This is a genomic window from Vibrio sp. MMG023 (assembly GCF_021654215.1).
Lineage (GTDB): Bacteria > Pseudomonadota > Gammaproteobacteria > Enterobacterales > Vibrionaceae > Vibrio > Vibrio jasicida.
Map to the genome: position 1 here is coordinate 1 of NZ_JAKFZP010000004.1, position 230,686 is coordinate 230,686.

The window sequence follows — 230,686 nt, forward strand, 5'->3', positions numbered from 1 at the left end:
GCCTGATAAATCATCTTCGTCTACAGCCAGAGGTACAACATTATCGATGATTGGCGCATCATCCGTAATGGTGACTGGAATGGTTGCCGAAGTCGTATCACCATCAAAATCGGTGGCAATAATCGGGAAATCAATCGTCAGGCTGTCACTGTTGACTGCATGGTCAATCGGGCCTTGCAGCGTAAAGTCGTACGTACCATCTGTTGCTACGTTTAACGTGAAGACCGGATTGCCGTCAGCGGTCGCAACATAAGTAAAGCTGCCGTCGCCATTCGCGGTTTCCACCAAGGTAATCGCCTCACCTTGAGAGGTCAGCCCCGCAACAGGATCAGCGGTTGAATCCAGTTGATAGCTCACCACTCGGTCAGAGCCTTGGGTAGTGGTAAACGCACCTTCAACGAACAGATCGCCGCCTGGGTCTGAACCCACGCCGCTAAGGTCATCTTCATCGACACTCAACGCATCCACCGCTGTGATGGTAGGCACATCATCAACAATCGTGACTGGAATAGTTTCAGTGACAGTGTCGCCATCAAAGTCGGTTGCAATAATTGGGAAGTTGAGTGTCAACTCATCACTATCAACTGCATGATCAATTGGCCCTTCTAGCGTGAAGTTGTATGAGCCATCAGTATTTACTGTCAAAGTAAATACAGGGTTGCCACCCGCTGTCGCTTCATAAGTGAAACTACCATCACCATTTGCGGTTTCTGTTAGCGTTACGGTTACACCCTTCGAGGTTAAACCGTCAACTGGTGTTGATGTGCCATCGAGTTGGTAGCTCACCACTCGGTCTGAACCTTGTGTGGTGGTGAAGTTACCATCAATAGAAATTGGATTGCTTTGGTCTGAACCGATTGACGCTAGGTCATCTTCATCAACCGTAATGGCGTCGACGTCGGTAATCACTGGCTTATCGTCCACGATCGTCACAGGGATCGTGGCATTTGTGGTGTCGCCATCAAAGTCGGTCGCGATGATTGGGAAGGTGAGTGTCAACTCATCGCTATCTACTGCGTGATCTATTGGACCTTCAAGCGTGAAGTTATAAGAGCCATCAGTGTTCACTATAAGCGTAAAGACCGACTCGGTGCCTGCTGTTGCTTGATAGGTAAAGCTGCCATCGCCATTTGCGGTTTCAGTCAACGTGACGGCCACGCCTTGTGATGTAAGGCCGTCAACTGGTATTGAAGAAGCATCGAGCTGATAGCTCACCACTCGGTCAGAGCCTTGTGTGGTAGTGAAGTTGCCATCGATTGAAATCGGGTCAGTCTGATCTGAGCCAATCGTGCCTAAATCATCTTCATCAACGGTAATCGCATCGACATCGGTAATGGTCGGCTTATCATCCACGATGGTAACGGGCAGTACGATTTGGCTTGTGTCACCATCGAAATCGGTAGCAATGACGCTAAAATCAAGAGTTAAACTGTCGCTATTTTCCGCATGGTCGATTGGACCTTGCAGCTCAAAACTGTACGAGCCGTCGGTATTCAAAACTAATGTGAAAACTGCACTGCCATTTGCCGTTGCGCTGTAGGTGTAACTGCCGTCTGCATTTTGCGTTTCGGCAATGGAGACGGTTTGCCCTTGAGATTGCAGGCCATTTAAAGGATCAGCATTTACATCCAACTGATACTGTACGACGCCATCAGAGCCCTGAGTCGTCGTGAACTGACCTTCAGCCAGCGTTGGCTGTGATTGGTCAGAGCCTACCGAACTTAAGTCATCTTCATCGACGGTAAGAGCAACAACGTCGTTAATGGTTGGCACATCATCAGTAATGGTTACCGGTAGAACAAGTGAACTGGTGTCACCGTCAAAGTCCGTTGCGACAATAGTGAAGTCTAGCGTTAAGCTATCGCTACCCACAGCATGATCGATTGGACCTTCAAGGGTAAATAAATAAGAACCGTCAGGGTTCACTTGTAAGGTGAAGATAGCGTCCCCTTCTGCCGTTGCAGAATAGGTAAAGCTGCCATCTGAGTTGGTTGTTTCCGTCAGAGAGATAGATCGACCCTGTGATTCCAACCCATTGAGTGAATCAGTGCCGCTCTCTAATTGATAACTTACAACACGGTCTGAGCCCTGAGTCGTCGTGAAGTTGCCTTGCGCGAGCACAGAGTCGCTTTGATCGGAGCCGATGCTTGATAGATCATCTTCATCGACGGCTAGTGCATCAACGCCATCAATCGTAGGAACGTCATCTTGAACTTGAATGACAATTTGCGCCGCTTCTGGTGTGTTCGAACCTTCGGTAATCGAGGAGCGGTCGCCATCTGCATCTACCGCGTAAACTGGCAGTGAGAAAGTAAGCGAGTCATCGTTAGCACCCGTATGATCGAGTTGTTCATACAAGTTGAATTGGTATTCGCCCAATATAGGCGCATCAATCGCCACATCAAATACGGTGATACGCACGCCATCCAGCTCGATGAAGCCTTCGTAAGTGCGCACGCCGTTACTCTCGGACGCAAGTTCCAGTTGAACAACCTGCCCTTGAGATTGGAGTTCTCCACCAACATTAAACTCTGTAGGTGCCAACTCATAGTGATCAATGATGTCGCTTCCGACCGCTGTCGTGATCGACCCAGTCCCACTTGTTACTACCGCGCCTTCCTGTGAACCTTGGTCAACACCCGCCTCGTCTAAAGACAACCCCGTCACGTTTTCAATCACTGGATTATCGCCATCAAGGATGGTCATCGTAAAGGTGTTGCTTGCCGTATCTTGGTCATAGTCGACGATTGTGGTTGGTAAAGAGAGCTCAATCGTATCTTCACCGTTTGTTTGTTCTAACGGCTTAAATTGCTCAAATTGGTAGGTACCATCAGTATTCAGACTGATGGTTAAGACGGTTTCATTCGAGCCAGCAATGGACAAGGTGATAGTACTGCCGTCTTCAGAGAGTACCGCTTCTGTCGCCTGATTATCACTCAGTAGGCCATCGAATTGACTAAGCCCTTCTTGATTAAACGTGACCGTTGCCAATTGATCACTACCAATATCAACAAAGGTGCCAGTAATTGGTGCAGAAGAAGATTCAACGTTTTCAAAAGTAACGTTCTGCGGCGCAGGATCATCGCCATCAATAACGGTTGTCGTAAAATCGATAGGGGCTTGAATGCTGTTCCCACCAATATCTGCGCCAGTAATATCAAAAGCGATATTGATTTGATCACCGACGATCGATACTTGGCCATCAGCAACAGACGCGACATGGTCAATACCCTGGCTAATCGTGGTAACGACCTCTAACTCTAAATCACGGCCTAAAGATGTCGCTTCGATCTCGATACGAAGCACTTCGTTACCTTCTTGAGTACCGATAATGGCATTTTGCGCTTCGTCATAAACGAACGCCACTGGCTGACCACCAGAGGTAATATCACTGTTAAGCTCACTTAACAAAGACTCTAAAGAAGACGTTTCGGGTACAAATGAAGTAGTATCAAGTGCGAGATCCCCTGCTTCAACCAGCACACTAGACGAAATGGTTTGCGGGTAGCTTGATAGAGAAATTGAGCCTTCTGTTACTTGAGAAGAAAGAGACTGACCGCCGTCAGCAAAAATGGTGATGTCGAGGCCATCAATATCATCGTCGGTTTCGGTATCACCGCTTGGAGCCGATGTCTCGAAGAAGGTTGATGCGAGTACTTCAGGATTGTTGTACTCAATGGTAACAAAGCCCGCATTCGCAGAACCGGAACCACCACCTCCGCCAGGGCCTGCAGCGGTTGCTTCTAAAATGGCGGTAGGGTCGGCACCTTCCAAAATGGCTTGTTGAATTGCAGCCACGTCTTCTGCACCAAACTCAGCGTTTGCCGCTGCCGTTGGGTCAACATTGACTTGTCCGTCAACAGGCGCTTGAACGACCGCTTCCGTCGGTACGGCTTCAGGTGTCGGCGCTGGAATGCACGCCACACAATTTTCGTCCACTAAATAGAGAGAACCTTCCGCTAACACTTCAATTGAAGCGCCGTTTTCAGTGATAATGACATCACCCGGAACCAGTGTATCTCCAACGTTAACCGCTCTGACCTTCCCCTCAAGGTCTAAAGCGTAAACATCCCCTTCGACAGCGTCTACAATGACGGCTTGCGGCACAGCTTGTGTACTCATCTGACCCCCGCTAAATGGTTAACGTCTTTACGTTAGACCTTTATAAATTATTTTAGTTTATCGGAATGTGATTCACATTTTCTCATACGCTGATTTAACTAACTATTGAGTCAATAAACAATCATATTTTGCACTTTCGTTAATCGTCAGATACGAAAACTGCACCTAGTCACAATTATGTGACACCAACAAACCACTAAAATACCAACCAAACATATGAAAATAATAGACTATTAATGAAAGCTTAGAATTTATAAATAAAAAGACGAAGTGACGTGAAATTATGAAGTTAAGACTAATCCGCCCGTACCGATAAGAAGCGGTAGAAATGCAAACAAAATGTCGTAGCTTGAAGATCGTTTCGAAAGTCGGATAAGGAAAGGTGAAGAGAAAAACATCACCATCAAATACTGAACGACATAGTCAGAAGGAATCAGAATCAGCATCAGAACATGTGTTAATACGTGGATAGCCACTCCCCACGAATGAGGTTTGGTACGCATCATCAAGGCAAATGAAAACAGAAAGCTAATGGCAACAGGCATAAATTACACTTAATTAATAATGATTCTCATTTTCAATGTTATGTTATTGTCCTTATTCCTTCAACTCAGTTTTGTCTATTGTTTGTATCGCTATTATCAATCAACATAATAAGTAAAATTATCAATGAATTTTTTCCTAAACGTTTGCGTAATCGCTAACCTTCTCTTAACCTTGATTTGAGGCTTTCATCACGGTTTTTCCATTGCTATAGTTCACCCATCAAAACGAACAAGACCATTCGAGGCATGGAGCTTCCTCGCTAATCTCAAGATGAGAAGAATAGGTACCGAATACATTCGGCAGATTTAAGAGGGTCAAATAATGGAGATGAATATGGTTGAGATTTTAGGTTACGCGGCATCAATCATGGTTGCTATTTCGCTGACTATGAAAGACATCGTTAAACTACGTATCCTAAACTTCATCGGCTGTGCACTGTTCACTGCATACGGTCTAATGATTGATGCGTGGCCTGTTGTGCTAACAAATGGTTTTATTGCATGTGTTAACGTGTACTTCCTTGCTAAAATGCAGCAGGAAAAAAAAAGCCTAGCGCCTGAAGAAGCCTAGTAGAAATGATTTTAGAAAGCCCGTAAGTGTTACGCTTACGGGCTTTTTCGTTTGTTTCTTTCGATTCGCTCGTGCACTTTCGTTATCGTATCCAGTTCAACTCTAGAGTTTCACGACGCGAAAACATTTCTGCATGAACCGACACAACGCCCTTCACTTTTTCTAATGACTCTTCAGAGTCCGCCTCACAAGTTATCAGTAAACGCTCCCCCTCTAACTTGAACTCCGTATTTCCAACAGGAAATGTCACCAAACCTTTTTCATCATTCCAAGTCGCCGGCACTTTACGTGCGAAGTGGCGACACAAAGTCACGAGATATTTCGCCGCATGCTCGCTTTCAATTACAGTGGTTTCTTTGATCAATTTCAGTCCCTCGTCCCTTTCATAAAAAAGGCTCTCGTACGAGAGCCAAACATCTAAGGTTGTTGTTATTGCCCTTAGAGTTAGAATTGATAAGCGGCAGACACCTTGTAGTTACGCCCTGGTTCGTAATCGTCTAACGTAATCCCCCTTGCTGTGCCCGAGCGAGAGGCGTGAGACGTGTAAAGCTCATCAAATACGTTATCAATACCAAAGGTGACCGATAGCCCGTCAACGTTAGAAGGCACCCATTGTGCGTACAAGTTGTGAACATCGTAACTGTCTTTCTTCGGTTGGCCGTCAAACACATTATCTTCCTCAAGCACAAACATTGAGTTCCAACCAAAGATGGTTTCTAACGAATCAGATTGGTAATCCAGCGTTAAAGCGATACTGTCACCCATGTCAATACTACGGCCATTGCCTCCCGCTACTGGGCCGCCCGTATCTTTATTCTTTGTATCCGACTTTGAGTAAGACAGCTTGCTGCCGAAGCTTTCGTAACCATAGAAAGCACTCGCTTCAAAACCTTTGATCTCGACATCACCTTCATTATAAATAAGGTATGTTTGAGTCGCTCCTTGATACGCTTCTGCAATGTAGTCATCAATATCGGTTTGGAACACGGTTAGGTTTGCGCCAAATGTGTGTTCATCTACCGCCTTATTGAAACGAACACCACCTTGGGTGTTGAGTCCCGTTTCTGGTTTCAAACCATCTTGTAGATAAGCCACATCTTGGTAAGCAATAAAGGTTTCCATTAGTTCTGGACCTTTAAAGAGCGAACGAGAACTTGCAAACAGTGTCCAGTCTTGTGTTACTGCCCACTCTGCCGCTAGTGCCCATGTCACTTTGTCGTAATCGTTGTTAGCTGTTTCTGCTTTGCGTTGGTAGTCGTCAAATCGTAGGCCGGCCGTGATCGAAAGCGCATCCGAGATAAAGAATTGATCTTCGACGAACAGAGCTGTAGAAACCGCAGATTCGTCCATGAACTTGTTGCTGCCATAGTAACTTTCAGAAGTCTTATCCATGTAATCAAGGCCGTAAGTCGCGCGATGATCAAAGTTCCCCATAGTGAGCAACGATTGGAATTTTGCACTTAAGCCAAAGTTCTGGTTTTTCGCGGTATTTTTCGATAAACGGTTTGCTGGCCAACGCGGCGCCATGACAGATTCATCACGGACGATTTCGGTTTCAGTGTTATATAACGTGACGTCCCCTTGGTGTTGCTCACCACGAAGCTCATAACTTAATGTGACCGTGTCACGATCATAATCGGTTGGAATCAGAAGCTCACTAGACAAGCCATTATTAGCGTTACCAGACATATCAGGGCGTGGGTTGTAATCACCACTGTCACGATACATATCGTATGAGATTTCTAGTCGGTGGATATCACCAAACTCATAGCCGAGCTTACCTAAGATGTTGTAAACATCTCCTTCCGCACCAAAGGTTTTATTGCCATCACCATCTTTAAAGTCATCACGTGTTACGTAGTGACCATAGACCATCGCGTCCACGTTTTCAGACAGTAATCCATAAAGTGTTAGGGAACCTTGTTGGTTGTCGTTAGACGCATAACCGCCGTAAACGCGAGCACCAAAGTTTTCATCGTAACGCAGCAGATCACGAGCATCTTTAGTCTCAAAGTACACTGAACCGCCAAGACCGCTTTGAGTAACTGAGTTATTACCCACTTGGATATCTGCTGACTTTAGAATGTCTGGGTTGAGTGTAAGGTTCCCAATATGGTGGAACATGTTGGCATGCTGAGAGGCGCCGTCTAAACGGATATCAAGATCGGTTTCACCAAGACCACGAATGGTGATACGTTGATTGACAGAATGTGTACCGCCCACGTCAACGCCGGGAATATCACGAAGCAAATCAGACATGTGGTCAGCTTGTTTAAGCGACATGTCGTCGGCAAACATTGATTCGGTGTTACTGGATACCTTCGTACCCCACACCACTACCTCTTCGAAATGAGAATCTTGTTCTTGGGCTAAAGCGGGATGAGCAAGCGCCACCCCGACTGCTAGGCATAGGCTTGAAAGCTTAATTGGTGAGCTAACTGGGCTTTCCATAAACGTCTTCCTAAATATAAATGATAATAATTCTCACGTATGATAGGGTCGCTATTGATAAATACAAAGACGAATCACTTATGCGAAATCGCATAGGTGTTATGAGGAAACGTCAAATGGCGGAAGAGACCAAAAAAAGAACTAAAATTGCCAAAGTGGCTCTAACCAAAAAGCTTGAGCAGACGGAAAAACAGATCATTGTGACTCAAGGTCAAAGCAACCAAACCCAACTCGCGGAAGGTCAATTCCTCTCCTACCAATACAACGACCAAATCTTTGTTCATGGCGGACGTTGCATTGAATTAGTCGATTCGAATATCGTTTCAACCGCACATTCTGCACTACTGATTACCATTCTTTTGGAGGGGAAACTCTCTTTTGGCTACGATGACCTCCAATTTGATTTTGACGCAAGCAAAGGCCCACAAGGCGTGGTTGTTAACCTAGCTAAGCCTGCAAACTTCCGCCGCTCGCTGATTCAAAACAACCGCATGAATAAAATTAATATTCTTATTAAGCCACCTTGGTTGGAATCGAGAATGGCGGGACATTGCGGTCACAAACGCTTTATTGAAACTCACCAAGCCTTTTACACGCTGGAGCTTAATGAGACGTTAATTGATTTGACACGAGCTCTCACTCAATATGAATCTCCGACAAACATGAAAGATCGTATAGAGGTAGAGAGTTTGATTTACCAAGTGCTCTACCACTCGATTGGGCAAATGCCAGACGACTACTGCGCGGAGTGCGAAGAGAAAAAGCGTTCTGGCGATGCTCGAATCGAGGATGTCGTCAGTTATATAGAGACGCACCTCGAAGAAGATTTAACCTTAGAACGCTTAGCAGAACAGTTCTCGATGAGCGTCTCTAACCTCCAGCGTCGCTTTAAACAGTCTTTTAATATGACCATCAACGGTTACATCCGTCACCGCAGGTTGGAGATTGCTCGTCAGCATTTGGAGCGTGGATTAGTCACCATCACAGAAGCAGCATACGAGGCGGGTTACCACCACCCATCAAACTTTACCAACGCCTTCAAGAAAGTGTTTGGTGTTCCGCCACACGAGGTCGTAAACAGCCATTGATGGTATCCATATATACCCAAGTGACTTCAAGATGCAGGATTCAGAGCGTTGTCATTGATTCGAGAGTAAGGAAAACAACGCAGTGTAATAGCTAGCTCTTTCCAAGTTGTTTGACGCAGCAATCGGGTCAATGACACGCTCCCAAAGGGCGAGCTGCCTTGGCTTGTATACTTTGTTGCCGATTCTTGATTTAGAATGACTAGATCTTTAAATCGCCGCCGCGTCTACAAACCAAGTCATTCTCGCTGAACCTAGCATCTCGAGGTTACTTGGGTATAAACGCCACAAAAGAGGTTTGCTCTCAAAGCCATTTGGGAAGATAAACACTTGGCGTTATACTCGCGAGAAAGGTTATCTGAAATACAGAGGTCATCATGAATATTGGTGCAGTTGCGAAATTAACAGGTTTGTCTTCTAAGTCGATTCGTATGTACGAAGACAAAGGCATCATCTCCTCACCAGCTCGCAGCGATTCAGGCTATCGCGAATATTCTGACAAACACATCCAAGAGCTCAACCTTGTGTCCCGAGCGAAAAACGCAGGATTCTCACTACAAGAATGCAAAGAATTTGTGCAACTGGCGCACAATCCGAATCGCAAGAGCAGCGAAGTGAAAGCGCGTACGATGGATAAGCTTCATGAGGTTGAGCAAAAGATCGCTCACTTGTTGGAGATCAAAAAGCAATTAGAAGGTTGGGTTTCATCTTGCCCAGGCGATGCCGAGAGCCGATGTCCAATCATTGACGAGCTCACCAAGTAAGCTCGCCAACCTTTCTATTTCGTTTTAATTTAATGAATGTAGCTTTAGTGGTAAGTACACATACGCTTGCCATTAAGCTCAATGATATTAAAAGGTGTCTCGTAGATATCTTCTAACGTGGATGCCTGAATCACCTCCTCTACTTTGCCAGTGGCAACCACTTTACCCTTCTTCAACGCAAGGATCTCGTCTGAGTAACAAGCCGCAAAGTTAATATCATGAATCACCACGACCATGGCTTTATTCATATCGTGAGCAAGGCGCTGAACGACTCTCATGATCTGCAATGAATGTTTGATATCAAGGTTATTCAATGGTTCATCGAGGAAAACGTAATCTGTATCTTGGGCAATCACCATCGCAATAAACGCCAACTGTCGTTGACCTCCACTCAATTCATCTAAGAACTTATCTTGAATTTCTTTTAGATCTAGGTAGTCAATTGCTTGGTCGATAATCGCATGGTCATCTTTGGACAAGTTGCCTTTTGAATAAGGGAATCGCCCAAACGAGACCAATTCTTTTACGGTAAAACGCATCGTGATCGTGTTTGCTTGGCGCAACACCGCCAGTTTTTTCGCAAGCTCTTTGGTGTCCCATTCTGCAATCTCTTTGCAGTCAATCATAACACTACCGCCATCTCGCTCGGTTAATCGTGACGCCATCGACAGCAAGGTACTTTTTCCTGCTCCGTTTGGACCAATAATCGATGTCACCTTCCCTTTCTCAAATTGGGTATCCGCACCATCAACCACTTTGTTGGAACCAAATGCTTTGGTTAATTTATCTATAACTATCATGTTTATACGACTTTGTTTTTCAGCAGTAGATACAAGAAGTAGATACCGCCAATAAAGTTAATCACCACGCTCAGCGTCGTTTCAAATGAAAACAGGTTTTCTATAATCCACTGCCCCGACAACAAAGCACAAATTGCCATCAATGAACAACCGACTAATAGGGTACGATGCTGGTAAGAGTGGAACATTTCACGGCTCAAGTTCGTCACCAATAAACCAAAGAACATGATTGGCCCGACTAAAGCCGTCGAAATGGCAATGAGAACCGCAGAGAGAATAAAGACATTGCGCGTCACTTTAGGGACATCAACCCCTAAACTCTTAGCATTGTCTTGGTCTAGCCAAAAAACATCTAAAGTGCGATGCATGCGATACAACAACCAACAAGCGATGAGCAACATAGGCGAACTGAGATACACCAAGTTCACCTTCACATTGTTGAAACTCGCGTACAGTTTAGATTGCACAAACGCAAACGTATTTGGATCCATCAGAAGGGAGAAGAACACCGCAATATTGCTAAACAACTGCCCGAAGATCAGCCCAACCAACAACAAAGTGATGAGATTGCGCCCGCCTTTTGAAAAATAAAACCCAAACAGCAACAGCGAAAAGCCTACCATCACCAATACAGCAATCGAGAAGTTGATGTAAACATTCAGAACGAGCGCGCTTAAACCACCAAACAACAAAACAATCAGCACTTGCGTCAACACATACAACGCATCAAACCCCATGATGCTTGGAGTAAGAATCCGGTTGTGGGTAATGGTTTGGAACACCAACGAAGATTGAGCAATCGCAATACCCGCCAACACCATGGCTAACACTTTAGGCACACGTCGCGACAAAAAGTATTGGTAGTTATCTGCCGTTAAGCCAATGCCAATAAACAAAAACGCAAAAAACAGCGCGACGGCTGCCAATAAGAACAGTTTCTTGGAATCACGCACTTTGCTTACCTCGCAACAGCATCGCGATAAACACCACTCCGCCCAAGATACTGATCACGATTGAAATCGGCATTTCATGAGGGAAAATGATCAATCGGCTAACCAAGTCACACGCCAAAACGAGTATTGCCCCATACATGGCAGTAAGGGGGATATTGCGTTTAAGATTGTCGCCATAGAAGTAACTGACTAAGTTTGGAACGATGAGCCCTAGAAATGGCAGTTGACCTACGATCATCACCACACTGGCAGACATTACTGACACCAAAAGTACGCCTAACGTCACCACTTGTTGATAGTTCAGGCCAAGGTTTACTGCAAAGTCTTTACCAATGCCAACAGCAGAGATACGCGCAGCAAATAGGTAGCTCAAAAGGGCGACGGGAACAGCAATATAAAGCAGTTCAAAATCACCACGTAAAATGTTGGCAAAATTCGCTACACTCCATGCAGACAGGCTTTGCAGCGCATCGTATTTGTAGGCAATGAAGGTAGTAACGGCGTCAACAACGTTACCAAAGATGATGCCGACGAGCGGCACAAACACGACACTTTTGAATTGGATGCGTTGAATGAACTGGACGAACATCAAGGTACCCAGAATAGAGACTGCAAAGACAAGCCAAAGCTGTTCGCCATTACCAAAAAACACCACACTCATTACGTAACCAAGCATGGCACACTCAATCGTGCCCGTTGTTGAAGGCGCGGCGAATCGGTTTTGGCTAATTTGCTGCATCACTAATCCAGCGATGCTCAGCCCTGCTCCAGCAAGAAGAATGGCAAATAGACGCGGAATTCGGCTAGTAAAGAAGAGTTCTATTGCTTTTGCATCGCCCGAAAACAACTGTTGGGGTGTCATATTTGCCACCCCAACAAACAACGATGCGACGCTTAGAACAATAAGAACAAGCAATAACTTTTTCAAAGTTAACCTCAGCTAGCTTTTTTACAGATCGATCGTGTGTTTGATTTCACTCACCATCTTTTCCGTCGCGGTTACGCCAGACATTGCTAAGTACCAAGCATCAACATCTAGGAAGGTAATTTTCTTGTTCTTGTATGCCGAAGTTGCTTTAACCAAATCGTTATCCAACGCTTTAGCGAGGTCATTGTCAGACTTTGCGTGAAGTGAGTTTCTATCAATGACTAGAATATTTTTCGGGTTAGCTTCGCGGATAAACTCGTAAGAGATGACATCACCGTGCGTGCCTGTTTTGAGGTTCTTCACTGTTTCAGTAAAGCCAAAATCTGTGTAAATTGCGCCAAAACGAGACTTCGCACCGAATGCACTGATGTTGTCTCCGATACTCAAAATCGTGAGTGCATCATTATTATTAGTTTGGTTGTATTCGCGAATCGCCTTGAACTGTGCATCCAAGTTTTCGATCTTTTGCTCAACCTTGTCCTCTATGTTGAAGATCTTACCAAGATTACGCCATTGTCCTTTTGTGCCCTGCCAGTAATCTTCTTTCTCTCCTGATGCAAAAACGACTGTTGGTGCAATTTCACTTAACTCATCGTATTTCGATGAACCACGAGGACCAACCAAAATCAAATCTGGTTTTTGCATATAGATGGTTTCGAAATCCGGTTCAAACAAACTACCAGCAGAGGTGTAATTGTCTTTATTGTATTTCGATAAGTATTTAGGAAGATGCGAGGCATTCGAGACTGCAACAGGGTCGATATTAAAGCTATCGAGCATATCGAGAGGGCCAAAGCCAATCACAACCACACGCTTTGGTGATTGTTCGACTTCTGTCGTTCCCATGTAGTGATCGATTTTGACGGTTGCAGCAAAAGCAGGTGAGATTGTGAGCAGCGAAACAAGAGCCGCACTGACGAGTTTTTCCATTATTTTAAACCTTAAATGAGATCCATTATCATGCGCATTCGCAATATATCGTTACTCACATAGGCATTCAACCGATTATTTAATAACTTTACATTCGTTACACTTCTAAATTGGCTTAATAAATCAACAAATTACACTGTACCTATATCGGATTTGAGACGGTAAGCGCAAAATAATAATTTTCATGTTTATCTCGTGATCGAGTGCTTATACTTCAAAACAAGTCTTACCAAAAAGGATTAGAAAATGAAGAAGTTAGCATTAATGGTTTTTGTCGCAGCGCAACTGATGGCTTGTACAGAGGTGGGCAGTGAAGCGTGGTGTAACGACATGAAAGAAAAGCCAAAAGGCGAATGGACCGCTAACGAAGCGTCTGATTTTGCTAAAAATTGTGTTTTTAAATCAGAATAAACACACATTGTTTTGATTGAATAACCGATAAACCAGATAGCCCGCAGCTTTTAATTTTAGAATGGAATCGTTGCGGGCTATTCATAGGCATCAAGAAACGCTTTTAGTGCAAGTTCATCAACAATCTCTAGCCCTTGTTCGCCCTTTCTGATCAAACCCTTGTCCATTAAATCTTTCACCGCTCGGCGATAAACACGCCCGGAAGTGCCAAATCTTTCGGCTTCTTGGTTTACTTTGCCAAATCCACCCAACAATGTATTAGTCTGTTTTTGTACTAACAAATCATAAGCGATGTTGTAAGTAATTGGGTGTAACAAGCGATTGGTATAGATGTCCATTGAATCCTGATAGTCCTCCGCCAAAGCAGAGGCAAAGAAGAACATCATGTCAGGTTGCTGATGCAGCGCCTCAGTCAGTTTTTGGATACAGATGATATCCACCTGCATGTGTTCATCAGCTACCACATTCCATTGGCAAGGCGTTTGTGTGAAGTACTCCATTTCACCATAGATATGATAATCGCAATTGGCTTCGCCCAACTGGAAACGACGTCCGTTAGCAGCAATGATACTCATTGAAACTCGCCCGACTGGCACAACATAGAGATATTGAAGTTGTTCACCTTGGCGAAGGATCTCTTCACCAGAGTCAAAGTATCGACTGCCGATTTGGCATTGATAGATCAAGTCACGAAACTCAGCACTTTTCTGTTCTAGAAAGCTTTTGAAACGTCCAGTCGGATAAGGGCTTATTTTCACGTGAGTTTCTCTTTAATGACAACAATCTCAAATAGATTGTACTCGCTAGAATCGTTTGATGACAGCCAATAAAAAAGCGACACCGAGGTGCCGCTTATAAAATTAACTAAGCTGTGATCTGGTTAACTCTGTGCAATTAAGGCTTCAAGAGCAGCGTAAGACGCTAAACGCTCCCCTTCCATCATCACTTGCGCTTCATCTACGTACTGCCCTACACCTTCTTTCACATCCTGCTGATACAAAACCACATTGTTCAGAATGGAGGCTACATTCAGACCACGCAGCCTACCGACGGTAAACAGAGCTGAGGTTTCCATATCCGCACCGAGAATGCCTTTCTTGTTCCAGTACTCGCAGATCGTTTCTTCGTCGTCGGTATAGAAGCTGTCATGGGAACGAACCACACCTAAATGATAGCGCGCCTCTTTTTCGGCTAAATAGCTGTCCAGCGCTTTCAGTAACGAAAAGCTTGCGTAAGCCGGATAAGAAGAGCGAACGTACGCTTTCGAGCCACCTTCGTCTCTCACTGCGCCTTCAGCCACAATCAACCCACCAAGTTGAATGCCAGATTGCATCGCGCCAGCCGATCCCACTCGAATCACATCTGTCACACCACACTGTTTTAGCTCTTCCACCGCAATGATCATCGATGGAGCGCCGATACCTGTACTACACACTGATACGCGCTGACCTCGGTATGTCCCCGTAAACACTCGATACTCACGGTTTTCAGAGACCAGTTCTGCGTTATCAAATAACGCGGCAATACGGTTTGCTCGATCTGGCTCACCACAGACGATCACTAGAGGCGCTATTTGAGTGCTGTCTACGCCAATATGAGGTTGTTTCATCATTGGCTTAACCTTAAGCTGCGGCTTGAGTTAGGGACTTCTCACCGTTGCGTTTTGCGCTACGTGCCCACTCTCTTGTGCCGTTTGCTGCGATGAACATGAGAATCGCGTATTGAACCGACATTGCGTACACACCTTGTGTCGCATAAATCCCAACACTGATGATGTTGATTACGACCCAAAGAATCCAGTTCTCAACGTACTTACGTGTCATCAAGATTTGCGCCACGATAGAAAGCACGGTCATGGTTGCATCCCAGAATGGGAAAGCATCTGGCTCTAAGACTGGCTCAGACAAACCTGCACCGAACGCATTCAACGTATCAACGGCAATGTTAGCCAACGCAAAGAAGAATGGGTCGATGTAAATCGTTAACATCGCAATCGCAACAATGCTTACTGAACCTGTCGCGATCAGCTTCTGTTTGCTTAACCAACGAACCTCAAGTGTCTCACCTTGTGCATTTGGTCTTGTCCATGCATACCAGCCATAGATGTTGGCGCAGAAGAAGAAAAGTTGAAGCAGAAGCAATCCGTAAAGCTGAATCTGGAAAAAGATAACGGCAAAAAGTGTTACGTTCAGCAGACCGAACAAGTAGTTAATGGTTTTTTCTTGGCTCGCAAACCAAATACAAAGCAGACCGAAAACCGTACCAAACGCTTCGATCCAGCTCATTGCATAGCCATCACCAATAGGAATGTTAACAAGGGTGTTGTTAATGTCTAACAGGGCAAATAGGTCCATGAAGATGTCCTTTATTATTGTGCTTGGGATGCGCTCATCTTATTGTCTCGCAGCAAACAAAAAGGAGGACATTTGTCCTCCCTTCAATGTATCCGATCATAAATCAGATCAATAATTGTTTTAAAATAGCTGAATTCTGCCAATTTAAGCAGGTAGCTATTAGGACTCGTGCCCTAAATAACGTTTTTTGAACGCAGATGATGAAGCAAACAGTAACGTCGCAAGAAGAGTAATGATAAAACCTGCTGAATACTCAAACGCTTCATTGACCAATAGCTGATAAAGACTCAAGAAAAAAATAAACGCAACTGCGGTAACGTTCAAACGGTGAAACCATGGGTGTTTCACTGAAAACTTCGCATATCCCTTTGACAACATAATGCTATTCCGCCGAATATATAATTAACATTTCTATTTATAATGAAAGTTAATATTATTCTTTTATCATAGAAAGAGAAATAATTTATTTCTAATTTCTAGCAAAGTATCACAGGGGTGAATTGATACTATTGACTCTCTAAAACCTTCACACTATTACGCTCAACCAATGTTGGTTCAAGCTGTACAACCTGAGCTTCATCAGATTTATCATCCAGTTTTCGCAATAAGGTTTCGACTGCAGCTTGCCCTAGACGGTATTTCGGTTGGTGGATCGTTGTCAAAGATGGAGACATGAATTTGGCGATATGGATGTCATCGTAGCCAATAATGGATAACTGCTCTGGAATTTTAATGCCTAGCTCGTTAGCCGCGTTAATTGCGCCCATTGCCATCATGTCGTTGGAGACAAAAATCGAGCTTGGGAGCGGACCACGTTCCGCCATCTTCTTGAAGGCTTGATAACCACCTTCACATTCAAAGTCAGATTCAACAATCCAGTTTGCATTGAACTCAAGCTCTGCTTCAATCATCGCTCGCTTATAGCCTTCATAACGCATTTGAGCTTGATGCTTGATTAGTGGACCTGTAATACAACCAATCTCTTGGTGGCCGCAGTCGATAAGGTATTTAGCTGCAAGATAACCACCACGAAGTGAGTTGTCTTGGATCTTATCGCTGGTGAACAGCATTGGGCCCCAGTCCATGACTACAACCGGTATGTCAGGATAACGCTCGAATACATCAATACGCTCCCCTTCTAACGATGAACACATCAAAATCAGGCCATCAACGCGCTTTTGCAACAGCGTATTGATAGATTCACGCATGCGCTCGTTATCACCTTCAGTGTTACACAGGATCAGACTGTAACCTTTGTGGTAGCAACTGCGCTCAACACCTTTTACGACTTCACCGAAAAATGGGTTGGTTGAGGTGGTCACTAGCATACCAATGGTTTTGGTGCGGTTCACTTTGAGACTACGCGCCAAAGCAGACGGCGCGTAGTAATTGAGCTCTTTGGCAGCGTTGTTGACTCGTTCCGAGATCTCTTCGCTGACAAAGCGAGTTTTGTTAATAACATGGCTCACAGTTGAAGTGGAAACCCCTGCCAGTTTTGCGATGTCTTTCATCGTTGCCATGTTATTACTCCTTGATTATTGGTGTTGAGCCAGAAACTCCTCAACCTCTTCACGGGTTGGAATGGAGGTCTGCGCGCCAAAGCGAGTGACTGAGATCGCTGCTGCTGCGTGGGCAAACTTAATCGCTGATTCTAAAGGTAAGTCTTCCAATAAACCAGTGACTAATGCCCCATTAAACGTATCGCCCGCCGCTGTGGTGTCTGTTGCCTCTACGCGGAAGCCAGGAATGATTTCACCACGACCGTTTTGACTCAACCACACCCCCTTCGCACCCAGCGTGATCATGACGATTTCAATGCCTTTCGAATGCAGGATGTTCGCCGCTTCTTGTGCACTGTCATCGTCTGCTACCGTCACACCTGTTAGCACTTCCGCTTCCGTTTCGTTTGGTGTAATCACATCAATGCAAGACAGTAATTCATCTGACAGCTCGCGAGCTGGTGCAGGGTTAAGAATCACGTTGGTCTTGGCATCTTTCGCAATTCGCGCTGCTTTCTCGATGCCGCACATTGGCGTTTCTAGTTGCATCAACAAGTAATCAGCCTGACGAATGCGCTCTAGATCGGGCTCAATCGCCTCTGCTGTCAGCTTTGCGTTGGCTTCTGCAGAGATACAAATGCTGTTCTCGCCACTGTCCGCCACTTGAATCATGGCAATGCCCGTTGGACAGTTTGGCTGCATCTTCACACCAGTGATGTCGATGCCATCCATTTTGAAGTTCTCGCGAATGTTGATGCCGAATGAATCATCACCCACACACGCAATAAAACCGATGTCTGCGTTTAATCGAGCTGCCGCAACAGCTTGGTTGGCACCTTTGCCACCTGGGATAACTTGATAGTTGCGACCATGCAGCGTCTCGCCTGGGCGAGGGAAAGAAGGCACTTGAAGAACATGGTCAGCGTTTACACTACCTAACACCACTAACTTATTCATACGGTTATCCTCGGTTCTGATTGAACCCTTTATATTTGAACAGGAGTAATAGGTTTACGCTCTTTAGAAAAACGTAAGCGTATTACGATTCAACTAGATTTAATTTTCTAACTTACCGCTTTTGTTGTTTGGAATGACCCAACACACTCATTGGGTCATTCCGTTATCTTCAACAAAGAAGAATCACTGAGTCAGGCTCTAAACTTACTTAGTCACGACTTTAAGCGGAACAGGAATGTACTCCTCAACCTTCTCGCCTTTCAATACTTTCGCTGCAGTTTCTACACCCAACGCACCGATAAGATCTGGTTGCTGTGCGATCGTCGCAGCTAGCTTGCCACGGTTTACAGCAGCGATACCATCATCAGTACCGTCGAAGCCAACGATCATTACGTCTTTACCTGAAGCTTGTACTGCGCGAAGCGCACCCAGAGCCATCTCATCGTTCTGAGCAAATACCGCTTGAACATCTGGGTTCGCAGCAAGCAAGTTTTCCATTACGTTCAGACCTTTAGTGCGGTCAAAATCAGCAGGTTGGCTTGCTAGTAGCTCCATGTTGCTGCCCTTCACTGCTGTCATGAAGCCTTCACCACGCTCACGCGCTGCAGACGTACCGGCAATACCTTCTAGTTGGATAACTTTCGCTTTCTCACCTACTTTTTCCATGATGTAGTGACCCGCCATTTCGCCACCAACTACGTTGTCAGAAGCGATGTGGCTCACTACGTCACCACGGCTTGCACCACGGTCTAGTGTCAACACAGGGATCTTAGAACGGTTCGCCATACGAATCGCGTTTGACACAGCGTCTGAATCTGTTGGGTTAATCAGAATCGCTTTTACGCCACGAATCGTTAGGTCTTCGATGTTTGATAGTTCTTTACTCGGGTCATTTTGCGAGTCCAGTACAATCAAGTCGTATCCCAGTTCTTTCGCTTTCGCTTCTGCACCGTCTTTCATCGTTACGAAGAACGGGTTATTCAGTGTAGAAACTACAATCGCCATGGTATCTTGAGCGTGCGCCGCTACCGATACAGTTGAAGAAAGAAGTGCAGCAGAGATAAGAGTTGCGAGTTTTTTCATCGTTCTAGTCCTTTGTGTAGGGTGAGCCAGCACACGTCCTCTGGCTCGATTTGTATTCAGGATTTAGTGGAGCTCTTTATTTTAAATATCAATTACTTGTTTTTGTTGTCTACCAGTACTGCTAGCAAGATAACCACTGCTTTCGCAATCATTTGGTAGTAAGAAGAAACATCGAGTAGGTTAAGCGCGTTGTTTAGGAAGCCGATGATCAGAGCACCAATCAAGGTTCCCATGATGCGACCTTTACCGCCCATCAAGCTGGTGCCGCCAAGAACCACTGCTGCGATAGCATCTAGCTCGTAACCCATACCTGCTGTTGGCTGCGCCGAAGACAGGCGAGACGTCACGATGATGCCTGCAAGCGCTGCCAACATACCGCAGATGGCGTATACACCGATTTTCACACGGTCAACGTTGATACCAGAAAGGCGCGTTGCTGATTCGTTGCCACCAAGTGCGTAGACGTAGCGACCAAAGCGAGTGTGGTTCAGTAGGTACCAAGCCGCAGCAAAGACAATCACCATCAACCAAACAGGAACTGGGATACCAAATGCGTAACCTGTACCGAACCATGCAAATGCGTCTGCTGTGTCGGTAAAGCCCGTTGAGATAGGACGACCGTCTGTGTAAACCATGGTGACACCGCGCAATAACGTCATAGTAACCAGTGTTGCGATAAAGGCTTGAACCTTACCCTTAGCGATGATGATACCGCTGATCGCACCCAGTGCCGCACCAGCAAACAGCGCTGTCGGAACCGCAATAAGCACCGGCACTTCTAACGCAATCATGCTCGCCGCGAAAGCACCACATAGCGCGAGTACAGAACCTACGCTTAGGTCGATACCTGCAGTCAAGATAACCAACGTCATACCTACCGCGATGATCGCATTGACTGAGGTTTGACGAAGAATATTAAGAATGTTGTCTACCGTAAAAAAGTTCGGGTTCAAGAATGACACAACAACAATCAAGAAAATCAGTGCAATCAGTGACTTTTGCTCAATCAGCCATTCTTTGGTGAACAACTTTGTGCTGTTCGCTTCGGTTGGTTTGCTCATGGTCTTAGTACTCATGCTGCTTCCTCATTGATCTTTCTGCCTACGGCACAAGCGAGTAGTGTTTCTTGGTCGGCGTCTTTCGCATCGAATTCGCCAGTAATACGACCTTCGTGCATCACCATGATGCGGTCACTCATGCCCAGCACTTCAGGCATCTCAGAAGAAACCAAGATAATGCTCATGCCTTCGGCTTTAAATTTGTTGATTAGCTGATAGATTTCTTTCTTCGCACCCACGTCGACACCACGAGTTGGCTCATCCAGAATCAGAACTTTAGGTTTGGTCATTAACCCTTTTGCGATTGCCACTTTCTGCTGATTACCACCAGAAAGGTTACCAATGATTTGGTCTCGGGTTGGCGTTTTGATGTTGAATAGTTTGATGAAGTCTTCTACCGCCACGACTTCTTCGCCATGTTGGATTTGGAAGCCTTTGGTGAGTTTATCCAGTGCACACAGAGACATGTTCTCCTTCACGGATAACTCCAGCACCAAGCCATCGCCTTTACGGTCTTCAGAGATGTAAGCAATGCCATTCGCCAAGCCATCTTGTGGGCTTACTGGGTTAATAGTCTTATTGTCTAAGTTGATAACGCCACGCTCACTTGGTAACGCGCCGTAAATCACCTTCATCAACTCTGTACGCCCCGCGCCCATCAAGCCTGACACACCAAGGATTTCACCACGTTGAAGAGTGAAGCTAATGTCGTGAACGCCCGAGCCCGTCAAACCAATCACTTCAAGACAAACGTCACCATGCGTCACATCGATACGTGGATATTGTTCTTCCAACTTACGACCAACCATCATTTCGATGAGTCCATCTTCGTTGGTGTCTTTAACTTGGCATTCGCCGATGAACTTACCGTCACGCAACACAGTAATGTCATCACAAATTTCGAAGATTTCTTTCAGACGGTGTGAGATGTAAACGATGCCGCAACCTTGGTCGCGAAGTTCGTTAATCACTTTAAACAGCGATTCCGTCTCTTTGTCGGTTAACGCATCCGTTGGCTCATCCATGATGATGACTTTGGATTCGAAAGACAGCGCTTTCGCAATCTCCACCATTTGCTGTTCACCAAGGCTCAAATCACCAAGCAGCGTTTTTGAAGAGTGCTTTACGTTAAGGCGTTGAAGCAACTTGTCTGCTTCTTCATACATCTTTCCCCACTGAATACGCCCCATAGAACCGGTAAATTCACGCCCCAGATAGATGTTTTCGGCAATCGTTAGCTCAGGGATCAAGTTCAATTCTTGGTGAATGATACTGATGCCGGCTTCTTGCGAGTCTCTTGGACCTTTAAACGCCGCTGGCTTACTTTGATATTGAATGCTTCCTGCATCCATATGGTAAATACCGGTGAGTACTTTCATCAAAGTTGACTTGCCAGCTCCGTTCTCGCCCATCAACGCCATCACTCGACCCGGGTATACATTAAGGCTGGCTTTATCCAACGCCTTAACGCCCGGGAAGGCTTTCTCGATGTCGCTCAGTTGTAGAATGGCTTGAGTCATAATTTGTCCTCAATTAGTTGTGGCTTAAAACACCACTCCGGCTTGGAAAATCACGTTTGCGTAAGGTGTGCACTCGCCTGTTCTCACAACAGCGCGGCTTTGTTCTGTGCGAGCTTTAAAATCTTCATGCGACACATAGTTGATCGCAATTTGTTTGCCTGTTTGCTCACTTTCTTTGGTTAGCTCAGTGATTAAAGCATCATGGTGAACTGGGCTAACTTTGGCGAATTCTTCAGCAATGATGACCCCTTCAATTTGGGACTCAGACAGAATCACGCGAACGGTATCTAGAAAGCCAGGGACTCCGTGCGTCAACGCTAAATCAATGCGCTGTACATGATCAGGAATTGGCAAGCCCGCGTCACAAATGGTGATTTCGTCGGTATGACCCAGCGTCGCCACCAAGTAAGAAATTTCTGAGTTAATTAGGGTACTTTTTTTCATCTCATCGACCTTTCGGTTACACGTTCATACAACTTTGAGTTTCATTTCTTAGTATTGACAGAAAACTCATCGAAACGTTTCGATGCAATAATAGGACGGCAATGAAAATTGGCTAGTGACAGATCGATAAGGTGTGAGAATGATCCGTAATTGAACCTTATGTGATGAAGAAAAAGATATTGGGGTCACATTTCACCATCGAAACGTTTCGATGAAGCAAAAAACCATAAGAGGGAGACTGTCATAGCTGTATTACTCATTTGTACATTCATCCTGCAAATGTGTTTTGAGCTTTTGAAACGGTACAAATATGTCTAAAGTTTGAGACTTCTTCTGGTCAATCTCGTAAAAAACCGCACACAGCATCACAAATTAAGTAAGGGTGTCTGACTTTCGAAAATCACCCACTTACAATTTGAAAAACACAGAAATACTATCGTCATCCGTTCGGAACCTTTAAGTAGGGAACGTTTGTAGGGACACAAACGGAAATTGAAGAACCATAATGAAACTAAGCAATAGAGTTGTTTTGCTTGTCGCGCCAGTCATTCTTATTAGCGCGTTGGTGTCGAGTTACATCATATATAGCATTCAAAAAGTCACACTGATTAAGCGAGAAGACAGCTACATTCAGCTGCAAATGGAAAAGCTCGCGGGGCAATTTCGTCAGGCCAACATATTCCTCAATAGCTACGCCTACACATTAAGCAAAAGCGAAGTTTTACAAGACTACTTCGTCAATCATGACAATCCGTATCGTGAGCGACAGCTATTCAACCGTCTCGATGAAACCGTTGATGTATTAAGCCATGGCTACAGTGGCGATGCGAATATGGCGATCCTCGATGGCAATCAAGAACTGCTTTATTACACTGAGAACCAATTCTATGAATCCAGTGGTCGCTTTGACCCCAAGATCCTTGAATACGTAGAAACGAGTTACGCGCAGCATGGCGAGGTTAGCCACACTGGCTTTATCTATAACTCCAGCGGCCAGAGCATTCTGCTTCAATACGAACTGTTTGATCAACGAACGGGCGAACACCCACCAAGCTTTGACCCACAAAATGCTTTCTTCGTTGTGGTTTCAGTCTCTCTAGAAGCATTCAATAACATCAAGCACGAGATTGAGTTCGATACCCATAGCGTCATCACCTTCTCTAACAAACCGATTATTCTGGATATCCCACTCGCACAAACCATCGAACTGCTACCCCATTTTTATGCGGTGCTCTCTCCTGCAGAGTACTTAATGTGGAACAAAGTCGATAAAGTATGGCTAGAACTGGCGCTATCATTTGGCATTGCGTCTTTCTGTACAATCACTCTGATTGTACTGATTCTCTACCGATACGTCCTAAGTCCTGTTTCTCGACTCGATAGACAGTTACGCGAAATTGAGTCAAACAAACGCAAAAATATTGAGAAGCTGAATACAGATGACGAAATAGGACGTTTGTCATCCCGCTTCTTCGATATGTATGAAGAGCTAAACAATATCTATCACAAAACAAAACGATTAGCAGAAACCGATCACCTGACTCAGTTAGCAAACCGTCACCGTTTTCACGAATTAGCGACCCGCGAACTGGCGGAACCATCAGAACAATTGTGGGTGATTTATATCGACCTTGATAACTTTAAATACGTAAATGACAAATACGGCCATGAGTTAGGCGATAAACTGCTACAAGTATTTTCCAAACACATCAAGAAAGTCTGTCAAAAGTTCACTCAACAGTACAATAGCCCATGCTTTGGAGCTCGCTTGTCTGGGGACGAATTTGCGATTCTCCTTAGTGCAAACCACAAAGACAGTAACATCCCAGATTTGTTTGCAACCGAACTACTCAAACCCATCCACAATTTGAGTCACTCATCCACAAACTCATTTCCTGTCACCTCAAGTGTTGGTATCGCCCAATACCCAAGAGATGGTGCCGATGTCGCTAAATTGCTTTCTAGTGCAGATGCCGCGATGTACCAAGCAAAGCGCGCAGGTAAAAATCAGTATGCGTACTATTCTGCCGCTCTGAATATTGAAGCACAGCGTCGCAGCCAAATTGAGCGTGCGCTGCGTAAAAACAACGTTGAGGACGAGTTCCATTTAGTCTTCCAACCTTACATGAACAGCAATGCTAACGAAATTGAAGGCTTAGAAGTTTTACTACGTTGGGAGGCGGAAGGCATTGGTTCAATACCGCCAAAAGAGTTTATTCCGATAGCAGAACAAACCGGATTATTTGAGAAAATTGACCGTTGGGTCTTCGCAAATGCGATGGAAGAATACCACCAGCTTAAGAGCATTTTTGGTAAAGACATCATTCTATCCATCAACTTGTCGTCTGCCGAACTCAATTCGCTCTCTATGGCAGAGTTTATTCACGATAAAGCGAAACTAAATGGCGTGCCAGCACATTGCATTGAGTTGGAAATTACCGAAACCTTCGCTGCGGACCAACAAGGTACTGCCCTACTCGATGAACTAGCCCAACTTGGCTATAAGCTGGCTATTGATGACTTTGGCTCAGGCTATACCTCGTTAACGCAATTAGTTCAGTACCCTGTTCAGAAAATCAAATTCGACCGAGAATTTCTGCTCACCTTGATGAATACAGACAACGGCCACGTTATCAAACCAATCATTGAACTGTGCCATGCGCAAAATAAAAAGGTAACGGCAGAAGGGATTGAGCATAACGTGATGCACGAATGGCTATCTTCGTATCGCTGTGACTTCATGCAAGGTTACCTGTTCGGTAAACCAATGGATAAAGAGCAGTTAAATCTATGGTGGAAATCCGCCAATGACCAGCCATTTTCTCAATCAGATATCGCTTAGTCGAAAGAGTCTTCCATAAGGCAACATGACGACGTGCAAAACTCAACAAAAAAGCAGCACATTAAGTGCTGCTTTTTTAGTTTTTAGATAAGAAGTAGAACACTACATTCGCTTAAGCATGTTTAGCGTAATGTTGGCAGAATTATCCGCAGTTGCCTTTTTAAGATCCGAGTAGACAACATCTGCCGAACCATCCGCTTTGTCTGAAATCGTACGGATAACGACGTAAGGTACTTTGAACGCATCTGCTACTTGGCCTAACGCTGCGCCTTCCATTTCCACAGCCATGGCGTTGTATTCTTGGTAGATACCCGTCACTTTCACTTTGCTTGCAATGAACTGGTCACCAGATGCGATAACGCCACGGTAAACACTCTCTTTGCCAAGCGTATCAACGGCTGCATCAAATGCGTATTTTTGCAGTGTTTTATCTGCGTAAAAGTAACGCTCTTCGTAATCAGGCAGTAGACCTTTCGGCATATTGAATGCGGTTAGATCGACATCATGCTGAACCAAACGCGTGGAGACCACGACATCTAACGGGTCCAATTTAGGGTCGCTAGCACCAGCAATGCCCGTGAAGATCAGTTGGTCAACGCCGAAAGACTCAATCAGAAGTGTGGTAGTCATTGCTGCATTGACCTTACCTACGCCAGATTTCGTCACGACAACGGTTTTGCCCTCTAACTCTCCCGTGTAAAAGCGATGGCTACCAATTTTCTTTACTTGTTGGTTTTGGATTTTTGGCAATAGCGCTTCAACTTCGACATCCATCGCACCGACAATACCGATGGTCGAACCTGCAACGGAAGGAAGTGAGTACGCAGCAAGCATTAGAGCAAGAGATTTCTTCAACATGGGAATCCTGAAATGTAATACGCGCCACCAAAATGTGACGCGACGCAAATTATACAATACATTCCCAAGGTGGCAATCGTTTGCATCAATCAACTAATACTGATTGATTAAGAAATTCTCAATTAATGAGAACGACTTAGCCATTTTTACTTTTTAAAGGAGAAACAACTCGATCTTTAACCCGAATCGTCGGCATAAAATAATCGCAAGCTGCACGGTTCGCATCCGTTGGATGACCCCAAGCACCGCAAATATCAGCACTGCTCTTCTGTCTCGTAAACTGGCGACATTGTCCGCATCGATAATTCATAACTCTTCCCTGAGCAATTTAATCCTGTCGATCAATTCTGTAGAAAATTACGCTTCATTCAGCGCAGCTTCTACCGCGGTCTTAGCGTGAATCTCTGTTGTATCGTAAAGCTTAACGTCTGTGTGTTGAGGTTCAACTAACATCGCAATCTCAGTACAACCAAGAATGACCGCTTCAGCGCCCTCTTCAACTAACTTATCGATAATAGCGAGATACTGTTGACGAGAATCCTCACGCACTTCTCCTTTGCACAGCTCGTTATAGATAACCTCATGAACAATCGTTTGGTCATCTGAACTTGGAACGACAACATCAACACCAAATTTATCGATGAGTCGCTGCTTATAAAAGTCTTGCTCCATGGTAAAACGCGTACCAAGCAAACCAACCTTCTTAATGCCATCCGCCACCAGATTCTCAGCGGTCGCATCTGCAATATGAACAAGCGGTACATTGACAGCTTGCTGAATTTGGTCCGCGACTTTATGCATGGTATTAGTACAAATCAGAATGAAGTCCGCACCGCCTGCTTCCACCGATTTTGCTGCTTGCGAGAGAATCGTAGCCGTGTCGTCCCATCGACCTTGATGTTGAAGTGTTTCAATTTCGGCGAAATCGACACTGTACAAACAGACTTTTCCTGAATGTAACCCACCTAGACACGCTTTCACTTCACGGTTAATGATTTGGTAATAGTTCGCGGTAGACTCCCATGACATACCACCAATTAGGCCTATCGTTTTCATTTTCTTCCTTAATCGACGTGTACTTGAAAATCTTCACTGTAAAAAGCATCAAAGACCATTTCAATATCTCTTGGTAAAACTCGGCTTTGTGAAAGTGGTGGAATCTTATGCTGCGCGAAGAAATCGATTTCCGAAACTTCAATGTTCTCTTTAGGTTCACCAGAAACGTATTCACACAAAAAGAACATCTTATAGATGTGGAATGGATAAGGCGGCTGATAGTCATGCATCGCTCTGTCTCGAATCGCAATCAGTTTCGGGTTCGCAACCACAAAACCAGACTCCTCCAACACTTCGCGTACCACCCCACTACTTGGAGTTTCACAAACATCAGCCCAACCACCAGGTAATGTCCACCCTCCGTCTTCGCGCTCTTTTACGAGAAGTATCTTGCCATCTTTTATCACCCCAGCACGTAGGTCGACTTTGGGTGTTGGATAGCCCGCTTCAGGGATAAATAAGTTTTGAATATCGGCAACGGACTTATCGCTGATGTCAGCAAACATCTGATGAGCGATGTCTTCGACCATTTTGAATCGTTCTAGATCGTAAGCATCTTTACTGTATGCTTCCCCTGCTTGAGCAATTGCTTGTAGTTGCTTTGCCCAATCTAACCACTTCGACATACACATCCCTTTTTCAACTTACCTTTGCAGAAACTAGCATAACCAACTGAAAGCAAAGTTTATTTTTGATCAAGTTTTCGCAAAGTATTTATCCACTATATTTTGTTTACAAGATAATTCGAATATTTTCGATATTTACAATTCAATCAAAAATATTATTACTCGTCACAATTATTATTTATGGAACTTCATTTATTAAACATCGTTCTTAGCGCTGTATTTAATCGAAGATATTCACTTAATGCGACGCGATCGACTTCCGTCGAGACTGGTGCATTTATTATTGGATACCAGTTAACAGACTCCGCTTCTAAACTCTGAATATCACCTTGCCAATTGGTCACCACATAATAGTGAATCAATTGCAGTTCTGTAGTTGGGTGATATAAAGAGCATAAATAACCAAATTGAAGTGGCTTGATGTTGAGTTCTTCTTGCAATTCTCTAAACAATGTATGTTGTTGGGTTTCGTTTAACTCCATATGGCCACCGGGTATAGCTATTGCCCCAGGGTCAGATTCCTTATCCTTTGCTCTAGTTTCCAGCAACACTTGTTCGCCCTTAACTAAGATAAATGAGACACACTCATGAACTTCCATCTTCATCGTCCTTTGATAACCGTTTTTTAGCAAACTAACATAAATCATTCCGATGATGTGAACAGCAATACTCAATAAATTGACCACATACAACAACCTAGCTGCACGTATAGTTGAATATGCGGAGTTAAGTATTCGCTTAATCTATCAATTGTCTGTAGTTGGGTATTGATTTGTTACGACTAGGATCACAGTCTAAAAAATTTTTGCACAATGCTAAGTATGAAATAAATACATTGAATTCAAACGGTATTTTTATTTCATTTATAATTAAACGACGTTTTATTAGCACCACTGCTTAGTAAATCACGGTAAACACAGTTTTATTAATTACCTAAATCGGCTAGTATTTGTCTTGAAGATTTTTAAAGTCATCGATTAACCTCTCAATGTTGATTAATATCAGCGAGTTAGTTGGCGGAACTCTACCAAATACCAAAAATGGTTCGGTAATACGTGTCACTACGCATAATAGGAAACGTTGAGAATAGAATTAAATTGATGTGCATGCTGTATTAACGACTGCAAGACGCAATCGCTGAATTTGCTACACCAAGAGTTTTATTTAGTACAAATGAAAAAGCTATTTTTATTATTGATATGGACATCGCTCTCTGTTTCGCCATTTGCCTTTGCTCATCACTCTGGCACAAAAACAGAAACCAAAGCCACTCAACAACTGGTTGAAAAAGCCTATAAGCAGGCCAATCTAAGCGGAGTCATTGATTACAAGTTATTCAATGATGCATTTTTGGCTTACAAGAAAACCCCAGATCGTAAGAAATCGCTTCTTACTATTATCGACTACAGTAAACCATCTACTGAAAAGCGCTTTTATGTGGTCGACTTAGATAAAATGAAGCTGATCTTCAACACCTATGTCTCTCATGGAGTGAACAGCGGTAAGAAAACAGCAACCAAATTTTCGAACGTCGTAAACTCTCGTAAGACGTCTTTGGGTACATTCTTAACTGACACGACTTATTATGGCTCTAACGGTTACTCACTTCGTCTTGACGGATTGACATCAGGCGTGAACGATAAAGCACGTGAGCGCTACATTGTGGTTCATGGCGCAGACTATGCGAACCCTTCTTTTATCCAAAAGAATGGGTACCTTGGCCGCAGTTGGGGATGTCCAGCCCTGCCACAGAAACTCTCACGCAAAATCATCGATACCATTAAAGGCGGCAGCGTCATTTACGCAAGTGCTTAGTCGTTGTTTATCTATCTTCAAGAAAGGGAGCGGATTCGCTCCCTTTTTTATTGGTCATAAAAAACTGTTCATCTTCTCAGCATCTGGTTAGTATACGCAATCATTGACCTCGTGCGGTCCTCTTTACCAGTAGCGCTAGGTCCATTAGGTTTCGTTTTGGTGAGGTTGTAGGGTTCGTTTTGCGTCATCTATTTCGTCTTATGCTGTTATTGTCACTTGCTCTATTCTCAGGGCAAATGGTTGCCGCACACGCACATGATATTTCGACTCAGAATTTCAATACATCACAAAAACTCGCTAAACTCAGTCAGCAAGATTACGCATCGCTAAAAGCTCCTTTTCTTGAAAAGCATAGCGATAGTTCCTGGGGGAAAGACGGTTACTTTCGCTTTTTAAAACGTGATTTTCTTGGGCTATTGCCTTGTCGAAGAAATTCGGGCGATGACGGTGAGTTGCCATTAAACATCAAACCTGACTACCACTTACTCGTCGCGTTTTTGTCTCCGCCGTTGTTGGCTATCGCATTAAAAGCAACGCCTCTCCCAGATGACAATGCTTTAGACGGCAAACTTCCTTTTCACCTATCAGGGTGGAAACAAGCAAACTTGTTGTACGTTTTCAAACACGGCCGCGAATCTATGCTCGCCGTTTGACTTCACTGACTTAAAGAAGGAATGCGTCAGTGTTAGCCAAGGATGATCTCATCTATCCATTGAATTAACTCGAGATCCTTACAATGAAAAGATTCGCAATCACCGCCGCTATGGCTTTAGCACTTGCTTCATTCACAACATCAGCAAGTGAGACATCAAAACCAGAACAAATGACTAATGAAGCGCTTCTAGAATGTGCGAACGCTTCGAATGCTCGTAATGCCGTGCCAGAGCATAGAGCGATGTTTAGACACTATCTCATGGCTGAGCGCGGTTATACCTTTAGCCAACTGTCTTCTGCTGAAACTGAGTTTAAAGCACAAGGCATGGATGAAACAAAGATGGAACAGTTCTACAAAACTGAGTGTAAGGAAGCAGGCGAATACCTTTACAATATCGGTTACTGATTCGCGCTCGTTGCAAGCAATGTAAATACAGAAAAAGGCGCTTTGATAGCGCCTTTTTTGCTTTTCAAATTTCTTACCAGAACAATTATGGCAGTTGTGGAGTTGTTTTTGATTTGCTCCAAGCCTTGCGAACTTTTACCAACACAAAACTCATGATAGCGATGGTCAATGTAATCACAGGAGCAGCCATTAATCCCATCGTCACAATCTTGTTGAGCTTTTCTGGTAGTAATGGCAACAGCAACCCCAAACCACATAGTAACAACGTCCACAAGATGGCACTCAGCCATGCAAAGTAATGGAATTTACTCACGCGATTCACGCGAAGCCCCATCATCAATGGAAGTAAAGAGCGAACTACAGGAATAAAACGTGCACAAAACAGTGCAATCAATCCGTGTTTGCCTAAGAGCACGTCAACTTGTTCCAAACGTTTCGCTGGCACAGCATTCACCCACCCCTGTACTTTCGGCAAGCGATTTAACCACTTTCCTTGCAGGTAGGCCGCCCAACTGCCCATTGCCGCACTCACAACAATCACTAGCATAATGACGACAGGATCTAACACACCTACCGCAGCTAACGTGCCGGACAAAACCACCACGCTATCACATGGAAATGGAGCGGCTGGAATAAAGCCACTTTCTAAGAAAATAAGTGCTGCAACAACAAAGTAAATCAGCCCTGCACTGCCTGGGGCCATTAAAGCCGTGAAATCTTGGTGCCAAAGCGCAAGTAACACCTGAACAATTGAATCAAACATAAATACTCCTAAACATCATAACGAATTTGCGAAAACAGACGATTAGGCACTACCTCGCATGCATGAAGCGGTAAATCAGGTTCGATTCTTGCCGACCTCCAATTCGATACTTTGAACGAGGATAAATAGTTCGTAGGATTGGGGAAACAAAGGCCGAAAGAAAACGATTCGTAGACTCTGTCGATACCGTTAACCAACGCGCGGGCAATACATCGAGCTCATCATTATCTGTGGTCGAATTAGAATGATTAACTCGCAATGCATTGCGGCTGAGTAAACTTGCCGTGACTTTGCGCCTTGGAGAGAAAGGGACTTCCTCAAGATGGGCTTCGCCTTTGGTAAGAGAAGAAGTAAAAGCCATCAGCGCAACAAAAAGCCCTAACACACAGACTAGGTAAGCACGCACAGAATTCACCTAAACCACAACGATACGCTGTTTTAACTCCATGCGTGCCAATTTGCAATCTAAATTCTCAATCGATAATAAAAAGAGAGTTTTGCAAACCTTTGCTAGGGCAATTTGATGTCCATTTAACCTTTATTTAATAGTCGCTTAATCTTTACCATACGGGTAATTTTCAAACATTTTTGTCACTTCTTCCGAAATCAATTCTTCACGTTTTTCAGTGCTCATCGACTCCGTAAGTTTACGGCTTGATACCCCTTTCCATACCACTTGATTCGCTTTGGTATCGACTAACTCCACCACTAACTTGCCATACTTCTTTTCTTTGTAACGCTCAGGACTTGAGGTTACAACGCCAAAACTGTTCCAGCCGTAACCCACACTGAAAGAGGAACCAGAAGAAACGAGCTCCGATTCTTTGATGATGTCGTGGTGCACATAAAGGTCACCACCATTTTTTACTTGTGATAGCCCTTTTGCTTCCAATTGAGAAGCAAGACCTTGCTCAATACGACGAGCATCTAGGCTTGTTGGAGCCTCTGATTGTTCTCCAAAATCAAACGTTTTGTAGGATGAAAAATCCGCTTGTTTATCGACGTCGGTCGTCACGGTTGTACAGGCCGTTATCATAAACACGAAAGACGCCGCCAATAAACCTTTCCACATACTCATTCTCCTCTCTATTTTGCCGTATTTATCGGCCTTCATTTATTGCAACTGGGAAAAAATTGAATCATTTCAACATTTAGTCTTGACCATGATTGCCAAGTGTTCAAATTCGAGAAACACTAGAAAGCGAGAACAGACGAAAATTCTGCCCGATTGAGTTTAAGAAGAGCGCTCCGCCAGGACTGTAAAAGCAACAAATCGAACGCTTTATAGGCAATTTGAGAGTTATTTACGCATTGAGCAACCAATTGATCAAAAAAGACTTTTCTTTTGTCGTTAATGTGGCATATTGGAACTGTCCTATCGATGCGCGGGCATCGTATAATGGCTATTACCTCAGCCTTCCAAGCTGATGATGCGGGTTCGATTCCCGCTGCCCGCTCCAAGCTTTCCCTTAAGCTAGTTTTTTTCTCAGATTTCCAAAACTACCCTTTAAATTCGTACTTCACTGCTATCATGCTGTGGCTGTAATCGATCTCTTGTATTTGCTACCTCAAACTGCAGGCATAAAAAAGCCCCTGCAAAATACAGGGGCGTGTCTTCGTTATAATGTTCCCCATATCTTTGGGGTTAATCCAACTGAAGTGTCGTGAACGTGTCGTTTTTCAGCCCGCCACCAGCGCGTTTCTTCATGGTGACTTCGACCGATCGCTTCCCTTCATTGACGCGATAACGTATTGCTTGAGCGAGGTATTTGTCATTTCGCTTCAAGTCTTTAGCGTCAATCTTTAACGTACGATTTTGACGATTTACCGTGCAGCGGTAATCCCAATCATTTTTACCATTTTTCAAAGCCAGCAAAATACGATGACCTGACGTCCCCGCCGTTTTAATCCCGCGGGGCTGCTTATCTATCGCCAGTGCTAACCCTGCTTTACACAGCTGATCGGCACTAAAAGCAGTTGCTGCGTATGTGTACCCAGAGCCGAGCATAGCGGCGGTCATCGTTACAATTGAGAAAACTCGATTAAATGTCACTGTCCGTTCCTTAAAACTTACAAAACACCGTACGCATTAAAACAACATTACCGAATGCTGTCAAGAATAAATAGTATGGCGTTTAGTTAATCATAAGAAACAGCTATTCCAGGGTGTCAGACGGAGGCGCAAACAAACACCGCCAGCGCTGATGCCAAGATAAATTAGGACGAGTCACTTCTTTGAACATGTCTTTCCATTCCGCAAACGTCACGGTAATAGGATTAAAGCTGTTAACAGGTTTTGAGATGCCATAACGAACTGTTTCAACTTCTGGCTCAAATGTACCAAACATGCGATCCCAGATGATCAGCACGCCAGCGTAATTTTTATCGATATATTGACGATTCACACCATGATGAACACGGTGATGAGATGGCGTATTGAAGACCCATTCTAAAGGACCAAGAGAACGAATCGACTGGGTATGAACAAAGAATTGCAGACCGAGATTAAGCAGAACAACAAACACTACCCACTTAGGATCAAAACCAATAATGACCAGTGGCACCCAAAACAACCACATGCCGGCCAATGGGTACATTAGGCTTTGACGAAATGCAGTACTGAAGTTCATGCGCTCTGAACTGTGATGCACCACATGTGCCGCCCACATCCAACGGATACGATGGCTTGCTTGGTGGAACCAGTAATAGAAAAAGTCTTGCAAGACCATTAGCAGTAGGAAGGTAGAAACCGTCATCTCGATATCAAACAAGCGCCAACCAAACCACCATAAGTACAACTTGGCGATAAGCAGCCCTGTTAAGATATCTGTCGCTTGATGAAGCCCAGCCAATACAAAGTTACACACCACTTCGGGTAAGTAATATCGGGCACTCTCAGGTAATCTTCCACCACGCTGTCCAAACCAATACTCTGCGGCAATGCACAGGAGAAAGATCGGTGCGAGCAGCATCAATAATAAATCAGGGTGTTCAGTAATTCGTGACCATTCCATCGTCTCTTCCTACCACTTCGCGTAGTGATCTTCGGTGAGTCCCATCACCTCATCAAGTTCGTGTTTAATGCCATTGCCATCAATCAAATAGCCAGAAAAGTAGCCGACAAACTGACGAAAGTTACTCTTCAAAAACCAGAAATTCTTTTTCTCTGAGCGCTGATTTTTAGGTTTGAAGATAAAGTCGATGCGCTTGTCTTGTGACGTAATTCGCCATGACGCTTCTTGATGCATACGAGAAAAATCGAATTGTACAGGTGGCATCAAATGCCGTTCACCATCAATCCAAATCACGTTTTCACAATACCCGGTTTCGTTAACTCCAGCAGCAAAGTTCAGCCCTATCCGTTTACCTTCACTGTGATGATTAATGCTCGCCCATCGCCAACTGGTTTCCCTTCGCATATACCCGGCAGAGAAGTCATACCCAGCAACTGCGTTGGTTAGATCTTGTGGTTGCCCTTTCACACTCATTTCACCTTGGACAGCGAGCACGTTGTGTTTTTGGGTGTAGGTCCAACCTGAATACGCGGTTGGCGTGCAGAGCATCAAAGGCAAGCTTTCTAACTCAGGTTTTAACCTCAAGTCAGCTTGAATAAGGTCTGTTGAAAGCTGTATGTGCCAGAGTCCATTTTCAATCCTGAATTGAATGGCATCATTAGCGAGATAGGCTTGACTGTTCCAACTTGAAGGCCGTGTTTGATAGCCCATGTTGAGCAGCTTTAGCCACTGCTGCTCCACCAGTTCATGGGTTTCAGTATCAAACACATAGCAAAAGCCAGATGCCAAATAGCGAATATCGGCAATCGCAACACCAATGATGTATTTCTCTGTCACGATCGAGACGAACTGGAACTGCTTATAGTCGAATCGCTTTCGCCAATTCGATGCAGGCTGGTCCATCTCATTAAGATATTGAAACGAACCCAACTGAAGTGATTCAGGTATCGCGTCTAGGTGACCAAATTGAGGTAATCCATTCGCTTGAATAAAGGGATTCAAAGGCGTTTGCACATCCATGCTCGCTATTAATCAATGACACACTATTCGATATTAACATTAATTTAACAACAAACAGTTTGCGCCACTGCACAACATTGGTTCAGTTCTCGGCTTCAAATGAGCTGAAATGTGAAACCAGTCACTCATATCGAACATAAAATACCGTTTATTAGAGCTTTCAGCTAAATCAAAAGCGACGAAAAGCAAAGCCATTTCGGCACTCTTTCATTTTGAACTGAAATGACGAGAGAGTATCGCGGCATTGAGTGTTTTAAATGATTTCAGTCGTCACTTCCGTTTTCACCGAGTTCGCAATAAAACAATGCTCGTGTGCCATATGATGCATTTTTTCTAGCTGCTCGCGTGTTGGTTGTTTCTCACCTAAAAATACGACTTTTGGTTTAAGCACCACTTTGGAAACCCATTCCTTGCCATTTTCACCAACAGCAAGCTCACCTACCGCTTCATCGATATAAGCATCCACAACATAACGACGCTTTGCCGCTACAGAAAGAAAGACCAGCATGTGGCAACTCGAAAGTGCGGCAATGAAAGCTTCTTCTGGATCAACATTCTCTTCTACCGAAAACGGTAAAGGGACAACATGAGGAGAGGGAGACGCGGGTACTTGTAATCCTCCATCAAACTCCCATATATGGGCACGGCTGTACTGGTTGTCACTGAAGATTTCATCAACATTGCGCTGCCATTTAATTCATACGGTGTGCTGGCTCATAACGGCTCCTTGTAATCAAGAGTCCTCAGTAAAACATACTCATAGATTCAGTCACAACCTAAATGAGGGGTGCATAAAGTATTCATATCACCTGATTGGAATCATTGATTTGCACTCTCGATTTTTCAATCAAACGTTGACCTTGATGAACATTGACCTGCAGCCGGTTAATCAGTTTTTGCAACTGTTCAATCTCAGGGGTTTGTCGATTCTTTACCTGCGTTTCAATTTCTAATGCTTGATTTGCCAATGTATCAAGCCCTAGGTTCAATGCCATGCCTTTCGTTGTATGTAAGGTACTATGAAGTGAATCTAAATCTTCGACCATAAAGAATTCAATTAGCTCATCAACGGCGGCTTCAAAATCGCAAACGATGCTTTTCAACAAATCCATCAGCGCTTCAGGCTCCTCTCTCAAGATCTCAATCGTCTCTGAGTGGGTAAGCTCTTCCTCTGTTAAGCGCAGCTTTTCGATTGGCTCGCGATGCAGTTGAACGACATTCTCGGATTGTTCAGCCTCCCCAATTGTTTGAACAGGTAAACGTGAAGAAAACTGCTTCAACGCATCCGTAAAGCTCTCACGTTGCAACGGCTTGGTTAATACATGGTCAGCACCGGCTTCAATAAAGTTATCATGAGCCTCTCTAAATACATCGGCGGTGTAAGCAAACAATAAAGTCCTCACCCCTAGATTTTCTCGGATGAAACGCGTGGCTTCGATACCATTCATTTCTGGCATATGATTGTCCATCAAGATCAGGTCATACTGGTTTTCTTGTGCTTTCTTCGTGGCTATTAAACCGTTTTCAGCGATTTCTACCGTATGCCCTAACTTCTCACAAAAGCCTTTTGCGACAATCGCATTAACCCGATTGTCTTCCGCCAACAATATACGAAGGTTGCTTTTGCTCTCTCCCTTCGACTCCTCCTTCGCTTGCTCTGGTTGGAGTACCGACTTTTCTTCCCAGGGAATGGGAATATCAACAAGGAATTGGGTGCCTATTCCCTCAACGCTCTTGATTTTGACTTCACCGCCCATAAGTTCGGTGATTTTTTTCACAATCGCTAAACCAAGACCTGTACCACCAAACTTACGAGTGGTAGACGTATCGGCTTGCTCGAAGGAGTTGAAGATGCGATCTTGCTTGTCTGCGGGAATACCTATGCCCGTATCGTTCACAGAGAGCATCAGACGCCTTCTTTCTTGATCCAGCTCTGAACGAATCAATACGTGTCCGTCATGAGTAAACTTCACCGCATTACCCGCCAAATTAAATAAGATTTGGCGAATACGGGCACAGTCACCTTGAAATTCGACCTGATCGGGCACTTCATTTTCAATAAACAGCTGTATGTTCTTTTCTTCAATTAGAGGCTGGATTGCACTGCATACTGGTGTTAAAACTTGCGACAGATTAAAAGGAGCCTCTTCCAAATCCAGCTTATTTTCTTCTACTTTGGAAAAGTCCAAAATATCATTCAGAATGGTCATTAAGTGCTGGCCAGAGTCAAGAATGACCTGAACGTGCTCTTTGGTCTTAGGCTCTTGAGTCTCGCTCGCGATGATCTGAGATATTCCTAAAACACCATTCATCGGCGTTCTCAACTCATGACTCATGGTTGCCAAGAATTGTGATTTAGCTTTTGCTGCACGTTCCGCTTTATCTGTCGCTTCCGTTAAATCATCATTGAGATGTTTGAGCTTATTCACACGGTGTTGAGTTTGCAACACAAACACCGCCACGAGTAAGACGATAGAGAGCAAGACAAGAAACCACGTCAAACGTGCTTCACGCTGAACAAATTCCAACAGTTGATGCTCGGAATACTCAACAAATTCAAAATAGTGACCTTCTAATATTTTGTTGGTCAGCAACTCAATCTTACGTTCACTTTGACGTAGACGATTCAAAAATAACGATATGTTCTGACTTTCTGGGTTGTCCCCTTGCAACGCAGCATTAGTAAGAAAGTCAAAGTAGTGTTCTTCAAGCCAAACGTCCTGAGTATCCGCCCCGAATTGATCCTTATAAATGTTGTGTAGCGCCAGCAGTTCATATTGATTGGCGACCTGAACCCCTATCAACATATCCAGTGTCAGGGTGGCCTCACGCACTTTTCCATCAAACTGAACAAGGATATTTTTGACTCTGTTCTTTGTTGAGGTGAAATTAAACCAAATAGATTGTTCAAAATCTTCACCCAATTGCTCCGCGGCAAGTTCCAACTCGACGAGATTTTGCGTAATCTCGTAGTCCTTCCTTGAGCTGGTCTGGTAACGATTAACGACCGTGTCCCGCTCTTCAATTAAGTGATGACCAATCTCAGACAAAGAAGCATGTAGAACTTGAGTATTTTTGGAGTTCACATGAGTCATGTACGCTAATACCATCATGACGGCAATGATCACAAAAAGTAGTACGTTAAGTATTCTGAACTTACTCATTTTCAAACACCTCCAAAATCGAAGGCCTTGGGGCGGTTAATGCATTGAGAAACGCTTCGATGTCCGCCACCTTTTCATCATTCATGGTCACGCCTAACTGAGTTTGAGACATAATCTGAATAGCATCGGAGAGTTTGTCGACTTTGCCATTGTGGAAATAAGGGCTGGTTTGACCGACGTTTCGCAAGCTCGCAACACGGAAATAGAACTTGTCTTCTCCATCAGTCGTCCTTAAACGACGTCCTGTGTCTAAATCAACATCTGGCGTTTGGAAGTAAGTAAACCGTTGAATCATCGCACCACCGACGTTTTTACCTTGGTGGCATTGCACACATCCTACTTCTTGGAAAGTTTGCCATCCTCGAATTTCCTGCTCATCAAGGGCATGGGAATAACCTAGTAGATAAGAATCAAAAGGCGAGCTAGGAGTTTGTAAAGCTTTCAGGAACTCAACAATCGCTCCTTTGATGTTTCGTATGGTAATCTCTCGCCCATCCGCCCGTTTAAACAATGCGTTGTAGGTTGAATCACTTTTCACGTATTGCTCAATGTCCTTCCAAGTCGAGTCCATTTCTAGCGGGTTTAATACCGGCCCATCGATTTGCGCCATGAGTGAATTAGCGGTACCGTCCCATAAAAAGCGATAATTAAAAGACGCATTAAATACAGTAATAGAATTGCGAATACCTAAACCGTTTACACCAGTTGAAACCGCACTAGGTTCCGCGCCATTCGTTTGTAAATCATGACAAGTTTCACAACTGATTTGACCATTAGAAGAGAGCTTTGGATCACGAAAAAGGTGCCAACCAACACGAGCAAAATCCATATCGATACTCGGCTCTCCCTCAATCGGCTTCACCAATTGTAAATCTTGTTTAGCTAACGTCCCGCCCGCATAAAATGAAGCGCTGATTAATGCTAATAAACATCCACACACCCCTTTAGTGGTAAGCCTTTTATACATATTAAGAGTATCCTTACCCAGCCCCTTAATATGAACTTAGTTGCTTTTCCATTTTTTTCCATTACTAGAGATAGGGATATTGAGCCTGCCCTCATAACCCATTGATTGTTTTTACCCCCAATACCTTTACTTACCTGTTAGGCAGTATCAAGCGTGCGTTGTCGACAAGATAAACAACCTTGATTGGATGGATTTGGTGAAAACCTATACTATCCGCTCCCCTTTCGGCTTGAATTTCGTGATCGGACACACAAAAATAGTGAAAAAAATCGCATCGATTGCAATGTTACTTTTTACCCTATCGTTCAGTGCATTAGGCAGTGATTTCCTTACTCTGGAAGACAGGAAGTTTCTCGAAACTCAACAACGAATAAAAGTCGGCGTTTTAGAAGGCGATTGGCTGCCTTATTGGGGCGATCTTGATTCAAAAGAAGGCATCAACATCGAATATGCAGAAACCATGACGCATGATTTGAATGTGGAAGCCGAGTACGTTCCCTACCGAACCCTTAATGCTTTGTTCGATGCGCTAGAAGCAGGAGATATCGATCTCACTGTTGGCTTTGTCGCAACTAAAAAACGTGCCGAGCGCTTTTTGTATTCTGCCCCGATTTTCCAAACCCTTCGCTTGGTTTGGCTCAGAGACCTCGAACTAGAGAGCAAACCTCTACACGAATTAAAGTGGGTATGTGTAAAAGACTCCAGCGCTTGCGACCAAATCGAAGCTTTGGGATTCGAACACGTTCATACGGTTCGTAATACAATGATGATGACTACATCTTTAAGTACTGGTGCAGCCGACGCTGCAGTGGTTGGTTTATCGACCTTAAACTCTTATGGATTTAAAAACCCTAAAGGCGAACTGATCGGAAAAGTGGTTTACGATAGCGCTTTGGCGCCCGGACAAGTTACGATCTTTACGGCGAAAGAGTCTAAACAGTTGATGTCGATCGTTTCCAAGTATATTTCACACTCCAAAGAGTCTAAACACAGCCGGGTTCATATCGAAGCCAATATCAATATTCTACACAACGAATTAATGCTCGATATTCTAGAACAGCAGCAAGGTCATCAGACGGTTCGTTACACGATCCAAGATAATGTCTATCCCCTTTCTTATCTAGATCCGGAAACAGGTCAAATTAAAGGCTATGTTCATGATTTGCTAAAGTTAATGGAGCAAAAGAGCATGATCAAATTTGAGTATGTTCCAGCTAACGGTCGTGATGTGGATTTGATGTTGGAGGAACGTATCGTCGATTTACTCCCTGCTCGCAATATTGCGCTAACCGACAAGAAGCGCTTTATCACAACAAGATCCTTGGGCTTTCTACAATACGGCTATATTGAATCACTCAATTCACACGCACACGATGCTGTCGCGATTTTGGATCGATCTGGCAATTTTTATCCGCACTTTTTGGATTACTCCACTTATGAGTATTCATCTGTATATCGTGATTTCGATTACTTGATGGAAGCCTTCGAAAATGGTCAAGTTTCGCACGCCTTCGTCAATAAAAACTTAATCGACAATCATTTTTATGAAGGACAAGGGGTCAAGTTCAAAGCTGCAACGCCGCCCATCGATATTCAACTAAAGATAAAACTAGGCATGGAGTTACGAAAAGACTCAGAATTTCTGCGTCGAGTCTTAAATACCGTCTTAAAGATCACCACAGACGCAGAGTTGGAGCAATTGAAAGATCGCCATAACAAGGTGACAGTGAATTACGGTTTTGACAAAGAAATCGTAGCGATTTGGGCGCTGCTTGGCACATGTGTTTTGCTGCTTGCCGCGATCATTTACATCGTCAGAACTGGCGAACTCACGCGAAAGATTCGCCGCAAGGAATATGAGACCCAAATCCGACAGCGTCAAAACCAATGGCTGTCTTCGGTTCTGGACCATATCCCAAATATGATTTTGATTTCTGACGACGACCATAAACAGGTACTGGCGAATAAGCCGTTCCTTAATATGCTTAATCGTTGTAATTCAGACATCAGCATTGCGGAGCCTGAACGCGCTTACTTTTTGAAGCAGTTAAAAGACAAGGAATACCCATTGTCAGATGCGTCAGGCACGCCTGTTTTTCAATTGGGGAAACAGCACTTCAGGGTTCGTCGCCAACACCTAATTCATCCGTATGATGGGGTGCAATATCAAATGACGGTGTTTGACGATATCACTGAGTTAAAACAAAAACAGTGCGCGCTTAAAGAATCAAACATCAAAGCAATGCAAGCGATTGAAGCACGAGATCATTTCCTCGCCGTCGTAAGCCATGAGCTAAGAACGCCGATTGCAGCAATGTTGGGCTTAATGGAGCTCCTAGAACCCGAGTTAAAACGACGAGAAAGCAAAGAATTGCTTAGGAACGCCATGCTATCGGCTGAGCGTTTAAAGTTGCATGTGAACGATATTTTGGACTTTTCAAAAATTGATGCAGACCAGTTGCAGTTAGACATTCAAGTCGGAAACAGTTACCAAGAACTGGGGCCAATGTTGCGCAGCTTTGAAAAAGTCGTAGAACAAAAAGACCTAGCATTCCATGTGAAATGGACGCCAAGCCCGTATGCTTTTGTTGAGCTTGATTGGTTGCGCGTCAATCAAATTATGAACAACTTGCTAAGCAATGCAGTCAAATTCACTGAACAGGGCCACATCACGGTCAGTTTAAATATTGAACAAGACGCGTTGAAGTTGTCGGTTTCCGACAGTGGATGCGGAATGAATGACAGTCAGTTGGCTTCTCTTTTCCAACCTTTTGTTCAAGGAGACAAAAGTGTCAGTCGTCGCTTCGGTGGAACAGGGCTTGGTATGTCTATCGTATACAGCGTAGTCAAGATAATGGCCGGACATATCGAAGTAGAGAGCCAACCCGAAATTGGAACAACGGTATATATCCAACTACCACTGAAAAGCGAGGCACTTGAATTAACCGGACTTGGCCCTGTTTACACTGAAAATGCGTACATTCAGAAATGGCTAGAGTGTTGGCAAGTCACCTTGGATGAATTTGAAATGCGACATCACGAGATCAAAGCCGATTCAAACTACAGCAGCATCTACCCCGACTTGATTCACCAAAGGCTGGACACGAGTTCGATGGTTTACGACGCCCTTGAAGAGCGGCCAGGACAAGACTGGAAGGGACGAGTTTTTGTCGTTGATGATGATGTGATCAACCGATTACTTTTCAAGAGACAGTTTGAACGACTTGGGGTTGCCTGTGATGTAGCGAAAAGCGGTACAGAAGCGTTACGACAGCTTTGTGCCATTCACGATGATACACAACAAACGCCAGTCAGTTTGATCATCACTGATTGCCATATGCCAGAAATGGACGGCTATCAGTTAACTCAAACACTCAAACAAAACAACTCGCTGAAACATATCCCTGTCATCGCTTGTACCGCGGAAAACTCAAGGAATGTCGTGGAACGAGCAAGAGAGTTTGGTATAGAAGAAGTGTTATTCAAACCTTATAGCTTGGATGACCTACGTGACTTGTGTGAACAATATTTGGCATTGGAAATCACAGAAGAAGCAAGAAGCGCTTGGCTAAGTGCTTATAACCAAGAAGAGAGTATCGAAATGGCTCAAGTGGTTTGTGATGCACTATCTAGCGACATCGAGCTGATTGAATCCGGCAAAGAAAGCTTAAAATCAGTAGCGCATCGTATTAAGGGCTCGGCGGCAGCATTAAATCTCAACCCGCTACAAAACTTGGCCAAACAGTGTGAAACGTTAATTGGCACACCGCAGGAGGTACAGGCGAAACATGCCCTTCTGCAAGAGATGAATTCGATTGTAGCCATCACTAAACAATGGCTAACGCTTTGTGAGAGCAATACATGAACGTGTTGATTGTTGAAGACGACATTTTACAAGCAACAAATTTAAAGATTTTGGCAAACCGCTTAGTTGACGGACAAGTGAGCCTAGTCCATAGCGGTTCAAAAGTGTCAGAAGTGTGTGCTGGCGGCAACATTGACCTAATGATTTGCGATATTGACCTGCCCGACTTAAATGGTATCAACTTACTCTCAACATTGTCTGAGGAAATCAAACCAAAGGGTGTGGTGATATTAAGTGCGATGAGCAAAGACATTGTCGAGATCACTTACAACATGTGTTTATCCGCCAATTACGTATTTGTGCGTGCCATGACCAAACCCATCTCTTTTGAACAGTTACACGAGATTGTAACTGCATTTCAAAAACAGATGCAGCAATCGGAAGTAAAGCGACCTCAGATTCAACTCAATAACGAAGAGATTGAGCAGGCTTTTAATAACGGTTGGTTTGAAAACTATTACCAACCTCAATACACCACAGACGACAACACGCTGGTTGGTGTAGAAGCCTTGGTTCGCTGCCATCATCCGGTGCATGGCTTGCTTGCCCCTGTTGCGTTTTTGGATCAAATAAACCAACGCAACGAACTCGATCGTCTATTTTGGCTCGTGCTTCAAGAAGCACTACGTGATATCGCACATTTGGGTAAAGCGATTCATTTATCGGTCAACATGAACCAGAAATCACTCAGGGAGCCTATGAGTGAACGCTTTTTTGCTTTATGTACTGACTATGGCGTTGCCCCTGAACGCATCACCTTGGAACTGACGGAAGATGAAGTTTACGACTCAGGTGTGATCTCGTTGGCCAACCTCGCTAATTTACGTTTACGTGGCGTTGGTTTAGCTATTGATGATTTTGGGACGGGTTATTCATCATTAAGTCAGTTGGCGGTCTTGCCGTACACCGAGCTCAAAATTGATCGACAATTTATCAGCAATTCTTTGTCCAATTTCAAGAGCCAACAATTGACCATTTCAAGCCTGCAACTGGCGAAGTCATTGGGCTTAAAATCGGTTGCAGAAGGGGTCGAAGACGAAGATACCTTGCACTACTTGAATCAATTAGGAGTGGACTTGTATCAGGGATTTGTCGCTTCTAAAGCGATACCACTTGAAGCCTTAAAGAAGCTTGTATAACGCCTTTGTTCATTGCTGCTGACGAACCAGCAGCTTTGTTTAAACCATTAGACGATTACATAAAGAAATGAGCAGTAAATCTTTCTCTGAATACAATATCCTGATCGTTGACGATGCGCCTATTGTCGTCCTTACTCTTCGTAACATGCTGACTAAACTTGGCTTTTCGGATAAACGTATCTTTACAGCACGCTTAGCAAGAGGGGCAATTTCGATTGCGCACAAAGAGCACATCGATCTCATTATTTGTGATTACAACTTCGGTCGGGGTATGAATGGCAAGCAGCTCTTTGAAGAATTAAAACACCTTAAGCTCTTGAGCCATGACACGGTGTTTATTCTGGTAACAGGGGAAAGCTCTGCCACTATCGTACGTGCGATCATTGAGCTCAAGCCCGACGAGTATCTACTTAAGCCCTTTAACTCAATCACGTTAAAAGAGCGTATTTCAGGCGCAGTGAAGCGTAAAAATACCTTACAAGCCATCTATGAAGCAGAGTTGAAGAACGATGCTCATGCTGGCTTGGAAGCGTGCGACGAGTTAGCACCCTTCCACCCAGAATACTTCTTCATCATTGAGAAGTTCCGCGCCGATTTCTTAACGCGCCTAAAGCTGCATCACGAAGCCAAAATCGTCTACGAACAAGTCATCGAGCGTAAAGACGTGAATTGGGCAAAGATTGGCTTGGCAAATACCATGGTTGCGCTGGGTGAAGCAGACGAGGCAAAAAGAATAGTACTCGCCTTGTTAGAGGAGTCTCCGAACAACGTTGAAGTCCGCGAATGTGCAGCAAACTACACAATGCTTAACCGTGAGGTGCCAACTGCGATCAAACATTTGGAGCTTGCAAGCAGTTTGGTTGAGGGAAACTCGGAACGCGAACTTGTCATCGTGAATTTATGCTTAGCTGAGCATGACTATCATTCTGCTCTAATGCATTACCATGTATACATGGAAATCAACAAAGATACTTACAGAAACAATACCTACGCAAAGTTAAACCTGATTCGAATCCTTCTTTATTGCGCACGCAAACTCGAAGGAAGAAAAGACTTATTGGCTCAAGCAAAGAACTTGTTCAAATCCGTCATGTCTGGGCCGAAAAATAAAGCATTAAAAAATGAATTGGATTTGATTGCGGCACATATCGCGATTGAAGAGAACCAATATGTAGCAGCGTTTAAAGTGCTCAGTGATTTATATCACCGCAAACCATTCGCGCATTTTTACGCACAGTTTCATCTCGCGTGGCTATTACATGAAATGAACTTTGAGTCCGAGTTTACTCATGCAATCACATGGTGTTTTGAGAACTTACAAACCGATTCTAGTGATACCATTTTGTCGAGTAAAATTACACTTGGCCGCTCATTGGAAGCGGACAACGTTGAGCGACAGGCGTGGATGCAGGAACAATACAAAAAGATCCGCGCGGCAGAACAAGATTATCAATCTCTCATTGATGCCTTGATTGAGTTACAAGCACACTGCCCTTTACTGCGTACTGTGTGTATCAACATCATCAAGGTGCTGACTCGTGCATGGCCAACCAATAAGAACGCACTGCAAGTCGAAATCCTAATCAAGAAGTGCGATAACATCGTTAAACAACTTGTCTCTAGCGAAGAACTAGAAAGAAGCGGTTACGACAAGTTTCTTTTCCTAGCTCAAGATCGATGTCAGCAGATGTCCGTGGTGAACATACCACCTTCACAGCCAGAACTGACAAATTAGACAGCAAAAAGGGGCGCGATGCCCCTTTCATTTCGGATTACAGATTGAAGAAACGGTTAATCCAAGTCACCTCACCAAACGCAATCAAATCGTAGATAGTGAAGAACACTGCACAGATAACGGCAAGCTTCACCAATCGAATCGCAATTAACATCATAATTTCCAACTTATCTTCTTGTCTGAGTGTCGTTGATTCTTCGCAGTTTACTGGTTTTATTACGAACCACAACGCATGGAAACCCAGATTACGTGAGAAAGTGTGTATCACAGCGAACGTCCCACCTTTGTAAATTTGCTTATACATTTGGGTGCAAAGGATAAATCCATCCCCTCATCCACTCGTATCTATACTTTAAATAGTGTTTTCAATAAGTCCCAGTGGTAACACAAGGAGGGCTGTATGAAACAGATACGATTGTGGCTTCTTCCCCTACTCTTGTTTGCCAGCCAAGCGCTAGCGAACACCGTTTGGGTATTGCCTGTAAAAGGTGCGATTGGTCCTGCCCTGAGCGATTATCTGTCGCGAGAGATTGAAGAAGCTCAACAAAACGGCGTTGACCTCGTCATCCTAAAAATGGACACACCGGGCGGGCTTGATAGTTCAATGAGGGACATCATTCACGCCATCACCACCTCTTCCGTACCCATTGCAACTTGGGTTGGTCCATCAGGCTCTCGGGCAGCCAGCGCTGGTACCTACATTCTGCTCGCCAGTCATATCGCTGCGATGGCAGAAGCCACTAATTTAGGAGCCGCGACTCCCGTTACCTTGGGTGGCGCACCACAACAGCCGTCTTCAGACGAAGGTAAAGATTCAACAGATTCACAACCGGAATCCACAGAAAAATCCTCGGACGAGGTCCCTGCCAAAACCGCAATGGAAAAGAAAGTCATTAATGATGCTAAAGCGTACATCAAAGGCTTAGCGCGATTGCACGATAGAAATGCCGAGTGGGCAGAAAAAGCAGTCAGCATGGCGGCTAGTTTGGACGCCACCGAAGCATTAGAACTCAACGTCATCGACTTCATAGCCAACTCTCCCGAAGACTTGGTTAGCACTATTAATGGCACAGAGGTAAAAGTGAACGGCAAGCCATATAAGCTGACGTTAGATAACCCAACGTGGGTCGAGCGCGTCCCAGACTGGCGTGCCGAGATGTTGGCGGTGATCACAAATCCTAACGTGGCTTACATCCTGATGCTGATTGGTATTTACGGACTGTTATTAGAGTTCTACAACCCTGGTATCGGCTTGCCGGGTGTGCTCGGTGGGATATGTTTGTTACTCGCCATGTATGCCCTACAAATGATGCCAGTGAACTACGTTGGTTTAGGGTTACTGCTGCTCGGCATTGCTCTAATGATTGCTGAAGCCTTTAACCCGAGCTTTGGCATACTCGGCTTAGGTGGTGTCGTTGCGTTTGTTCTCGGCTCAATCTTCCTAATGGACAGCGACATCCCCGGCTTCCAAATCGCTCTGCCACTAATCATTGGTATCGCTGTTTTCTCTGCTGGCTTAATCGTTATTACCGTTGGCTTGCTTCTTAAAATTCGCAGCAAAAAAGCCACCACCGGACTAGAAACCTACCCGGGCAAACTCGCTGTTGTGAGCGATGATTTTGTTGATGGAACGGGGCTTGTCCAACTGGATGGTGCTTTGTGGCAAGCCAAAGCTGATGCACAGCTCAAACAAGGAGACCACGTCACCGTGGTAACCATAAAAGGGTTGACCTTAACCGTGAAACCCAGTGACCGCCCTAAGGAATAGGAGGCGCTTATGATGCTCTACACTATTGCCGTTATCATTGTTTTATTGGTTGCACTGGCAACGCAAATGTTCAAGGTGCTGCGTGAGTACGAGCGCGGCGTGGTGTTCTTCCTCGGTCGCTTCCAAGAAGTAAAAGGACCGGGTTTGATCATCTTAATTCCTTTCATTCAACAAATGGTTCGCGTTGACTTACGTACCATCGTCTTGGATGTCCCGACTCAAGATTTGATCACCCGTGATAACGTATCAGTCAGAGTCAACGCCGTGGTTTACTTTCGAGTTGTCGACCCACAAATGGCGATCAATAACATCGAAAGCTACAGCGATGCCACCAGCCAGTTAGCACAGACAACGTTACGTTCTGTACTTGGTCAGCATGAACTGGATGAGTTGCTTTCTGAGCGCGAACGCCTCAACAAAGATCTGCAATCCATCCTCGACCAGCAAACTGACGATTGGGGTATCAAGATAGCAACGGTTGAGGTGAAACACGTTGATCTGAACGACAGCATGGTGCGCGCCCTCGCCCGCCAAGCCGAAGCAGAACGTAACCGTCGCGCGAAGATCATCCACGCAACTGGTGAGTTGGAAGCCTCCAACAAACTCAGAGAAGCCGCCGAGATGTTAAATAAAGCACCTAACGCGTTGCAGCTTCGATACATGCAGACGCTCACTGAAATCACCACAGACAAGACATCGACCATTATCTTCCCGATGCCGATTAATCTCGTCGAAGCGGTCTCCGATATCGCCAAAGCAGCGAAGAAGAATCAAGGAGAGTCGGAAGAAGGGAAAGAGTAAGCCTAGTAGCCGCTATAGAGGCAAGTAGAAAAAGGAAAAAGGGAGTAGCTGTGTTCTACTCCCTTTACGAATTCAACATTGATTGAACTTAAGCATGGGTGCACTCTTTCTTCATGATCGCTAAACCCGTCTCAAAGCAGTGACGCCACGCGAACTCCACCCTTTCATCAAAGTCAGGATCACATTGAGCGACGGTTTCTAACAGGCTTTCAAACCAGACATCGATATCTTCAGGAGCGACGCCAATATTGTTGTGTCCATGCTTATTGCCATATTTACGCATCATGTCACGAGCGTCTGTTGAAGTATCTGCCATCATCACAAACACAATAGACCCTTTAAGCATCCGGATTTGCTTCTTCATGTCCACGCGATCGAACTTTTGTCTGAAGTTTTCACCTTTCGACCAAAAGTTCTCGTAGAACAAATCAAAGAAGTCCTCATGGGTAACACAGCGTTCATAGCTGTCGTTAAATACCTCGATTACGTTCATACCCTAACCTCCAACCAACTTATCTATTTTCATTATGAATGTAATTTAATAATCCTACCAAGCTTGTTGGTGGTTTCCGCGGTTTCTGAACGTCGGCGTGCGGAGAATGCTAACCTGCCTGCTAGCCGTTCAAATTCGATTTTCAATAAAAAATAGAAAGTGATTTAAACGAAACACGTATTATCAATTCGATAAAAGTCGATATTATGGACTCACTTTCGAGGTACGCATGGTTGTCGATGCTAAGCGCATCCTCATTTGTCTAATAATATTAAGAGGATATAAACGTGTCTCATCAAATCATTACAGACCTAAACAACCGTTACACAGCTAAAAAATACGACGAAGAGAAACGCATCTCTCAAGAAGATATGGCAATCATCAAAGAAGCAATCCGCCTATCTGCGTCTTCTATCAACTCTCAGCCTTGGAAATTCATCGTAATTGAGAGCGACGAAGCGAAACAGCGTTTCCACGACACGTTTGCTAACATGCACCAGTTCAACCAACCGCACGCTAAAGCAGCATCTCACACTATTCTGCTAGCGTACGATCCAAAATTCACTAAAGAGAAGTTCGCGAAACGCGTTGATGCTGAAGTAACTTCTGGTCACCTACCAGCAGACATGTACGACATGTTCATGGGTGCTTACGCATTTGCTGAAGCAAACACAGATGAGAACGGCTACAACGGTGGCTGGACGAAAGCGCAAGTTTACATCGCGCTTGGTAACTTACTGCACACACTAGCGCGTCTAGGTATCGACTCTACTCCGATGGAAGGTGTTGACCCAACATTGATCGGCGAAGAGTTCAAAGCAGAACTAGATGGTCACGTATGTGAAGTTGCACTAGCAATCGGCTACCACAAAGACGGCGAAGACTACAATCACGGTCTACCAAAAGCACGTCTACACATGGATGACGTAATTACTACTCTTTAATGAGTATCGTCTCCTAGGTCCTTGGTTCCTAGCCTAGAACCTAGCTATCTAAATCATTGTTCAAATTGAAAGAGCCGTACTTCTTAGTTTCCAGTCTAAGAGTACGGCTCTTTTTTATTTTGCAGAGGGGGAATCTACAAACGTTTTGATATAAGAGACAACTACGCCACTTGCTTGGACCTAAAGTTGCCAAGCAGTGCGTCATACAACTCGTTGTCACTCAGTACGCCCACTAGCTTGTTCTCTTCTACTAACAAGATAGGTTGATTGCTGCGTTGCTTTAGTTCAATCGCCTCACGCATGCTGATGTCTGGGTTAGCTTGAACGACCGTGCTTTCGCCGATGTCGTCGAGTGTGGTTGAATCGCTTTCCCAATTCACCAACGACTTATCGGAATCCACTAACGTGACGCCTTTCGGTTCTTGCTCGACCCAAATCTGCTTATCTGCACACACCAATACGCGGTCATTCTGCTGCTTAAGCTCAGTGCTGGCTTGCATCAGTGAACGACCTTTCAATACGTTAAGCGGATTAGTGTGAGCCACAAAGTCCGCCACATAGTCGTTTTCTGGCGCAAGGATGATTTGCTCAGGCTTGCCGTGTTGAATCAGTTTACCCGATTCCATAATGGCAATGCTGTTGCCGATTTTCAGCGCTTCGTCTAGGTCGTGGCTCACAAACAAAATCGTCTTGTTGAGCTTCTCTTGCAGTTGAATCAGTTCATTTTGAAGCTGAGCGCGAATCAAAGGATCGAGCGCAGAAAACGGCTCATCCATTAGTAGGATGTCGGTATCCATAGCAAAGGCGCGAGCTAAACCAACACGTTGCTGCATACCGCCAGAAAGCTCATGCGGGAATTTGCTCTCCCACTCGCTCAGCCCAACCATTTCTAATTGCTCGCGTGCTTTTTCACGACGTTCAGCTTTGCCAATGCCCTGCATCTCAAGACCAAACGCCACGTTATCCAATACCGTTGACCACGGCATTAGCGCGAACTTTTGGAACACCATCGATACGCGATGAGTACGCAGGTTACGTAAAGTCTGCTCGTCACAATTGGCAAGCTCTACCATGTCGTCGCCATCTTTGATTTTGAGAGAGCCACGAGAGATCTCATTCAAACCATTAACGGCACGAAGCAAACTGGATTTACCCGAACCGGAAAGCCCCATCAGTACACAGATCTCACCTTGTTTGACGCTCATTGAGACTTTATCAACACCAACCACTTGCCCGGTTTCATCAATGATCTCTTGGCGAGACTTGCCTTGGTCGAGTAACACTAATGCTTGCTCTTGCTGCTGACCAAACACGACGTCGAGGTTTTCAATCGTAATTGCGTCCATGTTATGCCTCCTTTTGGTTTGGCGCTTTGCATAGGCGATCGAGAATAATCGCGACCAAAACAATCGCTAAACCGGCTTCAAAGCCTTGGGAAATGTTCACAGTGTTCAGTGCTCGCACGACTGGTTTACCTAGACCATCGGCACCGACTAGCGCAGCAATCACCACCATAGAAAGCGACAACATAATGCACTGGGTAATACCCGCCATAATGCTTGGCAATGCTGCTGGGAGTTCGACTTTGAATAGCAATTTCATGCGGCTTGCACCAAACGCTTTACCCGCTTCAATCAGCTCTTCTGGCACTTTGGTGATGCCAAGGTAAGTCAGACGAATTGGCGCGGCGATAGCAAAGATAATGGTGGAAATCAGACCTGGTACGATACCTAAACCAAACAGTACCAATGTTGGGATCAGATACACAAACGTTGGTACGGTCTGCATTAAATCGAGTATCGGGCGCAGTAAGGTATACAACCACGGGCGATGCGCCGCCATGATGCCAAGCGGCACGCCAATTAATACGGAAATCGTTGTCGCAGCGAAGACGAGAACAAAGGTTTCCAGCATTTCTTGCCAGTAGCCGAGATTAAGAATGGTCAGCAGCGCCAGCACGATAAACACAACTAAAGGAATGCTGCGGTGTAGGAACCACGCAATCGCTGCGGTCATGATGATAGGTGCTGCCGGTGGCATCCATTTGAAAATATCCACCACGAATAGAATGATGGTTTCGAGAAAAATAGAGATAGCATCAAAGAAACCCGACGCGTTCATGGTTAACCAATCCACGCCTGTTTCCATCCATTCACCCAACGGAAGTTTGTTGTCCGTAATAAAATTCACAATAAAACCTTTGTGTTAAAAGGCGGGCATCTCTACCCACCTTTTCCTAAAGAGAGGAATGATTAAGCGTTTGTTTTTAGGTAAGAAGTAATCGCTTGTTTTGCGTCTTTGCCGTCTAGCGTCTTGACGCCTTCTAGCCACGCTTCAAATTGTTGTGGGTTGGCATTCAACCATTCTTGTGCCGCTTTCGCTGGCTTTTGTTTTTGGTTTAGAATCGCTTCCATCAACTGGTTTTCCATCTCTAGACTGAACTCTAGGTTCTTAAGCAGTTGACCCACGTTTTGACACTCAGATAGGTAGTCTTGGCGCACGTTGGTGTAAACATTTGCACCGCCGTAGTTAGGACCAAAGAAGTCGTCACCGCCAGATAGGTATTCCATCTCAACATTGCTGTTCATTGGGTGCGGAGCCCAACCTAGGTAAACGATCCATTGGTTCCGGCGCACTGCGCGAGATACTTGAGACACCATGCCCGCTTCGCTTGATTCCACTAGGCTGAAGTCTTTCAAGCCGAATGCGTCGCTGTCGATCATATCTTGGATCAAGCGGTTACCATCGTTACCCGGCTCAATGCCGTAGATGCGGTCTTTAAATTTGTCGGCATGCTTTACCAAGTCAGCGAAGCTTTTCACGCCAGCGTCATACACGTACTTTGGCACAGCTAGTGTGTATTTTGCGCCTTCTAGGTTTGCGCGAACGGTTTCCACTGTGCCTGCTTCACGGTACTTGGCGATATCGCCTTCCATGGTTGGCATCCAGTTACCCAAAAATACGTCAATGTCGCCGTTTGCCATTGAAGAGTACGTTACAGGTACAGATAGAAGATCGGTCTTGGTTTTGTAGCCCAAGCCTTTTAACAGTTCAGAGGTAACAGCAGTAGTTGCAGTAATGTCTGTCCAGCCTACATCGGCAAATCGAACAGTTTCACATTGGTTAGCATAAGCACCTGTCGCTACTGCACTCAGCGCGATAGATGAAAAGATTTTTGTCATCGTAGACATGTTTAAATTCCTTGTAATGATTACTGACTTTATGAGATTGAGCTTAAGTCTCTTTTCGGCGGACGCATTCTTTGCGTCTCTTGCCAGTTCGGAGCAATCCAAACCGGTGTGTTATTCGATTCTTCGAGTACGTTCCCCAAGATCATGTCCGCGGCACGCTCTGCGACCATGATGGTTGGTGCGTTTAAGTTGCCATTCGGAATGGTTGGGAAGATGGATGAATCCACCACGCGCAAGCCTTCAATGCCACGCACTTGGCAGGCTTCATTCAGAACTGCCATTGGGTCATTGTCTGCGCCCATTTTGCAGCTACACGATGGGTGGTAAGCACTTTCCACATTTTGCTTCACCCATTCATCAATCGCCTCATCGCTGGTGATGTTCAGACCCGGTTGAATCTCTTCACCGCGGAACGCATCCATTGCAGGTTGGTTGAGGATTTCACGCGTTAAACGAATACAGTCTCGCCAGTCCTGCTTGTCTTGTTCCGTCGAGATGTAGTTGAACTCGATTTTTGGCTTGTCATTTGGGTTGGCAGAAACCACTTCGACACTGCCGCGGCTCTCTGGCTTGTTTGGACCAACATGCACTTGGAAGCCGTGACCATCAAATGCCGCGCGTCCGTCATAACGCATTGCTGCTGGTAGGAAATGATATTGAATGTTTGGCGATTTCAATCCTTCACGAGAACGGATGAACGCACACGATTCAAAGTGGTTGGTTGCCCCCAAACCTTTGCGAGTCAGAATCCACTCCGTGCCAATCAAACCTTTGCTGATCAAACCTAACTTGCTGTTAAGTGTGATCGGCTGTTTACAGTGGTACTGGAAGTACACTTCGAGATGGTCTTGCAGGTTCTTACCCACGCCTTCTAGTGCGTGTTTCACTTCAATGCCCACTTTTTCAAGCACAGTCTTAGGACCAATACCCGAGAGTTGCAGTAGTTGTACGGAGCCGATTGAACCTGCGCTCGACACAACCTCTTTGTTAGCAAAGCACTGTTTGATTTTGCCAGATTGCTCAAACTCAATGCCGACTGCTTTCTTGCCTTCCAGTAAAATACGGTGAGCCGTTACGCCTTTCATTAAGGTGAAATTACTGCGCTTTTTCGCACGGCTTAAGTAAGCGTTAGAGGTAGAAGCACGCACGCCTTTATCTACCGTCATATGCATCGGACCGAAGCCCTCTTGCTGATAGCCGTTGTAGTCTTGCGTTTCTGGGTAGCCTGCATCTTTGCCTGCTTCGATAAACGCTTGGTAAAGTGGATTCAGCTTCATGTCGTTGCCGTTACACGTCCCAACAGGACCACTGTCGCCACGGTATTGGTCTGCGCCGCCTGTCCACGTTTCCGCTTTACGGAAGTACGGCAAACACGCTTGGTAGTTCCAGCCTTTCGCGCCCTCTGCTTCCCATTCGTCAAAGTCACAAGCATGACCACGAACATAAACCATGCCATTGATCGAAGAGCTACCGCCTAACACTTTGCCGCGTGGACAATGCAGTTGGCGTCCGTCTAGCCCATCTTCCGCAACAGTTTCAAACTGCCATGCGTACTTTTCAGTATTCATTGGGTAAGACAGCGCCGTTGGCATCTGAATGAAGATACTCTTGTCTGAGCCACCCGCTTCTAGCAGCAAGACTTGGTGTAGACCGCTTTCACTCAAACGATCCGCCAAAACACACCCTGCCGAGCCAGCACCGACGATGATGTAATCGTAGTGTTGTTGCATTACAAATCCTCCAGACTGATTACGCGTAAGGGCTATCGAAATCGCCCAAATGCACTAACACGCTCTTGGTTTGGGTGTAATGCTTAAGGGTTTCAACGCCGTTTTCACGTCCAATGCCAGACAGTTTGTAACCGCCAACTGGCATTTCAGCTGGAGAATCACCCCAGGTGTTAATCCAACAAATGCCAGCTTGGATTTGATGAATGACGCGGTGTGCACGAGAGAGATTTTGCGTGAACACACCAGCTGCAAGTCCGTAATCGGTGTTGTTAGCGCGTGCAATCACTTCGTCTTCATCACTGAACTTAAGCACTGACATCACAGGACCAAAGATCTCTTGCTGCACATGCGGCATGTCGTCTTCGCAATCAATGAAAACCGTTGGCACAACAAAATTACCGCTCGCCAAACCGTTTTCTGTGACTTTATAGCCACCAGTCAGCAACGTTGCTTTGCTTGCTTTCGCTTGTTCAATTGCGAAAAGGACTTTTGATTCATGCTCTTTAGAAATCAGCGCGCCGATTTGGGTTTGCTCATCAAGCGGATCACCAACCACCAGCAGTTCGGTACGTTTCTTAAGTTGAGCGACAAACTCATCATAGGTACCTTCATGAACGAACACGCGAGTACCGTGTGTACAAACCTCACCTTGGGTATAGAAGTTCGCAACCATTGCAGCAGAAACCGCGTCGTCTAGCTTGGCATCATCAAAAATGATCATTGGAGACTTACCGCCAAGCTCCATTGTGACTTGCTTCAGCGTCGCGGCGCTGTCACCCATCACGACTTTGCCCGTACCCGATTCACCCGTGAAAGAGACTTTAGCGATGTCAGGATGTGCGGTGAGCATTTGCCCTACTCGGTAATCACCTTGAATAACGTTGAACACGCCATCTGGCAATCCCGCTTCGCTGTAGATTTCTGCTAGTTTGAGTGCAGTTAACGGAGTTTCTTCTGATGGCTTAAAGATCATCGCATTACCCGCAGCAAGTGCAGGGGCAGACTTCCACATCGCGATTTGAATTGGGTAGTTCCACGCCCCAATGCCCGCACAAACGCCAAGAGGCTCGCGGCGAGTGTAGAAAAACTGTGATTCATTCAGTGGTTGCTGTTCACCATGCATGCTAGGCGCAAGACCTGCGTAGTACTCGATCACATCTGCGCCCGTTGCAATGTCTACGCAATTCGCTTCTTGAATCGGCTTGCCCGTATCTGCAACTTCTAGTGCTGCCAACTCGTCGTTTCTTTCACGAAGTAACGCCACCGCTTTAAGTAGAATGCGACTGCGTTCTGTCGCCGTCATGGCAGACCAAATCGCAAAACCGCGCTTGGCAGATTCAATTGCCGCTTCCATATCTTGCTGGTTAGCCTGCTTCACATTCGCAAGCGGCTCACCATTGGCGGGATTGTATGTGGTGAAGTGTTCTTCTGAGCATCCTAGGTGCATGGCACCATCGATGTAGTGTGCTTTCATATCCATTTGAAGGTTTGACTCTTTATTTTTGTTTTGAGTAGAACGTGAGCTGTTTGTCGAGATAGTCGTTGATGATGACGCGTGCTTTCTCGGCATCGATGCCTTGCGGGTTGAGCGTTCCGCGTAGCCAAATGCCATCAATCAGTGACGCAATACCATGCGCTACAAGCTCTGCTTGGTCTTGATCCAACAAAGCTTTTAATTCTTTTTTTAGATGAGAAAGGAGACGTCGTTCATTCACTCGTTGCAGACGTTTGAGCTGCGCGTCATGCATGGAGTACGACCAGAATGCCAACCAAGTTTTTGCCACTTGGTTCTCGGCTTGGAAACCCACAAAGTTGCCGTCGATGATGGCATTAATACGTTGATGATGCGCATCAGCAGGTAGTTGGCTTAGGTTCTCTTTGATGGTGGTAGAAAGCTGGCGCAGGATCTCACGCATGGTCTCTTCTAACAGACCGTGCTTTCCACCGAAATAGTGATTAATGATCCCCGTTGATACTCCTGCTTCTTTGCTGATCAACGAGATGCTCGCGGCGTGCAAACCTACTCTGTCGATGACCGACATCGTCGCTTTGACTAGCTGCGGTTTTCTGATTTCAGGCATCCCAACCTTGGGCATTTTGCATCCTTGTTATTTTTAATTGAACGGTTAGTTAAATATAAAATGCCTCAAATTTAGTTCGAACTCAAACTAATTATCTAGAAAAAATGGTAGGCACAAGCGAATCATTTCGACAACAATCATTAATTAAACATCTGTAAAATGAAGTTTAAATCGAGATTGACACCTTAACGCACAAAAAATAAACCATTAAATTTCAGATATTAAGAAAAGAAAACCGGAATTTAACGAGCAAACACTTCATATTGAGCACTTACACCTCAAAAACATAAACAAACAAAAATACATCGACATCAAATAATTACGACTCATTTTAATTTCATGACTATCAATTGGACAAAGAAACACCATCGCTTCGCCAAGTTGTTATAAAATGTAAACCGCTTTCTGATTATCTTGTTACTGTTTGCGTCATTTACATGAACGCTTTTGCTCTTTTCGTATGAACTATGTGTTCAGAATATCCATCAGAGCTACACACTCGATTTCGCCCCAGTGTTTTCGCTCGATACAAAGCCTTGTCTGCTCGGCGATAGCTCTGCTCAACAGAACGATTGATCGTCGTAATTCCACCACTTATCGTGATGCCCAGTACGCTTTTTGATTGAATGATTTCTTTGAGACGGTAAATCGCTTCAAACGCGTTGCGGTTATTAGTCTCTGGCATGATGATCGCAAACTCCTCTCCGCCAACACGAGCGACAATGTCTGTCTCTCGACACTGCGCTTGCATCAACTCCCCAAGTTCTTTAATCACCTCATCACCCACATCATGACCATGTTTGTCATTGATCTGCTTAAAGTGATCAATATCGATAATAGCCAGTGTGGTATTCGACACCGCATAACGGTCAGCAATACTGGCGTGACGTGCTATCTCCTTGTCAAAACGACGACGATTCCAACAGCCCGTTAGTGGGTCTTTTTCTGCAAGATTCTTGAGCTTATTCTCCAACCGAACTCGATGGCTGATATCTCGGAAGCTAAGTACATATCGATCACTCATTCCCATCCCCATTTCATAATGCGTGATGTGAGTATCTAACGTTAAGTGGTCACCAAAACGGTTCGTCACTTTGATTTCGCCTTTCCAGTTTGCCTTTGCTCCTAACTTCGCAATCGCGTCGTTCAAACAACTGAAACCATACTTCTTCAAATCTTCTCCATTCAATTGTTTGGCCGTATGTCCTGTTAACTTGGAAAAGCTTTTGTTCGCAAAGTCGACTCGTAAATTTTGATTGAGGATGACGACACCAATCACTGAGTGCGCGGCAATACTCGCGATCTTTTCGTCAATGCGTTCGCTTTCTAAGTGGTAATTACGCAATACCATCAGTAACCCGATGACAAACAACAACAATGCCTGCCAACTGTAATCATGTGTGAGCGTGTAAATCCCCCAGCCAGTCAGCGTCAATAGATAAACAAACGGAAGTAACTTGCGCTTGGTATCGTTAGTAAATTTTCTCGCATTCATAATGCGTGCTCCGAATGATTCGATGAGCAAAGATTATTGAATTCAAGTTGTTAAGATTTACCAATTTGCGCCACACCTTTATCACTAACAGGTTTCTGACAAACAAGCGTTATTGCTCACTTTTCGCCAATGTCGCTTAATGGCAATTTTTAGAGGTCGTTGCCCTTTATCTTATTCATCAACTTGATTGAATTAGGAAAGAAAAATGAAAGCACGCAATGCCCTTTTAATTTTACTCACGAGCACTATTGGTTTTAACGCTCATGCGATTACCGACGCAAGCAAGATTGGCGCAAACGCAGGAGCGATGAGTTACTGTTACGATCGTGTCGCCTCTGGCAAAGACAAATCGAAATACCGTTTATTGAAGCTGAAAACCTTAGAAGAATATCAAGACCTAGACAGTGGTGACCGAGCAAGAGCATTGGTCATGAAGAAAGCGGCAGAAGATGGCGAATACCTTGGTGACCCACTAGATAAGTCTCGCTGTAACAGCCTCAGAAAAATGTTGTTTGTAAAATACTAATCACACTAGCCCCTTTGAAGCCATCACTCTTTAGTGGTGGCTTTTTTGCACCTGCAATCCACCTATCACAAATTCACCACGACTATTTATAACCATCATAATCGATATTACTTTTTTATCTTTACGTGCGAAGTGGCGCCAAATGGTAAGTCCCCATTCCTGCTTATTTCTACTATATCGCTACAGGGTATGCATTGAGCGACAGGAGTCCCCACTTAAAAAATGAGAGACCAACATGACTTACGCAGAGTTCAAACAAACAGATTTACACACTTGTCTAACCGTTGCCGGCGAACTGGTGCTGTTCATAGGTAAAGTTGCCTTTAAGACCATAAAAATTTTATTCAAAGCCTTTACTTGGTTGGCAATCAAAACTTATCGCTATGTGATGAAGTAAGCTCGATTTGATTCTGTCACTTTATCTTTATCTAAACCGCACCTTTTTGAGGTGCGGTTTTTTGTATGCCATATCCCTGAATTCACGTTCCTATCATCACCTTGTGCCCCTTCTCTCTTTCTAAACTTTAGTACCTAAGACAAGGCCATTGACGGCCAAAAATAAGAAGTGAAATTGTGTCTATTCATCGCTCTTATGCCGCTATGTTTAAGGTCTTACCCCTTACGCATAGGGTACTAGAACATAACCAAACTCAACGCGAGGGGAGCATCGAGGCGCTCTCGCTGGACAATACAAATTAGCCTAAAAGGAGACGTTAGTTTCAATGAAAGATGATACTGGTAGGAAGGTTTAAAGGGCTAGAACGGGTCAAAGGATTAACCCAGAAAGCTTTCGCTAAATGGCGTCCAATCTTTCCCCAAACGCAAAAAAGGCGCTCAGTGAGCGCCTTTTGTAAGGAGGTATTTAGCCTATAGTGTGTTCTTATACACAACACCGTCTTTCATGATGACTTTCTTAGTTTCATCTTGTACCACGCAATCTACACCTTCTAGTGGATTGCCATCGACGATAAGCAAGTCTGCATAAGCACCTTCCACAATTTGACCTAACTTACCTTCTTGATACGGATGTTTGTAAGTCGACAATTCAAATAGACGCCCACAGTTTGAGGTAGCCATGCGAAGTGCTGTAATCGTATCGAATGTGGTTTCAATAGCGCCCAGCTCTTGCATCTGACTTTCATGAACGTTTGCTTTACCAACACAGTCAGTACCAAACGCTAGGTTTTGAATATCGTACTTCTTGATTAGCTCAGCAGACTTAAACATCGCTTTACCGACACGTTCGGTTTTGCGATAAGTTTCCTCATTCGGTAGTGGGATTTTGCGCTCCGCAATTAATGAGGATGTAAAGTATGAAGGGATCACCCAAATACCTTTTTCTTTAATCGTCTGAGCGATGTCGTCATCCATAATCGTTGCGTGTTCGAACGACATCACGCCTGCCTCAGCAGCTCTGCGCATCGCATCTGGCGTATGAATGTGTGCCGCGACATAAGTACCGTAGTCGCTCGCTGCTTCTACCGCTGCTTTCATCTCATCAAGCGTGTATTGCAACGTATCCAGAGGATCAAACGTAGAGGATGCACCACCACCTGCCATCACTTTGATTTGAGAAGCGCCCATAAACAACTGCTCTCGAACCGCTTTCAATACTTCTGCACGACCATCCGCGACTTTAAATGCGCCCAACTTCATTAGTGGTGAGTCTTCATGACCATTCGCTAAACGCTCTTGAGCTTGGTTTTGGCGATAGTCTGCATGACCACTCGTTTGCGAAATGGCTGCCATTGAAGGCAAAATTCGCGGACCTTTTGCGTAACCGTTATCGATGCTGTTTTTCAAACCTAGTGTGTTACCCGCGACATCACGAATGGTCGTGAAACCGCGCATCAACATCTCTTCTGAGATTTTCGCTGATCGAATCGCGACTTCTTCACGTGTCATAGTATCAATCACATTAAATGGTGCTGACAGCGTGATGTGTACGTGTGCATCAATCAGACCTGGCATCACCGTTTTGCCTTCGGCATCGATGATTTGCTCAGCATTCGAGTCATCCACTTTCCCGATTTGTGTGATTAAGTTATTTTCAATCAGAAGGTCCACGTTCTTCAGAAGTTGCTCATCTACACCGTTAAACACGTTTGCATTTTTAATTACGATACTCATGGTTTCTATCTCCGAGTCAGTTGTCTCAATACAGGTGCATCATATCGAGTGGACCGAAAATAAAATTGCCATTTCGCGACAAGCAAAACATTCAAGACTTAAGTTGGGTTTCGTGATAGATTCCGTCGCCATTTAAATATGCACTACCACCCGTATTAACTATCGCGCGGACAATCCACGTTATGTTTTCTCAATCAGTCATCGAACAACTTAAATATTATGTTTACTTCCTACGAGACCCTCGCAACGGCATCGTCTTCTATGTTGGAAAAGGCAGAGGCAATCGAATCTTTAATCATGCAGAATGTGCATTAGAAGGTGATAGCTCTAGCGACAAACTTGACACAATTCGAAGTATTTTAAATGCGGGATTCAAAGTAGAACACTATGTATTGAGGCATGGATTAGACGAAGTAACGGCATTTGAGGTTGAAGCAGCGCTCATCGATTTTATAGGACTAACCAACCTGTCTAATTTACAAGGGGGTCATTACTCCAACGATTTTGGCATTAAAACGACTGATGAGATTATCGCTATGTATAGTGCCGAAGCGCTCGAGACCTCATTACCCATCGTACTTATTAACATCAATAAAAAGTACTATCGCGAAATTACGCAAGAAGAGCTTTACGATGCAACAAGAGAAGCTTGGGTCATTGGCAGCAAACGAGATAGAGCAACTTACGCAGTAACAACCTATCGTGGGTTAACTCGCGAAGTTTACAAGATCAAATCTTGGTATCCAGTCGATATTGATGGAAAAGAACGTTGGGGCTTTATTGGAGAATTAGCCAATGAAACCGTTCGAGAACAGCTTCGTTACAAGGCCATTTCTTCACATTTCCCACAAGGCGCTGCAAACCCGATTAAATACCTAAACTGTAATGCCCCGTTATCTGTTGTCAGAACTACGCCGCCACAAAAAATAGTACAAGCTCCTATTGATGCAACGGAAAAGAACTTGAACCTCATTGTGCATATTCAGAAAGGCAAAGAAAAACATGGTTATGAATGGGGAACACGCCAAGCATGGAAATGCGGAGATAAAGCACATCGGGTAAAACGTGTAATCGGTGTCGTAAAAGGTAAAGTCGCTTGCGTAATCGATGGAGTGACAGCTCAGCTATCCACTCCAATGATCAACCCAAACCACGATATAGGCTGTGAGGGACGTTATGCATTCTTAAATGGTATCTGCGTCAATGAAAATGATCCCCATGCAGAAGAACAATGCGAATTGATGTTCAAAAAGATATCGGGGCTTGGGCAAGGCCACCGTTATCTCAGCGATGAAGAGTTGGAATCACTCACAAGCGAGTGATCGAAGAGCCGCCATACGCGGCTCTGTCTTACTACACTGTCAAACATGAGTTCTAGATTCAGTCACGTCTAAAAAAGGAATGCCATTACCTATTATCATTTCATCTTTTCTAAAATCACGCAGATTACACAAGTTACAACTTGGCTCGCAATCCACTAGACATTCGAGCTTTTCTTTCACCTTCTTCAATAGAACGGGGTTAGAAATCGATTTGATTATATTGTGTCTGAATAGGTAAACACCCATGCTGCCCTTCTCTTTTGGCGGATAGTACTTTACTTCTTCTGCGTTAAAGACCAGCTTACTGAATGCAATTAGTGGTTGAAAATCGACGATGAAAAAGTACGCGTAATCTTTTTTACTGGAATATCTAATCAAGTAATAGCAAAGTGCTTGAATAATCAATTCAAAATAATGAGCAGAGCTCGTATAGTAACCTACACCAATCAAACAGCTACGCTCAGCTTCTTCCTGTGGGAGCGTAATAAATGAAGGTAGCCCATTAATACCTTCAATGTTCACCATGCCGTACCAATGGCCTACCGTTGCCTCTTGGTCATTTTTAATTAAAACGCATTGATACTTCACATCACTCGCTTTCTCTTGAAGGTCCTGATAGAACCTTTTGAGAGGTGAAATGTTATGGTTAAACTCTTTGAACATGTCAGAGTATTCATTGATCGTCAGACTTTTTATTTCGCTTTTAGGAGGCCCAGACACCTTGCGATAAGAAAGGTTAGAAATCGAAAAATCTAGAGCTCGAACTAAGGTGCTGATGACAAGATCATGTTTGTTCGAGTAACGAACCTTAGACAGATCCATTCGTAACAGAACCTCTATTAAATCAATATCCAAACACTTGGCAATATAGAACTGTTTATATATTGGCGGGATACTTTTACCGGTAAACCATCGGCTTAAGGTAATAGAATCAAGGCCTTTAAACTCCTCATAGTAGTTATTTTGTAACAGCGCGATAAGGTCCTTTCGAGAAATATCTCGAGTATCGACCCACCGACTCAACTCATTTTTAAAACAATAAGTCATATAACTCCCCTCCCTGTAAAACTCAAAATGCCCATTGTAAAAAATGGACATTCATACCCAAGAAACCGGTATCTTGAAGTTACTCGGGTATCAGTTAGATATCGCATTTAAATCTTTGAATACTTCTATAGGTATTCTCTATCAAATAACGCTGCCAACCATAATTTGAGATTATTTAAATTTACCTAAATTAGAAATACATGCAGGTGAGTATCAGATTTTTCTGACGTGACATAGAGAACCTCTGAAGGCTTAATCGAATATCGGGTCCTCAATATCGCTTATTGCATAAAAAAGAAGCATTGAAGTGGTATTTATTTACCTTTCATATAGTTAAGTCGATTCAACCCTCGTACTGCCTCTCTCGTTTCCTCTCGCTGATAGGCCGTCTCTGTTAGAAAACACATGCCATGCTCTCTACCACGACATCGGCAAAAATCAGACCGAAGTAATGCCCAATACTTATTCGTGCTGCCCTCAGGTGCTTTTGTAGCAGCTTCCGACCAAAGCTCGCACGCCAACCCCCATTCGTATTCTCTTTCACTCTGACAAGCTTGCTTTGCCAACTCTAAATACATTCTGTTCGCCATATGCCCACTCACGTTTTATTTTTAAAAAGAACATGTTATGAGGAAATAACTATAATGGGATAGCATTGAGAAAGGATTTAAACACAGCAAGGCAACTGTCTAAGCTATCCCCCCTTTAAGCAAACTAATATTCACCAAAAGAAGACAAAAAAAGAGCCGTAAATACGACTCTTATAGAAGTTTTTTGCGACGCAGAATAGCATCGTTGTCGTTGTTAGCTCATATTCACCATGCAAATAAACTTGTTCGTATCAAACGCTTTATCAAGCTCTTTATGCTTATCTGATGAATAAACGCTGCCTTTATTCGTCCAATAATCTCCAGAAGAAAGGTTGGCGTACTTTTCAAGGTATTGATAGGCAGTAGTGCTAGGTAAACGGGAGGATAGACGTTCACAATACTGGGTAGCCTGCTCTCTATTCAGGAAGATATCGTGAGACTTTTGGTTGCCTTTGAATTGGGGTAAAAGGTAAGTAAACGCATCGTCTTTATACAGCACTTTATTGGTATAGCGTTTCACATCTTGCTTCACAGCAGGCTCCATTCCGGCAACGGCGTTTGGAGGTAAAAGACTCTCAGAGAATTTGCCAGAATGCTTGTCTCTAGTCGCTTCATCATCAACCTTACTCGCCTCTTCCATTACTGAACGAGTTGAATGGAGGTCGGTTGCGTTGGCCTTATTTGAAAATGGGAAGAAGTAATCACCGCCATTTTTGAGATTCAATTTAAGCGATTGTGTCTGATTGCTATTTACGGCGCGAACACTGTAAACCCCCACGTAATTACCCGTCACATCTACTCTACCACCCGACCCGACTTCTTGATCGTTGATGTAGAACACCGTACTTTCCGAGTTCGAACGGAATACAAACCGCACTCTATCTAGGTTTAACGCCTGTCTAAGCTCCACTTCTGTATTTGCACTGTAGGCATGTTTGTAACTCGCATCCGCGGTAAAGGATAGATCGCCATTTAGTCTTTGGTTTGCATCTACCACTCTAAAACGCGTAAGTTGAATGCGCGACAAGCCACCTTTACTCAACACAAATGCATTTTTGATAGAAGGAAGATTGCGGTTCACGCACGTTGATAAGCTTTCCGAGACATTACACTGTAATTGGCCTTGATAAGTATCATTAATAACGCGTTTCGAATCGTCCAAATGTCGAGCTTTGATCTTCTCATACAAAGCCAGCAACGCGTCGTTTTTCTTTCGCTCAATCTGACTGGCTTCTCGTTGGTCTTGCGACAGCTGCTGTTTTGTTTCTGCAAGCAACTTGCCGGCGGTCTCAATCTCTTTCTTCATTGAGTTCACTTTGGATGACATGTTACGTAAGGTGAGCATCAAGGATTCATCGTAGACGCCATCGACCAACTTGTCTGTTAAACGGTTTGAATCAGATTTGATCATCTCAACGTTGTTGACCAACTTGATCTTGGTGGACTCAATTTCAGCATTCAATTTATTGTAATGCGCAATATTTTCATCAATATTGAGCGCGCTATATTCTTGCTGATAAGCCGACTTGATGTTGTTTAGCTTATCTTGCTCATTAAAGTTAATTAGCTCTGAGGCAGCAATAACACCACTCCATGCTAGACCCACCCATATGACTAATACTGTTTTAGATTTACCCACTGCCACTCCAAATTGACCCACCACGACACCATTGTTGTTAATGCTTCACCTTGCGTTTTAGGCAAGGTGAACACTCTGCGATTAAAACCTATTCCGTTGGCTTTACTTCGTCTGGTTTTATTTGATCTGGTTTTGCCTGATCATTCTTAGAAGCCCATATTTCTGAGCGTCTGTTTTGTGATCGTCCCTCAGCGGTTGAATTCGACGCAATCGGCTGAGTTTCACCAAATGAACGAACGACGATACGGCTTTTATCCACGCCTTGCGCAATCAAACCGTTAGACGTTGTCAACGCACGCTGCAAGCCCAACGATTGGTTGTAGCCTTCAGAACCCTTGCTGTCGGTGTGACCATCTACCGCAATAGCACTATCGCTATTTTTCAGCGAACCTGCGAGTTGATTCAGAGCCTTACTGCCCATCGGAGTTAAGTTGGATTGGTCAAAGCCAAAATGCAGACGCGCAACTAAGCCCTTGCCTTGTAGATAGTTGTTTTGATTGCCAATCCAAGTCGAACATCTAGATTGTTCCAACCCCAACTTTGATTTACCCGCCAATACTTGTCTTAGCTCGTGACTGTCGGATTTCTGCTCTATCTGCAAAAAGCCCTGTCGATGTTGACCAATCCCGATAACATCATCCACAGTGACACTATGTTGGTACTCGCTGAAGGTATTGTCGCAATAAACACTAAGCCCTTCTCCAGCCTTTACTGCAAAGCTTAACGGCATCATTGATAACGCGATTGCGCCAATCACTAACTTTTTCATATTTTCCTCTAGTACAACTTAGTTATTCCGCTTGTTTTTGAGCCTTTGCGGATGAGTTCTTCTATCTTTTCAATCAATTCATCTAAGTCAGATACATCGATGATGTCTTCACTTGGATTGACAACACAGTCTTGAAAACCACTTTGTTGAGAAGCACGAAAATCGATACCAATAACACCGATGTATAAGCCCGGAATCTCTGCTCTGGCTTTGTCGCACATACCGTTGTCTACTAGCCCTTTCAGAATGCCGTTGTTAGGGCTTTCCTGCCCATCACTCAAAATCAGCAGCATCTTGATTTTCTTGTTGTACGCTTGCTGCTCTTCTTCATCTGTACTGTTTGGGTCTCCATCATGAAGAACCTGAGATCCTCTTAATATGCCTTGAAACGCAGCAGTACCGCCATCTGCCCACATCGACTTAATTGCGTTCAAATCGGAAAGCTTGTTCGATAATCGAATGTTGTAAAACTGCGATGAATTGGAGGAACCATGTGCGTTAAATAGACGTGTTCCACTCACACTATAGAAATTGGGCTTTAATCCCGATTTATCAGTAAACATGGTTGAAACTGACGCCGGAAAATCCACATAGTTGTAAACATCCGCAACGGCATAACGGTCCAAATTGATGACATCACGAATACGCTTCGCATACTTTTGATTATCCGATTTGGGGTTTGAACATCTTGATTGCCTGCTCGCACAGTTGAGTACCTGACTTTGCGAATACGTACGCCAATAATCCCAATTAACATCGTTATAGGTATACGGCGATAGATAAGCGTTATAACCATCTCTGTAACTTAATTGGCTAGTCGCCCGAGCTTGATTGCCCCCGACAATTTCTCTGGTTCGAACGTTAAATGGAACAAAACCTACTCGATTAAGCAGCTTGTCTCCGGTTGTATCTTCTCCCGGCTCGTCACAAACATCTTTCCACTCCCCATCGACATACTCTTTACGAGTAGATGTACAAAGAATCTTGTTTGATATTTGATCGATTGCGGTTTTTAAATCATCAATTTTTTTATGTCGACTTGATCCCCACCTTTCGTCCATCGAGCCTGAAAAATCAGATACGAAGACAATATCGATGTTGTTATCTCCAAGGTAAACGGGGTATTTTCTTGCTAACGAACGGCCCGCTAAATCCTGTTGCTCATTAAAAGAAGGAACAAAACTACTCGCAAACCATGAGTCGTGTGTCGTCCTTGCGTTCACCGTATATTGAATGTATTCGAGCACACCTGCCCCCTCATCTTCCGCCTGATGAAATCGCTCGGCAGAAAGGCTGGCTGATTTAATATCTCGCACATAGTTTTCGACATATTTCGTTGCCAGTTCACGAGCTGCATCGGGCTGGTCTTCAATGGTCACCGCCATCGCAGCAGCCTCTGCTGAGTCTCTTAATCGGCTGGACTCTTGAACATAACGTGTTCCCTCAACAGCCCAAAAAGTGAACCCCATGATAGGAACAAGCAATAAACCCATCCATATCGCGGCGACGCCTTTTTGTTGTTGGAGACTTTGATGCTGGTATCGCTGCATTTTCATTTCATTATCTCCCTGGCATGATTGAAGAAGAGCCAATCTTGACCGTTGTCCCTGTGCCGCCATTGAAAAAAGGTTTGAACCAAGAGCTTTGCTCTTCGCATACACTGACTCGATACAGTGGGTATACGATGCCTTTTTCAACCGGAGCCAAATCTGCATGAGCAAGAATTGAGTCCGTTTCGCAACCTAATTTATTGAATTTGCTACTGGTAAAAGCAGCCACATTCGCCTTATTCGTCAACGACTCGATTTTAATCGCCACATTATCTGGCGTTGTATCTAGCATCCGGCTCGCCACTTGAGTCAGGTCTTCTAAATCTGTATTGGTGACGGATAAGTTTTTCCCTGCCAACACATCAGCATCAAAGTAACGAGTACGTTCTTTGATCACATTGACTAAGGCAAAGCTGGAACGATCGAGCTTTGCGCGCACAAGTAGCTGATAACTGAGATCCGCCGCAAAAAGGTAAACACCCCACAATGCGACAAGAACGAACACAAGCTCAATAGTAAATGCGCCTTTTTGGTGCTTGGTCGAAGGTAAAAATCGGTTACGGAGTGTCATCTTTCCACCCTTCATGCTCTAAGTTCAAAACCATGGTTCGAGCAATGTCTTTATCAGCAGCACCAGTTAGCTTTATCATTGGAGAGTAGTGATACGTAACCGTGATTTCGGCTAGGTCATAATTGAAGTTCAGACCTTGATCAGAATGCCCTCTATTAGCAATAAAATCGTCATAGGTTTTGTAGTACCGACCTTGAATAGAGAATCGGGTACTATCAATTAAGAAATGCCACAGGTTATTATCCGCTTCTATCAACGTTCGAAATTTATCTTCATACTGTTGGTTAATACCTTTTCCCTCATAGATCTTTGTGTTTCTTATTGTTTCTCTGAGAGAGTACTCCGTCATGTTTACGACATAGATTTGATAGCTGGACTCGAAAATAGCAAAAGTGGCAAAGAACAAAACGAGCGCACCCAAAGCAAACTCTATCGCCGTCACCCCCTTCTGCTTGCAAAGACTTCTCATCACTAACTCCTAGCCTGAGTCAATTCAGTCGCGATACTGTGGATCTCTTGAGCTGAAAAATCACCTTTAAGCAATTTCTTCGCTGCGTCCATTTGTTGTGCTTTCATAAGTGCAATAGCAAGGTTCGCTTTGACCACTTTATTTGCTGGATTGTCTTTTAACACGGGAGTTAGCGTCTCAATTGCTTGTTGGTACTCACCGTTTGCCATATGTATCATCGCAATATTGTTCTTGATCACGACATCGTCGTATCCACGTAAGCGGGCGTTATTCAGCTCTTGATAAGCATCTTCATACTTACCCGCTTTGGTGTAGGATACGCCGAGCAAGACATGAATTTGTCCTGCCTGATTACCAGCACTGACTGAAGATAGATAAGCGGCAATGGCATTTTCAGTGTCGTTTTTTGCATCAAACACCTGCCCTTCTAGTTGATACAGACTAGGATTCTCAATACCCTCTTTTCTGAGGTGTTGAACGTAGAAGTTAGCTGATTCAAGATCCCCTTTATGGAAGTAAGCCCACGCGAGGTTTTCTTTTACCGCAGGATCTTGCGAACCTTGCTCCAGCTTGGATTTATAATGCGTGATTAAGCCGTCGTAATTCTTCACTTTTTCCATGCTAGTGACATCATCTAGTTGCTGGCTCTGCTGTGAAGGTGTCGATTGACAGCCTGCTAATACGCTTAACGCGAACAAAACGACAGAAATACGTTTTGCAACCATTAGTTACCCCCAATATTGATCGACATTTGCATGACACTCGGAGCGAGTATCAGAATGACGATCGGAAACATAATGAATAAGATCAAAGGCACACTCATCTTCGCCGAGAGTTTGCCAACCTTTTCCTCGACCGTAAGAATCTGAACTTTTCGCATGTCCTCTGCGAGATCACTTAATACTTGAGCCACGGAGGTTCCGTATTGCAAATTTTGAATAATAGTCAGGGCAAAGCTTCGAACTGCTGGTGTTGGTATCCGGTCACTGAGATCATTAAGCGCCTTTTCTACACCGTGTATTTTGGCTGAATCGGAAGTGCGTTTAATTTGATAGCAAAGGTCTGAATCAAACTCTGCCAACTCCTTCCCTAAGTACACCAAAGCCGCTTCTATCGTCATACCGGTTTGAACACACACCGACATCATGTCTAATAAATACGGTAACTGAGATGACGTCTTACTAATCAAAACTTTACGTCGAAGCTGCAGCAAGGTATCAGGTACAACTATCACGCCAATAAGAGCAAAAATGACCACGATAAGCTGACTGGTCGTTGTCATATCCGACAGTAAAACCCCACCAGCAACCAAAGCAAGTACCAACAACTTGGCCGGAAAATAGAACTTGGCCCACTCTGTGTTGTAATACCCAGCTTCAATCATTTTTTGTTCTAATTCGTGTCGATACTCTTTACCGAAACGGACAAAAAAACGGTTAACGCGAGAGGGGGCACGTACTGCATCTCCCCCGATGTAAAATGCCACTTTCTTGCGTCGCTGCTCACTACGTAGTGAATCAACGATTAAAAAGAGTAACGAAACAAACAGCACAACAAGAGAAACCAATAACGTCATGCGCGCACTCCTTTGACTAACAGCCAAACAATGAATAACCCGAACAACTCACTGCCAAGTACATAAAAGAGCACGATTCGACCAGAAGGGTCATACAGGACATAATCCACATTGCCAGGGTTTACATAGTTAAGAATAACCATAAAAATCAGAGGGATTGCTGCCACAATCTTGGCCGAAATCCTCGCTTCAGAGGTCATCGCCATTTTCTTTTTCTCTAACGTCCTAGCATCCACTAAGACTCGAATAAGTCTTGCTAACACCCCTTTAAGCTGACCACCACGCGCAATGTTTGCTCTAAGCGTTACTGTAAAGAAGAGAAACTCCGGATACGGGTAGTTCTTGCAAGAGCGTTGAAGTACCACTTCAGGAGATTCACCTAACTTCAACCGGTCACCCATTAACTTGAATTCACGACCAATTGAGTTGTCCATAACCTCGCCGACGTAACTAATGGCTTGCATTAGACTGTCACCAGCCGTTACCGCGCTCATCAGAATATTCAGCGCATCCGGGAATGTGTTTTCAAAATCTCGACGTCTTCTTGTGACCAGGTAGCGATAACCAAAAATGGTAAGCAACAAAGATAAACCGAGAATCAACACTGTATTCGTCATCAACAATAACTTAACGACGACGTACCAAGATGCAATCAGACTGCCCGTGATATACAGCGCTATGTACAGAGAAGATCTCGGCCCCAATACAGTTAATGTTGGTGAAATGGACTCTTTGAACTTTTGCCAGCTTTGCTTTCGTACCAATGATTTAACGTTGATAGCATTGAAGTTTTCCGCTTCAGCTTCTTCAATATTGAAAAACTGGTTAACCTTCTTGACCTTCGAATCCCTGATCAAAAGCAGTACAACCGCAAAGAGGATGAGCGAGATCCAGAGCATGCTATATCCCCTTAAATGCAGCCATCAGCTCGTCATATAAGCCGAAGAATTGGGATTTTTTCACAAGCTCAGATCGTTGCATGATGCCACTGGTCACAAAGTCGCCTTTCACCGTTTCCCCGAAATGCGCATCGTCGTAACGGAAACGATAGATCTCTTCCATCACAACGCTATCGCCTTCTAGGCCAACAATTTCAGAGATACTGGTAATTTTACGGGAGCCATCACGTAACCTATTAACTTGAACGACCATTTGAACGGCACTGACGATTGTTCTTCGAATCGCGTCAAGAGGTTGGTTCAAATTCGCCATCATCACCATGGATTCAACACGAGCAATCGCATCTCTCGGAGTGTTAGCGTGCAACGTAGACATCGAACCATCATGGCCAGTATTCATTGCTTGCAACATTTCAAAGGCTTCAGACCCACGACACTCACCCAATATGATTCGGTCTGGGCGCATACGAAGTGCGTTGATCACCAAATCTCGTTGCGTTACCGCTCCGGTTTGTTCCACGCTGGACGTTCGAGTTTCTAATCGGACCAAGTTCGGCTGTTGCAAACGTAGTTCCGCAGCGTCTTCAATCGTGACGATGCGTTCATCTTCTGCAATGTATTGAGACAATGCATTGAGCAGAGTGGTCTTGCCTGAGCCTGTACCACCTGAAATTAGCACATTCATTCGACAGCGAGACGCAATCATGAGCACTCTTGCCATATCTGGTGACATGGTTCCAAAGCCAATCAAGTCCTCAAAACCAATGTTCTGCTCCCTGAATTTACGTATCGAGATTGACGTCCCATCCAACGCGATAGGTGGGATAACAATATTGACACGGCTACCGTCATCGAGTCGGGCATCAACCGTTGGAGACAGCTCATCAACACGGCGACCAACACGTGAAGCAATACGCTTCGCAATGGCTAAGAGTTGTTCTTCATTTACAAATGTGACTTCTGACTTTTGAACTTTCCCGTGTCGCTCAAAGAAAATATGGTTTGGTCCATTCACCATAATATCGGAGATAGACTGGTCTTCGACCAAAGGTTGCAAAGGCCCTAAGCCAAAAAGCTCATCAATTAAGCTTTTCACCAACCCAGACTTCATCATGGAAGTGATCGGTCGCTGGTAGCTGTTCGCAAGAAGATCTACCGCAGCTTGTATCTGGGCCTCAAGATCTCGACGGCTCATTTTCTGAACCGCTTCAGCATCTAACGCTTCAAATATTTGGCCACGAAAAGCGAGATATAAGTCTTTGTTAGAACTCATTTAGCACGCACCTTCTTTAACCACGATCCCATACCTTTTTGATCAACAGGTTGGCCATTGATCAGCTTCACCAGTAGCTCCATAGAACGACTGACGTGGCGATCATGTTTATGGCCTCGCTTGCCATCAATGATGATGTGTGAAAGCGATTTGCAGTAAGCCACTTCTAGATCAACATCCGCCCCTAAGTATTTGGTTAAGTCAGGCTTCTGCAGTACATAAGCGTTTTCTGGTCGATGGTAGTTCACGACCGTAATAACACGAGTGCGAGATGCGAGTGTGAGCTGCAAATTCGACATTTTTTCAAATAACCGCTTTGCGCTTCTTACCGAAGACACCGATGCGTCTAATACCAAAACAACCACGTCGAAGTTTTCTACCAAGAGTTGAGGTTCAACTTTGAAATCCACGCCACCAGAGAAATCTTCGATAATGAAATTGGTATTTCTTGCCAAAAGGTCACAAAGCGTTTGGTTGTAGTTAAGGATATCGGTCTGACTCATATCCCCATCAATCGCTAACAAACGTAGGTTTTTTCGCGCATTAAACAGATAGCTCAATGCACCTTCTTCATCCATTTCATGCAATGGCGCGGTAAACTCATCGATACCGCGGGGTTTAAAGTCTTTTAAGCCCAATAAGACATCAATATTGGTATCAGTGTATTGGTGATCAACAAGGATGGTATCCGTGCCCTGAGTAGACAGTAGTGAACTCAACTCTGTTGTGATAAATGAGGCACCAACACCACCTTTTGCTCCCACAACTGCAACACGTTTTGCTTTGCGTTTTTGGCTGACACCCGAAAACGTCTTTAGGTTCTTGCTAACATGATTTAAGAAGTCAGCAAATTCCTGTTTGTTCACTGGCCAAAAAACATAATAGAAGCCCATATCTTTCAGCGAACGCAGCGTCGAAATAGCATCCTCTTTGCCAATTACGACCACGCCTTTATGCGTAGGCAATTTGCTGGCAAAAGATTTGGCGTCTTCAACAACGTTATTGGATTCATTAAGCTCAAGGATAACAATGTGACTACTCTGCTGTTCCGTTAACTTAGTTAATCCAGCATTGGCTTTGACACATTCAGGGTCATTCCAACCTTCAAATCGAAACACTTCCTGAACTAGGTTCAAACACTCTTGTGATTGATAAAACAAAGTACAACCAGCAACGCCAGTCGCGGTGGACTGAGTAGGCTTAGCCTTGGTGCTTAACGCTTTGGTCAGATCAAACATGTTATTCTCCCACCAATCTAGACTTGTAGGACACTTGTTTTAGACGCATCGACTCTACAAAGCAGTCAGGTTGACCTAGTTGGACGTGAATTTGTGCAGGCGCACATTGCTGAGTCTTCATGCGCGTTAACGTTACTTGAATGCTGAGATCATTCGGTAAATGAGGTGCATTGCGGAACGTCACTCTTTGCGGCGCGACAATGTGTGACGGATATTGGTTAAATATCTGCTCTAACATCGTCTTGCTACGCGTTGATCTGTAATCCACCACGTAAGTCGCCTCTTTATCCATCGACTCAATATCGTGAATCAGTTGCTTAATCTGCTTGGTGGTTTCCGCTTGTTTTTTGATCGCAAATTCGAAATTGTGGTGTTCTTTGTACACCAAAGCTTCAGCACCGTTACCACCAAAATAACGCTCTGAAGCGCAACCAAAGAGGGATGAAGTCAATAAAGTAATGAGTACGAGTTTCTTCATTGAATGAAACCTCCTTCAGACAATAAGCGAATCGTTGCATCCGATGTCACTGGGGAATTACCCTCGGAATCAATATTCAACCAACGCGCCAATGTTGATGTTTTTTTGATGTATGGGAGTTGAATGTCTTTTGGTTTCATTGGCTCAACCAGATTTACCGTCGCCACGATGATCAACTCAGTGCGTTTTCTGTCTGTCGTTGCCTTACGGAATGCCGCGCCAAGTACAGGGATATCGCCGACAAAAGGAATCTTCTGCATTTTTTCTAAATCGGTGCTGCTCATTAGCCCACCTAGAATGAAGCTATCTCCGTCTGCTAACTCGACCGTCGTTAACGCTCGACGCGAAGCCAGCTGTGGTACTTTTATACCAGCCGCCTCTACATAGCTTTCTACTTCGCTGACTTCTGGGGCTAATTGCATTCGGATCTTATCTTGGCTAAGTACCTTCGCAGTAAGGTCCAACTTAATGCCGAACTCTTTAAAAGTGATGTTGACATTGCTGTCCGTCGATACGATGACCGGCACCTCTCCACCAACGAGGAAACTTGCCGATTCGCCGGAGAGTACGGTTAAATTAGGTTCAGCTAAAACTTCAGCAATTTGGTCATTACCTAATGCTGTAATCAACGTGCTTAAATTTGCGGCGTCAAACTGATCAAAAACAAACTCACCGACACTAGAACCCACAGAGCTCCAGTCAACGCCTACTGTTTTTCCAAATGATTCGGTGACTTGAGCAACGGAAATTTTGACGTTCACTTGTTGAGTCGTCGCGACTTCAATGCGTTCGACGATCCCTTCCCATGTCATATTTCGCGCGAAAACCATCCCCTCCGGCTCTTCATAGTCGGCACTTTCAGAGCTGAACTCCAACTTCTCGGCTTTGTCCCATCGCTCTGTCTTTTCTCGGCCAAGTAGTGTTGCAACCAATCGATAGATGTCATCACGCGTTGCTTCGGAATCAACAACACCACTGACGGCAACTTGCTCACCAACAGACTGAACCTTGACCTTAGCATCTGGAAAATGGAATTTAAGCTGGCGTCTGACTTCGCTTAAGTCCAAATCAACAATAATGCGATCAGAGAGCAGCACATCATCATCAATCCCGTACACAATCAATCGTGATTGCCCTATTCCATTAGCGAATACCACCAATGTGTTGTCATTGATGATTTTATAATCCGCAATATCAGGATTACTGATGAAGACCTTTCCAATTGGTGTCTTAAGCTGAATATGTTGTCCATCATTGAGCGTAATGGAGCGATCCGCCGCATAAACATTCGTTACGCACAGTAAGCCAATAAAAAAGAGCACAATAGAACGGCAAACTGATTGCTTCATTTGAGGTTGTATTGTCATTACAGAGCCTCTCTTGGGTTGTTGACGTTACCACGCAACTCGTCAATACCAGTGTAATTATCAATAATATTGCGCACTTCTGCGTACTCAGGCTGCTTATAGGTTTGGCTTCGGTATATTTCGATGTGCATAGTTCTTTGGGCTAACGCAAGTTTGGCTAGGTCATCAGGTCTAACTTCAATGACAACAGTCGTTAAACCGTCTTCTTTACTCGGGGCTCGTGCAGTAACAGAACTGTTTTCCCCTTCTCCATCACCGATGTTGAGCACTTTAATATGCTTGAGGAACATTGATGCTTTCACGCCTCTGAAGCGCTTTGGCTTATCAATATTTCCCGCTAAGTTATCATTTGGAGAGCTCACCGTAAGGACATCAATGTATGAACCTGGTCGGATATAATCATTGATTAGATTCTTGTTGCTCACTTCGAGTGGATACAACGTCATTCCCTCCGTGACGAGAAGATCGATATACCCAGGCTGACCAGACGCGACTTGGTATTCTGGCAACACAACTTCGCCAGGATTCAAATCTCGATTCAATAAAACGGAAGGGGAAAAACTGATTTCAGCGTCTTCTCTCACACCAAGCGTCAATGCTTCGCTAAGTGGGAGCTGTCGTTTTATGACGCCTTGAGCACTGATCGCATGCCCTTTTTCATACATTTCTGTGGTCGTCCAGACAGCAACATGCTCTTCTTCTTCTTTGTTATCTGCCAATTCAGCGGTAGTTGCTGACTGAGGTTCGCTTTTGAACAAATCGACAACGCCTAGCGCGCCAACTATCAAAGCAACAATAGCAACAAGTAATACCAGTCGAGATCTCATAACGTGCCTATTTTTGGAGGTTTATATATGTGGCGTATTTTGAGTTAAAATTACTAAGTAAAATCCAACGCTAATTGCTATTCCATATGGGATTCCCTCTTTATTATTCGACGTGTTGCTTATTAGCTTTTGACCTATCAAATAAATAACAGCTAAAAAACCACCAGCAAAAGCCGTCAAAATATAGGCCCACGGCAAATCATGTAAAGGGATTGAAAGAGATAAGACAGCGGCATACTTAATATCACCAGCTCCAATCGAAATCAGAGCGTAAAGTATTAACCCTACCCCTAACACCAGCAAAAAGGTTGTTATTTGAATATCTAACGGTGAAAAAAAACTTTGCAACAAGAGGAGTATGAGCAAGGTGTAATTATGTATTCTTCGACAAATAAAATCGACAAATGAAACATAAACACACGCAATTGCCAATACTAACAAATACCATTCATGACTCAAAAATAAGACTCTCAGGTTAACTTTTCTGGTTTATTTTCAAAAAACATTTATTAGATAATCTGAATTAACGATGCCAGACCAATGAAAACCATAGGTCTGGCATAAATATCTATCGATATTATCTACATAAAACCAAAGGGTAATATGTTTAATTATGGCGTTGGTTTAGTACCAGCAGTTTTGATCGTATCAGCAATCGTATCAAACGCATTACCCAACTCCTTAATGAAGCCGTTATCACCTACCGCTACGCTAACTAGCACTGCCATTGCAACACCAATTAGACCATATTCAATCGCCGTTACACCACGCTCATCGTTTTTGAATTTCGACAAAAACAGGCCTGTTTTCACGTACAATTTAGTAATCATGTTTTGTTCCTATGAAGTGAATTTACAAATGCAGCCTCATATTAATTAATACTTCCATTCAACAGAAAATAGCCCTTATTGATAAAATCGATAGGCAATCGAAAAAACAACCAAACAAAAAGCAAAGGAAGCCGAACAAAAAACACACAAAACCATATTTTACAAATAGTTACATTAGTAAAGCTGAGAAGAATAACAAAAATCACTTAAATTAAAACAATGCAAATGATGAGAGTTAGATCATTTATAGAGTAATAAACTATCTACATGATAATTGATTCTATCAAAATGATAGATTTTTGTAATGAATCCTTATGCAAGATAGTAATATGGCAAGAATGAAAGCTGCACTCTTAAATAACTATGCTTTATAAAACGTGTTGAAATACGAGCATCATCACGCTATTGTGTTGCAAATATACAAATTACAATTCAAAAAACTAAAATTTGCTTGCTTTTAAAAGGTTGGTCGAATCATGAAACTGCATTTCGAAAATATTGTTTCGTTTGTAGCTGTAGTTGAAGAGGGTTCATTTAGTTCTGCTGCTCGTAAGCTTGGTAAATCCCAATCTACCGTTAGTACTGCTGTTCAAAATCTTGAATCAGACTTAGGCTTCAATTTATTTAATAGGCAGTATTCTAAAGTCTGGTTGAATGAAAAAGGGAAACGTCTATTTCATTTATCAGCCCCTGTTGTTTCAAAGTACCGCGAATTGATGACAACAGCTCAACAAATGAATATCTCGGAACAAATTGTTTACCGCGTTGGAATAGATCCATTGGTGTTCAATCAGGAAGTAAAAAACACACTGTTGGATTTCTCAGAAGCATTTCCTAATGTGGATCTGCTGGTTGTCACTAAACCAAGTTTTGTATTAGGAAATTACATTAACGAAGGAAAAATAGATCTTGCCTTAGGAAACCCGTACCACAAAACGGGAAACGACTTTAACATTGATGAATTGTTTCACGTCAATTGTTGGTGGGTAGCTCACGAAGACTTAACGCACATTGGTGGTAGTCCATCACAACGCGTTCTTTTAATGGATGGGTGCGAGGAGTTACTCAATTTATCAAACATCGCCGCCTATAATTTGTGGAGGCTTGATGATTTAGGGACCATCCTAGACCTATGTAAAGCCCAAAAAGGCATCGCATTTTTGCCGGAGTTTCTTATAGAGGGGAACATAAAAGAAAATAAGCTAAAGCTGATTAACGACCACCCCGATTTTTTTGGCAAAAGAGTCATTGCCTCCCTTTTCTGGCCGCTACATTCTGACTTTAGTTTGTTTAATCAGTGGATCAAAGGGGAGTTGCAAAGTAGCTTAAGAAACCAACAAACATTCGTTGCAGACCTGGCACAATAACGCTCCGTTGAGCTTTTAACGAAACTCACTTTCGAATAAAAAAGAGCCGCAAACTGCGGCTCTTAGTTTATTTAGTATTCAGGCAAAAACTTATTCTTTACTAAAGACGTTGCTTTCTTGCTATTGCACACGGATGAGCGAAGTACGTTTGACACGACTCAGTGCTTATCCCCTCCTCCCCAAAAGCTATAACAACGTTGTTGAGAAGAACTTATCAAGTTTAGTGACGGCTTGATCAACATACTTGTTTTGATCGTAGAGGTCGAAGTGTTGCGCCCCTTTAATCTCAAACAACTCAGCGTCAATACCAGCATCTTTACCACGTTTTACCGCCACTTCGCTAAAATACGCCGATAGCGCTTCAGTCCCAACGACAGCCAAGAAAGGAGTGTCGCCAAGTAACGCCATATTTTCTGATGGATTATAAGCGTAGCGTGTATCTAGAGACATAGCAGCGCGCATTGGCGAATAGTTCTCGGCACCGCCACCACGCTCAGGGTTACGATAGTAATCAGCAGCGCGAACCCAAAACTCATTCATGGATTTGGCTTTTTCTGCAGATGGAATGCCATCAACAAGCACGACCTCACCTGTTTCGTAATACTTTTGACGTGCCTCGCTCGCCATTTGGATCTGCTGACGATATTGCTCAACCGGATCGCCCGTAAGTTGGTCCATATACTGAGTTGCCCCCCCCATACCATAGTCAGTAAAGTCAACAAAGCCACTGACTGTTGCTACAGAGTCTAAACGGGTATCCTGCATTGCAACTTGTAAGCTGTAACCAGCACCAGAGCAAATGCCTAGCTCACCGATGCGCTGAGGGTCAACGCCTGGAAAATGACTCAAGAATGTAATGGCATTCTTAATATCTTCAACCTTCATTGGCGCATTTTCCATACCGCGAGGATAACCACCACTTTCACCGTAAGTACGATGGTCAAAAGCTAGGGTAATATAGCCTTTTTTTGCCATTTTCTCGGCGTAAATACCTGCGGTTTGCTCTTTAACACCACTGGCTGGCGTAATCACTACAAGCGCTGGATAGTTTTTGCTTTCGTCATAATTGGGTGGCAAGAACACATTGCCAGCAATACGAACATTCTCACTAAGAAAAGCAACTTTATTTTTGCCATCGTGATAGTCAGCACCCAAGAAGGTTTCCGCAGCAACAGATGTTGTTCCTAAAACGGCACTCGCAACTAACGAAAGGGGGATCAATTTAGTAGTTTTCATATCTTACTCCATAGATTTCTGAGGTTTGCAACGTTCCCCGCTGCAACAGATGTATGTTATGAAAACCATAAGTGTTGATATATAGCACTCAAATCAATTCACTATTGCCATTAAACAACAATTAAAGAGATACATTTATAGAAATAGTCGCAGATATCCATAAGTAAGGCATGACTTAATCGCTTGGAGAGATAGCTTAAAGCATGGTAATTCTGGCTAGCCATAGCCTGCCGCCGTTTTGTTATTCGACTTTTTTCGCTCTTGGTTGAACTAACCGGTATCCTCTCGCTAGCGTCACTTCTAAACAAAAAAGCCAGCGTTAAATCAACACTGGCTTTTGTTTAGTTAAACCGATGAAAGAATCAGTCTACAAAATACGGTAATTGCTCTTCGGTCAGAGCACTGCCTCTCGCAAATTCAGTATGCTTCGTTACCTTACTCACGTTCCAATTGGTTAGGTCTTGGCTGAATAAACTCGCATTAGCAAACATAGATGACATGTCAGTAACGTTAGCTGTGTTCCAATTTCCGATATCTTGATTAAACGTATATGTTCCAGTAAACATCCCCCTCATGTTGGTTACGCTTGATGTATCCCAGTCCCCTATACCTTGATTAAAGACCACTGCATAAAAAAACATATATTCCATGCTCGTCACCTTAGAGGTGTCCCAAGAGCCTATATTCTGGTCAAAATGGTCAGTAAATTCGAACATACGCCTCATTGACGTAACATTCGATGTATCCCAGTTTCCTATATCTTGATTAAATGCGAAAGCACGGTTAAACATTGAATCCATGTGTTTAACTTTCGATGTATTCCAGCGACCTATATCTTGATTGAACATAATAGCTTGTTCAAACATCCCCATCATACTGATTGCACTCGAAGTATCCCAGTAACCAATATTCTGATTAAACGCTCCAGCACGATTAAACATCCCCGACATATTGGTTACATTTGAGGTGTCCCAATGGCTTAAATTCTGGTCAAATACTTTAGCGTCTTGAAAAATATAACTCATATCCACCACACTCGAAGTATCCCAATAACCGATATCTTGATTAAACCCACTAGCCCCATCGAACATAAAGTGCATATCAGTTACCTTTGATGTATCCCAATAACCAATGTCTTGATTGAATAGTTTTGCATTTCTAAACATATAATGCATATTCGTCACATTTGACGTATCCCAATCACTAATATCAGCATTAAACGTTTCACGATCTTTAAATACAAAGCTCATGGACGTTACCTGAGTGGTACAAAATCGAATCTTTCCTTGCTCTAGGGTATCTAGCATCGTCTTATCTTTGATTAGAGCGTTATCCACTACTACATAGACTTGTCCGTTTTCAATCATCACGGAGTTAACGGCTTGGTCAGGGCATTTCACTGAGATATCAGCAGCAAATGCGGTTTGGCTAGCGAGCGCGGCGGCGCCTACTAGAAGTGAGGTTATGGTTCTTTTCATTGTATTTTCCTAGGGTTGAATAGACGTTATTGCGTAAAAATTGGAAGGTTATCTTCAGACAGGCCACTGCCTTTTGCGAACTCAGTATGACGAGAGACGCGCTTGACGTTCCAGAGGGTTAAGTCTTGGTCAAAGCGCTTGGCGCCGGAGAACATGCGATCCATGTTGGTAACACGGGAAGTGTCCCAGCGGCTGATGTCTTGATTGAAGTATTGGTCTTTAGCGAACAGGTCGCTCATGTCCGTCACATGGCTGGTGCAGAGTAGGATGTTGCCATCCAGAAAGTTTTGCCAGTAGTCTGAATTGCGGATTAGCGTGTCATTGACGACCACAAACAATTCGTCTTCTTGAACCATCACGGTTCCTGGTTTGTTTGATTCGCAAGTCACCGTTTCTGGTTCACTGGCAAAGGTTTGGCTACAACTTAGTAGCGCGCAGGCGGAAATAATCGAACGTAACTTCATGATTAAGATATCCGTGTCTTATAAAACGAATCTCGATCATATAAAAAGCACTTTTGTCAGTTTCACTAATAGCGGCTTTAAATTAACTAAATCAGTAAAAATGCATTCCTTTGCCCAATAAATACCTCACAGTAATAACAGAATTCATTATAAAGAGAGTTCTTTGTGAGATCTTCCGATAATAGTGTTGAATACAGTCAGTGTATTTTCTAAGTCTACTTAAGTAACGGCTATTTACCGTATCAGTCTTTTTGCATTTCGTTTTTTGAACAAAAAAAAGAGCCGCAAACTGCGGCTCTTAATTTATCTATTTCAATTTAAGCAAAAACTTATTCTTTACCGAATACGTTGTTTTCCTGCTCTTGTACGCGGATGAACGTAGTACGCTTGGTTAGCTCTTTAAGCTTTGCTGCACCGACGTAAGTACATGTTGAGCGAACACCGCCAAGGATGTCTTGGATAGTGCCGTGAACGCTGCCACGGAATGGTAGAAGTACAGTTTTACCTTCAGCGGCACGGTAGCCAGCAACACCACCAGAGTGCTTGTCCATCGCGCTCTTCGACGACATGCCATAGAATTTCATGAACTTCTTGCCGTCTTGTTCGATCACTTCACCGCCTGACTCTTCGTGACCTGCTAGCATACCGCCTAGCATTACGAAATCAGCGCCGCCGCCGAATGCTTTTGCAACGTCACCCGCGCATGAACAGCCACCATCACCAATGATCATGCCGCCAAGGCCGTGTGCAGCGTCACCACACTCGATGATTGCAGAAAGTTGAGGGTAACCAACACCTGTTTTAACACGTGTAGTACATACAGAACCTGGGCCAATACCCACTTTCACGATGTCTGCGCCCGCTAGGATTAGCTCTTCACACATATCGCCAGTCACTACGTTACCTGCAGAGATAACTTTGTCTGGGAATGCAGCACGTACACGTTGTACGTACTCGACTAGGTGCTCTGAGTAACCGTTCGCGATATCAATACAGATGAAGATAAACTCATCAGAGATCGCCATGATGTCTTTGGTTTTTTGGAAGTCTGCTTCAGACGTACCCGTAGAAACCATAACGTTGTTTAGTGTTGCTTTATCTGCTGTTTTCGCAAACTCAGCCCAGTCTTCTACTGTGTAGTGTTTGTGAACAGCAGTCATTACACCATGCTCTGCTAGCGCTTTCGCCATTGCGAAGCTACCAACCGAATCCATGTTCGCCGCAATTACAGGTACACCAGACCATTGACGGCCACTGTGCTTGAATGTAAAATCGCGGGTTAAATTTACTTGAGAACGGCTCTTAAGGGTTGAACGTTTCGGGCGAAACAGTACATCTTTGAAACCTAACTTAAGTTCTTGTTCGATACGCATTGTGTAATTCCTTGATTCATAAGTATATGTGTCATCTCAGAGTGCGTAGTGAAGTCGTTGGCAGACGAGTTCACTGTTCTTCGGACACAAAAAAACCGGAGCGTTGGCAGACGCTCCGGTTTTCAGCATTATAGGTCGTGATTTATTTCCTACAAGTCTGATATTTGAATTTTTTTTGTGATACCATCTTGGAAATCGCATATCAAAAACACCCCACCACTCTCCAAAATCATAACTTTGTTAACAATATCAAACAGTTAAAACCACCCTTCATTTAATCCTTTGCGCAAACCTTTGCGTTAAACAACGGGAATTTTACCGTTCAACCTCTCATAAACGGTCAAAATTACACCAAACGATACTTATTAGTCGGTTCGTACAAGAATAATTTTCTGATTTTTTTCACGTTTCACATCACTTTTCTGCCACTTTTTTGAGTGTATCAAGCACACACTAGCTCTCAGTGATGTTTATAGCGCATCGAAGTGATTCAATAACATCACTTGCTAATAACCCAATTTCGCCTTTTTGTTGAACATTAATGTCCGCAGCGTGACTATGGAGCATCACTCCCAAACGTGCAGCAACAGCAATAGGTAACCCTTTGGCAAGCAGTGCGGCAATAACACCGGATAACACATCCCCCATACCGCCACTGGCCATTCCCGGATTTCCGGCGAGACAAACGTACATTCTCACACCATCATAGATAAGCGTACCCGCCCCTTTAAGAACAACAACACCACCATAACGTTCATGAAGTTGTCTTGCGGCGGCAAAACGGTCTTGCTCTATGTCCTTTGTAGAGACATTAAGTAAACGTGCTGCCTCTCCGGGGTGTGGCGTCATAACGCGTTGCTCATCTCGTAAAACCACTACGTCGTTACGCTGATTCAGCATCGCGAGAATATTGAGTCCGTCTGCATCAACGACTTTCAGTTTGTGCTGCTGAGATAAGTATTGATAGGCTTGATGCGCCCATTCATCCTCACCGAAACCAGGACCGAAAGCCAAGACATCCGCCCAACGTGTCCGTTTAATCAGTTCGTTATCTGCCTCTTTTAACTCATCAAAAGTAATAGCCTGACTCATGACTTCTGGCACACCAACTTGCAGTGGCAACAATGAGCTTGGATGTGTGACAGAGGCGGTTAACCCAGCCCCTGTCCTTACCGCGGCGGAGGCACATAAACGAATAGCACCGGACATCCCTTGATTGCCGCCTATACATAAGAGCTTGCCATTATTCCCTTTGTGGGCTGTGGCTTTTCTTTTTGGTAGTAGCCTTTTGATGGTTTGATGGTCAATGCCCAACGCACTTTCTTCTTCAATCGACTCAAACTCGACGTTTACACCCAAGCCAGAAAAATGCAACTCACCAACGTAGTCTCTCGCCTGCCCTGTGCATAAGCCTTGCTTCACACCAATAAAGGTCACCGTATGATCCGCTTGTATGGCATCTCCGAGCACGGAACCTGTGTCTGCATTTAACCCCGAAGGAATATCGATTGAGATGACTGGACAATGAATTTGATTAACTTGATCAATGTAGCGACGATATTCATGCCTTACTTCACTAGAGAGCCCTGTACCAAGCATGGCATCGATGATCACATCCGCCTCTAAAAGTGCAGTATGCCAATCATCCCAAGAACTATTCTCGCCATCCACAGATTGCCAATCTTCGAATGCTCGCAGCGCATCTCCTTTCAATGATGTGGTGTCCCCTAGCTGGAAGACTCGGACGTTGAGCTGCGCCTGTTTTGCGAGAGTAGCAAACACATACCCATCCCCACCGTTGTTCCCTTTTCCGCAAACCACCAGCACAGTTCGAGCCTTTGGATAAAGGTGGAGAAATCGCTCGTAAACCGCCATACCAGCACGCTGCATCAAACTGTACATCGAGACTCCAGCCATTTGAGCTGCGATCACTTCTCCATTTCTGACTTGCTCTGCGGTATAGAGCTTGAGGGCGGGATTAAAATCCATAACGATATTCTACGATTCAAAAGACACGATTTAAGTATACGAAAAAGCCGAGGCGAACCTCGGCTTTTGCTGTGTTTATTTTCTCAAGCTTTATTTTTGCTGTTGCGACATCAAGTTTGCTGCTGAGACATCAAGGCTTCTGCGGTCGCATCTTGAATCGACAGGAACAACGAATTGATTTTCCCTGTTGGGGTACGCATTGGATTTAGCGTCACGTTTTGGTACATAAACTCGGCCTGTTGAGTGACAGGACGAACATTGCGACATCGGAACAAATACGGACGCTGACGCCAAGTAATAAAACTGCGACAACCCAAATCGTAGACAGGTTTCGTCTTAAGCTTAAACCACTCTTGTGGGATTTCAGGGAAAATATCGAAGATAGAGCGGCCAATCGCCTCGTGTGATTGTAAACCACTGTGATGAGTCATAAACCCGTTCCACACTTGCACGTTATATTCTTTATCTATAACGACCAAGCCCATATCGACATTCTGCACCATGTCGACCATCCAATGGAATTGTTCAAATTCTGCAGGTAGATTCAGCATTAGAAGTCCTCCATCAAGTACGACAGTTTGTTATCCAGCAACGGTAATGATTCATCCACGAACATAAACAGAAGATCACAACGAATTGAAGTGCCTTCGATGTTGTAGCTCACTTCAAAGGTCATGGTACGACTGAACGCGCCCGTAGTTGATTCGATAATAGAGTCAATCGAGATATGCTGGCCGAGCAAAACTGGAGGACTTTGGAAAAATCGGACTTCAGATTGCTCGCCTAAACCATTCAAGAAAGAACCAACCAGAATGTTGGAGATATCCATCAGCAGCTCGAGCTCTTCCAACTCTTCACTGTCTGCTGGCACCTTCATCAGTTTCTTAAGATCAGAAACACTGGAGTCACTCAAGAGTACGAGTGCTTCACCCGCGATCCCTTCACCACAAAAACCTTGGCACACACCAGAGACGTTGTCTTGTGATGCCAAATCACGTAAAGCCATGTGAAGCTCGCTGACTTCGAAGATGTTTACGTTCGGTAATGGAAGTTGAACAAACACATCGAAATGACGTGCTAGGGCATCCGCTGCCCGGCCAATAGAAACGTTCGCTACTTCCATATAAATATCGCGGCGACGTAAAATCGGCAGCTCAAGCGTGGTAGGTGTGATCACCTGAGGGCGTTGATCGGGTTCGACAAGCTCTCTTAACGTCGCTTTAAGCTCATCTTTTCCAATTGGCTTTTGAATAAACGCTTTAGCACCAAGTGCGAATACACGCTCTTTCGCTTTTGGTTGGATATCACCAGACACAACGACGACGGGCGTTTGGATGCCAAGGCGCTTCATATTTTCTAATGTTTCAAATCCATCCATCTCTGGCATGGTCAAATCTAGAAACATCAGTTTGAATTCTTTTTGCGCGAGTTCTTCAAGCGCGTTTTTACCGTGAATGGCAAATGTCACGTCTGCATTTAATGTTGCTGGCAGTGATCTTGCCATCTGTTTGCGTGCTAACGCTGAATCATCACAGATGAGTACAGGAAAAGACATTCAACCACCTTTAAATATTCAACAATCTGCGCAGGAGTCTATCAGATTGTTCGTGCGATACAGACAAAGAGTTGTCGTTTTTTGTTTACTGGGTAAGCATACGCAATATGAATAGATGAGTGAACCTGAGAAAGCAACTATTCCTAAATTCACGGCACATTTAGTGACATAAAACATGAGTGATTAAAACTTCTACAGCCCTTGATACGCAAAGGGTTGCGCTACCTAGAGCAAAACCACTCAAACCGAAAAGGAAAAAGGCACCCTATGTTAGAGTGCCCTGCCAATAGTTCATTTGTATCGCTTTGAAGTGTGCTTTCTATGGCACACCGTGACCTTTTGATGCAACCCAAACTCGGTACCATTGCTCACGAGTCAATTCAATGTCGAGCGCATTCACCGCTGCTTGTACACGCTCAATCTTACCTGAGCCAATGATTGGCATCGGTTTTGATGGTAAGCGACGAATCCAAGCGTAGATCACTTCGTCGATGCTATTTGCACCGACTTCTTCACGAATGGCTTCCAGCTCGTTACGAATACGAACGGCTTGTTCGCTATCGCCGGTAAAGATAGCGCCACCGCCTAAGCATGACCAAGCCATTGGACGAGTACGAAGTGCTTGCATTTGGTCGAGTGTGCCATCGTGAGCAACCTCGAAGTTAAGCGGGTTAATTTCCACTTGGTTAGTCACAAGAGGCTTACCTAAACGCGATTGCAATAGTTCGAATTGACGAGGTGAAAAGTTAGACACACCAAAGTGCTTCACTTTACCGACTTTATGTAGCTCAGTGAATGCTTCTGCGACTTCGTCTGCATCCATCAATACGTCGGGACGGTGAATCAACAGGACATCAATTTCATCCACTTTTAGTCGCTCAAGCGAATTATTCACCGATTGATAAATGTGCGCCGCACTTGTGTCGTAGTGGTTGATCTTACGCTCTGGCGTTTTGTCACCACACAAGTTGATATCACACTTAGTGACGATTTGAATTTGCTGACGAACACTTTTTTCTAATGCTAGAGCTTCGCCAAACAACGCTTCACATTCGTAATTACCATAGATATCTGCGTGATCGACGGTGGTAATACCTAACTCAATATGTTGCTTTAGGAATGACAGACGCTCTTGAGCCGTCATGCCCCAATCTACTGCACGCCAATATCCTTGAACCAGTTCAGAAAACTCTGGACCGTTTGGTGCAGTCACTACTTTTGCAACCATGGGTTTTCTCCTTTTCTTAATCTGCTTTCATCCTAGTCTTGTTTTACCGTGGGCTCAACGGGTAAACTTTCGCAATTCGAACTGGAGTACGAATTATGTCTTTTGCCCAACGATTAGCGACTTTAATTGGCGAAGAGAGCATCAGTGGTTTTGCTCGACGTGTCGATGTTTCTGAGGCGATGATTCGGAAATATCTGAAAGGCAGTGAACCAAGTTTAAGCAAAGCCAACCAAATCGCGATACGTGCAAACTGCTCTTTAGAATGGTTAGCGACAGGTTGCGGTTATCTCTATCGCCAAGCAGAAGTAGTAGATATTGCCGCTTACAAGCTGGCGTTCCAACATGTCATGAATGGAACGATCTCTCAGGTTGAAGAAGCACAACATCGCAAACTGATTGCGGGTTATCAGTACTTACGCGCACACAAAAAGTCAGATGGTTTTCTTGACGAATCGGCTATGGCGACGTTTCTTGCCCTACATAATGAATCTAAAGGCGAGTGATGGTTAACTCTAGCATCTCACCATCACTCGTTAAATTAGCCTTAACTTTTGGCAACGATGCTTCAAATTCTTGAGCCCGTAGCCAATCGAGTGTTCTAGGTGCGTCTTGAGGATATTGATTCATAAGTAATACGACGTCCCTATCTACCGATTCAGGCGATTGCTGTTGCAGTGCTTCACGTACATCATAATGCTCGTCCCCTATATCAAGCGCACTTACCACAAAACCGTCTTTTCTCAAATTCAGAATAAGATCACTCAACGTTTGCGCGTCATATGCCGCTAAAAACGATAAAGTCATGCTCTGATTTCTTAAGGTTAGCTCACCATAAAGCGCTATATTGTAATAATAAAACTCATCTAAACACATGACCGTCATTTGATTGAAGGCATCACATTCATACCATTCACCACCTTGCTTTATCACTTCTCTTACCTCTGTCAACGGCTTATCGGACAACAATGCCTGCCACCAAAAGCCGTTCGCAAATGAAACATGAGTGTAGAAAAAAACAATGAGTGAAAAGCAAGTGACAGCAGATAAGGAAAGACGCGACATGATTGAGTTTTCTGTTCTTCAGTGAGATTGAGACTCGAAGATCATTACGGTTTGAAAGAAAAATGACAAGGTCAGAGGTCGAAGTTTGGCAACAAAAAAGCGGGCCTTCTAGCCCGCATCAATCTTGTATAAAGCCTGAATAGCGTAATCCCTCACGCTGAGAACCATTACAAAATACAAGATATCACAACCCTTACACTAATCAACATCCCATACTGTATTTTAGACAATACAGAAATTTAGTAGCAGGCATTAAAAAGGCGCACTTTTGCGTGCGCCTCTGCCTCGTGACTCAATCGTGAGTATGCGAATCGGGAAGTCTATTGATGCATCCCGAACAAATAACGAGGAATTTCTGTAGGGTTTGAATCCATCCAAATTGTGTGTAAAACCTCACATCCCTCCTTCTGAAGCAGTCATGTTGCTTTACACTTAAAGCATGGTTCATTTTGCTCAGAAAACAAGGCGACCCAATAAAAAAATGTCGTCATATATGGGATCAATAGCACAATATTTATCAATATTTGGACAAAGGAGACTTGAACCGCTCAATAGTGGAAAGCTAAATTGCATCTTTATTGATTAGGTCTAGACTCTCGTCAGCGTATAATTTCTTTCGTCCCTTCCAACTTTATTTTCAGGAGAATCTGTTAATGACCAAACGCGAGAGAATTGTTAAATCTGTGTTAGCGCACGTACCGAAAGATGCGATTAACCAGTTTGTCTCTCGAGGGTCAACGCCAACATCATTCTCCGTTCTCGTTATGGCTGCAGTCGTTGGCACGTTAGCCGGCCTTGTTGGTACTTATTTTGAAATCGCCGTTCACTTTGTATCAGAGACTCGTACCGAGTGGCTTAAAAGTGAAATTGGCAGCGTGTTACCACTTTGGCTTGCCGCTATTTTGATCAGTGCAACGCTCGCTTTCATTGGTTATTACCTTGTACACCGCTTTGCCCCAGAAGCCTCCGGTTCAGGCATCCCTGAGATTGAAGGCGCGATGGACAATATTCGCCCCGTGCGTTGGTGGCGAGTCATTCCCGTAAAATTCTTTGGCGGCATGGGTGCTTTAGGCTCAGGTATGGTGTTAGGCCGCGAAGGTCCTACCGTGCAGATGGGCGGTGCGGTTGGCCGTATGGTCACTGACATTTTCAGAATTAAGGATGACGATACTCGACACTCGCTTTTAGCATCCGGAGCGGCAGGTGGCTTGGCCGCAGCGTTCAACGCACCGTTGGCTGGTATTATGTTTGTGGTTGAGGAAATGCGTCCTCAATTTCGCTACTCATTAATTTCTATTCGTGCAGTGATCATCTCTGCGATCATGGCGAACATTGTCTTCCGGGCGATTAATGGCCAAGAAGCGGTGATTACCATGCCGCAGTATCAATCACCAGAGCTGCAATCATTATGGTTGTTCTTATTACTGGGGTCGCTCTTTGGCGTGTTCGGAGTGGTCTTCAATAAACTGATCACCATTGCACAAGACAGCTTTGTTGCACTTCACAAGAATGACCGTAAACGCTACTTAATCACGGGGACCATCCTCGGCGGCGTATTTGGCTTATTACTGCTTTACGTACCTCAATTAACCGGGGGCGGTATTGGGTTAATCCCTGATATCACGAATGGCAACTACTCTATCTCTATTTTAGTGATGTTGTTTGTTGGCCGTGTCATCACCACCCTACTTTGTTTTGGTTCTGGCGCGCCTGGTGGCATCTTCGCACCGATGTTGGCTTTAGGTACTTTATTCGGCTATGCGTTTGGGGCAAGTGCAGATATGTTGTTGCCGTCTCTCACTATCGAGCCGGGGGTGTTTGCTATTGCTGGTATGGGTGCGTTGTTTGCAGCAACTGTACGTGCGCCAATCACTGGTATCTTGCTCGTTATCGAGATGACTAATAACTACTATTTGATCCTACCTCTCATTATTACAAGCTTAGGTGCCGTAATTGTGGCTCAATTACTTGGCGGACAACCAATTTACAGCCAGTTACTACATCGTACGCTTAAAAATGACAAGTTACGCCAACAGGACCTACCAGAAAATCAGGGCTAACGTTACATCCCCAATTGACGGCAAGGTGCTTGGGTATAAAGGCTCCAAATAATCTTTCATATAGAAGATTCATTTGGAGTCAGTAATTTTGCGTTTTTGCAACTCTCGAACTCATTTCGCTACCAAACTCACAAAACTCCCATTCGTTGATATTTACCCAGCACATTTAAGGGTATCGATGCGTGAAACTTGATACTATCTTCGAACAGAAATAGAGCAATTCATCCAAATATCGGATAGTCCTAGGACAACATCCATTCACTGGATTCAGACAATATCAATTCGGAGTAGATTTGAACTGGAAAAGACTTGTGCAGTTTTACAGTGTTCCGCCCTCACAAGCGGCATTAGCACTGGGCATGATCGGACTTGGCCAAGCTTGGGCGCTCTATGTACCAGATATCGGTGAACCTATACGCCCTTTCCTCGCTGCACTAGGCGCGCTTCTTCTCACTCCGGTTCTATTGAAATACGCAACCAGCCCACGTTTGTTTCTGGCAGACATCAAGCATCCTCTTAGCGGCAGTTTGATGGCGCCAATGAGCATGGCATTGTTGATGCTGTGCGACTATCTCGCTGCCGTCGAACCGATTATTGCTTACCCACTGTGGTTCATGGCCGTTGCGTTGCATTTTACCATGATGGTAATGTTCTTCGGTTTTCAGATAATGAACTTCAAAATGTCGAATATCGTCCCGAGTTGGTTCTTATATCCGGTGGGGTTGATCAGTTCTTCACTTGCTGGGTCTCAGTTTGGTCACAATGTCTTTTCTGAAACCTTGGCAATGATGTGCATTGGCATTTACTTCTTTATGCTGCCATTAGTGTTGTATCGCCTTGTTTTCTTTGGCTCTCTCCCCCGTAGAGCACGTCCAACCCTTGCGATCATGGCCGCACCAGTCAACTTATCTCTTGCGGCTTATTTGGTTAACTTCGGAAGTCCAGACCCTATCCTAACTGGTGCATTGGCTGGCATCGCTATTACGATGACATTGTTGATTTACTTGTGTTACTTCCGTTTACTGCGTCTTAAATTCCAACCGTCCATTGCGGCCGTGACCTTCCCTTCCGTTATTAGTGCTATTGCGATGCATCGTCTTACCACTTTTTTTGCTGAGTCTCATCCCCATTGGCATTGGTTGCACGATTTTGGATTCCTAGAGTTAAGCATTGCCACTGTGCTTGTCGTTTGGGTTTCTGCTGGTTATGTAAAAATGTACTGGCCAGAACTGGTAAGAACGCCTTCAAAACAGACATAAAAAAACGACCTCATTGCGATGTCGTTTTCTTTTGTTCTTAGCAAGCTCATATCCCGATAAACATTACTCGATGCATATTGGCCGATGCATTGAGTTAGCCTATAAACTTGGCCATAAAGTTACTGATATTGGTCATGCTTGATGCCGCCATCACTACGACAATTGCAACGCCCGTCAACGTTAAGTAGGCTGGGTGTTTGTAATCACCTACGATGTCTTTTCTGCGTGTCGCCACCAGCACTATACCCAATACGATTGGCAGGATAATACTGTTAACAAGGCCAGCCAGCATTAGCAGCAGAATCGGCATGTTCATCGTCACAGTGCCAAGCGATGTGATGATAATGAAACCGACACACCACGCTTTCTCGTTGCGAGCCACAACTGGGAAGAGTGTTTTGATAAGGGAAATCGCCATGTACGAGTTACCCACAACTGAGGTAATCGAAGCAACAAACAACACCAAACCAAAAATAAAGTAACCGACCTCTCCCGCGCCTTGACGAAACGCGTCTGCGGCTGGGTTTGCAGAATCCAAAGTCGCGCCTGTTGCAATCACACCGAACACCGCCATAAACAATAGGATGCGAATCACCACGGCAATTGAAATACCGGCCCATGCTGCCGTTTTGATAGCGGGTACGTTCTCTCTACCTTGCAAGCCGATATCCACCAAACGCTGTGCGCCTGTGTAATAACCACCGACTGCGCCACCAACGATAGTTAGCGTCGGTAATAGCAGGCTGCCAACATCAGTAGGCATTACTGCTGCGCTCAAGGTTTCCCCCATTGGCGGTAAACTGGTCATCGCAACATAGGCAATCAAGATGATCATAAACAAGCCTAGGTAGCGTGCCATTTGGTCCATTCGTTTTGAGGCATTGTGTACCACGAACAATAGACAGCCAACTATGCCAGTAAACAACGCTCCCCACGTCGTATCTACACCCGTCAATACATTAATACCGAGCGCAGAGCCGCTAACATTACCGAAGTTAAATGCAACCGCGCCAAGTGCCAGCAGAATACCCACCACATAGCCCATCCCCGGAGCGACTTTGTTGGCAATGTCTTGAATGCGCATACCAGACACACCCACAATGCGCCACAAGTTCATCACAATACCAAAAGTGATAAACATGGATGCAAACACAGGGAATGCCATGTCGATTTTGTAGATATTGGTGAAGACCGCTGTTTGGGTTAAAAAGCCAGGTCCCACAGACGTGGTCGCCATTAAAAACGCGACACTAAGAATTGCTTTCTTTTGCCAACTGTTCTCCGATGCTTGAATAGAAGCTGGAGCAGTCGAGTTGATGGTGGTTTGTGTGGTCATGCCAAATCTCAATTTTGTTGCCTTTCTATTATTAGAAAACAGAAAGACAACTGACCGAGATCAGCTGAGCTTGAAGAATCAAATTGGGCAGAACGAAAAGAGAAGTGAAGCCTTCGCAACCGTTTGCTGGGCGCGGATATTAAGTCTATCGCATGTGACTGTCAACACAGAAATCGATAAATGATTTTTGTCGTATTCATTCTCAAATCATTATTCATTTCAGAAAGATACAAAAAAGGATGGCGTTTGCCATCCTCTTAGAATAGTGCTTGGTTACTTAGCGTAAACCGTGCAGAAATTCGGCACGCGTTGCTGGGTTACTTTTGAAGATGCCACCCAATGCTGTTGTTGTCGTTTCGCTGGTTGCATCCATCACACCACGAGATTTCACACAGTAGTGTGTTGCGTCGATCGTCACTGCCACATCATCGGACTCAAGCAACGTTTGAAGTGCAACAAGAATCTGCTGTGTCATACGCTCTTGTACTTGTGGACGCTGGGCAAAGAAGCGAACGATACGGTTGATCTTTGATAAGCCAATGATCTTGCCACGTGGAATGTAAGCCACAGCAGCCTTGCCATCAATGGTCACAAGGTGGTGTTCACACGTGCTAGTCACAGTGATGTCTTTCACGCGAACCATTTCGCTCACGTTCATCTTGTTTTCAATCACTGTAATTTTAGGGAAATTGGTGTAATCCAAACCTGAGAAGATCTCATCCACGTACATCTTCGCAATGCGATGCGGGGTTTCTTCCAGGCTATCGTCAGTAAGGTCAAGTTGAAGCAGACCTAAGATCTCACGCATGTGGTGTTCGATCTTCTCTTTCTTCTCTTCACGACTTACGTTGTTTGGACGCATTGGCGTTTCCAAACCGCGTTGCTCTAGCGCTTCTTTTACTAACTTCGCTGACTCGCTAAGACCTGACATTCCACTTCCTCTTTTGTTACTTCCGCTTTCATACAAACCCAATCAAAATTGCATTCATATTTTTCGCTTTGAGCTGCTCAGTTCGTGTCTTTACACTAAGGCACATCAAATGAAGTTACTGAGCTGATTTTATTGACCTCCACAAGGATTTTACCCCTTTTGGATGGCTGACAAGGATACTCGGATTTTTGAATAATTACACCCATATTTTATAGGTGGACATTCTTACTCAGTCCCCTTTTTATGGTAAAGTTGCCACAAAACAAAAGAACACAGGATTTTCTCAATGGGCTGCTGCGACGCACCTGGCTTGATGCCAATTGAAGACGCGATGGACAAAATGCTATCGCGAATCAAACCTATCCAAACAACGCTTTCTCTTCAACTTGCTGAAGCACTCGGTTTTGTACTGGCAGAAGACATCTTGTCACCTATTCACGTACCGCCATTCGATAACTCAGCAATGGATGGCTACGCTATTCGCATTCAAGATCTTGAGTCGTCTTCCGTATTGCCTCTGGCAGGTAAATCATTTGCAGGACAACCTTTTGAAGGTGAATGGCCTCAAGGTACCTGTGTTCGCATCATGACTGGCGCAAAAATCCCACAGGGTTGTGATGCCGTTATCATGCAAGAAAACACAGAAGTAACGGATGCTGGCATTCAGTTCAACCAAACTGACGTGAAGCCGAAAAACAACATCCGCCCAACAGGTGACGACATCAAACAAGGCGACATCGTACTGGCAAAAGGTGCACGTTTGACACCTCGCGATATTCCGATGATTGCGTCTCTTGGTGTTAGCCACGTGACAGTAGTACGTAAGCCAAAAGTTGCTTTCTTCTCTACTGGTGATGAGCTTAAACCACTGGGCGAACCATTAGACGAAGGCCAAATCTACGACAGTAACCGTTACGGTATTAAACCGCTTATTGAGAACTTCGGTTGTGAAGCCGTAGATCTTGGCATCATTCCTGATTGCCCAGAGACTCTAAAAGCGACCTTTGAACAAGCGCAAACGTTGGCTGATGTCGTTGTGACCTCTGGTGGTGTTAGCGTCGGCGAAGCGGATTACACCAAAGACATTCTTGAAGAGCTTGGTGAAATTGGCTTCTGGAAGCTAGCAATCAAGCCGGGTAAACCTTTCGCATTTGGTAAGCTAAGTACAGCTTGGTTCTGTGGACTGCCTGGTAACCCGGTTTCTGCCGTGCTAACTATGTACGTACTTGTTCAACCAATGCTGGCAAAACTTGCAGGCCATACAGAATGGAAAGCACCCGAATCTATTCCAGCAACAACCAAAACCGCCTTTAAGAAAGCGCCAGGTCGTACCGATTACCAACGTGGTATCTACACATTGGAAGATGGCAAGTTTGTGGTTGAAACAACCGGCAACCAAAGCTCTGGCGCATTCCGCTCAATGAGCCTAGCCAACTGTTTTGTTGTGTTGGAACGTGAACGCGGCCGAGTTGAAGTGGGCGAAACGGTTCAGATTCAACTTTTCAACTCAACCCTTTACTAGGAAGACGTTGTGGATATTCTTTCCGATCAGGAAATGCTGCGTTACAACCGCCAAATCATTCTTCGTCAGTTTGATTTTGATGGACAAGAAGCACTCAAACAATCATCAGTATTGATGCTTGGTGCTGGGGGTTTAGGTTGTGCATCAAGCCAATATTTGGCGACTGCTGGTGTCGGTAAAATCACGCTGATTGATGATGATATCGTCGAGTTGTCTAACCTTCAGCGCCAAGTGCTACACCACGATGCAGATATTGGTCGTAAGAAGGTAGACTCAGCGGCCGATGCACTACGTGAGCTTAACCCGCACATTATCGTAGATACCATCGCAAAACGTCTTGATGATAAAGCGTTAGAGAGCCTGATTAAGCAACACACTATTGTTGTCGATGCATCAGATAACGTCGATACGCGCAATCAACTTAACCGCCTATGTTTTGCGACCAAAACATCGCTAATTTCAGGCGCGGCCATTCGTATGGAAGGCCAAGTGAGTGTGTTTACTTACGATGACCCTGCGCAACCATGTTACCAGTGCTTAAGTGCCCTCTTCGGCAGCGGTGCGTTAAGTTGTGTCGAAGCCGGAGTCATGGCTCCTGTTGTGGGTATTGTTGGCGCCGTTCAAGCGATGGAGGCGATCAAAGTGATTGCTGATTACGGCCAACCAAAGAAAGGCAAAATTCTGATTTTGGACGCGCTCAGCATGTCTTGGCGAGAAATGAACCTAATGAAAATGCCAAGCTGCCCTGTATGTAGCTAAACCATTCAATGCAACATTGATTAGCCCGCTCATTGCGGGTTAATTTTTATCGCCCTAAAACGAAAAAGCCGCCCGAGGAAGGGCGGAAAAGTCAGCGTAGGCACTGAACAAAAGGAGCGTTAAGGATTAAATTTGACTACGTTAAGCTCACCTCATTCATTGGGCTGCTTTCATATTCATTTCGTAGATCTATCCCCGTCCGATATTCAACAATGTCTTCTATTGTCAAAACTGGCATCTCATGACGTTTTGCAAAAGCAATGGTTTCAGGAAGCTTTGCCATAGTGCCGTCTGAGTTGGTCAGTTCGCATAGCACACCGGATGGAACAAGGTTAGCAAGATACATTAAGTCAATCGTCCCTTCCGTATGGCCTCGACGAGTCAATACACCATTGGTTTTGGCAACCAAAGGAAACACGTGCCCAGGCCTTGCAAGATCATCTGGTTGAGCGTCAAAGTAGATCGCTGTTTTTACCGTTGTCACACGGTCTTTTGCTGATACACCGGTTGTCACACCTTGTTTCGCCTCAATAGACACCGTAAAAGCTGTTTGGTTTTTACTTCGGTTATCTTCGACCATAGGAGGCAATTCCAACCAGTTCGCTCGTTCTTGAGTTAAGCACAGACACACAATACCACTGCACTCTCTTATCATTAACGCCATTTGTTGATCAGTAAGGTGCTGCGCTGAAAAAATGAGGTCACCTTCGTTTTCTCGGTTCTCATCATCCATTAATAAAACACCGTTTCCATTTTTCAATGCCTCAATCGCCCTTTCGACTCTTTGCAGCGGATTACCAAACTCTTCTAAAAGTGATGTAGAACTCATGATTTCTTCTCCTTGAAACTTGTTATAAGTAAGCGAATGCGTCAGCGTATAGTTGGTCGAGTTCCGCGCCTCTTTCCTTACAAAACCAATTTCGAGCGACTTCCACCATCTTCCCAGGACCACATAAGTAGATATCGAACTCAGATAGATTGCGAAAATCATTCATCACGCAATCGAGCACTTGTCCATGCTTTGCATATTGAGGTGAATTTGAAACTTCAGTAATAGGGACATAGCTGACATTTTTGTTTTCTAGCGCAATATCAACGAGCTCATCATGCACGTAGAGATTGTCCATGTCCTTTGCTCCCCAATAGACATAGATCGGTTGGGTAAACCCGCGCTGCAGACTGTTTCTTAAAATGCTCAGCGTGTATGACATGCCCGTCCCACCAGCCACAAGTAACAGTGGTTTTACACTTTGGCTTCGCAGCCAAGCTTCGCCTCTTGCTTCACTCACTTCTAACTTTTTACCGCTGAACCAAGCATTAGTCAGCTCTTCCATCACGAGAATATTTTTATTGCGCAGTTCTGAGCCTCCAATATGAAGTTCCAGAAACCCACCTTCAGACGGGCAAGAGGCGATAGAAAACGGCAGGCTGCCGAAGCTTAAGCTGACGTTAATGTATTGGCCTGCTTTAAAATCAAAAGGTTGGTCCGGTTTTAAAACCACACGGAAGATACAGCTAGTCAGTGGTTCTATCTTTTCTATCGTACATAACATGGCATTTATTCCTTCACGTCCTTCACTGTAATGGCTTGAGACAGGCTAAGTGCACATCCCTTTAGCCCTCTAGTATTAACTCGTCTGACGATCTCAACCGTTGTGCCAGGCCTGTCACCCTGCTCTTCTCTTACAATTCCGATATCATCAGTGACCAAAAAACAAGGGTAGCTCACCGCTGATGCATCCATATAACTCATTAGGCCCGGCTCTCCATTAGGCACGGGTTTGAGCGTAATAGGGTTCAACGCTCTAGCGAACACCCAAGGAGGCACTCTCTTTTTATGTTCGTTGTCTTCAAAAAAGCAGGTATTTAGCTCCACTTGGTTGAAGGTATCTCGGATCTGCTGCGTGCTATCTAAGCCAAAAGTGTCTAGCAGAAGCTGATTAAAAGCCTCTCGGTCGAGTGATTGGTCTTGGTGCTTCTTCCAGCCCCCACCGGTAATAATATAGAGCTCACTGCCACCATTGAAATCCTGCCCTTGTTCACGCATGAAGTGGCAAAGCAAGTAGATAAAATAAGGAGGACCAATAAGACAGATTGTCTTACCCTTTTCTTTAATCCGCGCCATATTTGCTAACGTGGCTTCGAAATCGATTTCATCTTCGTTCACCGTAAAAGCCGTCGGATAGAGCAGCTCCACCAAACTCATCACGTATTTAAACCAAATATTATTGGCGTTAAAACGGTCAGGGCCTAAGTTGACCAGTTCCATTTGATGATCGAACCAGTCACCGACATAGTTCATACCGAAATTGACCGAACCAAGCAGGCGCTCTATGCTCAGTCGGTCTCTAGCAACCACACTTTTTATTCCACTGGTACCACTGCTTGTGAATCGATTTTCAACGTCAGTGTCATCAATCGTAAGCAACGTTCTTAGTTTAAAAATTGAAGTTGGGAAAACGGGAATATCATTAAGGTCAGAGATATCGCTTGTCACGCCTAATGATTGACAAAATTGGCGATATTCCTCGTTATTCTGGTAATGATGTCGGTACGCCTCTGTGACGAGGCGAGCAGTCAATTGCTTTTGTTGCTGCAAAGACCACTGCTGCGGTGTACCCATAAAAATCAAGTCATCGATTTCTGTGCTTGCCGCGATATTTTCCTGCTTGACCGCTGAAAGTACGTCCATATAAATGCCTATATAAATAAGCGCGATTGCGCATAGAGATGGAGAAAGGGGCGTCAATGTAGCCCCTTTATGCGTTGGTATGAGCTTAAGCGTGGTATTTCACAATATTGGCATTCACAACATCGATGACCGCTCTTTGCTGCGTCTTATCTGCGATTGACTCAAATGACATCAATACATCAGAAGCACCACAGCATTCGATTGCGATACGTGCTGCTTGTGTACTTTCTTCATAAGTACCAATTGCATTTTCAGACAACAATTCGGACATTTTTGTGGAGAAGTCACTATTTGGGTAAGATTCGCGAACATACTCTGCTAAGTACTCATGCGTTTCTGCTCTTGCTTTGTCACCATCAGGATTCTGGTTGACTAAAAGAGTCAGCTTATGACGTACGCTCGCAATATCCACACCGTGTTCGTTTGCAATATCGTTGTAAAGCATCGCGTATTCTTGGCGTAGTGCATTGGAGTCATCCCACTTAAACACAAGAGCGAGACCTCGCTTCGCTGCCCATTCGACCACTTCTTTACTTGTGGCATTCACAAACTGAGCGGGACCGCCTTCGGTATAAGCATGTGGATTTACAGAAATTTTTGGAAAACTGAAAAAATCGTTGTCTGGGTGGCAATAACCCGTTGAAAAAGCATCATTGATGATTTCATAACATGCTTCAAACACCTTAAATTGCGCATCGGTCGGACGATTGAAGAAACGCATATCAGTACTTTTTTCGCAATCACTAAATCCAAAAACAAAGCGCCCTTCACTCATTTGATCAAGCAAGCAAGCCTCTTCGGCAACGCGGACAGGATGATGAGTGGTGATGACATGATTCAAAGAAGCGACTTTGAGATGTTGAGTCATACCAAGTAAAAAACCCGCAACCGTCAACGGTGCCCCAACGGCTCCATAGTTCGAAAAATGATTTTCATACACAGCAACAGTATCAAAGCTAAGTTGGTCAGCGTAATGAGCGGTATCTAACATCTCTTCAATGACTTGGTCTGAAGAGCGTTTTGAGTTCAAAAAATTGAGGAAGAATAATCCAAATTTCATGTCCCTTTCCTTATCGAAAATAATTATTACTGTTTCTCTTTGAGGTATGGCATCACATCAGATTGAAAGAGCTTCATAGATGCGATGATTTCTTCTTCTGAACCGTTAGCTTCAAAGCCGCAGCAAATGTTGTTGATGCCCGTAGCATCAATATCCTGCTGGATAATTGCGATGCATTCTTCAGGCGTGCCTACTGGATTGATTTCGTAGCTGTAATCAATACGACGATTCGTGTCTTTATGACCTTTCAAAACAAAATCGCGCCATTGGCCTTTGTTAAAGTCGTACCCTTTGGTCTGATTGGAGTCGTCAAAAATGGTAGTGGCATTCACGTAAGAGTCATACCAATGGCCAAGGAAGTTTCGGCAAATGTCTTTGGCTTTCTCTGAGTCATGATCAACCGAAGTAATGTAAGACAGGCAGTGGTCAATTTTGGTAACGTCGTAGCCATGCTCCGCCGCGATTTCATTGTAAAGATCGAGCTGGGCTTTCTTTTCATGCGTGTTGATGATCCAACTTAAAATCATCGGTAGACCGCGTTGTGCTGCCCACTCCGTTGTCGATGCTGACTCTGCTACCACATAAACTGGAGCTCCGCCTTTAGTATGTGCTGCTGGATTCAGTTGGACTCTGGGAAACTTGATATGCTCGTTGTCTGCCGCCATGTAACCTTCGTTAAAACCTTCCTTCATCAAGTCATACCAACAATCCATCAACGCACGGCTGTTATCCATGTCAGTACCAAATACACGAAAGTCTTTATCATACAACCCGCGACAAATACCAAAGCGGAATCGCCCTTTCGACATTTGATCAAGCAAGTTCACGTCTTCAGCTTGTCGAACAGGATGTGCCGTTGGTAATACAATCGCAGCGGTACCAACATTAAGGCTTTGAGTCGCACCAAGTAAGTGCGCGGCAGCCACATATGGGTTACCTAATAACCCGAACTCGGTAAAATGATGTTCTAGTAGCCAAACGGTATCGAAACCACAACCTTCAGAGGCTTTGCCAAGATTAACCAATCGCTTCATCACTTCTGTCTGATCTAACTCAGGTGGTTGGTAAGTGAGAAGGAAATTTCCAAATTTCATAACGTTTCCTTATTTATTGGTGTTACGGGTAAGCGTTAAGCCATTTCTGGCGAGCGACTTTCGATTTCTGCTTTTAGACGGCGCTCATTGACCGTCGCGATGGTGAGCTGCTCGAAGTCAGGCTCGACAAAATCAACATCGATTTCTAAACGACCGCTATCCATCGCGATCGCGGCTTTCGTCACGGATTGATAAAAGTTGCGGAGGACGACTAAGTTCTCACCTAAGTCGTGGGAGCTCCCAAGCAGGGAGTACAGTTTGCAATTGCCACTACTGATCTTTCCGAGCATACCGTACACTTCCTCTTGCTCTACCCAATCATCGTTGTTGGCAGTAAAAGCAATTAACGGAACGGACGTATTGGCCACCTTGGCAAGCGTAGATTCCAATGTATCCCAATGATGTTCAAAACAATCTCGAACAAACACTTCAGAGCCAAGCTTGTGCCCTTCGAAATCAAGATCGTTTGGCAGCTCATCGATAGGTAAGCTGAGATAATCAAACCCAAGTGCTTTTTCCAGCGTGTCACGCAGATTGACGACACCAACAGCAGTAATGAGGAAAGACAGTTCAAGATCAGCAATGACCTCATACGCCACACGAGCTGACAAACTTGCCGCAATGAGGCCGATGTTCGACGTGCCCTTTTGTTGCAGCCAGTGATAGACCGTGCATAAACTGTTTTTTCCGGTGGTCATCGTAAACTCATCGATGGTACCTGAACTCAAACCCACATGGTGAAGTGAGTCATAACGGAAAACATGGAACCCATTTTCAGACAAGTATTCAGCGAGACCTGCGAAATGATCCATTCTTCTGGCAAACCCAGAAGCAATAAGAATGGTATTATTTTTTTGGGGCACACTTTCATTCGGTAGTGTTTCCCAGACATGAATTTCCTGACCATTATTCACGCTCAGCACGTGAGAAATAGTCTTGCATTGGTTTTTCATTATAAATTTCCTTATTTAAGGGACGAAAACCAAGAACTTATCTTCTTCAAGAAATCGGGTTTGCTCTATTTCTACAGATACATCCTTGGTGGTGAAACTATATGGCCTTTCATGAGACACAAATCGAACTAAACGTTGTAGTGGTCGCATCGCATCATGTGCGCCGCCTGCTCTAAATATATTGTTCATTCCGGATTCAACTATTCGCTCAACACCTTTTTGAGCAAATACATCTCGGTATTTAATTGATGCATCCCAAGGGTAGAACGAAATTGTTTGAGTTTTATGCTTAGCGATATAATCAACAACATCTTCAACCTTGTTTATTTTGTGAATATAAACACAACGACTTAAAGGATGGTTATATTCAACACCAGCTTCTGATTCTATAATCATCCACTTATTATCTGGTTCCGATATAACATTGAGACCTGAGAATTGACACTCTAGCCGAGTAAAGGAAAATAAAGCCTCTTCATCAAAGCTTTGCTTGGACTTAGGGAGTATATTTTCATAAAGACATAGTTTTTCTACTAACTTATCTTTAAAAGCTTCGTAGTTATTCCCACAAAAATATATATTTTGAGTAGAGAAGCAAGCATTTTGGTCATAAAAGCAAATATCATGAGCGACGCCGGAAGCGGCCTCATCTAAGTTGGTCGGTTCATCTAAAATGGTAAAACTTTTTTTAGGACCAAACTTCAAAACATCAATGTGTGAAGGCGAATGCTTAACGGCCCAATCAATTGCATCCTGCCCGCCCCAAGCAACAACTGCATCCATATGACTAATTAGCTCTTCCGCAATTGTCGTATCTGCCTTATGGGGCCAATAGACGACGGAGAGTGACTTGGAAATCGGGTGTTCTGGGTTCACATCAATGAAGCTCATTACTAGCGCATGGGCAGTAAACGGATCAGAAGCCGACATTCGAACGATACATTGATTCTTGGTCAAGATGCCGCGCAATATCGATGTCACACCAGAGAGAGGGACATTACCCGCAAGCAAATGCATGACTCGTCCTTTCGGAAAGGCTTTTACATAGCACTCTCCTTGAGGCAACCATTCATCCTGAATATGAGCAGACCCAAGTTCTGTATTAATAATGTCGTACAAGGCACTTTTAGAGCAGAGAATCATCGCGATCCAATTTGCCTCTAACTTCGCCATTTGTGGTGAGTAACCTAAATAAGTAATTAGAGTCCTAATGTATGCTCTTCTTCTTGAGTATTCTTCATTCTTCCAACGTTGGCCTACTGTATAAAGAAAATTGATAATATTATTTACATTTAGATCACTCAAAAAGTCATAATGAAGTATTTGTGACAAAATTTCATGGTTCAGAGAATCTATCTTTACTTTTTTTTCTTCAAAAGTGATCTCATAACCTTTTTCTTCAGTAGAAACTATTTGACCATTTATAATCAATGGTAAGTGTTTTTCCATATCAAAAGCTCTCCTTCTAATTTGGAAAAACATTAGTTCTTAGCATTTGAGATTGAAAGAAATTTCATGTCAAAATATAAATAACATTACATCAATCAAACTAATTAGGTTTTATATAAACTAATGGCATTATAGTTTATATTGATTATAGTTATTCATGACATTTAAATAGGTTATAAATTTCAGTTATTTCTATTGTTAGACTCATCAAATGTTTGATAATGATAACCATTAACTCATGCATAAATACAACATACTTTAATTAGAATCTTTTCTTGTAAAGCAATCTAGGCCAAGTTAGCTCAGGCGCTTAAACAAAAGCACATATGGAAAATATGCAAAACAATGCATAATCTATAAAATTAGATACACAAAATCACACCATACACACCGAAAAGACCATGCATAAAAAAGGGGCTTAGGTGGAAAGTTTGTTCAAAATTACCCCGCCACGCATTAAAACCTAAACTTAAGCATCGCTACATTTAACGATTGCCCCAGAGTGGTTTTAAATTTTCAGAAATCGACATCAATTAAATTTTCATTTTGACTTTCAGATTAGAAATTGCAAAAAGCGGAAAACTTAATTCTTATATATCAACAACTTAAAAGTGGCACATTCCTTTCATTGCATATATTACAAATCAATGAGAGGGCGAATCATGAAAAGGACATCACTACTACTCGGGTCTCTTCTGGTAAGCGCATACGTCAACGCTGCACCGTTTGATACCTGCCCAAGCAAGGCATATTTGTTCCAATCAACCCCGGTTCAAATCTATGGCGTCAATTTGGTTACAGGTTCTACGACTCTTTTAGAGGACGACACAGGTTTGGCTTCGGGCATTAACGGTGTAGGTTTTAACTTCACTGACCGTTATATCTACGGCTACGACACCACAAATAAAAAGATTGTTCGTCTTGGTCAAGACTTCCAAGCAGAGACGCTTGATGTTTCTGGTCTTCCTACCGACCACACGTTTTACGTAGGTGACGTTTACAACCACGTCTACTACTTGTACCGCAAAGGCAAAGGACTTTTCTCCATTGACCTTTCTCCACTCGATTCTGATCCAAATGCGACATTGAGCATCGTGAAAATTAGTTCAACAGCGACGGTGAACCTAACCGACTTTGCATTCCATCCAGGCGACGGTTCCCTTTACGGCATCGACAATAATTCTGGAGTGCTGTACCAGTTCAACCCATCGAATGGTAATACGACTGCGATAGGTGATACAGGCGAGTTAGGTACATTTGGTGCTGGTTATTTCGATGTTAACGGCAACTATTACGTATCACGCAACCAAGACGGAAAAATCTATCGCATTGACCTATCAGCCGGCAATTCCGCCAATATCGCTGCCGGCATTGTTCCTGCGGTCGAGTTTGTTTCTAACGGCCCAAGTTCAAGCCAAAATGACGGTGCTCGATGTGCCAATGCGCCTGTGATTGACGAAGACGATCCGATCGACTTTGGTGACGCACCGGACACTTACAGTACAACGCTTGCTTCAAATGGTCCACGTCACGAAGTCGATGACGTTACTTGGCTCGGGTCTGTCGGTCCAGACGGTGATTCTGATGGGCAAGCAGACGACAACGCAGTTGGTGCTGCCGATGAAGATGGCGTTGGTTTTGTTGCTGCTCTCGACCCAGGCTTGAGTTCCGTTATCGAAGTAACCGCATCAACAACAGGCTATCTATCCGCTTGGTTTGACTGGAACCGCGATGGTGACTTTGATGATGATGGCGAGCAAGTCTTCACCAATGAGCTTCTCGCTGCGGGTAGCAACTCCCTTCCGTTTGTTGTTTCTGCCGCTGCGACCGCCGGTTCAAGCTGGAGCCGTTTCCGTTTTAGTCAACAAACTGACCTTAATTATGATGGTGGTTCAACATCAGGCGAGGTGGAAGATCACCCAATCACAATAACGGCTAATGGTTACGCTGTGGAGCACTTCCCAGCAGTAGACGATTACGCATCCGTTGCTTATGAAGACAACTGGCCATATACAGCGGACTATGACATGAATGATGTCGTTGTTGACCTACAAATCACAGAAACCACGTTGGCTGGTCATGTCGAAAACATCAAAATCTCGGGCAAATTGGTCGCTTACGGTGCCACCTATAAAAATGGCTTTGCTATTCGATTACCTGGTGTATCACGAAGCAGTATCGAAACCGCGTTGACAACACTGACATTTGATGGTGTTGAGCAAGCGTCAAACGGACTGGAAAGCATCTCTGATGAAGCAATATTTATCATTGGTGAAGACATGAGTGTTCACGCAAGCAGCAGCGGTGGATGTACTTTCTTTAGAACCGAATTTGACTGTGATACCAATACTGCACTGTTGGATTTTACCCTCAACATCTACTTTACAGAAGGTTCTGATCGATCTGCGATAACCGATATGCCATACGACCCGTTCATCTTTGCAACACCAAATACTTACCATGGCGACGGCATCACTTTCCAACCAGGTCGTAAATGGGAAGTGCACTTACCTGGACAAGCACCAACTGAGCAATTCGATACATCCTTATATGGCCGAGGTGTCGATGCAAGTTTGAATGGCTCAAACAACTACTTCAAAACAGCAACTTACCTTCCTTGGGCTCTACTTATTGTAGAAGACTGGGAGTGGCCTTTAGAACGAATTGACATGGTTGAAGCCTACCCTGCATTCCAAACTTGGGCTGAGTCTGGAGGTACAGAGAGCGAAACCTGGCACCAATCACCAACAGCCGACAAGTGCTACAACCGTCCATAGGGAGATAATATTATGAAATACTTAACCACAATCATTATGGGATTAGCACTAACGGCATGTGGCGGTGGCGGCGGTGGTGGAGGCGGCAGTAGCAGCGACGATGATAGTTCAACACCACCACCAGCACCACCTCCAACAACAGTGACGGTTCCGGAAGAAGAGACCACCATGCAGGATTTAGTGGTACCAGAAGGCTTTAACTACAATCCAGTGAAAGAAGGCACACTTAGTGTCGATATCAGTGGTTTCTCTTCTCAACGTGCGCATTTAAGCTTGTATAAGGACTTCCAAGAAGACAGCGCAGGTAACTACAAAGCCAGTTACCCCAGCAAAGTGGCTTCTATACCCTTGAGCAATGGCCAAGCAGATTTTGATTTCAATATCTCTGACAGCCAAGGTGATTTACTGGTCGAGATTTGGTTTTACGATGGCACTGACCCAATTCGACGAGTTATTTCCACCAGTGATACGAGCTTAACGTTGTAGTCTCTGACCAAACCGAAAGGTAATAACGGTACGAACAACAAGCTTTACCGCATAATTGTCCATACTTTAACTTAAAAATCGCATCGTTCTTTTGAACATGCGATTTTTTTATTGTAAAACAGAAGGATTACTGAAGATGCGGGAAAACACGTTGGACAACCCCAAAACCTACATTTTTGTCTTTTCAGGTACCATACTGCTGTTAGTTTTTGTGCTTTGGTTAACATCATCAGAGAAAAACCAAACCGTCACTACAACGGTGATAAGTAATACATTAACTCAATCGCTTGACGGACAACGCCGATACTTAACCATCGATTTACCTGAACAAGGTCAAGCACCTATCTCGGTCCCTGTAACGGTAAATTGCCCAGTAGGTTCAACGGTGACATTCAACCAAACCACAGGTTCTCTCTTCGAGCAGCCGCTCACATTTTTGAAATGCGAATAAGCCTATTCTGCTCATTTATACAACGGCTTCATGCCATGGTAAGGAAGCACAAAACATGCAAGCACTGATTACTGTCAATGAATTACAACCACTCTTAGGTAAACCAAACCTTAAGCTCTTAGATGCGAGCATTGCTTTTCAAATTCCATCCGAAACAAAGAAAATTCAGAACCAATGGATTTCTGGTACGCAGCGTTTTGATTATGACAATAACTTTTGTTTACCGAATTCCCCCCTTCCCCACATGATGCCAACGGAAGCTGACTTCAATAACCGCGCACAACAGTTGGGGCTGAATAACGATGATCTCATCGTGATCTATGACAACTCAGGCACCCTAGCAGCACCAAGAGCATGGTGGATGTTAAAAGCAATGGGGCATAACAATGTTCGTGTTTTGAATGGCGGTTTACCCGCTTGGATTGACGCGGGTTTCCCCGTCGTAGACACACTTGTACAACCCAAAGAACTAGGTAATTTTTCTGGCAAATTGGATGAAAAGGCATTTTTAGATGCCCAAGCGGTTCTTAGCCACTCAAATCACCAAAGTGCAAATATTATTGATGCTCGTTCCAAGGCTCGTTTTTTAGGTGAAGTGCCAGAACCTCGAGAAGGTCTACGCAGTGGGCACATTCCGCATGCGGTTTGCTTGCCGTTTCAAGAACTATTAACGGACGGTCACATTAAGCCAAATTCAGAGTTGCAACAGATATTTAGCGAACTAACAATAAATAATGATAAATCAATCATTTTCAGTTGTGGTTCTGGTGTCACTGCGTGCATTTTGTTACTAGCAGCGTATCAACTAGGCATGCAAAAACTATCGGTTTATGACGGGTCATGGACAGAATGGGGCGCAGACCAATCCCTACCTATCGAGTGCTAATTTAGGAGCTATCAAAATAATATGATCGGATTAAAGAAGAACATTTGGACGCTGTACATAACGCTTTTCGCAATTAGCGTCGGTTTGTTTTCTTTATTTGGTCATTATCACTACGAATCCACCCTCGATAAATACAAAGACAAGCAGCTCTTACAATTGGAGCTGTTTGCTTCATCGGTCGATTCACTCTTTAAAGCACAAGAAACCCTTCTTGAAGTTGTCGGTCATCAGCTTGTTGAGCAAAATGACTTCACGCGCACCGCCTCTCTTCAGATGCGTCCGCTGCTAGACAATCTTATGAGTATCCACCCAGCAATCGCTGCATTTGGTTTAACAAACCCTCAAGGAGATTACCTTGCAATAAGCTCCAACTTAGATTTGCAAAAACTAAAGAACCTCAATCAAAATCCGCAAACCAAAGACACATTCATTGCCGCACTTGAATCTAATCATATGGTCGTTGGACGCACGTATTTTATGCCTGCTCTCGATTCATTGGTGATCCCAATTAGAAAAGCAATTCGTGATAAACAGGGACGAGTCACTGCTGTAATGACGGCAGGCTTCAAAATGAATTCTTCCTTGGTCTTTAGAAATGATATTCATGCCAACGAGCACAATCGCGTTTCCCTAGTACGTGAAGATGGCTACTTAACGTTTACATCCGCAGAGCAGGCGACGGTTTACAGTTATAACCATCCTGCTGATGGCCATAAAAAATCAATCGTTTTTGAGCAAGTAGACAAAAAATATGGCTGGAGCCGAGATACTGTCAAATCACTAGCGAGCGCGGTAAATATTGTTGCAGATGATCCTAGAATCAATCAACTCGTGACGTTAAAGTATTTGCCTGACTATAAACTTTGGGCTTCTTCATCTACTGATCTCAGATATATCCAAAGTGGATTCTTTGAGCAATTCGCTCTTTATTCCATCGTATTCATTTTCATTCAAGCTGGTTTTTATGCGCTCGTCCGCTCCATTGCGAACAACGAATTGGCGACGCGAGAGAAACTCTTATATCAAGCGCACCATGACCACCTCACTCTCCTGCCCAATCGTGAATATTTGCGAACCCACATCGGTCGCTGGCTAGGAGGGGCTTCCAACCCTTTTACTCTGATGTTTATTGATGTCGATAACTTTAAATCGGTCAACGACACACACGGCCATGAATTTGGCGACGAAGTGTTAAAACAAATTGCTCAGCGCCTAAAAACGTTTGAAGCGGAAGGACGATTGATTATCCGAGAAGCCAGTGATGAGTTCATCCTTCTTGTCAATCTCGTAGATAAAGCCAGCATCAATACGCTTGCTAGCGATCTCATCGCTTATTTATCCGAACCTTACATTGTTAAAGACAACCAATTCTTACTCAGTTGCAGCATTGGTATTGCACTTTACCCATCCCATGGCAACAACCTAGATGCACTGCTTCGCTCAGCCGATATTGCGATGTACCAAGCGAAAAAAGAGCGAAACACCTACAGCTTGTTTGACCAACAGATGCATGTAAAGCACTTGCACAAAATGCGCATCGAACAGCGTTTAAGACTAGCCATCGAGAGACAAAGCCTGTTTATGGTTTATCAGCCTCAACTGAACGTAAATGGACAGGTTTATGGCGTGGAAGCGTTGATTCGCTGGCAAGACGAAGAGCTTGGTTTTGTACCACCCAATGAATTTATTCCTTTGGCCGAAAGCTCTGGTTTAATGGTTCGTCTGGGAGAGTTGATAATAGAAAAAAGCCTTATTGATATGGCAAGGTTGATGGCAACTTCACACCAACCGATTCAAATGTCGATCAACATATCGGTCAAGCAATTTATTCAGGTAAACTTCGTCGACAATCTCCTTGCATCGATTGAAAAACATGGTGTTGACCAAAATCGAATTACGTTGGAGATAACCGAAAACTTGTTCATTGAGGATTTGGACAAGTTCGCACCGATTTGCGAACGCTTACACCAATTAGGCTTTAAAATTTCACTGGATGACTTCGGTACGGGTTACTCTTCTTTGAGTATGCTGAGAGCCCTTCCAATTGATGAGGTAAAGATTGATAAAAGCTTTGTCGATAACATCGAAGAGGACGAAAAAGCCCTCAACATGGTGCAAAACATCATCGCCATTGGTAAGAATTTTGGTATGAAGGTCTTAGCGGAAGGTGTAGAAACAAAGCAACAACGTGATCAGCTTGCTGTTTGTGGTTGCGACCTAATCCAAGGCTACTTCTATTCCAAACCACTGCTTTTTGAGGCGTTGATAGAATTTGCACAACAAAGCAGCAATGAAAAAGCCGTCGCAGAATAACAACGGCTTGTTTTCATTATTACGTTAGTGTCATCGTAAACCAGCGAAAAAGATGCCTTCGAATGCTTACTTCTGCATTTCTTTATACATCACTTCGACGAGCTCACCTTTCGGATCGCCAGACAGCTCCCAAGTAAAAATACCGCCGAGTTTTGCTTGTTTAGCCCAATCTGCTTTGGCTTTAATTGAACGCTGATCTTCAAACGAAATAAAAACTTTCTTATCTGGATTCCACAAATAAGGAGCTTGTGATTGCTCGTCATATTTGTATTCGTAACCTTGTTTAGCACTGTAGTTCTTCATCAAATCCCAGAACATGAAATAGCCATTCTCACCAGTACCAAACTGCGCACCTTGTTCTGAAACCAAATCCTGTGTTGGCAAATCACCGGAGAAGTCTTTAGTCCCTTGCCAGCCGCGTCCATAGAAAGCAGCACCAATCACCAACTTCTCACTAGGGATACCCAATTCAATCATCTGGTTAATGAAAACATCTGCGCCCATGCCCCACCAGCTGCGTTCGGTAGCGTGCAAGTTAGTCGTATGTCCAGTTTGTTGACCCCAACCACCTAGAAAGTCGTAAGTCATTGCGAACATATTCGTTAGGTAAGGTTGTGCCGCTTTCCAATCAATGCCTGCCGCTTTTGAACCAACGCCCACTGCCGTAGAAAGCTCATATTCGCGTTTTGTTTGTTTCGCTAATGCATCTAAGTCACCACGCATGGTTTTTACAAGATAAGTGAATGCATCACGTTCTAACGCTTTCTGCTCATCGGTCAGTTTGGTATCAGGGTTCCAAGGCGATGTGGTTAAACCGCCGCCACCTGGGTATTCCCAGTCAAGATCGATCCCATCGAAGAAATCGTAATGAGCAATTAACTCGACGGCCGTTTTTGAGAACTGATCCATCGCTTGCTTGTTCTTCGCCATTGCGTGAAACGGTTCAGACATGGTCCAGCCACCAAAAGAAGGCAGAATTGTTAAATCAGGATATTGCTTCTTAAGCTCAGCGAGTTGAGCAAAATGCCCCTTGTAAGGCACTTTGACAGAAACTGGGCCAAAATCTTTCTCAAGCGCGGCTTCGGTATCAACAAGAATCGCGGTGTAAGGTTCTTTGCCTTCGCATTGTTTGGCAACGAGCTTTTGAACCGTTTCCGACGCACCAGTATGAGGACCACACATGCTTAAAAATGCGTAAATAATATGGGTAAGGTTGTCCGCTGGGATGTCTTTCACTGTGTATGGGTTTTCAGCATTCGCGTATTGCCAATCAGCGAAGTAGCCTGCAACGACCTTTTGCTCAGCTTGAGCAACCCCAGTTAACCCCGTAAATAGTGCAGCTGCGAGAAGTGTTTTTTTCATGGTTTCCTCCAGAGTAATCAATTCCAAATTACTCCTGAGGAATATTTTTAACTTGCAAACGAAATCAGGCTGCGAGTGATCTATAAATCCTCGCAGCCTGATTACATAAGTTGCATATTATTTGTGCTAAACCTCTGATGCTTCGCTATCGTGCATTTGCTCATCTAAGTTCAAAACGGTAAGTGCGTTACTCACACTCGTCGCGATAACATCAATAACTCCAGTTCTCAATGCTCCTAGTAGCGCAAGAGGTTTACTGTTTTCTGCGGCAATGGCGATGACTTCAGCAATGGGGCGGAATTCATCAATCCCTAAACCTATCACTCGATCGCTCATGACAGTGTTTGCCACGTTCCCATGAATATCAAAGAAATCATATCCAGCAAAGTCTCCGACAACACCTTGCATCAATCGTGATTGCACGACTTCATCTGGAGTAAACCAACCAAGGTCAACCATGTAACTGTTTTCACTCATATCACCGATGCCGACCAAAGCGACATCAGCTTTACGTGCAAGATCTAGCGTTTGTTTGACCGTCGCGTTTTGCATAAACGCAACTTTTTGCTCTCGGTTTTCTGCATAAGCTGGTGCGTACAAGGTTTCAGAAGTGCCACCGTATTTCTTCGCAAACTGTCGGCAAATATGGTCGGCGTTAAACATACCACCACGCGGGTGAATACCACCGATGCCACACACGAATTTACAATCTCGCGGGGTAATTACACCAACGTGATGTGCGACAGAAGACACGTTTCGCCCCTGCCCTACAGACACCACCATGCCATTTTTGAGCGTGCTGGTTAAATAGTTAGAAACCAAGCCCGAAACCTGCAATCGTTGTGCTTCTTCATTCGGCTGGTCGAGCGCAACCAATGCTCGCTTAACACCAAATCGTTCAATTAGACGTTGTTCAATTTTGGCGCTAAATACTGGGTGATACTTTACGGTAATTTCGACAATGCCTTCATCACGTGCCTGCTTTAGCATTCGGCCAACTTTGGCACGTGAAATCGCGAATTTTTTTGATATTTCTTCTTGCGTCGCACCATCCTGATAATAAGCAACGGAGATCTCCGTCAACAAGTCTGTGCTTTCAATAGAAATATCTTGGTTAGAACTGCTCATGGTTTTCTCGCCCTTTTAGAGGATCGACATTGTATGCGGTAGTGAGCATCTGCTCATTGACTTAGCATATGTTACCTAGCAATTTTAACGTTACATTTGCTCACTGCAATAACATTTTCTCAGTGGCAATTTGTCACTTTTAGATGACTGTTCAAGCCTTGAACAATAAGGGCAAACGTTTAATTCGTTCAACGACTAAACATCCAAGAAAAAAACGTTGATGAAGCTCACTATAAGTCAGCTTCCCCGATTGACTTTCAGCATGGATAGGATAAATATGGACACATCATTTACTCAGCTACCGATCATATGTTCAGAGCAAATGTTCGGTACCGAAATTTTCCGTAGTTGGTTGAGCAGATGTCTCGTTAATTATGATGAGACGATTGGCCGACTCGCTTGCAAATGCACAAGCTGTGGTTCAGATAACCACACTTAAGCCCATTTATATAGGATGATCGATTATGAGCAACAAGTTAGAGCAACTTCGTAAACTAACGACTGTAGTAGCGGACACTGGTGAAATTGACGCAATCAAAAAGTACCAACCAGAAGATGCGACAACTAACCCATCTCTTATCCTAAAAGCGGCTCAAATCGAAGAGTACGCGCCTCTGATCGATGCTTCTATCGAGTACGCAAAAGCGCAAAGCAATGATAAAGCACAACAAGTTCAAGACACTTGTGACATGCTTGCTGTAAACATCGGTAAAGAAATTCTGACAACGATTCCAGGTCGTATCTCAACAGAAGTAGACGCTCGTCTTTCTTACGATACAGAAGGCAGCGTGGCTAAAGCTCGCCAGCTTGTGAAAATGTACAACGATGCAGGCATCACTAACGATCGCATCCTAATCAAACTAGCTTCTACTTGGGAAGGTATCCGTGCTGCTGAAATCCTAGAGAAAGAAGGCATCAACTGTAACCTAACGCTTCTATTCTCATTCGCACAAGCTCGCGCATGTGCTGAAGCTGGCGTATTCCTAATCTCTCCATTCGTTGGTCGTATCATGGACTGGTACAAAGCGAAAGAAGGTCGTGACTTCGAAGCATCTGAAGATCCAGGCGTAATTTCAGTAACTGACATCTACAACTACTACAAAGAGCACGGCTACAACACGGTTGTTATGGGCGCAAGTTTCCGTAACATCGGCGAGATCCTAGAACTTGCTGGTTGTGACCGTCTAACTATCGCTCCTGCTCTTCTAGCTGAACTAGAAGCGGCTGAAGGTGAGGTAGTTGAGAAGTTGGTTGACTCTAAGGGCTCGAAAGAGCGCCCAGCGCCAATGACTCATGCTGAGTTCCTATGGGAGCACAACCTAGATGCTATGGCAGTTGAGAAAGTTGCAGAAGGTATCCGCAACTTCGCCGTTGACCAAGGCAAACTAGAAGACATGATCGCAGCTAAGCTGTAATCACACAGAATTAAAAAAGGGGAACGTTTGCGTTCCCCTTTCAATTTCCAATTCCAATATTGAAAGACTGGTAGTTATTATGGACCGTAAAAATCTAGCTAATGCTATTCGTGCACTAAGCATGGATGGTGTACAACAAGCAAACTCTGGCCACCCAGGCGCACCTATGGGTATGGCTGACATCGCTGAAGTACTTTGGCGCTCTCACCTGAACCACAACCCATCGAACCCAGAGTGGGCTGATCGTGACCGTTTCGTGCTATCTAACGGTCACGGCTCTATGCTGATCTACTCTCTACTGCACTTAGCAGGCTACGAGTTGTCTATCGATGATCTTAAGAACTTCCGTCAGCTTCACTCTAAAACTCCTGGTCACCCAGAGTACGGCTACGCACCAGGTATCGAGACAACAACTGGTCCTCTAGGTCAAGGCATCACTAACGCAGTTGGTATGGCGATGGCTGAGAAAGCGCTAGCGGCACAGTTTAATAAAGAAGGCCACGACATCGTTGATCACTTCACTTACGTGTTCATGGGCGACGGCTGTCTAATGGAAGGTATCTCGCATGAGGCATGTTCTCTTGCTGGTACGCTAGGCCTAGGTAAACTGATCGCATTCTGGGATGACAACGGCATCTCTATCGACGGTCACGTTGAAGGTTGGTTCTCTGACGACACGCCTAAGCGTTTTGAATCTTACGGCTGGCACGTTATCCCAGCAGTAGATGGTCACGATGCTGAAGCAATCAATGCTGCTATTGAAGCGGCAAAAGCAGATCCTCGCCCTACGCTGATCTGTACTAAAACCATCATCGGTTTTGGTTCACCAAACAAATCTGGTTCGCACGACTGTCATGGTGCACCACTAGGCGCTGAAGAAATTGCAGCGACACGTAAACAACTTGGTTGGGAGCACGGTCCTTTTGAAATTCCGTCGGAAGTCTACGCAGAGTGGGATGCGAAAGAAGCAGGCGCAGCTAAGGAAGCAGCGTGGAACGAGAAACTTTCTGCTTATGAAGCAGCATACCCCGAGTTGGCGGCTGAGTTTAAGAGACGAGTAAACGGCGACCTACCAGCGGAATGGGAAGAGAAAGCAAACGCAATCATTGCTGATCTTCAAGCTAACCCAGCGAACATCGCATCACGTAAAGCATCTCAAAACGCACTAGAAGCGTTTGGTCAAATGCTTCCAGAATTCATGGGTGGCTCAGCTGACCTAGCGCCTTCTAACCTAACCATGTGGTCAGGTTCTAAATCTCTAGAAGCAAGCGACTTCTCTGGTAACTACATTCACTACGGTGTACGTGAATTCGGTATGACAGCGATCATGAACGGTATCGCACTACACGGCGGTTTTGTTCCTTACGGCGCAACGTTCCTAATGTTTATGGAATACGCTCGTAACGCAATGCGTATGGCTGCTCTGATGAAAATTCAGAACATCCAAGTTTACACGCACGACTCTATCGGTCTTGGCGAAGATGGTCCAACTCACCAACCAGTTGAGCAAATTGCATCTCTACGCCTAACGCCAAACATGAGCACATGGCGTCCATGTGACCAAGTTGAGTCTGCGGTAGCTTGGAAACTTGCGATTGAACGTAAAGATGGTCCGTCGGCTCTTATTTTCTCTCGTCAAAACCTAGCGCAACAAGAACGTACAGCTGAGCAAGTTGCAGATATCGCGAAAGGTGGTTACATCCTGAAAGACAGCGATGGCAAACCTGAGCTGATCCTTATTGCGACAGGTTCTGAAGTTGAACTAGCAGTGAAAGCAGCTGAGCAACTAACGGCTGAAGGTAAGAAAGTACGTGTTGTATCAATGCCTGCGACAGACACCTTCGACAAGCAAGACGCGGCTTACCGTGAATCAGTACTGCCATCAGACGTAACAGCACGTATCGCTATCGAAGCGGGCATTGCTGACTTCTGGTACAAGTACGTTGGCTTCGATGGTCGTATCATCGGTATGACAAGCTTCGGTGAATCTGCACCAGCTGACCAACTGTTCGAAATGTTTGGCTTTACTGTAGAAAACGCAGTAAACACAGCAAAAGAACTGCTAGCTTAATCGCTTAGTATTATCAGTTTTCTCTATTGCGAATGTGAAAACTGAAAAGCCCCGCTCTCTGCAGCGGGGCTTTATTTTATCTATCGATTATCGATGACGAATCCTAAAGCATCTAATCCAAGTTACTTCTCTTCAAACTGAATCGCAATTCGATAGAAGTCTTGTACTTGCTCTTTCAATTGTTGGCTGTTTTGCTCAACGGAGTGCGTCGCTGCTAAGTTCTGCTCTGCGGTAGAAGCAATCGAATGAATGTGTTGATTCACATCGCTAGATAACTGGAGCTGCTTATTCGCGGAATCAGCAACGTTGACCATTAATCCGCTCATGCTCTGCATCATTTGCTCAACTTCAGACAGGCGTAATGCGCTCTGTTCAGCGACCTGTGAGCACGTGTCCGTTTGATCTTTATTGGCGATAATGTCTTTTTGCCAGCTTTGAATCGTTGCCAGCATCGCTTCAATGGAAGCTTGAATTTGATCCGTCGCATTGGAAGTCCGTCCGGAAAGGGCTCTCACCTCGTCAGCAACGACGGCAAATCCACGTCCTTGCTCACCCGCTCTTGCAGCTTCAATGGCCGCATTCAACGCAAGTAAGTTAGTTTGGTCAGCAATCCCGCCTATCTCTTCCATCAATTGGCTTACCTTCTGAGCTTGGTCACTCAACTGATAAGTGGTCTCCGTGGCTTTTTCTGCTTGTAAGCTCAACTGTGACAAATTGATATGAGTTTGATCGATGGTTTCTTTCGCCATTAGACAAGACTTCAGTGTGTCATCGATCAATAGATGCGCGTCATGGGTGCTCGATGACACTGAATTGGCAGACGCTTCCATCGAATCCGCCGCATCGCGAACTTCATGAATGTCTTTATTTTGCTGTGTCAATGCTGTGAGTACTTCTGCCGTAGTATGACTCTGCTCTTCTGCGCAATTTTGTAATGGCATTGCTGAATCGGTCATTCGACCAAGTACCGTACGAATACGAGCCGACAGCATTTTGATATGAAAATCAGCGATAGAAAACGGCTTATTACCTGAATACACCAAACGACTTACACTGTCGTATTGCAACTGAAGTTTCTTAAACTGTTGTGGCGTATCAATGAGTTCTTGACGGAAAAGCAATGCCAGAACCCCTGCAGGCAGTAATGACGCCAGCCAAGCTAGAGGGCCATCTAGAGCTAAAGCGAAGCTCGTCATTGGCGCAACAAGTGCACCTAAAAGAATGCCATAACGCAGTGTTTCATTGAGCTTTAACGACCAAGTTCTACCAGACTTCTCTGCTTTCAACAGCCCCTGATACGCTTTAGCCGCAATATCTACCCATTCTCGCTTAGGTTTCACTCGAACCGATTGGTAACCTACAACTTCGTGTCCTTCATAGATTGGCGTTACATAAGCATCCACCCAATAATAACCGCCTGACTTAGTTTTGTTTTTCACAATACCTCGCCAAGCTTTTCCTTGTTTCAAACGTGTCCACATATCGCCGAATGCCGCTTTAGGCATATCACTATGGCGTACAATGTTATGGTTTTGACCAAGTAATTCTTCAGAGGTGTATTCAGCAATTCGGCAAAACGCATCGTTGCAATAAGTGATCACACCTTTTAAGTTTGTGGTAGAAACCAATTCATCGGTTTCTGAGAAGAGCGTTTCTTGAGCTTTGAGAGAAGATTGGGCTGACATAGATAGACTTCTATAATTATTATTAATTGCGACAGGTTGTATACACGAATGTTGTTTTTATTACAAAATGCTAGAGAAAAAATCTTACCGATGCGACATTTCAAGCCTAAAAAACTTACTTAGATAACAATAATTAACCAGCAAATCTAAACAATGTGAACTTCTAGACAAAAAAGACCCGGTTATAATGACCGGGTCTTATAAATTTCTATTAACGGTTACGCAGCTTGAGACTGAGTATCGTTATTCGCTTTAAGCACGAACACTACCATCACGAAAATAACGAACGGAAGTACATATAGGTTTAGATTTTGCCATCCCACCGTCGACTCCAACCAACCAGAGAGCAATGCAGTAATCGTCACGCAACTGAATACAAAGAACTCATTGAATGCCTGAGCTTTGCTTTTGTTCTTAGCCTCATAACTTTGGCTAAATAAGCTTGTTGCGGCGATAAACATAAAATTCCAGCCAACCCCAAGTAAAATCAACGCCGTGCTGAAGTGCCAGATTGAAAGGCCATGCATGTTGATCGCAATACACGCAATAAACAAAACGCCACCAGCTAATATCAACTTCTTAGCCCCAAACTTCTCAATCAAACTTCCGGTGAAGAAAGCCGGCACAAACATGCCTAATACGTGCCATTCAATAACACCTGCCGCTCTCGTGAAATCGAAACCACAACCAATCATCGCAAGTGGTGTCGCAGTCATAAGAATGTTCATTACTGCATAAGCCACCATGGCTGCCATCACGGCAATCATGAAGTTTGGCTTTCTAATGATCGCAGTAATCGAATCTGGCTTAGTATCAATTGACTGTGCGTGAGCCGGAGGGAACTGAATAGTTTGTAGCAATATTAAGGCCGTAACATAGAGCACAATCAAAACAGCAAAAGCACTGATATAGAGCCCGCCATCCGACCATTGTTGTGAATAAACCGCTAAGTTTGGTCCTAATACAGCCGCCAATACGCCACCAGCCATCGATATAGAAATTGCTCTATGCCTTGCAGATTCATCACATACTTCAATGGCAGCGAACCGATATAAAGTGCCAAAACCGATGCCAATACCCAACAAAAAGGTAGCAGTACAAAAAAGAGTGAAGTTTTGTTGTGACAATGCGTAAGTCGCCAACGAAGCACCAAGAATACCAATGACGTTACCGAGGCTAAAGCCCAGTCGTCGTCCCAGTTTCCCCATAATTAAAGAAGCGGGAATCGTTGCTGACATTAACCCTAAAAATTGCAACGCGACAGGTAGAGTAATCATGCTTGATGACGGGGCAATTTGTTTACCGATCAGGGCAATAACTGAAATCAGTAAGATGTTTCCTGTCATGAGCAAAGCTTGGCAAAGTGACAGTAACCAGACGTTTCTGTTCATCTCATTCCTTGAGTATTTCTAATCTATGCAATTACATTAGCGGATTTGGTCCATAAATACATGAGATAGTTGCATACGGTTAAGTACAATGAACGCGCAATTATGACAACCAATAACTCCAAAGCGCTCAGAAATGAAAAAAGCCAGCGCTGTGCTGGCTTTCATTCATTTCAAGCTTATTGGCTTATTTTGCTCGACGAGCTTTAATAGAGTCTGATAGCTGGCGTAGAACCGTCTCAGTATCTTCCCAACCAATACAAGCATCGGTAATCGATTGGCCATAATTTGCGACCTTACCATCCACAAGATCCTGACGACCTTCAACAAGATGCGATTCAATCATCACACCGAAGATCGCGTCTTCACCACCAGCGATCTGTTCTGACACATCATCAGAAACCAACATCTGACGTTTGAACTGCTTAGAACTGTTGGCGTGGCTAAAATCAATCATCACTTTCTTAGGTAGACCCGCAGCATCCAGTTCATCCTTAATTTGAGCAACGTGCGCAGCGCTATAATTCGGCTCTTTACCACCACGGAGGATGATATGACAGTCCGGGTTACCTGCTGTTTCTACGATTGCAGAATGGCCGTATTTAGTAACAGATAAGAAGTGGTGAGAAGCGCTTGCTGAGCGAATCGCATCGCTCGCGATCTTAATGTTGCCATCTGTACCATTCTTAAAGCCAACAGGGCAAGACAGGCCAGAAGCAAGTTCGCGGTGAACCTGAGACTCTGTCGTTCGCGCACCAATCGCACCCCAGCTGATAAGATCCGCAACGTATTGTGGCGTGATCATATCAAGGAATTCGCTCGCGGTCGGTAAGCCCATATCGGTCAGATCAAGAAGAAGCTTACGGCCAATGCGTAACCCGTCATTTAACTTAAATGTGTCGTCTAAGTACGGGTCGTTAATAAGTCCTTTCCAACCTACCGTTGTACGTGGTTTCTCAAAGTAAACACGCATCACGATTTCTAGTTGGTCGCCGAGTTCATCACGCAACACTTTTAACTTTTTACCGTACTCTACCGCCGCTTCTGGGTCATGAATTGAACAAGGGCCAACAATGACAAGTAAACGGTCGTCTTTGCCTTCCAGAATGTTGTGAATGGCATTTCGGCATTCAAAAGTAGTCGAAGAAGCAGTTTCAGTTGCCGGAAATTTTTCTAATACTGCAACGGGTGGCAATAGCTCTTTTACTTTATTAATTCTTACATCATCAGTTTGAAACATTACTTCTACTTCCTAGTTACTATCCCTGACCCACTATTTTGACCCAACTTTACTCAGTGCAACATTGTTCACAAAGCAAGCAATAACAAGGGCTGTAGGCTCATTTAATTGTGTCGATGGAAGTAACTTATCGACTTCACAGTAGACTTGCAATCACTTTTTCTAAAAAAATGCAAATTAACACCTAACGTTCATTTCAAAACACAGCGTACATTTAAGTTTACGAAAAAAGTTCAATAAAATTAGTTATTTTCTTAAAAATATAAAAATCTTGTCTACAATGTAAGAAATATCAGAAGTTTGTGAGGGAGTTCGCGACTAAAAGTGTAGCAAGATCTAAGATATTGTTGCTTGATGTTAAATTAAATGACTATTAAACTAATTTCTTATAACTACCTAGTTTTACTCAAATTGTTAAAACAAAGTAGAAGTTAATATGCAATCAATACAAGGAAACATTATGAACAAAGTAGCAATTGCAGTAGCAGCAGTGGTAGCTGGTGGTTTAATGAGCTCTGCTCATGCTGAGATGTATATCGGGGGCAAAGTAGGCATGACTACTTTAGATGATGCTTGTTATCTAAACAGCCCTTGTGATGATGATGCTTTCGGTGCCGGAATGCACATCGGTTACGATTTCACCGATATCATTGCACTTGAGTATGGCGTTGATTACTTGGGTGACTACAAAGCTAACTTCAAGTCAGGGGCTAATGCTGTAGATACTATCGACGGCGATCTATGGGCACTAACACTTGCACCTAAATTCAACTGGCATCTAAACGACACGTGGAACCTATTCGCGAAAGTTGGTGGTGCTTACATGATTTCTGGTGACGAAAAAGACATCGTGCCTACAGGTTCACTTGGTGCTGAATACACCATTGACCGTAACTGGAGCGTTCGTGCGGAATACCAACGCTACCAAGACATCTCAGACGACGTTCTAGATGATATGGATGCTAACTTCTTCGGCATCGGTGTTAACTACAAATTCGCAGCAGCACCAGTTGTAGCGGCAGTAGTAACAGAAGAGGTGATGGAAGAAGAACCAGTAATGATGACGAAGACGCACCAAGAAGAGTACGGTACAGGTACGTTTGAATTCGACAGTGCAACACTGACTGATTCAGTGTCTGAGCGTCTAGATAACTTCGTTAATTTCTTGAACGAATACCCACAAGCTCAAGTTGAAATTACTGGTTACACAGATAGCTCTGGTCCAGCAGCTTACAACCAAAAACTGTCTGAGCGTCGTGCTCAAGCGGTTGCTGATTACCTAATCGCAGCAGGTATCGATGCAGATCGCTTCACAGTAACTGGTATGGGTGAAGAAGATCCAGTAGCTGACAACAGTACTCATGAAGGTCGCGAACAGAACCGTCGTGTTGTGGTACATGTACCTGAGTTCCAATACGAAGAACTGTCTCAACCTGAATAAGAGTTCCTACTCTGATTTAGTCTAAGGGATGCTTCGGCATCCCTTTTTACTTGCTTCAATTCCTCGCTTTATGCGTCTCATGTTAACGACATTAATCAGGCACCACATAGCTCTCTAGCCTTAACCATTTCCACAACTTAACGCTTAGATCTTATCCAAGCGACACACTCAAACCATTTTAAAACCTTCTTCTTGAACAGCTTTGCCGCCTGAACAACTCAAGACTTAAACAACCCTAAACACTCTTTATCTCTCACCTCGATTCCAAACGAACTTATACTGTCAAGACGGCCTAGAGCTTTCTTTTCGATATTCTTTTTTTAGGTTCTATTGACCTTTCGGGCTAACTTTTTGCAAAGAATGGTTTGCTGTTTATACAAGACAAAGACTTCTTATGTAGCTGGCCTACATAAGAAGTCGACAACGTAGTAGAAGTACCACCGCACCGAAGATTGGTGCGGTCAGTCAGTCGTTAGAAGAAGAGTTTTACACAGAGAACAATGAGCCTAAGTAATGGTCAGCTAATAGTGCAACGAACAGAGCAAGCAAATGGTAGATAGAGAATTTGAAAGTTTCCATAGCGCTGTTTTGTTCAGGTGAGAACTTCAATTTCCACGCATGATACATAAAGCCAATGTTAAGAAGCAAAGAAGAGAAAAGATAAACCGAACCGACCATCCCCACCAGCACAGGCAGAATACAAACGAGCGTGAGTAAAACTGTGTACAGAAGAATCGAAGTTTTGGTGTACTCAATACCATGTGTGACCGGGAGCATTGGAATATCCACTTTTCGATAATCTTCGACCCGATGAATCGCCAATGCCCAGAAATGAGGTGGCGTCCATATAAAGATAATCATCACCAAAAGCCAAGCATGGGCGTGTAACTCTCCTGTGACTGCAGTCCATCCTAAAAGCGGCGGCATAGCACCTGCAATTCCAGCAATTACAATGTTTTGTGGAGTAGCTCGTTTAAGATACATGGTGTAAACCACCGCGTAACCGAGCAAGCTTAAGAACGTCATCCAAGCTGTTAACGGATTAACCAGTGCATACAGAAGTACAAAACCAACAACACCTAACGTAACAGCAAACAACGCGACTGATAACGGATTCGTGTCACCAGAAGGCAGAGGACGCTTGTGAGTTCTGGCCATTCGCGCATCAATTCGGCGATCGATGAGGTGATTAAACGCTGCCGCGGAGCCAGCCATTAAGCCAATTCCGATAAGGCCAATCGCCGCTTGTAGCCAAGGAAAACTGGCCACCGGCGCTAAACTCATTCCGACAATGGCGGTAATCAACATAAGCGCAACGACTTTGGGCTTTGTTAGTTTTAAATAAGTTGAACCGAGCTTCTTCTTACCACTTTCTAGCGGTAACGCGATTTCTTTACTCATAGCGAACTCCTTTCGCTTGATGACTCCAACGAGCTTTACCCTGCCATAGGTAGAACTGACTAACACAGATAAGTGAAAGCATGACCGCTGCGCCTAAATTGTGCGCAACTGCCACATAGATAGGAAGTTGGAACACAACATTGCTTACGCCCAATAGGATTTGGCAAACCAAAGCTAAGCCAATCCATACACCCAAGCGCTGAGAATGGTGTGAGTCTTGTTTTAATAGTAATACGCAGTAAATCAGCACAACACATGCAGTAATGATGGCACCAATACGATGGCTGACATGAATTGTCATTCGAGCTGGGTAATCTAGAACACCAAACTCATAGTTATCAAACCCTGTTTGCCAGAAAGAAAACGCCTCTTTCCAAGATAAGTAACTGGTCCAGTTCCCCTCACAAATCGGTAAAGCGGTGCACATAAGAGCAGCGTAGTTGGATGATGTCCAACCACCAAGCAGGACCTGTGTTAACACTACGCCAAAAGCGATCAAGGAAAAGGTTCTCACGTTTTTTGAAGATGGCGAAAAGTAGAGGCTGTTCTGAGATCTAATCTGACAATAGAACACCGCTTGGAGAGCAAGCAATGTAAATCCGCCCAGTAGGTGCAACATAACAATCACTGGCATGAGTTTTAAAGTTACGGTCCACATTCCCAATGCTGCCTGACCAATAACTAAGACGCAGAGTAGAATCGGAATCGTCGCATCAACACGTTCAGCCCTAACGGCAACAATCGCCATCATCAAAATTACGAGCCCTAAGGTGCCCGCAAAATAACGATGAATCATCTCCAGCCAAGCCTTTCCGTGCTCCACTGCACGTTCTGGAAATAACGCATTCGCTCGAGAAACTTCAGCATCGGTTTGAGGAACGAGTAGTTGACCGTAACATCCCGGCCAATCTGGGCACCCTAAACCTGCATCAGCAAGGCGTGTGTATGCGCCCAGCATAATGACAACGAGGGTAAGACAAAGACTGAACTTAACTAAACGTTCTAACGCCATATCACTCTCTCCCTAACCTACACGTGATAGCTTCAATAGTTTTCGTAGATCCGCCAAAACGTCTTTACTTAACTGAACCAAATCCTCGTTGGCTTCCGGTGTATAGGCCATCACAAGTTGCCCTAATGGATCAACGATCAACATTTGCCCTGCTTGGACTTTTTCCGACAACGAATCATTCATTTGCATCACTATCATCGTTTCGCTCGCACTTGCTGACTGCTTTGATGTCCAGATAACTGGGACGACTCGCTCTTGGTACTTGCCCAACGCAATATGACTCTGCTGCATGAGGTGAAGTTGTTGCTGACACTGTTCTTGGCAATCAGAAGGCAACACATAAGCCAATTGCCACCCTTTTTCACTCAGAGGCGATGTCTGCCCCAATTGTTCAAATGTGGTATAGGGCTCCACCAGCTCACCTCTATTAGTCACACCCGTTTCATACCAGCCTTGACTAAGCACTACTTTGGCAATAATTGCCGGGAGAGCAAAAAGGACAATTAGCGACAACAGTACAATTCTTCCTCTCGTGACCGCTGATGTCATACCTCACCTCCTTGTGAGCGTGAACTTTTGAACCATCGAATGAAGATCATTACAGTGATAAGCAGAAATACACCCGCCATAGCAAACCATTGAAAGGAGTAACCAAAATGCTTAGCACTGGTTAATGGCAAAGGATTCCATGGGAAAGAATACGGCCATCGGACTAAATTGTTTGGCTGTACGACGGTCGGCATTAATTCGACATTAAGTAACTGGCTCAGTTGATTGATGTTGAGGTTTTGCACGCGTATCGTATCGCCAACTTCTGCCATTAAGTCGGAACTCAAAGGGTTCATCGATTTGCGATATAAACGTCCAGTAACCTCGTAAGGGGCTTGTAAAGTTTCTACTTTAGGTAATACAGAGCGTGACGCGCCCCCTTTAACAAACCCTAATTCTAGGAGAATCAATATGGTTGGGTCTTGGGTCAAAGAAACGACTTGAAACGCTAAATACCCCACTGCCCCTTCATACGTTTGGTTATCTAAAAGGATGACCGGAAGTGCCTCCGGAGTCACATTGGCTTTCACCTTAATGCCAATCACACTCTCCTCACGCCAATCATTGTTCTCCAGTACAGTGCGTATATCCTGATAAGGTGCATTCGCTCTTGCAAAAATAGCTTGTTCTAAAAGCTGCTTTTCGTTACCACGTTCGAGCTGCCAGAAGCCCAGTTTGACCAATAGAGAAAACACGACCACAGTTAAACAAACAGCAATCCAAACCCATTTCGATAACATCAAAAACGAAACCGGAGGTGCCATGTCCACCGTATTTCTGTTCAAATTAACGCTTGTCCTTTTGCTGCTTTTCATCATCTTTAACCTCGCAAAAGCGCTTATCGAAATGGTTCGCGAAGACCCAGAGGATTCATCGAAAAAAGGCAAACCAATGAGCCATTATCTCGGTCGTCGTGTCATGTTTTCTGCGTTAGTCGTGATACTCCTTCTGATTGCTCTAGGGGCAGGCTGGATCGCCCCTAACCCTCGTCCTTACTAGTTTTACAGGACATAAACAAAAACAAATAAACACAGCCAAACCACATCTACAAAGTGCCAATACCAGCTGCCCGCTTGGAACGCAAAATGGTTTTTAGGTGAAAAGTGGTCCTTGGCGATGCGGAACAGCAATACGATGAGGAAAATGGTACCGAGGCACACGTGCAAACCATGGAAGCCCGTGAGCATAAAGAAGGTATTACCATAAACGCCCGATTGCAGTGTCAGCCCAATATCTTGATAGGCATGAGCATACTCAACCGCTTGGTAATAAAGGAAGAAACCCGCCAAGACGATGGTGATCTCCAACCAGACAATGAGCGCCGTTCGCTTATCTTGTTCTAAGCTGATGTGTGCCATATGTAACGTAATCGAAGACAATAGCAGCAAAATCGTATTGGTTAATGGAATGCCTTGCCACGGCATTGCTTGAGTCGTATCACCACCCGGCGTGGTAGTGAGCGGCCATATCGCCTCGAAAGCTGGCCACAGCACTTCATGAGTCATGGCATTGTTATCTGCGCCACCTAACCAAGGCACGGAAATCATTCTTGCGTAGAACAGAGCACCAAAGAACGCACCAAAGAACATGATTTCTGAAAAGATGAACCAGCTCATCCCTTGTCGAAATGAACGTGTAATTTGCGCGCTGTACTTTCCGGTAAGGGATTCGGTGATGACGTTACTGAACCACCCGGCCAACATGTAAAGCAAAAACAGCATACCAACCGCAAGAATAATGCCGCCTAGCGTCCCAACCGCACCGTCACTTTGAGTGCCTTGAACGGTCATTCCAGCACCGACAGCGACAAGGAATAACGCAAATGCACCTACAATAGGCCAACTGCTTTGTGCGGGAACATAATAGGTATCAGGCTTGTTACTCATGAGTTCTCTCCTTACAGACGCGCTTTGGTTTGAGGCGTTAAGGTCTGTTTCTCACTCCCTGAGAGGCTAGCTGTCGAAGACTCGCCCGATTGAGGAGGAAATTTGTAGAGTGTGTAAGACAAGGTCAATGTATGAATTGAATCCGGCACGTCCGGCTCAATGTAGAAAATCAAAGGCATACTCGCTTGTTGCTTACCTTCCAATGGTTGTTGATTAAAGCAAAAACACTCGATCTTATTGAAGTAAGCCGCACCAGTACCCGGCGATACGGAGGGCACAGCTTGTCCTACTAAATCTTCACCGCTTTGATTAAAAGCAAGGTATTCCGTTTGAATCACTTCGCCAGGATGAACATCCATGGATACAACTTTTGGTTTGAATTCCCAAGGCATGTCTGGGCTGACGTGCGCCATAAATTCCACACGAATCGTTCTGCTGATATCCGCTTGCATGCCTGTTGGTTGAATCGCTGCGACCTCGCTGGTTTTACCGTTAATACCCAACGCATCGCACATAATGTCGTAGAGTGGCACGAGGGCAAAACCGAAGCCGAACATCATTGCTGTCGCTAACAGCAACTTGATAGTGAGTTTCTTATTAGATGAATTACCTTGCATCTCGCTCACCTCACTCTTTTCTTAATCGACGTTTGGCGGCGTTGTGAACGTGTGGTGTGGTGCTGGACTTGGTACTGTCCACTCTAGACCTTCCGCCCTCTCCCATGGCTTAGCTGGTACTTTTTCACCACCACGGATGCATTTAATCACTAGCCACAAGAAGATCAGTTGGGAAAGACCAAAGGCGAAGCCACCTATCGATACGATTTGGTTTATGTCAGCAAACTGGATGGCGTAATCGGGAATACGTCGTGGCATCCCGGCTAAGCCCAAGAAATGCATTGGGAAGAACAGTACATTAACCGAGATGATGGAACACCAGAAATGCCACAGACTCAGCTTGTGGTCATACATATTGCCCGTCCACTTCGGTAGCCAGTAATACGCTGCCGCCATAATCGAGAACACCGCACCTGACACCAATACATAGTGGAAGTGTGCTACGACAAAGTACGTATCGTGGTATTGGAAGTCCGCAGGCACAATTGCCAGCATCAAGCCTGAGAAACCACCTATTGTGAAAAGAACAATAAAGGCGATGGCAAATAACATCGGTGTCTCGAACGTCATTGCACCTCGCCACATGGTCGCTACCCAGTTAAACACTTTCACCCCGGTTGGCACGGCTATTAACATGGTGCAGTACATGAAGAAAAGTTCGGCGAATACTGGCATCCCTGTGGTAAACATATGATGCGCCCACACTAGGAATGAAAGCAGCGCGATACTACAAGTTGCGTAAACCATCGAATGGTAACCGAACAACTTCTTGCCACTAAAAGCAGGGATGATTGCCGAAACAATACCAAACGAAGGCAAGATCATGATGTACACCTCTGGGTGACCGAAGAACCAAAAGATGTGTTGGAACATCACCGGGTCACCGCCACCAGCGGCATCAAAGAAGCTGGTACCGAAGTATTTGTCGGTCAAAACCATGGTCACCGCACCGGCTAATACGGGCATCACAGCTATCAGCAAGAACGCCGTGATTAGCCAAGTCCAGACGAACATTGGCAACTTGAACCATGTCATACCTGGTGCACGCATGTTTACGATAGTCACGATGACGTTGATGGCACCCATGATGGAACTGATACCCATGATATGGACTGAGAAAACAAACAACGCCGTACTGTCAGGGCCGTAGGTTGTAGAAAGTGGCGCGTAGAAAGTCCACCCGAAATCAGGACCACCACCCGGTAAGAACAAAGAGCCGATCAAAATGAGGAAAGCAAAAGGTAAGATCCAAAAACTCAAGTTGTTCATTCGCGGTAACGCCATATCTGGAGCGCCAATCATCATTGGGATCATCCAGTTAGCTAAGCCGGTAAACGCAGGCATGACGGCACCAAATACCATCACCAAACCATGCACCGTCGTCATTTGGTTAAAGAACTGAGGGTCAACCAATTGCAAACCCGGTTGGAACAACTCAGCGCGAATGACCATCGCCATCGCACCGCCAGTGAGGAACATGGCAAAACTAAACCATAAATAAAGCGTACCGATGTCTTTATGACTGGTGGAATAAAGCCAACGCGCTAGCCCTTTTGGTGCGTGATGATGATCGTGGTCGTCTTCAATCGCAATGGTGGTGTTTGCAGTAGTTTGCGCTTCTGCAGGAGCAGACTTCACCGCTTTTTCAATTGGCTTACTCATATTTCCTCCTTGGCACTTTCTTGTGCCTTAAAGGCGTTAACATCGGATGCTTGAACGGTATCGCCGGTATCATTTCCCCAAGCATTTCGTTGATAGGTAATAACAGCAGCAATTTCTTGGTCGCTAAGTTGGTTAGCAAAAGCTTGCATCGCTGTCCCTGCGCGACCATTTACCAGTACGTCGATGTGAGCAATGACCGGACCTTTGGCGATCTCGCTGCCTTTAATCGCAGGGAACGCCCCCGGAATACCTTCACCGTTAGCTTGATGACATACGGCACAGCGCGCGGTGTAAATCGACTCACCTTGTCCCATCAAATCTTCTATTGAAAGGTCTTGCGTCAATGCCTCTTGTGCAACAGCTTTCTGCAGAGCAATTTCTTGTTTCTTGTCTGTCATCCACTGTTCGAAATCATCTTCCGCCATCGCGTGTACGACAACTGGCATAAACCCATGTGCTCGGCCACAAAGTTCTGCGCACTGACCACGATAAACACCCGGCTCATCAATCTTGGTCCACGCTTCATTGATAAAGCCTGGAATCGTATCTTTCTTAACTGCGAAATCAGGCACCCACCAAGAGTGGATTACGTCATCAGACGTCATTAAGAAACGAACTTTACGGTTGATTGGTAAAACGAGCGGGTTATCCACTTCGAGTAAGTAGTGTGCACCTTTCGCTTCGATGCCATCAATTTCTTTCTGACTGGTAGCAAGAAGGCTGAAGAATTCGACGTCCTCGCCGAAGTAGCTGTAGTGCCATTTCCATTGTGAGCCGGTGATCTTAATCGTGAGGTCAGATTGGCTGGTGTCTTCCATGGCCACCAGCGTTTTGGTCGCCGGAATTGCCATCGCAATGAGTATGATGACGGGGATGATGGTCCAGATAATCTCCACTTTGGTGCTTTCATGGAAATTTGCCGCAACTGCTCCTTTTGACTTTCGGTGCCGGAAGATGGAGTAGAACATTACGCCAAACACAACGAAGGCGATGGCGCAGCAAATGTAGAAGATCAGCATATGTAATTCATACACTTGCTCACTGATCCCCGTAACACCCCGTGTCATGTTGTAATCATTTTGCTCTGACCAACTGGACGAAGAAAATGTGATAAAAATCACATTCGCTAATAAGGCTAGAGTAGTTGCTAATCTTTTCAAAAGATCTCTCCTCTGCTCAGCCGCTGCGCTTGCGCGAGCTTCCTTGCTTCCCGATGCAAATATCGAACAAATTTACAAAAAATCATAAAAACTACGATTTCAGCACTCTTTGTTATATTTATGTTAAAAGGCTAGTTATAGTTCAATAGTTCTTCAAGAAATTAACCGTGAATAAATTTCGTGTAGAGAGAAAAATAAATTCGGTTTATCGATTGCCCTCTTTGAAATGTAATTGAGAACCATTTACATTAGTAAAAAGAAAACATTGGGACACTTTCCGAATTAAAGTGTCTAAACAAGTAGGCTCCCCCTGCTAAGGAAAGATGAATATGACAACACAAATTACTCAGTGGCTAGCACGAGACCCTGACCCTAAAACCCGCGAAGAGCTCCAGCACCTAGTCGATACAAATAATGAACAAGAACTGACAGATCGATTTGGCTCACGCTTAGCATTTGGTACGGCAGGTCTGCGCGGTAAAGTTGGTGCTGGTCCAAACCGCATGAACCGCTTAGTGATTCAAGAAACGGCAACTGGTCTCGGTCACTACCTGATTGAACAAGTAAAAGACGCCGCTTCTCGCGGAGTCGTGATTGGCTATGATGGTCGTCCAGATTCCAAGCAGTTCGCACACGATACAGCCTCCGTTCTTACTGCTTTAGGTATCAAGGTTTATCTAACCTATAAAGTAGCGGCAACACCAATTGTTGCTTTTGGTGTGCGTGAATTGAATGCAGCAGCGGCTGTCGTCGTTACCGCAAGCCATAACCCACCTGAGTACAATGGATTTAAAGTCTACTGGGAAAATGGCGCGCAAATCATTCCACCACACGATTCTGGTATTGCAGCCAAGATTGATGATGCGACAACAAAACCGCTTCCTCTAATGTCACTCGACGACGCGAGGCAAAAAGGTCTATTAGTTTGGCTTGAAGACGAGTACTACCAAACGTACCGTAAGACAATGAACGACAACGCGCTGCTTACACCAAACAGCAACACAGACATCTCGATTGTTTACTCCGCGATGCACGGTGTCGGTGCGGAAATGGCAGAAACGTTGCTCGCAGATGCTGGCTTTGAAAAAGTGGCAAGTGTTCCAGAGCAGCGCGAACCGGACGGCACGTTCCCTACTGTAAACTTCCCGAACCCGGAAGAAGCGGGCGCAATGGATATGGTGATGGCACTGGGTAAATCTGTTAATGCCGACATAGCTTGCGCGAACGATCCTGACGCAGACCGCTTTGCCGTGGCAGTAAAACGCCCAGATGGCGAATACCAAATGCTAACGGGTGACCAAGTGGGTTCATTGTTTGGTGACTACTTACTGCAAGGTCAACCAAACGCGCTTGTTGGGAATACCATTGTGTCTTCTCGTCTATTGAGCAGTATTGCGAAAGCACACGGCGCAGAATACTACCAAACGTTAACTGGCTTTAAATGGCTAACCAACGTAGCAATGACTCAAGAGACAGAAGCGAATCCGTTCCTGTTTGCTTACGAGGAAGCTCTTGGCTACACAGTAGGCAACAAGGTTTGGGATAAAGATGGTTTGTCAGCACTGGTCGCTTTCTCTCAATTGACAGGTAAATTGAAAGCACAAGGCAAAACGCTGTGGGATAAGTTAGAAGAACTATACCGCCAACACGGTTTCTACTTCAACGCGCAGCGCAGCATTGCACTTGACCCTAAATCACCACCAATCGGTGACAAACTTCGCGCGAACCCACCGAAAGAGATCGCAGGTAAACGCATTGAAGTCATTGAAGATCTGAAGTCATCACTTCGATTTGTGACCGATGGTCCAACAGAAGCGATTGACTTGCCTGCAAGTGACGTATTGGTTTACCACCTAGAAGACAAATCACGCGTGATTGTTCGCCCTTCAGGTACTGAACCGAAGTTGAAGTGTTACTACGAAGTGATCAGCGACTTCCCAGCAGAGATGAATTACGCGCAAGCTAACCAAGCAGCGGAAGCGAAGATGAACGCATTGATCGAAGCACATCAACAAAGCTTGTAATTCAGGTTTGAAACATTGACTCTGTGACAACAGCAAATAGTAAATAGTAAAAGAGGCGCATCGAGCGCCTCTTTTTTTGTTCAATTCAAACCAAATCAAGCAATCTGTTTTTGCAGGAAATGTTTATCAATGCCTGCTGCTGGGTAACCTGAATACTGCCCTACTTTTTCAAAACCCAATTTCAAGTAAAAATCGAGTGCTTGAAAGCTATAAGTATCGAGGTACAAATGCGTTACTCCACGCGGTTTCACTTGTTCTTCCAGCAGAGAAATCAGTTTGCTTCCCAATCCCGAAGTACGTGCCTCTGCATCTACCCAAAGATATTCAACGAACACGGTGTTATTGAACATCTCTCCCGTAAGTCCACCAATCACTTTGCCCTCGTCATTATGGGCAAAGCAGCCAACTGCGTTTACATCCCCATCCGGTAAATGCATGCGGTTATACGCTCGGATGCCATCACGGATAAAGTCGAGATCGTTTTGTTCTGGGTTGAGTTTAAATTCAAGTTTCATACTGCCACTCCTTGGAAATCAGTGTGATACTAAAACAAAAAGCCAGCGAGTGCTGGCTTTTGTATAAAAATCTGATTGTTCTTACATCGCGAAGCTACTAAGCATCCAAACTGCCAAAATAATAAACACTAATCCCATCAGCTTGCCTTGGTACATACGGAACTTAGCGTTTTCAACCAAACCTTTCCCCAATGTTCCAGCAAGAGCAACCAGCAAAATGTTGAATAATAGGCCTAATATATTCAGCACTAAGCCTAGCGCCAACATCTGTTCACCAGAAGATGCCGTGATATTGCTAGATACAAACTGTGGCAAAAACATTACGAAAAACACCAACGCCTTGGGGTTCAGTAAATTGCTCATTAAGGCACGCTGATAGTAAGTCGATGCCATTTTATTCTTTTGGTCAAGCTCTGGTGCAGCAGAAACGTCCGCTCGCAAACAGTCCCAACCCATTTTGAGCAAGTACGCGCCCCCCAGTAGATGAAGTACTTTTAACGCGATTGGGCTCATCGCAATCAAGGTCGACACGCCCATTGCGGCCAATAAGGTTAAGATCACACCGGATGTCGCGTTGCCCAAGCTCGCAAACAGACCAACTTTCTTACCATAGCTCATGCTAGAACTGGCAATCAGCAACATGTCAGGCCCAGGTAACAAAAGAAGTGCAACAACAGCAGTGAGATAAACAGGGAGTACAGATAAATCGATCATGGTGGAACTGGCTTTCTAAAACAGGCGGCGGATCTTATACCAATGAGTAGATAACAACCAGACCAAATATCTAACCAAGGAGTAAAATTCAGAAAATAGAAAAGGTTTAATGTTCAATTTAAAAACAATTAACCTTTTTGGTGTTTATTTTTAATACCGATAGCAATTTTGTACAAAAATAAGCAGGATGGATCCGGTAGACTCCAAATGATGTGATGCCACGATTAATGCTTGCGCAGTTCGGAACAAGATGAAAGAAAAGAATAAGGAAATCGCGACTTTTAAGATTGCTCAAGAGCTCGGTGGCTTGGAGCTGCTCGACGCAAAGTACGAAAAACAGAATTTCTCTCGTCATAGCCATGAAGGCTACACCATAGGTGTGATTGAAAAAGGCGCGCAACAGTTCTTTCGTACTGGCGGAAATCATATTGCACCGCAAGACAGCATCATTCTTGTCAACGCCGACGAGGTGCATAACGGTCATTCAGCATCAGAAGGCGGTTGGGAATACAAAGCCATGTATCCCGTACCAGAGCAGTTTCAAACGCTTGGGGAAGAACTTGGCGCACCCAATGTCGCGCAGCCCTACTTCCCCCAACCTGTCGTTTACGATCCGGAACTAGCTAATCAACTGCGATTAGTGTTCGATACTCTAGAGAAGTCCGATAACCGCTTATTAAGAGAGACACTTGTCTACGGTACGTTGGTCAAACTTGCCAGTAAGCACAGTACACATCGAGCCCCTCTTCAAGATGCAACCAAAGCGCAAAAGCAAGTACATCTGGTAAAAGAGTTTCTTGAAGACTTTCCTCAAGCCGATGTCTCTTTAGAAGAACTGGCGAAATTAGCGGGATTAAGTCCTTTTCATTTGTTGCGTGAGTTTCAAAAACAGTTTGGTTTCCCACCGCACGCATTTCAGATTCAACAGAGACTCAGAATGGCGAAAAAACTGCTCAAGTTAGGACAAAAGATTTCTGATGTTGCTCAAGAGTGTGGCTTTCACGATCAAAGCCATTTGCATCGTCACTTTAAAAAAGCCATGGGCGTAACGCCTGGGCAGTACATCAAGCATTGTTAGCAATTTTGTACAAGGCAGCGTGCTGAGGTCAGCCTACCTTAACAGCATGTTTTTCTATTTAAGTTGAAGTTATGGATACTACTTTGCCAACTCATCAAGACTCAAAATCCTCGCTCTTTTTACAAGGCACCATCGCAATGATGCCATTGAGCATTGCTGTATTGCCATGGGGATTACTAGCCGGCTCATTTGCCATTGATACTGGCTTACACCCTTTGGAAGGTCAGGCGCTTTCCGCCATTCTGTTTGCAGGCTCCGCACAACTCGTGGCCATGGGGATGATTAAAGCAGGCGCTGGCTTGACGACGATGTTGCTGACTACTTTTTTCATTACCTCTCGCCATTTTCTCTATAGCGTTTCAATGCGCAGTAAAATTTCGCCATTGCCATTAAAGTGGCGTCTTTCACTTGGCTTTTTACTCACTGATGAGTTGTTTGCCATCGTCGGACACCAATCCGATAAACAATTTAATCGATGGTACGCCCTTGGCGCAGGATTAAGCTTTTATCTCTTCTGGAACTTCGCAACGCTTGCTGGCATCGTCGCTGGCAGTTTGATACCTGAATTGAATGAGCTCGGATTGGAGTTTGCCGTTGCTGCCACCTTTATCGCGATTGTGGTGCCAACGATAAAAAGCATTCCCGTGTTATGCAGTGTTTTAGTGGCATTAGTTAGCTCAGTAGCGCTGAACTACTACCAAGTGGAAGGAAGCTTGATGTTCGCGAGCATTCTCGCCATGTTAACGGGCTATTTTGTGGAACAATTTACGACGAAAGCACCAAACCTTGAGAGTACACCGGAGGAACGCCAATGATCTTTTTGTCTATCTTAGCCATGACAGCCTTGGTGTTCACCAGCCGTTATCTGTTCTTAGAACCGAAATTACCGCTCAGGTTGGGGGTAAGAGCTCAGAAAGTATTGAGCTACGCAAGCCCTGCAGTACTCACCGCAATTTGGGCTCCAATTGTGTTTATGCCAGAGGGTGAACTGAGCGTCACATGGCAAAATCCATTTCTATTGGCTGCTCTATTAGCCGCTGCGATTGCGTACCTCACCAAGAATGTCTTGCTCACTACCATAGTAAGTATGGTCGCGTTCTTATTGCTTCGAATTTGGTTGTAAGCTCACGACTAAGTAGCTACCCACTCAATCTCTAACAAGGTGATGTCTCCACACTTCAAACGCCCAAGGAAGACATCGCCTTGATGCACTTCTCCAACGCCCTTTGGTGTGCCTGTCATCACGACGTCACCATCTTCTAGTGTTGTATAGCTCTTCAGCTCATCGAGAATATTAACTGGTGGGTAAAGCATCTGTTTAACGTGCCCTTTTTGAACATGAACACAGTTAATCAAAAGCTCTAAGTTGAGGTCGTCAATATCGACACCTTGAAGAGAGTGGAATCGACTGAATACCGCTGAGCCGTCGAACGCTTTGGCACGCTCCCACGGTAGTCCTTTTTCTTTGAGGATAGATTGTAAGCCGCGTTTGGTCAGATCTAAGCCAAGCCCAACCGCATTGTATTGACCATTTTTGATCAGAAGGCAGATTTCTGCTTCGTAATGCAAAGGCTCTTGATGAAATGAGGTGAGTTTGGTTGAAACGGAAGTCGCCGGTTTATTAAACACCACCATTTGCTCTGGCATGGCATTATTGAGCTCTTGAATATGCTCAACGTAGTTACGCCCAACACACAGAACTTTACCAACTTTGACTTTCTTCTCTTCAACCTGAATGACGCTCATTGCTCTTCCCTGCAAAACAAAACGCACATGATAATCTAACTGATTGAGTTGCCCACACTAGTTCCCACTCTTGAATGTTAAAAACAAGACATTCAGCCCGTTTTTCTCTCTCGCCTTCAAGGCGAAACTCTCTCATTTATCAAACATTAGAGATGAAAAAAGCCAGCACGAGGCTGGCTTTTATAGTAACTAGGACAGGTTACTATTATAGGTAGTAACGAGCACCAAGTGCCCATTTGTCGTCTGTCTTACGATCGTTAGCATCGTTTAGGTCGAACTGGTAACCAGCGTAACCAACAAACTTAGAAGTGAAGTTGTATTCTGCTTGAACAGCCATCTCTTCACGTGCAGTTTCAGTTTTGCTGCGGTTAAACTCTTTACCTTCAACCATTTCGTAGTTGATGCTTAGGTTTAGGCTGCTTGGTAGAGCGTATGCTAGTAGCGCTTCGTACGCATCACTGTCTACAAGGCGAGCGCCGTTTGTGCCGAAGTTCATGTTCTCGTTTGAACCGTATACTGCTGCTACGTATAGGCCTTGACCGTATGAACCGTAAGATGCAGATACTAGGTGAGATTCAGCAGATTGCTTGCCTACAAAGTTAGCTTGTTGGATATCACCACCGTTGTAAGTGTAACCAATTTTCGCGCCCATGATTGCGTAAGAAAGTGCAACTTGCATACGGTCATCGTATTCTGCACCGTCAGTCTTAGCACCTTGCCAACCTAGACCGAAGTTGATTGCACCAGCTTCACCTAGCTCGATTGCGTTGCGGTAAGAAAGCATCTTGTCCGCACGACCAGTACCTAGAGCACCGTGGTCATCGTAGATAAAGTCGTTCGCAAACGCGATTGGCATATCAGCAACACCAGCTACGTCGTAGTAAGGTGCCCATTGAGTACCACCAACTGCACGGCCGTATACGTCGTGAGTTAGACCTAGGTAGCCAAGACGAGTAGTGAATGACTCTTCACCGCCATCTAGGTAGTTAAGAGCCCACTCACCGCGAGCGTCAGCTGTGAAGCCGTTGCCTAGGTCTTGAGTTGCTGTGAAGTTGATACGTGGAGAGTTAGTACCTACATCTGTGTCGCCTTGCTCTGAACCGTTTAGGTTAACAGATACGTGACCACCGATAGCGAAAGTAGTGCCGTCGTTGTTGTAAAGTTCCACTGCTACTGCTTGTGTACCGAATGTTGCTGCAACAATCGCTGCTGCTAGGAATTTTTTGTTCATTATAAAATCCATGTATTTATTCATTAGTTTATAAGTCAGTCTTATACAAAAGTGGATTGGGGCATCTCTTCCACCAATGTCGCGTCACTTTTGCTTAACAACTGTTGCTCACTGTATTTCAGAAGTTCCCAAGAGCAGAGTGAAAAGATGTAATAAAAAAGAAAAATGGCAAACGTTTACCCATAAGCAGACAACAATTTAAGAAAACAACACCCAAAAACAGAAGCACTTTGTTACATTTAAGCCTAAATCACTATCTAAGCTATTGTAATTGTGTGATTAACGCAGAGTTTAACGAGGATTTTTGTTACATTTCAAAAAGAAAATTATGATTAGGAACTTTTTTAAAATTAGGCTGTCCACTTAAAGGAGCAGAAACATAAAAAAACCTAAAACCTGTTTTCTATAAGGTTTCATCAATATCTCCCCCGTCATTCATTTGAAATAAAAATGCAATAGAATCATCACGTAACAGAAATCTATCTTTCATTTTCGCGGTTTACCTTAAGCGTCATCGACACAAATCGAGCAAGAAAGCTCATCGATTACAACTAGGGTAATAAGAAAATGAAAAAGGCAGCACTAACTACCGCGATTCTAACAGCATTGGTATCAGCACCATCATTTGCAGCAACCGTGTATAAAGACGACGGGACTGAATTGAAAGTTGGCGGTCGCGTGGAGTTTCGTGGCGACTTCATCGGTTCTGACGGTGCAGAAGTTGACGGTACTATGGAAGATGCATCTCGTGCGCGTCTAAATCTAAAAGGTAAAACAGATATCGGTAATGGCCTATCTGCTTTTGGTGTTTACGAAGCTGAACAAAAAACAGGTAAAAGCGAGTTTAAAAACCGTTACATGTACGCTGGTGTAAGTGCTGATGCAGGTGATTTTTCGGTAGGTCGCCAAGACATGGCTGCTGTTATCATCTCTGATATGACGGATATCACTGAGTTCTCAGGTGTTCAACAAGTTATTGATTCATCCTCTGATAAGCAAGACAGCGTATTCGCTTACCGTGGCGAATTTGATGCTCTACAAGTTCAAGCAACTTACCAAGCCAACTCTGGTGACAGCCAAGACAAATACGGCATCTCTGGCCTTTATTCTCTACCAGTGGGCCTAGACCTAGGTCTTGCTTACTCTGGTGGCGATGTAGATAAAGATAACTCAGAAGACCAAATTCTTGGTGGTATCGCCTACTCTCTTGAAAACTTATACCTTGCAGGAACTTACTCTCAAGGTGCCATTGATGACTCTGAAGACTTTACCGCTTACGAGCTTGTAGCAAGCTACAAATTAGCAAGTAAGTTTACTGTTGCTGGCCTATACACTTTCCAAGAGAACGATCCAAATGGCGCAGCAAAATATGACGCGGTTGATGGTTTTGAGCTGGTTGGTTACTACAAACTTAACAGCAACTTCCGTACTTACCTTTCTTACTACATGAACCAGCTGGATGAAGAAAAGAATGGAGAAGGCAAGGTTACTGAAGGTGAAGACACACTACGTCTAGGCGTACGTTACGACTTCTAATAAAAACTTGTTCTAATAGCGAGTCTTTTGGCCGGCACTCTTGTGTCGGCTTTTTTGATCGTACTCACTAACCTGCCCTCTTTTAATGCACCTAATCCCGAAGTTAGTGCATTCCCTCTAGGCTTTCTCAAGCTATGTTCATCTAGGCCTTTAAAATCAACCAATTAAAAGTTGGCACACTAGCTGCAATAACTAAATCGAGCAAATGCATGGCAGCGTTTGTGCTTCTCGTTCTTTGTACCTACTTCGGTAGGCACGTCCTTTAAATTGGTAATGTCGCCTCCCTCTGGGAGGCATTTTTTTATTGGCTACCCTATGAATAGAACGTATGATTCTGGCCATTCTTTAAAAACGGAAATATCCAATTGAATCATCATCCTGTCCAAGGTGCATCTTGGATGCTCACCGCGGGTTTAGCATTCGCCGTCGTTAATAGTTTTGCTCAAGTTGCGAGTATACACTTTGGAGTGTCGTCCACGACCTTTGCGTTATTCCAATACGCGATCGCCTTTTTTGCGATCTTGCCTTATTTACGCACCCTAGGCATTCGTCAATCACTGCGCACAAACCACTTTGGTTGGCACGCTCTACGTATTTTCCTTGCCGTTATCGGGATCCAACTATGGCTGTGGGCACTCGCGTATCCAGTGCCAATTTGGCAAGGTATTGCGTTGTTAATGACCTCGCCTTTGTTTGCTACTATAGGCTCAGGTCTGATACTTAAAGAGAAAGTTGGGGTGGCGCGTTGGATCGCTACCTTAACTGGCTTTATTGGCGCAATGATCATCCTTGAGCCTTGGTCTGACTCTTTTACCTGGGCGACACTGTTGCCAGTTGGCGCTGCTTTTTTCTGGGCTTCTTACTCTCTGATGGTGAAAAAATTATCAGTCAATGATCCACCGTCAACAATGGTGGTTTATCTACTGTTATTGATCACACCATTTAATATCATGCTTGCGGTGCCAACATTCGTGATGCCAGAAGGGTGGGATGTTTGGGGTATTCTCATTGCGGCTGGCGTGTTAACCGCCTTAGCTCAATGGGCGGTCGTAAAAGCTTATGCCGTAGCAGATGCATCTTTCGTTCAACCTTTTGACCACGCGAAATTACCACTTAATGTCTTTGCCGGTTGGTTAGTGTTCAGCTGGGTTCCACCAGGTCGATTATGGTTGGGTGCCGCGATTATCGTTGGCTCAATTGCTTTCATCACTCATTGGGAAGCAAAAAAAAGAAAGTAAATTGAAAGAATTTCTTTGGTTTTGAGTTCTATATTTTCAGGAAAGGAAATGAGGATTATCGTATGACACAGCCAATCAAAATGACACTTTATCGTTGGGCAGGCAGCTGGGGACCATTCAAGGTTAATATTCCATGTGGCGAATGCACCCTAACTAAAGACATTCTTGCCGATACTTTTGAAAACGAATTAGCGGGTGTCCCCGTAGAGCTAGAAGTGAAAGATTGGCTATCCCATTGGTGGGAACCACTAAAACTTGGTGCTTGGCACGCCCCTATCCTAGTTGTTGAAGGAAAAGTCGTCAGCCAAGGGGAAGCGCTAAACCGAGGCGTGCTTGTTCAATCAGTTATTGCTGAGTGGACTAAACGCGATCAACTTAAAGGCAATATTGTCTACGGCAAAGCGACGTGTCCTTACTGCGTTAAAGCCAAAAATTTGCTGGATGAGACGGGTATAGAATACACATACTATGACGTCGTCAAAGACAGTGCAGCCCTTTACCGAATGATACCTGAAGTGAAAGCCATCATTGGCGAGAAAACACCTGTAACGGTGCCGCAAATTTGGTTAGATGGAGAGTACATAGGAGGCGCAGACAACTTGGAAAAGTGGTTAGCGGAAAAGGGATTAGATAAAGTGCCTAACAACGTTGTTGAGATCCCAAGTCAAAGCGCATAATTATCACCTAGCAGAAACACGACATCTCTAACAAAGCAAAAAGCCCTGATATCAAATCAGGGCTTTTCCTATTAATTCGCTAGCTTTTTCATTACTCGAGCAAACATTGAAGGTTTCTTCTTCTTTGTTTTACCGTAAAGCGCTTTGTGCATCGCGTCTTTTGCGATCATTTGACCAATGTAAACGCCACCAAGTTCGTAACCCATGACCTTCTCCTAAGAAGTAATTGACTGGCTTATGTTGTAATTTTACACCACAAACCACCAAAAACAAGATAAAGATCACAAAATAAGTGTAATTTAATTACAATAAATTTAATCCTAGCGAATCAAAAAAGTGATTAACGCTTGGGCTGTTGGTACGTTTTGCCTGCTGCTTTGTAAGTATCTTTTTGTTTAATTTCAAAGAAAGTTTCAAAGAACCAAGCCGCAAATTTGATCAGGTGATCGCCTTCATTCATGACATGCTCAACAAATTCTTTCTCTTCACCAGACTCGTCAGCTTGGAAGGTAATGTGGTAAATACGTTTTTCACCATCGACCTCCGCAAGGCCAAATTGACCACTTAGTGATTCCGCTGCTTGAGCGACCTCTTCTTCTTCAGATGCTTTTAGTAGTTCAAGAGCCTGAGGCAAGTTCTCTTTTTCACCAATTTCTTTTAATAGCGCTTCAAATTCGTTTTGTTGCATGGGTTCACCTAACGATTAACGGGCGTTTTCCTCGCACAACGCTTTTGAGTCAGCATCTGCGAGCCTAATTTGCTGCGCATTTTAGAAAGGAGCACGTAAGCTTGCAAGCAGATTCAACGCGAGCTTTCTGGTTGAGCCAAACCACTGGTAGGCGTCTGAATTTGACTCAGTGCCAAAACAACACAGCTTAACCCTGCAATCAACACATAGAAGACACCTAATTGATATTGGCTCGTTACCCAATACTCCACCAAATATCCGCCAAACAAACCTGCGAGACACATTTGTATAGACCCAGATAATGCAGAAACCGCGCCTGCTTGTTGTTTGTGTGGGGATAACAACAAACTGATTGAAACCGGGAACGACATTCCTTGCGCAAAACTCAAGCAAGTGAAGGCAACTGATAGTGACGTAACCGTAAATGGTAAAATCAGTAGCATCACTCCTGATGCAGCAACGACAACAAAACTCATCAATAGGATCTGCTGCTCTTTGTAGCGCGAATTGAATAAGTTAAGCACCAAACTACCCATTAACAACCCTGCTGAAGGGACAATCATCAACGAGCCATAGTCTGCAGCAGTTAATCCAAGCTCTTGCTGCATCAAAAATGGATATAAGGACAACGTCACCAGAGCAGAAAGATAACTGAGCCAGTTGTAACTCGCGCTGCCAATCACTTGTTTATTAGTCAACAGCGTTAAGTAATTCAATATGACTCGTTTAGGTTCAAAACGGCGCTTGGGATAAGGCAATGTTTCTGGAAGAACGATTAAGCCCAGCGTAAAAATCGCGATTAAGTAAAACAATACGAAGACAAACACTGCATGCCAACTTAAATGATAAGCGATCCAACCACCAAACAAAGGCGCAACTATCGGCATTACTGATGCTGTGACCGAAATATAGGAAAGGGCCTTGGTCAGTTGTGAGCCATCGTAACTGTCTCGTAATACTGAGCGCCCAAGAACAGAGGCGCTTCCCGCCCCTAAACCTTGTAATAGCCTTCCAGCTTCCAAAGCGACAATATGGTCTGCAAACGCAATACATATGACCGTACCTACGAGATAAACGCTTTGACCAAGAATGAATACTGGCCTACGCCCTATTGAGTCGGATAGCGGGCCATAAAAAAGCTGAGAGACACCAAAGCCAACAAGGAATAACGTGACAAGGTTTTGAATCGCATGCTGCGGAAGCTCAAGGTCATGTCCGATCATTGGCAAAGATGGAAGATAAATGCTGACGCCAACTTGACCGGTCGCGATGATCATCATCGCCAATAATAATGGTGTTTTACGCAATATACCCTCCTTACATCATGACAGTTTCACGACAGACAGTGTATATTTGTTACTCTAAGATGATAATAAACCAAAATGGAAAAGAATTAATTCCTATGGGGATAGAATAAAATGGATTGGATTCAAAGTGTCAATAGCTATATTCGTGTAGTAGAAGAAGGAAGCTTCAATGCGGCAGCCAGAAAGCTCAATACCACCAGCTCAGCCATTAGTAAGCGTATCCAGTGGCTAGAAGATAAGATTGGTGTACAACTGCTCAAGCGAACAACACGCTCCATCAGCCAAACAGAAGCTGGCGCCCTATTCTACGAACGAGCCAAAGTACAGCTAGACTCTTGGCAATCTGTGCTAGACGAAACACGCTCAGTGAATCAATCTCCAGCAGGCTTACTTAAGATTGGAGCAACGCTGGCCGTTGGCTCTAAGTTCCTTGTTCATTATCTGGACGATTTTCTTGAAAAATACCCCGACATTAAACTTCAACTTATCACCACGCTACCAGGTCAAATCCCCGAACTGAGCTTGGATTTATTCATCAGCAGGGAGTTGGAACATCTCAATTCTTTAAGTTTTAAAGCAACGCCATTGTTCGAACACAAAGCCCAGTTTTATGCCGCGCCTAGTTACCTTGAAAAACACGGAACGCCACAAACGGTTGAAGAACTATCACAACATAACATGTTGATTTGGGGTGAAAAGCCAACAAGAGAGCTCAAAACCAACCGTGGAAAGCGTATTAGCCTTTCAGGAAATTTCGCGACCACGAACCCTGAAGCTCTTTTCCATGGCGCTAAACGCGGAATGGGAATTTTACTGTCCAATAATGTGATGATCAAAGAAGAGCTTAAGTCCGGAGCATTAATACCGATACTTCCTGATGTCACTGCTGATGAGGCGACGGTCTACGCTTACTATCCAAAACTGGATTATCAACACACCCGAACTCAGCTGTTTCTCGACTACCTTAAATCACGCTTAGATGAAGAAAAACGCGCCTAAGCTACTCACTCTTTGATAACAAAGATAGTAGAGAGTCACAAGAAGCGCGTTGGTCTGTCGTGAATGTTTTGAGTGATATGATAAGACGTTATAACGTTGCTTATTAAAAACAAATCACAACGTCTAATCATGCAAAAACCATCTGCTAACTTACAATCCTAAGCACTTCGAGATTTCAACAAAAGAAAGATAAAGTAGCTGCCTCCGATAATCGAAACTAACGTACCTGCAGCAAGTTGAGCGGGGAACACCACAACTTGCCCTAGCCAATCAGCAAACAACATTAGGGCTGCACCGATTAAGAAAGACAATAAGATCTGCTCTCGAACCAAGCGAGCACCAACCATAGCTGCAATATGTGGAGCCAGTAGGCCAACAAAAGCGACCGGCCCCATGGTGGTTGTGACCATCGAACATAAAATCGCGACGATACACAATAGAGCCACATAGGCGATGTTGATGTTCAGCCCTCTTGCACTTGCAAACTGACGACCAGTAGCAATTAATGTCACCCAACGGCTCAACAGTAAAGCAACACCAATACAAACGGTTATCACGATAGACATGATCGTTGCCGTATCAGGTTCAACACGATAAGTAGAGCCAGCTAACCAAGCCAACAAGGTGTACTTCCCTTCCCCTACTCGCGTTAAAGAGAATTGCACTAAAGCCTCCAACACTGTGGTCAGCGAGATACCCGTCAGGATAAGAATCGAGGGTGCAAACTGATGCTTCTTACCGAGGAACAACAGCAAACACAGTGCAACAGCGCTGCCCAAAAACGCAATCCACGGGCTTAGTGAATGAATCGAGTATCCCATAAACAGGCTACTGAAAATCAACGCTAAAACAGCACCCGCCGACACACCGAGGATGTCTGGGCTCGCAAGTGGGTTGTAAACCAACCGTTGTAAAATCACACCAGCGACAGCGAGACCGCCACCAGCAAATATCGCAGTTAACATTCTAGGCCAGCGAATAGACCACTCAAACGCATCTGGGATAATGAAATAACTCATATCTGAAGAAGGTTGTGACAATGCACTTAACGCCAGTAAACCGGAAATCATCGCACCCAACAAGAAATAAGCCAAAGGTGAAATAGACTTTGGCCCTTTAGGCATCGAGAAGAAGAGCTGATCTTGGGCCGACATCTGCTTGCGAGCAATAATGATCAAAGCTGGAGCACCAATCACCGCGGTTGCCGTTCCTGTTGGAATCATATCCAAAGACCATTGCGCTAAGAAAATCGCCAAGCTGTCGGTCGTACAAAGCAATAGCGCACCTAATACGCAGCTAGCGATGAGCTCAGATTTTGCCTTTAAGAACCCCAAATGTCTCGCGATGTTTGGTGCAATCAAACCAATAAAGCTGATCACACCTACCGAGGTGATCGACACGGAAACTAGCCAAACACCAATCGCCATGAGTACAAAGAAGGTCGTACCGATGTTAAGACCACGTGCAGCAGCCCCTTCTGTACCAATTGAAAGCAGAGTCAAAACTCTTGGAGCCAACAGGAAAATAGCAAAGATTGGCAGTAACTTAGGCATCAGCCAAAGCACTTGTTCCCAACCGTTCTGTCCGAGATCACCCGCTCCCCAAACAAACAAGTTTTGCGCATATTGGTCGTTAAGCAAAATAATCGCAGTTGCGAATGCACCTAGCAGTAAGTTAACCGCCATACCTGCCAAAACAATTGGCAAGCCGCTCATGTTTTTGATGCCAACAATAGAAACAATCAGTCCCATTGCAAGCAGCGCGCCTATCAGCGCAAACCAAACCGAATATTGCGCAACCAACATTGGCGCGACCACGTTCAGGATGACCAGACCAAGCCACGCCCCTGATGATGTACCTAAGGTAAGCGGAGACATGATGCGATTTTGCGTTAATTGTTGAAACAAGCTACCTATGGTACCGAGTGTTCCACCAACCAAAATCGCCATCACCAAACGAGGCAAGTTAACATAGACTAACGCCATCAACTCAAATGAATCATCGATCATTTTATTGAATGTAGCGATGTCACTGATCTGTGAGACTTGTTGGAACAACTCTCCAACAGGACCAAATTCTGACTGGCCTAACCATAAATGAACAAGAGCGGTGAGCAATAGCACCGCCCCCATCATGAAACCACTGGATCTCATTACTGCTCCGCTAGCATCAACAACGATTGCGCCATGGCTTCAGCGTTATACAAAATAGACATAGCACCGCCGTAGCTCCAACTCGCTGCTACTGGGCTAAATTGACCATTGCGAACGAAAGGCATGCTCTTCCAGACCGGAGAACGCTCTAACTTGTCTTGATACGGGAAAGGTTCAAAGTAAAGTGCAATGCCGTTCTTCACCTTCTTAAGTTCAGTCATACGCTTTTGACTGATCCCCCACTGACTCGCCGGAAGATCCAACGCATTTTCAAAACCTAGCTGCTCAAGCGCGTATTGCGGAATCGAGTTATCGCCGTAAATGTAAACCGACGTGGTGCTCGCAAAACGGAAAGAAGTGACTTTTGGCTTGTCTCCCGGGTACGCTTTATCTAATTCAGCCTTAAGAACCTCAAGACGCTGATCCATCGCAGCCAGTTTCTTGTTCGCTTGCTCTTCTTTACCAAGCAATTGGCCTATCTTCTTGAAGTTATCGATAGCTGCCGCCGCATTACTGTGCTCTTCACTGTACGTTTGGTAGTAAAGTACTGGCGCGATTTCTGAAAGTCGCTCCTGAAGATCTTTCTGAGGTGAAGCGATAAGAATTACATCTGGGTTTAGCTTCTTCAAAGCAGAAAAGTTAGGCTCAGTTCGAGTGCCAATGTCCGCCACGCCTTCTGGAATCGCAGGTTGAACAACCCAATCGCTATACCCTGCAATATCAGGTACTGCTACTGGAGTTACACCGAGTTCAATCACTTGCTCAGCGACGTCCCAGTTAAGCGCTGCTACTCTGACAGGTTGAGCTTCAAGTGTTTTAATCCCCTCACTGTCTTCTACTTTGAAATCCGCCATCGCATTAAACGATAAAGCACTCGCTAACATCGTTAGAACGAGTTTTGTATTCAACTTTTTTACTTTAGAAAAATGGGAAGCGATTGATTTTAAGCTCATATATTTGCCTACTTCATCTAAATTCGAGATTTCTACAAACGACAAAAGCAGCCCAGAAAAGGCTGCTTTAAAATTGGGAACGCTAACTTAGTTAGAATTCATAGTTTACGCTTAACTCAACTGACTGCTCGGCACCAAACCAACAGTTCGATTGATCGTAACACGCGTAATATTCTTCGTTGAAGATATTGTTCACGGCTAGGTTAGCTGTCGCGCCAGATAGCGTTTCACTTGCTTCACCCAGATCATAGCCAACAGATAAATCGACTAAAGTGTATGACGGAACTTTCCCTTGTGTATTACTCGCATCCATTTGCATCTCACCAACGTAACGAGCACCTACGCTAAATCGAGAGCCCGCTAACATGCCGTTAAATACGTTGTAGTTAGCCCACATATTAGCTGTGTGCTCAGGTACATAGATTGGCGTCGTGCCTTCTAAACCGTTGCTAGAGTCTTCGGTAATTTCCATATCGACATACGTGTATGAAGCCGCAATATCAAAGTTTTCTGTCGCAAACCAACGTCCTGATAGTTCAGCACCCTGCGACACTACTTCACCGACTTGGATTCTAGGGCCATAAACGTCATTAGGATCGGTCATCAACATGTCTTGCTTAACAATATGGAATAAAGAAACTGTTGCTTCTTTGGACATATCGTCAGACAGGTATTTCACACCAATCTCTGCTTGTTGTGCCGTCTCTGGGTCGAATTCATTACCCGCTTTATCAACGCCTGGAGCTGGTTCAAAACTCGTCGCGTAACTTGCGAATGGTGCAAGCCCATTGTCAAACTGATACAAGCCACCTAAACGGTAAGTAAATTGCTTATGATCAGACTCATGGGCGTAGTAATCACTCTCTGATTTGTAGTGGTCAAATCGTCCACCTGCAATCAGCACCAATGCGTCTAGACGAATTTGGTCTTGAACATAAAAACCCAACTGACTTGACGTCGTATCATCCAGATATTCACCCGTCTTAGTCACATCACTACGATCCAGTAAATCATTATTAGGGTTTAATGGGTCAAAGCTATTAAAGCCACTGCCATTCGCACTGTAAGATGAGTAGTTAACATTACCGTCTAGGTCTTGATAATCGATACCAAGCAATAAATTATGCTCTACTGAACCAACATCAACAATACCACTCAATTGGTTATCAATAACAAAACCTTTAAAGCTTTCATCTGTTGAGTATAGAGCTCGAGCCAATTGGTTTGGTGTGCTTGGGTCGTAGCTCACATGGTAAGTATTTTCTTGGTACAGAGATGCATCGGTATAGCGAGCATTCTGTAGGAATGTCCAGTTGCTATTAAACTCATGGTTGATTTTATAGCCGACCATAAGAACTTCACGCTCAAACGTGCTCCAGTTCTTGTCACCCATAGAAACAGATGGATCGCTTGCTTTCAGCACATCTAACGGCATTGCCGAGTTGATGCCCATTGAAGGATCGTTTTGGTAGTAAAGGTTAAAGTTGATTAGTGTGCTGTCCGTTACCTGCCAGTCCACTGAAGGTGCAATGAGGTATCGTTCTTCTTCTGCATTATCAACTTGGCTATCTTGTTTGCGAGCAAGTGCGATCAAACGGTAAGAAAAATCACTGTTACCAAACTGGCCTGTTGTGTCGATAGAAGCTTCTTGTAGATTGCGAGAGCCTGTTGCCACGCCAACCTTAGTCGATGATTCGGTTTGCGGGGCTTTAGCAATCATGTTCACCATACCACCCGGTGGCATCGCACCATAAAGCACAGAGGTTGGTCCTTTAAATACCTCTACTTGCTGCATCGCAATCGGATCAATCTGCGGTTGTAGGTTCCAACCATTCAAGAATTGAAGTGAAAGGCCATCGTAGTAGTTAACGTTATTAGTATTAAAACCACGAATAGAGTAAGAATCAAACATTGCTACCGAGCCACCTCGGTTTTCAGTTACAACACCCGGTGCATAACGAAGGGCTTGATTCAAAGATTGAACACCTCGTTGCTCTAACTGTTCTTCATCAATAACGGTAATACCTTGAGGCGTTTCTTCTGGCTCAAGAGCCGACTTAGTCGCGGTATTACGATAAGCTTTCCCCAAAACAGTGATAGTTTCGATATTCGAATCTGTCGCTGAAACGGCTTCTTCCGCCAAAGCTTGCGCTGAAAATGCAGTCAACAAAGCGACTGCCAATGATGAATACTTAAAACGAGTGTGAGTGGTCATGATTCCCTCGGTACCAATGCTTAACATAAACAATAATAAATCTCATTTGCATTGTATGTATCTATAAATGGGATAATTAACAATTTGGTGCAAGTTCAAAAAGAACTTGGCCTATTTTGAGTAAAACTAAGACAGTTGCTCATTAAAAGCACGATTAGCCCTATTAAACGAGAGGCTCTGTAGAGAGTGCGTTAGGTGGGATATGACTACGATTTAATAATAGGAACCCAGTATTCCATTACCGCATCAGTCGAATGAGCTCGATAACCCAAGGGATACACTTCAAGCTCATAGCCATCGATGGCTCGATAACCAGAACTTGGCAACCAGTTAAGAACAAACCAGCTTAGAGTATGTCGAAGATTCTCAATAGGACCGCAATGTTTCACTACAGCGTAGGTTTGCTTTGGAATAGTTAATACCTCTAATTTATCAGAGATAATGCTCGGCAATTGCGGAATCGAAATCTCGTCGTGGAGCTCAATGCCAGCCCAGTAGTAAATGTTGGTACCATCAAAGCAAGACTGGGTGAGATCGACAACGCCAATAAATTGAAAGGCACCCGCGTCTGGAAGCGTTACTTCCCCTTCTAAACGTGACCACAATTGAGGAACTTTCTGTGCGAAATCTTGGGTCAACGAAAACAAACCACTGATTTCAGAAGTGATGCCTTTAACAAGGAATGACTCTCTTTCATCAATGCGTACCTCGACAAAACTGAGTGGGCCATTATCAGCTGCGCTCATCATATCCGATACTTGTATTGGTTTACGAAGCCCAGCTCTTTTGCCCGCTTTTCTATATTGACTAGGACTTAAGCCAAACATCTGCTTGAACGAGCGGCTAAAGCTAATTTCTGAATTAAACCCGAGAGCAAGAGCGATATCAATGACTCGCTTCTTGCTATCCAACAGTTCTTCTGCCGCTTGGCTTAACTTAAGCTCTCTGACGTAGTTTGCGACGGTAAGCCCAGTCTCGGCTTGAAACACTCTTTGCAGCTGCCAGCGAGACCAACAGCTCTGTTTCGCAATATCTTCTAGCGATAGTGTCGAGCTTAGGTTCGCATGAATATAAGCCAAGACACGGCTGATACGATCAAATGCAGGTGTGTTCATAGTCACGCGTTAATAATCTCGGTAGTGGCAACAATATAGTAGATACAGAAATACTTTTTATCATTTAAAGAGCCTTTTATCACTTAAAAATGACTAATGCATAATCAATTGATAGCTCCCTTAGCGTGCAAGAACTCCGAGGAGATGCTCCATATTGTATGGTTATCCTCGATAAGGTTAGCTATGATAACGCAACTAATTCTCATTCATTGGTTTAAGATGCTTTCCCAGTTGCACAATATTATTACTCGTCGGAGAGCCCCTTCTCTACACCAGAAAATCTTCGCTTACTCTAAGCAGGTCACACCTTATCTAAGTGGAAGCTATGGTTCTCTGAGCAGCAGAAGCATCGCGATGACCAATGATAAGAGTCATATCGAAATCAAACGCGTTTACGATGGTCTAGCGGCAAATCACTCTGAAGCTGGTAAAGCTTATTGGTTAACTCGAACTTGGGATCTAGTGTGTTGGCAGCCCATCTATGTCACTTTCGTTTCTATTTACGGCCTCCACTCTCTACCTGATATCAAGAATATTGGTCAATTTAGGTACAAAGAGTTCGTCACAGGTTATCGCTTCTTTAACGATGATCATCAACACGGTTCACCCGAGGAACTGATACCTCAGGCTGGTGCAGCTATACTTGCACTCACCGAGTTTTACCGCAGTCAGATAAATGAATGGACACGTATCCGACCAGGGTTCACCAACCATTTGTTAGCGGATCTACTGCTAAGCAGTTTGATCAAATTGCAGCAGCATGAGCCAAGCCTAACCAACGATTACATCACCGAGCAAGCCAAGCTTTGGTTAGAAGCATGCCAATTACCGGACAGCCATTTAGACAGCCTCAAGGTCGATGCTAATTCAGGGATGCTTAGGCTGGTAAGAATCAGCTGTTGTCTAGTCTACAAATGCGACTCTGGAAAGTATTGCGACGATTGCCCAAGGCTCCCAGAAAACAAAAAAATCGCTTGATATCACCATCTATTATTAAAGAGCAGCAGAGAGCATTTGCTTTTATCAGCGGCTTTATTGGTCGGAGACAGGACTGACATGTTTCAGCTTTCAAATATCAAAATCGTTCGTGATGAGCGAACCATTCTCGCAATCGACGAACTTTCCATTCCGACGAATGAGCTCACCGTAGTTCTTGGTCACAATGGTTCTGGTAAATCTACGCTGGTTAACTTGCTCTCAGGGCAAATGGCCCCAGACCACGGCACAGTGAAGTTAGACGATACCTCTCTTTCTGCCTTCAAAAGCAAAGACCTAGCCAAGAAGATTGCTTATTTGCCGCAAAAGCTCCCTGCTTCTGCAGGCTTAACGGTAGCGGAGCTGGTTCGTTTAGGGCGCTTTCCTTGGCGGGGAGCGTTAGGTCGTTGGAACTCTGAAGACAAATCCATCATCCAACAAGCAATGGAGAGAACGGGCGTCGCCGAGTTTTCACAGGCATTAGCAGACGATTTATCCGGCGGTGAACGCCAGCGTGCTTGGGTATCGATGTTGCTTGCGCAGCAGTCTCCCGTATTGATCCTCGATGAGCCAACATCAGCACTGGATGTTCATCACCAATTCCAACTGATGGGTTTACTGTCAGAGCTGAATAAAAAAGAAAACGTTGGCGTGGTCGTGATTCTGCACGACTTAAACCTTGCTCTACGTTACGCAACACACATCGTTGCTCTGAAGAAAGGCCAGATAGCATTTGAAGGCAGCGCCGATAAGTTACTCGATGAACAGGCACTTTCTGCACTGTATGAGTCCCCGATTCGACTGATCGACCACCCGGTTCCAGCCAAGACTGCCGCAAGTGAGAAGGTAGCGGTCGTCTGCGAATAGCTCAGTTTATTGAGCTAATCTACTGAAAAATCAAAATGCCTGTAGACAAACGCACTCGATCTAACTCTGCAGGCTAATCTCGATATTGAATCTCTGTATTCATTCGAGATGAGTGTTCCTTCAAAAATCACTCTGCATTCAGACTCGTCATATAATGCAGAAACGTAATCACAACCAATAAGACTACCACTTTTGTGAGAGCTTGATTCAATTCCTCCTAACCTAATAGTTGAAAAATACCTTTCTTGAGCCATCAGAATTTGAAAAATCACACGAAGTAAACAATAGTTAACGTGATGCATATCGATTAAATGAGAAATGATCGTGTAACAAAACCAAAAGAAACACGATACGGTTAATGACAACGTCGGGTGAAGCCTTCAATGGATCATGAACAAATTAGTATCCAAGTAATTGATGAAATTCTGAATTTGAACGGAAGCGCTCTGCTCAATAGAGTAACGCTGGATCTTCATCAGCAATTTCAAAGCCACTGTACATGTGTGGTTGAGATAGCGCATCTCCAGCATTGCGCGGTTACGCTTTCTCATTCGAGTGACGGAACCATTACTGATAACATCAGTTACGGGCTCGCCGGTACACCTTGTGAAAAAGTGGCACAAGACATTGGTGAAATCATCTTCTATCAAGAAGAGGTCTACCGCCTCTTTCCTGAAGACCAAATGTTTCAAGATGCTGGTATCCAAGCTTATATTGGACTGCCCTTAAAAACCCATGCTGGAGAGGTGCTAGGGATTTTGCTCTCAACCTTTACCCGAGCGGTTGGAGAATCAGAAGCAAAAAACATCATTGAGCATCACCGCTTTTTTTCTAACGTCATTATCCATAGCCTACGTGAAAAATGGATAAGTGAACGGTCAGACAAACTTCTAAACCAGCTGAGTTATGAGGTTTCACACGACAACTTAACCGGCCTACTCAACCGAAGTTGCCTAGCGGATACACTTGAAACCTTAACGCAACTCGCTAGCCGTCCTTTTAGTCTTGCCTACCTAGACATCGATAACTTTAAATCCATCAATGACATTAACGGCAATTACATCGGTGACCAGATCATCAAGTTTACAGCCAATGCCATACAACAAAGTCTCACCTCTCCGAATAATGCTTTTCGTGTTGCAGGTGATGAGTTTGCCTTCATTACTTACGATGAAGATCCCGTTGCGGTATGTCAGGAAATTTTGGACAAGATAGAATCAGGCTATGTCGACAAATCCAATCGTATATCTTTCACAGTTAGCATTGGTATAGCTCGTGCCCCTGTCCACATGCTCAATAGCGATGACTTGATACTTAACGCGAGTTTGGCGCTAAAAGACTGTAAAAAGCATCGTGATACGCGAATTCAGCACTATGACACGCATTTAAGCGCGTTGTACCACCGTCAAACACAATTGATAGAAGCATTGCGAGACCAATTACGCTTAAGCATCGATGAAAACGAAGAACTCTATGTTGTGGTTCAACCTATTGTCGATATCACCAGTGACCGTTGGGACTACTTTGAAATATTGGCGCGTTGGAAAAGCAGTACTTATGGCAGCGTCTCCCCAGTCGAATTTATCGAGGCTGCTGAACAATCCGGTTTGATCATTGAACTAGGCGAACGCATCGTTGAGCTAGCCTGCCGAGCAAAACAAAAGCTCGAAAGAGAGTTGGGTTACACCGTAAAGCTGTCGGTTAATTGTTCTGCTTATGAGCTGGTCGATTCCAATCGCTATATAAACTATTTAACTAGAGTATTGGAGAAATACAATCATCAAGCTTCAGACTTTGTTATAGAGCTCACGGAGACGGTTCTGTTATCACAAAGTGGCAGAGAACAGATGGTTTTAAACTCACTTAGATACCTTGGATTCAAAGTCGCACTCGACGATTTTGGCACGGGTTATTCGAGTTTGAACTACATCCATAACTACCCGATTGATAGCATTAAAATCGATGCAACGTTTGTTCGCAACATGCTCGCTAATACCACATCAGAGCAAGTGGTTTTACTGATAGCACAATTGGCACAATTACTCGATGTCGACTTGATTGCAGAAGGGGTCGAAGACGATCGAGCATTGCAGAAGCTGATTGAGATGGGCTGTCATCATATTCAAGGATATTTCTATTCCCGACCACACAGCGTCGAAGAACTGGTTTCGATCATCAACGACAAACAAGTAAAAAGCGCATAAAAAAGACCAAACAATGTTTGGTCTTTTTTATTCAATTAGAGAACGGCTTTCTCTTTGTCTTTAAGCAGCTTATCCATTTCATTCCGGTTCGCTACAAACGTTGCCATCTCTTTCTTCGGAACCGAACTTGCCATCGGGATATTAGCGCGCATTGCGTTCACCGGACGACCATATTCAATCAATTCGTAATGAAGGTGCGGACCAGTCACACGACCCGTTTTACCGGATAGACCGATACGCTGTCCACGTGAGACTTTCTGGCCTTTCTTAACCAGAATTTTGCTTAAGTGCAGATAGCGCGTTTTATATTTACTGCCATGCTCAATCACCACATAGTTACCCGCATAAGGGTGTTTACGTGTCATGATCACTGTACCATCACCTGTCGCTTCTACAGGAGTACCAATAGGTACAGCCCAGTCGGTACCATTGTGAGGAGCAACGCGGCCGGTTACTGGGTGCAGGCGGTTCGGGTTAAAGCCAGAACTAATACGCCAGCTGCGGCTAACAGGGTATCGTTGGAAGGCACGCTGTAGGCTTTCACCTTTCGCATTGTAGAACTGTCCATCAGTATGAAGGTAAGCTGTCACTTCACGGCCACGGTTGTAGATCTTAATCGCTTCAATTTCGTTTTTACCCGTCGATACGCCATCAATACTTTGAGAGCGACGCACAACTTCAAAACGATCGCCAGCACGCAAATCTTTACCGAAGTTCACTTGCTCTTTTAGCAGGTTAACCACTTGGCTGATTTCAGCTGAGCTTAAACCCAAACGATTTGCAGAAGAAGAGAAGCTACCTTGAATCACACCAACAAGAGGCTCTTGGTGCCATACACCTGGAATGGAAATATCAGAGAAGTCGTAGCTACCATCGCTATTGCGTTGATAAACCACTTTGTCTGCAATAGAGAATTGCAGCTCCATTTTATCGAGTTCACCCGTCGATTCATCACGCCAAAAACGCAGTGTGTTACCAGGTTTTAACGTATCAAGGGCAAGGAAGTTTAAATCCGTTTCCATCACTTTCATCAGCGAACTGTAGCCGAGGCCTAATTGACTGAAGATGGTACTCAGGTTATCACCTGCTTGGATTTGATATTCAAAATTGGGTGGCGTGACAACAACAGCTGTCTTCGCATCAAGAATTTTTTCAACAACCTGCGACTCTGGCAGGTTTAAAGCGATGGTTTTGGTAAGGGAAGACTCTTTGAGAGAGTTGGAAACACCAATCGCAACTAATACTGGCAAGGAGTACAACAGTAGCGCTTTACGACTTGTCAGATTCGGCAACCGTCTTGTTGTAATTTCATTTGTAGACACGGGAATTACTATCTCCTTTATAACAAGGCTCATAGCTTATGCATTCCCGCATAAGAAATCACTAGGTAATTACGAGATCTAGCGCAGAAAACACTTATTTTTTACAGAAGACAAAAAAATTCATTACTGTTGCATATGTAGGTCATTACCTACACGCTTGAGTGTCTTCGATATCAATTGTTCTGGTTGTTCTGCCATCGCTTGATCTTCACCGTGTTCTAAGTAAGACAATGATATGTGTTTGTCGTCTTTCCATTCGAGTTTCGACATTTGAATTCGATCACCAACAAACACACTATTGATCAGTACAACACGACTTGGTACGGGGTCGAACTTAAACAAGCCCAGGTAATAAAATGCCCCTGAACCTTGTGTCGTCACAATCACTGGTGCGGCAACCCATGTAGTCTTACCAATCTCTCGCTTAGCAATAAAATCCGTCGGTACAAGCACAGACCCTTTCGTCGCACCAGCATCGTAATCCCCTTTTAAGTAGCCATGCTCTTTGTCCCGCTCTTGCAAGAAAGTGACCGCCCCTTGCTCTGGGACTTGGACAGTCCATGGGTTTCGTGACTGAATGCCCAATACCTCTTCAACGATTGGGTTGGATTGAGTCTGCACTTGGGGGAATTTCGCCATGATCTCATCATCTGAGAGACTAAAGCGATATATACCAGCGATGATCACAACAGCAAGCAAAACAATCGGGATAAGAAGAATGAGAGGAATGGGTAAGATTCTTTTACGAGCCATGAAGACTTCCTTGTGTTCTTGTTCTCTTAATTATGCTCGAAGTATATACCAATTCACCCATGAAGACCTCAACGCCTACTCATTCGATTTGACTCAAGTGTTTCAAAATTAAACTAAACTGTTTGATGAGCAACCAATTGGGGACAACGATGACAAAAATCACCCACTCTTGTGAATGCGCCTGTGGTCTAGTTCAACTGCGCTGCACCGCAGAACCTATTCGTACTTCCGTCTGTCATTGCTTTGAGTGCCAAAAACGCACGGGAAGTGTCTTCGGCGTTCAAGCCCGCTTCAACAAAGACCAAGTCATCCTCGATGGTGATGTCACTAGCTATACTCGTGTTGCTGACTCAGGTCATCAAGTTCAATACGAATTCTGTCCAGCATGCGGCACGACAATGCGTTTGAAGCTATCAGATGCTCCCGAGTACGCCGTGATTCCTATGGGGTTATTTAACGATAAGGAGTTTCCAGAGCCTACTGTCTCTATTTATGAGCAACGAAAGCACGGCTGGGTGAGCTTTGATTGCACTATGGAACACATTAGCTAAGCATCTCTTTCAACAAACATGGTATTAAACAATCTAAATTAAAGAAAAGCATTCAACAAAAGTTGAGATTTTATTGAGAATGATCAACCGAGTTTTCGCAGAAGTACTTTCGTTCCGCGCTATGAGCGCTATAATCTGCCCCTAACATTTGGTGAGGTTTTATTGTGATTTCCAGACTTCCTCGTTGGGTGGAATATGGCGCGTTTTTGCTTGCTCTTCTCGCAGGCTGCGTCAATGCCGTGGGTCTCCTAGGCTTTCAACATCAAGCGATAACACATCTTTCCGGAACCGTAACTCAGCTAGGGAACAGCTTATTAACTGATGCAGACAGCACTATTCACCTGCTCTTCATCGTATTTAGCTTTTTGATTGGTTCAGCGTTTAGTGGGTTCTTTATCGAAAGCAGTGCACTTAAACTCGGTCGTCGCTACGGCGTTGCACTCTGTATTGAAGGCAGCCTGTTACTTCTCAGCTTAGGCTTCCTAGTTCAAGGCAATGTTTATGGTCAGTATCTTGCTTCTGCTGCGTGCGGCTTGCAGAACGCTATGATCACCACCTTCAGTGGAGCAGTGGTTCGAACAACACACATGACCGGAATTATTACCGATCTCGGCATTATGATTGGTGAAAGCTTGCGTGGTCGCCAATTTGACCGTCGTAAAGCCAAGCTGTTTATCTTTATCTTCTTCGGCTTCTTGTTAGGTGGCACTGCCGGAGCAATGCTGTTTAATTCGTTTGAGCTTTATGCATTAGCGTTCCCAGCGATTTTGGCTTTCATCATTGCTATCGCTTACTGGAGTTATCTTTTCCTTATTAGTCGCAAACAAACTGCTTAATGCGATTGTGGCGGTTTAAGCATTTGCCTTAAACCGTCTCCTCTTATTCTTTTCTTCATATTTGTCTTTTACTTGAAAGACGCCACTGGCTGATCTTAACCAGTGTTTTATCCTTCAAATCCATAAATTGAGTAGTACTACTAACAGAAAACATCGTGATCGCCTTGAGATCCTAATCACATTTGCTAGGCTTTTTATTGCTCGAGTCACACTGTGCTTCATCATAGTCTGTTAACAGCGGCTCACGTGCTACAATTTTCTAACACAGGCAACAAATTCATATACAAGATTCTAGTTAACTACAATTTGACCATAAAAACGGCTGAATAACTAGATGTATTTAATGAATAGTATTGCAATGGATGCAGTTTGCGGGTAACCTCCGCACACTGTGATTAAATACGGATGTTTAGTGAATATTTATGTCATGGAATATGGCGAGTATTGACTAGTAGTAACACGAGACAAAACATGCATAACAACACCAATGCTGCTGAAGCACCTAAGGGCAACTTTTGGATGTTCTTCATCCCATCCCTAATCGGTCTTCTACTTTTCATGGCACCAATTTCTTACGATGGTGGCCTGACAATTCCTGTCGCGGTAATGGCAAAAGTCATTCCTGCAGTTCTTGGCGATACCTTAATTGCTATCGTAACGGCAATTGTCGCTTTCATGGCTCTAGCTTCTGTTCTTTGCAAAATTTTTAAGCCAGCAGCAATCCTACGTAATGGTTTCTTAAACGGTCTATTTAACCCTTCCCCACTTTGGTTAATCGTTCGACTATTTGGTGGTGCAGCGGTTCTGATGACGTTCTTCCAAGTGGGTCCTGAAGCGATCTGGGAAGAGAATACTGGCGGTTTAGTTCTGACTGGTCTTCTACCAACACTGTTTGCAGTATTCATTTTTGCAGGCCTACTGCTTCCTCTACTACTCAACTTTGGTCTGCTTGAGCTATTCGGCGCGCTACTAAGTAAAGTGATGCGTCCGGTATTTAACCTTCCAGGTCGCAGTGCAATCGACTGTATGGCTTCTTGGTTAGGCGACGGCAGTGTGGGTATCCTACTGACAAGCAAACAGTACGAAAACAACTTCTACACCCAGCGTGAAGCCGCAGTTGTAGGTACAACTTTCTCTGCAGTATCTATCACGTTCAGTTTGGTTGTTCTTGCTCAGGTTCAATTAGAACATCTATTCCTGCCTTTCTACGGCGCAATCTGTTTAGCAGGTGTTATCGCGGCTATCATCATTCCTCGCCTACCGCCATTGAGTCTAAAGAAAGACCGCTACATGGATGGCAGCGAGCCTAAGAAAGACGCAGACGCAGTACCTGCAGGTCACACAACTTTCTCTTGGGGTATGGACCTTGCGCTAAAACGCGCTGGCCAAGTGACTTCTGTACAGTCGGTATTTAAAGAAGGCGTACATAACGCAATAGACATGGTCTTTGGCGTACTTCCTGTCGTTATGGGTCTAGGTACAATGGCATTGATTATTGCTGAATACACATCGGTATTCGAAATCCTAGGTCAGCCATTTATCCCTTACCTAGAACTACTGCACATTCCGGAAGCAGCGGCTGCGTCTCAAACGATTGTAGTGGGTTTTGCAGACATGTTTATTCCAGCGATCCTAGCGGCTTCAATTGATAATGAAATGACGCGCTTCGTGATTGCAGCGATGTCAGTAACTCAGCTTATCTACATGTCAGAAGTAGGTGCACTGCTTCTAGGCAGTAAGATTCCGGTAAACATCGTGGAGCTGTTCGTTATCTTCATTCTACGTACGTTGATTACGCTTCCTGTTATTGCCGGTGTTGCTCATCTGATTTTCTAAAATCGCATTTTTTAAAAAAGGCTCCGCATTGTCGGGGCCTTTTTTGTATTTGTCGTTCACCTTTGTTATTTCCGTTCCAACTTCGCTGCCCCTTCCTGACAAGAATCAATATAAAGACATCTAACTTTCAACACAAAGTTATAAATATCACTTTAAATTCATCAATTTAAATGAGAAAAACAATCTCGTCAGACTTGTTTATATAAGGCTCAATGATACTATTCTTATGTTTTTAACAGTTTAATGACGAAGTCTTACAAAGAAGATCAATCTCACAACTTTTGAACACGATCTGGCAATTGTTAAGAAATTAAACAAATCGCCTTCAGGTTTCTGACATATCTGTCGATAACAAAATTACAAACACAATAATGTGTTCACTTCTGCCGAATGTACCCAATAAATAAGAGGTACAAGCAGAGTAAACCAGCCGGGAGACTCGAGAGGGAAAGTATGAAATTCAGACATAAAGTTGTCACCGCCTCCTCAATTTTATTGCTTGTGACTGTGGCATTGCTGTCGACACAACAAGTTATGACCATTCGTTCGCAGATCGAAGAAAACATCGACACGAGCGTGAGTGAGATCCTATCTAGTGTGGGGAACACGGTAGAATCTGAAATAAGTGCAAAGAAAGAACTCGCTCAATCCATGACCGAGATTCTAGAAATTAATCCAACTGATCACGACTACGTGAAAGAAGTGCTTGAAAAACCAATGCCAAAATCAAGCTTCTTGGCAATCGGTTACGCGTACGACAATAACGGTTTCGTGATTGAGAACGATGACAACTGGGAAGCGACACCTGATTACGATCCTCGAGTGCGTCCTTGGTTTGTCTCAGCAAAAGCACAAGATAAGCTTGTCGTCACCGATCCCTACGTGGATGTTTCTTCTAAGAAAGTGATCATCTCTATCGGAACCCCAGTTCGCGAAGCTGGCCAGTTTTTAGCAGCTATGTTCTATGATTTGGAGCTAACAACCCTTTCTGACTTAGTCAACCAAGTAAACCTATTCGATGCGGGTTACTTATTCCTTGTGACCGCTGACGGCACAACAATTGCCCACCCAGAAGCAAAGTACAACGGTGAAAAGCTATCTAGCTACCTACCACAAGTCGAGCTAACGTCAGGTGCTCAACATATCGAGATGAACGGCGACAAGTATATGGTCAGCCTAACTCACATTCCGAGTGAGAACTGGTATGTGGGCGCGGTTGTTGATGAAAGCATTGCTTACTCAGCAATCGATACTCTACGTAACAGCGCCATTATTTACTCTTTGATTGCCGTAATTGCATCAATTATCGCGCTTACTCTTCTTATCCGCACCTTAATGCGCCCTCTTGATGAGCTGAACAGTGCCATCCAAGCGGTTGCCTCAGGCAAAGGCGATTTGACGCAACGTTTGGACACCAATACTGACCAAGAATTCTCTGAGCTCGCGAAAGGCTTCAATACCTTTATGGAGAACTTGCAGCATCAAATCATCGAATCGAAAAGCATTTCTGATCAGATCTTAAGTGGTACTCAAATTACCGCAGAAGGAGCGAAAGATTCCGCCGTAGCGATTCAGACTCAGCTGCAAGAACTTGAGCAACTCGCAACAGCAATGCACGAGATGTCAGTGACGGCGACAGAAGTCGCTAACAATGCGCAGGGTGCAGCAAGTGCGGCTAAAGAAGCGGACGATGCGACCGTGCAAGGATCTTCCGTTGTAAATGAATCGACTGAAACGATCAACCTGCTTTCAGACAGCATCGACCAAGCGGTCGAAGAGGTGCAAGGTCTTGAGTCGGCGACAGCAAACATCGAGACGATTCTTAAAGTGATTAACGACATCGCAGACCAAACTAACCTACTGGCACTAAACGCAGCGATTGAAGCTGCACGTGCGGGAGAGTCTGGTCGTGGCTTTGCCGTTGTTGCGGATGAAGTTCGAACACTGGCACAGCGCACGCAAGAATCTACTACAGAAATTCGCAGCATGATTGAACAGCTTCAATCGGGTGCATCTTCTGTTGCAAGCGCAATGCATCAAAGCAAATCTAGTGCCGTAGAGGCCGTCGAGAAAGCTGAATTTGCGAATGGCGCATTACAACGTATTCGTGATGCAATCCAACGCATCTCAGACATGAACCTGCAAATCGCCTCCGCTGCCGAAGAACAAAGCTTGGTTGCCGAAGAAATCAACAACAACACAGTCAACATAAAAGATTTATCGACTCAAGTTGCTGACTCAGCAAACCGCACTAATGAAGCCATGCAAGCACAGCATGACGACGTTCGTAAGCAAGACGAGATTCTAAACCGATTCACGGTATAGCCTCTCCTCTTAACGAACCACAATCTTCACCAAGCAATAGCAAAACAGCGAGCCAAACTGCTCGCTGTTTTTTTGTTTTCTTACAAGGCCACATGTATATAGCGATCTTTCGAACGCTTGTAATAAAAATCATCCACTTTCAGGTAGGTAAAATTGCCAATCTGAATGTAGGTGCTGCGTGGTGGAATGTGTTTGTAATGGTAATAGTGATGCTTTGGTCGCTTGTGCTTCACCACCACAACCTTTTTGTGTTTATGCTTATGTCTGTGCTTATGATGATGGTGATGATGTCCATGATGATGTCCGTGCTTGTGGTGATGTTTAGGGTGCGCGCTCGCTTCAGCACTGAACATCCCCAAAGAAAACATCATTCCAACGATTGTGAAAGAAAGTCGCTTCGACACTCTTTTCCCCTTTGCTCTATAACTTGCTGCCTATTTTAAAGAGCCCATCAACAATCCATGTCAGCCACTGACGAGACAGTTTCACCTCTGAGTAAAATATCATTACGATTTATCAAGTCGTGGTTAGAGCATACACATAGTTGATTCAACGCTAACAATTCTGCACAAAAAAACCGCTTGCCCAAAATAGGACAAGCGGTTTTTAAAAATGGATTGTTGTACGCTTGCGAGTCTATTTATACCGCTTGAGCAAACAGCAAGAAACAACCGAATAGGAAGATCACGCTCATGCCCACCGTACCACCACCCGCTTCGTACACATTGTTGTCTTCTACTGGGACACGACGCACTTTCATCGTCATCGATAATGGAACAAACACTGCTAAGAATACAAGGATGATGCCTGCGTAGCTAAGGATCGCTAAGAAGTGCTCTGGAGCAAATACCGCGCCAAGCAACGGCAGAATAAACGTCGTCACGAATACTACTGGCTTACTTGCTTTCAGAAGGTCCGCATTTTGGTCGTAAAGCGCCATTGCTACACCCAAGAAAGACGTCAGCAGGGCCAAGCCAGTAAACATAGACAGAATGAACTCAAGACCGGTGTACTGTTGACCGAGAACAGAGATCAACTCAGACACGTTTGAGAACTGGATAAGTTCATGTGGTGGCAAGTTACCCACGACTGCAAACAACCATAGTAGGTAACACACAAGTGGAATCGTCGAGCCCACAATGATCATGTTGCGCAGTTGGTTTTTACTCGCTTCTTTGTTATAAGTCACCAAAGAAGGAATCACGACCATGAAGCCAAAGCTTGTGAAAAGAACTGAGCTTTGCTTGATCAGTGCCATTTTGTCGGCGTTCACTACTTCACTTAGACCTTCAAACGATACGTTTGGAGCAAGGGAGAAAAGCGTCAGAATCAGAGCGACAATCATACCGATAAACAAGCCACGGTTGAGTTTATCAACGACACCTGTACCCGCTGATACAATAAGACCGACAAGAACAGTAAAGCCAACTTGGCTCGAAATAGTAGAAACAGGAATGCCCATTGATGCAGTGACTTTCTGTACAAGATCGCCAGCACCAATGATGTAAGCCATTAACAAACACACAAGTAAGGCGTAAAGAAGACCATTCGTTACAAACTGACCGCCTTTACCAAGGGTTTCACGAGCAATCGCGTTCATGCTAACGCCACCACCTACTTTACAGCTTGCTTCCAACAGAAGAAGTGCAGCGTAAGTTGTACCCGCCCAGATGAACAGCATAAGAAGAGTGCCCCAAAGGAGGCCGAATTGAGCAAGCACCATTGGTATAGCAAGCATACCAGCGCCAAGAGCAGTACCTGCAACGATCAGGGAGCTGCCGACAAGTTTTAGGTTCACGGTTAATACCTCTAAATTTAATCCGTTTTAGTTATCACTTATCGCGGTTTTGGTTAGAAACGCGATCAACAGAAATGTCCCCGCCTTACGTCACTGAAATTCAGATCACAAAAAACAACACACGCAGGTTCGACTCTGCAAGCGCATTTTTGTGTAAGGGGAATCATTTCCGAGCAGAGTTTTGATTAACGGAACGTCTTATTTTGGGTTCGAAGCAAAATCAGCACATCCTTTTTCGTCAATCCCATTCTCTGCTAAATGGATTTGGTTCGGGAGGATTGTAAGGCATAAATAGGACGATTGAAAAGCAAAAGCTCCATCTTATAGCCATATATTTTAACAACTATCGGCAATTGCAACGGATATGTTGCAAAGTAGCTTGTTATTTAGCCTTTTGTTGTCTTGGCGAATGAAACTTGAGCGTTCAAGCTCATTTTTGAGGTGTACATGAAAATGTACACTTTGTTGGAAGGCATTAGAATCGCAGAACATAGCCTAGATTCAGCAATATCGTTATTATTCGCTACGTACCGACACGATTCGGTTCACATACCTCTAAACACTGATTTACGGTTCGAAGCTTTTGGTAAATGAGTGTTCTGAATGCTGGGAGTGGTTCCCCAGCATTTATATCCTTTCTATTAGATTCCTTTATGTCCCCTAAGCACAATTGATGATTTTGCGCACGTATCCGCTTACCTACTATGTCGCCTAAGAATCAGAGTTCGTTATCCAACGCATCAATAATGTATGTCATGGCTGCAATGCCCATATCCGCCACTGAACGCTCCATCGGACTCAGGTTCTCATAGGTTTGCTCCAATTCTGCTTGCTCAATATAACCTCGATGCAAGAAGAGCTCTTTGTACTTCATTAGTCGTTTCTGCGATTCACGTGTGAGCCAGGTTACGTCCAATCGAATATCGCAGCTGCGATTACGAATCTCAGCAAGTAGTTGTTCTAAAACGCATTGCATTTTGCGAATGCCTACCTTGCCAGAAATTGATTTATAAATCTGATGTTTTTCCATTTTCTGAAACTAACTGAAATTACGTAAATTTTTTGTGGAACGTCATTCTTATCGCTATGTCAATTTGGGTAAATACGGGGTGGTTAAACTGGTCCGTTTATTGCGTGCTTCAGGACAAAACTGTCCTTTAAGGAGCTCTTATGCATGTAGACCCACTGATTGAAGTGCTGATTACTCGACGAAAAGAGAAAGGGATGTCGCGTGAACAAATGGCAAAAGTTGCGGGGATGAGCGAAAAAACCTATCAGAGAATAGAGAGAGGCGAGTCGGATTTGAAACTATCCCAATACCGTTCGATTTTACGAACTCTCAACTTAACGGATCTGGATATCGCTCTGGATGCAAGAGGTGTCAGTAATATCTCATCAGAAGATGTTGCCTCTGCAGCAAGGTTACTGTCTCCAGAAGCACAATCTTTACTGACCAAGCTAATTTTTTTAGTGCTAGAGCAACAGAAAAACGATAACAAAAAGTAGTGCTCTAGACTCAGGCCCTTAACAAAGCTAAGGTGAACTAAACTTAAAGATTAGAGCTTCGGTACTCCAACCATGGGGGAATGCATTATGAGAAGCATCTGGGTCATGATCACCGCCATTCTCTGCTTGCTGGGAGCAACAAGTCTGTCTGCACAACCGCAAGTGAAACCCGCGGTAAAGCCGATCACGCAGCCGGGCAATAAACACGATTTGCGACCAGTTAATCGCCCTCATAGGCCCATCAAGCCACCCCACTATAATCGGCCACCTTATTACCGTCCGCCCTACTACAGACCACCCTATTACCACCGACCACCTTACGTCGTTAGGCCACCGCGCTATCATTCGTCGTTTATCTATGTGAGACCGGGGTATTGGTATCCACCCTATCGCGGACGTTATTACTATTATCATAGCGATCTCGTTGGCATAGCGACCTTCGCCATCTTTGCCGGCATCACCTATGCAATCGTTCAAGACTCGTATTACCGCAGGAATGGAGACCGCTATGATTACGTCCGTTACCCACCAAGCGGTAACTACACGATTGTGAATGGAAACACCATCACGACGTCCTCCTCAACGTCGTCAAACTATGCGCCATCGTCGTCAGGGCAAGTGGTATCTTCTTCGCCAAGTTCGAACACGCCGCGAGTCACCCACGTTGTTCCGGCGACAAAACCTGAACCTAGCCCTTACAAACTCGGAGAGATCGTAGATTCACTGCCTCACACGAAAGAAACGGTCGTCGTCGACGGACAGAGCTATTTCAAATACAAAAATACTTGGTTTGCGCCACTCAGAGCCGAGCGTAAGTTTGTTGTGGTGGAATCCCCGCTGTAGTGCTTTATGTGTACCTCTAAACGAACTAAACCCGCACGCTGCGGGTTTATATTTGTTTGTAGCTAACCGTTTGAGTCGCTCGCTTTTCAATAGAGCGCTTCGAACTCTTGAATCCTCGCTTTACCTCTCAGTAATAAGAAGTTCAAGAATCGGCTCGTCGACGTAGTGAGTATCTTCTCTTCATCCACATTGTGTTTCTCCAGCAAAGCAATTGCCAAGTCTAACTTAGAGATCTCTTCACAGAAGTGAGCATCCGACCCTGTACTGAAGTAAACGCCAATTTCTTTACCCAGCTCGACAATGCGATCACAACGGGAATCACTGCCCTTGCGGCTTTTGCCTGTCAGAGATGTATTGTTAACTTCAATTGCAACATTGTACTCTTTAGCACAGCGCAACACTTGCTCCATATCGAATGGGTAATTTGGGTTACCTAAGTGACCAAGAACATCCACTCTGCCGCTTTTAATCGCATTTATCAGGGCAGCGGTATGTTCAGCTTCGGTCGCGGGCTTGAATACGGGCTCGTGGAAACTCGCAATCACCCAGTCAAGGTGTTGGTCAGAGGAAGGTGGTAAGTCTATCTCCCCTTTGACATTCAGCGTGTTGGCTTCTACGCCACGGAGAATACCTACATCGTGTAAAAAGCGGGGCAAAATTCTTTGATTGTTGAAATACCAGTAGTGAGGGGCTCCTGGCATCTCGGGAGCATGATCGGTGGTACAAAGAAGTTTTAGCCCCTTATTCTTAGCAGACAATGCATTCTCTAAAATGGTGCTGTAAGCGTGTCCACTGGCAATAGTATGGGTGTGGCTATCAATCACGATATCCATGGTGACCTCCTGAGATTGTGGACGAACTATCGAATTTCGAACGAACCGTTTTGATTGAGAAACAACGATAAGTCAGCAGGAATCGAATGATTCAACACTTTATCAACGTTGACCGCATCAGAGCGTAAGTAGAACTCCAAGGCGGCTTCTGGGTCTGTGCCACCACGAATCTTACGATTGACTAAACGCTCTTGTAGAAACTCCGCTTGAGTATCAATAAACACCGTAAAATCGGCCAAGCGATGCAGCTCTTTCCATACTGGTTCATCTAGCAACAACCAGTTGCCCTCGACGACGACAATATTGCGGTTAACCTGAATGGCATCATCAACCGGATCATGTAAGTTGCGGTCGTAGTAAGGCCATTTGCTGTCTTTCACTTTAAGCTGTTTCAGCTTATCGATAAGCTCAGTGAGATTGAACGTCTCGTAAGAGCCTTTAATGCTGCGCAGAGGAACAATTTCACCATTACGTTCAATGGTGTTGCTGTCGAGGATTTCGTTCGGGTAGTGAAAACCATCAAAAGGCAGAACCTGAAGTGGCTCTTGGTTTTCATCTTGTTCAGAGAGGTGTTCCCAGAACGCAGCTAGGGTCGACTTACCGCTGCCCGGAGGGGCACACAAGAACACAACAATGCGTTCCTGCTTCTCATGATAAAGACGGGTAAATTTTTCGATAAGAGGTTGATGGATTCGCTTTACGTCGGCATCGGGAAAGGTAGCTTCGGTTTCAAAACCACTGACGTTTAAATTCACTTTCATGGTGAACCCTTATTGATTGATCTCCCCTTCGATTCTTTCTATCAACATTTCACACGACAGCTTCAACACTGTTTTGATGAGAGATTCGTATCTCATTTGCGAAAATGACTCAAACGAAGAGAACTTAAGCTGATTGATCGACTCAAGATAAAAGCTGTCTTGCTGAGAAGAGAGTACCGCTTGGTTTTTGATGAAGTCGTAAATCACGTCATCCGCGAATTCAACTTTCTCCGGTTGGCTAACCACATACTCCAAGACCTGATCGTACAATCCGATATCGGCGTAAGTTTCCAAAGAGATTTTGCCCATCGCAAACATCAACTTTGATACCACATCGGTCGTCACCAACGGACCATCTTCTTTCAATAAAGGATCCACAGCATACTCCTTCACTAGATCGTCTTGGACGAACACGCTCGGAAGTAATGCTTTTAACTTGAGGTTAATTATTTTGTTAGAAACCTGAAGAAACGCAGTGGCATTTTCGCACTCATCCAGCTTCTCCAGTAATTCATCTTCACGTGACAACGTCTTATGACCTCTCCATTATGTGGCAGCACAGAGGCTACCACACAAATTCGTTGCAACTAAACCGTTAAGCTCACGTCATAAAACTCAAGTAACGCTTTTTCTGCATGAGCATTCCACACATAGTTGTTTGCGTTCAAAATTGCGTCTAATTCGACGAAGAACGGGTCTTGGTCTGCCAACGATAAAAAGTCATCAATCGCGGTCAACGGCAGGTCAATATGCGGGTAAATCAACTTTTTACCACCCGGAATATCCAACTGATTCAAAATCGTATGTGGCGCAGCTTGCAGACCACCAACGTGTGTGATCATGAACGATGGATTGATCTTACCTTGTGAAGACAAGTCGATAGACTCCACCATGTCACCAGTTGAGCCACCAGACGTGCCCACAATATGCGTTGACTCGTAATGCACATTGTAGAAGTTAAACGGTACTTTAAATTTCTTATCGGTAGGTCCTGCGAAGAAGTTCAAGCAGCCGTCGTTACCCAACAGCTCGTCGGCTTGCTCTAATACTTGCGATACTGCTGCGTATACCATCACGTCATCGTAGCCTTTGCCATCGTTCAGCGCTTTCAGATAAGTCACAGGATCATCGACTTGAGCGGTATTCACGTAATGCAATTCAACGCCTTGTTCTTTTGCTTTTTCAACCGGAATTAAGCACTCTGCTCGGTCTAAGCGCGCAGCGTCGATGTCTGTCACCACAATCAGTTTTGGCTTCAAAGGTCCGTTAATCGCGTAGTCAATCGCACCAATGCCCATTGGACCAGCACAAGCTAACAGCGCTAACGCCCCCCCCTCTTTGATGCCCATATCGTGCTCGTACACGTATTGCGTAGTGTGGTAACTTGCATGGTAAGCACCGATGATGCATGACATTGGTTCAGCCAAAGACGCATCTGCAAAGTAGTCTCCGTGGTAAGGCAGTACACAGCCTAAGTCGATAGCAATTTTAGGAATGATGGAATACGTTGCGTTGCCGCCAAAGGTTTCGTAGCTGTAACCCGCCGAGTAACCACTAGGCAAACCCATTGCTGGTTGTAGAACAAAGTAATCGCCTGCTTTGTATTGGTCTTTTAGGTTCTCACCGACTTCAACAATCACACCTGCGTATTCATGACCCGTCATCACTGGCACTTCATCAATGTTCTCAGGTACGCGTTTGTGTTTGCTACCCAACAATGCCGCTTTGTAAGTGGACAAGCAAATGCTGTTTGAAATGTTTTTAACCAGAAGTTCATCGGCTGAAATGCTTGGCAAATCAAAGGTTCTTAGTTGAACATCTTTCTCGCCACAGATAACCGCTGCCGTTGTTTGTACCATGATTTCTCTCCTAAATGGGGTGGTAGGTGCCACCCCATACTGCATTGTTAGGCTGGTTGCTCAGTCGCGACCGCTTGTTGCTTAATCGTATCCATCAGCTCATTGAGCGCTGGGTCATTGAGGAAGTTCTTAATCGTTACCACTGGCAAGCCTGTTGCTTTGATGGCTCGACTTTCTAAGCTTTCGTGCGTCACGACAATGTCGGCTTCGCTTGGCACTTTTTCGATGGCGAAGTTCTTCACTTCAATATCAATTCCGGCTTGAACTAACTTGCGTTTGAAGGTTGAAGCCCCCATCGCGCTTGAGCCCATACCCGCATCACAAGCGAATGCGACAAATGAAATTGGTTTGTTGACTTCTTGTGTTGCAGCAGCAACTGGTTTGATTGCACCTTCCGCTTTCATGTCTTTCATATCAGAGACAGACTGTTCAAACTCGTCTTCTTTGTCTTCTGCTTTGCTCATCTTCAGAATCGCACTTGCGACAAGGAAGGAAACAATCGTTGCAGTTGTGACACCTGCGATGGTTGCTAGGAAGCTGCCTTTCGGTGTCAGTGCTAGGTAAGAGAAGATTGAACCTGGACTTGGACCTGCTACCAAACCTGCATCAAGTAGGTTGAAGGTTGCGATACCTGTCGCTGCACCCGCAATCATCGCCAAGATCATGATTGGCTTCATTAACACGTACGGGAAGTACAGCTCATGAATACCGCCGAAGAAGTGAATGATGATGGCACTTGGCGCAGAGCGTTTAGATAGACCTTGACCAAACTTCGCGTAAGCCAGCAGCATACCAAGACCCGGACCCGGGTTAGATGCCACCATAAAGAAGATAGATTTGCCTGTTTCAGCTGCCGCCTGCAGGCCTAATGGGTAATAAATACCTTGGTCGATAGCGTTGTTTAGGAACAGCACTTTCGCCGGCTCGTTGATGATAGCAAGCAGAGGAAGGAATCCCGTCGCCACCAAGGCTTCGATGCCTGATTTCACAAACAAGTTTGCCGCTGTTACTGCAGGACCAACAATCTCGTAGGCGAACAAGCACAGGATCATGCCCACAATACCTAGTGAGAAGTTGTTCACCACCATCTCAAAGCCAGAAGGAATGCGGTGTTGGATTCGCTTATCCATTTGCACCACAACCCAAGCACTGAGTGGGCCCATGATCATCGCGCCGACGAACATTGGGATGTCCGCACCAACGATAACACCCATGGTACCAATGGCACCGGCTACTGCGCCGCGTTTATCACCAACAATTTGACCGCCGGTATAACCGATCAACAGTGGTAATAAGTAAGTGATCATTGGACCAACAAGTTCCCCAAACGCTTCGTTTGGCATCCAACCTGTTGGGATAAAGAGTGCAGTAATAAAGCCCCAAGCGATGAAGGCTCCGATATTTGGCAACACCATGGCGGTCAAATGACCCCCGAAGGCTTGCACATTGGCTCGCATGTTTGCTTTCACGTTATGTTCCTTTTAGTATGCTTTTATTATGTCTAGCACTTGTTCCTTAGATGAAGCTTGTGCCAGTTTTGCAATGTTCTCTTCGTCCACAAACATCTCGCTCAGCGCTTGAATCACCTCAATGTGGGTATCAGAGTCTTTTGCAGCTAGGGTAATAAGAATGTTGGCAGGACCAAGGTCCGAACCAAAATCAACTGGTGAAGGGAAAATATGAATGCCCAAGCCCGTTTTTAAGACACCGGTTTCTGGGCGAGCATGTGGCATCGCCAGTCCAGGGCACAACACATAGTAAGGACCATTTTCTTCGGTCGATTGGATGATGGCATCCGCGTATTGCTGAGAAACGTAACCTTTGTCTTCTAGGTATTGCGTTGTCTTTTTAACCGCGTCTTGCCATTGGTAAGCGCGGTCATTAATAACATCTACTAGTTCGTGGTCGATTAATTCATACAGCATTTTTAAACCCTATCAACAGTTCGGTATCGATGGGTTAATTATCAATAAGAGTCGTAGAACCGCGCAAGCACGCCTCTTTTGTGCAACAAATCACAATTAAATGGCTGTCAATTTGTTTTAATGAACGTAGCTCAAAAATAGATAAAGAAAGTTAGCAACAAATTTTCTTTCAGCAACATGTCAATAGGCATAATTTGAACCTCCGCACCTATCCAAACATTTCAAGAAATTCGCAATAATATATCTCGATCACATTACGACTCTTGACTCGCTATTTATCGTGATTAAATTCAAACTTCATTTTCCACTAATTCGGCGCTAGTGAGTTTCAAACAGGGACAATCATCACACTTGTTTGCTAAAAGAAATCGAAACGTTGCTTAGTTTCAACATATAGTGAGCAGAAGGTCGGAAGAGAAAAGACACAAAAACCCGCCGAGTGGCGGGTTTAAAATGAAATGCGTAATATCGCGCTTACGACTTATGACGTTTTGCCACCAGCGTAAACTTGTAGTCAGTAGATTTGAAGTAGTTGCGGCTGTATTCAAACACCACATCCCCTTGTAAGAAACCACGCGTGCGCTTTTCGATGATCGGCTCGGCCGGGTCAATATCTAGCAACTCTGCAATGTCTTGCGGTGGCAATACCGGGATGATTTCTTGCTCACTGCGATCAATCACCATGCCCTTCTCTTTCTCGATAAAATGGTACTTAGAACCTTGCATCACTTGGTAGGTGAGATCAGGGAACATGTCTGTCGGCAGCCAAGTTTCTTCTACTGTGATTGGGTTGTCATCAAGGTAACGAACACGTTTCACGTAAAAGACTTTGTCATCTTCATTGATGTTCAGCGCATCCGCCATCGTGAGCGATGCTTTAGTAATCTCGAACGCAGCCACATCGCTGTGCGTGACTGCATTTAGGTGCGCCCACTTCTCTGCAAAACTGGTCTGCTGGTAAATGTCGTAGTTAACCTTGTTCTCTTTCACATAGGTACCACTACCCTGCACACTTTCCAGTTCACCATTTTCAATCAGCAGTTTTAACGCTTGGCGAACCGTGACTCGGCTACAAGAAAATTCTTCGCGTAACTGAGCTTCGGTAGGAAGAGCGGTTCCTACTTTGTATTCGCCATCGCTGATCTTCTCGCGAATCGCGTCCGCAATCTGGCGATACATTGGCAGTCTTGCCATGTTTACCTCTATAAAAACAATACAAATGACCATTCAAGTGAACTTGTTTGAGACAACTCAAGAACCGAGCACACTGGAGTGAACTATCATTGCAAGAAAGACTTGGTTTATGAGCTCTATAATACGAATTCAGGTCAACATGACAAGCACTTGTTCGCATATCGGCATACAAAAACAAGCCAAAACAATACAACAATAATACATATTTTGATTCAACTGCGATCCTAATCACGGATCATTTGTATTTAAAAGGTATTATTCACATCATTGTTGAATGCACAACAATGTCGAATGTGACAATGGGACAAAAGTTATGAAATTAACCTCTCTTACAAACCCATCGCTGATAAACCTACAAACGACGTTCGAAAGTCGTGACGCAGCGATTCGTGCACTTGCCGACCAGCTAGACCAGCAAGGCAAACTGCATAACAAGGAAGAATACCTACAAGCAGTGTTTGCTCGTGAAGAGCAAGGCCCGACGGCGTTAGGCGAAGGCTTAGCAGTACCGCACGGTAAGACAGATGCAGTAAAAGAGGCGGCGTTTGCCGTAGCCACACTAAAACAAGACTTAAAGTGGCAAGGTCTGGATGAAGACGAAGACGTAAACCTGATCTTCCTAATCGCAATTCCAAATGCGGAAGCAGGTTCAACACACATGCACCTGTTGACCGAACTGACCACAACGTTAGTGGATGACGATGTTCGTGAAGCTGTGCTAAATGCTACAAATGTAGAACAAATTTTCGCTTTGCTTGATGGTCAAGCAGAGCAAGAAGAAAAACAAGACCAATTAGATACAAATGCACCAACCATCGTTTGTGTGACGGCTTGCCCTGCGGGTATTGCGCACACTTACATGGCTGCAGAATACCTAGAGAAGACAGGTAAGAAGCTGGGTTACAACGTGCATGTTGAAAAGCAAGGCGCAAACGGTATTGAAGATCGTCTGACTGCTGAACAGCTCAACAGTGCAACAGCGGTCGTTTTCGCGGCCGAAGTGGCAATCAAAGAGTTAGAGCGTTTTGACGGTATTCCTCGTGTAGAAGTGCCAGTTGCTGAGCCAATCAAACACTCCGAGCGCATTCTTAACGAAGCGGTTGAAGCAGGTAAAGCAGGTCGAAGCGCTGGTGCTGCAGTTGCAACCAACGACAAACCGAAGAAGCTACCACTTAAAACTGAACTAAAACAAGCACTGCTATCAGGTATCTCTTACGCGGTTCCTCTTATCGTTGCTGGCGGTACCGTACTTGCTGTTGCCGTGCTATTGGCACAAATGTTCAACCTACAAGATTTGTATGCAGAAGAAGGCTCTTGGTTGTGGATGTACCGCAAACTAGGTGGTGGTCTACTGGGTACATTGATGGTTCCTGTACTGGCGGCATACACCGCTTACTCATTGGCAGATAAACCAGCGCTTGGCCCAGGCTTTGCCGCAGGTATTGCAGCGAACCTTATCGGCTCTGGCTTCCTTGGCGGTGTTGTCGGTGGCTTGATTGCTGGTTACGTCATGCGTTGGGTAAAAGAAAACGTACGTCTAAACCCAGCGTTCAACGGCTTCCTAACCTTCTACCTATACCCGGTTATCGGTACTTTGGTTGCTGGTTCATTGATGCTGTTCGTTATCGGTAAACCTGTTGCTTGGCTAAACCAAGGTTTGACGGACTGGCTAAACGGCATGTCTGGCACCAACGCCCTACTTCTAGGCGCAGTAATTGGTTTATTCGTATCGTTCGACCTTGGTGGTCCAGTCAACAAAGCCGCTTACGCATTCTGTCTGGGTGCAATGGCAAACGGTGTTTACGGCCCATACGCTATCTTCGGTTCGGTGAAAATGGTCTCTGCCTTCACAGTAACGGCTTCAACTATGCTTGCACCTCGCCTGTTTAAAGATTTTGAAATCGAGACGGGTAAATCAACTTGGTTGCTTGGTCTAGCGGGCATCACTGAAGGTGCGATTCCGATGGCTATCGAAGACCCAATCCGCGTTATTGGCTCATTCCTACTTGGCTCTGTCGTAACAGGCGCAATGGTGGGTGCTGCTGGCGTAGGTCTATCGACTCCGGGGGCAGGTATCTTCTCAATCTTCCTACTACACGATGCAGGTCTAGGCGCATTCACTGCTGCGGCAATCTGGTTTGGCGCTGCGCTGATTGGTGCAACCATCTCGACCATCACTCTCATCATGTGGCGAGCACACGCAGTAAAAAAGGGCAAATTTGTCACTGAGGCTGCTGCTCAACATTAATTCGAATCACTCATAGATTCGCTCAACACAAACTTTGGGCGTGGGATTTCTGCGCCCTAAATATTCGTCGGCAAGCATAAATGCCGCAAAAACGAATAGAAAACAATCAAATTTAAAACAAATTAACGGCAATTATTGCCTAAGACGGTAAAAGTTATGACTACATCTCGCGTTCATATTACTCCTCACATGCACTGGGATCGTGAATGGTACTTCACTACAGAAGAGTCTCGCATTCTGCTAGTGAACAACATGGAAGAAATCATGACTCGTCTGGAAAACGATCCAGACTACAAATACTACGTTCTAGACGGTCAAACCGCAGTTCTAGAAGATTACTTCGCAATCAAGCCAGAAAACAAAGAGCGCGTACGTGAGCTAGTACAAGCAGGCAAACTGATTGTTGGCCCTTGGTACTCTCAAACGGATACGATGCAAGTATCTGGTGAATCTATCGTACGTAACATGCTTTACGGATTGCGCGACTGTCTAGCGCTAGGCGAGCCAATGAAGATTGGTTACCTACCAGATTCATTCTCTATGAGCTCTCAGCTACCAGCTATCTACAACGGTTTTGGCATCAATCGCGCAATGTTCTGGCGTGGTTGTTCAGAGCGTCACGGCACAGATAAAACCGAGTTTTTGTGGCAATCAAACGATGGCAGCGAAGTCTCTGCGCAAGTACTGCCACTGGGCTACGCGATTGGTAAATACCTACCGCAAGACGAAGAAGGTCTGCGCGCGCGTCTAGATAAATACTTCCCAGTGCTAGAAAAACCGTCGGTAACAAAAGACATCTTACTACCAAACGGTCACGACCAAATGCCTATCCAAAAAGACATCTTCGAGGTGATGGATAAGCTACGTGAAATCTACCCAGACAAAGAATTCAAAATGAGCCGCTTTGAAGAAGTGTTCGAGCGTATTGAAGCCGAGCGCGCTCAGCTTGATACCATCAAAGGCGAGTTCAACGACGGTAAATACATGCGTGTTCACCGTACTATTTCTTCAACACGTATGGACATCAAACTGATCCACGCAGAAGTAGAAAACAAGATCGTAAACATTCTTGAGCCATTAGCGTCTATCGCATGGACACTAGGTTTCGAATACCACCACGGTCTAATCGAGAAGATGTGGAAAGAGAGCATGAAGAACCACGCTCACGACTCGATTGGCTGCTGCTGTTCAGACAAAGTACACGCAGAGATCCTGAACCGTTACATCCTTGCGGACGACATGGCGACCAACCTGATCAACTTCTACAAACGTAAGATTGTTGACCACATGCCAGCGCGCGAAGGTTGCGACAAGCTAGCACTATTCAACCTATCGCCATACGCTCGTGAAGAAGTGGTAAACACCACCATCACTATCCGTGCAGAACAGTTCAACCTGTTTGATGAAAACGGCACGCCAGTTGAGTACTTCATCCAAGATCAACGCGTAATCGACCCAGGTAAGATTGACCGTCAAATCGTTCACTACGGTAACTACGACCCGTTCATCGAGTACGACATTCAAATCAAGCACACTGTGCCAGCGATGGGCTTTACTACCCTTCACATTCAAGCGAATGAGAAAGGCACGCAAAAAGTGGCTGAGCAGAAGGAGTTCCTGCTAGAGAACGAATTCTACCGCATCAACGTCAACGCAAACGGCACTCTGAACATCTTCGACAAAGAGACAGAGCATCTTTACGAACAAGCGCTGCGCATTGAAGACGGCTCTGACGATGGTGATGAATACGACTACTCACCTTCGCGTAAAGAGTGGCTACTGTACTCTGACGAATTCGATGCAGAAGTGAATGTGAAGCACGAAGGCTTCCAATCTGTGGCAACCATCAAGCTGCGCATGAACTTGCCTGAGAACCTACAACAACGTGAAGAGCGCACAGGTCAAAACGGTTACCTAGACGTGAACTGCCAAGTGGTTCTAAAACAAGGAACACGCCGTATTGAAGTTCGCATGGAGCTGGACAACCAAGCTGACGATCACCGTGTTCGTGTATTAGTACCAACACCGTTTGTGTCTGAAACCGTAGTAGCAGACAACCAGTTCGGTTTGATCACTCGCCCAACTAACGATCCAGAAATGGCGAACTGGGAAGCAGACGGCTGGAAAGAAGCACCAGTGCCGGTTTACCAGCTAATGAACTTTGCCGCGGTTGAAAACGCACAAGGTGGTATGGCACTGATGAGCAACGGTCTGCGTGAGTTTGAAGTGACTTCAAGTCAAGGCAATGAAGAGCGTGACACATTCGCCCTAACCCTTCTGCGTGGTATCGGCGTATTGGGTAAAGAAGAGTTGTTGCTTCGTCCGGGTCGTCCTTCGGGTATCAAGATCCCGACGCCAGATTCACAAGTACGCGGCAAGATCGTTTGTGAGTTCGCACTGTTTGGTTTCGCGGGCAACCACATCGAAGCAAACGTTATGGCGGCGGCGCGTGACAACGTGACTCCAATCCAATGCTACAACAAGATCCCTTACAACGCGATGAAGCTGAACGTAGGCGAGCAAAACCTACCGCTAACGCACAGCTTGCTAAACAAATCGCTAGAAGGTGCGGTACTGAGCGTACTGAAGAAGGCGGAAGACGAGGATGCACTCATCCTGCGCGTCTACAACCCATCAGAGAGCGAAGTGATTAACGACACAGTGGCGTTTACTTCAGAAGTAACGTCATGGAAAGAAACACAGCTAGACGAGAAAGTGCTACCAAATGAGGTAGAGACAGCATCGTTCGGCACGCTGAAGCCGTGTCAGGTTAAGTCTTTCCAAGTGAAGTTCTAATTCGGTTCTCGGGATAAGGTCATCGACTAGATAACCAGTCCAACTCAATTCAGGCTTGCTCTCATCGCGGAGCAAGCCTCTCCTCTTCTTTCGTTCCAATCAAGAGAATATCGCCATGCAACACGCTCTATTCAAACTGGACAATGTGATTCAAAACTACGCTTGGGGCAGCCACACCTCGATTCATGATTTATTCGGCATCGACAATCCAGCGAACGAGCCACAAGCAGAAATCTGGATGGGAGCTCATCCAAACGGCTGTTCAAAGCTTGCTGACACCAAACAACTGCTGTCAGAAGTCATTAACCAAAACAAAACGCAATCGCTGGGTGATTACACCGCGGCACGTTTTGGTGAACTGCCATTCCTATTCAAAGTCCTGGCCGCTGAAACGCCGCTGTCTATCCAAGTACACCCTAGTAAGCACAAAGCGGAAATTGGCTTTGCTCGTGAAAACGAACAAGGCATTCCACTTAATGCAGCAAACCGTAACTACAAAGATCCAAACCATAAACCGGAGCTGGTTTACGCGCTGACATTTTACAAAGCGATGAACGGCTTCCGCCCAATTGAGCAGATCTTATCTCTGTTTGAGCAAGCGAACATCACTGCTCTAGAGACTGAAATCAACGCACTGAAAGCCACACCAAACAGTGAAGGTCTAAAAGTGTTCTTCTCAGCAATTATGTCGTTAGAAGGCGAACGCAAACAGCAGGCTTTGAATGAGCTATACGCAAGCCTAGAGCGCCCTGCGAAAACCGCTATGGCACGAGAAGCTTACGGTTATATTCAAGACTTCCGTCAGCATTACGCGGACGATATTGGTCTGTTTTCGCCATTGATGTTGAACACGATTGAACTCGCTCCGGGCGAAGCAATGTTCCTCCATGCAGAAACGCCACACGCATACGTTCAAGGGACAGGTTTGGAGATCATGGCGAACTCAGACAACGTGCTGCGCGCTGGCTTAACACCTAAGTACATCGACGTTGCTGAGCTTATCGACAACACCATCTTCAACGCGATTGACCCAGAACAAATCAAGCTCGCACCCGTGCATAAACAAGGCAAGCTTAGTTACCCAATTCCGGTGGATGATTTCGGTTTTGAAGTGATGGCAGTTGAAGGCACAGCAACGACTCAATTCGTGCGTAGCGCAGAGATTTTGTTTTGTATCGAAGGGGAAATCTCGGTTTCTAGTCAAGACGATCACATCACACTGAAAGCGGGTGAATCGGTCTTCGTCTGCAGCAACTCAGTAAAGTACGTTTGCCAGGGTCACGGCACCTTAGCTCGCGCGTTTAACTGATTGGCAAAATGAACTGACAGCTTATTGGATAGCGGCTTTCTGTTATCCAGTAAGGACGCTCCTAACCTAGGTTTGCGCTGATTTTGTCAGTGGTCAGCAATAACCGCCTTGTCACGCTCCACTTCGATGACGCTTTCGAGGGCGAGCAGACATTTACCGTTGATATTCGTGGTCAACTCCATCATTTTGACCATCCCCACCAATGTCTAGCGAAGAGCATTGGTGGGATTTTTTTGTTTACAGCGCTTTTAATACTTCCATCGCAAGCGCTTCATCGTCTTGCTCTGCCAACCCACTGATACCAATTGCACCGACGACTTCCCCCTCTTGTTCTACAGGTACACCGCCCATAAAGCCTGTGATCTTTGGGTCAGTCCAATAACTCAACTGCTTACCCGTCTCACGAGCCCAAGCGCCCAAATTGCCACTAGGCTGACGGTCTCTAGCCGAGGTGTAGGCTTTATTTTGTGCCAACAAACCTGCTTGCACGCTCACATCATCCATTCGGGCAAAACCGAGCAACTCACCATGCGTATCAACCACGGCAACCGCAATGTTTTGCTTGCGAGCAGTCGCAATTTCCAATGCCGTTTGAATCAGAGTTTGAACTTGTACGTATTTCATTTTTCTCTCCTAAGGAATCTCATGGCCAAGAGTTTTCTCGAACAAGCCATACCAATGGCTGCGCGACAGCGTGACGTTCTCTACTTGAGCACAAGCGCGAATACGCTGTGGGTTTGCGGTACCAATAACAGGCTGAATTTGGTTTGGATGACGCGTCAGGAAGGCTAAAACAATCGCCTCAGACAACACGCCATATTCAGCTGCAAGCGCCATCACCATCTCCGCCGTCTGTCTGGTGTTGTGATCATCAGAATGTAAGCCACGCTCTGAGAATCTTCCCTGCGCCATACTGCCCCACGCTTGCAGTTGGATATTGTGCTTACGGGCATGCTCCAGTGTTCCTGCAACGTAGTCAGATACAGACGAAGGAAGCCCCATGCCTTGCTTGATGAAGTCAGACTTAGCCAGACTCATTTCCAACTGGTTCGCCACAATAACTTCGCCCGTTGCCTGTTGGAGAAGATCAATTTGAGCACTGTTCATGTTAGAGACACCGAAGTGGTTAACTTTGCCAGCTTGTTTCAGGGCTTGTAGCGCTGTGCCCAGTTCTTCAAATTCAACCAAAGGATCAGGACGATGCAGCATCAAAACATCAAGATTCTCCACGCCAAGGCGCTCAAGAATGCCCTCAACAGAAGCCGTCACCCATTTAGCAGAGAAGTCATACTGCTTAACACCTTGCTCATCTCCTAGGCGGATGCCGCACTTGGATTGTAGGTAAATTCGTTCTCGTAAGGTTGAATCATTGGCTAAGATGCGCCCAAACACTTCTTCTGCCTTACCGAATTTGTAGATATCCGCATGATCAAAAAGATTGATGCCCACCTCTAATGCTGCCTCTACAGCGGCATGAGCTTGGTTTTCATCTTGGGCGGTTAGTGGGTTGCGATTCCACTCCCCTCCAAGCCCGATACAGCCGAAAACCAAGCGGCTAACGTTAGGTAAGGTTTTGGCGAGCGGTAGTGTTGGATTGTTCATCGTTATTCTCACTTTTCCGATTTCTGCATTTTCAATTTCTTAAATTAACTCGAATCATCTTACCGTTCGTAAAAATTAGTTTAATACCGTAAAATCGAATTCATTATCCTCATTAGCGAACAATTAAGATGGCAGATTACAAAAGAATCGAAAAACTGATGCTGTTTGCCGAAGTGGCTCAAACACTCAATTTTTCTAGAGCAGCGGAGCAACTTGGCATTTCTAAAAGTTACCTGTCGGAACAAATCAAGCGATTGGAATCGGAACTCGCTACGCCTTTGATTGTTCGAACTACACGCAGCGTGAGATTGACGGCAGAAGGTGAATCGATCTTTGCGCAAGCGGAAGATCTCAAACGACGCGTAATGGAAATGGAAAAGAGTTTAAGTCAGCAATCTGAGCAAATAGACGGCCTGATTCGGCTTACCGCTCCCAAGATGTTTGCTGAAGCGGTACTGCATGATTTATGTGTGGCGTTTCGCGCTCTACATCCAAACGTAGAGTTCGAGATCCTTTCTAGCTATCAAGCGTTTAATCTGACGGAAACCAGCGTCGACTTTGCGTTTCGAGCGACAAGAACCCCGCCCGAGAATATGATTGCGCATCACCTTTTGGACTACTACCACTGGCTGGTTACTTCTCCTGAGTATCTGCGAGAAAAAGGCACGCCGGAGACGTTAGCGGATTTAAAACAGCATCAATGCTTAACCACATTGCATCAAAAAGAATGGCCTTTAAGAACGGGAACGGTTCAAACCCAAGGTTGGCTTTCAAGCAATGAAAACCGCCTACTCAAAGAATCAGCCCTGTCCGGCAATGGCATCGCTCGATTAGCAAGTTACTTTGTCGAGCAAGATGTTGAACACGGCCGACTAGTGCAGGTTCTATCGGAAGAAACCGACCACCAGCACAACGCGGTTTACTTGGTGTACCCACAACTTATCTATCAATCAGCGAAAACCAGAGCCTTCATTGAATTTGTGAAGCAGAACTTTGCTAAATAACTAAGGCAGTTAATCCGCTGACCACACCGAGCGGATATCTGGCCATCCCCAGTTAGTTAGTGCAACGTCTTCTAACACACCTTGGAAGCGCAAAGTTTGCGTATGGTGGAACATAGGTGCAATCCAGTATTCGCTGACGAGTGTGGAAGCAATAGGTTCAAGCGCTTTGAGGTAACCTTCTAGCGAGGTATACGCGCGTACTTTCTCTAGTTGCTCATCCAACCAAGTCGCATTCTCTTCACCCAAGGTGTGGTGCAACACGGTATTGCTAAAGAAGTTGGTAAACGCCGATGCATGACGGTTGTCATCTAAGTTGATGTTCGTCACCACCAAGGTTTCATCTAGCGTGCCGTTTTTGGCTTTTTCGCTTAGCTCTCGGTAGGAATACATCACAATGCTGACTTTGCTTCCCGTCCCTTCAAGTAGGTTAGCAATTGCACGCGCACATCGTCTCAATGCCGTGTAGTTGTACCCTGCGATGGTGATATGTTTAGGCAGTTTGCTTTCTTCACCAAACGGTCTTAGTACGGGCTTCCACGTTGGCAACATGTTGTAAGCAGGCACGCTGCCAAACACGATCTTTTCTTTGCGCATCACATCAGCAAGTCGTTCCGGTTGAATCAACTCGGCGATGTAGCGACGCTGCGCTTGAGACAGAGGATACTTGGCATGTTGATTGAACAAGGCGAACAAGCAGCCGTCCTCGGTGCGACTGTGCTGACTAGCCGGGGCCGCCTCGGCATCTTGTGTCGACATGTAATGCCCGCACATGCTGTCGGCAAGCTCGTCGTCCGCTTTATCTACCTGTTTAGGCGGCGTATTCGCGGCTAGAGATGGGTTCTCCATTTTCTCATCATTGACGATCCAGATCGTCACCATGTCGGTTAACACTCGACAGGCGTAATAGCCGTCAAAAGCTTGCAGTTTTAATCGATGAGCACTGTGTTCAATCACAGAGAAAGGACCACTGCCAACGACCAAATTGTTATTGGCCACGTTTACTTGGCTAACGGGTTGAATGCCGTACTTCACACCAGAAATAAGCCCAGCAAAGCCCAAATCTGGTTTGCTGAGGGTAAACACAACCTTAAGTGGGTTTGGCGCGGTAATGTTATCGACATGAGCTAGCTCTTTCTCATACAACTCAAGAGAACTGAGCTTAGCAAACAGGCTAACAACGGTATCTGCATCAATCGGTGCACCATTGTGAAAGGTTAAGCCCGGGCGCAGATAAAAGGTCCATTCGTAACTTTTCTCGTCATAACGCCAATGATGAGCAAGTTCTGGCTTCACCACTCCGTTGTAGTCACTGGATACCAAACAACAGTAGATTTGACGCAAGAAGAAGCGCTCACTGCTGCGGTGCAGTTGATGAGGAACAATACGCTCAAACATACGTTTGTAGGTGAGCTGAATGTTGAGTCGACCTTCTTGAACAGATGCCCCTGAAGTCGTTTTGAGCAAACGTCCAAATGCCGCTTCATCTTCATCGAGAATCGCCAACGCTTTTTCGTATTTACCCAGCTTGATTCGTTCTAGTGCAAGGCTTTCTTTTAATGCACTCAACTCGATGTTCAGCAATAACGTTGAACGCTGATTTCGTCCCGCTTTTGGCAGCCAACTCAACCATGCTTGCTCCTGCATTTGCGACAGTAAGCTGCGTGCATGGCGAGGAGAAGTGAACAGCAAGTCAGCGACTTCCTGCAATGTGGTTTTGGCTTCACTTCCCACACCAAATGGTGTGAGTCGTTGGTAGTAGCGGAACAAGTTGAGATCAGACACCGCGCGCCCTCAAAAAGTGGATATAGGTTTATTTTACTCAACTTATCCGAGAGAAAATAAGAAAACTTCCAAACACTTTGTTCCCCTTTTTACCCCCACTAACATAAAAATCGGTGAGTTAGCGCACCTTCTGGGGCTAACTAGGAATAAACCACAGAAATCTACTCTCTTTTTCAGCTCCTCTTTTCTTCGCATACTGACCCTGTCAGCAACAAAGGAGGAAACACTATGCGATTCCAAATTCGATCAGCGAAAGACATGCCTACAATGGCAACCTATTTCCGAGAACGCGTTGCGCATTCGGACAACAAGCTTGAAGTTATGGCTCTGGTAACAATGAACGATTTCTTCAACTGGTAAACGAACCTTAAGCAGAACTTAGCTCCTGATACTACACCCCCACTTCGTTGTATCTTTAAGTTCTGCTTTTCTTTTTCCTCAAGCCAATGGCCTAACTTTGCAATTAAACCCCGAAAATTATTCATACTTGCCTTGCGTTTTTACTTAGTTTCGATTCTACAGTTGCATCCTTAGCTCTTCAGGCGTAAACTTTATCGCAATTCGACGATTAACTATTAAGGCCAGCGAATGAGTGATAAGTGCAACGACACGTGCGAAGTTGTTTTTCAGACAACACAACAACAGCTCGAGAAAGAACAAACTCTAGCAGCACAAGCAAAAGCTTTGTCACATCCAGCACGTTTGCGCATTCTGCATATCCTGCACACTCTCGATACCATGGGCGGTTGTTTGAACAGTGATTTGGTTTCTGAACTGGGTCTTGCACAATCTACTGTTTCCGAGCACTTGCGTATTCTCAAGCAAGCAGGCTTTATCAGCGCGGAGCCAAACCCACCTAAGGTTTGTTACCGCATTCAACGCGACGCGTTTGATAAGTTCAATCTAGGATTTTCCAAGTTATTTGATTAATTGACTTTGCACACTGGTCAGGTGTGCAGAGATAAACTATACCTTTAACTATCGCCTTTCGACGATAAACGAATAAAGAGACCACTATGACTACTCAAGTTTTAAATAGTGCCAGCAACAAAATGAGCTTCCTCGATCGTTATTTAACGGTTTGGATTTTTGTGGCAATGGCAATCGGTGTAGGTATTGGCGCTGCTTTTCCGCAGGTTGCTGAATGGAATGAATCAATGTCAGTGGGCAGCACAAACATCCCACTAGCGATTGGTTTGATTTTAATGATGTACCCGCCTCTGGCAAAAGTAAATTACAACCTATTAGGTACCGTCACTAAAGACAGAAAAGCGATCACGCTGTCTTTGGTCATGAACTGGATTGTCGGCCCTATTTTGATGTTCATCCTTGCATTGACTTTCCTAGGTGATCATCCGGGTTACATGGTTGGTATCATTCTGATCGGTCTTGCTCGTTGTATTGCGATGGTATTGGTATGGAACGATATCGGTGGCGGTAACAAAGAATACGGCGCAGCCCTAGTTGCACTAAACAGCGCTTTCCAAATCGTGACTTACAGTGTGATGGCATGGTTGTTCATCACTGTATTGCCACCAGTCTTTGGTTACGAAGGTTTCGTGGTTGATATCTCGATGATGGACATCGCGGAAAGCGTTCTTATTTACCTTGGTATTCCATTCCTAGCGGGCTTCCTGAGCCGCAAATGGCTGGTCGCTGCGAAAGGTGAGCAATGGTACAACGACGTGTTCATCCCACGCATTTCACCAATTACGCTTATCGCCCTGCTTGCGACCATCGTACTGATGTTCAGCTTGAAAGGTGAAATGATTCTTGAACTGCCAATGGATGTATTCCGTGTAGCAATTCCACTGGCTATCTACTTTGTGTTGATGTTCTTTGTCAGCTTCTTCGTTGGTAAGAAAATGGGCATCGACTACGACAAAAACGCATCGATTGCTTTCACGGCAACGGGCAACAACTTTGAATTGGCAATTGCGGTTTCTATCGCGGTGTTTGGCCTAAACTCAGACCAAGCTTTTGCTGGTGTCATTGGTCCACTGATCGAAGTGCCTGTATTGATTGCTTTGGTAAACGTAGCACTCAAAATGAAAAAGAAATACTACAAATAACCAAAGGTTATAGTGACTTGAAAGCGCCCGTCGTTAAAGCGACGGGCGCTTTTTGTTTTCCATGCTAGGCATGATGAGATCAACAAAATCCAATTTGCTAACTCAAAGTTTTGAACAATGTTTTAAATTAGAAATTCATATAGGAGTTTGAGTAATGAATTTAGAATATAAAAAACTGAAGTGGCATGCTGTTCTCAAGCTTTCACAACAGACGATTAAGTGTCTAGAAGAGGAAGACAGCACAACTTTGACCGATGTCGACAAAGTGCGCGCGAACGTTCATGCAGCAGAACTACTGCAACAACTCTTGTCCGATCTTGCGATTGCGGATTCTAAGTCTTCGAGCACATTAAGCTCAGTAAAACGCGCTTAGTTTTATTCAGGACACATTAATTGACGACCACCGTTTTGATGTAATCACTCGGTGTTAGGCCGAATTTACCTTTAAAACGCTGGCTAAAACGCCCTTCAGATTGATATCCACATAATTGCGCCAGCATCGCCACGCTGTAGTGACCGTTTTGCATTAAGTGCAGCGCATGATTTAAGCGAACTTCTGCAAGCACTTCCCGATACTGAGTACCCTCTTGCTTGAGCTTACGAATCATGGTCGCACGGCTCATGGCAAAACGCTCAGCCACCAGATCTAAAGTGTGTTCCTCTCCCGGGGAATACGACAAATAACGGCTCAGCTTCTGGCTGAATGTTGTATTCGCACTCGCAAACAAATGATGCAACACACCACGCTCGGCAAGTTGTTGATATAACCCCATTACCCAGAAGGTTTGGGTCTCTTTGCTCATGGTTTGTTGGTCAAACGAGAACAAAGCATTGAGCGTATCTTCCAAGGCTTTATCGGCTTCTAATGTCGGCTTTTCTTCACCCTTATCAATGCTTGCACTCAGTTCAAGCATTGCTTCTGACGGCAAGCAATGAAAGCTGAACATTCTAGAGAGAAACTTACCTTTTTGCGGTAAGTTCTCAAAACTCAATGATGCAGAAGCCTCACAAAGCAGCAGCTCAGAATGGGAAAGATCCAGCGCCGATTCTTTCCAGAAAAGACGCTTACTGCCCGTGATGATCTGAATGATACTTGGGGAATGGATCTTCACATTACGCAGCTTCTGTAACTGCTCGGCACGAAACAACGTGACTCGATATTGATGGCTCATCTATTCCCCTCGTTTTTTATCATCTATCTATTACGGCTTAACGTGTGTACGTCGCCGTCAGTTTTGCTTTGCCTAGTGCCATGCTGTTAAGCGTAAAACCAACCACAGCAGCTGGTGTGTTTTCATCTAGGTTTAGTTTCTCGGTTGGCAATGCCCAAACCGTGAATTGGTAGCGGTGCATGCCATCTGCTTCTGGTGGGCAAACGCCACCAAAACCAACTGTTCCGTAGTCAATACGTGACTCTTTACCGCCCAATTTTTCAATGTTCACTGCGCGTGGCAGTTCGCTAACTGAAGCTGGAATGTTAAACGCAACCCAGTGCCAGAAACCACTGCCAGTAGGTGCATCAGGGTCATAAGCCGTGATTGCAAAGCTCTTTGTTCCTGCTGGCGCATCCTTCCACATCAATTGTGGGGATTGGTTACCACCATTACAGCCCCAGCTGTTGTATTCGAAGGTCTTCGCCATAGGATGACCTTCTTGAATGTCTTTACTGGTTAATTCAAATGCTTGCGCTGAACCAACCGCCAATAAGCTTAATGCCAAAACCGATGTAGTGATTGCTTTCATGATGATGCTCCTATTTCTTAAGTTCGGCATAAGTGTATGCCCAAAAAGAAACAGCAGCCCACCATTAAGTATCAACAGAACTCATTTTAAGCCAACCAGTGATACTTTGCGTAATATTTTTAAATTCGTGCTTATCAGCGACCTAGTTGGTGTATACCCAAGTGACTTCAAGATGCAGGATTCAGAGCGTTGTCATTGACTCGAGTTCAAGGAAAACAACGCAGCGTAATAGCTAGCTCTTTCCAAGTTGTTTGACGCAGCCATTGGTTTAGATAAAAAAGCGAGTCAATGACACGCTCCCAAAGGGCCCTCTTTGCAAATAGTAAGGGATTTGGCCTGTATACTTTGTTGTCGATTCTTGATTTAGATCCACTAGACCTTTAAGTCGCCGCCGCGTCTACAAACCAATTCATTCTCGCTGAACCTAGCATCTCGAGGTTACTTGGGTATATGCTGATTAGCCCAAAAGCAAACAAGGAAGCGTAAATGGGACTGGATATCTACGTGGTGGACGCCTTCACCGATACGCAATTCAAAGGCAACTCTGCAGCGGTGGTGCCGTTAGAGGAATGGCTTGCTCCAGAGTTGATGCAAAGTATCGCGACAGAAAACAACTTATCGGAAACGGCCTTTCTAAAATCCATTGGCGCAAACCAATATGAGATTCGTTGGTTCTCTCCGATTACTGAAATCGACTTTTGTGGACACGCCACACTAGCCTCGTCGTTAGTGCTGTTTGATAAGCTTGGCATTGGTGGCACGATTGAATTTCATACTTTAGAAGTAGGAACGCTCACCGTAGAGAAGAATACGCAAGGTCAGATTGAAATGACGTTCCCTGCTCGTCCTCCAAAAGCCGTTTCTGATATTCCCTCGGCATTAATTGAAGGCTTAAGTTGCGATGTGAAACGCGTACTGCTTAGCCCTCAAGCGTATTTCGTGGTGGTCGACAGCCAGCAGGAGGTACTTGAGGTTCAATACCGTTCCGAGCACCTCAAGACACTCGCTCCTTACGATGTGGTCGTTACTGCGAAAGGCGATCAACAAGACTTTGTATCGCGTTACTTTTGGCCTGCAAATGGTGGCGATGAAGACCCCGTAACCGGCTCGATTCACGCTGGATTAGCACCATTCTGGGCAGAAGAATTAGGCAAAACATCACTGGTCGCTTACCAAGCTTCTCAGCGCGGAGGTATTCTTCATTGTGAAGTTATAGGCGAACAAGTAAGAGTATCTGGCGACGGCGTGCTCTACATGAAAGGCAAGATTTTTGTGTAGACCTTTAGTTTGTCTTTAGCATTAGCCCAATAGAACAAAGCCCAGCGTTATTGAGCTATATAACACTGGGCTTGAGGATAACGCTGGGCTTGATGGTTTGAGTAGAGTGATGTCGAACTACTGGAACTTCTCACCCGCAGCAGCAACGAACGCCATTTCTACCAACAGTTCAGGGTTCGCCAATTCAACTTTGACGCAAGCACGGCTTGGTGCACAGCCCTCAGGGAACCACGCATCCCATACTTCGTTAAGGGCATCAAAGTTAGCAAAATCCGTCACGTAAATCGTCACAGATAGAATGCGCGACTTGTCGCTATCAACACTGGCTAGCATTTGCTCGGCTTGGTCGAAAATCTGTTGTACTTGCCCTTTCATATCCGCAGTGGTGTCAGCTTCCGCCACTTCAACAAAGTTGGCGATGCCATTGAATACCGTTACATCTGACCAACGTTTGCATGGATTAATACGATGAATTGTCATGTTGTTTCTCTTAATTACGGCTTCTCAACCAAACACACAGGCGCACCGATGTCGCATGAGTATCCGGTTGGCGTGATAACGCCAGTTTCCGGATTCCTATGGAAGCTAGCGACATTATGTGAATGTTGATTGGCAACGAGCATCCACTGCCCGTCACGGGATAAAACAAAATCTCTTGGGAACGTGCCACCACAATCGGACGCGGCAATTTGAACCGGAGTATTGCTCGTTACATCAAATGTGTTGATCAGATTTTGCGCACGGCATGAGACATAGACAAAGCGCTCATCCGCAGCGAGACGAATAGCAGACGCCGCTTCTTTGTTCTCTTCATCGGCTAGCAGTTTAACTTGCTGAGCCAGATTCCACTGCCCGCTTTGCTTGCGAAGTACCACCAGCGTTTCAGACAATTCGCAAACAACGTACGCGACAGACTCATCACGATTGAAGATTAAATGACGAGGCCCAGAGCCAGCAGGCATAGCGATGCTTTGAGAAAGTGAAAACTCAACTGTCTCACCATCATTATCGTAGTCGTAGTCGTAGTCGTAGTCGTAGTCGTAGAAGTGAACACTATCTGTGCCTAAATCGACCACAGCCAATTGAGCGGAATGTTCTAGAAAAGTGACTTGATGGGCATGAGGTGAAGTTTGACGGTCAATATTCGGCCCATTGCCTTCTACATACAATTCTGCAATGGATTTCAAAGGCTTACCTTGCTCATCAAGTTGGTAAACACTTACATTGCCGGAACCGTAGTTTGCAACAGCGAGTAACGGTTCTTTAATGTCGATATGGCAAGGGTAGTCACCTTCAATTGGCAATCCATAGCTGTCTGTTTTTTCAGCAAATATCAGCTTTGCACCTTCCAAGCGATCGACTTCATTAAAGGTATATAAACCCTCTCCTTTGAGCGCAAGGTAAGAAGGGTTACGAACCGTTTTCACCGCGTCTGGAACAAGTTCATTGGTGAGCGTTAATGCACCAGTAGCGGTATCGAGAGAAACACACGCAATGCCCTGACTTTGGCTTGGTGAATCGGTATAGGTGCCTACATAAAAATGTAAGTGACCATTTACTATCATGGGAAACCTTTAGAAGATAAAAGAGTGCTTAAACGATAAGATGCCGCCTGCGTTACCAGACGGCAATCCCTTTTAGTTATCAATCGGTTAAAGTGTGAAGCAACCGCTCGGTTGGTACTACGATGGCGACAATCGTTTCATCAAAAATAATCGCATTTTCATCGATAGTGCGTTGATACGCTTCAGCGTCAGATTGGCTAATTTCACTGCCCTGCTTGGCGAGCTCAATCAAGGTTAAACCTAAATCGGCAACTTTGATTGCGGCGTCTGCAACTGGCACCGTTTCTACCGATGCCACGTTTGCAGCGAAAAGAGGTTTGGCTTGCTGCGCCGCTAACTTAACGCTTTGATAATGCATCGCTAACGCATCCAACGCGGTTTTATCACCTTGAGCATAAGCCGCGACCAAATCTTGCATCTCATACACTGCTAGGCTTTCTACAGGCAATACATCCACAAAGCGGTTTAGTCGCTCATACTGGTTGTACAAATCACCTTCAATTGGCGTAGAGATCCACTTCTCCCAATGACGTGCGTAGTATTGAGCCGGCTCGATGTACTTCGCTAACGTTTGTAGCGGTGTTTCGTCCGCACCATTAGAAAGACGTTTCAACATCATATTGGCATCGGCATGATGGCGTAGACCAAGCGAAATCCCAGACCATGTATCCATCACCTTCATGCGCTTGTACATGCTGCGCTCATCGGTCAGGTCTTGGCTCGACCATAAACGCTCTGCAATCGCGTAGCTTCGTGGCCATAAGCGTTGCTCGATGGTCATTGAATCGAGGTTCTCACCCCAAATGGTGATTTCTCCACCTAAGATTAGCTGCTGTTCTTTCTCGGTCAGCTCAGCCGGATAGCCACCGTTCGGCTCTGGAATAACACTTCCCTGCATGTCACTGCTCGCGACCAATTCTCCAGTCGCAGGCCAACGAACATTGCCAATCAATTGGTAACTGCTGTCCCTCAACTTGCCATCCGCGAAGTCATAGTTGAATTCGGTGTAAGACATAAAGTTATCGAAGTGCCCTTTAAACTTCACACCCGGCACGTACTCGATGATAAACACCTCTTCGCGGGACTTGCCGTTGTAATCGGTAAACGCACGGTAGCTGCCGTCTGTTGCTTCAATAATGGTTAGATTACCTGTACGTGGGCCGCCTTTGTTGCGCGGTTTCACCCAATCATAAGTCGCGAATTTCTCACCTTGATGAAGTTGATCATCAACCGTGATTCCTTTCGGCATTGGATCATTGCGATAGTGGTAACTGGTTGGCTGCGGCTGATCTAGGTAATAGCCTGTTGAGAGAATGCCTTGGTAGCCCTCTTTTGCTGCTCGACCGATACTGTCGTGCCCTTGCCAACTTTGAATCACAATCGAGGTTGGAAGGTCTTTGTGCCAGATTTCATCCCAGCCAGTCATCTTCTTGCCGCGCTGTTCCAGCATCTGTTCAACCTTGGTGTTCAGATACGATTGAAGACCACGCTCACCATCCAGATTGTTGTCTTTGATGAATTGCTGAATCTTCGGGTTGTCTCTCCACTGTTGGTAATTTGGTTCATCACCACCGATATGGAAGTACTCATCTGGGAAGAGCTCAACCACTTCGTCAAACACGCTCGCCAGCATCTTGTAGAGTTCAGGATTGGTCGGGTCCATTAACGGTTCAAATACACCCCAGCCACGTTGATGCGGGTAAGATTGCTCACCCATACCAGACATCAATTCAGGGTAAGCATGCGCTAGGGCCGAAGCATGTCCCGGCAAAGAAATTTCAGGGATAACTCGAATGCCAAGGTTGCGCGCGTAATTCACCACATGGCGGATTTCATCTTTGGTGTAGTAATCACCATCTGCGGTGTCTTGCCAAAGCTTTTGGTAGTTATCGAGCTGGATACGAATCGCTTGGTCATCCCAAATATGCCAATGGAAGACGTTCATTTTTGCTGATGCCATCGCATCGAGTTGACGAAGAATCACATCGAGTTCAATGAAGTGACGAGAAGTATCATAAGAAACACCGCGCCAAGGAAAACGTGGCTCATCTTGAATCGACACCGCAGGCACAAAGTAGCCAGTCGCGTCCGTAGTCACCAACTGCAAGAATGTTTCTAAACCATGGAAAGCACCGTAAGGGCGTTCGGAGCGAATGATGATCTGACCATTACGCGATTCAAGTTGGTATGATTCATCACTGTTAATGTCTTGCACCTCGGACTTGGGCGCATTACGAATATCAATCACCAAGGTCGCGTCTTTTTCCGACTCAGCATGCCAGTTCAACATTGGTAAGCCGGTTTGGCGATATAGACGATCCATGGTGCGCTTTGCATTGAACTGCACGCGCGGTGAATCGTAGCCTTTGATGTAAATGCTGAAGGATTTATCCAGTGTGATTTTACCCTGCCCCAACTCTACATTTTGTGGGTAAGGCATTAGGTTAAGATCGGTGTTGGGAGTCATCGTCATCGCTGCCGTTGGAATTGTGATTAAGCCTGAAATGAGTAGTGCTAATGTACCTTTGTTCATCCGCGCCATCCTGTCGTTGTTATTATTGTTCAACCCAAGTCACGCTATTTAGTGGGGTCTGGTGACTTGGGTAAAAGAGCTCTGTTTAAGTTACGCAACCAGCTCTACTGCTTCACGAACCAGCTTGCCAATTTCGTCCCACTGTTCGCTTTCAATTAAGCTCGGCGCAACCATCCAAGTACCACCGCAGCAAGCCACACGGTCGATGGCTAGGTAATCATTGACGTTGCTTTTACCGATACCGCCTGTCGGCATCAGACTCACATCAACATAAGGTGCGAGTAGTGACTTCACCATCGCGATACCACCGCTCGCTTCCGCCGGGAAGAATTTGAGGAAGTTCAAACCCAACTCAAGTGCTTGTTCAACCTGACTTGGGTTATTCACACCCGGTACGATTGGCATGTTGATTTCTTGGCAGCGACGCACGGTATTGGGGTTCAACCCCGGCGCGACAATAAACTCCGCGCCCGCGTCTTTCGCTTGGGTAATTTGCTCTGGCGTCAGTACCGTGCCAGCACCGATGCACATTTGCGGGTAAGCATCACGCATGGCTTTAATCGCATCGGCAGCGGCTTCTGTTCGAAACGTCACTTCTGCGACTGGCAAACCGTTTTCTACTAACACTTTCGCCAGTGGAATCGCGTGCTCAACCTTATTGATTTGAATAACAGGAATAACTTTGAATTGCTGAAGTTGCTGAAGTTGCTGAATCATTGCTTGGGACATAATACGTTCTCGGAAATTATCGAATTAGATGAGTCATGGCGTCATTTGGAATGATCGCGCCAGGATATTGAATAACGGTTGCTGCTAGTGCGTGACCGAGTTGGGCAGACTGCTCACAGCTTTGTCCGGTCAATCGTCCTGCAAGGTAACCAGCAGCAAATGAATCGCCGGCGGCACAGGTGTCGATCACTTTGACAACCTTCTCGGCGGCTACGTAAGCGGTTTGCTTGTCATCACCATGCGACCAAACCAGTTTGCAAGGCTCACAGCCACGTTTAATCACGATTTCTTGGCAACCAAAGCGAAGGCTGCGCTGCTCAACACTTTCCTCTTCACCCCATACCAAGACATCATCGTCTTCAGTGATAAGCGCAATGTCGACTAAAGGCAGAATTTGGCTGTACCAATGTTTCGCCTCTTGTACAGACCAAAGTTTAGGACGGAAGTTATTATCGAAGACAACCTTGCCTCCATCTTGTGAGAACTGACTTAATGCCTTTTTAAGCCTTACTTTGCTATCGTCATTTAGAATCGCAATACTGATGCCACTCAGATAAAGATAATCCAGCGCTCGGTTCGCAATCGCGGTTTCTAATTTGTTGAGCGAAGAAGTAGAGAAGTAACCTTTAACGGCTGCGCTGTCACGCCAGTATAGAAAGCTGCGTTCGCCTTCTTGGTCGGTCTGCACCATGTACAAACCCGGCAGTTGAGCTGGGAAGATCTCGACAAGATCAGTCGCAATGCCCTCTTGTTGCCAGTTTTCCAGAAGCTCTTGAGAAAGTACGTCCTCCCCAAGACCGGTCGCGTAAGACACTTGGACAGGTTGTTGAGCCGTTAGTCGAGAGAGGTAAAGTGCGGTATTGAGCGTGTCGCCACCAAAGCCTTTGCAAATTGGGTCGCCGCTCAGTTCAATCATGCATTCGCCAAAGAAAGCAATTTTAGTCTGGGATGAATCGGTCATCGTTCACCTACTTTGGATAGATTTAGAATGGTGGCTCGGGGGAGCCACCAGTTTCTCAGGAGCTTATGAGCGAGTTTCTGTTCAAGCCGGAAACTCTTTGCTGTTAAGCGTTTTGATTTGCCGCCGTTGCGCGGTTTTGTAGAGAAGCGTCTTCTTCCAGGACGCCTTTGTCAGACAGTTCCATTTCCATCAGAGCACGCTCATCATCTAGGATTGCTCGTGCCATTTCTGGTGACACTTGGTTAGCTGGAGTCACTAGGCTCACTGCCACACCAGCAGTTAGAGCAAACAAGCAAGATGGAATGACTGGGTTGCCCCAGAAAGCGGTTAGGTCCGGGCTCATCATGACTGTAAATGAAGCGATAGACGCACCTGCCAATGTTGCCAATGCACCTTGCCAGTTGTAACGCTTCCAGAAGCGACCCAACATACCGCACACGAACATGCCAGACATGACTGTCGAGATCATCTTAGTGATGTAGCCGATGATGTCGTTCGAAGTTAGCGCGAACAGCAATGCACAACCGATCACCACAACCAAAGCCAAGCGAGAGTAATTCAACATGGACTCTTTGTTTGGCACGCGACCGGTGAACATAACGTACACGTCACGCAATAAGATAGACACGCCCGCAATCGCATCGGAACTTGCACTCGACATGGTTGCCGATAGACCTGCAATCAGAACGATAAGACCAACACCTACTGGCAATACTGTTGCCGCGATGTATGGGAAAGCAAAGTTTGCATTGTTCAGCTCAGGGTCAATCGCATGCGCCGCCATACCAATGACTGCTGGAATGATGGAGAAGAACAAGTACAGCACACCAGAAGCCACGAACGAACGGCGGATGGTTGATACATCTTTGCCTGAGTAGATACGTTGGCGGAATGAAGGCGTTGCAAGTACACCCACACCAATCACAACAGCAAGAGAAACCGCAGGGATTAGACCAAGCTTCTCAATCGCAAGGAAGCTCACCGCTCCTGGGTCCATGGCTGAGTACAGGTTATCCAAGCCGCCAATGTGCTGCACTGACAGTACCGCCATTAGGATGAAGCCAACAAACAAGATGATAGCTTGAATGGTGTCTGTCCAAACCACCGCAGTGTAGCCGCCAATAACGACGTATATGGTAAACGCTGCTGCGATGATCATCTTCGCAGTGCTCAGCTCAATATCGGCAATCCACGCTAGGTACATACCACCACCAAGGATGTGGGCACCCAACCAGCCAATAGAAGCAATAAAGATAAGCAGACCAACCACGTTCTTCACGATGCGGTTTGCACCTACGTAGTATGCGAGCTCTTCACTCATAGTCATAAAGTTGAGTTTACGAACTGGCGCAAACCACAGTGCCAATAACAAGATACCAATTGCGCCGCCAATACCGTAAAGCGCACCAGCCCAACCGTTTGAGTAACCAAAGCCAACCGCGCCCATACTAGAGCCCGTGCCAACCATAGTTGCTACCGTGGTACCTAATACGAGGAACAGAGGTAAACCTCGACCACCGAGTAGAAAGTCTTCACCTGATTTTTGATTGCGAGAGACAAACCATCCCAACCAAATTAAAAATAAGACATACGCACCGAAGCCGGTAAGAAAAAGTGTACTGTTCATTGAACACCTCTCATATCAAAATCCATCTTTCAGATTGATATAATTCCAGCAGCAAGTATTAGATTTTATTCCAGAAATTATCTAATTTTATTTTAATAGCTTTTGCTAAATATATTAGGCACTACTGCTTTATGAAATTATATTTATGTAGGGAGTGAGAGTGCCAAAAAGATAATAATAGGAAATTAATTATATTTGGCACTCAATACCCAAGTGACTTCAAGATGCTAGATTCAGAGCGTCGTCACTGATTCAAGTTCAAGGAAAACAACGAAGCGGAATAGCAAGCTATTTCCAAGTTGTTTGACGATGAAGTTGCTTCAGTGACACGCTCCCGAAGGGCGAGTTGCCTTGGTTCGCATGCTTCGTTAACAATTTTCGATTTAGAGCCACTAGATCTTCAAATTGTTGCCTCGCCTTCAAACCAAGTCATTCTCGCTGAACCAAGCATCTCGAGGTTACTTGGGTATCATTTAATTAGGTAAAGTGTGATTTCTATCGGCGATCTTCGCGGTAGCAAGTCACATCGACTTCGACTTTCACGTCGACCACGAGATCACACACCATGCAAATACGTGCAGGTGGGTGGTCGCCAAAGAACTCTCTGAACACTTTATTGAACGATTGGAAGTAACGAGAATCCGTTAGTACCACTTTTACGTGTACCACGTCAGCAAGCGTGTAGCCAGCTTCTTCCATGATATCGACACAGTTTTGAATCGCTAGGCGAGACTGGTCAACGATACCACCTTCTACCACTTCGCCGTCAGTCATTGGTGTTTGACCCGATACGTATAAGAAGCCGCCCGCTTCTGTTGCACGTGCAAATGGTAAATGTTGACCGCCAGTACCTACGCCGCCTTCTATACCATAACGTTTAATTGACATAATATTCTCCAGTGATAATGCTTAATCTATAAAATTAATTTATTTAATAAGTTATTGATGGGTATTATTTCTATAAATAAATACGCCATTTCTATTTTCGGTGACTTTATCTTTTAAATAAGATAGTTCGCCATTTACAAATACAGATTCAATACCTTGCGCGACGGAAATTGGATTTTCGAACGTTGCAGTATCTTTAATTGTATTTGGGTTAAATAAAACCAAGTCTGCGTAAGCGCCTGTTTTTATTTCCCCACGATCTTTCAATTGGTAGCGTGTTGCCGACATCCCCGTCATCTTGTGAATCGCTTCTGCCAATGGGAAAAGCTGCTCTTCACGACAGTAATGCCCCAAGACTTTCGGGAATGTGCCCCACAAACGTGGATGTGGATGCGGGTCATTTGGTAATCCATCCGAGCCCACCATGGTCAACTTATACTTAAGGACACGTTTGACGTCGTTTTCATCCATGCAGTGATAAACCGCACCCGCAGGTTGCAACGCTTTTGCTGCTTCCATAAGAGGCAGTTGCATCTCGTCAGCAATGTTTTTCAGCATCTTGCCAGCGTGTTCTGGCTTGCTTTCAGACCAGGTGATGAAGATGTCGATTTCATCCGTCACCTGTTTTAAATCCAGCGTTGAAGAACTCGCCGAATATGGGTAGCAATCGCAAGACACGTCTTGATGCTCAGAAACCTTATCCATCAAATCCAGCACTTCTACCGTGCGTCCCCAGTTGCCTGCGCCTGCGCATTTCAGATGAGAAATCACCACGGGCACTTTGGCGTACTGCCCAGTTTCAAAGGCTTCTTCCATTGCGCTGATGATTTCTTCAAACTCAGTGCGCATGTGTGTGGTGTAGATACCACCGTGATGACCAAGAATTTCCGCTAGGCGCATCACTTCATCCGCGTTTGCTTGCTTGGCACTCGCATAAGCAAGACCCGAGCTCAAACCCAATGCGCCCTCTTCCATCGCTTGTGCCAGTGTTTGGCGCATTTGCTCGATTTCTTCATCGGTAGCCGTGCGCAGTAAGTCGTCCATTACGTTGTTGCGTAAAGTTGTGTGACCGACTAACGCTGCAACGTTGACCGCAGGGTTCGCCGCTTGTACCGCCTTCGCATACTCCGCAAAGGTTGGGTATTTGAAGTCTTCCTGCTTGCCCAATAGGTTCATTGGGTCTGGCGGGGTATCACTGAGTACCGCAGGACTCGCGCTAATTCCGCAATTGCCTACGATTACCGTCGTCACACCTTGGCTGATCTTTGGCAAGCAGTCAGGGTAACGAATCACATTGGTGTCATCGTGCGTGTGCACATCAATAAATCCCGGAGCCAACGCAAGACCCTGACCGTTGATAACCTTCTTTGCAGAAAGCTCGTCTAGCTGCCCTACTTGCTCAATACGATCTTGACGAATCGCAACATCAGCAATGAATGGTGCTGCACCCGTACCGTCAAATACCTCTACGCTTTTGATAATGGTATCGAACAACATACTTCACTCTCTTCGTCCGTCGTTAACATGATTCCATCTTAATAATTCTTGAAATTTAAACAGTGAAGAAACACACAAAAAACTCAGATTTGTTTGATACTTTCTAACATATTATTTATGGTAATTAGCAACAAACACTTAATATCAATCACTTAGACCATGTTAGAAGTAGGTGCGCCATGAAAGACAATCGCCAAAAGTGTGATAAAAACTATCATAATGAGTGTGTTACCACGCCAGGTTACGGAGAAAAGGCTCAACCTGTTGCGTGCAATTCCGATGGGTTACACAGTTTGATCCATGAAGAGATCACCTTGCCCGCTGCGGTGATCAAATCTTCTTCATTGAAGAACAACCTCGATTGGATGCAGCGTTTTGCCAATCAGCACAAAGTGAAGTTGTCACCGCACGGTAAAACCACCATGACTCCCGCTTTCTTTCAGCAGCAATTAGAAAACGGCGCTTGGGGCATTACCGTCGCAACGCCAGCTCAGGCAGAGATTGCGGCGCTAGGCGGAGCGAAAAACATCATCATGGCGAACCAACTAGTCGGGCGCGCGAACATGACCATCATCGCCAACTTGATTGAAAACCACGGGGTCAACTTCTATTGCTGTGTGGATTCAAACCGAAACGTCAAAGCGCTAGAGCGTGCCTTCGCTGAATATCAGTTGCCGCTTAATGTACTGATTGAGTTTGGTGTCGAAGGCGGTCGCTGTGGGTGCCGAAATCAACAAAATGTGGTTGAGCTCGCCACACTCATCCACCAGCAACCTCACCTTACACTCAAAGGTATCGAGGTCTACGAAGGTGTCATTCATGGTGACAATGCCGAGCAAGACATCCGTGACTTCCTCAACACCACATTAGAAATCGCAGCCCAACTACAAAACGACAAATTGATTGAGTCCAAGCCTCTGGTCACAGGCGCAGGCTCTGCTTGGTATGACGTGGTTTCTGAATGCTTCGCCAACCTAGAAGATTTTGACGCCATCATTCGCCCCGGTTGCTACGCGATTCATGACACAGGTATTTACCTAGACGCACAAAACAAAGTCATGCAGCGCGCTGAAAACAACCAAGGTGCGGCGTGTGATTTAGGTGGTGACTTGGAATCAGCACTAGAGCTTTGGGCTTATGTGATTTCTCGCCCCGAGCCAACCAAGCTAGTTGCCGGCTTCGGTAAACGTGACGTGGCGTTTGATGCCGGATTACCAATCCCCGAGCGCGCATACCGTGAAGGTGAATCAATCTCTATTGAAAGTGCGGTAACGACCGCGGTGATGGATCAGCACGCGTTCATCGAAGTAGACGCAAACAGCGACCTTCAAGTGGGTGATATGATTGCCTTCTCAACCTCTCATCCATGTTTAACGTTTGATAAATGGCGTGCAGTGGCAGTTTGTGATGATGAGTATCAAGTCACTCATTGGGTGAAAACCCGTTTCTGATGATGAGCTTAGTGAGGCTTTTCGTTATACTTCATGCCAAACCAGTGGAGACGGCACAATCGTCTCCATGCAATAGATAGGAACACAGCTTGAGTTTAGAAGTCGATATTATCTCTCAAATCACTGAACGTTTCAGTGCGCTGCGCGATGCCGAAAAAAAGGTCGCGAAGTTGATCATGGACGACATTCAAACTGCCGCCAATGCCAGCATTACTGAACTGGCACAAAGCGCAGAAGTGAGTGAAGCCACTATCACCCGTTTTGCCAAAGCTGTTGGCTGCAAAAACGTACGTGATATGAAGATCAAACTGGCACAAACCTTAACGGTTGGGCAACGATTCATCCTTGAGCCGCCTGACCAAAGTGGCTACCAAGGCATTTATGAATCGATCAAGCAATCCCTTGATGTAAACCGCAGTTTGATTGTTGAAGAAGATATCGACACTGCTGTGAATTGGCTGCACAGCGCAAGACAAGTGATCTGTATTGGTATGGGTGGCGGCTCAACCATTGCAGCACAGGAGATGCAGCATCGCTTATTCCGTCTGGGTTACCCTGTTGTGGCGTACAACGATGGCTTGTTATCGCGCATGATTGCAGCGACGGCAGACGCGAATGATGTGTTGGTGATGATCTCAGCCACTGGCTATACCCCTGCCATTATAGAAACCGCGCAATTAGCTAAGCAGTACGGCGTGAAAGTTATTGTGATTACTCCGAAAGACACGCCTTTGACTGAGCAAGCCGATTTGGTTCTGCCTATTGAGCACCAAGAGACGGACTTCATCTACAAGCCATCCGCTTCTCGCTACGCGATGTTGGCTTTGGTTGATGTACTTTCGATGGCATTAGCCGTTAATCATAAGCGACGCTCGCGAGATAAACTTCGCCGACTCAAAGTTGCCCTCGACTCTTATCGTGGCGGTTTGGAAAGACAGCCTCTTGGTGATTAAACCAACGTGGTCTAGATACCTAAAATCTCGCTCATAAAACTCAAACAATGAAGCCCGATGTTCAGCATCGGGCTTTTATTTTACCGAGATAATACTTCAATTCGGTACGATGTCTTGTTTTAATATTTAGGAAAACTTGCTAACACATAAATAACGAAATTCATCAATAAGAAAATTCTGATTGAATGTAAGGTTATCAAGATTAATACCAATTCGTACTCGAAATAATTTATAAGTTAATTAATTATTTTCCACATCAATATTGATTAACTATTAACTTATTTTCAAACGAAATATGAACATTAAGTTTCCATTTTATTTTGGTTTCCGATAAAACTATTTGAGACTTTCATCACACTAAATTTCAAATCTCAGGAATAGACTCCGAGCCTTTCAAGCCCCCCAATTGCAGTGAGTCTATGAAACTTTCTAACCTAAGTATTAAAAGTAAAATCAGTGCGTTGATACTTGTTATCTCCGCTGCCGTCATTGCGTTATCTTTCTTCTTTACCTCTCAAATAAAGCTTATTGATGGCAAGATGACAGAATTTTCTGACACCACAGTGCCAAGTATTTTATTGGTGAAAAATATTGAAATCGAAATTGGCACCTTAAGAAAAGACGAATTCTCTTTGCTGACTAATGTAAACCATGCTGAATTTAACACTTGGCTTAAAGGTTTGGATGAATCAGAAAATAAAATCGAAAACTATATTGAACAATATGGTAAAACACTTTGGGATCAGCGCGACCGTGATGCTTATAATGAAGTATCGAATGCATGGTCAAAATACCGTAGCTTCAACGACAAATATTCAGAGCTATTAACCACAAAACGCATTGATGAAGCCAACGCTATGCTGCTGGATGGTTTTTCAACCTTCCAAGCACTTTCTAACTCGATTAAAGATCTGGTTGAGTTAAACCAAACCTTCATCAAAGAAGACATCAACAGCACTCACGATGTGGTAGCAGACGCCATCACTTATAGCATTATCGCGATTGTTGCTTTATTGGCATTGAGCTTTGTACTCGGCCTATTCCTCACAAAACAAATCTGCTCTCCACTGCAATACGTGGTTGAAATGGCCTCTAAGATTGCTTCTGGCGATCTAACCTACAAACTTCCGCGCAATAAAATTGGTAACGACGAGCTCGGTTTATTGGCAGACGCCTGTGAAGATATGCAAGCCAAGCTGCTGAGTCTGGTCGACAGCATCTCTTCTACTACCGCTCAGGTGAGCACCGCTACCGAGGAAGTAAGCGCCATTTCAGAACAAACCTCTTCAGGGATGGATGAGCAACAGCAACAACTTAACCTGATTGCGACCGCCATGAACGAAATGCAAGCAACGGTGCACGATGTAGCAAGCAACACGGAAGCCGCTTCAGAAACTGCAAACAGCGCATCTCAAGAAGCCAAAGAAGGCTTAGAAGTGGTTCAAGAGTGTATTGAACAGATCAACGAAGCCTCGGTCGCGATTCAGTCTGTTGGCACCATGGTAAGCGAGCTAGAGCAAGACGCATCGAACATCAGCGTGGTGGTTGACGTGATTCAAGACATCGCAGAGCAAACGAACCTACTTGCTCTCAATGCCGCAATTGAGGCAGCCCGCGCGGGTGAACAAGGCCGCGGATTTGCAGTTGTGGCTGATGAAGTTCGTACGCTAGCGAGTCGTACACAAGCATCGACAGAAGAGATCGTTGCTATCATCAGTAAGCTACAGAACTGTTCGAAAACAGCGGTAACGGCAACAACAAACAGCAGCGACTTAATCCAAACCTGCGTTGAACAAGCACAAAAAGCCGGTAGTACTATTGGTCACATCGAACAAAGCGCTGACAACATTGCTGAGAAGAGTATCCAAATCGCGAGTGCGTGCAGTGAACAAAGCTCTGTGACTGAAGAGCTGCACCGCAATGTCGAACACATCAACCAGTTCTCTAGCGAAGTCGCAACAGGCTCTCGTCAAACCGCGATTGCGTGTCGAGACTTAAGTGAACTGGCCGTTGGTCTACAAGAAATCGTCAGTCAGTTTAAAACGGCTTAAACAGCCATTAAAGGTTGCGTTAACTTTGTCCTAGCGCTCTGTAAAGCCCGATGCTCAGCCATCGGGCTTTGCTTTATCTTGCCGTTTCTTTACGTGTACACGGTAAACCTGATCCTTGTCTCGATTCTTCAATTTATCTTTCCTAATCCCACCAACATCACGGTAACCCACTATATTTGAATGAGAATATTCTTAGAGACCCATTCAAAGGTGAGATTAGTTTCAATAATTAATCAATTGATGAATATTGAAGGAATTAACTTCCTAGCCGGACAAAACTGACTCACGTTACACTGAATGCAGTCCCACACTCTTCTATAGCTTGATACGATTTCGAGCTCACCTTCTTAGAGGAAGCGTCGCATGATGAAGCGAATCATTCTTGGCACCCTAGCCCTGACTCTTTTAACTGCTTGTTCCAAAGATGACGGACAGCAAGCCCTTGGCACATTAGAACGTGACCGCGTAACCTTTACTGCAACGTCTAGCGAGATAATTCGTGCCCTACCCATCAAGGAAGGCAGCCAAGTCACCGAAGGAGAAGTGCTGGTTCAGCTCGATACAAAGAACCAAGAAGCCGTTTTAGCTCACGCCGTAGCCGAACAAGCCAAGGCTGACGCCTATCTTTTGAAATTGACCAATGGTGAGCGACCGGAAGACATTGCCGCAGCGCAAGCTCGCGTTGCCAGAGCGGAAGCTCAATTGGTTGAAGCGCAAAAGAACTACCAACGTAAAGCAGAGTTAGTTCGTAAAAAGCTCATCAGCCAATCAGAAAAAGACACCGCTTTAGCAGCCAGAGATTCTGCCCGTGCAGAGCTAGACTCCTCACAAGAAGAGTTCAGCAAACTGACGGCTGGCTCTCGCCCTGAAGATATTGAACAAGCGAAAGCCGCACTCATGGCAGCAAAAGCCGATGTGGTACTACAAGAACAGAAACTGGCAGAACTCACCATCACGGCCACGCGAGATGGCTTGTTAGATAACCTACCGTTTAACCTTGGTGAACGCGTCCCTGTCAATGGCGTGGTTGCTGTAATACAAGCCAGCCGCGTCCCATACGCTCGCGTTTATGTTCCTGCTAACTATCGAGCCGACTTTGTGCCGGGTAAAACGGTTAACGTGCATGTAGATGGCGTTGAGCAACCATATAGCGGCACCGTTCGTTGGGTTGCGACTGAGCCTTCATTCACGCCTTATTTCGCGCTTACCGAGGAAGAACGCTCGCGTTTGATGTACCTAGCAGAAGTCGACCTTCAAGACTCAGCACAATCCTTGCCTTCAGGTATACCAGCGCAAGTGGATTTGGTGGAGTAAGCCAATGACCGAATACGCGATTCAAGCTGAAAATGTAGTGAAAAAGTTTGGTGACTTCACCGCCATCAACAACATCACGCTCAATGTGCCCAAAGGCAGTATTTATGGTTTTCTTGGCCCGAACGGCTGCGGTAAATCGACAACCATTCGTGTGCTGACGGGCTTGCTTAGCCCAAACGAGGGCAATGTCGATGTACTCGGGCTAGAGATCCCAAAACAATCGGAACTGCTACGCCTTAAGATAGGCTACATGACACAAAAGTTTTCCCTCTATGATGACCTGACGGTTCAAGAGAATCTTGAGTTTATTGGACAAATCTTTGGAATGGAAACCAAGGCCCTAAAAGCTCGTATCAACGAACAACTATCCACCTACGGTCTCGACCAACTGCGTAAACAGCGTGTCGGTGGAATGAGTGGCGGCCAGAAGCAGCGCTTGTCTCTGGCCGCAGCCACCATGCATAAACCAGAACTGTTGTTTCTCGATGAACCCACGTCTGCGGTTGACCCAGAGAACCGACGCGATTTCTGGGAGCAGTTGTTTGATCTCTCTGACCAAGGTACGACGATTTTGGTCACAACGCACTACATGGATGAAGCGGAGCGTTGCCATCGTCTGGCTATCATGGAAGCTGGGGAAATCCGCGCCGATGGTGAGCCAGAAGAGCTCATGGCGCAAATGGGCGTTAACATCGTCGAAGTCAAAGCGGATAACTTGCGCGAGCTAAAAGAGAAAGTCATTCAGCGCGAAGAAGTCCGTTCTGCCGCACAGCTCGGCATTCGCTTACGCATTTTGATCCACCAGCACATCGAACAACCGATCGAATGGTTAACCCAAACCTTTCCTGAGCTTGGGGGCTGCGAGATGAACATTGCTCGCCCGAGCTTGGAAGATGTGTTTGTCAGTGTTACGGGAGAAGGTCGCCAATGATGAAATCTATTGCCCGTATGAAAGCGGTGATGATCAAAGAGATCCGTCAGCTTTCACGTGACCGAATTACCTTTGGCATGGTCGTGATGATCCCGTTGATTCAGCTTTTGCTGTTCGGCTTTGCCATTAATACCGATATTCGCAACATTCCCGTTGGCGTCGTCGATCAAAGTGGCAGTACTGCCGGGCGCGTGATCACTGAGTCCGTCAAAGTCACGCAAGTGGTCGATGTGGTTGAAACCTTTGCTACCGCTTCAGAAGCCGAGCAAGCCATTCAAGACGGTTTGGTGCGAGCGGCTTTAATTCTGCCTAGCGACTTAACCCAACGTATGGTGCAAGGTCGAGAGCTTGGCCAGTGGATTGTAGATGGTTCAGACACCATGATCAGTTCTGCGATTCTCTCACTACAAACCATGCCGTTAACGGATTTTGATTTTGAGATACGCCCTGCCCCAACCAAAACCTTTGAAGTTGCGCTGTATTACAATCCGAGTCGACGCTCGGCGGTAAACATTGTCCCTGGTTTATTGGGCGTAATTCTGACCATGACGATGATCTTGTTCACCAGTGCAGCCATTGTTCGAGAACGGGAACGAGGCAATTTGGAGTTATTGATTACTACGCCAATCCACTCCATCGAACTCATGGTGGCGAAGATCATTCCCTACATCTTTGTTGGTTTAATACAGGTATTTATAATTTTGGGCTTGGGGCACTGGATATTTGGTGTGCCGATAAACGGCGCCATTAGTCAGATACTGTTTGGCACGCTGTTGTTTATCGCCGCGAGTTTAACCTTAGGTTTGGTGATATCCACCATTGCGACGACACAGCTTCAGGCCATGCAGATGACGGTGTTTATTCTTTTGCCATCGATTCTTCTGTCCGGATTTATGTTCCCCTATGAGGGGATGCCCGTTGCAGCACAATGGATATCCGAAGCGCTCCCAGCGACTCACTTTATGCGCATCATTCGCGGTGTGGTGCTGCGTGGGGCAGATTTGATGGAGCTATGGCGGGATACGGTTTGGCTACTGGGCTTTACAGTGATAGGTTTAGTTGTTGCGTCATTACGCTTCAAAAAATCACTCGATTAACCCACCAGATTCCACAACTAAAAACGCCTCCAAATTCGGAGGCGTTATTGATCAAAGCGAGTAGAACATCAATAGTACTCACCGAGTGAACAATCGTGCAAATCGGAGATAATGTAGTTTCTCAACGAGTTGATTTTAAAATTAAAAACCACTTGTTTGCATACGTTCCTACTGCGGTCACTGTAAGTAATATAGCCTTCACCATAAGCACGTTTGCCACTGGTTGAAGTGATGTCGGCATCCAGCTCTAAGTGTGCTTTGTGTGCATCGACACGTTCCATCATCTGTGGAACATCAAGCCACTCTTCTCGATTGGCCATTTGGATCAGCATTGATTCCGCCTGTGTTTCCAGCTTTTGCGGATAAACGTAGAAACGGTTATAGGCAAAATAGGCGCTCATCAAAATAATAATTAACACTGCTGAGGTAGTTCTTGTCATGCAAGTTGCCTCTTATCGTTATGAATTTCTGCATTTCTCTATAATTTCAGTATAGGAAACGGATGAAGTTTAGGTTAAAGAATTCACCCAAATAACAGGCGACGGTCAGAGTCGGTCAATTCCATGACAAGCCGTCGCCTGATTTAACCTAATTCTAAATAACTAGACACCTTGCAGCTCTTTAGTGCTAAAAGTTACTTTTACTTATCAATAGGGAATAGCTTGTTCTCAAAGACAGTGGCATAAATTGGTACGTCTTTTAGCTTGTTGATGTCGATTTTATAAGGGTCCTCTTCGAGTACCGTAAAGTTGGCAACCTTACCTACCTCGATACTGCCGAGGGTGTCTTCCATTCCCCAAGAGTACGCGGCTTCTATAGTGATGCCTTTTAATGCGGCTTCACGAGATAGGGCCAAGTCTTTGCGTAATACATTGCCATTGTTGGTTTGACGGGTAGCGGCGCTCCAAGCAAGTAATAGAGGATCAGCCGGAGCCATTGGCATATCTGAATGCAATGAGACTGGGATCTGCTCTTTCTCTATGGTCGCCAGACGCACCATGGCATGAGCACGCTCTTCACCTAAGCCGACTTCACCAAAACGGTCACCAAAGCCAGTGACGTAATATGGGTTCACACTGATGATAGCTCCGAGTTCTTTCAGTTCCTTGACTTGCTCGTCGGTCGAATTGGCAAAATGAACAATCGTAAAACGGTGGTTATCACGTGGGTATTCAGCTTGACGACGTTTCAAAATTTCAATCAGCTTTTCAACGCCTTCATCACCGTTTACATGAACGAGGATTTGGTAATCTTTCTCCCAGAACAACTTGGTAATGTCTTCGACTTCTTGAGGACTTTGAATCCACTCGCCATGGTGGCCATCCAGATAACCGTCTTTCATCATCATTAACTGAGAGATGATCGCGCCATCGAACAGTAGCTTAACTTGGTTTTTAAAGAAGCGAACTTTGCCTTCATCAGGGAAGGTTTTGGTGATTTCTTCAACCGCTTGAACCACACCCTCTTTGCCCTTCAAGAAGTACGGTGACTTACTCTCTGGTGTAAAGAAGGAGTACATTGGCGTTTCATCAGCCCCCAAAATCTCTTTATACAGGCCCACCATATCCTCTGGTATAAACGCGCCAGGTTCGTTGTAAGCTGTTACCCCTTTCTCGTGCAGCATTTCTACCATTTGCTCTAGTCCGGCACGGAACCTTGCTTCACTACCAAGATCTTTGTAGATACGCGGTAACAAGTAAATCAGTGCACCACCTTCCCAAAAATGCCCATTTTCCAGATCTGACTGAGCTGCTACCTCTTTACCTTGCTTATCAATATCGGCTTGGTTAAGACCAAACTTTTCAATAAAGGCAGAGTTGACGTAGAACTCATGTGCCGAACGATGCCATACACCGATTGGACGTGTTTTCGAGATCTTATCAAGATCAGCACGCGTCAATTCACCATGGAAGAAGTTGTTGTAGCCCCACGTCCACAATACTTCATTTGGAGCCTTCATCTCTTTTTCAACGGCAGTCAGCGCGGCCAGATACTCTTCATGTCCATTCACCGCAGGCCAAGTACGGCTTGGTAACTGCCACTCTTCAGGAGCAATGACCGGCATGCTCAGCGTAAGTGCACCAAGGAACGGATGAAGGTGCTGCTCAATAAAGCCAGGCATGATCACCTTGTCCTCTAAGTCGACTTTATCCGCATTTGGGAACTGCTTCAGCGCCTGCGCTTCTTGTCCAACAAAGACAATCTTGCCGTCATCGTCCGCTACAACTGCCTCTACACGAGGTTGGTCTTCATCCATTGTGATGATGGTATCAGCCAGATAGATCGTTTCACCGCTTTCCACAGGCGCAGTTGCTTGAGCTTGCTCTTCTACCTGAGCCTCAGGTTTTGGCTTTTGTTGTGATTGTTTCGCTTCTTCTGCTGGGCTGCATCCTGCCACGGTACCAATTAACCCTAGGATGACACCTGCCACTAACGTTCGTTTGAATGGTTTCATTTCTAACCCTTATATCACCAGTTTATTTACTGCTTTAGTTATGGAATCCCGTTCCAAAAAAGAAAGAGGAGCATGGTGTATAAAGTAAAGACCGCTTTTGTCAGGGGTGAACCGATTTCGCTCACAATCTTGAGAATGAAACAGGAATTAATTCATAACGTTACCTATCACCGTCGTTACCAAGCGATGATCAGAACCATTTGGATGGCTTGTCGACTTGCGAGAACAGATGGTCCTCTCTACGCTTTCCGATTTAAGCCAGAGATGATCAATCCCTATCATGGCGAAAGCAGGAACCGGCAAGTTCTTTACTGATGTTGGCCAACTGGCTACGGGTTGAGTTTGGAAACCAGAAAACAGCCCATTAAACCTCGGGCTTGCAGCAGAAAGATTGAAATCCCCTATCACGATCATTTCTGGTGCTGGGTACAAATCAGTAAGAGTTTCTATGGTTCGAATCAGTGCATTGCGGCGTTGCCATAACGGCTCAGTTCTTGGCGAAGGAGGATGCGCCGTCATCAGGGTAATAGGGTTGTCCACTTGCCATGTTGCTCGAATCACCTCTTGACCATCTGGGGTGTGATAAATCGAAACTGGCTCCAAAGGATAACGGCTCAAAATCATCTGATTTGAAGGGTAACCAACGCCGCGCTGGCCGCCATAATAGAAAGGATAAATATCGTCGAGAAGATGAAGTTTCTCCCCCACTTGAGGCGAGAGCTCTTGCATCACCACCAAATCCGCAGGGTGTTTAAGTAAGTAATTGATGAACTGATTGATGTCCGGATTTTCGTAGAACAGGTTGAATTGGACTATCGTCAGCGGATTTTCGCAGGTTTGGTTGTTTGTGATTTGAGTGGGTAAGAGAAACGCAATAGAAGCGAAACCAATCAAGGTCGCGGCAATGGCTTTAGCCCAATGACGGCAACCCAAAAGTACCAGAGCAAAACCTAGGTAGGCGAATAAAAGGAGAGCGGGAATCGAAGTTAGATTCTCCGCCCACCAAGTATCATGATATTGCCTTGTCACTAGCCAAATTAAAGCGGGTAGAAACAACACAATCCATTTAACGACTCTCAGCACACGCACGGCTCATTTAGCGATTACATATCATAAGCTTATATGTAATCGCCCAACTCGCCAGTGCGCTGCTGACCTGTATCTAAACAGATTGGCTTAAATAGAATGAACCGCTTCCGTTGCAGGCTCTGTGAGCAGCGCTTTTTCGCTCACTTCCACTTTAACCGCAGCGACCTTGAACTCAGGGATCTTCGCATGCGGATCAGTCGCCGTTGTCGTTAAACGGTTAACCGGCGACTCAACAAAGTGGAAAGGAATGAACACCACACCTTTTTGAATCCGCTTAGTCACAAAGGCATCAATCTCAATGCTGCCGCGACGTGTAGACACCGTCAAACGCTGACCATTACTGATGCCAAGCGCTTCTGCGTCTTCCACGCTCACCATCGCGCGAGGGCCAGCAAGGTTATCCAACCCTTTGGTTTTGCGCGTCATAGTACCGGTATGGAACTGCTCAAGTACACGACCTGTAGTAAGCACCAGTGGATACTCTTCATCTGGCAGCTCAGCCGCATAACGGAACGGTACGCCCACCATTTGCCCTTTACCACGAGTAAACTGGGTTTGGTGCATGATGCGAGTACCCGCAGGGTTGTTCTTGTTGCTCGGCCATTGCACACCGTTTGGCGTAATGGCATCCCAACGAAGTCCCGCGTATTGAGGCGTAACTCGTGCGATTTCATTAGTGATATCAGACACACAGTGGTAATCCCAATCACTGCCCATGGCATTGGCGATTTCTTGAATAATCCACCAATCTTCTTTCGCTTCACCCGGCGCCGTGACAACCGGATTCACGCGCTGTACACGACGCTCCGTATTGGTGAAGTGACCCGCTTTCTCTGCAAACGAGCAAGAAGGCAGAACCACATCCGCGTATTGTGCAGTCTCCGTTAGGAAGATGTCTTGAACCACCAAGAAATCGAGTGCTTCTAAACCTTCAATCACATGCGCTTGGTTCGGGTCACTCAACACTGGGTTCTCACCCATGATGTACATACCACGAACGTCACGATGGCAAGCCGCATCAATGATTTCTGTCAAGGTTAGACCTTGCTCAGAAGGCAGATTTGGCGCATTCCATTCAATCGCAAACTTCTGACGCACAATTGGGTTGTATACCTTTTGGTAGCCCGGGAAGCTGTTTGGCAACGCGCCCATATCACACGCACCTTGCACGTTTGATTGACCACGCAATGGGTTGATACCACCACCTTCAATGCCGATATTGCCACACAGTAATTGCAGGTTAGCGATAGAACGCACGTTGTCATGACCTGTCGTGTGCTGAGTAATCCCCATCGAGTAATACACAGCGGTACGATCTGCCGTGCCAATCATGCGCGCCATTGCTTGAATGTCTTCGGCTTTTACGCCCGTAACCAACTCCACTTTATCGAGATTGTAAGCTGGCGACATCACTTCTTGCAGTAAGGTATCAAAACCGTCGACACGTTCTTCAATGTACTCTTGATCGTACCAACCGTTCTTGATGATCTGCTGCATGACACCGTTTAGGAGCATCACATCCGTACCCGGACGGTGCGCCATATACAGTTCAGCATGCTCTGCCATATCGACACGTTTCGGGTCAGCCACAATCAAGCGAGCGCCGTGATGACGAATTGCTTGTTTGATATGTGAAGCGATGATCGGGTGCGCCGATGTGGTATCCGAACCAATAATAAAGATCACATCCGAGTGCTTAATACTTGGGATGTCATTGGTCATTGCACCACTACCCAGTGACGCTTCAAGTCCGGTTACACTCGATGCGTGACACAAGCGCGCACAGTGATCGACGTTGTTAGTGCCTAGTTCACGACGGACAAATTTTTGGAACGCATAGTTGTCTTCGTTGGTGGTTTTCGCTGAAGAGAAACCCGCCAATGCGTTGCTGCCAAAATCTTGCTTGATGCCAGAGAACTTGCCCGCAATCAGTTGAATCGCCTCTTCCCAACTTGCAGGCTGCAACCAACCGTCTTTACGAATCAATGGCGTGGTAAGACGCTCTTCACTGCCAATGAAGTCAAAACCAAAGCGCCCTTTCACACACAGCATGCCTTGGTTAACCGGCGAGTCACCGCCTTTAACGTAACGAATCGTATTGGTTGCTTCGTCCACGAACATAGTCAACTTACAACCCACACCACAGTATGTACAAATGGTGTCGACCGCTTTCAGATCTTCAGTACGACCTTGCGAACGGTCACGACTATCGACCATCGCACCTGTTGGACACACTTGAACACACGCGCCACATTGCACGCAGTTCGAATCGCCCATTAGGGTTAAGCCATTCTTATTACTTCCAAAGTGTGGACGATCGTCAGGACGTAATGCCGGACGACCTTGTTTATCGCACACGAAGTTCAGTACACCGTGCACGGCTTTGTCGCGACACGCTTGGATGCACTGACCACAGCTAATACAGCGGTTAGCATCAAACTCAATAAACTCAGAGCTGCGGTCAACTTCGTACTTATGACGCAAGTCTTTCGCACGAAGATCTAACCAATCTTGGTGTGATTTAATCTGCAAGGAGAAGTCAAAGCTCTGCTCAGCTTCATATTCGGTGGAGTAATCACGCAGCGCACAATCGGTATTTGCCTGACAACCACATTCTAGACAGCGCGCTGCTTCCTGCATCGCTTCTTCGTTATCAAAGCCCAACTCCACTTCAGCGAAGCTTTGCTCGCGTTGTGCTGGAGTCAGCTCAGGCATGATAGATCGAGCGACTTTCTGGATGTTCTCGAAGTGAAGCGGATCGACTTGAGAGAGTTTCTTCTCTTTTCGTGAGTTGAACGCCGCCTTTGGCATGTCTGCCATATCACCATTCAAAAACAGATCAATGGCTTTTGCCGCAACGCGACCATCACCCACGGCTTCAACTGCCGTTGCTGGACCACGGCGGAAATCACCAATACTGAAGATGTTACCCGTGCCGGTGTGCATGGTCTTTTCATCTGCATCAGAGGTGTTCCAACGCGTAAGCGGAATCGACAAATCTTCGCCCTCTAGGAAGCTCAAATCTGGCTTTTGCGATACTGCCGCAATCACGGTGTCAAACTCTTCGGTAAAGAACTCGCCGGTTGGTTTTGGGCTTCGACGACCAGATGCATCCGGTTCACCCAACGCCATGCGCTCTAGGCGAATCGCATTCACGCGTCCGGTTTCATCGGCAAGGTTTTCTGCAGGGTTGGTCAAGAAGTGGAATTTCACCCCTTCGTGTTCCGCTTCGACAATCTCGTAGTCTTCTGCTGGCATTTCGTCACGGGTACGACGGTAAATCAACGTGGTGTCTGCACCAGCGCGACGCGCAGTACGAGCACAGTCAATTGCCGTGTTACCACCACCGATCACCGCGACTTTCTGACCCGTTACATAGTTTTGCTCGGTAACGTAATCTTTTAGGTAATCAACGCCTAAGTAGCAACCTTCAAGGTCACTGCCTGTGTAATGCATTTCGACCGCTTGAGACGCGCCGACCGCCAAACACACCGCGTCGTATTCTTCACTCAATTGAGAAAGGGTGAAATCCACACCCAGCTTTTGATTGGTGTGAACTTGCATGCCATTGCGGCACATCAGTTCGATTTCTTTATCTAGAATGTCTTTTGGCAAACGGTATTCTGGGATGCCATAACGCAACCAACCGCCCGCTTTTGGCATGGATTCAAAGACCGTAACGTCGTAGCCTTCGTTCGATAAGTAGTAGCCAGCCGTTAGACCACCAGGGCCACTGCCGACGACGGCAATGTTCAAACCTTTGCTTGGTTTCTTTTCTGGTACGTAGGCTTCATGCGCAGACAAATCCGCATCCGCGGCATGACGTTTTAGCTGACGAATTGCAATAGGCTCATCGACTAACGAGCGGCGACATTCGCTCTCACAAAATGCCGGGCACACGCGGCCAATCGATAGTGGCATAGGAAGCGTACGCTTAATCACTTCAATCGCTTTTTGATGATCGTTCTGTGCGATGTGATAAAGGTACGATTGGATATCCACGCCCGCAGGACACGCGGTTTTACATGGCGCTTCACAATCGGCGTAATGGTCCGTCATGATGCGGTTGAGTGCTTTTCTGCGGTGCCCGCTTAATTGTTCTGATTGCGTGACCACATTAAGGCCGCGGTAAACTTCGAGTTCACACGCACGCTTAGTACCGCCGCTTTCGACTTCAACCACACACAAGTCACAGGGTACTTTTTCATTACTTTTGTTCATTCCGCACAGCGATGGGATCTCGACCCCACACACTTTTGCTGCTTCTAAAAGGGTTAGACCCTCTTCTACAATTCTATATTTTCCATCGATGACAATTTCTATCATACAACCCCCGCAGCAAAGCAAATCCAAATCTGCACAAGTAAAACCATGCATTCTATAAGGATAATCATTTGTAAGACAAGTTAGTGTGATGTAAAACTTATAAACCACATTTTTCACGTGTCATAAAAAGCGAGGGCTTCTTTCGCTAACTTTCAACACTCGGTGTTTAACAAACGTTTTACTCCCTCGAAAGTGCGAAAACTGAAGGGTTGGCCTATTTTGATAATAAGAGTAATAAATGATTGACCTTACCCTTAGGTTAACCTTTAGAATCGAAGGGTTTTCATCATTTTCATCAAACACATGGGAAAGGGTATGCACTTAAAATCGCTGCATACAATCTGGTTAACTCTCTTCACTACGCTAGTACTATTGGTATCTAGTGTGGCGAACAGTGAGCCGTTGATGAATATTCAAATGATGTCTACTGGCATGGCTCACCATCCTTCTATGATGAGTGACAGCGAACACTGCGGTATGCCTGGCATGATGGACGTCTCCATGACTGACGCTTCTATGTCCGAAGATGGCGATGCAAGAGAAACCAGCATGAACTGTGGTGGAGGCTCCGGCATGGTTCATACCTGCTGTACTGCCGCGTGTACGATAGTTTTCGTCCCCCTACCGAATCCTATCAATAGCCCAATGCCCGTTGTCTATCGCACAACTATTACTCCTGAAGTTGCTTCCCCTGTCGTACACGTAAGCCGCGACCTATACCGACCTCCTATAGCCTAAATCCGTCCTAGCATTCGACCCTGCGCGTATATCGCAGGTTGTTTTAATGCGCCTGAACGATGAGGTAACAAGGCTTTACTGTTCCCGCAATAAAATCCGCACCTCCATCGATCCGGCGAACACTGGATTTAGATTATGGATATCAAACCATACCGCTTAGCTGCACCTATTTTTATGGTGGCTATGTTCGCTGCGCCAACCTTGGTTAACGCCGCAGGTAAAGAGACGCACGCAGCGCAAAATTCCGCATCAAGTGAGCGAGCTTCAACGACCAAGCTTGCCCAACTGATCAACGTCGCTTTGAGTAACGATGGCAATCGTAAGCAATACTCAGCGCAATCTGCTGCCATGCGTGAAACGGGCGTCGCGAGTGCGACCTTGATGGACCCAAAACTAAAAGTGGGTTTTGGTGGCTTGCCTGTCGACAGCTTCAAATTCGATGAAGACCCAATGACCAATATCTCCGTTGGTTTAATGCAACAGTTTGAGCGTGGCTCTACGCTTGATTTACAGCAGAAGAAAGCCAATCAACAAGCCGACGGCCTTGGGCTTCAAGTTCATGCTCGTGAGCTTGAGGTAGCCAACAGCATGACTCAACTTTGGTTAGAGCTTGGTTACCAGCAACGCGCGGAGCAAATCATGCTTGAGAACCGCAAGTTGATGAAGGAGATGGAAAGCTTTATTCAAACCAACTATTCGATTGGTAAGAGTGAAGCGCAAGATCTGCTCAACGCCCAACTTCAAGTCAGCAAGTTGGATGAGAAACTGCAAGCCAACGCACAAATGCAACGTCGTCTTATCTCTCAACTCTCCGAATGGTTGGGGTCAGATTGGTTGGCAAACGAACAGGCTCTGCACGCGAGCAATCAACTTAATTGGGACACACTGAACAGCAAACTTGCTGTGAGTCAGAATTCCACCAAGCATTATCAGCAACTCAGCCAACACCCGATGGTTAAGATGGCCGACGTCAGCATTTCTGCCAATAAAACGCAGGTGGAAATTGCTGAGCAAGCCTACAACCCACAATTTGGCGTCGAAGTAATGTACGCCTACCGCCAAGCCGACAACATGATGGGTGAGCCCGCCTCTGATTTGGTTAGCGCTTACCTCACCATGGACATTCCACTGTTCACAGGTGACCGCCAAGATCGCAATCTCGCGGCCGCTCAATACCAAGTTGGCGCGGCACAATCGCAAAAAGACACCTTACTAACGCAGATGAATGCCAAGGTGAACACTTTGCTGGTTGATCGCGGCAACTTAACCCAGCGTTTAGAACGTTATCAATCCACCTTATTGCCTCAAGCGAAAGCGCGCATTCAAGCCGTTGAGCGGGGTTATCAAAACAACACAGCGCAGTTTAACGATGTGATTTCTGCCACGACTGACGAGTTGGCTCTGCAATTAGAGCAACAACGTCTGCTGACCGATCTCAACATCGCAAACAGCAATTTAGCCACCCTACTCGGTGGTTTCGACTACCAAGTGGCTTCACCGGAAGCTCGCTCTATTTCGACATATTAATTTGTGATTCCCCAAGACAGTTGGGGCTACAGCTAGGCGGCAAACGAGAGAATCCCATGAGCATAGATCTGCTATGTGATTTGGGTGAACGAGAGCAGGCAACAACGCTGTAGCGTCAAATGTGAAGGGGAAAATAAGGTAAAACAATGAAAACATTTAAGATTGCAACCATCGCGCTGATTGTTGGTGGTGCTTTAGGGTTTGGTGCTAATCATTTTCTTACGGGCTCGCCTCACGACATGAGTGCGAAGGGTGGCGAATCTGCTGCAAGCTCTAATGATCCGCTTTACTGGGTTGCCCCAATGGATCCGAATTACAAACGCGACAAACCGGGTAAATCCCCAATGGGCATGGATTTGATCCCGGTTTACGCAGAAGATCTATCCGGTGAACAAGACGCACCGGGTACTGTGACTATCGACCCTTCAGTAGAAAATAACCTCGGGGTTAAAACCGCAAACGCGACACTACAGCAGTTATCACCACGCATCGAAACCGTTGGTTATATTGCCTTTGATGAAAGTCTGTTATGGCAAACCAACGTTCGTGTGGCGGGTTGGGTAGAAAAACTCTCCATCAATGCCGTGGGTGAGAAAGTGAAGAAAGGCGATGTGCTGTTCACGCTCTACTCTCCTGAACTGGTTAAAGCACAAGAAGAATTGCTGAATGCGTACCGCACTGGCCGCAAAGGTCTGGTAAAAGGCGCGACCGAACGCTTGGTAACGCTTGGGGTTGACCGTGCTCAAATCAAATCCATTACTCGTAGTGGTAAAGCATCGCAAACCATTGAAATCAAAGCTCCTGCTGATGGCGTTATCGCGAGCTTAAACGTGCGTGAAGGTGGCTATTTGTCCCCTGCTCAAGCGGTGATCAGTGCAGGTCCTTTGGACAATGTTTGGGTTGATGCGGAAGTCTTTGAGCGTCAAGCGCACTGGATGAAAGCGGGCTCTCAAGCCACGATGACCCTTGACGCGATTCCGGGTAATGAATGGCAAGGTGTCGTAGATTACGTGTACCCAATCCTTGATCCGAAAACACGTACGTTGCGTGTGCGCCTTAAATTCCCTAACCCAGATGGCGCATTGAAGCCAAACATGTTCGCAAACATTGCCTTGCAGCCTGTCACTGACGACGCAGTGTTAACGATTCCTAAATCATCTGTTATTCGCTCTGGCGGTATGACTCGCGTTGTTCTGGCTGAGGGCGAAGGCAAATACCGCTCAGCTCGAATTGAAGTTGGCCGTGAAGCTGGCGAACAAATCGAAGTATTACAAGGACTTAAACAAGGCGATAAGATCGTTACTTCATCTCACTTCATGCTCGATTCTGAATCAAGCCAGTCGGCGGATCTGTCTCGCATCAATGGTGTAGAAGCGGCAGCAGAAACTGCATGGGCCAAAGGTGAGATCACGGATGTGATGAAAGATCACCGTATGCTGACCATCAACCACCAGCCTGTACCAGAATGGGATTGGCCGGGCATGGTAATGAACTTCACTTTTGCAGATGGCGTTGAGATGGGTGACTTGAAAAAAGGTCAGGCTATCGAATTTGAAATGCAAAAGACGGAGTCCGGTCAGTACCAAATCGTTGACTATAGGGCAGACAACAGCGTCATTGCAGCAGAAGTTTGGCTAACTGGTGACATCACGATGCTGATGGCTGATTTTGGCATGATCACCTTAAACCACCTACCGGTTGCAGAATGGAACTGGGATGCGGGCGAGATGAACTTCTCTGTGGGTGAAGACGTTGATCTATCGGGTTTTGAAGAAGGACAGAAAGTTCGGTTTCTAGTTGAAAAACAAGGATCTGACTACGTTCTTAAACAGCTAGTTCCTGCAACAACAGCCGTCGAGGGTTAATTATGATCAATGCTATTATTCGTTGGTCACTGAGCAACCGATTCCTAGTGTTGGTCGCGACCTTAGCCCTTGTATTAGGCGGACTTTACAGTGTAAAGAATACGCCTGTTGATGCGATTCCGGATCTTTCTGATGTGCAAGTGATCATCAAGACAAGCTATCCGGGTCAGGCTCCTCAAGTCGTCGAGGATCAAGTTACTTACCCACTCACCACCGCCATGCTTGCCGTGCCGGGTGCTGAGACAGTTCGTGGCTACTCCTTCTTTGGTGACTCTTACGTTTATATCATTTTCAACGATGATACCGACATGTACTGGGCACGTTCACGCGTATTGGAGTACTTAAGCCAAGTAGCACCAAAGCTGCCACCGAACGCAAAACCAACGCTAGGTCCTGATGCAACGGGTGTGGGCTGGGTTTACAGCTACGTATTACAAGACAAAACCGGCAAGCATGATTTGGCCGATCTTCGCAGCCTGCAAGACTGGTTCTTGAAGTACGAATTGCAAACCGTTGATGGCGTTTCTGAAGTTGCGACCGTGGGCGGTATGGTGAAGCAGTATCAAGTGCAGATTGACCCTGCCAAGCTTCGTGCTTACAACCTCACTCTGCAACAAGTGAACATGGCAATCCAAAACGGTAACCAAGAAACCGGCGCGTCCGTTATCGAAGTGGCCGAAGCCGAGCACATGGTTCGTACCACGGGTTACCTAACCAGCATTGAAGACATCAAATCACTGCCTCTCAAAGTCACTGAGAAAGGCACGCCGTTGCTATTAGGAGACATCGCAGACATTAACCTTGGTCCACAAATGCGCCGTGGTATCTCAGAGCTGAATGGCGAGGGTGAAGCGGTCGGTGGCGTTATCGTGATGCGCTTTGGTGAAAACGCCAGTGAAGTGATTGCGAAAGTCAAAAACAAGCTAGCAGACCTACAACACAGCCTGCCAGAAGGCGTGGAAATTGTGGCAACCTACGACCGCTCTACCCTTATCGATTCAGCGGTAGAAAACCTATGGAAGAAGCTTGCAGAAGAGTTCATCGTCGTTGCGATTGTGTGTGCGCTGTTCTTGTTCCACATTCGTTCTTCATTGGTTATCGTTCTGAGTCTACCGGTTGGCATTCTCACTGCGTTTATCGTAATGCATTGGCAAGGCATCAACGCCAACATCATGTCCTTGGGTGGTATTGCGATTGCCATCGGTGCCATGGTGGATGGTGCAATCGTAATGATTGAAAACGTTCACAAGCACATTGAACGAACGCCACTAACCGACAAGAACCGCTGGCAAGTAATTGGCAAAGCCGCAGAAGAGGTTGGCGCACCGCTGTTCTTCTCGTTGCTTATCATTACTCTTAGCTTCGTACCGGTGTTCGCCTTAGAAGGCCAAGAAGGCAAGATGTTCTCGCCGCTTGCGTTCACTAAGACTTACGCCATGGCAGCGGCAGCAGGTTTGGCAATCACACTCGTCCCTGTTCTTATGGGCTACTTCATTCGCGGTAAGGTGTTACCGGAGCACAAAAACCCGGTTAACCGTGGCTTGGTCGCATTGTACCGTCCGCTGTTGAACACCAGCTTAAAATACCCTAAGACCATGATTGTTATCGCATTAGGTCTGATGGCTTCGGCTTACTACCCTACCAGTAAACTGGGTAGCGAGTTCATCCCGCCGCTGGATGAGGGCGACTTGATGTACATGCCAACGACCTATCCGGGTATCTCGATTGGTAAGGCGCGTGAGCTTCTACAACAAACCAACAAGCTGATCAAAACCGTTCCAGAAGTGAAAACCGTATGGGGCAAGATTGGCCGAGCTGAAACTGCAACCGATCCTGCGCCACTCACCATGATTGAAACCGTGATTCAGTTGAAGCCACGCGATCAATGGCGCGAAGGAGTAACAACCGAATCACTACGCAAAGAGTTCGACAAGTTGGTTCAGTTCCCTGGTCTTACTAACGCTTGGGTAATGCCGATCAAAACGCGTATTGACATGCTAGCAACGGGCATCAAAACCCCTATAGGCATTAAGATCGCTGGTCCCGATCTGAAAGTAATAGAGAAGATCGGCTCTCAGCTGGAGCCAATTCTTAATGGCGTACAAGGTACAGCATCGGTTTATGCGGAACGTGTAACAGGTGGTCGTTATGTCACGATCGACATTAAACGTCGTGCCGCAGCGCGTTATGGCTTGAGCATCAAAGACGTTCAGCAAGTGATCTCCACTGCGGTGGGCGGCATGAATGTGGGTGAAACCATTGAAGGCTTGGAGCGCTACCCAATCAACGTTCGCTACCCACAAGACTACCGCGACTCAGTGGTTAAACTGCAAAACTTACCATTGGTGACACCAAATGGCGCTCGTATTGCGCTGGCTGACGTAGCGGACATTCGTTACGAAGACGGCCCTCCGATGATCAAGACGGAAAACGCGCGTCCAAACGGCTGGGTATTTGTCGACATCGATGGTCGTGACCTTGGCTCTTACGTCGTGGAAGCACAGCAAGTCGTGGCCGATCAACTAGAACTTCCTGCGGGTTACTCGCTGGCTTGGTCTGGTCAATACGAATACATGGAACGTGCGAAAGACCGCTTGAGTGTCGTGGTACCAATCACCATCGCCATCATTATGCTGCTGCTTTACTTCAGCTTCCGTCGTGTCGGCGAAGTGATGATCATCATGCTTACCCTGCCGCTCGCTATGGTCGGTGGTTTGTGGCTCATGCATATCCTCAACTACAACTTCTCGATTGCCGTTGGGGTCGGCTTTATTGCCCTAGCAGGCGTCGCTGTTGAAATTGGGGTCATCATGCTCGTCTACCTTAACCAAGCATGGCACTACAAAAAACTCGATGCGGAAGAGAGCCAACAGAAGCTTGAGGCGAAAGACCTAACCGATGCCATTCGCGAAGGTGCAGGCTTACGTGTTCGCCCAGTAATGATGACGGTACTGACGGTCATTATTGGTCTGATTCCGATCATGTACGGCGAAGGGACAGGGTCAGAAGTGATGCAACGTATCGCCGCACCAATGATTGGTGGTATGGCATCGGCACTGCTGCTGACGCTGTTGGTACTTCCAGCCATCTTCAAGCTGTGGAAACAACGCGAGTTGCGCTCAGGCAACTCAACTCCTAGTCAAACAAACACGCAAGCTGGCAACCAAATCGAAAACGCCGACAGCACAGATCGCACTGGTAACAAGGCTTAATCCCTACCTTCCCTCAAACATGCCGTTTTGAGGGGAAGCAACCAAGTTATTAATGAATTAAAACAAGGATATAAAAATGAAAAAGACACTAATTACTCTTGCTCTAGCCCTAACAACAACGACTGCGTTTGCCCAAATGGATCATTCAAACATGAAGCATGAAAATATGGACCACAGCAGCATGAAGATGGACCACAGTAAAATGGACCATTCAAACATGATGGATATGCCGGGCATGTCGGCAGTAGGTATGCCAGCAAAAGGCGCAAAGCCAGACAAGGTGGTACACGTTATCTTGGGTAATGACATGACCATCAAGTTCAAGAAAGACGTTAAGATTGAGCCAAACGATGTGGTGCAGTTTGTAGTCATGAACACCGGTAAGATCAACCACGAGTTTACGATTGGTTCGGCTAAAGAGCAGCTAGAACATCGCGAAATGATGAAGACAATGAGTGGCGATCACATGCACGACTCGGGCAACTCTGTAACGGTAGAACCGGGTAAAGCGAAGCAGTTATTGTGGCATTTCCACGGTGACAACAACGTTGAGTTCGCGTGCAACATTCCAGGGCATGCAGAGGCGGGCATGACGAAGAACATTACGCTGTAAATCGTACTTGCACATCAAAAAGGAGCTGACATTTCAGCTCCTTTTTTCTCTGAATCCATGCTTACGCAGTGGCATCGGCTCAGAAGTTATAGGCTGCCATGACTCGAACCGCCATCTCATCTTCCTCCGATAAGCTGATGTCCTCGTCAATTTTGTAGCCTTCAACAATAAGTCCAACGCTGGCAATATCGACTTTAACACCTAAGGTTGGTTCAAAGTTGTTTTGGCTGTCTGTGTCGACATACTCACCCGTCTCTTCTTCAAAATACTCAATCTCGACATTGTTGTAATTCAACCCGATACGCGGCGTTATCGCCAACACGTCATTCACGCGAATTTCGTAGCCCAATGCCGTATGTAATCCCCAAACTTGCTTCTCTGCCCAATGCGTGCCGAAGTGCTCTTGCTCACCACTGTCTATCGGTGCGTTGAAGCCAAGTGACCAATTGATATTGGGTAACACTTCTGCGCCCATCTCTACACTCAAGACCTCATGCTTATCCAAAAACGTCACGCCACCCGCGATAAAGGGTTCTCTCTCTTCTGCAAATACTGGAGCACTTAGCAAAAGCACCAAAATGAATAAGCCAACCAGATCTTTAAGCATGACACCTCCGAGCTATGAATACGTCGATTTACCACTCTCAGAATACGTGGATTACGTGCGCATTTTTGACGGTTAAGAGACTCAAATTTGAACCTTAAATCAACACACAATGTCGTATTAATCGATGTGTTTTTTTATTTAAAGGGCTCTTGTGAAACACTCTATCGACCTCAATCTATACCGCTTTTTGCATTTGATCTTTGAACAAAAATCGATGCCTAAAGTGTGTCATACACTCGATATCAGTCGAGCAACATTTAATCGCCAATTAGCCGATTGCCGAGTGTTGTTTGGAAATGAGTTGTTTATCGCCAGTAAGGGGCTTTACCAACCTACGTTGTTTTGCAGCCAACTGATGAGTCTTATTGAAGAACCCCTTGAACAGCTAGAGTCAGCACAGACTCAAATCAATGTACTTGAAGCCGCCTCTCAACCAACGCAATTTCGTTTCTTCGTCCCTAATCCTCTTAGTGCTCTTCTAACCACTCCTTTACTAGAGTTGCTTGAGCAACATGAAAATGTTGACGATTTTTCTATGGTTGACTGGAATTTAGACGGTATTGAGTTTCCCAAAGCAGGGTCACTTGCAGTTGGGATTTCAGGTTACCCTTCGGTGATGAATGAGCGTGTGGTAGAAAGAAAAATTGGCGAACTTGGCCTGTATCTCTATACCTCAAAGAGCAATCCACTCTGGCAAGCAGAACAAATTGATATTCTGCGCTTACAAAGTGAAAAGTTAGTACGAGTATCCATGGGTGCGCTCGATGATGCAATTTACTATGAGAGAGTGAAACGTCAGTTGGGTTTCGCGCTAACCAAACGCCTCACCGTCCCCTCTGTTCATGCAGCGTTAGACTGGCTAACTAAAACCGATTACGTGATGATTTGCTTTACTTTGCCTGACTCAGTGTTACAACAAAACATCAAAAAGATTCCGTTGATTCAAAACAATCAACAGATGTATTTCGATATTGGTTTGCAATTTCACCGTGGCTATTATCAACACCCAACGATAGTGAAATTAGAAAAGCACCTATCCGATATTCTCAACGATTTGTAACTTCAATGGTCATTACTGGCATACTGGACATACAAAAAAGCCGCCCAGTACAGGCGGCAAACAAGCAGTGTGTGCAGTAAAAATAAAACGACAAAAATATAAAGGTCGATGAAAAACGTTAGAAGTTGAAGCTCAACGTAGCGCGAACCACATCTTCTTCAAATTCTTTACCATTGATCGGGTTAACCGCTGAGTCGTTGATCTTACCGTAATCAACTGTTAGACCAACCATGCGCCAGTTAACCGTACCGCCAACAGAAGCGTACACGCTATCAATGTTCATGCTCTGGCCTGAGTGGGTGCCGCTATTGATATCAACGTCCGCATTAAAGTAGTTGATACCAAGCTTAGGAATGATATCGAACTCAGCAATTTCAAAGCGGTAACCAATGTTCGCGTACATACCCCAAGCGTCTTGATCGTTCTTTACGGGCATATCAATTGCGTCAGAACCAACAAAAATACCACCACCAGTGACGATGTTGTTGCCCACATCACGGCTGTAACCCAAGGTGTACATTTCGTGGTCGCCAACGAAGGTCGCACCCGCTTCAATTGAGTTGTTGCGGCCTTCTGCCAATGCGTGGCTAGAAGCGGTCACTGTTGCCAATGTTGTCAGCGCTAGAATGCGTTTTGATGTGATAGTCATCTTTACTCTCTCGGTTTGGATTTGCTTATTACCCTACCCATTTCTGAATATCGAAATTGAGGCTTAAAAAGCTCACCGCTGAGCTAACTCATGACTAACAATCTTGACACTCAGCGCATAATAAATAGCTCTTCGTGATAACTCTGCTCAATATTAAATTGATGCGCATCCAGCTCTTTTTTCAGTGTTTTTGAGAACGCTTCTGGTCCACAGAAATACATTTGATACTGGTTCAAATCACCACACTGAGCCGCAATACGTTCAGCATTCAAACGTGGCGATGTCATGGTATCTATCACATGCAGTTTGACGCTTGCTTGGTGCGCTAAGTGCCACAGTTCATCGACCAACTGACCGTCGATACCGCGACTGCAGTAAAACAAATGAACGTCGCTAGTTTGCGCTTGCACTTTCAATGCTTCCAAAGCAGCAAAGAAAGAAGCAATCCCTACCCCACCAGCAATCCAGATTTGAGGTTTCTCTACATCAAATTCCAAACGTCCGTAAGGCCCCTCAACCATCACAGCATCGCCCGCTTTTACGCGCTCATACAAGCCGGTAGTAAAATCGCCTAGCTCTTTGATTAGGAAACGTAATTCATCACTTTCACTGCTAGAGACGATGGTGAACGGATGGGCATCTTCATCACCAAAACGTAAGTAAGCAAATTGCCCCGCCTTGTGCCCTTGCCAAGACGCATTTGGTTTCACGACCAATTCCATCACTTCAGCTTGAGGGAAGTAACGTGTCGACGCCACAACCGCAGAATGTTTATTACGGCGACCAACAAAGCCAAACAAACTGTAAAGTGCGGCAACCGAACCGACGACTGCAAAACCAACAGTAAGATAGTAAACAGGCTCGCCCCAATACGCGCGTTTGAGCAGCAGTACGGAGTGAATCGCAATCAGTAGATACGCCACCGACATAAAGCGGTGCGATAGTTTAAAGGGTTTGTATTTCACTGCGCCCCATAGAGAAATCACCAGCAAAACCAACAGCATGTAAAAGCCCCACTCACCCATGCCTTGAGCAAGGTCGCGCAGACCATGAACCCAAGCTTCGATTCCAGAGAGGTTACCCTCAGGCCCTGTACCTGTGTGTTTCTCTTGTCTTGCTAATACACCAGACATGACTAACCATTTCGGCACTTGATACCAAAGCCAGTGCGCAAGACCTAATGCAACGCCACCAATGCCGAGCCATTTATGCACTCGATACGCTTTGTCCATGCCGTGCAGCCAGTTTTCAACCACAGGAAGACGCATTGCCAACACCATGGTGATCGACATCAGCATCAAAGACAGAATGCCTGAATATTGGATCATGGCAGATCGCCATTCAAAGACATTGGTAGAAGAGAAAAGCTGCGGTTCCATCGCAAACCATAATACGGACATCGCGGCGATCATTGCCCAGATGAGATTGCGGAATGTTTTCATGATTGGTTACTCGGTTAATCGGTTAATCGGTTAATCGACAACTTTACTTTAGCGCTTCACATGTAAAGCAACGTCAATAAGAGTAAAAGCGGGTAAAGCTCGACATATGCAAGGATTCCTACAGAAAAAAGACAAGAATCTAACAGTCATTAGAGTATTCACTCGTTATAGTTCCGGCTAAATTCGCCAAGGTGCGAACTGGAATAAATAACACTAAGAAAATCAATAATGAAAAAGCTATTTCTGCTACTCGGATTGTTAGTCTGTTCGAGTGCAACGTACGCCGCCAAACTGAATGAAGACCTCTCCGCAATTGAAGACCACATTACGGGTCGTATTGGTGTTTCTGTTTGGGATACGCAAACAGACGAAAAGTGGGATTATCGTGGCGACGAGCGCTTCCCAATGATGAGCACCTTTAAAACGCTGGCGTGCGCAACCATGCTGAAAGATATGGACAGCGAAAAACTTGATAAAAACGCCACCGCGAAAGTCGAAGAGCGCAACATGGTGGTGTGGTCACCTGTCATGGATCGAATGGCAGGCCAAACTACCCGTATTGAACATGCCTGTGAAGCCGCAATGCTGATGAGCGATAACACCGCCGCCAACATTGTTTTACGCAGCATTGGTGGCCCGCATGGTGTAACCAGATTCTTGCGTTCTATCGGTGATAAGGCCACTCGTCTTGACCGTTTTGAACCAAGATTGAATGAAGCAAAACCGGGCGACAAGCAAGATACAACAACGCCTAACGCCATGGTAAACACTCTACACACCCTGCTAGAAGGTGATGCGCTATCTTACGAGTCACGCATTCAATTAAAGATTTGGATGCAAGACAACAAAGTCTCCGATTCTTTGATGCGCTCGGTGTTGCCAAAAGGCTGGTCGATTGCCGATCGTTCTGGCGCTGGCGGGTTTGGCTCGCGTGGTATCACGGCGATGATCTGGAAAGAAAACCATAAACCGGTTTACATCAGCATTTACATTACTGAGACCGATTTATCGTTGCAGGCGCGCGACCAAGTCATCGCTCAGATTAGCCAGTTGGTGTTGGACGAATACAAAAATATTTAGCGCTAACTTGATGATTTAAAACGGAGCTTTCGGGCTCCGTTTTTTTATGTCAACGATCTTGGTTGACACAGGTAGAACGATCGCTCTACTCTAAAGGTAGAACATTCATTCTACCCATGAGAAGACGCTATGTTGAAAGAACAGATCGCCGCCAGTTTAGAGCAAGCTTTTAGCGAGCTTGGATTTGCCGAGCCGAGTGTGGCACAGCTCAAGACGGCCTGTGGCGTTAGCCTCCGCACCTTGTACAAGCATTACCCATCTAAGGAAGACATGATCGTGGCTGCGTTAGAACACCGCCACCAGCGCTACTTAAACTTCCTGCTGGATAACTCGCCACAGGCGGGGCTAGAAGCGACTCAGCACGTATTCAACAAGCTCAAACAATGGATGGAAGACTACGCACCGCATGGTTGTATGTCGATGAACGCGATTGCGGCATTTCCCGAGCACGACATCATTAACCAAACCGTGAAAGCACACAAAGAAGACGTTCGACAATTTTTGGGTAAACAGAGCCTTCGCCAAGACCTTGCCACGCAGCTGTTCTTATTGCACGAAGGCGTGTCCAGCGCTTGGCCAGTACTGGGTAACGAGGCTCTGAACTCTGCGCAACAAGCTGTTTTAAGATTGCTAAAGGAAGATTAATCATGACAACACTACCAACCACAATGAAAGGTGTTCTATTGACCGGTCACGGCGGACCAGAAATGTTGGAATACCGCCAAGATATTCCTGTCCCAACGCCAAAAGAGAATGAAGTGCTGATTCGCGTATCCGCTGCAGGCGTGAACAATACCGATATCAATACGCGTATTGGCTGGTATTCAAAAGGTGACAACGACAGCGAGGACGCAAGTTGGAGTGGTAATGCACTGGTTCTCCCACGTATTCAAGGCGCTGACGTCTGTGGCGAGATCGTAGCCGTGGGTAGTATGGTAGATGAAGGCCGCATAGGTGAACGCGTGCTGATTGAACCTTGCTTGAGCGATGTAAATGGCGAAACCATTAATCCACCTTGGTACTTTGGCTCAGAATGCGACGGTGGTTTTGCAGAATACACTGTGGTCTCTGCTAAGCACGCTTACCAGCTACAGACGGCTTTGACTGACGTTGAACTTGCGTCTTTCCCATGTTCGTACTCAACGGCAGAAAACATGCTCACTCGCTCTCGTGTTGCCAAAGGAGATCGTGTCCTGATTTCTGGTGCTTCCGGCGGTGTGGGCTCTGCGGCGATTCAACTTGCCAAAGCGCGCGGTGCTACTGTTATTGCCATCACAAGCCCAAGCAAAAATGAACAAGTGCTGGATCTGGGCGCAGATGAAGTCGTGCCACGCAATGCAAATCTTGTTGAAGCGCTTGGCAATAACAGCGTCGATGTGGTGATTGATTTGGTTGCTGGCGACCAGTGGCCAGAATTCCTTGAAGTCTTGCGCCCGAAAGGTCGTTACGCGGTATCAGGTGCCATTGGCGGCGCGATGGTTGAGCTAGACGTGCGCACTTTGTATCTCAAAGATCTCAGCTTCTTTGGTTGTACTGTCCTTGAGCCTGAAGTGTTTGGAAACTTGGTTCATCATATTGAACAAGGCAACATCAAACCATTAGTCGCACAGACATTCCCACTTGAAAACATCAACCAAGCGCAAGCGGCATTCCAAGAGAAGGGACACGTAGGCAAGATGGTCCTTACAGTGAAGTAATACCTATCTCTACATTAAGGTCTGTTGACCTTTATAGAACGTATTAAAAGCCCCTCTGCAAGTTCATCGCAGAGGGGCTTTTTCATTCAGGTTAGATAAACAATTGCCTTAGCTTAATGGGTTACCAGTAAGCAGGACTATCCAAACCTTGCACGCAAGAGGATGAGCCTTGGATTGACGTCAATTCACCGGCAAGTGATTGTGCCAACCAACCATGTGGAAAGCTCAAAGTATGAGGCGCTTTGAATTGCGCTTCCGTCACTTGTTGGAAACCAACGCGCGAATAGAAGTTAGGGTCGCCGTAGGTAAACACCAACTCGATACCTTGCTGTTTCAAGTGTTCAAGGCCAGAGTTGATCAGGGCTTGTCCTACGCCTTTACCTTGGCATTCTGTTAGCGTTGCCATTGGCGACAACAAGTAACCCACTTCACCATTCTCAAAACGTAGCGGTGTAAACAACACGCCTGCAATCAAGCGCTCACCTTGTTTCGCAACAAAGCCTTTCAATTCTTGCTCT

The 230,686-nt window shown here is 45.1% G+C and carries 204 protein-coding genes and 1 tRNA gene (1 of these 205 cut by a window edge); 74 read left to right on the forward strand and 131 right to left on the reverse strand.

Annotated features, from left to right (window positions below; translation table 11 throughout):
* Positions 1–4,122 (reverse strand): retention module-containing protein (locus tag L1076_RS13475; protein WP_237303776.1); only part of this gene is annotated, 4,122 nt, incomplete at its 3' end.
* Between the two features lie 281 nt (positions 4,123–4,403).
* Positions 4,404–4,667, reverse strand: coding sequence for a hypothetical protein (locus L1076_RS13480; RefSeq protein WP_020196659.1), 264 nt, complete (start codon positions 4,665–4,667; stop codon positions 4,404–4,406).
* A 322-nt stretch (positions 4,668–4,989) separates the two neighbouring features.
* On the opposite strand from L1076_RS13480, the gene L1076_RS13485 reads away from it, so the two are divergent.
* The gene (locus tag L1076_RS13485) at positions 4,990–5,238 is read left to right on the forward strand and encodes a YgjV family protein (protein ID WP_038867963.1); all 249 of its coding nucleotides are present in this window, start codon (positions 4,990–4,992) and stop codon (positions 5,236–5,238) included.
* A gap of 82 nt (positions 5,239–5,320) precedes the next feature.
* On the opposite strand, the gene L1076_RS13490 is transcribed toward L1076_RS13485, so the two are convergent.
* Together L1076_RS13490 and L1076_RS13495 are read right to left on the reverse strand one after the other, a co-directional pair.
* Positions 5,321–5,602: a DUF2218 domain-containing protein gene (locus L1076_RS13490; RefSeq protein WP_045408884.1), complete on the reverse strand. Its 282-nt coding sequence runs from the start codon at positions 5,600–5,602 to the stop codon at positions 5,321–5,323.
* A gap of 80 nt (positions 5,603–5,682) precedes the next feature.
* Entirely contained in the window at positions 5,683–7,689 is a 2,007-nt protein-coding gene (locus L1076_RS13495) for a TonB-dependent siderophore receptor (RefSeq protein WP_237303777.1), read from the reverse strand.
* A gap of 116 nt (positions 7,690–7,805) precedes the next feature.
* Here L1076_RS13495 and L1076_RS13500 point away from each other — a divergent pair, with 116 nt between their 5' ends.
* Both L1076_RS13500 and cueR read left to right on the forward strand, forming a co-directional pair.
* Positions 7,806–8,777, forward strand: coding sequence for an AraC family transcriptional regulator (locus tag L1076_RS13500; RefSeq protein ID WP_237303778.1), 972 nt, complete (start codon positions 7,806–7,808; stop codon positions 8,775–8,777).
* Positions 8,778–9,151: 374 nt separating this feature from the next.
* Complete coding sequence (cueR, locus tag L1076_RS13505) at positions 9,152–9,538, forward strand: Cu(I)-responsive transcriptional regulator (RefSeq protein WP_005437780.1); 387 nt, start codon at positions 9,152–9,154, stop codon at positions 9,536–9,538.
* A 44-nt stretch (positions 9,539–9,582) separates the two neighbouring features.
* Here the strand turns inward: cueR and vctC are convergent, their stop codons facing one another.
* From vctC to L1076_RS13525, 4 genes are read right to left on the reverse strand one after another with little or no spacing between them, the layout of a single operon-like run.
* Entirely contained in the window at positions 9,583–10,338 is a 756-nt protein-coding gene (gene vctC / locus L1076_RS13510; RefSeq protein ID WP_063345326.1) for an iron chelate ABC transporter ATP-binding protein VctC, read from the reverse strand.
* Between the two features lie 2 nt (positions 10,339–10,340).
* Positions 10,341–11,291 (reverse strand): iron chelate uptake ABC transporter permease subunit VctG, encoded by a 951-nt coding sequence (vctG, locus tag L1076_RS13515; protein WP_237303779.1) that lies wholly within the window; start codon positions 11,289–11,291, stop codon positions 10,341–10,343.
* Positions 11,284–12,219 carry an iron chelate uptake ABC transporter permease subunit VctD gene (gene vctD / locus L1076_RS13520; RefSeq protein ID WP_038867975.1) on the reverse strand — a complete coding sequence of 312 codons (936 nt, stop codon included), beginning with the start codon at positions 12,217–12,219 and terminating at the stop codon, positions 11,284–11,286. The genes vctG and vctD overlap by 8 nt, the downstream gene beginning before the upstream one ends.
* 21 nt (positions 12,220–12,240) lie before the next feature.
* Positions 12,241–13,149: a siderophore ABC transporter substrate-binding protein gene (locus L1076_RS13525; protein ID WP_054824546.1), complete on the reverse strand. Its 909-nt coding sequence runs from the start codon at positions 13,147–13,149 to the stop codon at positions 12,241–12,243.
* Between the two features lie 246 nt (positions 13,150–13,395).
* Here L1076_RS13525 and L1076_RS13530 point away from each other — a divergent pair, with 246 nt between their 5' ends.
* Positions 13,396–13,560, forward strand: coding sequence for a DUF3012 domain-containing protein (locus L1076_RS13530; protein WP_078609721.1), 165 nt, complete (start codon positions 13,396–13,398; stop codon positions 13,558–13,560).
* Positions 13,561–13,637: 77 nt separating this feature from the next.
* Here the strand turns inward: L1076_RS13530 and L1076_RS13535 are convergent, their stop codons facing one another.
* From L1076_RS13535 to rbsD, 10 genes are all read right to left on the reverse strand, one after another.
* On the reverse strand, positions 13,638–14,318 hold the full coding sequence (locus L1076_RS13535) for a Crp/Fnr family transcriptional regulator (RefSeq protein ID WP_038880709.1): 681 nt from the start codon (positions 14,316–14,318) through the stop codon (positions 13,638–13,640).
* A 122-nt stretch (positions 14,319–14,440) separates the two neighbouring features.
* Positions 14,441–15,172: a nucleoside phosphorylase gene (locus L1076_RS13540; protein ID WP_237303780.1), complete on the reverse strand. Its 732-nt coding sequence runs from the start codon at positions 15,170–15,172 to the stop codon at positions 14,441–14,443.
* Between the two features lie 10 nt (positions 15,173–15,182).
* Complete coding sequence (gene pnuC / locus L1076_RS13545) at positions 15,183–15,914, reverse strand: nicotinamide riboside transporter PnuC (RefSeq protein WP_237303781.1); 732 nt, start codon at positions 15,912–15,914, stop codon at positions 15,183–15,185.
* A gap of 159 nt (positions 15,915–16,073) precedes the next feature.
* On the reverse strand, positions 16,074–16,292 hold the full coding sequence (locus L1076_RS13550; protein WP_104034111.1) for a hypothetical protein: 219 nt from the start codon (positions 16,290–16,292) through the stop codon (positions 16,074–16,076).
* Between the two features lie 128 nt (positions 16,293–16,420).
* The gene (locus tag L1076_RS13555) at positions 16,421–17,434 is read right to left on the reverse strand and encodes a substrate-binding domain-containing protein (RefSeq protein WP_171374417.1); all 1,014 of its coding nucleotides are present in this window, start codon (positions 17,432–17,434) and stop codon (positions 16,421–16,423) included.
* A 15-nt stretch (positions 17,435–17,449) separates the two neighbouring features.
* Positions 17,450–18,370 (reverse strand): ribokinase, encoded by a 921-nt coding sequence (gene rbsK / locus L1076_RS13560; RefSeq protein WP_171374418.1) that lies wholly within the window; start codon positions 18,368–18,370, stop codon positions 17,450–17,452.
* 204 nt (positions 18,371–18,574) lie between these two features.
* Positions 18,575–19,453, reverse strand: a complete 879-nt coding sequence (rbsB, locus tag L1076_RS13565) for a ribose ABC transporter substrate-binding protein RbsB (protein ID WP_009704137.1) — start codon at positions 19,451–19,453, stop codon at positions 18,575–18,577.
* 92 nt (positions 19,454–19,545) lie between these two features.
* Positions 19,546–20,529 carry a ribose ABC transporter permease gene (gene rbsC / locus L1076_RS13570; RefSeq protein WP_237303782.1) on the reverse strand — a complete coding sequence of 328 codons (984 nt, stop codon included), beginning with the start codon at positions 20,527–20,529 and terminating at the stop codon, positions 19,546–19,548.
* A complete protein-coding gene (gene rbsA / locus L1076_RS13575) occupies positions 20,526–22,031 on the reverse strand; it encodes a ribose ABC transporter ATP-binding protein RbsA (RefSeq protein WP_237303783.1) in 1,506 nt (501 codons plus the stop codon). Before rbsA ends, rbsC begins: the two co-directional genes overlap by 4 nt.
* Before the next feature lie 24 nt (positions 22,032–22,055).
* Complete coding sequence (rbsD, locus tag L1076_RS13580; RefSeq protein WP_005435742.1) at positions 22,056–22,475, reverse strand: D-ribose pyranase; 420 nt, start codon at positions 22,473–22,475, stop codon at positions 22,056–22,058.
* A gap of 505 nt (positions 22,476–22,980) precedes the next feature.
* Here rbsD and L1076_RS13585 point away from each other — a divergent pair.
* Entirely contained in the window at positions 22,981–25,317 is a 2,337-nt protein-coding gene (locus tag L1076_RS13585) for an EAL domain-containing protein (RefSeq protein WP_237303784.1), read from the forward strand.
* Between the two features lie 102 nt (positions 25,318–25,419).
* On the opposite strand, the gene L1076_RS13590 is transcribed toward L1076_RS13585, so the two are convergent.
* The 4 genes from L1076_RS13590 to L1076_RS13605 form a co-directional block, all read right to left on the reverse strand.
* The gene (locus L1076_RS13590) at positions 25,420–26,175 is read right to left on the reverse strand and encodes a 5'-methylthioadenosine/adenosylhomocysteine nucleosidase (RefSeq protein ID WP_009704133.1); all 756 of its coding nucleotides are present in this window, start codon (positions 26,173–26,175) and stop codon (positions 25,420–25,422) included.
* 357 nt (positions 26,176–26,532) lie between these two features.
* Positions 26,533–27,231, reverse strand: a complete 699-nt coding sequence (locus tag L1076_RS13595) for an aspartate/glutamate racemase family protein (protein ID WP_237303785.1) — start codon at positions 27,229–27,231, stop codon at positions 26,533–26,535.
* An 8-nt stretch (positions 27,232–27,239) separates the two neighbouring features.
* The gene (locus tag L1076_RS13600) at positions 27,240–27,857 is read right to left on the reverse strand and encodes an NUDIX hydrolase (protein ID WP_038867999.1); all 618 of its coding nucleotides are present in this window, start codon (positions 27,855–27,857) and stop codon (positions 27,240–27,242) included.
* Positions 27,858–28,045: 188 nt separating this feature from the next.
* Positions 28,046–28,456 carry an NUDIX domain-containing protein gene (locus L1076_RS13605; RefSeq protein ID WP_039976759.1) on the reverse strand — a complete coding sequence of 137 codons (411 nt, stop codon included), beginning with the start codon at positions 28,454–28,456 and terminating at the stop codon, positions 28,046–28,048.
* A 574-nt stretch (positions 28,457–29,030) separates the two neighbouring features.
* Here L1076_RS13605 and L1076_RS13610 point away from each other — a divergent pair.
* The 3 genes from L1076_RS13610 to L1076_RS13620 all read left to right on the forward strand — a co-directional run bounded on the left by L1076_RS13610 (position 29,031) and on the right by L1076_RS13620 (position 30,732).
* Complete coding sequence (locus tag L1076_RS13610) at positions 29,031–29,672, forward strand: murein L,D-transpeptidase catalytic domain family protein (RefSeq protein ID WP_038868002.1); 642 nt, start codon at positions 29,031–29,033, stop codon at positions 29,670–29,672.
* Positions 29,673–29,851: 179 nt separating this feature from the next.
* A complete protein-coding gene (locus L1076_RS13615; RefSeq protein ID WP_227740528.1) occupies positions 29,852–30,325 on the forward strand; it encodes a hypothetical protein in 474 nt (157 codons plus the stop codon).
* An 83-nt stretch (positions 30,326–30,408) separates the two neighbouring features.
* Positions 30,409–30,732: a hypothetical protein gene (locus L1076_RS13620; protein ID WP_038880731.1), complete on the forward strand. Its 324-nt coding sequence runs from the start codon at positions 30,409–30,411 to the stop codon at positions 30,730–30,732.
* Between the two features lie 85 nt (positions 30,733–30,817).
* On the opposite strand, the gene L1076_RS13625 is transcribed toward L1076_RS13620, so the two are convergent.
* A complete protein-coding gene (locus L1076_RS13625) occupies positions 30,818–31,495 on the reverse strand; it encodes a DedA family protein (protein WP_038868006.1) in 678 nt (225 codons plus the stop codon).
* Between the two features lie 553 nt (positions 31,496–32,048).
* Positions 32,049–32,567, reverse strand: coding sequence for a DUF4136 domain-containing protein (locus tag L1076_RS13630; protein WP_038868008.1), 519 nt, complete (start codon positions 32,565–32,567; stop codon positions 32,049–32,051).
* Between the two features lie 313 nt (positions 32,568–32,880).
* On the opposite strand from L1076_RS13630, the gene L1076_RS13635 reads away from it, so the two are divergent.
* Positions 32,881–32,955 (forward strand) — tRNA-Gly (locus tag L1076_RS13635).
* A gap of 185 nt (positions 32,956–33,140) precedes the next feature.
* Here the strand turns inward: L1076_RS13635 and L1076_RS13640 are convergent.
* From L1076_RS13640 to L1076_RS13665, 6 genes are all read right to left on the reverse strand, one after another.
* Positions 33,141–33,548 (reverse strand): hypothetical protein, encoded by a 408-nt coding sequence (locus L1076_RS13640; RefSeq protein ID WP_038868011.1) that lies wholly within the window; start codon positions 33,546–33,548, stop codon positions 33,141–33,143.
* Between the two features lie 103 nt (positions 33,549–33,651).
* Positions 33,652–34,509, reverse strand: coding sequence for a sterol desaturase family protein (locus tag L1076_RS13645; RefSeq protein ID WP_237303786.1), 858 nt, complete (start codon positions 34,507–34,509; stop codon positions 33,652–33,654).
* Between the two features lie 9 nt (positions 34,510–34,518).
* Positions 34,519–35,529, reverse strand: a complete 1,011-nt coding sequence (locus tag L1076_RS13650) for a DUF2804 domain-containing protein (RefSeq protein WP_237303787.1) — start codon at positions 35,527–35,529, stop codon at positions 34,519–34,521.
* 253 nt (positions 35,530–35,782) lie between these two features.
* Positions 35,783–36,226, reverse strand: coding sequence for an OsmC family protein (locus L1076_RS13655; RefSeq protein ID WP_237304058.1), 444 nt, complete (start codon positions 36,224–36,226; stop codon positions 35,783–35,785).
* 103 nt (positions 36,227–36,329) lie between these two features.
* On the reverse strand, positions 36,330–38,693 hold the full coding sequence (locus L1076_RS13660) for an ATP-binding protein (RefSeq protein ID WP_237303788.1): 2,364 nt from the start codon (positions 38,691–38,693) through the stop codon (positions 36,330–36,332).
* Positions 38,686–39,660 carry a cytochrome c peroxidase gene (locus L1076_RS13665; protein ID WP_237303789.1) on the reverse strand — a complete coding sequence of 325 codons (975 nt, stop codon included), beginning with the start codon at positions 39,658–39,660 and terminating at the stop codon, positions 38,686–38,688. The genes L1076_RS13660 and L1076_RS13665 overlap by 8 nt, the downstream gene beginning before the upstream one ends.
* Positions 39,661–39,919: 259 nt before the next feature.
* On the opposite strand from L1076_RS13665, the gene L1076_RS13670 reads away from it, so the two are divergent.
* From L1076_RS13670 to L1076_RS13680, 3 genes are all read left to right on the forward strand, one after another.
* A complete protein-coding gene (locus tag L1076_RS13670) occupies positions 39,920–43,525 on the forward strand; it encodes a transporter substrate-binding domain-containing protein (protein ID WP_237303790.1) in 3,606 nt (1,201 codons plus the stop codon).
* Positions 43,522–44,664 carry an EAL domain-containing response regulator gene (locus L1076_RS13675; RefSeq protein WP_038868024.1) on the forward strand — a complete coding sequence of 381 codons (1,143 nt, stop codon included), beginning with the start codon at positions 43,522–43,524 and terminating at the stop codon, positions 44,662–44,664. The genes L1076_RS13670 and L1076_RS13675 overlap by 4 nt, the downstream gene beginning before the upstream one ends.
* Before the next feature lie 67 nt (positions 44,665–44,731).
* Complete coding sequence (locus L1076_RS13680; RefSeq protein ID WP_237303791.1) at positions 44,732–46,399, forward strand: response regulator; 1,668 nt, start codon at positions 44,732–44,734, stop codon at positions 46,397–46,399.
* A 37-nt stretch (positions 46,400–46,436) separates the two neighbouring features.
* On the opposite strand, the gene L1076_RS13685 is transcribed toward L1076_RS13680, so the two are convergent.
* Positions 46,437–46,703, reverse strand: coding sequence for a hypothetical protein (locus L1076_RS13685; RefSeq protein ID WP_237304069.1), 267 nt, complete (start codon positions 46,701–46,703; stop codon positions 46,437–46,439).
* A gap of 96 nt (positions 46,704–46,799) precedes the next feature.
* Between L1076_RS13685 and L1076_RS13690 the strand changes: the two genes are divergently transcribed.
* Together L1076_RS13690 and L1076_RS13695 are read left to right on the forward strand one after the other, a co-directional pair.
* Positions 46,800–48,167 (forward strand): nodulation protein NfeD, encoded by a 1,368-nt coding sequence (locus tag L1076_RS13690; RefSeq protein ID WP_237303792.1) that lies wholly within the window; start codon positions 46,800–46,802, stop codon positions 48,165–48,167.
* 9 nt (positions 48,168–48,176) lie between these two features.
* The gene (locus L1076_RS13695; protein WP_237303793.1) at positions 48,177–48,968 is read left to right on the forward strand and encodes a slipin family protein; all 792 of its coding nucleotides are present in this window, start codon (positions 48,177–48,179) and stop codon (positions 48,966–48,968) included.
* 88 nt (positions 48,969–49,056) lie between these two features.
* On the opposite strand, the gene L1076_RS13700 is transcribed toward L1076_RS13695, so the two are convergent.
* Entirely contained in the window at positions 49,057–49,461 is a 405-nt protein-coding gene (locus L1076_RS13700) for a globin (protein WP_237303794.1), read from the reverse strand.
* 287 nt (positions 49,462–49,748) lie between these two features.
* On the opposite strand from L1076_RS13700, the gene L1076_RS13705 reads away from it, so the two are divergent.
* Positions 49,749–50,405: an NAD(P)H-dependent oxidoreductase gene (locus tag L1076_RS13705; RefSeq protein WP_005452292.1), complete on the forward strand. Its 657-nt coding sequence runs from the start codon at positions 49,749–49,751 to the stop codon at positions 50,403–50,405.
* A 161-nt stretch (positions 50,406–50,566) separates the two neighbouring features.
* Here the strand turns inward: L1076_RS13705 and choV are convergent, their stop codons facing one another.
* The 7 genes from choV to L1076_RS13740 form a co-directional block, all read right to left on the reverse strand.
* Positions 50,567–51,751 (reverse strand): choline ABC transporter ATP-binding protein, encoded by a 1,185-nt coding sequence (gene choV, locus L1076_RS13710; protein WP_237303795.1) that lies wholly within the window; start codon positions 51,749–51,751, stop codon positions 50,567–50,569.
* A 1-nt stretch (position 51,752) separates the two neighbouring features.
* Positions 51,753–52,595: a choline ABC transporter permease subunit gene (gene choW / locus L1076_RS13715; RefSeq protein WP_038888377.1), complete on the reverse strand. Its 843-nt coding sequence runs from the start codon at positions 52,593–52,595 to the stop codon at positions 51,753–51,755.
* Between the two features lie 62 nt (positions 52,596–52,657).
* Positions 52,658–53,596, reverse strand: a complete 939-nt coding sequence (locus tag L1076_RS13720; RefSeq protein WP_045412200.1) for a choline ABC transporter substrate-binding protein — start codon at positions 53,594–53,596, stop codon at positions 52,658–52,660.
* Positions 53,597–53,625: 29 nt separating this feature from the next.
* Entirely contained in the window at positions 53,626–55,326 is a 1,701-nt protein-coding gene (gene betA, locus L1076_RS13725) for a choline dehydrogenase (RefSeq protein ID WP_237303796.1), read from the reverse strand.
* 19 nt (positions 55,327–55,345) lie between these two features.
* A complete protein-coding gene (betB, locus tag L1076_RS13730) occupies positions 55,346–56,806 on the reverse strand; it encodes a betaine-aldehyde dehydrogenase (RefSeq protein WP_237303797.1) in 1,461 nt (486 codons plus the stop codon).
* A gap of 16 nt (positions 56,807–56,822) precedes the next feature.
* Complete coding sequence (betI, locus tag L1076_RS13735) at positions 56,823–57,422, reverse strand: transcriptional regulator BetI (protein WP_171306552.1); 600 nt, start codon at positions 57,420–57,422, stop codon at positions 56,823–56,825.
* A 418-nt stretch (positions 57,423–57,840) separates the two neighbouring features.
* On the reverse strand, positions 57,841–58,902 hold the full coding sequence (locus L1076_RS13740; RefSeq protein WP_038880774.1) for a sensor domain-containing diguanylate cyclase: 1,062 nt from the start codon (positions 58,900–58,902) through the stop codon (positions 57,841–57,843).
* A 205-nt stretch (positions 58,903–59,107) separates the two neighbouring features.
* Between L1076_RS13740 and L1076_RS13745 the strand changes: the two genes are divergently transcribed.
* Both L1076_RS13745 and L1076_RS13750 read left to right on the forward strand, forming a co-directional pair.
* Positions 59,108–59,428 (forward strand): hypothetical protein, encoded by a 321-nt coding sequence (locus tag L1076_RS13745; protein WP_038868052.1) that lies wholly within the window; start codon positions 59,108–59,110, stop codon positions 59,426–59,428.
* Between the two features lie 235 nt (positions 59,429–59,663).
* The gene (locus L1076_RS13750; protein ID WP_237303798.1) at positions 59,664–59,825 is read left to right on the forward strand and encodes a hypothetical protein; all 162 of its coding nucleotides are present in this window, start codon (positions 59,664–59,666) and stop codon (positions 59,823–59,825) included.
* Between the two features lie 470 nt (positions 59,826–60,295).
* Here the strand turns inward: L1076_RS13750 and L1076_RS13755 are convergent, their stop codons facing one another.
* Positions 60,296–61,558, reverse strand: a complete 1,263-nt coding sequence (locus L1076_RS13755; RefSeq protein WP_237303799.1) for an amidohydrolase family protein — start codon at positions 61,556–61,558, stop codon at positions 60,296–60,298.
* A gap of 182 nt (positions 61,559–61,740) precedes the next feature.
* Between L1076_RS13755 and L1076_RS13760 the strand changes: the two genes are divergently transcribed.
* Complete coding sequence (locus L1076_RS13760; RefSeq protein WP_237303800.1) at positions 61,741–62,880, forward strand: hypothetical protein; 1,140 nt, start codon at positions 61,741–61,743, stop codon at positions 62,878–62,880.
* A gap of 39 nt (positions 62,881–62,919) precedes the next feature.
* Here the strand turns inward: L1076_RS13760 and L1076_RS13765 are convergent, their stop codons facing one another.
* From L1076_RS13765 to L1076_RS13840, 16 genes are all read right to left on the reverse strand, one after another.
* Entirely contained in the window at positions 62,920–63,927 is a 1,008-nt protein-coding gene (locus L1076_RS13765; protein ID WP_038880805.1) for a hypothetical protein, read from the reverse strand.
* A gap of 804 nt (positions 63,928–64,731) precedes the next feature.
* Positions 64,732–66,156 (reverse strand): hypothetical protein, encoded by a 1,425-nt coding sequence (locus L1076_RS13770; RefSeq protein ID WP_237303801.1) that lies wholly within the window; start codon positions 66,154–66,156, stop codon positions 64,732–64,734.
* An 88-nt stretch (positions 66,157–66,244) separates the two neighbouring features.
* Entirely contained in the window at positions 66,245–66,925 is a 681-nt protein-coding gene (locus L1076_RS13775; protein ID WP_045408953.1) for an OmpA family protein, read from the reverse strand.
* Positions 66,926–66,933: 8 nt separating this feature from the next.
* Complete coding sequence (locus tag L1076_RS13780; RefSeq protein WP_104034518.1) at positions 66,934–68,481, reverse strand: TadE/TadG family type IV pilus assembly protein; 1,548 nt, start codon at positions 68,479–68,481, stop codon at positions 66,934–66,936.
* 4 nt (positions 68,482–68,485) lie between these two features.
* On the reverse strand, positions 68,486–69,046 hold the full coding sequence (gene tadF, locus L1076_RS13785; RefSeq protein ID WP_038868070.1) for a tight adherence pilus pseudopilin TadF: 561 nt from the start codon (positions 69,044–69,046) through the stop codon (positions 68,486–68,488).
* Positions 69,033–69,515 (reverse strand): TadE family protein, encoded by a 483-nt coding sequence (locus L1076_RS13790; RefSeq protein WP_038868073.1) that lies wholly within the window; start codon positions 69,513–69,515, stop codon positions 69,033–69,035. Before L1076_RS13790 ends, tadF begins: the two co-directional genes overlap by 14 nt.
* A 2-nt stretch (positions 69,516–69,517) precedes the next feature.
* On the reverse strand, positions 69,518–70,240 hold the full coding sequence (locus L1076_RS13795) for a tetratricopeptide repeat protein (protein ID WP_237303802.1): 723 nt from the start codon (positions 70,238–70,240) through the stop codon (positions 69,518–69,520).
* On the reverse strand, positions 70,240–71,091 hold the full coding sequence (locus L1076_RS13800; RefSeq protein WP_237303803.1) for a type II secretion system F family protein: 852 nt from the start codon (positions 71,089–71,091) through the stop codon (positions 70,240–70,242). Before L1076_RS13800 ends, L1076_RS13795 begins: the two co-directional genes overlap by 1 nt.
* A complete protein-coding gene (locus L1076_RS13805) occupies positions 71,088–71,990 on the reverse strand; it encodes a type II secretion system F family protein (protein ID WP_038880822.1) in 903 nt (300 codons plus the stop codon). Before L1076_RS13805 ends, L1076_RS13800 begins: the two co-directional genes overlap by 4 nt.
* 1 nt (position 71,991) lies before the next feature.
* Positions 71,992–73,263 (reverse strand): CpaF family protein, encoded by a 1,272-nt coding sequence (locus tag L1076_RS13810; RefSeq protein ID WP_038880823.1) that lies wholly within the window; start codon positions 73,261–73,263, stop codon positions 71,992–71,994.
* Positions 73,260–74,501: a P-loop NTPase gene (locus tag L1076_RS13815; RefSeq protein ID WP_042605640.1), complete on the reverse strand. Its 1,242-nt coding sequence runs from the start codon at positions 74,499–74,501 to the stop codon at positions 73,260–73,262. Before L1076_RS13815 ends, L1076_RS13810 begins: the two co-directional genes overlap by 4 nt.
* Position 74,502: 1 nt before the next feature.
* Positions 74,503–74,979, reverse strand: coding sequence for a hypothetical protein (locus L1076_RS13820; protein WP_237303804.1), 477 nt, complete (start codon positions 74,977–74,979; stop codon positions 74,503–74,505).
* Complete coding sequence (locus L1076_RS13825) at positions 74,976–76,346, reverse strand: pilus assembly protein N-terminal domain-containing protein (RefSeq protein WP_104036617.1); 1,371 nt, start codon at positions 76,344–76,346, stop codon at positions 74,976–74,978. The genes L1076_RS13820 and L1076_RS13825 overlap by 4 nt, the downstream gene beginning before the upstream one ends.
* Complete coding sequence (gene cpaB / locus L1076_RS13830) at positions 76,346–77,173, reverse strand: Flp pilus assembly protein CpaB (RefSeq protein ID WP_237303805.1); 828 nt, start codon at positions 77,171–77,173, stop codon at positions 76,346–76,348. The genes L1076_RS13825 and cpaB overlap by 1 nt, the downstream gene beginning before the upstream one ends.
* 21 nt (positions 77,174–77,194) lie before the next feature.
* Positions 77,195–77,632 (reverse strand): prepilin peptidase, encoded by a 438-nt coding sequence (locus L1076_RS13835; protein WP_038880831.1) that lies wholly within the window; start codon positions 77,630–77,632, stop codon positions 77,195–77,197.
* Positions 77,633–77,784: 152 nt separating this feature from the next.
* Positions 77,785–78,003 carry a Flp family type IVb pilin gene (locus tag L1076_RS13840; protein ID WP_104036619.1) on the reverse strand — a complete coding sequence of 73 codons (219 nt, stop codon included), beginning with the start codon at positions 78,001–78,003 and terminating at the stop codon, positions 77,785–77,787.
* Positions 78,004–78,479: 476 nt separating this feature from the next.
* On the opposite strand from L1076_RS13840, the gene L1076_RS13845 reads away from it, so the two are divergent.
* Positions 78,480–79,370, forward strand: coding sequence for a LysR family transcriptional regulator (locus L1076_RS13845; protein WP_237303806.1), 891 nt, complete (start codon positions 78,480–78,482; stop codon positions 79,368–79,370).
* Between the two features lie 186 nt (positions 79,371–79,556).
* Here the strand turns inward: L1076_RS13845 and L1076_RS13850 are convergent, their stop codons facing one another.
* From L1076_RS13850 to L1076_RS13885, 8 genes are all read right to left on the reverse strand, one after another.
* A complete protein-coding gene (locus tag L1076_RS13850) occupies positions 79,557–80,606 on the reverse strand; it encodes an alpha/beta hydrolase (protein ID WP_045408964.1) in 1,050 nt (349 codons plus the stop codon).
* 362 nt (positions 80,607–80,968) lie between these two features.
* Positions 80,969–82,084: a BspA family leucine-rich repeat surface protein gene (locus L1076_RS13855; RefSeq protein WP_237303807.1), complete on the reverse strand. Its 1,116-nt coding sequence runs from the start codon at positions 82,082–82,084 to the stop codon at positions 80,969–80,971.
* Between the two features lie 26 nt (positions 82,085–82,110).
* A complete protein-coding gene (locus L1076_RS13860) occupies positions 82,111–82,548 on the reverse strand; it encodes a BspA family leucine-rich repeat surface protein (protein WP_029388761.1) in 438 nt (145 codons plus the stop codon).
* A 329-nt stretch (positions 82,549–82,877) separates the two neighbouring features.
* Entirely contained in the window at positions 82,878–83,921 is a 1,044-nt protein-coding gene (locus L1076_RS13865; RefSeq protein ID WP_005534869.1) for a GMP reductase, read from the reverse strand.
* A 453-nt stretch (positions 83,922–84,374) separates the two neighbouring features.
* Entirely contained in the window at positions 84,375–85,910 is a 1,536-nt protein-coding gene (locus L1076_RS13870) for an NAD(P)H-hydrate dehydratase (RefSeq protein WP_237303808.1), read from the reverse strand.
* A gap of 110 nt (positions 85,911–86,020) precedes the next feature.
* Entirely contained in the window at positions 86,021–86,461 is a 441-nt protein-coding gene (locus tag L1076_RS13875; RefSeq protein ID WP_045407764.1) for a PAS domain-containing protein, read from the reverse strand.
* Positions 86,461–87,465 (reverse strand): response regulator, encoded by a 1,005-nt coding sequence (locus tag L1076_RS13880; protein WP_045407765.1) that lies wholly within the window; start codon positions 87,463–87,465, stop codon positions 86,461–86,463. Before L1076_RS13880 ends, L1076_RS13875 begins: the two co-directional genes overlap by 1 nt.
* 319 nt (positions 87,466–87,784) lie before the next feature.
* Complete coding sequence (locus tag L1076_RS13885; protein ID WP_054755633.1) at positions 87,785–88,693, reverse strand: aldo/keto reductase family oxidoreductase; 909 nt, start codon at positions 88,691–88,693, stop codon at positions 87,785–87,787.
* Between the two features lie 95 nt (positions 88,694–88,788).
* Between L1076_RS13885 and L1076_RS13890 the strand changes: the two genes are divergently transcribed.
* Positions 88,789–89,196, forward strand: a complete 408-nt coding sequence (locus tag L1076_RS13890) for a helix-turn-helix transcriptional regulator (RefSeq protein WP_045407766.1) — start codon at positions 88,789–88,791, stop codon at positions 89,194–89,196.
* On the opposite strand, the gene L1076_RS13895 is transcribed toward L1076_RS13890, so the two are convergent.
* Positions 89,183–89,623, reverse strand: a complete 441-nt coding sequence (locus L1076_RS13895; protein WP_133152154.1) for a hypothetical protein — start codon at positions 89,621–89,623, stop codon at positions 89,183–89,185. The genes L1076_RS13890 and L1076_RS13895 overlap by 14 nt on opposite strands.
* Before the next feature lie 785 nt (positions 89,624–90,408).
* On the opposite strand from L1076_RS13895, the gene clcA reads away from it, so the two are divergent.
* Both clcA and L1076_RS13905 read left to right on the forward strand, forming a co-directional pair.
* Entirely contained in the window at positions 90,409–91,815 is a 1,407-nt protein-coding gene (gene clcA / locus L1076_RS13900) for a H(+)/Cl(-) exchange transporter ClcA (RefSeq protein ID WP_038875343.1), read from the forward strand.
* Between the two features lie 311 nt (positions 91,816–92,126).
* Complete coding sequence (locus L1076_RS13905) at positions 92,127–93,074, forward strand: TDT family transporter (protein ID WP_237303809.1); 948 nt, start codon at positions 92,127–92,129, stop codon at positions 93,072–93,074.
* Between the two features lie 94 nt (positions 93,075–93,168).
* On the opposite strand, the gene L1076_RS13910 is transcribed toward L1076_RS13905, so the two are convergent.
* Both L1076_RS13910 and folE read right to left on the reverse strand, forming a co-directional pair.
* On the reverse strand, positions 93,169–94,410 hold the full coding sequence (locus L1076_RS13910; RefSeq protein ID WP_045407771.1) for an NRAMP family divalent metal transporter: 1,242 nt from the start codon (positions 94,408–94,410) through the stop codon (positions 93,169–93,171).
* A gap of 277 nt (positions 94,411–94,687) precedes the next feature.
* A complete protein-coding gene (gene folE, locus L1076_RS13915) occupies positions 94,688–95,341 on the reverse strand; it encodes a GTP cyclohydrolase I FolE (protein WP_038873098.1) in 654 nt (217 codons plus the stop codon).
* Between the two features lie 286 nt (positions 95,342–95,627).
* Between folE and moeA the strand changes: the two genes are divergently transcribed.
* Positions 95,628–96,863 carry a molybdopterin molybdotransferase MoeA gene (gene moeA / locus L1076_RS13920; protein WP_237303810.1) on the forward strand — a complete coding sequence of 412 codons (1,236 nt, stop codon included), beginning with the start codon at positions 95,628–95,630 and terminating at the stop codon, positions 96,861–96,863.
* Positions 96,864–96,872: 9 nt separating this feature from the next.
* The gene (gene moeB, locus L1076_RS13925) at positions 96,873–97,622 is read left to right on the forward strand and encodes a molybdopterin-synthase adenylyltransferase MoeB (protein ID WP_104034879.1); all 750 of its coding nucleotides are present in this window, start codon (positions 96,873–96,875) and stop codon (positions 97,620–97,622) included.
* Between the two features lie 136 nt (positions 97,623–97,758).
* Here moeB and ribB read toward each other — a convergent pair whose 3' ends face one another.
* The 7 genes from ribB to L1076_RS13960 all read right to left on the reverse strand — a co-directional run bounded on the left by ribB (position 97,759) and on the right by L1076_RS13960 (position 104,870).
* Complete coding sequence (gene ribB, locus L1076_RS13930; protein ID WP_038875358.1) at positions 97,759–98,451, reverse strand: 3,4-dihydroxy-2-butanone-4-phosphate synthase; 693 nt, start codon at positions 98,449–98,451, stop codon at positions 97,759–97,761.
* A 22-nt stretch (positions 98,452–98,473) separates the two neighbouring features.
* On the reverse strand, positions 98,474–99,175 hold the full coding sequence (gene fre, locus L1076_RS13935; RefSeq protein ID WP_038873089.1) for an NAD(P)H-flavin reductase: 702 nt from the start codon (positions 99,173–99,175) through the stop codon (positions 98,474–98,476).
* A gap of 5 nt (positions 99,176–99,180) precedes the next feature.
* Positions 99,181–100,314 (reverse strand): long-chain fatty acid--CoA ligase, encoded by a 1,134-nt coding sequence (locus tag L1076_RS13940; protein ID WP_237303811.1) that lies wholly within the window; start codon positions 100,312–100,314, stop codon positions 99,181–99,183.
* An 85-nt stretch (positions 100,315–100,399) separates the two neighbouring features.
* Complete coding sequence (locus L1076_RS13945) at positions 100,400–101,374, reverse strand: alkanal monooxygenase (RefSeq protein WP_038875363.1); 975 nt, start codon at positions 101,372–101,374, stop codon at positions 100,400–100,402.
* 26 nt (positions 101,375–101,400) lie between these two features.
* Positions 101,401–102,468 (reverse strand): alkanal monooxygenase, encoded by a 1,068-nt coding sequence (locus L1076_RS13950; protein WP_237303812.1) that lies wholly within the window; start codon positions 102,466–102,468, stop codon positions 101,401–101,403.
* A 35-nt stretch (positions 102,469–102,503) separates the two neighbouring features.
* Positions 102,504–103,421, reverse strand: coding sequence for an acyl transferase (locus L1076_RS13955; protein WP_045407783.1), 918 nt, complete (start codon positions 103,419–103,421; stop codon positions 102,504–102,506).
* A 15-nt stretch (positions 103,422–103,436) separates the two neighbouring features.
* Positions 103,437–104,870 carry an aldehyde dehydrogenase family protein gene (locus L1076_RS13960; RefSeq protein WP_045407785.1) on the reverse strand — a complete coding sequence of 478 codons (1,434 nt, stop codon included), beginning with the start codon at positions 104,868–104,870 and terminating at the stop codon, positions 103,437–103,439.
* Positions 104,871–105,532: 662 nt separating this feature from the next.
* On the opposite strand from L1076_RS13960, the gene L1076_RS13965 reads away from it, so the two are divergent.
* From L1076_RS13965 to L1076_RS13985, 5 genes are all read left to right on the forward strand, one after another.
* Positions 105,533–107,647, forward strand: a complete 2,115-nt coding sequence (locus L1076_RS13965) for an LruC domain-containing protein (RefSeq protein ID WP_237303813.1) — start codon at positions 105,533–105,535, stop codon at positions 107,645–107,647.
* Between the two features lie 12 nt (positions 107,648–107,659).
* Positions 107,660–108,133, forward strand: coding sequence for a hypothetical protein (locus L1076_RS13970; protein WP_104026461.1), 474 nt, complete (start codon positions 107,660–107,662; stop codon positions 108,131–108,133).
* Positions 108,134–108,284: 151 nt separating this feature from the next.
* Complete coding sequence (locus tag L1076_RS13975; RefSeq protein WP_038873795.1) at positions 108,285–108,584, forward strand: hypothetical protein; 300 nt, start codon at positions 108,285–108,287, stop codon at positions 108,582–108,584.
* A 55-nt stretch (positions 108,585–108,639) separates the two neighbouring features.
* Positions 108,640–109,470, forward strand: coding sequence for a sulfurtransferase (locus L1076_RS13980; protein ID WP_039977716.1), 831 nt, complete (start codon positions 108,640–108,642; stop codon positions 109,468–109,470).
* A 21-nt stretch (positions 109,471–109,491) separates the two neighbouring features.
* A complete protein-coding gene (locus L1076_RS13985) occupies positions 109,492–111,783 on the forward strand; it encodes an EAL domain-containing protein (protein ID WP_237303814.1) in 2,292 nt (763 codons plus the stop codon).
* 66 nt (positions 111,784–111,849) lie between these two features.
* Here L1076_RS13985 and L1076_RS13990 read toward each other — a convergent pair whose 3' ends face one another.
* Entirely contained in the window at positions 111,850–113,145 is a 1,296-nt protein-coding gene (locus L1076_RS13990) for a glycoside hydrolase family 18 protein (protein WP_104038183.1), read from the reverse strand.
* 126 nt (positions 113,146–113,271) lie between these two features.
* The gene (locus tag L1076_RS13995) at positions 113,272–114,273 is read right to left on the reverse strand and encodes a sugar-binding transcriptional regulator (RefSeq protein ID WP_038873779.1); all 1,002 of its coding nucleotides are present in this window, start codon (positions 114,271–114,273) and stop codon (positions 113,272–113,274) included.
* A gap of 464 nt (positions 114,274–114,737) precedes the next feature.
* Between L1076_RS13995 and tal the strand changes: the two genes are divergently transcribed.
* Both tal and tkt read left to right on the forward strand, forming a co-directional pair.
* Positions 114,738–115,688, forward strand: a complete 951-nt coding sequence (gene tal, locus L1076_RS14000; protein WP_038873776.1) for a transaldolase — start codon at positions 114,738–114,740, stop codon at positions 115,686–115,688.
* A gap of 79 nt (positions 115,689–115,767) precedes the next feature.
* Positions 115,768–117,759 carry a transketolase gene (gene tkt / locus L1076_RS14005; RefSeq protein ID WP_039977721.1) on the forward strand — a complete coding sequence of 664 codons (1,992 nt, stop codon included), beginning with the start codon at positions 115,768–115,770 and terminating at the stop codon, positions 117,757–117,759.
* A 122-nt stretch (positions 117,760–117,881) separates the two neighbouring features.
* Here the strand turns inward: tkt and L1076_RS14010 are convergent, their stop codons facing one another.
* The 3 genes from L1076_RS14010 to aroG all read right to left on the reverse strand — a co-directional run bounded on the left by L1076_RS14010 (position 117,882) and on the right by aroG (position 122,072).
* Positions 117,882–119,444: a methyl-accepting chemotaxis protein gene (locus L1076_RS14010; RefSeq protein WP_237303815.1), complete on the reverse strand. Its 1,563-nt coding sequence runs from the start codon at positions 119,442–119,444 to the stop codon at positions 117,882–117,884.
* A 218-nt stretch (positions 119,445–119,662) separates the two neighbouring features.
* Entirely contained in the window at positions 119,663–120,835 is a 1,173-nt protein-coding gene (locus L1076_RS14015; protein WP_038875390.1) for an MFS transporter, read from the reverse strand.
* A 184-nt stretch (positions 120,836–121,019) separates the two neighbouring features.
* A complete protein-coding gene (gene aroG / locus L1076_RS14020) occupies positions 121,020–122,072 on the reverse strand; it encodes a 3-deoxy-7-phosphoheptulonate synthase AroG (protein WP_038865345.1) in 1,053 nt (350 codons plus the stop codon).
* Between the two features lie 460 nt (positions 122,073–122,532).
* Between aroG and L1076_RS14025 the strand changes: the two genes are divergently transcribed.
* Positions 122,533–123,513 (forward strand): OmpA family protein, encoded by a 981-nt coding sequence (locus L1076_RS14025; RefSeq protein ID WP_038865343.1) that lies wholly within the window; start codon positions 122,533–122,535, stop codon positions 123,511–123,513.
* A gap of 486 nt (positions 123,514–123,999) precedes the next feature.
* Here L1076_RS14025 and cyoE read toward each other — a convergent pair whose 3' ends face one another.
* The 4 genes from cyoE to L1076_RS14045 are packed head-to-tail and all read right to left on the reverse strand — an operon-like array spanning position 124,000 to position 127,239.
* A complete protein-coding gene (cyoE, locus tag L1076_RS14030) occupies positions 124,000–124,914 on the reverse strand; it encodes a heme o synthase (RefSeq protein ID WP_237303816.1) in 915 nt (304 codons plus the stop codon).
* Positions 124,907–125,926 carry a COX15/CtaA family protein gene (locus L1076_RS14035; protein WP_237303817.1) on the reverse strand — a complete coding sequence of 340 codons (1,020 nt, stop codon included), beginning with the start codon at positions 125,924–125,926 and terminating at the stop codon, positions 124,907–124,909. The genes cyoE and L1076_RS14035 overlap by 8 nt, the downstream gene beginning before the upstream one ends.
* Before the next feature lie 12 nt (positions 125,927–125,938).
* The gene (locus tag L1076_RS14040) at positions 125,939–126,475 is read right to left on the reverse strand and encodes a hypothetical protein (protein ID WP_038865337.1); all 537 of its coding nucleotides are present in this window, start codon (positions 126,473–126,475) and stop codon (positions 125,939–125,941) included.
* On the reverse strand, positions 126,472–127,239 hold the full coding sequence (locus L1076_RS14045; RefSeq protein ID WP_237303818.1) for an SURF1 family protein: 768 nt from the start codon (positions 127,237–127,239) through the stop codon (positions 126,472–126,474). Before L1076_RS14045 ends, L1076_RS14040 begins: the two co-directional genes overlap by 4 nt.
* Here L1076_RS14045 and L1076_RS14050 point away from each other — a divergent pair.
* The gene (locus L1076_RS14050) at positions 127,238–127,474 is read left to right on the forward strand and encodes a DUF2909 family protein (protein ID WP_005425979.1); all 237 of its coding nucleotides are present in this window, start codon (positions 127,238–127,240) and stop codon (positions 127,472–127,474) included. The two genes, L1076_RS14045 and L1076_RS14050, sit on opposite strands and share 2 nt — an antisense overlap.
* Positions 127,475–127,476: 2 nt before the next feature.
* Here L1076_RS14050 and L1076_RS14055 read toward each other — a convergent pair whose 3' ends face one another.
* Genes L1076_RS14055 through coxB form a run of 4 tightly spaced genes read right to left on the reverse strand, consistent with a single transcriptional unit; the run spans position 127,477 to position 131,800 of the window.
* Positions 127,477–128,361: a cytochrome c oxidase subunit 3 gene (locus L1076_RS14055; RefSeq protein WP_009706156.1), complete on the reverse strand. Its 885-nt coding sequence runs from the start codon at positions 128,359–128,361 to the stop codon at positions 127,477–127,479.
* 11 nt (positions 128,362–128,372) lie between these two features.
* Positions 128,373–128,978: a cytochrome c oxidase assembly protein gene (locus L1076_RS14060; protein WP_039988422.1), complete on the reverse strand. Its 606-nt coding sequence runs from the start codon at positions 128,976–128,978 to the stop codon at positions 128,373–128,375.
* 21 nt (positions 128,979–128,999) lie between these two features.
* The gene (gene ctaD, locus L1076_RS14065; protein WP_237303819.1) at positions 129,000–130,640 is read right to left on the reverse strand and encodes a cytochrome c oxidase subunit I; all 1,641 of its coding nucleotides are present in this window, start codon (positions 130,638–130,640) and stop codon (positions 129,000–129,002) included.
* Entirely contained in the window at positions 130,637–131,800 is a 1,164-nt protein-coding gene (coxB, locus tag L1076_RS14070) for a cytochrome c oxidase subunit II (protein WP_080869674.1), read from the reverse strand. Before coxB ends, ctaD begins: the two co-directional genes overlap by 4 nt.
* 329 nt (positions 131,801–132,129) lie before the next feature.
* Here coxB and L1076_RS14075 point away from each other — a divergent pair, with 329 nt between their 5' ends.
* Positions 132,130–133,824 (forward strand): phospho-sugar mutase, encoded by a 1,695-nt coding sequence (locus L1076_RS14075; protein WP_237303820.1) that lies wholly within the window; start codon positions 132,130–132,132, stop codon positions 133,822–133,824.
* Between the two features lie 95 nt (positions 133,825–133,919).
* Here the strand turns inward: L1076_RS14075 and L1076_RS14080 are convergent, their stop codons facing one another.
* On the reverse strand, positions 133,920–134,339 hold the full coding sequence (locus tag L1076_RS14080) for a GNAT family N-acetyltransferase (RefSeq protein WP_054755611.1): 420 nt from the start codon (positions 134,337–134,339) through the stop codon (positions 133,920–133,922).
* 81 nt (positions 134,340–134,420) lie between these two features.
* The gene (locus L1076_RS14085) at positions 134,421–135,053 is read right to left on the reverse strand and encodes a LysE family translocator (protein ID WP_042600004.1); all 633 of its coding nucleotides are present in this window, start codon (positions 135,051–135,053) and stop codon (positions 134,421–134,423) included.
* A gap of 250 nt (positions 135,054–135,303) precedes the next feature.
* Here L1076_RS14085 and L1076_RS14090 point away from each other — a divergent pair, with 250 nt between their 5' ends.
* The 3 genes from L1076_RS14090 (at position 135,304) to L1076_RS14100 (ending at position 137,254) form a co-directional block, all read left to right on the forward strand.
* Entirely contained in the window at positions 135,304–136,131 is an 828-nt protein-coding gene (locus tag L1076_RS14090; RefSeq protein ID WP_009706163.1) for an AraC family transcriptional regulator, read from the forward strand.
* 71 nt (positions 136,132–136,202) lie between these two features.
* Positions 136,203–136,946, forward strand: a complete 744-nt coding sequence (locus L1076_RS14095; protein WP_102389021.1) for an AzlC family ABC transporter permease — start codon at positions 136,203–136,205, stop codon at positions 136,944–136,946.
* Positions 136,943–137,254, forward strand: coding sequence for an AzlD domain-containing protein (locus tag L1076_RS14100; protein WP_102389022.1), 312 nt, complete (start codon positions 136,943–136,945; stop codon positions 137,252–137,254). Before L1076_RS14095 ends, L1076_RS14100 begins: the two co-directional genes overlap by 4 nt.
* A gap of 8 nt (positions 137,255–137,262) precedes the next feature.
* On the opposite strand, the gene L1076_RS14105 is transcribed toward L1076_RS14100, so the two are convergent.
* Positions 137,263–137,877, reverse strand: coding sequence for a fumarylacetoacetate hydrolase family protein (locus tag L1076_RS14105; RefSeq protein WP_102389023.1), 615 nt, complete (start codon positions 137,875–137,877; stop codon positions 137,263–137,265).
* Between the two features lie 205 nt (positions 137,878–138,082).
* Positions 138,083–139,108, reverse strand: a complete 1,026-nt coding sequence (locus L1076_RS14110; RefSeq protein WP_038865316.1) for a porin — start codon at positions 139,106–139,108, stop codon at positions 138,083–138,085.
* Between the two features lie 567 nt (positions 139,109–139,675).
* Between L1076_RS14110 and L1076_RS14115 the strand changes: the two genes are divergently transcribed.
* The 3 genes from L1076_RS14115 (at position 139,676) to L1076_RS14125 (ending at position 142,559) form a co-directional block, all read left to right on the forward strand.
* Positions 139,676–140,644, forward strand: coding sequence for a porin (locus L1076_RS14115; protein ID WP_061035524.1), 969 nt, complete (start codon positions 139,676–139,678; stop codon positions 140,642–140,644).
* Between the two features lie 398 nt (positions 140,645–141,042).
* A complete protein-coding gene (locus L1076_RS14120) occupies positions 141,043–141,882 on the forward strand; it encodes a DMT family transporter (RefSeq protein ID WP_061035525.1) in 840 nt (279 codons plus the stop codon).
* Positions 141,883–141,944: 62 nt separating this feature from the next.
* The gene (locus L1076_RS14125) at positions 141,945–142,559 is read left to right on the forward strand and encodes a glutaredoxin (RefSeq protein WP_102389456.1); all 615 of its coding nucleotides are present in this window, start codon (positions 141,945–141,947) and stop codon (positions 142,557–142,559) included.
* A gap of 71 nt (positions 142,560–142,630) precedes the next feature.
* Here the strand turns inward: L1076_RS14125 and L1076_RS26990 are convergent, their stop codons facing one another.
* From L1076_RS26990 to L1076_RS14135, 3 genes are all read right to left on the reverse strand, one after another.
* Entirely contained in the window at positions 142,631–142,765 is a 135-nt protein-coding gene (locus L1076_RS26990) for a hypothetical protein (RefSeq protein ID WP_095760458.1), read from the reverse strand.
* Positions 142,766–142,899: 134 nt separating this feature from the next.
* Complete coding sequence (locus L1076_RS14130) at positions 142,900–143,247, reverse strand: hypothetical protein (RefSeq protein ID WP_038865307.1); 348 nt, start codon at positions 143,245–143,247, stop codon at positions 142,900–142,902.
* Between the two features lie 113 nt (positions 143,248–143,360).
* Positions 143,361–144,554, reverse strand: coding sequence for a multidrug effflux MFS transporter (locus L1076_RS14135; RefSeq protein ID WP_237303821.1), 1,194 nt, complete (start codon positions 144,552–144,554; stop codon positions 143,361–143,363).
* A gap of 111 nt (positions 144,555–144,665) precedes the next feature.
* On the opposite strand from L1076_RS14135, the gene L1076_RS14140 reads away from it, so the two are divergent.
* Complete coding sequence (locus L1076_RS14140; RefSeq protein ID WP_038865303.1) at positions 144,666–145,553, forward strand: LysR family transcriptional regulator; 888 nt, start codon at positions 144,666–144,668, stop codon at positions 145,551–145,553.
* Between the two features lie 158 nt (positions 145,554–145,711).
* Here L1076_RS14140 and fhuB read toward each other — a convergent pair whose 3' ends face one another.
* The 4 genes from fhuB to L1076_RS14160 all read right to left on the reverse strand — a co-directional run bounded on the left by fhuB (position 145,712) and on the right by L1076_RS14160 (position 151,989).
* Positions 145,712–147,706, reverse strand: a complete 1,995-nt coding sequence (fhuB, locus tag L1076_RS14145; protein WP_237303822.1) for a Fe(3+)-hydroxamate ABC transporter permease FhuB — start codon at positions 147,704–147,706, stop codon at positions 145,712–145,714.
* Positions 147,706–148,659, reverse strand: a complete 954-nt coding sequence (locus L1076_RS14150) for an iron-siderophore ABC transporter substrate-binding protein (RefSeq protein WP_054755601.1) — start codon at positions 148,657–148,659, stop codon at positions 147,706–147,708. Before L1076_RS14150 ends, fhuB begins: the two co-directional genes overlap by 1 nt.
* A 91-nt stretch (positions 148,660–148,750) precedes the next feature.
* On the reverse strand, positions 148,751–150,874 hold the full coding sequence (locus tag L1076_RS14155; protein ID WP_095760491.1) for a TonB-dependent siderophore receptor: 2,124 nt from the start codon (positions 150,872–150,874) through the stop codon (positions 148,751–148,753).
* A 206-nt stretch (positions 150,875–151,080) separates the two neighbouring features.
* Positions 151,081–151,989, reverse strand: a complete 909-nt coding sequence (locus L1076_RS14160) for an AraC family transcriptional regulator (protein ID WP_038865296.1) — start codon at positions 151,987–151,989, stop codon at positions 151,081–151,083.
* 219 nt (positions 151,990–152,208) lie between these two features.
* Here L1076_RS14160 and L1076_RS14165 point away from each other — a divergent pair, with 219 nt between their 5' ends.
* The 3 genes from L1076_RS14165 to L1076_RS14175 all read left to right on the forward strand — a co-directional run bounded on the left by L1076_RS14165 (position 152,209) and on the right by L1076_RS14175 (position 156,035).
* Positions 152,209–152,967, forward strand: coding sequence for a siderophore ferric iron reductase (locus L1076_RS14165; RefSeq protein WP_104026498.1), 759 nt, complete (start codon positions 152,209–152,211; stop codon positions 152,965–152,967).
* Positions 152,968–153,045: 78 nt separating this feature from the next.
* Complete coding sequence (locus L1076_RS14170) at positions 153,046–153,831, forward strand: ABC transporter ATP-binding protein (RefSeq protein ID WP_104026446.1); 786 nt, start codon at positions 153,046–153,048, stop codon at positions 153,829–153,831.
* Positions 153,832–154,214: 383 nt separating this feature from the next.
* Positions 154,215–156,035, forward strand: a complete 1,821-nt coding sequence (locus L1076_RS14175) for a bifunctional diguanylate cyclase/phosphodiesterase (protein ID WP_038875444.1) — start codon at positions 154,215–154,217, stop codon at positions 156,033–156,035.
* A gap of 35 nt (positions 156,036–156,070) precedes the next feature.
* Here L1076_RS14175 and L1076_RS14180 read toward each other — a convergent pair whose 3' ends face one another.
* Complete coding sequence (locus tag L1076_RS14180) at positions 156,071–157,357, reverse strand: peptidoglycan DD-metalloendopeptidase family protein (protein WP_038865290.1); 1,287 nt, start codon at positions 157,355–157,357, stop codon at positions 156,071–156,073.
* A 123-nt stretch (positions 157,358–157,480) separates the two neighbouring features.
* Positions 157,481–158,110, reverse strand: coding sequence for a hypothetical protein (locus L1076_RS14185; protein ID WP_104026444.1), 630 nt, complete (start codon positions 158,108–158,110; stop codon positions 157,481–157,483).
* A 149-nt stretch (positions 158,111–158,259) separates the two neighbouring features.
* Between L1076_RS14185 and L1076_RS14190 the strand changes: the two genes are divergently transcribed.
* From L1076_RS14190 to L1076_RS14205, 4 genes are all read left to right on the forward strand, one after another.
* Positions 158,260–158,661: a GFA family protein gene (locus tag L1076_RS14190; RefSeq protein ID WP_039974901.1), complete on the forward strand. Its 402-nt coding sequence runs from the start codon at positions 158,260–158,262 to the stop codon at positions 158,659–158,661.
* Between the two features lie 164 nt (positions 158,662–158,825).
* Entirely contained in the window at positions 158,826–159,497 is a 672-nt protein-coding gene (locus L1076_RS14195) for a YoaK family protein (RefSeq protein WP_038865287.1), read from the forward strand.
* Positions 159,498–159,968: 471 nt separating this feature from the next.
* Positions 159,969–161,333, forward strand: coding sequence for a YjiH family protein (locus L1076_RS14200; protein WP_038865286.1), 1,365 nt, complete (start codon positions 159,969–159,971; stop codon positions 161,331–161,333).
* Between the two features lie 453 nt (positions 161,334–161,786).
* Complete coding sequence (locus tag L1076_RS14205) at positions 161,787–163,658, forward strand: methyl-accepting chemotaxis protein (RefSeq protein ID WP_237303823.1); 1,872 nt, start codon at positions 161,787–161,789, stop codon at positions 163,656–163,658.
* An 80-nt stretch (positions 163,659–163,738) separates the two neighbouring features.
* On the opposite strand, the gene L1076_RS14210 is transcribed toward L1076_RS14205, so the two are convergent.
* From L1076_RS14210 to L1076_RS14220, 3 genes are all read right to left on the reverse strand, one after another.
* On the reverse strand, positions 163,739–164,062 hold the full coding sequence (locus L1076_RS14210) for a hypothetical protein (RefSeq protein WP_038865283.1): 324 nt from the start codon (positions 164,060–164,062) through the stop codon (positions 163,739–163,741).
* 236 nt (positions 164,063–164,298) lie between these two features.
* Positions 164,299–165,456: an aromatic amino acid transport family protein gene (locus L1076_RS14215; RefSeq protein WP_038865281.1), complete on the reverse strand. Its 1,158-nt coding sequence runs from the start codon at positions 165,454–165,456 to the stop codon at positions 164,299–164,301.
* A gap of 718 nt (positions 165,457–166,174) precedes the next feature.
* The gene (locus L1076_RS14220; RefSeq protein WP_038875460.1) at positions 166,175–166,486 is read right to left on the reverse strand and encodes a hypothetical protein; all 312 of its coding nucleotides are present in this window, start codon (positions 166,484–166,486) and stop codon (positions 166,175–166,177) included.
* Positions 166,487–166,626: 140 nt separating this feature from the next.
* Here L1076_RS14220 and L1076_RS14225 point away from each other — a divergent pair, with 140 nt between their 5' ends.
* Both L1076_RS14225 and L1076_RS14230 read left to right on the forward strand, forming a co-directional pair.
* A complete protein-coding gene (locus L1076_RS14225; protein ID WP_038875463.1) occupies positions 166,627–166,962 on the forward strand; it encodes a helix-turn-helix transcriptional regulator in 336 nt (111 codons plus the stop codon).
* Positions 166,963–167,049: 87 nt separating this feature from the next.
* Complete coding sequence (locus L1076_RS14230; protein WP_082041574.1) at positions 167,050–167,805, forward strand: hypothetical protein; 756 nt, start codon at positions 167,050–167,052, stop codon at positions 167,803–167,805.
* A gap of 86 nt (positions 167,806–167,891) precedes the next feature.
* On the opposite strand, the gene L1076_RS14235 is transcribed toward L1076_RS14230, so the two are convergent.
* The 7 genes from L1076_RS14235 to L1076_RS14265 form a co-directional block, all read right to left on the reverse strand.
* Positions 167,892–168,638: a phosphatase gene (locus L1076_RS14235; RefSeq protein ID WP_237303824.1), complete on the reverse strand. Its 747-nt coding sequence runs from the start codon at positions 168,636–168,638 to the stop codon at positions 167,892–167,894.
* Positions 168,639–168,664: 26 nt separating this feature from the next.
* Positions 168,665–169,399: a nucleoside/nucleotide kinase family protein gene (locus tag L1076_RS14240; RefSeq protein WP_005435524.1), complete on the reverse strand. Its 735-nt coding sequence runs from the start codon at positions 169,397–169,399 to the stop codon at positions 168,665–168,667.
* A gap of 9 nt (positions 169,400–169,408) precedes the next feature.
* Positions 169,409–169,927 (reverse strand): MltR family transcriptional regulator, encoded by a 519-nt coding sequence (locus L1076_RS14245; RefSeq protein ID WP_005435522.1) that lies wholly within the window; start codon positions 169,925–169,927, stop codon positions 169,409–169,411.
* 59 nt (positions 169,928–169,986) lie between these two features.
* A complete protein-coding gene (locus tag L1076_RS14250) occupies positions 169,987–171,258 on the reverse strand; it encodes a zinc-binding dehydrogenase (RefSeq protein WP_237303825.1) in 1,272 nt (423 codons plus the stop codon).
* A gap of 47 nt (positions 171,259–171,305) precedes the next feature.
* Positions 171,306–172,727: a PTS mannitol transporter subunit IICB gene (locus tag L1076_RS14255; protein ID WP_079855974.1), complete on the reverse strand. Its 1,422-nt coding sequence runs from the start codon at positions 172,725–172,727 to the stop codon at positions 171,306–171,308.
* Between the two features lie 12 nt (positions 172,728–172,739).
* A complete protein-coding gene (locus L1076_RS14260) occupies positions 172,740–173,183 on the reverse strand; it encodes a PTS sugar transporter subunit IIA (RefSeq protein ID WP_005425097.1) in 444 nt (147 codons plus the stop codon).
* 474 nt (positions 173,184–173,657) lie between these two features.
* The gene (locus L1076_RS14265; protein ID WP_237303826.1) at positions 173,658–174,377 is read right to left on the reverse strand and encodes a GntR family transcriptional regulator; all 720 of its coding nucleotides are present in this window, start codon (positions 174,375–174,377) and stop codon (positions 173,658–173,660) included.
* 313 nt (positions 174,378–174,690) lie between these two features.
* Here L1076_RS14265 and mngA point away from each other — a divergent pair, with 313 nt between their 5' ends.
* The 3 genes from mngA (at position 174,691) to manA (ending at position 180,730) form a co-directional block, all read left to right on the forward strand.
* Positions 174,691–176,625: a PTS 2-O-a-mannosyl-D-glycerate transporter subunit IIABC gene (mngA, locus tag L1076_RS14270; RefSeq protein ID WP_045414679.1), complete on the forward strand. Its 1,935-nt coding sequence runs from the start codon at positions 174,691–174,693 to the stop codon at positions 176,623–176,625.
* A gap of 156 nt (positions 176,626–176,781) precedes the next feature.
* A complete protein-coding gene (gene mngB / locus L1076_RS14275) occupies positions 176,782–179,421 on the forward strand; it encodes a mannosylglycerate hydrolase (protein WP_237303827.1) in 2,640 nt (879 codons plus the stop codon).
* 115 nt (positions 179,422–179,536) lie between these two features.
* On the forward strand, positions 179,537–180,730 hold the full coding sequence (gene manA, locus L1076_RS14280; protein WP_237303828.1) for a mannose-6-phosphate isomerase, class I: 1,194 nt from the start codon (positions 179,537–179,539) through the stop codon (positions 180,728–180,730).
* Positions 180,731–180,967: 237 nt separating this feature from the next.
* Here the strand turns inward: manA and L1076_RS14285 are convergent, their stop codons facing one another.
* Positions 180,968–181,354: a heme-binding protein gene (locus L1076_RS14285; RefSeq protein ID WP_038895493.1), complete on the reverse strand. Its 387-nt coding sequence runs from the start codon at positions 181,352–181,354 to the stop codon at positions 180,968–180,970.
* A gap of 9 nt (positions 181,355–181,363) precedes the next feature.
* Positions 181,364–182,332, reverse strand: coding sequence for an aldo/keto reductase (locus tag L1076_RS14290; RefSeq protein ID WP_237303829.1), 969 nt, complete (start codon positions 182,330–182,332; stop codon positions 181,364–181,366).
* A gap of 128 nt (positions 182,333–182,460) precedes the next feature.
* Here L1076_RS14290 and L1076_RS14295 point away from each other — a divergent pair, with 128 nt between their 5' ends.
* Entirely contained in the window at positions 182,461–183,336 is an 876-nt protein-coding gene (locus L1076_RS14295; protein ID WP_237303830.1) for a LysR family transcriptional regulator, read from the forward strand.
* Between the two features lie 9 nt (positions 183,337–183,345).
* Here the strand turns inward: L1076_RS14295 and L1076_RS14300 are convergent, their stop codons facing one another.
* The gene (locus L1076_RS14300; RefSeq protein ID WP_237303831.1) at positions 183,346–185,118 is read right to left on the reverse strand and encodes an SgrR family transcriptional regulator; all 1,773 of its coding nucleotides are present in this window, start codon (positions 185,116–185,118) and stop codon (positions 183,346–183,348) included.
* Between the two features lie 228 nt (positions 185,119–185,346).
* Here L1076_RS14300 and L1076_RS26995 point away from each other — a divergent pair, with 228 nt between their 5' ends.
* The 4 genes from L1076_RS26995 (at position 185,347) to L1076_RS14315 (ending at position 187,563) form a co-directional block, all read left to right on the forward strand.
* Positions 185,347–185,478, forward strand: coding sequence for a hypothetical protein (locus L1076_RS26995; protein ID WP_009706196.1), 132 nt, complete (start codon positions 185,347–185,349; stop codon positions 185,476–185,478).
* Between the two features lie 228 nt (positions 185,479–185,706).
* Complete coding sequence (locus L1076_RS14305) at positions 185,707–186,048, forward strand: winged helix-turn-helix domain-containing protein (RefSeq protein ID WP_038865258.1); 342 nt, start codon at positions 185,707–185,709, stop codon at positions 186,046–186,048.
* An 86-nt stretch (positions 186,049–186,134) separates the two neighbouring features.
* Entirely contained in the window at positions 186,135–187,190 is a 1,056-nt protein-coding gene (gene arsB / locus L1076_RS14310; protein WP_102389474.1) for an ACR3 family arsenite efflux transporter, read from the forward strand.
* 154 nt (positions 187,191–187,344) lie between these two features.
* Positions 187,345–187,563 (forward strand): hypothetical protein, encoded by a 219-nt coding sequence (locus L1076_RS14315; protein WP_038875496.1) that lies wholly within the window; start codon positions 187,345–187,347, stop codon positions 187,561–187,563.
* A 16-nt stretch (positions 187,564–187,579) separates the two neighbouring features.
* Here L1076_RS14315 and L1076_RS14320 read toward each other — a convergent pair whose 3' ends face one another.
* Together L1076_RS14320 and L1076_RS14325 are read right to left on the reverse strand one after the other, a co-directional pair.
* Complete coding sequence (locus tag L1076_RS14320) at positions 187,580–188,362, reverse strand: helix-turn-helix transcriptional regulator (RefSeq protein ID WP_237303832.1); 783 nt, start codon at positions 188,360–188,362, stop codon at positions 187,580–187,582.
* A gap of 37 nt (positions 188,363–188,399) precedes the next feature.
* The gene (locus tag L1076_RS14325) at positions 188,400–188,933 is read right to left on the reverse strand and encodes a YbhB/YbcL family Raf kinase inhibitor-like protein (RefSeq protein ID WP_237303833.1); all 534 of its coding nucleotides are present in this window, start codon (positions 188,931–188,933) and stop codon (positions 188,400–188,402) included.
* 486 nt (positions 188,934–189,419) lie between these two features.
* Between L1076_RS14325 and L1076_RS14330 the strand changes: the two genes are divergently transcribed.
* Entirely contained in the window at positions 189,420–190,211 is a 792-nt protein-coding gene (locus L1076_RS14330) for a PhzF family phenazine biosynthesis protein (RefSeq protein ID WP_237303834.1), read from the forward strand.
* 117 nt (positions 190,212–190,328) lie between these two features.
* Here the strand turns inward: L1076_RS14330 and L1076_RS14335 are convergent, their stop codons facing one another.
* The 8 genes from L1076_RS14335 to L1076_RS14370 all read right to left on the reverse strand — a co-directional run bounded on the left by L1076_RS14335 (position 190,329) and on the right by L1076_RS14370 (position 200,011).
* Complete coding sequence (locus tag L1076_RS14335; protein ID WP_005534602.1) at positions 190,329–190,691, reverse strand: RidA family protein; 363 nt, start codon at positions 190,689–190,691, stop codon at positions 190,329–190,331.
* Positions 190,692–190,705: 14 nt separating this feature from the next.
* A complete protein-coding gene (locus L1076_RS14340; protein ID WP_237303835.1) occupies positions 190,706–191,776 on the reverse strand; it encodes a lactonase family protein in 1,071 nt (356 codons plus the stop codon).
* Between the two features lie 79 nt (positions 191,777–191,855).
* The gene (locus L1076_RS14345; protein ID WP_237303836.1) at positions 191,856–194,309 is read right to left on the reverse strand and encodes a beta-N-acetylhexosaminidase; all 2,454 of its coding nucleotides are present in this window, start codon (positions 194,307–194,309) and stop codon (positions 191,856–191,858) included.
* A 90-nt stretch (positions 194,310–194,399) separates the two neighbouring features.
* Positions 194,400–195,038 carry a bifunctional 4-hydroxy-2-oxoglutarate aldolase/2-dehydro-3-deoxy-phosphogluconate aldolase gene (locus L1076_RS14350; protein WP_237303837.1) on the reverse strand — a complete coding sequence of 213 codons (639 nt, stop codon included), beginning with the start codon at positions 195,036–195,038 and terminating at the stop codon, positions 194,400–194,402.
* Between the two features lie 16 nt (positions 195,039–195,054).
* Positions 195,055–195,999, reverse strand: coding sequence for a sugar kinase (locus L1076_RS14355; protein WP_237303838.1), 945 nt, complete (start codon positions 195,997–195,999; stop codon positions 195,055–195,057).
* Positions 196,000–196,102: 103 nt separating this feature from the next.
* Entirely contained in the window at positions 196,103–197,626 is a 1,524-nt protein-coding gene (locus L1076_RS14360) for a sodium:solute symporter family protein (protein WP_237303839.1), read from the reverse strand.
* A 495-nt stretch (positions 197,627–198,121) separates the two neighbouring features.
* Complete coding sequence (locus tag L1076_RS14365; protein ID WP_213907590.1) at positions 198,122–198,514, reverse strand: RidA family protein; 393 nt, start codon at positions 198,512–198,514, stop codon at positions 198,122–198,124.
* Between the two features lie 51 nt (positions 198,515–198,565).
* Positions 198,566–200,011 carry a D-aminoacylase gene (locus L1076_RS14370; protein WP_237303840.1) on the reverse strand — a complete coding sequence of 482 codons (1,446 nt, stop codon included), beginning with the start codon at positions 200,009–200,011 and terminating at the stop codon, positions 198,566–198,568.
* A 179-nt stretch (positions 200,012–200,190) separates the two neighbouring features.
* Here L1076_RS14370 and L1076_RS14375 point away from each other — a divergent pair, with 179 nt between their 5' ends.
* From L1076_RS14375 to L1076_RS14400, 6 genes are all read left to right on the forward strand, one after another.
* Positions 200,191–201,462 (forward strand): amino acid deaminase, encoded by a 1,272-nt coding sequence (locus tag L1076_RS14375; protein ID WP_237303841.1) that lies wholly within the window; start codon positions 200,191–200,193, stop codon positions 201,460–201,462.
* An 89-nt stretch (positions 201,463–201,551) separates the two neighbouring features.
* Positions 201,552–202,415 (forward strand): MurR/RpiR family transcriptional regulator, encoded by an 864-nt coding sequence (locus L1076_RS14380; RefSeq protein WP_134977591.1) that lies wholly within the window; start codon positions 201,552–201,554, stop codon positions 202,413–202,415.
* Between the two features lie 419 nt (positions 202,416–202,834).
* Positions 202,835–204,466, forward strand: a complete 1,632-nt coding sequence (locus tag L1076_RS14385; RefSeq protein WP_045407858.1) for a methyl-accepting chemotaxis protein — start codon at positions 202,835–202,837, stop codon at positions 204,464–204,466.
* 366 nt (positions 204,467–204,832) lie between these two features.
* Positions 204,833–205,780: an HlyD family efflux transporter periplasmic adaptor subunit gene (locus tag L1076_RS14390; RefSeq protein WP_237304059.1), complete on the forward strand. Its 948-nt coding sequence runs from the start codon at positions 204,833–204,835 to the stop codon at positions 205,778–205,780.
* Positions 205,781–205,784: 4 nt separating this feature from the next.
* Entirely contained in the window at positions 205,785–206,711 is a 927-nt protein-coding gene (locus tag L1076_RS14395) for an ABC transporter ATP-binding protein (protein ID WP_237303842.1), read from the forward strand.
* On the forward strand, positions 206,711–207,808 hold the full coding sequence (locus L1076_RS14400; protein WP_009706212.1) for an ABC transporter permease: 1,098 nt from the start codon (positions 206,711–206,713) through the stop codon (positions 207,806–207,808). The genes L1076_RS14395 and L1076_RS14400 overlap by 1 nt, the downstream gene beginning before the upstream one ends.
* 68 nt (positions 207,809–207,876) lie before the next feature.
* On the opposite strand, the gene L1076_RS14405 is transcribed toward L1076_RS14400, so the two are convergent.
* The 4 genes from L1076_RS14405 to fdhF form a co-directional block, all read right to left on the reverse strand.
* Positions 207,877–208,248, reverse strand: coding sequence for a hypothetical protein (locus L1076_RS14405; RefSeq protein WP_171374330.1), 372 nt, complete (start codon positions 208,246–208,248; stop codon positions 207,877–207,879).
* Between the two features lie 200 nt (positions 208,249–208,448).
* Positions 208,449–210,263, reverse strand: coding sequence for an amidohydrolase (locus tag L1076_RS14410; protein ID WP_237303843.1), 1,815 nt, complete (start codon positions 210,261–210,263; stop codon positions 208,449–208,451).
* 147 nt (positions 210,264–210,410) lie between these two features.
* Positions 210,411–211,346, reverse strand: a complete 936-nt coding sequence (locus L1076_RS14415) for an endonuclease/exonuclease/phosphatase family protein (RefSeq protein WP_237303844.1) — start codon at positions 211,344–211,346, stop codon at positions 210,411–210,413.
* A gap of 93 nt (positions 211,347–211,439) precedes the next feature.
* On the reverse strand, positions 211,440–215,678 hold the full coding sequence (fdhF, locus tag L1076_RS14420) for a formate dehydrogenase subunit alpha (protein WP_237303845.1): 4,239 nt from the start codon (positions 215,676–215,678) through the stop codon (positions 211,440–211,442).
* Positions 215,679–215,993: 315 nt separating this feature from the next.
* Between fdhF and L1076_RS14425 the strand changes: the two genes are divergently transcribed.
* The 5 genes from L1076_RS14425 to L1076_RS14445 all read left to right on the forward strand — a co-directional run bounded on the left by L1076_RS14425 (position 215,994) and on the right by L1076_RS14445 (position 223,633).
* Positions 215,994–216,416: a hypothetical protein gene (locus L1076_RS14425; RefSeq protein ID WP_237303846.1), complete on the forward strand. Its 423-nt coding sequence runs from the start codon at positions 215,994–215,996 to the stop codon at positions 216,414–216,416.
* A gap of 135 nt (positions 216,417–216,551) precedes the next feature.
* Positions 216,552–217,943: a TolC family protein gene (locus L1076_RS14430; protein WP_237303847.1), complete on the forward strand. Its 1,392-nt coding sequence runs from the start codon at positions 216,552–216,554 to the stop codon at positions 217,941–217,943.
* Positions 217,944–218,089: 146 nt separating this feature from the next.
* Complete coding sequence (locus tag L1076_RS14435) at positions 218,090–219,808, forward strand: efflux RND transporter periplasmic adaptor subunit (protein ID WP_237303848.1); 1,719 nt, start codon at positions 218,090–218,092, stop codon at positions 219,806–219,808.
* A 2-nt stretch (positions 219,809–219,810) separates the two neighbouring features.
* Complete coding sequence (locus tag L1076_RS14440; RefSeq protein ID WP_237303849.1) at positions 219,811–223,020, forward strand: efflux RND transporter permease subunit; 3,210 nt, start codon at positions 219,811–219,813, stop codon at positions 223,018–223,020.
* A gap of 76 nt (positions 223,021–223,096) precedes the next feature.
* The gene (locus tag L1076_RS14445) at positions 223,097–223,633 is read left to right on the forward strand and encodes a copper-binding protein (RefSeq protein WP_237303850.1); all 537 of its coding nucleotides are present in this window, start codon (positions 223,097–223,099) and stop codon (positions 223,631–223,633) included.
* A gap of 79 nt (positions 223,634–223,712) precedes the next feature.
* Here L1076_RS14445 and L1076_RS14450 read toward each other — a convergent pair whose 3' ends face one another.
* On the reverse strand, positions 223,713–224,240 hold the full coding sequence (locus tag L1076_RS14450; protein ID WP_038865217.1) for an autotransporter domain-containing protein: 528 nt from the start codon (positions 224,238–224,240) through the stop codon (positions 223,713–223,715).
* Positions 224,241–224,391: 151 nt separating this feature from the next.
* Here L1076_RS14450 and L1076_RS14455 point away from each other — a divergent pair, with 151 nt between their 5' ends.
* The gene (locus L1076_RS14455) at positions 224,392–225,300 is read left to right on the forward strand and encodes a LysR substrate-binding domain-containing protein (RefSeq protein WP_237303851.1); all 909 of its coding nucleotides are present in this window, start codon (positions 224,392–224,394) and stop codon (positions 225,298–225,300) included.
* Between the two features lie 118 nt (positions 225,301–225,418).
* On the opposite strand, the gene L1076_RS14460 is transcribed toward L1076_RS14455, so the two are convergent.
* Together L1076_RS14460 and L1076_RS14465 are read right to left on the reverse strand one after the other, a co-directional pair.
* Positions 225,419–225,949, reverse strand: a complete 531-nt coding sequence (locus tag L1076_RS14460; protein ID WP_042602548.1) for a hypothetical protein — start codon at positions 225,947–225,949, stop codon at positions 225,419–225,421.
* 110 nt (positions 225,950–226,059) lie between these two features.
* A complete protein-coding gene (locus L1076_RS14465) occupies positions 226,060–227,391 on the reverse strand; it encodes a ferric reductase-like transmembrane domain-containing protein (protein WP_237303852.1) in 1,332 nt (443 codons plus the stop codon).
* A gap of 228 nt (positions 227,392–227,619) precedes the next feature.
* On the opposite strand from L1076_RS14465, the gene blaCARB reads away from it, so the two are divergent.
* The 3 genes from blaCARB to L1076_RS14480 all read left to right on the forward strand — a co-directional run bounded on the left by blaCARB (position 227,620) and on the right by L1076_RS14480 (position 230,168).
* Positions 227,620–228,471 (forward strand): CARB/PSE/RTG family carbenicillin-hydrolyzing class A beta-lactamase, encoded by an 852-nt coding sequence (blaCARB, locus tag L1076_RS14470; protein ID WP_009706224.1) that lies wholly within the window; start codon positions 227,620–227,622, stop codon positions 228,469–228,471.
* A 129-nt stretch (positions 228,472–228,600) separates the two neighbouring features.
* Positions 228,601–229,116 carry a TetR/AcrR family transcriptional regulator gene (locus L1076_RS14475; protein WP_005435424.1) on the forward strand — a complete coding sequence of 172 codons (516 nt, stop codon included), beginning with the start codon at positions 228,601–228,603 and terminating at the stop codon, positions 229,114–229,116.
* On the forward strand, positions 229,116–230,168 hold the full coding sequence (locus L1076_RS14480) for a zinc-binding dehydrogenase (protein WP_237304060.1): 1,053 nt from the start codon (positions 229,116–229,118) through the stop codon (positions 230,166–230,168). The genes L1076_RS14475 and L1076_RS14480 overlap by 1 nt, the downstream gene beginning before the upstream one ends.
* Positions 230,169–230,289: 121 nt before the next feature.
* On the opposite strand, the gene L1076_RS14485 is transcribed toward L1076_RS14480, so the two are convergent.
* Positions 230,290–230,686 carry the 3' portion of an N-acetyltransferase gene (locus L1076_RS14485; protein ID WP_237303853.1) on the reverse strand. Its footprint extends 176 nt past the window's final position, so 397 of the gene's 573 nt are visible here — the last part of the coding sequence; its start codon lies off the right edge, out of view; the stop codon is at positions 230,290–230,292.

Bases quoted from the DNA above. Each gene is read 5' to 3' on its own strand.
- L1076_RS14110 (WP_038865316.1), bottom strand. From the start codon at position 139,108: ATGAACAAAAAATTCCTAGCAGCAGCGATTGTTGCAGCAACATTCGGT.
- L1076_RS14290 (WP_237303829.1), bottom strand. From the start codon at position 182,332: ATGAACAATCCAACACTACCGCTCGCCAAAACCTTACCTAACGTTAGC.
- L1076_RS13720 (WP_045412200.1), bottom strand. From the start codon at position 53,596: ATGTCTACGATGACAAAAATCTTTTCATCTATCGCGCTGAGTGCAGTA.
- L1076_RS14240 (WP_005435524.1), bottom strand. From the start codon at position 169,399: ATGAAAGTGAATTTAAACGTCAGTGGTTTTGAAACCGAAGCTACCTTT.
- cyoE (WP_237303816.1), bottom strand. From the start codon at position 124,914: ATGAGTAAAGAAATCGCGTTACCGCTAGAAAGTGGTAAGAAGAAGCTC.
- L1076_RS13875 (WP_045407764.1), bottom strand. From the start codon at position 86,461: ATGCTGAATCTACCTGCAGAATTTGAACAATTCCATTGGATGGTCGAC.
- L1076_RS13485 (WP_038867963.1), top strand. From the start codon at position 4,990: ATGGAGATGAATATGGTTGAGATTTTAGGTTACGCGGCATCAATCATG.
- pnuC (WP_237303781.1), bottom strand. From the start codon at position 15,914: ATGGACCTATTTGCCCTGTTAGACATTAACAACACCCTTGTTAACATT.
- L1076_RS14355 (WP_237303838.1), bottom strand. From the start codon at position 195,999: ATGACCGATTCATCCCAGACTAAAATTGCTTTCTTTGGCGAATGCATG.
- choV (WP_237303795.1), bottom strand. From the start codon at position 51,751: ATGGACGCAATTACGATTGAAAACCTCGACGTCGTGTTTGGTCAGCAG.
- rbsD (WP_005435742.1), bottom strand. From the start codon at position 22,475: ATGAAAAAAAGTACCCTAATTAACTCAGAAATTTCTTACTTGGTGGCG.
- rbsC (WP_237303782.1), bottom strand. From the start codon at position 20,529: ATGAGTACTAAGACCATGAGCAAACCAACCGAAGCGAACAGCACAAAG.
- L1076_RS14370 (WP_237303840.1), bottom strand. From the start codon at position 200,011: ATGTTGTTCGATACCATTATCAAAAGCGTAGAGGTATTTGACGGTACG.
- L1076_RS14345 (WP_237303836.1), bottom strand. From the start codon at position 194,309: ATGAACAAAGGTACATTAGCACTACTCATTTCAGGCTTAATCACAATT.
- L1076_RS14200 (WP_038865286.1), top strand. From the start codon at position 159,969: ATGCATAACAACACCAATGCTGCTGAAGCACCTAAGGGCAACTTTTGG.
- L1076_RS13750 (WP_237303798.1), top strand. From the start codon at position 59,664: ATGACTTACGCAGAGTTCAAACAAACAGATTTACACACTTGTCTAACC.
- L1076_RS14305 (WP_038865258.1), top strand. From the start codon at position 185,707: ATGAGTGATAAGTGCAACGACACGTGCGAAGTTGTTTTTCAGACAACA.
- L1076_RS13945 (WP_038875363.1), bottom strand. From the start codon at position 101,374: ATGAAATTTGGATTATTCTTCCTCAATTTTTTGAACTCAAAACGCTCT.
- L1076_RS13860 (WP_029388761.1), bottom strand. From the start codon at position 82,548: ATGAAGTTACGTTCGATTATTTCCGCCTGCGCGCTACTAAGTTGTAGC.
- L1076_RS14050 (WP_005425979.1), top strand. From the start codon at position 127,238: ATGTCCACCGTATTTCTGTTCAAATTAACGCTTGTCCTTTTGCTGCTT.
- L1076_RS13645 (WP_237303786.1), bottom strand. From the start codon at position 34,509: ATGGAATGGTCACGAATTACTGAACACCCTGATTTATTATTGATGCTG.
- L1076_RS13845 (WP_237303806.1), top strand. From the start codon at position 78,480: ATGAAACTGCATTTCGAAAATATTGTTTCGTTTGTAGCTGTAGTTGAA.
- L1076_RS13745 (WP_038868052.1), top strand. From the start codon at position 59,108: ATGAAAGCACGCAATGCCCTTTTAATTTTACTCACGAGCACTATTGGT.
- L1076_RS13885 (WP_054755633.1), bottom strand. From the start codon at position 88,693: ATGGTTGCAAAAGTAGTGACTGCACCAAACGGTCCAGAGTTTTCTGAA.
- L1076_RS14205 (WP_237303823.1), top strand. From the start codon at position 161,787: ATGAAATTCAGACATAAAGTTGTCACCGCCTCCTCAATTTTATTGCTT.
- L1076_RS14445 (WP_237303850.1), top strand. From the start codon at position 223,097: ATGAAAAAGACACTAATTACTCTTGCTCTAGCCCTAACAACAACGACT.
- mngA (WP_045414679.1), top strand. From the start codon at position 174,691: ATGAAATTAACCTCTCTTACAAACCCATCGCTGATAAACCTACAAACG.
- L1076_RS14410 (WP_237303843.1), bottom strand. From the start codon at position 210,263: ATGAAACCATTCAAACGAACGTTAGTGGCAGGTGTCATCCTAGGGTTA.
- L1076_RS14140 (WP_038865303.1), top strand. From the start codon at position 144,666: ATGGATTGGATTCAAAGTGTCAATAGCTATATTCGTGTAGTAGAAGAA.
- fdhF (WP_237303845.1), bottom strand. From the start codon at position 215,678: ATGATAGAAATTGTCATCGATGGAAAATATAGAATTGTAGAAGAGGGT.
- L1076_RS13980 (WP_039977716.1), top strand. From the start codon at position 108,640: ATGCAAGCACTGATTACTGTCAATGAATTACAACCACTCTTAGGTAAA.
- L1076_RS14460 (WP_042602548.1), bottom strand. From the start codon at position 225,949: ATGACTATCACATCAAAACGCATTCTAGCGCTGACAACATTGGCAACA.
- L1076_RS14390 (WP_237304059.1), top strand. From the start codon at position 204,833: ATGAAGCGAATCATTCTTGGCACCCTAGCCCTGACTCTTTTAACTGCT.
- ribB (WP_038875358.1), bottom strand. From the start codon at position 98,451: ATGAGTTCTACATCACTTTTAGAAGAGTTTGGTAATCCGCTGCAAAGA.
- L1076_RS13850 (WP_045408964.1), bottom strand. From the start codon at position 80,606: ATGAAAACTACTAAATTGATCCCCCTTTCGTTAGTTGCGAGTGCCGTT.
- L1076_RS14085 (WP_042600004.1), bottom strand. From the start codon at position 135,053: ATGATCGATTTATCTGTACTCCCTGTTTATCTCACTGCTGTTGTTGCA.
- L1076_RS14235 (WP_237303824.1), bottom strand. From the start codon at position 168,638: ATGGATATCGTGATTGATAGCCACACCCATACTATTGCCAGTGGACAC.
- L1076_RS14285 (WP_038895493.1), bottom strand. From the start codon at position 181,354: ATGAAATACGTACAAGTTCAAACTCTGATTCAAACGGCATTGGAAATT.
- mngB (WP_237303827.1), top strand. From the start codon at position 176,782: ATGACTACATCTCGCGTTCATATTACTCCTCACATGCACTGGGATCGT.
- L1076_RS14160 (WP_038865296.1), bottom strand. From the start codon at position 151,989: ATGAACACACCTGCATTTGATCGTATCAGCCGTGTCTTGGCTTATATT.
- L1076_RS13840 (WP_104036619.1), bottom strand. From the start codon at position 78,003: ATGATTACTAAATTGTACGTGAAAACAGGCCTGTTTTTGTCGAAATTC.
- betI (WP_171306552.1), bottom strand. From the start codon at position 57,422: ATGCCCAAGGTTGGGATGCCTGAAATCAGAAAACCGCAGCTAGTCAAA.
- L1076_RS14425 (WP_237303846.1), top strand. From the start codon at position 215,994: ATGCACTTAAAATCGCTGCATACAATCTGGTTAACTCTCTTCACTACG.
- cpaB (WP_237303805.1), bottom strand. From the start codon at position 77,173: ATGAGATCTCGACTGGTATTACTTGTTGCTATTGTTGCTTTGATAGTT.
- L1076_RS14225 (WP_038875463.1), top strand. From the start codon at position 166,627: ATGCATGTAGACCCACTGATTGAAGTGCTGATTACTCGACGAAAAGAG.
- L1076_RS13910 (WP_045407771.1), bottom strand. From the start codon at position 94,410: ATGACCACACAAACCACCATCAACTCGACTGCTCCAGCTTCTATTCAA.
- vctC (WP_063345326.1), bottom strand. From the start codon at position 10,338: ATGATAGTTATAGATAAATTAACCAAAGCATTTGGTTCCAACAAAGTG.
- L1076_RS14475 (WP_005435424.1), top strand. From the start codon at position 228,601: ATGTTGAAAGAACAGATCGCCGCCAGTTTAGAGCAAGCTTTTAGCGAG.
- L1076_RS13965 (WP_237303813.1), top strand. From the start codon at position 105,533: ATGAAAAGGACATCACTACTACTCGGGTCTCTTCTGGTAAGCGCATAC.
- L1076_RS13775 (WP_045408953.1), bottom strand. From the start codon at position 66,925: ATGAAAAAGTTAGTGATTGGCGCAATCGCGTTATCAATGATGCCGTTA.
- L1076_RS14400 (WP_009706212.1), top strand. From the start codon at position 206,711: ATGAAATCTATTGCCCGTATGAAAGCGGTGATGATCAAAGAGATCCGT.
- L1076_RS14395 (WP_237303842.1), top strand. From the start codon at position 205,785: ATGACCGAATACGCGATTCAAGCTGAAAATGTAGTGAAAAAGTTTGGT.
- L1076_RS13660 (WP_237303788.1), bottom strand. From the start codon at position 38,693: ATGAGTAAGTTCAGAATACTTAACGTACTACTTTTTGTGATCATTGCC.
- clcA (WP_038875343.1), top strand. From the start codon at position 90,409: ATGACCAAACGCGAGAGAATTGTTAAATCTGTGTTAGCGCACGTACCG.
- L1076_RS14435 (WP_237303848.1), top strand. From the start codon at position 218,090: ATGAAAACATTTAAGATTGCAACCATCGCGCTGATTGTTGGTGGTGCT.
- L1076_RS14430 (WP_237303847.1), top strand. From the start codon at position 216,552: ATGGATATCAAACCATACCGCTTAGCTGCACCTATTTTTATGGTGGCT.
- L1076_RS14045 (WP_237303818.1), bottom strand. From the start codon at position 127,239: ATGGCACCTCCGGTTTCGTTTTTGATGTTATCGAAATGGGTTTGGATT.
- L1076_RS13590 (WP_009704133.1), bottom strand. From the start codon at position 26,175: ATGTTGAAGAAATCTCTTGCTCTAATGCTTGCTGCGTACTCACTTCCT.
- L1076_RS13525 (WP_054824546.1), bottom strand. From the start codon at position 13,149: ATGGAAAAACTCGTCAGTGCGGCTCTTGTTTCGCTGCTCACAATCTCA.
- L1076_RS13805 (WP_038880822.1), bottom strand. From the start codon at position 71,990: ATGCTCTGGATCTCGCTCATCCTCTTTGCGGTTGTACTGCTTTTGATC.
- L1076_RS13890 (WP_045407766.1), top strand. From the start codon at position 88,789: ATGTCTTTTGCCCAACGATTAGCGACTTTAATTGGCGAAGAGAGCATC.
- L1076_RS13800 (WP_237303803.1), bottom strand. From the start codon at position 71,091: ATGACGTTATTGGTTTCTCTTGTTGTGCTGTTTGTTTCGTTACTCTTT.
- L1076_RS14080 (WP_054755611.1), bottom strand. From the start codon at position 134,339: ATGAAACTTGAATTTAAACTCAACCCAGAACAAAACGATCTCGACTTT.
- L1076_RS14105 (WP_102389023.1), bottom strand. From the start codon at position 137,877: ATGAGCGTCATTCAGGTTGAAGAGAAGAAAGTCAAAGTTGGTAAAGTT.
- L1076_RS13550 (WP_104034111.1), bottom strand. From the start codon at position 16,292: ATGTTGTCAAAGGGATATGCGAAGTTTTCAGTGAAACACCCATGGTTT.
- L1076_RS14405 (WP_171374330.1), bottom strand. From the start codon at position 208,248: ATGACAAGAACTACCTCAGCAGTGTTAATTATTATTTTGATGAGCGCC.
- fhuB (WP_237303822.1), bottom strand. From the start codon at position 147,706: ATGAGATCCAGTGGTTTCATGATGGGGGCGGTGCTATTGCTCACCGCT.
- L1076_RS14375 (WP_237303841.1), top strand. From the start codon at position 200,191: ATGAAAGACAATCGCCAAAAGTGTGATAAAAACTATCATAATGAGTGT.
- L1076_RS14190 (WP_039974901.1), top strand. From the start codon at position 158,260: ATGACAAAAATCACCCACTCTTGTGAATGCGCCTGTGGTCTAGTTCAA.
- L1076_RS13970 (WP_104026461.1), top strand. From the start codon at position 107,660: ATGAAATACTTAACCACAATCATTATGGGATTAGCACTAACGGCATGT.
- L1076_RS14450 (WP_038865217.1), bottom strand. From the start codon at position 224,240: ATGCTTAAAGATCTGGTTGGCTTATTCATTTTGGTGCTTTTGCTAAGT.
- L1076_RS14150 (WP_054755601.1), bottom strand. From the start codon at position 148,659: ATGAGCTTAAAATCAATCGCTTCCCATTTTTCTAAAGTAAAAAAGTTG.
- rbsB (WP_009704137.1), bottom strand. From the start codon at position 19,453: ATGAAAAAACTCGCAACTCTTATCTCTGCTGCACTTCTTTCTTCAACT.
- L1076_RS13610 (WP_038868002.1), top strand. From the start codon at position 29,031: ATGAAAAAGCTATTTTTATTATTGATATGGACATCGCTCTCTGTTTCG.
- L1076_RS13530 (WP_078609721.1), top strand. From the start codon at position 13,396: ATGAAGAAGTTAGCATTAATGGTTTTTGTCGCAGCGCAACTGATGGCT.
- L1076_RS14260 (WP_005425097.1), bottom strand. From the start codon at position 173,183: ATGCTGTATGAATTAATCGACCACGAACTAGTAGATGTTATTAATGAC.
- L1076_RS13500 (WP_237303778.1), top strand. From the start codon at position 7,806: ATGGCGGAAGAGACCAAAAAAAGAACTAAAATTGCCAAAGTGGCTCTA.
- L1076_RS14175 (WP_038875444.1), top strand. From the start codon at position 154,215: ATGGATCATGAACAAATTAGTATCCAAGTAATTGATGAAATTCTGAAT.
- L1076_RS13815 (WP_042605640.1), bottom strand. From the start codon at position 74,501: ATGTTTGATCTGACCAAAGCGTTAAGCACCAAGGCTAAGCCTACTCAG.
- L1076_RS14440 (WP_237303849.1), top strand. From the start codon at position 219,811: ATGATCAATGCTATTATTCGTTGGTCACTGAGCAACCGATTCCTAGTG.
- L1076_RS13990 (WP_104038183.1), bottom strand. From the start codon at position 113,145: ATGAAAAAAACACTTCTCGCAGCTGCACTATTTACGGGGTTAACTGGG.
- L1076_RS14325 (WP_237303833.1), bottom strand. From the start codon at position 188,933: ATGAAAGCAATCACTACATCGGTTTTGGCATTAAGCTTATTGGCGGTT.
- L1076_RS14350 (WP_237303837.1), bottom strand. From the start codon at position 195,038: ATGTCCCAAGCAATGATTCAGCAACTTCAGCAACTTCAGCAATTCAAA.
- L1076_RS13630 (WP_038868008.1), bottom strand. From the start codon at position 32,567: ATGTGGAAAGGTTTATTGGCGGCGTCTTTCGTGTTTATGATAACGGCC.
- L1076_RS13675 (WP_038868024.1), top strand. From the start codon at position 43,522: ATGAACGTGTTGATTGTTGAAGACGACATTTTACAAGCAACAAATTTA.
- L1076_RS13985 (WP_237303814.1), top strand. From the start codon at position 109,492: ATGATCGGATTAAAGAAGAACATTTGGACGCTGTACATAACGCTTTTC.
- rbsA (WP_237303783.1), bottom strand. From the start codon at position 22,031: ATGACTCAAGCCATTCTACAACTGAGCGACATCGAGAAAGCCTTCCCG.
- L1076_RS13540 (WP_237303780.1), bottom strand. From the start codon at position 15,172: ATGATGAAACAACCTCATATTGGCGTAGACAGCACTCAAATAGCGCCT.
- L1076_RS14335 (WP_005534602.1), bottom strand. From the start codon at position 190,691: ATGACAATTCATCGTATTAATCCATGCAAACGTTGGTCAGATGTAACG.
- L1076_RS13765 (WP_038880805.1), bottom strand. From the start codon at position 63,927: ATGACTTATTGTTTTAAAAATGAGTTGAGTCGGTGGGTCGATACTCGA.
- L1076_RS14010 (WP_237303815.1), bottom strand. From the start codon at position 119,444: ATGTCAGCCCAATCTTCTCTCAAAGCTCAAGAAACGCTCTTCTCAGAA.
- L1076_RS14340 (WP_237303835.1), bottom strand. From the start codon at position 191,776: ATGATAGTAAATGGTCACTTACATTTTTATGTAGGCACCTATACCGAT.
- L1076_RS14385 (WP_045407858.1), top strand. From the start codon at position 202,835: ATGAAACTTTCTAACCTAAGTATTAAAAGTAAAATCAGTGCGTTGATA.
- L1076_RS14025 (WP_038865343.1), top strand. From the start codon at position 122,533: ATGAACAAAGTAGCAATTGCAGTAGCAGCAGTGGTAGCTGGTGGTTTA.
- L1076_RS13795 (WP_237303802.1), bottom strand. From the start codon at position 70,240: ATGGTTGCAAAACGTATTTCTGTCGTTTTGTTCGCGTTAAGCGTATTA.
- L1076_RS13955 (WP_045407783.1), bottom strand. From the start codon at position 103,421: ATGAAAAACCAATGCAAGACTATTTCTCACGTGCTGAGCGTGAATAAT.
- L1076_RS13820 (WP_237303804.1), bottom strand. From the start codon at position 74,979: ATGAAGAAACTCGTACTCATTACTTTATTGACTTCATCCCTCTTTGGT.
- L1076_RS14165 (WP_104026498.1), top strand. From the start codon at position 152,209: ATGCTTTCCCAGTTGCACAATATTATTACTCGTCGGAGAGCCCCTTCT.
- L1076_RS14295 (WP_237303830.1), top strand. From the start codon at position 182,461: ATGGCAGATTACAAAAGAATCGAAAAACTGATGCTGTTTGCCGAAGTG.
- tadF (WP_038868070.1), bottom strand. From the start codon at position 69,046: ATGACACTCCGTAACCGATTTTTACCTTCGACCAAGCACCAAAAAGGC.
- L1076_RS13690 (WP_237303792.1), top strand. From the start codon at position 46,800: ATGAAACAGATACGATTGTGGCTTCTTCCCCTACTCTTGTTTGCCAGC.
- L1076_RS14075 (WP_237303820.1), top strand. From the start codon at position 132,130: ATGACAACACAAATTACTCAGTGGCTAGCACGAGACCCTGACCCTAAA.
- L1076_RS13585 (WP_237303784.1), top strand. From the start codon at position 22,981: ATGAAACTAAGCAATAGAGTTGTTTTGCTTGTCGCGCCAGTCATTCTT.
- L1076_RS14265 (WP_237303826.1), bottom strand. From the start codon at position 174,377: ATGGCAAGACTGCCAATGTATCGCCAGATTGCGGACGCGATTCGCGAG.
- L1076_RS14320 (WP_237303832.1), bottom strand. From the start codon at position 188,362: ATGAGCCATCAATATCGAGTCACGTTGTTTCGTGCCGAGCAGTTACAG.
- L1076_RS14315 (WP_038875496.1), top strand. From the start codon at position 187,345: ATGAATTTAGAATATAAAAAACTGAAGTGGCATGCTGTTCTCAAGCTT.
- L1076_RS13685 (WP_237304069.1), bottom strand. From the start codon at position 46,703: ATGTATAAGCAAATTTACAAAGGTGGGACGTTCGCTGTGATACACACT.
- cueR (WP_005437780.1), top strand. From the start codon at position 9,152: ATGAATATTGGTGCAGTTGCGAAATTAACAGGTTTGTCTTCTAAGTCG.
- L1076_RS13760 (WP_237303800.1), top strand. From the start codon at position 61,741: ATGTTTTCTCAATCAGTCATCGAACAACTTAAATATTATGTTTACTTC.
- L1076_RS13555 (WP_171374417.1), bottom strand. From the start codon at position 17,434: ATGGCAACGATGAAAGACATCGCAAAACTGGCAGGGGTTTCCACTTCA.
- L1076_RS13600 (WP_038867999.1), bottom strand. From the start codon at position 27,857: ATGTCGAAGTGGTTAGATTGGGCAAAGCAACTACAAGCAATTGCTCAA.
- arsB (WP_102389474.1), top strand. From the start codon at position 186,135: ATGACTACTCAAGTTTTAAATAGTGCCAGCAACAAAATGAGCTTCCTC.
- tal (WP_038873776.1), top strand. From the start codon at position 114,738: ATGAGCAACAAGTTAGAGCAACTTCGTAAACTAACGACTGTAGTAGCG.
- L1076_RS26990 (WP_095760458.1), bottom strand. From the start codon at position 142,765: ATGGGTTACGAACTTGGTGGCGTTTACATTGGTCAAATGATCGCAAAA.
- L1076_RS13960 (WP_045407785.1), bottom strand. From the start codon at position 104,870: ATGGAAAAACACTTACCATTGATTATAAATGGTCAAATAGTTTCTACT.
- L1076_RS14115 (WP_061035524.1), top strand. From the start codon at position 139,676: ATGAAAAAGGCAGCACTAACTACCGCGATTCTAACAGCATTGGTATCA.
- L1076_RS14155 (WP_095760491.1), bottom strand. From the start codon at position 150,874: ATGACCACTCACACTCGTTTTAAGTATTCATCATTGGCAGTCGCTTTG.
- betA (WP_237303796.1), bottom strand. From the start codon at position 55,326: ATGCAACAACACTACGATTACATCATCGTCGGTGCTGGCTCGGCAGGG.
- L1076_RS13605 (WP_039976759.1), bottom strand. From the start codon at position 28,456: ATGGAAGTTCATGAGTGTGTCTCATTTATCTTAGTTAAGGGCGAACAA.
- blaCARB (WP_009706224.1), top strand. From the start codon at position 227,620: ATGAAAAAGCTATTTCTGCTACTCGGATTGTTAGTCTGTTCGAGTGCA.
- fre (WP_038873089.1), bottom strand. From the start codon at position 99,175: ATGTTATGTACGATAGAAAAGATAGAACCACTGACTAGCTGTATCTTC.
- L1076_RS26995 (WP_009706196.1), top strand. From the start codon at position 185,347: ATGCGATTCCAAATTCGATCAGCGAAAGACATGCCTACAATGGCAACC.
- L1076_RS14100 (WP_102389022.1), top strand. From the start codon at position 136,943: ATGATCTTTTTGTCTATCTTAGCCATGACAGCCTTGGTGTTCACCAGC.
- L1076_RS14055 (WP_009706156.1), bottom strand. From the start codon at position 128,361: ATGAGTAACAAGCCTGATACCTATTATGTTCCCGCACAAAGCAGTTGG.
- L1076_RS14035 (WP_237303817.1), bottom strand. From the start codon at position 125,926: ATGGCGTTAGAACGTTTAGTTAAGTTCAGTCTTTGTCTTACCCTCGTT.
- tkt (WP_039977721.1), top strand. From the start codon at position 115,768: ATGGACCGTAAAAATCTAGCTAATGCTATTCGTGCACTAAGCATGGAT.
- L1076_RS14230 (WP_082041574.1), top strand. From the start codon at position 167,050: ATGAGAAGCATCTGGGTCATGATCACCGCCATTCTCTGCTTGCTGGGA.
- L1076_RS13825 (WP_104036617.1), bottom strand. From the start codon at position 76,346: ATGACAATACAACCTCAAATGAAGCAATCAGTTTGCCGTTCTATTGTG.
- L1076_RS13650 (WP_237303787.1), bottom strand. From the start codon at position 35,529: ATGGATGTGCAAACGCCTTTGAATCCCTTTATTCAAGCGAATGGATTA.
- moeA (WP_237303810.1), top strand. From the start codon at position 95,628: ATGGGCTGCTGCGACGCACCTGGCTTGATGCCAATTGAAGACGCGATG.
- L1076_RS14120 (WP_061035525.1), top strand. From the start codon at position 141,043: ATGCTCACCGCGGGTTTAGCATTCGCCGTCGTTAATAGTTTTGCTCAA.
- L1076_RS13780 (WP_104034518.1), bottom strand. From the start codon at position 68,481: ATGAAAATGCAGCGATACCAGCATCAAAGTCTCCAACAACAAAAAGGC.
- L1076_RS13495 (WP_237303777.1), bottom strand. From the start codon at position 7,689: ATGGAAAGCCCAGTTAGCTCACCAATTAAGCTTTCAAGCCTATGCCTA.
- L1076_RS13680 (WP_237303791.1), top strand. From the start codon at position 44,732: ATGAGCAGTAAATCTTTCTCTGAATACAATATCCTGATCGTTGACGAT.
- L1076_RS13665 (WP_237303789.1), bottom strand. From the start codon at position 39,660: ATGTATAAAAGGCTTACCACTAAAGGGGTGTGTGGATGTTTATTAGCA.
- L1076_RS14185 (WP_104026444.1), bottom strand. From the start codon at position 158,110: ATGGCTCGTAAAAGAATCTTACCCATTCCTCTCATTCTTCTTATCCCG.
- L1076_RS13880 (WP_045407765.1), bottom strand. From the start codon at position 87,465: ATGTCTTTTCCTGTACTCATCTGTGATGATTCAGCGTTAGCACGCAAA.
- L1076_RS14220 (WP_038875460.1), bottom strand. From the start codon at position 166,486: ATGGAAAAACATCAGATTTATAAATCAATTTCTGGCAAGGTAGGCATT.
- L1076_RS13740 (WP_038880774.1), bottom strand. From the start codon at position 58,902: ATGAATGCGAGAAAATTTACTAACGATACCAAGCGCAAGTTACTTCCG.
- L1076_RS13620 (WP_038880731.1), top strand. From the start codon at position 30,409: ATGAAAAGATTCGCAATCACCGCCGCTATGGCTTTAGCACTTGCTTCA.
- L1076_RS13950 (WP_237303812.1), bottom strand. From the start codon at position 102,468: ATGAAATTTGGAAATTTCCTTCTCACTTACCAACCACCTGAGTTAGAT.
- L1076_RS13810 (WP_038880823.1), bottom strand. From the start codon at position 73,263: ATGAGTTCTAACAAAGACTTATATCTCGCTTTTCGTGGCCAAATATTT.
- L1076_RS14365 (WP_213907590.1), bottom strand. From the start codon at position 198,514: ATGTCAATTAAACGTTATGGTATAGAAGGCGGCGTAGGTACTGGCGGT.
- L1076_RS14250 (WP_237303825.1), bottom strand. From the start codon at position 171,258: ATGGTACAAACAACGGCAGCGGTTATCTGTGGCGAGAAAGATGTTCAA.
- L1076_RS13595 (WP_237303785.1), bottom strand. From the start codon at position 27,231: ATGAAAACGATAGGCCTAATTGGTGGTATGTCATGGGAGTCTACCGCG.
- L1076_RS14170 (WP_104026446.1), top strand. From the start codon at position 153,046: ATGTTTCAGCTTTCAAATATCAAAATCGTTCGTGATGAGCGAACCATT.
- L1076_RS13755 (WP_237303799.1), bottom strand. From the start codon at position 61,558: ATGAGTATCGTAATTAAAAATGCAAACGTGTTTAACGGTGTAGATGAG.
- L1076_RS14040 (WP_038865337.1), bottom strand. From the start codon at position 126,475: ATGACATCAGCGGTCACGAGAGGAAGAATTGTACTGTTGTCGCTAATT.
- rbsK (WP_171374418.1), bottom strand. From the start codon at position 18,370: ATGAATAAGTTAGTGGTGTTAGGTAGTGTAAACGCTGACCATGTTCTT.
- L1076_RS14125 (WP_102389456.1), top strand. From the start codon at position 141,945: ATGACACAGCCAATCAAAATGACACTTTATCGTTGGGCAGGCAGCTGG.
- L1076_RS13940 (WP_237303811.1), bottom strand. From the start codon at position 100,314: ATGGACGTACTTTCAGCGGTCAAGCAGGAAAATATCGCGGCAAGCACA.
- L1076_RS14095 (WP_102389021.1), top strand. From the start codon at position 136,203: ATGGATACTACTTTGCCAACTCATCAAGACTCAAAATCCTCGCTCTTT.
- L1076_RS14330 (WP_237303834.1), top strand. From the start codon at position 189,420: ATGGGACTGGATATCTACGTGGTGGACGCCTTCACCGATACGCAATTC.
- L1076_RS13865 (WP_005534869.1), bottom strand. From the start codon at position 83,921: ATGCGTATCGAACAAGAACTTAAGTTAGGTTTCAAAGATGTACTGTTT.
- L1076_RS13625 (WP_038868006.1), bottom strand. From the start codon at position 31,495: ATGTTTGATTCAATTGTTCAGGTGTTACTTGCGCTTTGGCACCAAGAT.
- L1076_RS13695 (WP_237303793.1), top strand. From the start codon at position 48,177: ATGATGCTCTACACTATTGCCGTTATCATTGTTTTATTGGTTGCACTG.
- L1076_RS13480 (WP_020196659.1), bottom strand. From the start codon at position 4,667: ATGCCTGTTGCCATTAGCTTTCTGTTTTCATTTGCCTTGATGATGCGT.
- ctaD (WP_237303819.1), bottom strand. From the start codon at position 130,640: ATGAGTAAGCCAATTGAAAAAGCGGTGAAGTCTGCTCCTGCAGAAGCG.
- L1076_RS14090 (WP_009706163.1), top strand. From the start codon at position 135,304: ATGAAAGAAAAGAATAAGGAAATCGCGACTTTTAAGATTGCTCAAGAG.
- folE (WP_038873098.1), bottom strand. From the start codon at position 95,341: ATGTCAGGTCTTAGCGAGTCAGCGAAGTTAGTAAAAGAAGCGCTAGAG.
- manA (WP_237303828.1), top strand. From the start codon at position 179,537: ATGCAACACGCTCTATTCAAACTGGACAATGTGATTCAAAACTACGCT.
- L1076_RS14360 (WP_237303839.1), bottom strand. From the start codon at position 197,626: ATGAACAGTACACTTTTTCTTACCGGCTTCGGTGCGTATGTCTTATTT.
- L1076_RS14015 (WP_038875390.1), bottom strand. From the start codon at position 120,835: ATGAACAGAAACGTCTGGTTACTGTCACTTTGCCAAGCTTTGCTCATG.
- L1076_RS14465 (WP_237303852.1), bottom strand. From the start codon at position 227,391: ATGAAAACATTCCGCAATCTCATCTGGGCAATGATCGCCGCGATGTCC.
- L1076_RS14060 (WP_039988422.1), bottom strand. From the start codon at position 128,978: ATGCAAGGTAATTCATCTAATAAGAAACTCACTATCAAGTTGCTGTTA.
- betB (WP_237303797.1), bottom strand. From the start codon at position 56,806: ATGGATATGAAAGCACACTACATCGATGGTGCCATGCACCTAGGATGC.
- L1076_RS13870 (WP_237303808.1), bottom strand. From the start codon at position 85,910: ATGGATTTTAATCCCGCCCTCAAGCTCTATACCGCAGAGCAAGTCAGA.
- aroG (WP_038865345.1), bottom strand. From the start codon at position 122,072: ATGTTTCAAACTGATGATGTAAGAATTAATAAAGTAAAAGAGCTATTG.
- L1076_RS13790 (WP_038868073.1), bottom strand. From the start codon at position 69,515: ATGAGAAGTCTTTGCAAGCAGAAGGGGGTGACGGCGATAGAGTTTGCT.
- L1076_RS13855 (WP_237303807.1), bottom strand. From the start codon at position 82,084: ATGAAAAGAACCATAACCTCACTTCTAGTAGGCGCCGCCGCGCTCGCT.
- L1076_RS14130 (WP_038865307.1), bottom strand. From the start codon at position 143,247: ATGCAACAAAACGAATTTGAAGCGCTATTAAAAGAAATTGGTGAAAAA.
- L1076_RS13700 (WP_237303794.1), bottom strand. From the start codon at position 49,461: ATGAACGTAATCGAGGTATTTAACGACAGCTATGAACGCTGTGTTACC.
- L1076_RS13995 (WP_038873779.1), bottom strand. From the start codon at position 114,273: ATGAGCAGTTCTAACCAAGATATTTCTATTGAAAGCACAGACTTGTTG.